At 38.8% G+C, this 230,686-nt stretch carries 211 protein-coding genes and 5 tRNA genes (2 of these 216 only partly in view); 105 read left to right on the top strand and 111 right to left on the bottom strand.

Going from position 1 to position 230,686, the window contains the following annotated elements:
- From rsmE to ACUXZ4_RS02255, 3 genes are all read right to left on the bottom strand, one after another.
- Nucleotides 1–592 carry the 5' portion of a 16S rRNA (uracil(1498)-N(3))-methyltransferase gene (gene rsmE, locus ACUXZ4_RS02265; RefSeq protein WP_464973438.1) on the bottom strand. 140 nt of this gene lie to the left of the window's left edge, so the window shows 592 of its 732 coding nt (coding positions 1–592); the start codon lies at nucleotides 590–592; its stop codon lies beyond the left edge, outside the window.
- 114 nt (nucleotides 593–706) lie between these two features.
- Entirely contained in the window at nucleotides 707–928 is a 222-nt protein-coding gene (locus ACUXZ4_RS02260) for a sulfurtransferase TusA family protein (protein WP_464973437.1), read from the bottom strand.
- Between the two features lie 14 nt (nucleotides 929–942).
- Nucleotides 943–1,965: a YeeE/YedE thiosulfate transporter family protein gene (locus ACUXZ4_RS02255; protein WP_464973436.1), complete on the bottom strand. Its 1,023-nt coding sequence runs from the start codon at nucleotides 1,963–1,965 to the stop codon at nucleotides 943–945.
- Nucleotides 1,966–2,161: 196 nt separating this feature from the next.
- Between ACUXZ4_RS02255 and recO the strand changes: the two genes are divergently transcribed.
- From recO to ACUXZ4_RS02235, 4 genes are read left to right on the top strand one after another with little or no spacing between them, the layout of a single operon-like run.
- Nucleotides 2,162–2,869 (top strand): DNA repair protein RecO, encoded by a 708-nt coding sequence (recO, locus tag ACUXZ4_RS02250; RefSeq protein ID WP_464973978.1) that lies wholly within the window; start codon nucleotides 2,162–2,164, stop codon nucleotides 2,867–2,869.
- A gap of 8 nt (nucleotides 2,870–2,877) precedes the next feature.
- Complete coding sequence (rlmD, locus tag ACUXZ4_RS02245) at nucleotides 2,878–4,191, top strand: 23S rRNA (uracil(1939)-C(5))-methyltransferase RlmD (protein ID WP_464973435.1); 1,314 nt, start codon at nucleotides 2,878–2,880, stop codon at nucleotides 4,189–4,191.
- A 9-nt stretch (nucleotides 4,192–4,200) separates the two neighbouring features.
- Nucleotides 4,201–6,420 (top strand): GTP diphosphokinase, encoded by a 2,220-nt coding sequence (gene relA, locus ACUXZ4_RS02240; RefSeq protein ID WP_464973434.1) that lies wholly within the window; start codon nucleotides 4,201–4,203, stop codon nucleotides 6,418–6,420.
- Between the two features lies 1 nt (nucleotide 6,421).
- Complete coding sequence (locus tag ACUXZ4_RS02235) at nucleotides 6,422–6,781, top strand: diacylglycerol kinase (RefSeq protein WP_464973433.1); 360 nt, start codon at nucleotides 6,422–6,424, stop codon at nucleotides 6,779–6,781.
- Between the two features lie 27 nt (nucleotides 6,782–6,808).
- Here ACUXZ4_RS02235 and ACUXZ4_RS02230 read toward each other — a convergent pair whose 3' ends face one another.
- The 4 genes from ACUXZ4_RS02230 to ACUXZ4_RS02215 form a co-directional block, all read right to left on the bottom strand.
- Nucleotides 6,809–8,065 carry an O-antigen ligase family protein gene (locus ACUXZ4_RS02230; RefSeq protein WP_464973432.1) on the bottom strand — a complete coding sequence of 419 codons (1,257 nt, stop codon included), beginning with the start codon at nucleotides 8,063–8,065 and terminating at the stop codon, nucleotides 6,809–6,811.
- A gap of 92 nt (nucleotides 8,066–8,157) precedes the next feature.
- Entirely contained in the window at nucleotides 8,158–9,234 is a 1,077-nt protein-coding gene (fbaA, locus tag ACUXZ4_RS02225; RefSeq protein ID WP_464973431.1) for a class II fructose-bisphosphate aldolase, read from the bottom strand.
- Nucleotides 9,235–9,321: 87 nt separating this feature from the next.
- Nucleotides 9,322–10,497, bottom strand: a complete 1,176-nt coding sequence (locus ACUXZ4_RS02220) for a phosphoglycerate kinase (RefSeq protein WP_464973430.1) — start codon at nucleotides 10,495–10,497, stop codon at nucleotides 9,322–9,324.
- Nucleotides 10,498–10,600: 103 nt separating this feature from the next.
- Nucleotides 10,601–11,320 (bottom strand): ribonuclease T2 family protein, encoded by a 720-nt coding sequence (locus ACUXZ4_RS02215; RefSeq protein WP_464973429.1) that lies wholly within the window; start codon nucleotides 11,318–11,320, stop codon nucleotides 10,601–10,603.
- A 67-nt stretch (nucleotides 11,321–11,387) separates the two neighbouring features.
- Between ACUXZ4_RS02215 and ACUXZ4_RS02210 the strand changes: the two genes are divergently transcribed.
- Nucleotides 11,388–11,648, top strand: a complete 261-nt coding sequence (locus ACUXZ4_RS02210; RefSeq protein ID WP_464973428.1) for a YfhL family 4Fe-4S dicluster ferredoxin — start codon at nucleotides 11,388–11,390, stop codon at nucleotides 11,646–11,648.
- Nucleotide 11,649: 1 nt separating this feature from the next.
- Here ACUXZ4_RS02210 and ACUXZ4_RS02205 read toward each other — a convergent pair whose 3' ends face one another.
- Nucleotides 11,650–12,666 (bottom strand): TrmH family RNA methyltransferase, encoded by a 1,017-nt coding sequence (locus ACUXZ4_RS02205; RefSeq protein ID WP_464973427.1) that lies wholly within the window; start codon nucleotides 12,664–12,666, stop codon nucleotides 11,650–11,652.
- A gap of 170 nt (nucleotides 12,667–12,836) precedes the next feature.
- Between ACUXZ4_RS02205 and pssA the strand changes: the two genes are divergently transcribed.
- Genes pssA through ACUXZ4_RS02180 form a run of 5 tightly spaced genes read left to right on the top strand, consistent with a single transcriptional unit; the run spans nucleotide 12,837 to nucleotide 18,636 of the window.
- Complete coding sequence (pssA, locus tag ACUXZ4_RS02200; RefSeq protein WP_464973426.1) at nucleotides 12,837–14,195, top strand: CDP-diacylglycerol--serine O-phosphatidyltransferase; 1,359 nt, start codon at nucleotides 12,837–12,839, stop codon at nucleotides 14,193–14,195.
- A gap of 2 nt (nucleotides 14,196–14,197) precedes the next feature.
- Nucleotides 14,198–15,127: a hydroxymethylbilane synthase gene (gene hemC / locus ACUXZ4_RS02195; RefSeq protein WP_464973425.1), complete on the top strand. Its 930-nt coding sequence runs from the start codon at nucleotides 14,198–14,200 to the stop codon at nucleotides 15,125–15,127.
- 3 nt (nucleotides 15,128–15,130) lie between these two features.
- Entirely contained in the window at nucleotides 15,131–15,880 is a 750-nt protein-coding gene (locus ACUXZ4_RS02190; RefSeq protein ID WP_464973424.1) for a uroporphyrinogen-III synthase, read from the top strand.
- Between the two features lie 20 nt (nucleotides 15,881–15,900).
- A complete protein-coding gene (locus ACUXZ4_RS02185) occupies nucleotides 15,901–17,337 on the top strand; it encodes a uroporphyrinogen-III C-methyltransferase (protein ID WP_464973423.1) in 1,437 nt (478 codons plus the stop codon).
- 3 nt (nucleotides 17,338–17,340) lie between these two features.
- Nucleotides 17,341–18,636 carry a heme biosynthesis HemY N-terminal domain-containing protein gene (locus tag ACUXZ4_RS02180; RefSeq protein ID WP_464973422.1) on the top strand — a complete coding sequence of 432 codons (1,296 nt, stop codon included), beginning with the start codon at nucleotides 17,341–17,343 and terminating at the stop codon, nucleotides 18,634–18,636.
- A gap of 49 nt (nucleotides 18,637–18,685) precedes the next feature.
- Here ACUXZ4_RS02180 and dusA read toward each other — a convergent pair whose 3' ends face one another.
- From dusA to ilvG, 12 genes are all read right to left on the bottom strand, one after another.
- Nucleotides 18,686–19,660 (bottom strand): tRNA dihydrouridine(20/20a) synthase DusA, encoded by a 975-nt coding sequence (gene dusA, locus ACUXZ4_RS02175; protein ID WP_464973977.1) that lies wholly within the window; start codon nucleotides 19,658–19,660, stop codon nucleotides 18,686–18,688.
- 122 nt (nucleotides 19,661–19,782) lie between these two features.
- Nucleotides 19,783–21,117 (bottom strand): YadA-like family protein, encoded by a 1,335-nt coding sequence (locus ACUXZ4_RS02170; RefSeq protein ID WP_464973976.1) that lies wholly within the window; start codon nucleotides 21,115–21,117, stop codon nucleotides 19,783–19,785.
- Nucleotides 21,066–21,962 (bottom strand): hypothetical protein, encoded by an 897-nt coding sequence (locus tag ACUXZ4_RS02165; RefSeq protein WP_464973421.1) that lies wholly within the window; start codon nucleotides 21,960–21,962, stop codon nucleotides 21,066–21,068. The genes ACUXZ4_RS02170 and ACUXZ4_RS02165 overlap by 52 nt, the downstream gene beginning before the upstream one ends.
- A gap of 8 nt (nucleotides 21,963–21,970) precedes the next feature.
- Complete coding sequence (locus ACUXZ4_RS02160) at nucleotides 21,971–22,927, bottom strand: hypothetical protein (RefSeq protein WP_464973420.1); 957 nt, start codon at nucleotides 22,925–22,927, stop codon at nucleotides 21,971–21,973.
- Nucleotides 22,836–23,753 (bottom strand): ESPR domain-containing protein, encoded by a 918-nt coding sequence (locus ACUXZ4_RS02155; protein WP_464973419.1) that lies wholly within the window; start codon nucleotides 23,751–23,753, stop codon nucleotides 22,836–22,838. The genes ACUXZ4_RS02160 and ACUXZ4_RS02155 overlap by 92 nt, the downstream gene beginning before the upstream one ends.
- Before the next feature lie 370 nt (nucleotides 23,754–24,123).
- Entirely contained in the window at nucleotides 24,124–30,117 is a 5,994-nt protein-coding gene (locus tag ACUXZ4_RS02150) for an ESPR-type extended signal peptide-containing protein (RefSeq protein ID WP_464973418.1), read from the bottom strand.
- Between the two features lie 595 nt (nucleotides 30,118–30,712).
- Complete coding sequence (locus tag ACUXZ4_RS02145) at nucleotides 30,713–35,932, bottom strand: YadA-like family protein (protein WP_464973417.1); 5,220 nt, start codon at nucleotides 35,930–35,932, stop codon at nucleotides 30,713–30,715.
- 555 nt (nucleotides 35,933–36,487) lie between these two features.
- Nucleotides 36,488–38,032, bottom strand: a complete 1,545-nt coding sequence (gene ilvA, locus ACUXZ4_RS02140) for a threonine ammonia-lyase, biosynthetic (RefSeq protein WP_464973416.1) — start codon at nucleotides 38,030–38,032, stop codon at nucleotides 36,488–36,490.
- 52 nt (nucleotides 38,033–38,084) lie between these two features.
- Entirely contained in the window at nucleotides 38,085–38,906 is an 822-nt protein-coding gene (locus ACUXZ4_RS02135) for a ZIP family metal transporter (protein WP_464973415.1), read from the bottom strand.
- A 213-nt stretch (nucleotides 38,907–39,119) separates the two neighbouring features.
- Nucleotides 39,120–40,955: a dihydroxy-acid dehydratase gene (ilvD, locus tag ACUXZ4_RS02130; RefSeq protein ID WP_464973414.1), complete on the bottom strand. Its 1,836-nt coding sequence runs from the start codon at nucleotides 40,953–40,955 to the stop codon at nucleotides 39,120–39,122.
- Between the two features lie 41 nt (nucleotides 40,956–40,996).
- A complete protein-coding gene (gene ilvM / locus ACUXZ4_RS02125; RefSeq protein WP_464973413.1) occupies nucleotides 40,997–41,233 on the bottom strand; it encodes an acetolactate synthase 2 small subunit in 237 nt (78 codons plus the stop codon).
- A 28-nt stretch (nucleotides 41,234–41,261) separates the two neighbouring features.
- On the bottom strand, nucleotides 41,262–42,920 hold the full coding sequence (gene ilvG, locus ACUXZ4_RS02120; protein ID WP_464973412.1) for an acetolactate synthase 2 catalytic subunit: 1,659 nt from the start codon (nucleotides 42,918–42,920) through the stop codon (nucleotides 41,262–41,264).
- Nucleotides 42,921–43,077: 157 nt separating this feature from the next.
- Here ilvG and ACUXZ4_RS02115 point away from each other — a divergent pair, with 157 nt between their 5' ends.
- Together ACUXZ4_RS02115 and ACUXZ4_RS02110 are read left to right on the top strand one after the other, a co-directional pair.
- Nucleotides 43,078–43,902, top strand: a complete 825-nt coding sequence (locus tag ACUXZ4_RS02115) for a Cof-type HAD-IIB family hydrolase (RefSeq protein WP_464973411.1) — start codon at nucleotides 43,078–43,080, stop codon at nucleotides 43,900–43,902.
- The gene (locus tag ACUXZ4_RS02110) at nucleotides 43,902–44,282 is read left to right on the top strand and encodes a CrcB family protein (protein ID WP_464973410.1); all 381 of its coding nucleotides are present in this window, start codon (nucleotides 43,902–43,904) and stop codon (nucleotides 44,280–44,282) included. The genes ACUXZ4_RS02115 and ACUXZ4_RS02110 overlap by 1 nt, the downstream gene beginning before the upstream one ends.
- A gap of 47 nt (nucleotides 44,283–44,329) precedes the next feature.
- Here ACUXZ4_RS02110 and ACUXZ4_RS02105 read toward each other — a convergent pair whose 3' ends face one another.
- A complete protein-coding gene (locus ACUXZ4_RS02105) occupies nucleotides 44,330–44,548 on the bottom strand; it encodes a cell division protein ZapB (protein WP_464973409.1) in 219 nt (72 codons plus the stop codon).
- A gap of 174 nt (nucleotides 44,549–44,722) precedes the next feature.
- Between ACUXZ4_RS02105 and glpX the strand changes: the two genes are divergently transcribed.
- Both glpX and mazG read left to right on the top strand, forming a co-directional pair.
- Nucleotides 44,723–45,736 carry a class II fructose-bisphosphatase gene (glpX, locus tag ACUXZ4_RS02100; protein WP_464973975.1) on the top strand — a complete coding sequence of 338 codons (1,014 nt, stop codon included), beginning with the start codon at nucleotides 44,723–44,725 and terminating at the stop codon, nucleotides 45,734–45,736.
- A gap of 92 nt (nucleotides 45,737–45,828) precedes the next feature.
- Nucleotides 45,829–46,632 (top strand): nucleoside triphosphate pyrophosphohydrolase, encoded by an 804-nt coding sequence (mazG, locus tag ACUXZ4_RS02095; RefSeq protein WP_464973408.1) that lies wholly within the window; start codon nucleotides 45,829–45,831, stop codon nucleotides 46,630–46,632.
- Between the two features lie 86 nt (nucleotides 46,633–46,718).
- Here mazG and pckA read toward each other — a convergent pair whose 3' ends face one another.
- The 3 genes from pckA to ACUXZ4_RS02080 all read right to left on the bottom strand — a co-directional run bounded on the left by pckA (nucleotide 46,719) and on the right by ACUXZ4_RS02080 (nucleotide 50,861).
- On the bottom strand, nucleotides 46,719–48,335 hold the full coding sequence (gene pckA, locus ACUXZ4_RS02090) for a phosphoenolpyruvate carboxykinase (ATP) (protein WP_464973407.1): 1,617 nt from the start codon (nucleotides 48,333–48,335) through the stop codon (nucleotides 46,719–46,721).
- A gap of 195 nt (nucleotides 48,336–48,530) precedes the next feature.
- Complete coding sequence (glmU, locus tag ACUXZ4_RS02085; protein WP_464973406.1) at nucleotides 48,531–49,898, bottom strand: bifunctional UDP-N-acetylglucosamine diphosphorylase/glucosamine-1-phosphate N-acetyltransferase GlmU; 1,368 nt, start codon at nucleotides 49,896–49,898, stop codon at nucleotides 48,531–48,533.
- A 90-nt stretch (nucleotides 49,899–49,988) separates the two neighbouring features.
- Complete coding sequence (locus ACUXZ4_RS02080; RefSeq protein ID WP_464973405.1) at nucleotides 49,989–50,861, bottom strand: alpha/beta hydrolase fold domain-containing protein; 873 nt, start codon at nucleotides 50,859–50,861, stop codon at nucleotides 49,989–49,991.
- Nucleotides 50,862–51,035: 174 nt separating this feature from the next.
- On the opposite strand from ACUXZ4_RS02080, the gene ACUXZ4_RS02075 reads away from it, so the two are divergent.
- Nucleotides 51,036–52,142 carry an anhydro-N-acetylmuramic acid kinase gene (locus ACUXZ4_RS02075; RefSeq protein WP_464973404.1) on the top strand — a complete coding sequence of 369 codons (1,107 nt, stop codon included), beginning with the start codon at nucleotides 51,036–51,038 and terminating at the stop codon, nucleotides 52,140–52,142.
- Between the two features lie 5 nt (nucleotides 52,143–52,147).
- Nucleotides 52,148–53,068: an N-acetylmuramic acid 6-phosphate etherase gene (gene murQ, locus ACUXZ4_RS02070; RefSeq protein WP_464973403.1), complete on the top strand. Its 921-nt coding sequence runs from the start codon at nucleotides 52,148–52,150 to the stop codon at nucleotides 53,066–53,068.
- A 14-nt stretch (nucleotides 53,069–53,082) separates the two neighbouring features.
- Here the strand turns inward: murQ and rfaC are convergent, their stop codons facing one another.
- The 6 genes from rfaC to ACUXZ4_RS02040 all read right to left on the bottom strand — a co-directional run bounded on the left by rfaC (nucleotide 53,083) and on the right by ACUXZ4_RS02040 (nucleotide 57,458).
- Nucleotides 53,083–54,063: a lipopolysaccharide heptosyltransferase RfaC gene (gene rfaC / locus ACUXZ4_RS02065; RefSeq protein WP_464973402.1), complete on the bottom strand. Its 981-nt coding sequence runs from the start codon at nucleotides 54,061–54,063 to the stop codon at nucleotides 53,083–53,085.
- Nucleotides 54,044–55,099, bottom strand: a complete 1,056-nt coding sequence (waaF, locus tag ACUXZ4_RS02060; RefSeq protein ID WP_464973401.1) for a lipopolysaccharide heptosyltransferase II — start codon at nucleotides 55,097–55,099, stop codon at nucleotides 54,044–54,046. Before waaF ends, rfaC begins: the two co-directional genes overlap by 20 nt.
- 74 nt (nucleotides 55,100–55,173) lie before the next feature.
- Nucleotides 55,174–56,100 carry an ADP-glyceromanno-heptose 6-epimerase gene (gene rfaD, locus ACUXZ4_RS02055; protein ID WP_464973400.1) on the bottom strand — a complete coding sequence of 309 codons (927 nt, stop codon included), beginning with the start codon at nucleotides 56,098–56,100 and terminating at the stop codon, nucleotides 55,174–55,176.
- A gap of 114 nt (nucleotides 56,101–56,214) precedes the next feature.
- The gene (locus ACUXZ4_RS02050) at nucleotides 56,215–56,544 is read right to left on the bottom strand and encodes a MaoP family protein (RefSeq protein WP_464973399.1); all 330 of its coding nucleotides are present in this window, start codon (nucleotides 56,542–56,544) and stop codon (nucleotides 56,215–56,217) included.
- 16 nt (nucleotides 56,545–56,560) lie between these two features.
- Entirely contained in the window at nucleotides 56,561–57,175 is a 615-nt protein-coding gene (gene dsbA / locus ACUXZ4_RS02045; protein ID WP_464973398.1) for a thiol:disulfide interchange protein DsbA, read from the bottom strand.
- A gap of 13 nt (nucleotides 57,176–57,188) precedes the next feature.
- Entirely contained in the window at nucleotides 57,189–57,458 is a 270-nt protein-coding gene (locus ACUXZ4_RS02040) for a YihD family protein (protein ID WP_464973397.1), read from the bottom strand.
- A gap of 76 nt (nucleotides 57,459–57,534) precedes the next feature.
- Here ACUXZ4_RS02040 and mobA point away from each other — a divergent pair, with 76 nt between their 5' ends.
- The 4 genes from mobA (at nucleotide 57,535) to ACUXZ4_RS02020 (ending at nucleotide 62,797) form a co-directional block, all read left to right on the top strand.
- Complete coding sequence (gene mobA, locus ACUXZ4_RS02035; protein ID WP_464973396.1) at nucleotides 57,535–58,116, top strand: molybdenum cofactor guanylyltransferase MobA; 582 nt, start codon at nucleotides 57,535–57,537, stop codon at nucleotides 58,114–58,116.
- The gene (locus tag ACUXZ4_RS02030; protein WP_464973395.1) at nucleotides 58,103–58,657 is read left to right on the top strand and encodes a DNA-3-methyladenine glycosylase I; all 555 of its coding nucleotides are present in this window, start codon (nucleotides 58,103–58,105) and stop codon (nucleotides 58,655–58,657) included. The genes mobA and ACUXZ4_RS02030 overlap by 14 nt, the downstream gene beginning before the upstream one ends.
- 62 nt (nucleotides 58,658–58,719) lie before the next feature.
- Entirely contained in the window at nucleotides 58,720–61,080 is a 2,361-nt protein-coding gene (gene lptD / locus ACUXZ4_RS02025) for an LPS assembly protein LptD (protein WP_464973394.1), read from the top strand.
- A gap of 64 nt (nucleotides 61,081–61,144) precedes the next feature.
- The gene (locus ACUXZ4_RS02020) at nucleotides 61,145–62,797 is read left to right on the top strand and encodes an LTA synthase family protein (RefSeq protein ID WP_464973393.1); all 1,653 of its coding nucleotides are present in this window, start codon (nucleotides 61,145–61,147) and stop codon (nucleotides 62,795–62,797) included.
- A gap of 74 nt (nucleotides 62,798–62,871) precedes the next feature.
- Here ACUXZ4_RS02020 and ilvC read toward each other — a convergent pair whose 3' ends face one another.
- Entirely contained in the window at nucleotides 62,872–64,353 is a 1,482-nt protein-coding gene (ilvC, locus tag ACUXZ4_RS02015) for a ketol-acid reductoisomerase (protein ID WP_464973392.1), read from the bottom strand.
- 146 nt (nucleotides 64,354–64,499) lie between these two features.
- Between ilvC and ilvY the strand changes: the two genes are divergently transcribed.
- Nucleotides 64,500–65,390 carry an HTH-type transcriptional activator IlvY gene (gene ilvY, locus ACUXZ4_RS02010; protein ID WP_464973391.1) on the top strand — a complete coding sequence of 297 codons (891 nt, stop codon included), beginning with the start codon at nucleotides 64,500–64,502 and terminating at the stop codon, nucleotides 65,388–65,390.
- A 38-nt stretch (nucleotides 65,391–65,428) separates the two neighbouring features.
- Here ilvY and ACUXZ4_RS02005 read toward each other — a convergent pair whose 3' ends face one another.
- From ACUXZ4_RS02005 to xylA, 16 genes are all read right to left on the bottom strand, one after another.
- Entirely contained in the window at nucleotides 65,429–67,444 is a 2,016-nt protein-coding gene (locus tag ACUXZ4_RS02005) for a UDP-glucose:protein N-beta-glucosyltransferase (RefSeq protein WP_464973390.1), read from the bottom strand.
- 20 nt (nucleotides 67,445–67,464) lie between these two features.
- Nucleotides 67,465–68,796 (bottom strand): 30S ribosomal protein S12 methylthiotransferase RimO, encoded by a 1,332-nt coding sequence (gene rimO, locus ACUXZ4_RS02000; protein WP_464973389.1) that lies wholly within the window; start codon nucleotides 68,794–68,796, stop codon nucleotides 67,465–67,467.
- A 187-nt stretch (nucleotides 68,797–68,983) separates the two neighbouring features.
- On the bottom strand, nucleotides 68,984–71,572 hold the full coding sequence (locus ACUXZ4_RS01995) for an autotransporter family protein (protein WP_464973388.1): 2,589 nt from the start codon (nucleotides 71,570–71,572) through the stop codon (nucleotides 68,984–68,986).
- A 184-nt stretch (nucleotides 71,573–71,756) separates the two neighbouring features.
- A complete protein-coding gene (locus ACUXZ4_RS01990; RefSeq protein WP_464973387.1) occupies nucleotides 71,757–74,318 on the bottom strand; it encodes an autotransporter family protein in 2,562 nt (853 codons plus the stop codon).
- 162 nt (nucleotides 74,319–74,480) lie between these two features.
- Nucleotides 74,481–75,065: a peptidylprolyl isomerase gene (gene slyD, locus ACUXZ4_RS01985; protein WP_464973386.1), complete on the bottom strand. Its 585-nt coding sequence runs from the start codon at nucleotides 75,063–75,065 to the stop codon at nucleotides 74,481–74,483.
- A 55-nt stretch (nucleotides 75,066–75,120) separates the two neighbouring features.
- A complete protein-coding gene (locus tag ACUXZ4_RS01980) occupies nucleotides 75,121–75,840 on the bottom strand; it encodes an SIMPL domain-containing protein (RefSeq protein WP_464973385.1) in 720 nt (239 codons plus the stop codon).
- 70 nt (nucleotides 75,841–75,910) lie between these two features.
- On the bottom strand, nucleotides 75,911–76,342 hold the full coding sequence (rraB, locus tag ACUXZ4_RS01975; protein ID WP_464973384.1) for a ribonuclease E inhibitor RraB: 432 nt from the start codon (nucleotides 76,340–76,342) through the stop codon (nucleotides 75,911–75,913).
- A gap of 95 nt (nucleotides 76,343–76,437) precedes the next feature.
- Nucleotides 76,438–77,418 carry a carbohydrate kinase family protein gene (locus ACUXZ4_RS01970; protein ID WP_464973383.1) on the bottom strand — a complete coding sequence of 327 codons (981 nt, stop codon included), beginning with the start codon at nucleotides 77,416–77,418 and terminating at the stop codon, nucleotides 76,438–76,440.
- Nucleotides 77,405–78,289 carry a ketose 1,6-bisphosphate aldolase gene (locus tag ACUXZ4_RS01965; protein ID WP_464973382.1) on the bottom strand — a complete coding sequence of 295 codons (885 nt, stop codon included), beginning with the start codon at nucleotides 78,287–78,289 and terminating at the stop codon, nucleotides 77,405–77,407. The genes ACUXZ4_RS01970 and ACUXZ4_RS01965 overlap by 14 nt, the downstream gene beginning before the upstream one ends.
- Before the next feature lies 1 nt (nucleotide 78,290).
- Nucleotides 78,291–78,971, bottom strand: a complete 681-nt coding sequence (locus ACUXZ4_RS01960; RefSeq protein ID WP_464973381.1) for a D-lyxose/D-mannose family sugar isomerase — start codon at nucleotides 78,969–78,971, stop codon at nucleotides 78,291–78,293.
- Nucleotides 78,972–79,010: 39 nt separating this feature from the next.
- Nucleotides 79,011–79,922 carry a fructokinase gene (gene mak / locus ACUXZ4_RS01955; RefSeq protein WP_464973380.1) on the bottom strand — a complete coding sequence of 304 codons (912 nt, stop codon included), beginning with the start codon at nucleotides 79,920–79,922 and terminating at the stop codon, nucleotides 79,011–79,013.
- A 70-nt stretch (nucleotides 79,923–79,992) separates the two neighbouring features.
- On the bottom strand, nucleotides 79,993–80,922 hold the full coding sequence (locus tag ACUXZ4_RS01950; RefSeq protein WP_464973379.1) for an ABC transporter substrate-binding protein: 930 nt from the start codon (nucleotides 80,920–80,922) through the stop codon (nucleotides 79,993–79,995).
- A 34-nt stretch (nucleotides 80,923–80,956) separates the two neighbouring features.
- Complete coding sequence (locus ACUXZ4_RS01945; RefSeq protein WP_464973378.1) at nucleotides 80,957–81,928, bottom strand: ABC transporter permease subunit; 972 nt, start codon at nucleotides 81,926–81,928, stop codon at nucleotides 80,957–80,959.
- A gap of 32 nt (nucleotides 81,929–81,960) precedes the next feature.
- Nucleotides 81,961–83,472, bottom strand: a complete 1,512-nt coding sequence (locus tag ACUXZ4_RS01940) for a sugar ABC transporter ATP-binding protein (RefSeq protein WP_464973377.1) — start codon at nucleotides 83,470–83,472, stop codon at nucleotides 81,961–81,963.
- A gap of 250 nt (nucleotides 83,473–83,722) precedes the next feature.
- Nucleotides 83,723–85,192, bottom strand: coding sequence for a xylulokinase (gene xylB / locus ACUXZ4_RS01935; protein ID WP_464973376.1), 1,470 nt, complete (start codon nucleotides 85,190–85,192; stop codon nucleotides 83,723–83,725).
- Nucleotides 85,193–85,252: 60 nt separating this feature from the next.
- The gene (gene xylA, locus ACUXZ4_RS01930; RefSeq protein ID WP_464973375.1) at nucleotides 85,253–86,575 is read right to left on the bottom strand and encodes a xylose isomerase; all 1,323 of its coding nucleotides are present in this window, start codon (nucleotides 86,573–86,575) and stop codon (nucleotides 85,253–85,255) included.
- A gap of 256 nt (nucleotides 86,576–86,831) precedes the next feature.
- On the opposite strand from xylA, the gene xylF reads away from it, so the two are divergent.
- The 4 genes from xylF (at nucleotide 86,832) to ACUXZ4_RS01910 (ending at nucleotide 91,822) form a co-directional block, all read left to right on the top strand.
- Nucleotides 86,832–87,830 carry a D-xylose ABC transporter substrate-binding protein gene (gene xylF, locus ACUXZ4_RS01925; RefSeq protein WP_464973374.1) on the top strand — a complete coding sequence of 333 codons (999 nt, stop codon included), beginning with the start codon at nucleotides 86,832–86,834 and terminating at the stop codon, nucleotides 87,828–87,830.
- Nucleotides 87,831–87,891: 61 nt separating this feature from the next.
- Nucleotides 87,892–89,406: a D-xylose ABC transporter ATP-binding protein gene (gene xylG / locus ACUXZ4_RS01920; protein WP_464973373.1), complete on the top strand. Its 1,515-nt coding sequence runs from the start codon at nucleotides 87,892–87,894 to the stop codon at nucleotides 89,404–89,406.
- 3 nt (nucleotides 89,407–89,409) lie between these two features.
- Complete coding sequence (locus ACUXZ4_RS01915) at nucleotides 89,410–90,537, top strand: sugar ABC transporter permease (protein ID WP_464973372.1); 1,128 nt, start codon at nucleotides 89,410–89,412, stop codon at nucleotides 90,535–90,537.
- 115 nt (nucleotides 90,538–90,652) lie between these two features.
- Nucleotides 90,653–91,822: a XylR family transcriptional regulator gene (locus ACUXZ4_RS01910; RefSeq protein ID WP_464973371.1), complete on the top strand. Its 1,170-nt coding sequence runs from the start codon at nucleotides 90,653–90,655 to the stop codon at nucleotides 91,820–91,822.
- A 186-nt stretch (nucleotides 91,823–92,008) separates the two neighbouring features.
- On the opposite strand, the gene trmL is transcribed toward ACUXZ4_RS01910, so the two are convergent.
- Complete coding sequence (trmL, locus tag ACUXZ4_RS01905; protein ID WP_464973370.1) at nucleotides 92,009–92,485, bottom strand: tRNA (uridine(34)/cytosine(34)/5-carboxymethylaminomethyluridine(34)-2'-O)-methyltransferase TrmL; 477 nt, start codon at nucleotides 92,483–92,485, stop codon at nucleotides 92,009–92,011.
- A 107-nt stretch (nucleotides 92,486–92,592) separates the two neighbouring features.
- Here trmL and ACUXZ4_RS01900 point away from each other — a divergent pair, with 107 nt between their 5' ends.
- The 8 genes from ACUXZ4_RS01900 (at nucleotide 92,593) to ACUXZ4_RS01865 (ending at nucleotide 98,062) form a co-directional block, all read left to right on the top strand.
- A complete protein-coding gene (locus tag ACUXZ4_RS01900; RefSeq protein ID WP_464973369.1) occupies nucleotides 92,593–93,054 on the top strand; it encodes a YchJ family protein in 462 nt (153 codons plus the stop codon).
- Nucleotides 93,051–93,920, top strand: a complete 870-nt coding sequence (locus tag ACUXZ4_RS01895) for a virulence factor BrkB family protein (RefSeq protein WP_464973368.1) — start codon at nucleotides 93,051–93,053, stop codon at nucleotides 93,918–93,920. Before ACUXZ4_RS01900 ends, ACUXZ4_RS01895 begins: the two co-directional genes overlap by 4 nt.
- Nucleotides 93,917–94,351, top strand: coding sequence for a D-aminoacyl-tRNA deacylase (gene dtd, locus ACUXZ4_RS01890; RefSeq protein ID WP_464973367.1), 435 nt, complete (start codon nucleotides 93,917–93,919; stop codon nucleotides 94,349–94,351). The genes ACUXZ4_RS01895 and dtd overlap by 4 nt, the downstream gene beginning before the upstream one ends.
- An 85-nt stretch (nucleotides 94,352–94,436) precedes the next feature.
- A complete protein-coding gene (locus tag ACUXZ4_RS01885) occupies nucleotides 94,437–94,874 on the top strand; it encodes a rhodanese-like domain-containing protein (protein ID WP_464973366.1) in 438 nt (145 codons plus the stop codon).
- Between the two features lie 9 nt (nucleotides 94,875–94,883).
- Nucleotides 94,884–95,378: a protein-export chaperone SecB gene (gene secB, locus ACUXZ4_RS01880; protein ID WP_464973365.1), complete on the top strand. Its 495-nt coding sequence runs from the start codon at nucleotides 94,884–94,886 to the stop codon at nucleotides 95,376–95,378.
- Nucleotides 95,379–95,426: 48 nt separating this feature from the next.
- Nucleotides 95,427–96,431, top strand: coding sequence for an NAD(P)H-dependent glycerol-3-phosphate dehydrogenase (gene gpsA / locus ACUXZ4_RS01875; RefSeq protein ID WP_464973364.1), 1,005 nt, complete (start codon nucleotides 95,427–95,429; stop codon nucleotides 96,429–96,431).
- 9 nt (nucleotides 96,432–96,440) lie between these two features.
- Nucleotides 96,441–97,238 (top strand): serine O-acetyltransferase, encoded by a 798-nt coding sequence (gene cysE / locus ACUXZ4_RS01870; RefSeq protein ID WP_464973363.1) that lies wholly within the window; start codon nucleotides 96,441–96,443, stop codon nucleotides 97,236–97,238.
- 8 nt (nucleotides 97,239–97,246) lie between these two features.
- The gene (locus ACUXZ4_RS01865) at nucleotides 97,247–98,062 is read left to right on the top strand and encodes a shikimate 5-dehydrogenase (RefSeq protein ID WP_464973362.1); all 816 of its coding nucleotides are present in this window, start codon (nucleotides 97,247–97,249) and stop codon (nucleotides 98,060–98,062) included.
- A 51-nt stretch (nucleotides 98,063–98,113) separates the two neighbouring features.
- Here ACUXZ4_RS01865 and ACUXZ4_RS01860 read toward each other — a convergent pair whose 3' ends face one another.
- Nucleotides 98,114–98,797 (bottom strand): 2,3-diphosphoglycerate-dependent phosphoglycerate mutase, encoded by a 684-nt coding sequence (locus tag ACUXZ4_RS01860; protein WP_464973361.1) that lies wholly within the window; start codon nucleotides 98,795–98,797, stop codon nucleotides 98,114–98,116.
- A gap of 150 nt (nucleotides 98,798–98,947) precedes the next feature.
- Here ACUXZ4_RS01860 and envC point away from each other — a divergent pair, with 150 nt between their 5' ends.
- A complete protein-coding gene (gene envC, locus ACUXZ4_RS01855; RefSeq protein ID WP_464973360.1) occupies nucleotides 98,948–100,165 on the top strand; it encodes a murein hydrolase activator EnvC in 1,218 nt (405 codons plus the stop codon).
- Between the two features lies 1 nt (nucleotide 100,166).
- Nucleotides 100,167–101,015, top strand: a complete 849-nt coding sequence (locus ACUXZ4_RS01850; protein WP_464973359.1) for a divergent polysaccharide deacetylase family protein — start codon at nucleotides 100,167–100,169, stop codon at nucleotides 101,013–101,015.
- Here the strand turns inward: ACUXZ4_RS01850 and ACUXZ4_RS01845 are convergent, their stop codons facing one another.
- A complete protein-coding gene (locus ACUXZ4_RS01845; RefSeq protein WP_464973358.1) occupies nucleotides 101,016–101,567 on the bottom strand; it encodes a DNA topoisomerase family protein in 552 nt (183 codons plus the stop codon).
- Nucleotides 101,568–101,666: 99 nt separating this feature from the next.
- On the opposite strand from ACUXZ4_RS01845, the gene ACUXZ4_RS01840 reads away from it, so the two are divergent.
- Entirely contained in the window at nucleotides 101,667–103,145 is a 1,479-nt protein-coding gene (locus tag ACUXZ4_RS01840) for a DNA recombination protein RmuC (protein ID WP_464973357.1), read from the top strand.
- Complete coding sequence (glpE, locus tag ACUXZ4_RS01835; protein WP_464973356.1) at nucleotides 103,123–103,449, top strand: thiosulfate sulfurtransferase GlpE; 327 nt, start codon at nucleotides 103,123–103,125, stop codon at nucleotides 103,447–103,449. Before ACUXZ4_RS01840 ends, glpE begins: the two co-directional genes overlap by 23 nt.
- Nucleotides 103,450–103,478: 29 nt before the next feature.
- Here glpE and ACUXZ4_RS01830 read toward each other — a convergent pair whose 3' ends face one another.
- Nucleotides 103,479–103,790 (bottom strand): DUF5389 family protein, encoded by a 312-nt coding sequence (locus ACUXZ4_RS01830; RefSeq protein WP_464973355.1) that lies wholly within the window; start codon nucleotides 103,788–103,790, stop codon nucleotides 103,479–103,481.
- A gap of 47 nt (nucleotides 103,791–103,837) precedes the next feature.
- Between ACUXZ4_RS01830 and ACUXZ4_RS01825 the strand changes: the two genes are divergently transcribed.
- Entirely contained in the window at nucleotides 103,838–104,410 is a 573-nt protein-coding gene (locus ACUXZ4_RS01825) for a rhomboid family intramembrane serine protease (RefSeq protein ID WP_464973354.1), read from the top strand.
- A gap of 57 nt (nucleotides 104,411–104,467) precedes the next feature.
- Here the strand turns inward: ACUXZ4_RS01825 and ACUXZ4_RS01820 are convergent, their stop codons facing one another.
- From ACUXZ4_RS01820 to rbsK, 8 genes are all read right to left on the bottom strand, one after another.
- The gene (locus ACUXZ4_RS01820) at nucleotides 104,468–105,589 is read right to left on the bottom strand and encodes a M20/M25/M40 family metallo-hydrolase (RefSeq protein WP_464973353.1); all 1,122 of its coding nucleotides are present in this window, start codon (nucleotides 105,587–105,589) and stop codon (nucleotides 104,468–104,470) included.
- A 9-nt stretch (nucleotides 105,590–105,598) separates the two neighbouring features.
- Nucleotides 105,599–106,066, bottom strand: coding sequence for a YjiG family protein (locus tag ACUXZ4_RS01815; RefSeq protein ID WP_464973352.1), 468 nt, complete (start codon nucleotides 106,064–106,066; stop codon nucleotides 105,599–105,601).
- Nucleotides 106,063–106,707, bottom strand: coding sequence for a nucleoside recognition domain-containing protein (locus ACUXZ4_RS01810; RefSeq protein WP_464973351.1), 645 nt, complete (start codon nucleotides 106,705–106,707; stop codon nucleotides 106,063–106,065). The genes ACUXZ4_RS01815 and ACUXZ4_RS01810 overlap by 4 nt, the downstream gene beginning before the upstream one ends.
- Nucleotides 106,708–106,873: 166 nt before the next feature.
- Nucleotides 106,874–108,586: a ribonucleoside-diphosphate reductase subunit alpha gene (locus ACUXZ4_RS01805; protein ID WP_464973350.1), complete on the bottom strand. Its 1,713-nt coding sequence runs from the start codon at nucleotides 108,584–108,586 to the stop codon at nucleotides 106,874–106,876.
- Entirely contained in the window at nucleotides 108,573–109,550 is a 978-nt protein-coding gene (locus ACUXZ4_RS01800; protein WP_464973349.1) for a ribonucleotide-diphosphate reductase subunit beta, read from the bottom strand. Before ACUXZ4_RS01800 ends, ACUXZ4_RS01805 begins: the two co-directional genes overlap by 14 nt.
- A gap of 242 nt (nucleotides 109,551–109,792) precedes the next feature.
- Nucleotides 109,793–110,809 carry an aldose 1-epimerase family protein gene (locus tag ACUXZ4_RS01795; RefSeq protein WP_464973348.1) on the bottom strand — a complete coding sequence of 339 codons (1,017 nt, stop codon included), beginning with the start codon at nucleotides 110,807–110,809 and terminating at the stop codon, nucleotides 109,793–109,795.
- Nucleotides 110,810–110,823: 14 nt separating this feature from the next.
- Complete coding sequence (fucP, locus tag ACUXZ4_RS01790) at nucleotides 110,824–112,113, bottom strand: L-fucose:H+ symporter permease (protein ID WP_464973347.1); 1,290 nt, start codon at nucleotides 112,111–112,113, stop codon at nucleotides 110,824–110,826.
- A 15-nt stretch (nucleotides 112,114–112,128) separates the two neighbouring features.
- On the bottom strand, nucleotides 112,129–113,049 hold the full coding sequence (gene rbsK / locus ACUXZ4_RS01785; RefSeq protein WP_464973346.1) for a ribokinase: 921 nt from the start codon (nucleotides 113,047–113,049) through the stop codon (nucleotides 112,129–112,131).
- 172 nt (nucleotides 113,050–113,221) lie between these two features.
- Between rbsK and deoC the strand changes: the two genes are divergently transcribed.
- The 7 genes from deoC to ACUXZ4_RS01750 all read left to right on the top strand — a co-directional run bounded on the left by deoC (nucleotide 113,222) and on the right by ACUXZ4_RS01750 (nucleotide 124,238).
- A complete protein-coding gene (deoC, locus tag ACUXZ4_RS01780; protein ID WP_464973345.1) occupies nucleotides 113,222–113,896 on the top strand; it encodes a deoxyribose-phosphate aldolase in 675 nt (224 codons plus the stop codon).
- Between the two features lie 20 nt (nucleotides 113,897–113,916).
- Nucleotides 113,917–114,669 carry a DNA-binding transcriptional repressor DeoR gene (gene deoR / locus ACUXZ4_RS01775; protein WP_464973344.1) on the top strand — a complete coding sequence of 251 codons (753 nt, stop codon included), beginning with the start codon at nucleotides 113,917–113,919 and terminating at the stop codon, nucleotides 114,667–114,669.
- 89 nt (nucleotides 114,670–114,758) lie between these two features.
- Nucleotides 114,759–116,573 (top strand): autotransporter assembly complex protein TamA, encoded by a 1,815-nt coding sequence (tamA, locus tag ACUXZ4_RS01770; RefSeq protein ID WP_464973343.1) that lies wholly within the window; start codon nucleotides 114,759–114,761, stop codon nucleotides 116,571–116,573.
- 1 nt (nucleotide 116,574) lies between these two features.
- The gene (gene tamB / locus ACUXZ4_RS01765) at nucleotides 116,575–120,489 is read left to right on the top strand and encodes an autotransporter assembly complex protein TamB (protein ID WP_464973342.1); all 3,915 of its coding nucleotides are present in this window, start codon (nucleotides 116,575–116,577) and stop codon (nucleotides 120,487–120,489) included.
- A 15-nt stretch (nucleotides 120,490–120,504) separates the two neighbouring features.
- Nucleotides 120,505–122,049, top strand: a complete 1,545-nt coding sequence (gene ppx / locus ACUXZ4_RS01760) for an exopolyphosphatase (protein WP_464973341.1) — start codon at nucleotides 120,505–120,507, stop codon at nucleotides 122,047–122,049.
- 245 nt (nucleotides 122,050–122,294) lie between these two features.
- A complete protein-coding gene (locus ACUXZ4_RS01755; protein ID WP_464973340.1) occupies nucleotides 122,295–123,227 on the top strand; it encodes a sugar ABC transporter substrate-binding protein in 933 nt (310 codons plus the stop codon).
- 78 nt (nucleotides 123,228–123,305) lie between these two features.
- Nucleotides 123,306–124,238, top strand: coding sequence for a sugar ABC transporter substrate-binding protein (locus ACUXZ4_RS01750; RefSeq protein WP_464973339.1), 933 nt, complete (start codon nucleotides 123,306–123,308; stop codon nucleotides 124,236–124,238).
- Between the two features lie 62 nt (nucleotides 124,239–124,300).
- Here the strand turns inward: ACUXZ4_RS01750 and ACUXZ4_RS01745 are convergent, their stop codons facing one another.
- The gene (locus ACUXZ4_RS01745) at nucleotides 124,301–125,803 is read right to left on the bottom strand and encodes a helicase HerA-like C-terminal domain-containing protein (RefSeq protein ID WP_464973338.1); all 1,503 of its coding nucleotides are present in this window, start codon (nucleotides 125,801–125,803) and stop codon (nucleotides 124,301–124,303) included.
- A 184-nt stretch (nucleotides 125,804–125,987) separates the two neighbouring features.
- Here ACUXZ4_RS01745 and dprA point away from each other — a divergent pair, with 184 nt between their 5' ends.
- A complete protein-coding gene (gene dprA, locus ACUXZ4_RS01740; protein ID WP_464973337.1) occupies nucleotides 125,988–127,100 on the top strand; it encodes a DNA-processing protein DprA in 1,113 nt (370 codons plus the stop codon).
- A gap of 1 nt (nucleotide 127,101) precedes the next feature.
- Here dprA and pdxH read toward each other — a convergent pair whose 3' ends face one another.
- Genes pdxH through ACUXZ4_RS01725 form a run of 3 tightly spaced genes read right to left on the bottom strand, consistent with a single transcriptional unit; the run spans nucleotide 127,102 to nucleotide 129,306 of the window.
- A complete protein-coding gene (gene pdxH, locus ACUXZ4_RS01735) occupies nucleotides 127,102–127,734 on the bottom strand; it encodes a pyridoxamine 5'-phosphate oxidase (protein WP_464973336.1) in 633 nt (210 codons plus the stop codon).
- A gap of 10 nt (nucleotides 127,735–127,744) precedes the next feature.
- Nucleotides 127,745–128,335, bottom strand: coding sequence for an aminotransferase class IV family protein (locus tag ACUXZ4_RS01730; RefSeq protein ID WP_464973974.1), 591 nt, complete (start codon nucleotides 128,333–128,335; stop codon nucleotides 127,745–127,747).
- Nucleotides 128,335–129,306: an aminodeoxychorismate synthase component I gene (locus tag ACUXZ4_RS01725; protein ID WP_464973335.1), complete on the bottom strand. Its 972-nt coding sequence runs from the start codon at nucleotides 129,304–129,306 to the stop codon at nucleotides 128,335–128,337. Before ACUXZ4_RS01725 ends, ACUXZ4_RS01730 begins: the two co-directional genes overlap by 1 nt.
- 98 nt (nucleotides 129,307–129,404) lie before the next feature.
- Between ACUXZ4_RS01725 and ACUXZ4_RS01720 the strand changes: the two genes are divergently transcribed.
- The 3 genes from ACUXZ4_RS01720 (at nucleotide 129,405) to recX (ending at nucleotide 131,711) form a co-directional block, all read left to right on the top strand.
- Nucleotides 129,405–129,986 (top strand): anthranilate synthase component II, encoded by a 582-nt coding sequence (locus ACUXZ4_RS01720; RefSeq protein ID WP_464973334.1) that lies wholly within the window; start codon nucleotides 129,405–129,407, stop codon nucleotides 129,984–129,986.
- 148 nt (nucleotides 129,987–130,134) lie between these two features.
- Nucleotides 130,135–131,196, top strand: coding sequence for a recombinase RecA (recA, locus tag ACUXZ4_RS01715; RefSeq protein WP_464973973.1), 1,062 nt, complete (start codon nucleotides 130,135–130,137; stop codon nucleotides 131,194–131,196).
- 65 nt (nucleotides 131,197–131,261) lie between these two features.
- Entirely contained in the window at nucleotides 131,262–131,711 is a 450-nt protein-coding gene (gene recX, locus ACUXZ4_RS01710) for a recombination regulator RecX (RefSeq protein WP_464973333.1), read from the top strand.
- Between the two features lie 30 nt (nucleotides 131,712–131,741).
- On the opposite strand, the gene ACUXZ4_RS01705 is transcribed toward recX, so the two are convergent.
- Nucleotides 131,742–131,836, bottom strand: a tRNA-Sec gene (locus tag ACUXZ4_RS01705).
- Nucleotides 131,837–131,938: 102 nt separating this feature from the next.
- Between ACUXZ4_RS01705 and selA the strand changes: the two genes are divergently transcribed.
- The 5 genes from selA to ACUXZ4_RS01680 all read left to right on the top strand — a co-directional run bounded on the left by selA (nucleotide 131,939) and on the right by ACUXZ4_RS01680 (nucleotide 138,176).
- Nucleotides 131,939–133,321 carry an L-seryl-tRNA(Sec) selenium transferase gene (selA, locus tag ACUXZ4_RS01700; protein WP_464973332.1) on the top strand — a complete coding sequence of 461 codons (1,383 nt, stop codon included), beginning with the start codon at nucleotides 131,939–131,941 and terminating at the stop codon, nucleotides 133,319–133,321.
- A complete protein-coding gene (gene selB, locus ACUXZ4_RS01695; protein ID WP_464973331.1) occupies nucleotides 133,318–135,177 on the top strand; it encodes a selenocysteine-specific translation elongation factor in 1,860 nt (619 codons plus the stop codon). Before selA ends, selB begins: the two co-directional genes overlap by 4 nt.
- Nucleotide 135,178: 1 nt before the next feature.
- The gene (locus ACUXZ4_RS01690; RefSeq protein WP_464973330.1) at nucleotides 135,179–136,081 is read left to right on the top strand and encodes a cation diffusion facilitator family transporter; all 903 of its coding nucleotides are present in this window, start codon (nucleotides 135,179–135,181) and stop codon (nucleotides 136,079–136,081) included.
- A 498-nt stretch (nucleotides 136,082–136,579) separates the two neighbouring features.
- On the top strand, nucleotides 136,580–138,082 hold the full coding sequence (locus ACUXZ4_RS01685; RefSeq protein ID WP_464973329.1) for a sodium-dependent transporter: 1,503 nt from the start codon (nucleotides 136,580–136,582) through the stop codon (nucleotides 138,080–138,082).
- 1 nt (nucleotide 138,083) lies between these two features.
- A complete protein-coding gene (locus ACUXZ4_RS01680) occupies nucleotides 138,084–138,176 on the top strand; it encodes a methionine/alanine import family NSS transporter small subunit (RefSeq protein WP_464973328.1) in 93 nt (30 codons plus the stop codon).
- Nucleotides 138,177–138,258: 82 nt separating this feature from the next.
- Here ACUXZ4_RS01680 and rsmD read toward each other — a convergent pair whose 3' ends face one another.
- Nucleotides 138,259–138,885, bottom strand: a complete 627-nt coding sequence (gene rsmD, locus ACUXZ4_RS01675; protein WP_464973327.1) for a 16S rRNA (guanine(966)-N(2))-methyltransferase RsmD — start codon at nucleotides 138,883–138,885, stop codon at nucleotides 138,259–138,261.
- Between the two features lie 60 nt (nucleotides 138,886–138,945).
- Between rsmD and ftsY the strand changes: the two genes are divergently transcribed.
- From ftsY to ACUXZ4_RS01645, 6 genes are all read left to right on the top strand, one after another.
- Nucleotides 138,946–140,325, top strand: coding sequence for a signal recognition particle-docking protein FtsY (ftsY, locus tag ACUXZ4_RS01670; RefSeq protein ID WP_464973326.1), 1,380 nt, complete (start codon nucleotides 138,946–138,948; stop codon nucleotides 140,323–140,325).
- A gap of 11 nt (nucleotides 140,326–140,336) precedes the next feature.
- Nucleotides 140,337–140,987, top strand: coding sequence for a cell division ATP-binding protein FtsE (gene ftsE / locus ACUXZ4_RS01665; RefSeq protein WP_464973325.1), 651 nt, complete (start codon nucleotides 140,337–140,339; stop codon nucleotides 140,985–140,987).
- Nucleotides 140,988–141,015: 28 nt separating this feature from the next.
- Entirely contained in the window at nucleotides 141,016–141,942 is a 927-nt protein-coding gene (gene ftsX, locus ACUXZ4_RS01660) for a permease-like cell division protein FtsX (RefSeq protein ID WP_464973324.1), read from the top strand.
- 149 nt (nucleotides 141,943–142,091) lie between these two features.
- Nucleotides 142,092–144,125 (top strand): TonB-dependent siderophore receptor, encoded by a 2,034-nt coding sequence (locus ACUXZ4_RS01655; RefSeq protein WP_464973323.1) that lies wholly within the window; start codon nucleotides 142,092–142,094, stop codon nucleotides 144,123–144,125.
- Between the two features lie 196 nt (nucleotides 144,126–144,321).
- Nucleotides 144,322–145,434 carry an aspartate-semialdehyde dehydrogenase gene (gene asd, locus ACUXZ4_RS01650; RefSeq protein WP_464973322.1) on the top strand — a complete coding sequence of 371 codons (1,113 nt, stop codon included), beginning with the start codon at nucleotides 144,322–144,324 and terminating at the stop codon, nucleotides 145,432–145,434.
- A gap of 62 nt (nucleotides 145,435–145,496) precedes the next feature.
- Nucleotides 145,497–146,435, top strand: a complete 939-nt coding sequence (locus ACUXZ4_RS01645) for an alpha/beta fold hydrolase (RefSeq protein ID WP_464973321.1) — start codon at nucleotides 145,497–145,499, stop codon at nucleotides 146,433–146,435.
- Here ACUXZ4_RS01645 and ACUXZ4_RS01640 read toward each other — a convergent pair.
- Nucleotides 146,432–147,808 (bottom strand): MFS transporter, encoded by a 1,377-nt coding sequence (locus ACUXZ4_RS01640; RefSeq protein WP_464973972.1) that lies wholly within the window; start codon nucleotides 147,806–147,808, stop codon nucleotides 146,432–146,434. The two genes, ACUXZ4_RS01645 and ACUXZ4_RS01640, sit on opposite strands and share 4 nt — an antisense overlap.
- Nucleotides 147,809–148,321, bottom strand: a complete 513-nt coding sequence (gene mobB, locus ACUXZ4_RS01635) for a molybdopterin-guanine dinucleotide biosynthesis protein B (RefSeq protein WP_464973320.1) — start codon at nucleotides 148,319–148,321, stop codon at nucleotides 147,809–147,811.
- Nucleotides 148,322–148,448: 127 nt separating this feature from the next.
- On the opposite strand from mobB, the gene tal reads away from it, so the two are divergent.
- The 14 genes from tal (at nucleotide 148,449) to ACUXZ4_RS01565 (ending at nucleotide 162,004) form a co-directional block, all read left to right on the top strand.
- Nucleotides 148,449–149,402: a transaldolase gene (tal, locus tag ACUXZ4_RS01630; protein ID WP_464973319.1), complete on the top strand. Its 954-nt coding sequence runs from the start codon at nucleotides 148,449–148,451 to the stop codon at nucleotides 149,400–149,402.
- Nucleotides 149,403–149,847: 445 nt separating this feature from the next.
- Nucleotides 149,848–151,737, top strand: coding sequence for a tRNA uridine-5-carboxymethylaminomethyl(34) synthesis enzyme MnmG (gene mnmG / locus ACUXZ4_RS01625; protein WP_464973318.1), 1,890 nt, complete (start codon nucleotides 149,848–149,850; stop codon nucleotides 151,735–151,737).
- Nucleotides 151,734–152,375, top strand: coding sequence for a 16S rRNA (guanine(527)-N(7))-methyltransferase RsmG (gene rsmG / locus ACUXZ4_RS01620; protein ID WP_464973971.1), 642 nt, complete (start codon nucleotides 151,734–151,736; stop codon nucleotides 152,373–152,375). Before mnmG ends, rsmG begins: the two co-directional genes overlap by 4 nt.
- A 131-nt stretch (nucleotides 152,376–152,506) precedes the next feature.
- Nucleotides 152,507–152,887, top strand: a complete 381-nt coding sequence (locus ACUXZ4_RS01615; RefSeq protein ID WP_464973317.1) for an ATP synthase subunit I — start codon at nucleotides 152,507–152,509, stop codon at nucleotides 152,885–152,887.
- A gap of 34 nt (nucleotides 152,888–152,921) precedes the next feature.
- Nucleotides 152,922–153,710, top strand: a complete 789-nt coding sequence (atpB, locus tag ACUXZ4_RS01610) for a F0F1 ATP synthase subunit A (RefSeq protein ID WP_464973316.1) — start codon at nucleotides 152,922–152,924, stop codon at nucleotides 153,708–153,710.
- Between the two features lie 64 nt (nucleotides 153,711–153,774).
- Nucleotides 153,775–154,029, top strand: coding sequence for a F0F1 ATP synthase subunit C (gene atpE / locus ACUXZ4_RS01605; protein ID WP_464973315.1), 255 nt, complete (start codon nucleotides 153,775–153,777; stop codon nucleotides 154,027–154,029).
- 61 nt (nucleotides 154,030–154,090) lie between these two features.
- On the top strand, nucleotides 154,091–154,561 hold the full coding sequence (gene atpF / locus ACUXZ4_RS01600) for a F0F1 ATP synthase subunit B (protein WP_464973314.1): 471 nt from the start codon (nucleotides 154,091–154,093) through the stop codon (nucleotides 154,559–154,561).
- A gap of 13 nt (nucleotides 154,562–154,574) precedes the next feature.
- Nucleotides 154,575–155,105 carry a F0F1 ATP synthase subunit delta gene (atpH, locus tag ACUXZ4_RS01595; protein ID WP_464973313.1) on the top strand — a complete coding sequence of 177 codons (531 nt, stop codon included), beginning with the start codon at nucleotides 154,575–154,577 and terminating at the stop codon, nucleotides 155,103–155,105.
- Between the two features lie 15 nt (nucleotides 155,106–155,120).
- The gene (atpA, locus tag ACUXZ4_RS01590) at nucleotides 155,121–156,662 is read left to right on the top strand and encodes a F0F1 ATP synthase subunit alpha (protein ID WP_464973312.1); all 1,542 of its coding nucleotides are present in this window, start codon (nucleotides 155,121–155,123) and stop codon (nucleotides 156,660–156,662) included.
- 21 nt (nucleotides 156,663–156,683) lie between these two features.
- Entirely contained in the window at nucleotides 156,684–157,553 is an 870-nt protein-coding gene (gene atpG, locus ACUXZ4_RS01585) for a F0F1 ATP synthase subunit gamma (RefSeq protein ID WP_464973311.1), read from the top strand.
- A 14-nt stretch (nucleotides 157,554–157,567) separates the two neighbouring features.
- On the top strand, nucleotides 157,568–158,941 hold the full coding sequence (gene atpD / locus ACUXZ4_RS01580) for a F0F1 ATP synthase subunit beta (RefSeq protein ID WP_464973310.1): 1,374 nt from the start codon (nucleotides 157,568–157,570) through the stop codon (nucleotides 158,939–158,941).
- 36 nt (nucleotides 158,942–158,977) lie between these two features.
- A complete protein-coding gene (locus ACUXZ4_RS01575) occupies nucleotides 158,978–159,406 on the top strand; it encodes a F0F1 ATP synthase subunit epsilon (RefSeq protein WP_464973309.1) in 429 nt (142 codons plus the stop codon).
- A gap of 1,844 nt (nucleotides 159,407–161,250) precedes the next feature.
- Nucleotides 161,251–161,613, top strand: a complete 363-nt coding sequence (locus ACUXZ4_RS01570) for a hypothetical protein (RefSeq protein ID WP_464973308.1) — start codon at nucleotides 161,251–161,253, stop codon at nucleotides 161,611–161,613.
- Nucleotides 161,585–162,004 carry a hypothetical protein gene (locus ACUXZ4_RS01565; protein ID WP_464973307.1) on the top strand — a complete coding sequence of 140 codons (420 nt, stop codon included), beginning with the start codon at nucleotides 161,585–161,587 and terminating at the stop codon, nucleotides 162,002–162,004. The genes ACUXZ4_RS01570 and ACUXZ4_RS01565 overlap by 29 nt, the downstream gene beginning before the upstream one ends.
- A gap of 417 nt (nucleotides 162,005–162,421) precedes the next feature.
- Here ACUXZ4_RS01565 and hslU read toward each other — a convergent pair whose 3' ends face one another.
- The 3 genes from hslU to aspA all read right to left on the bottom strand — a co-directional run bounded on the left by hslU (nucleotide 162,422) and on the right by aspA (nucleotide 165,851).
- Entirely contained in the window at nucleotides 162,422–163,747 is a 1,326-nt protein-coding gene (hslU, locus tag ACUXZ4_RS01560) for an HslU--HslV peptidase ATPase subunit (RefSeq protein WP_464973970.1), read from the bottom strand.
- 38 nt (nucleotides 163,748–163,785) lie between these two features.
- Nucleotides 163,786–164,307, bottom strand: a complete 522-nt coding sequence (gene hslV, locus ACUXZ4_RS01555; RefSeq protein WP_464973306.1) for an ATP-dependent protease subunit HslV — start codon at nucleotides 164,305–164,307, stop codon at nucleotides 163,786–163,788.
- Nucleotides 164,308–164,423: 116 nt separating this feature from the next.
- The gene (aspA, locus tag ACUXZ4_RS01550; protein ID WP_464973305.1) at nucleotides 164,424–165,851 is read right to left on the bottom strand and encodes an aspartate ammonia-lyase; all 1,428 of its coding nucleotides are present in this window, start codon (nucleotides 165,849–165,851) and stop codon (nucleotides 164,424–164,426) included.
- Between the two features lie 279 nt (nucleotides 165,852–166,130).
- Here aspA and ACUXZ4_RS01545 point away from each other — a divergent pair, with 279 nt between their 5' ends.
- Together ACUXZ4_RS01545 and ACUXZ4_RS01540 are read left to right on the top strand one after the other, a co-directional pair.
- A complete protein-coding gene (locus ACUXZ4_RS01545; protein ID WP_464973304.1) occupies nucleotides 166,131–167,453 on the top strand; it encodes an anaerobic C4-dicarboxylate transporter in 1,323 nt (440 codons plus the stop codon).
- A gap of 124 nt (nucleotides 167,454–167,577) precedes the next feature.
- Nucleotides 167,578–168,072, top strand: coding sequence for a hypothetical protein (locus tag ACUXZ4_RS01540; RefSeq protein ID WP_464973303.1), 495 nt, complete (start codon nucleotides 167,578–167,580; stop codon nucleotides 168,070–168,072).
- 53 nt (nucleotides 168,073–168,125) lie between these two features.
- Here ACUXZ4_RS01540 and ACUXZ4_RS01535 read toward each other — a convergent pair whose 3' ends face one another.
- The 16 genes from ACUXZ4_RS01535 to ACUXZ4_RS01460 form a co-directional block, all read right to left on the bottom strand.
- Nucleotides 168,126–168,731 (bottom strand): cytochrome c3 family protein, encoded by a 606-nt coding sequence (locus tag ACUXZ4_RS01535; RefSeq protein ID WP_464973302.1) that lies wholly within the window; start codon nucleotides 168,729–168,731, stop codon nucleotides 168,126–168,128.
- Between the two features lie 11 nt (nucleotides 168,732–168,742).
- Nucleotides 168,743–169,168: a nitrate reductase cytochrome c-type subunit gene (locus ACUXZ4_RS01530; protein WP_464973301.1), complete on the bottom strand. Its 426-nt coding sequence runs from the start codon at nucleotides 169,166–169,168 to the stop codon at nucleotides 168,743–168,745.
- A 31-nt stretch (nucleotides 169,169–169,199) separates the two neighbouring features.
- Nucleotides 169,200–170,093: a quinol dehydrogenase ferredoxin subunit NapH gene (napH, locus tag ACUXZ4_RS01525; protein ID WP_464973300.1), complete on the bottom strand. Its 894-nt coding sequence runs from the start codon at nucleotides 170,091–170,093 to the stop codon at nucleotides 169,200–169,202.
- A complete protein-coding gene (gene napG, locus ACUXZ4_RS01520) occupies nucleotides 170,093–170,995 on the bottom strand; it encodes a ferredoxin-type protein NapG (RefSeq protein ID WP_464973299.1) in 903 nt (300 codons plus the stop codon). Before napG ends, napH begins: the two co-directional genes overlap by 1 nt.
- A 99-nt stretch (nucleotides 170,996–171,094) precedes the next feature.
- Nucleotides 171,095–173,578, bottom strand: coding sequence for a nitrate reductase catalytic subunit NapA (napA, locus tag ACUXZ4_RS01515; protein ID WP_464973298.1), 2,484 nt, complete (start codon nucleotides 173,576–173,578; stop codon nucleotides 171,095–171,097).
- A 101-nt stretch (nucleotides 173,579–173,679) separates the two neighbouring features.
- Complete coding sequence (locus ACUXZ4_RS01510; protein ID WP_464973297.1) at nucleotides 173,680–173,943, bottom strand: chaperone NapD; 264 nt, start codon at nucleotides 173,941–173,943, stop codon at nucleotides 173,680–173,682.
- Nucleotides 173,940–174,467: a ferredoxin-type protein NapF gene (gene napF, locus ACUXZ4_RS01505; protein ID WP_464973296.1), complete on the bottom strand. Its 528-nt coding sequence runs from the start codon at nucleotides 174,465–174,467 to the stop codon at nucleotides 173,940–173,942. Before napF ends, ACUXZ4_RS01510 begins: the two co-directional genes overlap by 4 nt.
- Before the next feature lie 218 nt (nucleotides 174,468–174,685).
- Nucleotides 174,686–175,963 carry a murein hydrolase activator NlpD gene (nlpD, locus tag ACUXZ4_RS01500; protein ID WP_464973295.1) on the bottom strand — a complete coding sequence of 426 codons (1,278 nt, stop codon included), beginning with the start codon at nucleotides 175,961–175,963 and terminating at the stop codon, nucleotides 174,686–174,688.
- Between the two features lie 26 nt (nucleotides 175,964–175,989).
- A complete protein-coding gene (locus ACUXZ4_RS01495; RefSeq protein ID WP_464973294.1) occupies nucleotides 175,990–176,178 on the bottom strand; it encodes a hypothetical protein in 189 nt (62 codons plus the stop codon).
- Between the two features lie 23 nt (nucleotides 176,179–176,201).
- Entirely contained in the window at nucleotides 176,202–176,777 is a 576-nt protein-coding gene (locus tag ACUXZ4_RS01490; RefSeq protein WP_464973293.1) for a YqaA family protein, read from the bottom strand.
- A gap of 40 nt (nucleotides 176,778–176,817) precedes the next feature.
- Nucleotides 176,818–177,558, bottom strand: a complete 741-nt coding sequence (surE, locus tag ACUXZ4_RS01485; RefSeq protein ID WP_464973292.1) for a 5'/3'-nucleotidase SurE — start codon at nucleotides 177,556–177,558, stop codon at nucleotides 176,818–176,820.
- Between the two features lie 30 nt (nucleotides 177,559–177,588).
- Nucleotides 177,589–178,605: a tRNA pseudouridine(13) synthase TruD gene (gene truD / locus ACUXZ4_RS01480; protein WP_464973291.1), complete on the bottom strand. Its 1,017-nt coding sequence runs from the start codon at nucleotides 178,603–178,605 to the stop codon at nucleotides 177,589–177,591.
- Nucleotides 178,605–179,081, bottom strand: a complete 477-nt coding sequence (gene ispF, locus ACUXZ4_RS01475) for a 2-C-methyl-D-erythritol 2,4-cyclodiphosphate synthase (RefSeq protein WP_464973290.1) — start codon at nucleotides 179,079–179,081, stop codon at nucleotides 178,605–178,607. Before ispF ends, truD begins: the two co-directional genes overlap by 1 nt.
- Before the next feature lie 13 nt (nucleotides 179,082–179,094).
- The gene (gene ispD, locus ACUXZ4_RS01470; protein WP_464973289.1) at nucleotides 179,095–179,787 is read right to left on the bottom strand and encodes a 2-C-methyl-D-erythritol 4-phosphate cytidylyltransferase; all 693 of its coding nucleotides are present in this window, start codon (nucleotides 179,785–179,787) and stop codon (nucleotides 179,095–179,097) included.
- Between the two features lie 13 nt (nucleotides 179,788–179,800).
- Nucleotides 179,801–180,079: a cell division protein FtsB gene (gene ftsB / locus ACUXZ4_RS01465; RefSeq protein ID WP_464973288.1), complete on the bottom strand. Its 279-nt coding sequence runs from the start codon at nucleotides 180,077–180,079 to the stop codon at nucleotides 179,801–179,803.
- A 94-nt stretch (nucleotides 180,080–180,173) separates the two neighbouring features.
- Nucleotides 180,174–180,689: a TIGR00645 family protein gene (locus ACUXZ4_RS01460; RefSeq protein ID WP_464973287.1), complete on the bottom strand. Its 516-nt coding sequence runs from the start codon at nucleotides 180,687–180,689 to the stop codon at nucleotides 180,174–180,176.
- Nucleotides 180,690–180,884: 195 nt separating this feature from the next.
- On the opposite strand from ACUXZ4_RS01460, the gene ACUXZ4_RS01455 reads away from it, so the two are divergent.
- From ACUXZ4_RS01455 to ACUXZ4_RS01390, 14 genes are all read left to right on the top strand, one after another.
- Nucleotides 180,885–181,397, top strand: a complete 513-nt coding sequence (locus ACUXZ4_RS01455) for a hypothetical protein (RefSeq protein ID WP_464973286.1) — start codon at nucleotides 180,885–180,887, stop codon at nucleotides 181,395–181,397.
- Between the two features lie 91 nt (nucleotides 181,398–181,488).
- A complete protein-coding gene (fruK, locus tag ACUXZ4_RS01450) occupies nucleotides 181,489–182,433 on the top strand; it encodes a 1-phosphofructokinase (RefSeq protein ID WP_464973969.1) in 945 nt (314 codons plus the stop codon).
- A 107-nt stretch (nucleotides 182,434–182,540) separates the two neighbouring features.
- Nucleotides 182,541–184,472 (top strand): LTA synthase family protein, encoded by a 1,932-nt coding sequence (locus ACUXZ4_RS01445; protein ID WP_464973285.1) that lies wholly within the window; start codon nucleotides 182,541–182,543, stop codon nucleotides 184,470–184,472.
- 60 nt (nucleotides 184,473–184,532) lie between these two features.
- Complete coding sequence (locus ACUXZ4_RS01440) at nucleotides 184,533–184,823, top strand: YfcZ/YiiS family protein (protein WP_464973284.1); 291 nt, start codon at nucleotides 184,533–184,535, stop codon at nucleotides 184,821–184,823.
- A 134-nt stretch (nucleotides 184,824–184,957) separates the two neighbouring features.
- Nucleotides 184,958–185,809: a glycosyltransferase family A protein gene (locus ACUXZ4_RS01435; RefSeq protein ID WP_464973283.1), complete on the top strand. Its 852-nt coding sequence runs from the start codon at nucleotides 184,958–184,960 to the stop codon at nucleotides 185,807–185,809.
- A 130-nt stretch (nucleotides 185,810–185,939) separates the two neighbouring features.
- Nucleotides 185,940–186,281, top strand: coding sequence for a NirD/YgiW/YdeI family stress tolerance protein (locus ACUXZ4_RS01430; RefSeq protein WP_464973968.1), 342 nt, complete (start codon nucleotides 185,940–185,942; stop codon nucleotides 186,279–186,281).
- Between the two features lie 280 nt (nucleotides 186,282–186,561).
- Nucleotides 186,562–186,936, top strand: a complete 375-nt coding sequence (rpsL, locus tag ACUXZ4_RS01425; RefSeq protein ID WP_464973282.1) for a 30S ribosomal protein S12 — start codon at nucleotides 186,562–186,564, stop codon at nucleotides 186,934–186,936.
- A gap of 129 nt (nucleotides 186,937–187,065) precedes the next feature.
- Nucleotides 187,066–187,536, top strand: coding sequence for a 30S ribosomal protein S7 (rpsG, locus tag ACUXZ4_RS01420; RefSeq protein ID WP_464973281.1), 471 nt, complete (start codon nucleotides 187,066–187,068; stop codon nucleotides 187,534–187,536).
- A 99-nt stretch (nucleotides 187,537–187,635) separates the two neighbouring features.
- Nucleotides 187,636–189,738 (top strand): elongation factor G, encoded by a 2,103-nt coding sequence (gene fusA, locus ACUXZ4_RS01415; RefSeq protein ID WP_464973280.1) that lies wholly within the window; start codon nucleotides 187,636–187,638, stop codon nucleotides 189,736–189,738.
- Nucleotides 189,739–189,802: 64 nt separating this feature from the next.
- Nucleotides 189,803–190,987 (top strand): elongation factor Tu, encoded by a 1,185-nt coding sequence (gene tuf / locus ACUXZ4_RS01410; protein ID WP_464973259.1) that lies wholly within the window; start codon nucleotides 189,803–189,805, stop codon nucleotides 190,985–190,987.
- Nucleotides 190,988–191,055: 68 nt separating this feature from the next.
- Nucleotides 191,056–191,979, top strand: a complete 924-nt coding sequence (locus ACUXZ4_RS01405; RefSeq protein WP_464973279.1) for an SLAC1 family transporter — start codon at nucleotides 191,056–191,058, stop codon at nucleotides 191,977–191,979.
- A 238-nt stretch (nucleotides 191,980–192,217) separates the two neighbouring features.
- Nucleotides 192,218–194,653 (top strand): DNA topoisomerase (ATP-hydrolyzing) subunit B, encoded by a 2,436-nt coding sequence (gene gyrB, locus ACUXZ4_RS01400; RefSeq protein ID WP_464973278.1) that lies wholly within the window; start codon nucleotides 192,218–192,220, stop codon nucleotides 194,651–194,653.
- A gap of 50 nt (nucleotides 194,654–194,703) precedes the next feature.
- A complete protein-coding gene (gene mioC / locus ACUXZ4_RS01395; protein WP_464973277.1) occupies nucleotides 194,704–195,138 on the top strand; it encodes an FMN-binding protein MioC in 435 nt (144 codons plus the stop codon).
- Between the two features lie 130 nt (nucleotides 195,139–195,268).
- The gene (locus tag ACUXZ4_RS01390) at nucleotides 195,269–195,907 is read left to right on the top strand and encodes a YagU family protein (protein ID WP_464973276.1); all 639 of its coding nucleotides are present in this window, start codon (nucleotides 195,269–195,271) and stop codon (nucleotides 195,905–195,907) included.
- Between the two features lie 37 nt (nucleotides 195,908–195,944).
- Here the strand turns inward: ACUXZ4_RS01390 and ACUXZ4_RS01385 are convergent, their stop codons facing one another.
- Nucleotides 195,945–196,400, bottom strand: a complete 456-nt coding sequence (locus tag ACUXZ4_RS01385) for an NUDIX domain-containing protein (RefSeq protein ID WP_464973275.1) — start codon at nucleotides 196,398–196,400, stop codon at nucleotides 195,945–195,947.
- Between the two features lie 11 nt (nucleotides 196,401–196,411).
- Nucleotides 196,412–197,095 (bottom strand): rRNA large subunit pseudouridine synthase E, encoded by a 684-nt coding sequence (locus tag ACUXZ4_RS01380; RefSeq protein WP_464973274.1) that lies wholly within the window; start codon nucleotides 197,093–197,095, stop codon nucleotides 196,412–196,414.
- Nucleotides 197,096–197,149: 54 nt separating this feature from the next.
- On the opposite strand from ACUXZ4_RS01380, the gene icd reads away from it, so the two are divergent.
- Complete coding sequence (gene icd / locus ACUXZ4_RS01375; RefSeq protein WP_464973273.1) at nucleotides 197,150–198,397, top strand: NADP-dependent isocitrate dehydrogenase; 1,248 nt, start codon at nucleotides 197,150–197,152, stop codon at nucleotides 198,395–198,397.
- Nucleotides 198,398–198,451: 54 nt separating this feature from the next.
- Here icd and rpe read toward each other — a convergent pair whose 3' ends face one another.
- On the bottom strand, nucleotides 198,452–199,120 hold the full coding sequence (gene rpe, locus ACUXZ4_RS01370; RefSeq protein WP_464973272.1) for a ribulose-phosphate 3-epimerase: 669 nt from the start codon (nucleotides 199,118–199,120) through the stop codon (nucleotides 198,452–198,454).
- 157 nt (nucleotides 199,121–199,277) lie between these two features.
- On the opposite strand from rpe, the gene ACUXZ4_RS01365 reads away from it, so the two are divergent.
- Nucleotides 199,278–201,143: a DUF294 nucleotidyltransferase-like domain-containing protein gene (locus tag ACUXZ4_RS01365; RefSeq protein WP_464973271.1), complete on the top strand. Its 1,866-nt coding sequence runs from the start codon at nucleotides 199,278–199,280 to the stop codon at nucleotides 201,141–201,143.
- Nucleotides 201,143–201,853, top strand: a complete 711-nt coding sequence (locus ACUXZ4_RS01360) for a 3'-5' exonuclease (RefSeq protein ID WP_464973270.1) — start codon at nucleotides 201,143–201,145, stop codon at nucleotides 201,851–201,853. The genes ACUXZ4_RS01365 and ACUXZ4_RS01360 overlap by 1 nt, the downstream gene beginning before the upstream one ends.
- A gap of 52 nt (nucleotides 201,854–201,905) precedes the next feature.
- On the opposite strand, the gene ACUXZ4_RS01355 is transcribed toward ACUXZ4_RS01360, so the two are convergent.
- Nucleotides 201,906–203,579, bottom strand: coding sequence for a solute:sodium symporter family transporter (locus tag ACUXZ4_RS01355; RefSeq protein ID WP_464973269.1), 1,674 nt, complete (start codon nucleotides 203,577–203,579; stop codon nucleotides 201,906–201,908).
- Nucleotides 203,580–203,833: 254 nt separating this feature from the next.
- Between ACUXZ4_RS01355 and ACUXZ4_RS01350 the strand changes: the two genes are divergently transcribed.
- Nucleotides 203,834–204,667 (top strand): MurR/RpiR family transcriptional regulator, encoded by an 834-nt coding sequence (locus ACUXZ4_RS01350; RefSeq protein WP_464973268.1) that lies wholly within the window; start codon nucleotides 203,834–203,836, stop codon nucleotides 204,665–204,667.
- Between the two features lie 2 nt (nucleotides 204,668–204,669).
- Nucleotides 204,670–205,392 (top strand): RIO1 family regulatory kinase/ATPase domain-containing protein, encoded by a 723-nt coding sequence (locus tag ACUXZ4_RS01345; protein WP_464973267.1) that lies wholly within the window; start codon nucleotides 204,670–204,672, stop codon nucleotides 205,390–205,392.
- 37 nt (nucleotides 205,393–205,429) lie between these two features.
- On the opposite strand, the gene ACUXZ4_RS01340 is transcribed toward ACUXZ4_RS01345, so the two are convergent.
- The 5 genes from ACUXZ4_RS01340 to ACUXZ4_RS01320 form a co-directional block, all read right to left on the bottom strand.
- Entirely contained in the window at nucleotides 205,430–206,383 is a 954-nt protein-coding gene (locus ACUXZ4_RS01340; protein WP_464973266.1) for an ABC transporter permease, read from the bottom strand.
- 70 nt (nucleotides 206,384–206,453) lie between these two features.
- Entirely contained in the window at nucleotides 206,454–207,959 is a 1,506-nt protein-coding gene (locus ACUXZ4_RS01335; protein ID WP_464973265.1) for a sugar ABC transporter ATP-binding protein, read from the bottom strand.
- 65 nt (nucleotides 207,960–208,024) lie between these two features.
- Entirely contained in the window at nucleotides 208,025–208,963 is a 939-nt protein-coding gene (locus ACUXZ4_RS01330; protein ID WP_464973264.1) for a substrate-binding domain-containing protein, read from the bottom strand.
- Between the two features lie 236 nt (nucleotides 208,964–209,199).
- Nucleotides 209,200–210,336, bottom strand: a complete 1,137-nt coding sequence (locus tag ACUXZ4_RS01325) for a Gfo/Idh/MocA family protein (RefSeq protein ID WP_464973263.1) — start codon at nucleotides 210,334–210,336, stop codon at nucleotides 209,200–209,202.
- Between the two features lie 68 nt (nucleotides 210,337–210,404).
- Nucleotides 210,405–211,913 carry a CoA-acylating methylmalonate-semialdehyde dehydrogenase gene (locus tag ACUXZ4_RS01320; protein WP_464973262.1) on the bottom strand — a complete coding sequence of 503 codons (1,509 nt, stop codon included), beginning with the start codon at nucleotides 211,911–211,913 and terminating at the stop codon, nucleotides 210,405–210,407.
- A gap of 223 nt (nucleotides 211,914–212,136) precedes the next feature.
- On the opposite strand from ACUXZ4_RS01320, the gene iolB reads away from it, so the two are divergent.
- Nucleotides 212,137–212,970: a 5-deoxy-glucuronate isomerase gene (gene iolB, locus ACUXZ4_RS01315; RefSeq protein ID WP_464973261.1), complete on the top strand. Its 834-nt coding sequence runs from the start codon at nucleotides 212,137–212,139 to the stop codon at nucleotides 212,968–212,970.
- Between the two features lie 40 nt (nucleotides 212,971–213,010).
- On the opposite strand, the gene coaA is transcribed toward iolB, so the two are convergent.
- Nucleotides 213,011–213,958, bottom strand: a complete 948-nt coding sequence (coaA, locus tag ACUXZ4_RS01310) for a type I pantothenate kinase (RefSeq protein WP_464973260.1) — start codon at nucleotides 213,956–213,958, stop codon at nucleotides 213,011–213,013.
- Nucleotides 213,959–214,168: 210 nt separating this feature from the next.
- On the opposite strand from coaA, the gene ACUXZ4_RS01305 reads away from it, so the two are divergent.
- The 5 genes from ACUXZ4_RS01305 (at nucleotide 214,169) to tuf (ACUXZ4_RS01285) (ending at nucleotide 215,836) form a co-directional block, all read left to right on the top strand.
- Nucleotides 214,169–214,244, top strand: a tRNA-Thr gene (locus ACUXZ4_RS01305).
- Nucleotides 214,245–214,270: 26 nt separating this feature from the next.
- Nucleotides 214,271–214,355 (top strand) — tRNA-Tyr (locus tag ACUXZ4_RS01300).
- Nucleotides 214,356–214,389: 34 nt separating this feature from the next.
- Nucleotides 214,390–214,464: transfer RNA gene (locus ACUXZ4_RS01295), tRNA-Gly, on the top strand.
- Between the two features lie 7 nt (nucleotides 214,465–214,471).
- A tRNA-Thr gene (locus ACUXZ4_RS01290) sits at nucleotides 214,472–214,547 on the top strand.
- Nucleotides 214,548–214,651: 104 nt separating this feature from the next.
- Nucleotides 214,652–215,836 (top strand): elongation factor Tu, encoded by a 1,185-nt coding sequence (tuf, locus tag ACUXZ4_RS01285; RefSeq protein ID WP_464973259.1) that lies wholly within the window; start codon nucleotides 214,652–214,654, stop codon nucleotides 215,834–215,836.
- 180 nt (nucleotides 215,837–216,016) lie between these two features.
- On the opposite strand, the gene ACUXZ4_RS01280 is transcribed toward tuf (ACUXZ4_RS01285), so the two are convergent.
- Both ACUXZ4_RS01280 and ACUXZ4_RS01275 read right to left on the bottom strand, forming a co-directional pair.
- Nucleotides 216,017–217,378, bottom strand: coding sequence for a sodium-dependent transporter (locus ACUXZ4_RS01280; protein ID WP_464973258.1), 1,362 nt, complete (start codon nucleotides 217,376–217,378; stop codon nucleotides 216,017–216,019).
- Between the two features lie 142 nt (nucleotides 217,379–217,520).
- On the bottom strand, nucleotides 217,521–218,087 hold the full coding sequence (locus tag ACUXZ4_RS01275; RefSeq protein ID WP_464973257.1) for an acetate uptake transporter: 567 nt from the start codon (nucleotides 218,085–218,087) through the stop codon (nucleotides 217,521–217,523).
- Between the two features lie 276 nt (nucleotides 218,088–218,363).
- Between ACUXZ4_RS01275 and adhE the strand changes: the two genes are divergently transcribed.
- Nucleotides 218,364–220,979 carry a bifunctional acetaldehyde-CoA/alcohol dehydrogenase gene (gene adhE, locus ACUXZ4_RS01270; protein WP_464973256.1) on the top strand — a complete coding sequence of 872 codons (2,616 nt, stop codon included), beginning with the start codon at nucleotides 218,364–218,366 and terminating at the stop codon, nucleotides 220,977–220,979.
- 65 nt (nucleotides 220,980–221,044) lie between these two features.
- Here the strand turns inward: adhE and ACUXZ4_RS01265 are convergent, their stop codons facing one another.
- From ACUXZ4_RS01265 to fkpA, 5 genes are all read right to left on the bottom strand, one after another.
- On the bottom strand, nucleotides 221,045–221,320 hold the full coding sequence (locus ACUXZ4_RS01265) for a DsrH/TusB family sulfur relay protein (RefSeq protein WP_464973255.1): 276 nt from the start codon (nucleotides 221,318–221,320) through the stop codon (nucleotides 221,045–221,047).
- Between the two features lie 8 nt (nucleotides 221,321–221,328).
- On the bottom strand, nucleotides 221,329–221,688 hold the full coding sequence (gene tusC, locus ACUXZ4_RS01260) for a sulfurtransferase complex subunit TusC (RefSeq protein ID WP_464973967.1): 360 nt from the start codon (nucleotides 221,686–221,688) through the stop codon (nucleotides 221,329–221,331).
- The gene (tusD, locus tag ACUXZ4_RS01255) at nucleotides 221,688–222,068 is read right to left on the bottom strand and encodes a sulfurtransferase complex subunit TusD (RefSeq protein ID WP_464973254.1); all 381 of its coding nucleotides are present in this window, start codon (nucleotides 222,066–222,068) and stop codon (nucleotides 221,688–221,690) included. The genes tusC and tusD overlap by 1 nt, the downstream gene beginning before the upstream one ends.
- 2 nt (nucleotides 222,069–222,070) lie before the next feature.
- A complete protein-coding gene (locus ACUXZ4_RS01250) occupies nucleotides 222,071–222,736 on the bottom strand; it encodes a helix-turn-helix transcriptional regulator (protein ID WP_464973253.1) in 666 nt (221 codons plus the stop codon).
- Nucleotides 222,737–222,803: 67 nt separating this feature from the next.
- Entirely contained in the window at nucleotides 222,804–223,505 is a 702-nt protein-coding gene (gene fkpA, locus ACUXZ4_RS01245; protein WP_464973252.1) for an FKBP-type peptidyl-prolyl cis-trans isomerase, read from the bottom strand.
- Between the two features lie 96 nt (nucleotides 223,506–223,601).
- Here fkpA and ACUXZ4_RS01240 point away from each other — a divergent pair, with 96 nt between their 5' ends.
- Both ACUXZ4_RS01240 and ACUXZ4_RS01235 read left to right on the top strand, forming a co-directional pair.
- Nucleotides 223,602–223,814, top strand: a complete 213-nt coding sequence (locus ACUXZ4_RS01240) for a SlyX family protein (RefSeq protein ID WP_464973251.1) — start codon at nucleotides 223,602–223,604, stop codon at nucleotides 223,812–223,814.
- A gap of 81 nt (nucleotides 223,815–223,895) precedes the next feature.
- Nucleotides 223,896–224,108 carry a YdcH family protein gene (locus ACUXZ4_RS01235; RefSeq protein ID WP_464973250.1) on the top strand — a complete coding sequence of 71 codons (213 nt, stop codon included), beginning with the start codon at nucleotides 223,896–223,898 and terminating at the stop codon, nucleotides 224,106–224,108.
- Between the two features lie 43 nt (nucleotides 224,109–224,151).
- Here the strand turns inward: ACUXZ4_RS01235 and asnC are convergent, their stop codons facing one another.
- Entirely contained in the window at nucleotides 224,152–224,604 is a 453-nt protein-coding gene (asnC, locus tag ACUXZ4_RS01230) for a transcriptional regulator AsnC (protein WP_464973249.1), read from the bottom strand.
- A gap of 169 nt (nucleotides 224,605–224,773) precedes the next feature.
- Here asnC and asnA point away from each other — a divergent pair, with 169 nt between their 5' ends.
- Complete coding sequence (gene asnA, locus ACUXZ4_RS01225; protein WP_464973248.1) at nucleotides 224,774–225,766, top strand: aspartate--ammonia ligase; 993 nt, start codon at nucleotides 224,774–224,776, stop codon at nucleotides 225,764–225,766.
- 67 nt (nucleotides 225,767–225,833) lie between these two features.
- Here the strand turns inward: asnA and hemN are convergent, their stop codons facing one another.
- The 7 genes from hemN to ACUXZ4_RS01190 all read right to left on the bottom strand — a co-directional run.
- On the bottom strand, nucleotides 225,834–227,201 hold the full coding sequence (gene hemN, locus ACUXZ4_RS01220) for an oxygen-independent coproporphyrinogen III oxidase (protein WP_464973247.1): 1,368 nt from the start codon (nucleotides 227,199–227,201) through the stop codon (nucleotides 225,834–225,836).
- 16 nt (nucleotides 227,202–227,217) lie between these two features.
- A complete protein-coding gene (locus ACUXZ4_RS01215; RefSeq protein ID WP_464973246.1) occupies nucleotides 227,218–227,649 on the bottom strand; it encodes a DUF2489 domain-containing protein in 432 nt (143 codons plus the stop codon).
- Between the two features lie 3 nt (nucleotides 227,650–227,652).
- Nucleotides 227,653–228,219 (bottom strand): Der GTPase-activating protein YihI, encoded by a 567-nt coding sequence (yihI, locus tag ACUXZ4_RS01210; protein ID WP_464973245.1) that lies wholly within the window; start codon nucleotides 228,217–228,219, stop codon nucleotides 227,653–227,655.
- A gap of 88 nt (nucleotides 228,220–228,307) precedes the next feature.
- Entirely contained in the window at nucleotides 228,308–229,258 is a 951-nt protein-coding gene (corA, locus tag ACUXZ4_RS01205; protein WP_464973244.1) for a magnesium/cobalt transporter CorA, read from the bottom strand.
- Between the two features lie 312 nt (nucleotides 229,259–229,570).
- Entirely contained in the window at nucleotides 229,571–229,909 is a 339-nt protein-coding gene (locus ACUXZ4_RS01200; RefSeq protein ID WP_464973243.1) for a YggL family protein, read from the bottom strand.
- Nucleotides 229,910–229,957: 48 nt separating this feature from the next.
- Entirely contained in the window at nucleotides 229,958–230,254 is a 297-nt protein-coding gene (locus tag ACUXZ4_RS01195) for a hypothetical protein (protein ID WP_464973242.1), read from the bottom strand.
- A gap of 191 nt (nucleotides 230,255–230,445) precedes the next feature.
- Nucleotides 230,446–230,686 carry the 3' portion of a bifunctional 5-dehydro-2-deoxygluconokinase/5-dehydro-2-deoxyphosphogluconate aldolase gene (locus ACUXZ4_RS01190; RefSeq protein WP_464973241.1) on the bottom strand. 1,673 nt of this gene lie beyond the right edge of the window, so the window shows 241 of its 1,914 coding nt (coding positions 1,674–1,914); its start codon lies beyond the right edge, outside the window — the gene reads right to left on this strand; the stop codon is at nucleotides 230,446–230,448.

Genomic DNA, 230,686 nt, shown 5'->3' with positions numbered 1-230,686 from the left:
CTTCGGAACCGATCAGCAATCGAACGCCTTGCACTGGAATGTCAGGTAAATCTTTAATGGAATACTGAGCGCGAGGATGTAAATTCAATTTTAACGTCTCATCCTCCTCTGCACACCAATCTTGCAATTTCATCATCGGGCGGATTTCTGGCACCATATTACGACCACATTGCTCACAAGCGGCAATCGCAATCTTTTGCCATTGTTGGATTTTCTTCTCCATTCGCTCTGCATCAAGTTTGACACCACAACGCTCAGACCATAAAGGCGTAATCACATTTACACCCAATTCCACCGATTTTTGAATCGTAAATTCCATACGCTCGCCACGTGAAATCACTTGCCCCAAATGAATCTTGAGCGAGCTTTCTCTATCATCTATTTGCCTATTTTGAATTGCCACTTCAACAGATTTCTTACTGGCTTGCGTAATCACCGCAGAATAAATATGGTTTGAGCCATCAAACAATTCAAGTTGTTCGCCAGCTTGCATACGCAATACGCGACCCACATGGTTTGCGGCATCTTCGCTTAATTGACAAGTGGTTTGATGTTGTAAGGATTCGGGATGATAAATTCTTGGAATACGCATAATGTGGTTCACATAAACAAATAATGTTTATGATAAAACAAAGTGCGGTGAAAATCTGCAACTTTTCTTTTCAGAAAAAATCTGGATTTTTCCACCGCACTTTCGGGATGAAAGTTATTTAACAACAATTATTTGCCATTTAGCTTCGTCAAGTTGTTCAAAATGTGTTACTTCATAGCCTTCCTCAGCCGCCCAATTGGGAATGGATTCTGTCGCCTGAGTGCAATCAAATTCAATAATAAGCTCATCGCCTTTAGATAAGCCATCCATGGCTTGCTTAGCCTCCATCAATGGAAAAGGGCAAACTAATCCTGCAGTTTCTAATTTCAGTTGCATAAAATCTCCTAAACTTAACGCTTTGTTGGTCGAATAATCGTGAAATAAGCGGCAACCCAAGTGCCTAAAATCATAATCGGTAGTGAAATCCAGCCTTGCCATGAGAAAAATGAGGTTTCCACCAAACCATTTCCAATAGAGCAACCTCCTGCCAAGCTGGCTCCAATTCCCATTAATATGCCACCTAAGGCACTAAATAAAATTGTTCTCACATCTGGTACGCGGAATCGAAATTCATTACTGCCTTTAGCAGCAATAAAAGATCCCAATAAAATACCTAACACTAAAAACACACCCCAATTAATAAATTTACTGTCACCAGTCACCAAATATTGCATAATATTGGCGGAAGGGCCTGTAATACCTAAACCAAATTCTCTGCCTGTTGCCACGCTTAACGGCCAAGCAATAATCGCAATAATGCCAACTAAAATTGCGGTCACAAATGGGTGCCAGCGTTTTTCAAATAAAAGATGTGCAAGTCCCGTTTTCTTTGCTTTTAACGTAGCAACTTTTAATTTTGGCTTACGCAATTGTTGTAACACTGCTAAACCTGTAATCACAGCTAGTAAAGTAACCAAAATCCAAGGTGAAATATTCAAGGTTTGGTAAATCGTTTTTTGCTCGGTTTGGACACTATGCAATGCGGCATTGAAGCTATTAAGCGGCCCCGTTCTCATCATTGCACTGAAAAGCATATAAAAAATCAACGCAATCCAGCTACCAATTAATCCTTCTCCTGCTCGATACCAAGTTCCTGTCGCACAACCGCCAGCGAAAACAATGCCTATACCAAAAACAAATGCACCAAAAAGAACGGCTAAAGGGGCAAAGTTTTCTGCCGGCTCAACCTGTAAAACTCCAATTTCTTTTAAGCCAAAAAAGCCGATAGATTGCAACGTAATAGCGATCAATAATGCCACAAACATCTTATTATTTTTTGTAACATAAATATCACGAAAAGCGCCTGTAATGCAGAAACGTCCTCGCTGCAGTACAAAACCAAATAAAACACCTAAAACTAATCCTGTTATCATAAAACCTCCTTGAACTTTAATAGCTGTATTATGCAAATAAGCCACATCAGGTTGCCAATAACTTTTAGCACCATCTTATTTCATTTGGTTATTAATCTATAATTGGAGTATTTCGCACTCCTTTATGATGAAATAGCACTAAAAGTGCGGTGAAATTTCTGATAAAATAGCAACGGAATTTGCAAGCGGAGAAGCCATCATCGAAAATCTACAACGTGGATTTGTCCTCCACCGGAAAGTTTATAGCGAAACCAGTTTGTTAGTGGATCTTTTCACTGAAGAAGCGGGGCGTTTAACTGTTATTGCAAAAGGCGCGCGCGCAAAACGTTCTGCGTGGAAAGGTATTCTACAACCCTTTACCCCTCTGCTATTACGCTGGTCAGGCAAAGGCGGACTGAAAACCTTAACCAAAGCAGAACCCGCTTCCATTGCGCTGCCATTACAGCAGGTAGCACTATTTAGTGGATTTTATGTCAACGAATTATTATGCCGAGTAATCGAGTTGGAAGCGCCAAATCCCTTGTTATTTCAATATTATTTAGATTGTTTAACGCAGCTTGCGGTATCGGAACAAGTGGAACCTGCATTACGCACTTTTGAGTTCCAATTATTACAAATTTTGGGTTACGGCGTGGATTTTAACCATTGTGCAGGTTCAGGATTACCTGTTGATGAAAATATGACTTATCGTTATCGTGAAGAAAAAGGCTTTATTGCCTCTTTGATTAAAGATAATTTGACGTTTTATGGACGAGATTTACAGGCTTTTGCTCAGTTATCTTTTGATAATCCAGAGGTGCTACAAGCGGCAAAACGTTTTACTCGAATGGCACTTAAACCTTATTTAGGCGATAAACCATTGAAAAGCCGAGAATTATTTATACAACAATTTTCTATGAAGTAATCTAAACTATGGCGTTATTCTACACACCGACAAAACAACAAAAAAAAGCACCGCACTTAACGCTTGATATCACAAATTTAGATTATCAAGGGCTAGGCGTGGCAAAACTAAATGGTAAAACATGGTTTGTCGAAAATGCACTGCCACAAGAAAAAGTATTGGCAAATGTGTTAGAAGAAAAACGCCAATATGGACGCGCGACCACAAGCAAAATCCTGCAAACTAGTCCATTACGCCAACAAGCACTATGCTCACATTATGCACAATGTGGTGGTTGCCAAATGCAACATATTCCCATCGAATTACAACGCCAAACCAAACAAAACGCCTTATTTAAGCAATTACAAAAATTACAGACAGAAAAAATTAATCTCATGCCGATGTTGGTCGGCGAACCTTGGCAATATCGCCGCCGTTTACGCCTCAGTATTCGCTTTAATCCCAAAACAAAACAACTTGACATTGGCTTTCGACAAAAAGGCGATTCACAAATTGTGAACATTCAACAATGCCATGTAATTGAATCGCCATTACAAGCGTTGTTGCCCGAATTAATTCAAGTGCTACGCCAATTTTCACAGCCCAAATTGTTAGGTCATGTGGAACTCACCTTGGCAGATAATGGCATTGCCTTCTTGTTACGCCACAGTCAAAACTTAGCAGAAATTGACCGCACTTTATTGCTCCAATTTGCGCAACAACATCAACTCATGTTATTTGTGCAAAATGATGAAGATATTGAACATTTATCTGGTGAGCCCCCTGAATACGACATTGCAGGCTTAAAATTACAATTTGATATTCGTGATTTTATTCAAGTTAATGAAGCACTTAACAAACAAATGGTGCAAACTGCATTGGATTGGTTGGATTTGAAAAATAACGATTGCGTGTTAGATTTATTCTGTGGCATGGGAAATTTCACCTTGCCGATCAGCCAAAAAGTGAAAAGTGCGGTGGGAATTGAAGGCGTTTTTAATATGGTGCAAAAAGCACAAAAAAATGCGGAACGAAATGCTTGTTTGAATGTCGAATTTTATCAAGGTAATTTGGATCAACCTTTTTTAAATCAAGCATGGGCGCAGCAGTCTTTCAATAAGATTTTGTTAGACCCACCACGTAGTGGTGCAGCTTTTGCGATCAATGGGTTATGTGAATTACAGGCAGAAAAAATCCTTTATGTATCTTGTAATCCCGCTACATTAGTGCGTGATGCCGACATGTTATTACATTCAGGTTACCAACTGAAAAAAGTCGCAATGATCGATATGTTTCCCCATACGGGACATTTGGAAAGTATCTCTCTTTTTGAGAAAAAATAAGGAAAAAGTATGGTTGCGGTACGTGGATCTCATCTTTTAAATCCAAAAGACTTTGACATTCAACATTGGTGTGCAAGTCTGGATTTACCAATACACACAGAGAAAGAGTTGTTTGATGCGTGGCAATATGCACGTGATAATGCCGAACAGTTATTTCTTAACAGTCATTGGTATCTGCGTGATGGCGTAGAAATGGTGGAGATCTTACATGGACTCAATATGGATGGCGATACTTTACTCGCCGCCATGTTATTCCCAGTAGTGAATGCCAAAATTGTAACACTTGAGCAAATCAAAGAAGATTTTGGCAGTAAAATCAGTAAATTAGTCAAAGGTGTGTTGGAGATGAATAATATTCGCCAACTCAATACCTTACAATCCAATAATAATCCGCAAATTGACAACATCCGCCGCATGTTATTGGCCATGGTGGACGATTTCCGTTGCGTTATCATTAAACTAGCAGAACGCATTACTTTCCTACGAGATGCTGATAAACGCTATTCAAAAGAAGAAAAAATCATTGCCGCACAAGAATGTAGTAATATTTATGCCCCTCTCGCAAACCGTTTAGGCATTGGACAATTAAAATGGGAACTGGAAGATTATTGTTTCCGTAATTTACAGCCTGAACAATATCGCTTTATTGCCTTAAAACTGAATGAAAAACGTCTCGCACGAGAAGAATATATTCAACAATTTGTACAACAGCTCTCAGGTTATTTACAAGAATCCATTGAAGACGTCGAAATTTACGGGCGCCCAAAACATATTTACAGTATTTGGCGCAAAATGCAGAAAAAGAACCTCAATTTCGAAGATCTCTATGATATTCGTGCTGTTCGTATTTTAGTGAATAAATTGCAAGATTGTTATACCGCTTTAGGCATTGTACATACGCACTTTAAACATTTGCCAGATGAATTTGATGATTATGTAGCAAATCCAAAACCTAATGGCTATCAATCCATTCATACCGTTGTTTTGGGAGAAGGCGATAAACCCATTGAGGTGCAAATTCGAACCGTAAAAATGCATAATGATGCTGAACTTGGCGTGGCTGCCCATTGGAAATACAAAGAAGGCTCTACCGGCACCATGTCTGCTTACGAAGAAAAAATTTCATGGTTACGTAAACTGTTAGCATGGCAAGCTGATATTGCGGACAGCAGTGAAATTATGGCGGAAGTACGCAGCCAAGTCTTCGATGATCGCGTTTATGTGTTTACACCAAAAGGCGAAGTTATTGATTTACCTACAGGTTCAACCCCTTTAGATTTTGCTTATGCAATCCATAGTGATGTAGGTCACCGTTGCATTGGCGCCAAAGTGGATGGTCGTATTGTACCTTTCACTTACCAGTTACAAATGGGTGATCAGCTCGAAATCATTACACAGAAAAACCCGAATCCTAGCCGAGATTGGTTAAACCCAAATAGTGGTTTCACCCATACCAGCAAAGCACGTTCTAAAATCATGACTTGGTTTAAAAAACAGGATCGTGATAAAAATATTCCCGCAGGAAAAGAAGCCTTAGAGGCAGAGCTCACTCGTTTCAACTTTAGCCTAAAACAAGTAGAACAATATGGTTTAGCTCGCTATAACTTAAAAAATCTGGATGACTTATATAACGGTATTGGCAGCGGCGATATTAAATTAAATCAATTGATTAATTTCTTACAAAGCAAGTTAATCAAACCTTCCGCACAGGAAGCGGATCAAGAAATTCTACGCCATGTCGCACAGAAAAGTGCGGTGAATTCTAGCCAAAAATCTGAGAAAAAAGGTTATGTCGTTGTTGAAGGTGTTGGTAATTTAATGCACCATATCGCACGTTGTTGCCAACCAATTCCTGGCGATCAAATTGTCGGCTATATTACGCAAGGTCGCGGTATTTCTATTCATCGGGCAGATTGCGAACAGTTAAAAGAACTACAACAAGCCAATCCAGAACGCATTATGGAAACCAATTGGGGGGATCAAAGCCTCAATAAATTCCATATCAATATTCGGGTTGTTGCCACAGACCGCAACGGTTTATTACGAGATATCACTACTGTATTGGCCAATGAAAAAATTAACGTCAGCGGCATTTCGAGCCGATTGGATAGCAAACGTCAATTAGCCACAGTGGAACTGGAACTTGAAATAAACACGTTAGAAGTGCTCAACAAAATTCTTGCTCGTCTTGCTCAGCTAGATGGGCTAATTGATGTGAAAAGGTTATAAAATGACAGATAAAACAACTGGACTTACCCATTTAATTAATTCAACCCGTTATTCTTTACAAGGCTTAAAAAGTGCGGTGAAAAATGAAGCTGCTTTTCGCCATGAACTCTTTATGGGTATTTTTGCCATTCCCCTCGCCTTTTATCTTGGCGACGATCGCTTTGAAATTGCATTCATGATCGGCGCTTATTTGTTGGTTTTAGTGGCGGAATTATTAAATAGTGCGGTGGAATGTGTGGTAGATCGCATTGGAACCGAACGCCATGAATTATCTGGTCGCGCTAAAGATCAAGGTTCTGCTGCAGTATTTATCGCCCTAGTGAATATGGCAATCGTTTGGGCATTAATGATTTTTGCGTAATAAAAAAGGGGAGATTATCCCCTATTTTTAATCCAGTTCCAATTGAGAAACTAATTGATTTTTCAAGCTAGCATATAAAATTATCACTACCAAAAAGTAAAAAATGGAACCTGAGTTATGGGTAAAAAAGCCTTGACTTAAACCATAACAGCCAACCGCCACCACATGAATTGTGCCTAAAAGTGCGGTTAATTTTATCGCAATATTTGATGATGAAAGGGATTTAGCAAAATAGCACAAAGGCACACCCAAAATCCCCAATAATGCAATTAATCCTAAAATACCTCGTTTAGATAAATCATCTAAATATTGGTTATGAGCGTGGGTAAATCGAGCAATAACAGGGTGAACTAATTTTTGTTTCGCCTGTAATTTACGTTGCTCTGTGCTTCCTGCTGTCCCCCAACCTAACAATGGCTTTTCTTGTGCCATTAAAATCGCACTCTTCCACATATCAAATCTCGCACCTAAAGATGTATTGGCATACCCTTTTTCAAAATATGCATGCACTTCTCTTTCAACTTGATTAATTCGATACATCATTTTTGTTTGTGGAATAGCTAACGCCAAAGCAATCAATCCAATCATCACCAATGAAACAGAAGCCAACCATTTCTTAGCTAATTGATGGCGATATGTCCAAAGAATTAACACCAAAATGACCGGAATTGCCACCCAGCCACCACGCGCTGTCGAAAGCACACTGCCTAACACACCAAACAAGGAAGCGATCAAATAAAGTGCGGTGTATTTTTTGGATTTTTTAATCGCAAAATAGAGAGCAATGGCTAAGCTAAATAGGCCAAGAGACATGGCAATATCACCGGCCTGAATATGCATTTGATGTTGAAAGGCTTGGGAATAATTCAACACAAAACGATGAATTAATGCCACAACGCCCGAAATAAAAGCGCCTGCTGGAATACAATGCAACAATATAGAAAAACGAATAGGAAACTTGGCAAATAAAATGATTAGAGGTAATACCAATAAAGCGCGGCTTGGATTATCCAGTTCCCTCATTTTTCCACCATTAAAGATGACAGAAAGCAGGAAGATCAACACATAAAAAGCGAAACTCGCCATCAACCATTTATCTTGCTTTGAAAGAGCAAATGTATTGCGTTTAATAAGGAAATAATAAATAGCATAACAAATGCCGATAACTGCCAACAAAATAAAACCAATATTATGACTTCCTTTAAACATCAGCACCGTTAAAAAGAACAAGCCTACGGCGAAATTCGTTAGGCTTAACATTTTGTTATTTTTGATAAAATTCAAGAGGGAATCCATAATCGTCTCACATAAAAGTAGATGAAAAAACACCGCACTTTACGACAAAGTGCGGTGTTATTTTAGCTTATTTTAGCTAATTATAGTACGTTTACGCAGTTTAAATCTTCGAAAGATTGCTCTAAGCGTTTAGACATAGATTCTTCCATTTTACGTAACCAAACACGTGGGTCATAGTATTTTTTATTCGGTGCATCAGGACCAGTTGGGTTACCTAATTGACCTTGTAAATAAGCTTCATTTGCTTTATAGAATTGTAAAATACCATCCCAAGAAGCCCATTGTGTATCAGTATCGATATTCATTTTAATCGCACCGTAGCCAATTGCTTCACGAATTTCTTCGCGGCTTGAACCTGAACCACCATGGAAAACGAAGTCTAATGATTTTTCTGGAAGACCACGTTCTTTAGATACGAACTCTTGTGACGCACCTAAAATAGATGGTTTTAATTTCACATTACCTGGTTTGTAAACTCCATGAACGTTACCAAATGCAGCAGCGATAGTGAAACGCTTGCTCACTGGGCTTAATTGGTCATATACATATAATACTTCTGATGGTTGAGTATAAAGTTTTGCTTCATCCACATCAGAATTGTCCACGCCATCTTCTTCACCACCAGTTACACCGATTTCGATTTCAAGAGTCATGCCTAATTTGTCCATACGTGCTAAATAGCCACGACAAATTTCCATGTTTTCTTCGATTGGCTCTTCAGATAAATCGATCATATGAGATGAGAATAATGGACGACCTGTTTCAGCAAAATGTTTTTCACTTGCTGCTAATAAACCATCGATCCAAGGTAATAAATTTTTCGCAGCGTGGTCAGTATGTAAAATGACTGGCACACCATATTCTTTTGCTAATTCGTGAACGTGTTTTGCACCAGCAATCGCACCTAAAACATCTTGACGAGTACCACTTGCAGGTTTAATACCTTTACCCGCATAGAATTGCGCGCCACCATTAGAGAATTGGATAATCACAGGTGATTTAACACGAGCAGCGGTTTCAAGTACTGCATTCACAGAATCTGAACCTACACAGTTTACCGCTGGGATTGCGAAATTATGTGCTTTCGCGTATGCAAATACTTTTTGTACATCATCACCAGTTAAAACACCCGGTTTTACGATATCTAATAATGCCATTTTGCTTTTCCTTCTTATTGAGTGCTTTTGCACTGTTAAAAATAAATGAGGGAGAAGGTAGGTTTAAAACCTACCTATTATGCTCTCTTAACCGTTTGCGCGTTTTTCTAAAATTTCTACCGCAGGTAATACTTTACCTTCTACGAATTCTAAGAATGCGCCACCACCAGTTGAAATGTAAGAAATTTTGTTTGCAATGCCGAATAAATCAATCGCTGCTAAAGTGTCGCCACCACCAGCAATTGAGAATGCGCCATTTGCTGTTGCTTCAGCAATCGCATTTGCCACCACTTCAGTACCTTTACGGAAATTCGGGAATTCAAATACGCCAACAGGACCATTCCATAAAATAGTTTTTGCTGATTTGATAATTTTCGCTAATTCTTCTGCTGATTTATCACCAATATCGAAAATAGATTCATCTGCTGCGACTTCGTTTACAGCTTTTTCTGTTGCCGGAGCTGTTTCAGAGAATTCTTTACCCACACGAACATCCACTGGCACTGGAATATTGGTTACTTTAGATAAGCGTTGTGCTTCAGGGATTAAATCTGCTTCGTATAAAGAATTACCTACATTATTGCCTTCTGCTGCAATAAAGGTATTTGCAATACCACCACCAACGATTAATTGGTCTGCTACTTTTGAAAGTGAATCTAATACAGTTAATTTAGTTGATACTTTTGAACCACCAACAATCGCTAACATTGGACGTTGTGGCTCTTTTAATGCTTTACCTAAAGCATCTAATTCAGCGGCTAATAATGGACCTGCACAAGCGACTGGTGCAAATTCAGCGACGCCATAGGTTGATGCTTGCGCGCGGTGCGCAGTACCAAATGCATCCATAACAAATACATCGCAAAGTGCGGCGTATTTTTTACCTAATTCAGGATCGTTTTTCTTTTCACCTTTATTAACACGTACGTTTTCTAAAACAACGATTTCACCGTCATTTACTTCTACGCCGTCTAAATAGTTTTGTGCTAAACGTACAGACACGCCTAAACCCGCATTATTCAAATAATCAACCACAGGTTGTAATGAATCTTCAGGTTTAAATTCACCTTCTGTAGGACGACCTAAGTGAGAAGTCACCATCACTTTTGCCCCTTTCTCAAGCGCTAATTTTAGCGTTGGAATAGTTGCACGAATACGCGCATCAGAGGTTACTTTACCGTCTTTTACTGGTACGTTTAAATCCGCACGAATAAACACACGTTTACCTGCTAAGTCAAGGTCGGTCATTTTGATTACTGACATACTATTTCCTCTTAAAAGTTAAAAAATAAAAATTCTTCCTAATCCGCCGTATTATAACGAGATATGAGTAGCTTGTAACTGCTTTAGATCAAATTATTCTGATTTATTTACAATCCATCACTTGCCAATTTAAATCATAACAAATAAACAATTCCGCTCGGCTAGCACCAAGATAAGCATTTTTAAGTTGTGGATTATGAGCCTTCACCCAACGGAATAACTCTTTCTTGCTCATTTCAGTCTGAGGCAAGGTCAAAGTGCGGTATAATTCTTGCTGTTTTTTAAAGTACTGTTCCGCACTATCAAAAGCGCAAGCGCCATGTTTTTCCCATTCTCCTTGCAGCAAATGCAAACTTGGACTTTCTGCTAAATAGGGTTGCATCATTTGATAATCTACCGCAGGCAAATCCCCTTGGCAAAATCTTGGATGATCGGCACTGCTTTTTGCCACTGCACTTTGCGGCCACAAACCATGAATCACCCAGCCATATTTTTTCTCAACACCACATTGCATTTGCGCAGAAGCAGGTAAATCACCACTGTTGCGATATTGTTGCGTTTCACAAAAAGCCGGCGACCAAGATAACGCCAACATATAATAATCGGTTTTTGCTTGTTTATTTGGTCCAATCGCATCATTTCGCATGATAAAATCATAGTCAGAATTCACCGCACTTTGTTTAGATTGCGGCTTATGCTGTGCTTTTTCCGCTTGTTTCGCAGGGGGATTCTTTTGGGGTTTATCATTAAACCAATCTGTAAAAAACGAGAATACCACCGCGATTGCGACAATGGCTAATTGGATGATTTGCTTTTGTTTCATTTTTAACCTTTAACTTTGCACTGAATTTCTTTATAATCGCCCACTTTCTGCTATAACAAGGATCATCATGGCATTACTTATTACTGACAAATGCACTAATTGCGATATGTGCTTACCAGAATGTCCCAATGAAGCCATCTCCATTGGCGATGACATCTATGTGATCGATCCTGCACTTTGTACTGAATGTGTTGGTCATTATGACACCCCAACTTGCCAAAAAGTTTGCCCAATTTCCAAATGTATTATTGATGATCCTGAGCATCGAGAAAGCCAAGAGGAATTATGGGAACGTTTTGTACTCATTCACCACGCAGACAAACTCTAATTTAACGCGCCACCCATTTTGCCAATAAAATGCCTGTGGCAACCGCCACATTCAAGCCTATTTTTAATGGATTAGCTAAGCTCAAATTCACTACTTCGTCTTGCTTTTCTGCCATTTCCCCTTCATGCGCTAATACAAAAACAACCTTATCGTTAAAGCGCACAGAATGGATATTCTTCGCATTTTTTGCACTGGTCAAATGCACGATTTGATAACCTGCTTTACGCAGTTGGCTCAAGGCGCTGTCCATGGCTTCCGTTTGTAAGACATTGATATATTCCAATCCGCCTTCTGCTACACGCGCTGCATTTGCTGAAAACAACAAATCTGGCGAGCTAGTAACAATGCCTTTTACGCCATAAAATGCGCAAGTACGCACAATGCCGCCGATATTTTGCGGATTATTTGCCACGCCATCCAACATCAACAAACAATCGGATAATTTGGGCACATCTAAGTAACCTGCCAAACTAAATGGTCGTTGTTTTTTTACCAACATACAAATGCCATTATGATGTTCAGAACCGCTCACCAATTCCAATTCTTCGCGATCAACCACATGATACGCTTTTTTATTCGCCGCTAAATAACTGAATACATCGCCAATTTTATGAGACATTTCCACCGTTGCCCACACGCGCACAATAGATTCGGGACGCTGAGCGAACAGCGTTAAGCAAGCATTTTCTCCAAACACCTTCATTTCTTCGGCACGATTTTTCTTAATTTTCTCAGGCGCACGCGGAGATAAAGGCCCTGTTTTTTTCACTTTTGCACTTTCAGCTTGCGATTTCACTCGCACTTGAACCCCATTAAAATTGCCTTCCTTTATCAACGTCTTAGGTTGCTCTGCTTTTTGAAAGGAAAACTGCGGTCCATTTTTACTGCGTTTTTTCTGCGGCGCAGCCTGTTTAGCGAATTCTGTACGCGCTGAAACGCTGCGTTCTTGGAAACGTTTATTATCCGACGCAGTTTGAAAGGTCGGTTTCGAATGGCGGGAGGATTTTGAATTGTTCATAATTTAATCATCAATAAAATAAGAAATAGTGTGAATTTTAAGCATTTCGCCTAAAAATTTGTGACTATTATAGCAAAAAAATGCTTTTTTCTACCCAGTTACAACATAAATATTGTAAACTAACCTATTGATAATGGCACCGCTATTACCGAACTAAAAGAAGAAAAATTATGTTTATTAATCGAAATAAAAGAGCAACGCAACATTTAGCCAAGCTGAGTTATTTTCCTCAACAGGCTGAAGACATTGAATTTCTTTCAGGTCCCGTTGCTTTTAAACAAGCCATCATTCAATTAATTCGGCAAGCAAAAACTCGCATTTATTTCACTGCACTTTATTGGCAGTTAGATGAAGCTGGCGAAGAAATACTGGCAGAGATCTATCAAGCTAAAGCCAATAATCCGCAGTTAGATATTAAAATTTTTGTGGATTGGCACCGCGCACAGCGCAATTTATTGGGCGCAGCCAAAGGCACCACCAACGCGGATTGGTATTCAGAACAACGTCAAAAACAAGGTAACGATGCCATGTTTTTTGGTGTGCCCATTAATACTCGAGAAGTCTTCGGTGTCCTGCATATAAAAGGGTTCGTCTTTGATGATACAGTGCTGTATAGCGGCGCGAGCATAAATAATGTGTATTTATATCAAAAAGAAAAATACCGTTACGATCGCTATCAAACAATCAAAAATGCTGCTTTAGCAGATAGCTTTGTGCAATTTATGCAGCAATATTTAAACGATCCTAATGCAGTATTTGCGTTGGATGACCCAAATCGCCCTAGAACCAAAGAAATCAAAGCGCACATTAAATTATTTCGTAAACATTTAATGAAGCAGGCCCATTATGATCTGAAAAGTGCGGTGCAATTTAGCCAAGATTTATTAATCACCCCAATTTTTGGTTTAGGTGCAAGAAACAACGTATTAAACCGAACGATCCAAGATTTGTTCGTATTGGTACAACAAAAGCTCACCATTTGTACCCCTTATTTTAATTTCCCACGCAGTTTACAAGTTAAAATTAAAGAACTTTTAACTGATGGAAAACAAGTAGAAATCATCGTGGGTGATAAAACCGCCAATGATTTTTACATTCCACCCACAGAGCAATTTAAATTAGCTGGCGCTTTGCCTTATCTTTATGAAAAGAACTTACGCGCATTTTGCCAAAAATTTGAATATGAAATGGCGCAAGGCAACCTCATTGTTCGTTTGTGGAAAGATGAAGATCACAGCTATCACTTAAAAGGTGTTTGGGTGGATGACCAATATATTTTATTAACGGGCAACAATCTTAATCCACGCGCTTGGCGTTTAGACGCGGAAAATGGCTTATTAATTTCCGATCCAAATCAGCAATTAAAAGACAAAGTGGAACAAGAATTAAATGAAATTCGCCAACACACCAAAATATTAAGCCATTATTCAGAATTAGAAGAAATGGAACAATACCCTGCGCCAGCGCAACGTTTACTCAAGCGTTTTGCACGACTAAAAGCAGATCGTATCGTCAAAATGATTTTATAACTATGATGAAAAACAGATTAAAAATTGCCACACGCCAAAGTCCATTAGCATTATGGCAAGCTAATTATGTAAAAGATCGCTTACAAGCGCTTTACCCCGATTTACAGATTGAGCTAGTCAAAATGGTGACAAAGGGCGATATTATTTTAGATACGCCTTTAGCCAAAATTGGTGGCAAAGGTTTGTTTGTGAAAGAATTGGAAAACGCGTTACTGAATGGAGAAGCGGATATTGCAGTTCATTCAATGAAAGATGTGCCTATGCAATTTCCAGAAGGATTGGGGCTAAGCGTGATTTGTAAACGTGAAGATCCGCGTGATGCCTTTGTATCTAACAAATACCATAGCTTAGCGGAATTACCGCAAGGTGCAGTAGTGGGTACATCCAGCTTACGCCGCCAATGCCAATTAAAAAAATTACGCCCTGATTTACAAATTCATTCATTACGCGGCAATGTTGGCACACGCTTAAGTAAATTAGATAATGGCGAATATGATGCCATCATTTTAGCTGCTGCGGGTTTAATTCGTTTAGGATTGGCAGAACGCATTAAATCTTACATTGAAGTCGAAACCTCCTTACCTGCAGCGGGACAAGGCGCGGTCGGTATTGAATGTCGCGTTGCTGACCAACAAACACAATTATTATTAGCGCCGTTAGCAGATGCAGAAACTACGGCTTGTGTGTTAGCCGAACGCGCAATGAATAATCGCTTACAAGGTGGCTGCCAAGTGCCAATTGGTGGTTTTGCCATTCAACAAAATGGCGAAATTTATCTACGTGCTTTAGTCGGTGCTTTAGATGGTTCGCAAATCATCCGCGCGGAAGGCAAAAGTGCGGTGGAAAATGCCGAAGTTTTAGGTGTTCAAATCGCGGAGCAATTACTGGCTTTAGGTGCCGATAAAATTCTGGCAGAGGTTTATCAGGAATAAATCATGGCAATTTTAATTACACGTCCAGATGACACAGGAAAAGAATTGGTTACGATGCTAAATAAAGCAGGCATTGCCAATCTTCATTTTCCTTTTTTCTCTGTGTCCGCTGGTCATGAATTAAATGAATTACCCAACAAAATCAGCCAACTCAGTGCGGGCGACTACGTTTTTTGCGTATCTAAAAATGCAGTGAAATACGCTCATGACAGCCTAACCGCAGTGGGTTTACATTGGCGCCAAGATTTGAATTATTTAGCTGTCGGAAAAAGTTCTGCGCAATATTTTGCCAGTACTGCGCAAGTCAATGTCAATTATCCGATCACGCAGGAAACAAGCGAAGGTTTATTGGATTTACCACAACTTCAACAGCTTGAAAATAAACAAATCTTGATCTTAAAAGGTAATGGCGGACGCGAGTATTTTGCGCAACAAGCAGAATTAAGAGGCGCAAAAATTACCAAGTTAGAAATCTATCAACGAATTCCAATTGACTATAATGCAGAGGAACAGGTCGATCTGTTTAAACGTGCGAATATTCAACAAATTTTGTTTACTAGTGAGGAAATTTTGCACGCATTGATTGACTTTATACCAAGAGAAGAACAAAATTGGTTAAAAAGTTGTCAATTAATCACAAGTAGTGATCGCCTTGCCAATCTTGCTCAACAGGCAGGTTGGGATAAAGGGAATATCATTGTTTCACCAAAAGCAGATAATGCCACTTTGGTAAACACATTATTAACGCTTTAATTTACAAAGAGAATGTGGGTATGAGTGACAAAAAAGAAAATCAATCCAATGCGATTGAAACGGAAAAAAGCGTAGTAACTACGCCAGAAAAAAACACAAAGAAAGGGAATGACAAACCTGTTCCTCCAGTAAATCAAAACGACAACCTGAAAGAAGAGGCGATTGAAGAAGTAAAAAACACTTCTGAAACCTTGGAAAAAACACAGGAAGAAACAATGACTCAAGCAGAAACACCAGCCAAAGAAACAGTGATTGTGAAAAAAGGCGGTGGTACAGCTATTGCCTTGCTGGCTCTTTTAGTTGCCCTTGGCGTTGGTGGTGCAGGTTATTATTTTGGACAAATGGAAGTGGACAAAATTAATCAAAAAGTCACCGCACTTGAAGACAAATTCACTTCATCATTGAGTTCAGTTTCAACCCTTGCTGCACCAATTCAAGCAGAGCAAGCAAGCGTTAACTTTGAACAAGAACGTGCTCAAATTGAAAAATTGCTCGCCAATATGCAAACGAGCGATAATAAATTAGCAGAAATCGAAAAAGCCTTTGCAGAAAAAGAGCAAGCTTATAATGCATTAAAAAATCAAGTCAACAAATTGGCAAGTAACGCCAATGCTCAACCAAGTGATTGGTTACTTAGCGAAGCGGATTTCTTATTAACCAATGCATTACGCAAATTAGTGTTGGACAACGATGTTGACACCAGTATTTCTTTATTAAAAGTAGCTGACGAAGTGTTATCACAGGTCAACTTAGCGGAAGCAAAAACTGTTAGAGCGGCAATCAATCAAGATTTAAAACAATTATTGTCAGTAAATAGCGTTGACCAAAATGCCATCATGCAACGTTTATCTCAACTGGCAAATAACGTGGATGAATTAATGGTGCTTAACGTCAACTTTGGCGAAGAAGCAAAAACCAATGAAAAAATTTCTGATGATGTGACAGATTGGCAGACCAATTTAGAAAAAAGTGCTACGTCATTCTTAAATCATTTCATTCGCATTACACCTCGTTCAGAAAATGCGACACAGGCATTATTAGCACCAAATCAAGATATTTATTTACGTGAAAATATCCGTTTACGTTTACAAATTGCGATTTTAGCGGTGCCTCGTAAACAAAATGAATTGTATAAACAATCCTTAGAAACTGTTGCAGCTTGGATCAGAAGCTATTTTGACACTAATTCTGAAACGGCAATGAATTTCTTAAAATCTTTAGATGAATTAGCAGAACAATCTATTTACATCGAAGTGCCAAATCAACTGGCAAGTTTGAATGCGTTGGATAAATTATTAAATAAAACGCCAGAAGATGTGAAGAAAATCGAAATTTCTGCGGATAAAACCCTAACAGAAGCCAATGAAGCAGCGGCACAAGAAATTAAGCAAGCTGAAGATGCACAACAAAATAGTGCACCAGCAGAAGCGGCTACCGCACCACAAAATAAGGAGTAACCCATGTTTAGAATTTTATTTCTGATGCTTGTGTTACTCGCAGGCTTAATTGCAGGTCCTTATTTGGCGGGTAAACAAGGGTATGTTTTAATTCAAACTGCTAACCATAACTATGAATTATCCATTGTGACTTTAGTAGTGCTATTTGTCATCGCAATGGCGGTGGTCTATGGCATTGAATGGGTACTACTTAAATTATCTCGTTTAAGTAAAAATACTTATGGCTGGTTCGCACGCCGCAAACGTGTGAAAGCGCAAAAACAAACCTTAGAAGGTTTAATGCGTATGGACGAAGGCAACTATTCAAAAGCGGAAAAATTAATTAGTAAGAATGCGAAACATTCTGATGAACCAATTTTGAATTTCATCAAAGCTGCCGAAGCTGCACAACAGCGTGGTGATGAATTTAATGCGAATAAATATTTAATGGAAGCAACTGAGTTAGCTGGCACAGATAACCTAGCTGTTGAACTTGCGCGCACCCGTATTTTATTGCAACAAAACAAATTACCAGCCGCAAGAAGTTCTGTCGATAGCTTGTTAGTTATGGCTAACAAAAATTCTGAAGTGTTACGCTTAGCGGTAGAAATCTATAAGAAATCAAAGGCTTACCAAGCATTAGATGGCATTTTAGGCTTAGTTGAACAACGTGCTTTATATACTTCAGCAGAATTCACCGCACTTCAACACGAAGTAGAGGATGGATTACTGGATGAAACAATGAACGAGCAAGGTGCTGATGGTTTATTAGCTTGGTGGAAAGATCAACCACGCAAACGTCGTCACAATCACTATGTTCGCGTAGGTCTTATTCAACGTTTAATTGATTGTAACGATCATGAATCAGCTTATGAACTGACCTTAGAAACGTTGAAAAAATTAGAAAACGATGATCAAATTTGCCATTCGTTACTCGCTCAGATTACACGCCTACAACCAAGTGATAGTCATAAACTGATTAAATTATTGGAAAAACGTGCGAAATCGGCTCATAACGAAGCAGAATGTTGCATTAACAGAGCTCTTGGCTACTTGAATGTGCGTAATGCAAACTTTGCCAAAGCTGCAGATGCCTTCAAAAAATTACTTCAACATCAAACACAGCTTGAACCAAACGATATTACTATGGCAAGCTACGTGCTAGAGCAAGTTGGTGAAGAAGCACTCGCTAAGCAAATCCGCAATGACAGCTTAAAATCTGCAATGGCAGTGGATGAATTAGCTGGCGAACAAGCAGTAGAAGAAAAACAAGAAGACGTTTTACTATTGGAACAAACCACATCTTCTCAGCAATCCTAAATAAAAAAGCGCGGTGAAAATTTCATTATTTTTCACCGCGCTTTTTATATCAAATCGCCTCAACAAACCGTAACGCTTGTTCCAATACTTCTACGCCTGCTCCCTGTTTGCAGGCGTTTTCGCTTAAATGGCGTCGCCATTGTCTTGCGCCTTTGCAATTTTGGAATGCGCCTAACATATGGCGAACAATGTGGTTGAGATAAACCCCTTGGCTGAGTTGTTGTTCAATGTAAGGGAACATTTTTTCCACTGCTTGTTTTGGTGTAATGATTGGTGCGCTTTGGTCGAACAACGCTTGATCGATCTGCCCGAGCAAAGAGGGATTTTGGTAGGCTTCTCGTCCCACCATTACGCCATCTACAAACTGCAAGTGGTGCTGGATTTCATCAAGGGTTTTGATTCCACCATTAATGCTAATTTTTAAGTGCTGAAAATCCCGTTTGAGTTGATAGACTCGTTCATAATCCAGTGGTGGAATTTCGCGGTTCTCTTTTGGGCTTAACCCAGAAAGCCAAGCTTTACGAGCGTGTACGATAAAATCATTGCAAAATGGCTGGATTTTTTCGATGAAATCGCATAAAAATTCATAGCTATCAAGATCATCAATACCAATGCGATGTTTTACTGTTACAGGAATTTGCACTTGCTGTTGCATTGCATCCACACATTCAGCCACCAAATCCGCTTTGCCCATTAAGCAGGCCCCGAACATTCCATTTTGCACGCGATCGGAGGGACAACCCACATTCAAATTGATTTCTGCATAGCCTCGTTCTTCTACTAATTTTGCACATTCTGCAAGCTGCTTTGGATCGCTGCCACCAAGCTGTAACGCCACTGGATTCTCAGCAGGATCAAAGTCCAACAAATCATATTTGGCATGCAAAATGGCTGGAGCAGTAATCATCTCGCTATACAGCAAACTGTGGCGAGTGAATTGGCGGTGAAAATAGCGACAGTGGCGAGTTGTCCAATCTAGCATTGGGGCAACGGAAAAACGCCCTCGATAATAATTGGTGTTCATCATTTGTGATTTATCTCAATACAGCAAAAATTTGCCACATCATACTATAAAAGTGCGGTGTTTTTTAGAGAAAAAATAAAGGCTTAACACTTTCATGTTAAGCCTTTTAAATTTAGATTATATTAGAACTGGTAGCCAATAGCTGCCGCAGCTCCCGTCTTGCCACGAGAATTAGCATTTAGCAATACTTTCACACCGACTTTACCATTGTCAGATAAACGAGAGTAACCTACCGCTACTGCACTTTGTCCAAAATAGGTACCTGCTCCCGCAGATATCATTGATTTCCCAGGAATAGTTGCATGATATATGCTAGCCGCTGCTAACGAACCTGCAATACCAGCTCTGAGGTTTTTATCCACAGCATCAATACGATCACCCAAGTGATTTACTGCGGCATTCGTTTGTTTTAATTGGCTCACGTTTACCGCATCATTAGGATTTTTCCCTGCTGCAACATTGGTAATACGTACTGGGCTACCATCGGCTTTTGCGACTTTAAGTGTATCGCCATCAGCACTGAGTTTAGGTCCTGTGCTGCCACCCACTTGAACAGTATTAAATGTAGGATCTTTACTCACAGTGACTTTGATTTCTCTGATACCGTTTGCTCTTGTTCTACCTTCTACTTTAGCAAGATCATTACCACTCGTGAAATCCACTTGGTTTGCATTACGCACATCATCTGCATAGTCATTATCACTTGCGGAAACAACCCAACCTAGTTTTTTCGCATCAGCAACTGTTATTGCATTTGTCGGCTTGGATTTAGATAAATCAGCTAACCCTGCATACGCATTCACCGTATTTGCTTTCACATTAATAGGTTTTGCATTAGCATTTGGTTGACCCTGATTATTGATATCTCCAGCATTATAGAATTTGTCACCAACTTTCACTAAGGCAACGCCATTTTCATCAATAGGTCCTGCTAAAGTTTCTGTACCAGCAGCAACATTACCTAACTGTGTTGCTGCGCCAATTTGGTCACCTTTTACCGATGGATTCACTAAGTTAGTGGTAAGCTGATTCGCAGGAATAGGATTACCAACAGGATAACCATCTTTATTAGTTAAATAATAATTATCCCCAACTTTAGTGATAGGTTTACCATCTGTTGTTGTGTAGCTGATAGGTAATCCTACCACCTTGGCTTGAATTGTTGTGGTTGTAACCACTTCACTATTTTCATCCAGTTTCTTTTGCGTATCCAATCTCACTTTGGTATTAGCGCCATCGGCAAAACGCACATGGTCATTTGGATTGACTTTCTCGTCTTTATTCTCAAATTTCAATTCAGCAACATTATCTTGTTTACCAATAGTAAAGCCTGATTTTTGGATTGCTTCAGCCACTTTGTTACCTGTTACAAAACCAGCCCCTTTGTTTTCAGGTGCCTTGTTGGTCATATCTTCTGGCTGCACATTGTCTTTTGGCTGACCAGTTGTCGGATCAATATCATTCTTGTGTAGTATTGATCGCCTATCTTCACATAGGTATTTGGATCGTCTTTAACATTGTATTCATTACTTGACACTACTTCGCCTGCAGTAATATCAAGATCAAAAGTCACTTTCGTTACCCCATTAGCCTCCGTTGTTACATTGGCAACGGTATTTTTACCATTGACAAATTGCACCGCTTCGCCTGGGGTTACTGTGCCTTTCAATACTCCGCCATTATCTAATACACGGAAACCTTGATTCACATAAGTATTTAGGTTAGTTAATGCATCACCAACATTATTTGCTGTTGTGGTTAAAGCATCATTATTTCCTGCTGTTGGATTTTCCACAGTTAAATTATAAGTTGGTGCCGTCAAGCTACCATCAGAATTAACTGCTGAATTACCACCAAGATGATTTGCTGTACTACTTGCTAAATTATCAAGCGCATTTTGCGTTAAGTAAAGTTGAGAACCATTGATAGCGTCAGTTGATTCTGCTGCAATTTTGCCTGCCGCAACATTTTTGATTTGGCGTTCTTTGCCTGCTGCGCCCACAGAAATAACGCCAGTTGGGTTATTGCCTGCAAATGCATTCGCATCGCCTTCAGCTTGTTCACCATAAGTAATACCATTTACTGTTGCACCATATTCACGTGTTTTATTTTCATCCGTGGAATCCGTACCTAGAATTACGCCATTTGCATACTTAGTTTCTACATTTTGACCAAACACATAAGTATTTTCGGCATTTAAAGTATTATTAGTACCCACTGCATAAGATGTACCCGCATTTGGGTCAACGGTATTATTTGCACCAAATACACCAGCACCTTCACTATAAACCGTACTATCCACACCAACTGCTAACGCCTTGCTGCCCCCGCTAATGAATTATTACCAATAGCAATTGCGTCAACTGCTGAGCCATCATCAGCTAATTTACGTACAGTTTTAATAAATAAATTATTTGCCGAATTAAATGCATTTAATGCATTTTTATATTCACTGATTTTTTTCTTATAGTCAGCAACTTGGTCATTCGTAACACCACGCCCTGCATCTTTAAGCTCTTGCCCTTTTTCTTTCATCGCTAATTCAGCATCAGAAAGGTTTTGTTTTGCTTCTTCCAATAGCTCTTGCATTTGTTCTAATTCAGCTAACACTGCTGGATCCGCAATCCCTACCCCAGCTCTCGCATTTGAACCAATGGCAATAGTATCATTAGCAAAAGCTCTTGAGTTTTTACCGACTGATAATGAGCGATCCCCAAAAGCAAGAGAGCTATCTGCCACAGCAGCCGCAGAATCGCCACTTGCACGCGAACCTGCACCAATCGCAGAGGCTCTTAAATTTTCAGCAAAAGCACTATAGCCCACCGCTGTTGCGTCTTTCGCTTTGGTTTTTGAACTTGCCCCTAAGGCTGTGGAGTGAACCCCCACTGCTTTGGCTAAACCACCCACTGCCGTTGCATCCACATCTTCAGCCAATGTTTGCAAGGTGTCATTATAAGCAGACCCTAACTGCAAAGCTCGTCCTGCACCAGTTGCAGAAAAAGTCGGATCACCACCAAAAATATCGGAAGAACCAATAGCAACAGAACGATACTCTTTGGCGTGAGCTGAGTGACCTAGTGCAATGCCCCCGACTTTACCTGCCGCTGCAGAACTGCCCATTGCAATACCATAATCTTCAGCTGCGGCAGAACCACGACCAATTGCAATTGCTGTATTACCTTTCGCATAAGTGTCCAGACCAGTTGCTGTAGACGATGTCCCCAGCAATGGCAAAAGAACCAATGGCTGTTGCGGATGTTTTAGCAACTGCCAAAGAACCTAGTGCCGCACCACCCCCTGCCGCATAGGCGTTGTAACCCACTGCTGTACCTGCTGTGGTATCCGTCGTAGTCGCATTATTAATGTAGCTACCATTGCCATCGGCATCGACAAGAAATGACCCCGATGAACTTTTTACTAACCCAATATCACCAATAACAGAGTGAGCATAGCTGCCTGAAGCCACACCGTTAGCCACACTAAAAGGTTGATATGGATTGTCACGGAAAATCTGACCCGATGTACCTTCAGCTTGTGCATTCGCACCGATAGCCACAGACCCAGTACGGAATGTGTTAGCTCCACCTGCAGAAGAAGCGTTATAACCAATCACCACAATATCTTTAAGGTATTGATTTGAATTAATGCTAGTGCTCGCTTTATTCCCAATAACAACCGATTGATCGGCATTACGTGGCATTTTACTGCTATTATTTCCTTCTTTTGCTCCGCCTTGTGCATCCGTACCAATCACAACGGTTTCATTACCCACCACAACAGCGTTTTCACCAATTACAGTGTTCTTATACCCTTTCTCTATGGGAGGCTTAGGAGCTACTTGAGGTATCGCATTTACTGATGTAAAGCCCTTACCAATTAAAATAGTACTGCGATCTGTTGTTAGTACAGAATCACCGTTTGGATTGGTATCTATGGCTGCAGCAATAGCCTCTCCACTCAACAATCCCAAAGAAACAACCGTCGCAACTGCGGTCACTTTTGATTTAGTTTTCCCTTTTGCACGGGATAACTCCGACACAGCCACCCAACTTTGCGTTGCGTGGTTCCAAATCACTTTAAAAATATTATTCATAGTTTTTTCCTTTTGCTAAATTAGGGACGTAAACGTTTGGATTACATTACTGGTAAGACCATAAGACAATCCTTTATATATAGATTTATTTATTTATTTATTTATTTATTTATTTATTTGGCAGAATTATCAAACAATATCAATACGAATCAAATATATAACCATCAACTGCACGCCGAAATTATTTTCCAGAGCAAACATAAAATTAGGAAAGTTTCTTTGAAAAAATGATTACTATGATTTTAATTCCATTCAGCTGATAGAAAAAGTGCGGTGAAATTCACCGCACTTTTATAATGCCAAGCTATGTTTAATACAATAAAAAAGGCTTAACCATTAAGGTTAAACCTTTTCATTAAACTAAGTTAAATTACCATTGGTAACCTACTGTTGCCGCAGCACCCACGTCGCCTTGGGTGTTGGAGTTAAGCATCACTTTCACACCAATTTTACCGTTGTCTGATAAGCGAGAGTAACCTACTGCAAAGCCAGACTGACCTTTATAGGTACCCACACCTGCTGCAACCATTGATTTACCTGGTAATGTTGCGTGATATAGGTTCGCGCCAGCCATTGCACTTGCGATACCTGCACGTAAGCCTTTATCAACACCTTTTAATTGACTCACATTTACCGCATCAGTTGGAGCTTTACCCGGTGCAACATTAGTGATACGCGTACCACCAGCGTTAATGCCTTTGTTATTGATAGTAACAGGACCAGCTTTTAAGCTACCATTTGGACCTAAATCAACATCGTTAGATAAAGCATAAGTGATATTATTTCCATCTTGTTTCACTCTTAAATTTTTACCAGATTTGTAAGTGACGGTTTCACCAGCCTTGATAAGCTTCGTTGCTTTACCTGTTTGATCATTGAAGTCTGTATCATCACGACCAATAGTTGCTTTCCAGCCAGCATTGTTAATTGCATTTGCTACATCAGAAGCTGTCGCAATCGCTTTAGATGGTTTACCATTTTGATCGACTGGCACAACAACTTTACCTGTTTCTTGTTGCGGACCATTTGGCTTAGTTGGATCAACGGGTTGTTTTTCCATTTCTAAATCGACCAAATCAACATCAAAGGTAACATCACTTGATAGACCGTCTGGCTTAGTCGTTACTTTCGCAATAGTACTTTGTCCATTGATAAAGTTTACAGTGTCATAAGGTTTAACGAAATCTTTAGCGTCACCGTTATTTTTCAAGTTCCAGCCCGTGTTGAGTACATCTCCAACAGTTGCAGCATTGTTTACTTTATCTTCAACACCAGTAGGTAAATCTTGTGATTTAGTTACAGGTTTCTTATTGTCAGGGTTTAACGCATTTTGGTTGTAAGTATCAGGTAAGTTACTTGCAACGCCTGTTATAGTAACAGGTGAAATGTTTCCATCTTTAACGTCACCGCCTAAATTTAAGGTATTTGGTGCAGAGGATGTGATATTGACACCATTTTGGTTATTTGGATCCTTACCATCATTCAAATTTACACCTTTAAATTCAGGTTTTTCTGCAATTTTAACAATTAACTCACCGTCTTTACTATCAACACGAACATTTTTCGCAGAAGCATCTGCATCATTAGCCAATGAACCTTTTACTGCTACGGTATCATTTAGTTTTTTCTTGATGATATCACCTTTATTGCCTTCAAACTTCAAGCCATCATTTAGGGTTGCAAGTTGTTCTGGATTACCAACAGGGTTACCATTTTTATCCACTGGCTGATATTGGATACGCACCAATTTATCATCAGGTTTTGTACCATCAAGCGTTGCAGGACCTTCCACAACATTGATGTTCGCCGCAGGTGTGCCAGGTTGATCCGGTTTTGCAGGATCTGCTTTTGGTCCACCAACGGTTAAGGTATTAGTGTTTACGTTAGTGAAAGTGACATCATCTTTGGTTGCATAAGTGAATTTAACTTCTTTAGTTGCAGGATCAACATCTTGCTTAATTTTCAAGTTTTTACCTGCTTGATAGGTAACTTTGTCGCCAGGGTTAATCACTTCAACTTTTTTACCTGCTTCATCTGTAAAATCGTTGTCATCACGACCAATAGTCGCTTGCCAACCAGATTTGCTGATTGCATCGGCAACATTTTGTACTGTTGCAACTTTATTCAAGCCAGCTTCATCAGCTGCTTTTTTCGCATCCTCTAATGCATTTTTCAAATCTAGATTATCAGGGGCAGCTTTTAATGCATTTTCTGCATTGGTAATTGCGTCACCTAATTTCTTCGCTTCTTCAGAGGTTACTGGACCAGACACTGCACCAGTTGCTTCATTAACGTTAATATCACCTTTATCAATATGGAAAGTCACATTGCTTGATTTACCATCATCAGCAGTGGTTACGTTTGCAATAGTGCTGGTACCATTGACGAAGTTCACAGTATCATAGGCTTTCACAAAGTCACGCACATTGTTGTTTTCTTTCAAGTTCCAACCAACATTGAGGATATCACCCACTGTAGCAGCGTTATTGACTTTATTTTCAACACCTACTGGTAAATTTTGAGATTTTGTAACTGGTTGATTGGTGTTATTAATCGCATCTGTGTTGTAAGTATTGGGCAAGTTACCTGCTACACCAGTGATAGTCACAGGTGATGCTTTACCATCTGTCACATCACCACCTAAATTTAAGGTATTTGGTGCTGTTGAAGTCATATTCACACCATTCGGGTTATTATCTCCATTGATATTAACTGACTTGAATTGAACATCATCTTTAGTTGCATAAGTGAATTTAACTTCTTTAGTTGCAGAATCAACATCTTGCTTAATTTTCAAGTTTTTACCTGCTTGATAGGTAACTTTGTCGCCAGGGTTAATCACTTCAACTTTTTTACCTGCTTCATCTGTAAAATCGTTGTCATCACGACCAATAGTCGCTTTCCAACCAGATTTATTGATAGCTTCTACCACTTGATTTGTTGTGGCATATTTATTATCCGCAGGCTGATTCGTTGTTGATGTAGTTCCTTCATCTTCATTAACGCTTACATTACCAGTTAAATCACCTTTAAGTGAATCAACATCTACATTTACTTTAATTGTGCTGACTTTACCATCAGTATTTTCAATAACAACTTTGCTATTTGTACCGTCAACAAAATTTAATGTGTCGTATGCTTTAACAAAATCTTTCTCCTTGCCATTATTTTGCAAGTTAAAGCCCGCATTTAATACATCATTAACAGTTGCCGCATTTTTCTTATCACCCTCTGTAAGATTAGTTGGAGCTGCTTGTTTCTTAGTTGCATCATCCGTAGGCGTCAAGTTATCTTTTATATTAGTTAACGTAACAGGCGCATTGTTATCTCCAGCGAAATTCACTGTGTTTGGAGCACTTGAAGTGATATTCACGCCATTAGGATTGTTTTGTGGATCTGTACCATCATTTAAATTAATGCCTTTAAATTGCGGTTTTTCAGCAATTTTAACTACTAATGCATTATTAGCAGCGTCTGCTTCTACATAAACGTTTTTATCAGAAACATCTGCACCATTGTTACCACCTTTGATGGTCAATTTAGTCCCTAAATCACGGTGAACAGTCACACCGTTGTTATTACCTGTGAAATCTAAACCTTCAGCCACTAATTTCTCAGCAACCTTTTGCACATCACCAGCTTTCGCTAATGAATCTGGATTATCAGTAGTAAATGTTGGTGCTGTATCATCTTGTGCTGTTGAGGTCACTGTAATCGGGCTTGTATTTGCGGTTAGTTTATCACCTTCAACTTTGATTGTTGTACCATCAACTTTTACATCGACTTTAATATCATTTTCACCTGTTTTTGCATTTTTTGTTACGGTTACATCGGTGGCAATTCCATCAATAAAGTTTACTGTATCGTAAGGTTTAACGAAATCAACATTTTTGTTGTCACCTTTTAAGTTCCAGCCTGCATTTAACACATCATTTACTGTCGCAGCATTTTTCTTATCACCCTCTGTAAGGGTAGTCGGTGCTGCTTGATTTGGTGTTGTATTGTCTGTTTTTGGTAAATTATCTTTTAAGTTAGTTAACGTAACAGGTGTATTGTTATCTCCAGCGAAATTCACTGTATTTGGAGCACTTGAAGTGATATTCACGCCATTTGGATTGGTCGCGTTAGTTCCATCATTTAAGTTAATGCCTTTAAATTGCGGTTTTTCAGCAATTTTAACTACTAATGCATTATTAGCAGCGTCTGCTTGTACATAAACGTTTTTATCAGAAACATCTGCACCATTGTTACCACCTTTGATGGTCAATTTAGTCCCTAAATCACGGTGAACAGTCACACCGTTGTTATTACCTGTGAAATCTAAACCTTCAGCCACTAATTTCTCAGCAACATTTTGCACATCACCAGCTTTCGCTAATGAATCAGGATTAGTAGTCGTAAATGTTGGTTTATTACCATCTTGTGTTGTTGAAGTTACGGTAATTGGGCTAGTGTTTGCTTTTATCACATCGCCATCTTTCTTAATGGTTGTGCCATCTACATTTACTGAGGTAGGTGTTGCAGGGGTGATATTAGCAGTAATGGTAATTTCGCCATTTTTCTGTGAAATATCAATGTTTTTACCTGCGATAAATTTCACAGTCTCACCCGGTGCAATGTGTTCCACACCATTATCTGCTGTTACATCACTATCATTTGTACCAATAGTTTTACCGATATCTAAGTTCCAGCCAGCTTTATTCAGGGCTAAGTAAAGTTGTGAACCATTGATTGCATCAGTTGAAGTTGCAGAAATTTTACCTGCTGCAACATTTTTAATTTGGCGTTCTTTACCTACGTCACCAACAGAAACAGTTAAACCAGAGTTCGTAGCAACGCCATCTTTACCCGCAAAACCTTGATAAGTAACACCATTTACTGTTGCACTATTTTCAGAAGTACCTGCTGCGGAAACTGAATTACTACCTAATGACACTGCATCTTTGTGAGTTACTACTGCATTATCACCAATTGCAGTTGAGCTTACTGCTTCAGCTCGTGCTTGGTTACCCATTGCAATTGAATTTGCTTCTTTAGCAACCGTAGTGTTACCCACTGCAATAGCATTGTCTGCTGCTTTAGTTTCACTATTATCACCAGCTATCGCTTTATTACCAATTACGACTGTGCTATTTGCGTTGCTTGATTTAGAAAGTGCTTGTGTACCAATAACAATAGCATTCTCACCACCAGCAAGCGTTGCTGTTTGACGTGAGATGATTTTATCAAATCCTTCATTTGTATCAGCTACATCACCTAAACCATTACCAATTGCAATAGAACCTTTACCTTTTGCCGTTGAAATAACACCAAGTGCAATACTTCCTTTACCTGTTGCTGATGAAGCTGCACCAATGGCTTGAGCATAATCACCCGCACCAGCTGCTTGGCGACCTAAAGCCATACTGTTAGCCCCTACCGCTGCAGCAGCCATACCAACCGCAGTACCTGAACCTCTTGCTGTAGTAAAAGCACCTACAGCAACCCCTAAATCTGCAGTTGCAACACTACCGATAGCCACAGCAGAACTTTTAGCTCTTGCTTCATTACCTAGAGCAATAGCAGTACCATAACCGTGATGTTGAACATTACCACCTAAGCCATTATATATAGGAACTGAAGATGCAGAAGTTTTCACTGCTTGGCTTAAGTAACCATTACTGTCAATCTGTACATTAGTCACAGCAGTATCAATTTTGCTATTTAAGGCTGGATCTAATGTTCTTTTTGAAATTTTATCGGAATAGAACTGCTCATTACCTGGTGTTTTATAGCTAACAACATCAGCAGCGGTTGGTACTATTGTTTTCGCTTCAGAACCGATCGCAATACTAGGTCCGACATTCATAATACTATATCCACCTACTTTAGAAGAGTCCTTTCTAGCAGTGGCTGATGAACTTTCTACCGTAGCATTTGTACCAATAATAATTGCACCATAAGATGCAAGTGCTGAATTTTCAATATTAGATTTGAATGAAGCACCTTTACCAATTAAAATCGCAGTACGCTCTGAAGGAGATAGATTCTGATCAGTCGATACGGGGGTAGAAATATAAACCTCATTTGGACGTTCAATAGCTGAAACATCACCCCCTACCTGTAAAGGACCTTTAGCAGCGTTTCCTGAATATACTTTATTTGTATTGCTATCATATTCAATTGGTTTAGCAGTTAAAGAAGTGGTTGCCGTTCCAACGGTACCACCAGTTACTGCTAAAGCATCAACAACTACTAAACTTGCCACGGCAGCTATAACGGCTTTTGTACTTGATTTAGTTTTCCCTTTAGCTGATTGTAATTCTGAAACAGCAACCCACGTTTGTGTTGCGTGATTCCAAATAACTTTAAAAATATTGTTCATAAATTACCTTATTGGATTGTCAAAATAGTTATGCAATATTATCTGTTGCAGTACAAACCCACAATAAAAATTACATATCTTTACAAAATTAGTGTGTTTTATTTTTTATGCAGTCGCTCATCTTATTACGATAATATTCGTGCGTTTTTGCTTGGTGACTGTATTCCCTACGTTCATCCCCAAAAAACAAACCAGCTTACTTTTCGCAAACTGATCTGACGTTGTAACTGATTAAAAATTAGCTGGCTACTAAGTTTGTACAAACTTACTTAAGTTTCAATGATTTTCCCTTAAAAAATAAAAAACTTACAATATTTTTATTAAGATAGACAACAAAACTGAGGTAAATTTCACAGCGCTTTTTTGGATTGGGGGAATTGCGAACGAGCAGATTGAGAACCCGTAGGGACGCGACGCTCGCGTCCTGTGATTTTGAATGCACTTTGAATGTTGTTTATGGACACCAGTACGGTGTTCCTACTTAAATAAGTCATAACAAGAAAAGTGCGGTAAATTTCACCGCAGTTTTTCTTTATTTACAGAACAAAAAAGGCTTAACCCTTCAGGTTAAGCCTTTTCATTAAGCTAGATTAAATTACCATTGGTAACCTAGACCCACAGAACCACCAATATCACCTTGGCTGTTGGTGTTACCTTGGATTTTCAGCAATAATTTGCCGTTATCGCTTGCGCGTGAGTAACCAACCGCAAGAGCTGCTTGTCCTTTGAAAGTACCCGCAGAGGCTGCTACCATTGATTTACCTGGTAAGTAAACTTGTGGTAAGCCTGCAGCTGCGTTCGCACCTGCGACACCAGCACGATAGCCTTTGTGTACGTTTTTCATTTCGCCTTTTAATTGGCTTACGTTCACTGCGTCAGTTGGTGCTTTACCTGGTGCAACGTTAGTGATTCGTTTACCACCTGAGTTGATACCATTGTTGTTAATGGTTACACCGCCTGCTTTAATGCTACCGCTTGGACCAAGATCAATGTCTTTTGCCAATTTCACATTTAATGCGCCAGTATTTGGATCAGAAGTTACACCAATGTTACCTTCGGTTAATTGACCTTTCGCACCACCTTTCACACTTAATAGTGAATTTAATGGGCGTTTCACTTCTTTACCATCATCACCAGTAAAGCGTAAACCATCGTTTAAGGTTGCTACTTGTTCTGGCTCGCCTTTCGGTGTACCGTTTTTATCAACTGGTTGATAAACGATACGTGGTTTTTTCTCTGTACCGTCACGACCATCACGACCTTTTGCATTCGCTAAATCAGAAGGACCTTCGCCTACGCTGATTTTCGCAGAAGCGCCGTCTTTACCGTCTTTACCTTTCGAACCAGTTAAGCCAATAGAACCATCTTTACCGTTGATTGCTACTGCTGAACCATCTTTACCGTTGACACCAATGAAACCATCTTTACCTGGTTTGCCTGGTTGACCATTTTGACCTGGCTCACCTTTCTCACCAAGGGTAACTTGATCTTCTAACGCATAAGTAAACTTAGTCGTGGTTGCATCAGGCTGTTCTTGTTTCACTTTCAAGTTTTTACCTGCTTGGAACACAACTTTATCACCCGCGTTGATTAGCTCATCAGTTTTACCTGCTTCGTTTTCAAAGTCTTTGGCATCTTTACCAATTGTTGCTTTGAAACCTGCGCTATTAACCATGTTCATCACGTTAGTTGCACCAACGAAACCATTCGTGCTGCTATCTGGTGCTAATTTAATTCTACCAGTTGGAGCAGGTTGTTCACCAATGTTAACGTTGTCTTCTAACACTAAGTTACCTGCGCCAGAAAGTTTTAATTTCACGTCATAAACGCCTGTTGTTGCGTTGTTTTCGCCTTTAACCTCAATACCAGCAGAGCCGATAAAGTTCACTTTCTGTGCATTCTTAACCGCACTTTCGTAATTGTTATCAGGCGTTGCAACCACCCACCCCATATTACGTAAGTCGCCAGCAGTAACAACATTGCTGTCTGGTACGTTTGGATTGTTTAAGTTAATTAAACCTTCCGCCGCTTTCGTTGGTGCATCATCCTTAGTATAAGGTTTCAAACCACTTGTAATATTGTTGATTTGAACTGGCACTGGCTCGTTTTTATCAGCTGGATCTCGACCTGCGAAAGTCACTGTATTTGGTGCTTTCGGGTTAGTCACAATAGTCACTGGGTTAGTCGGCGCAACTGGATTATCAGGATCTGCCGTATTAATTGTTAAGCTGTTAAACTCTGGATTTTCAGCAATTTTAACGATTAATTTATCGCCATCGCTGTCCACACGAACGTTGCTCGCAGAAGCTGGTGCATCATTCGCTAATTTACCTTCAACGTTTAACGTCTCATTCAATTTCTTAATGATCGTTTCACCTTGGTTACCTGCAAACTTCAATCCATCATTTAAAGTTGCTACTTTCTCTTCAACTGGATTACCGTTTTCATCTACTGCTGGTTTACCTGTTTCTGGATCAACTGGAACATAAACGATACGTGGTTTGCTTTCAGCGTCTTTGCCTGCCGCATCTTTACCATCAACACCTGCAGGACCTGCGCCAACTTTCATTGTTGCACTTACGCCATCTTTGCCATCTGCACCTTTTGGACCTGTCAAGCCGATAGAACCGTCTTTACCGTTGATTGCAACTGCGGCACCGTCTTTACCTGTTACCGTAATAGAACCATCTTTACCATCTTTACCTGGTGTGCCTGGTTGACCATTTTCACCTGGTTTCGCTGGTTCGCTTGCTTCACCAAGGGTAACTGTATCGTCTAACGCATAAGTAAACTTAGTCGTGGTTGCATCAGGCTGTTCTTGTTTCACTTTCAAGTTTTTACCTGCTTGGAAGATCACTTTATCCGCTGGATTGATTAACGCGTCATCCTTGCCATCTTGGTTTGCAAAGTCAGTAGTGTCAGTGCCAATTGTCGCTGTCCAGCCAGATTCGTTAATTGCATTTGAAACTGTATCTGTAGTTGCTAATTTGCCTTTATCAGCATCAGCAACAGTTGTTTTACCACCAGCAACAGTTACATTACCTTTCGCCGCGTTAGTGATAGCATCACCATCAACATGGATTTTTACAGTTGGGTTGCCGTCCGCGTCAACCGTTGTTTCAGCGACAGTGTTCGTACCATTAGCGAAAGTAACCGTTGCACCCGTTTTCACTAATTTAGTTGTTGGCTTGCCAGCATCATCTGTAGTAGTAATGTTCCAACCTGCGTTGTTAATCGCATTCATCACATCGCCAGTGGTTGCCAATTTATTACCATCAGCATTATTACCATTTGTATCGCCCAGTTTTACTGTGCCATTTGCATTGTTAGTGATATTGCCTGCAAGATTGTTATTTAATGTTGTTGGATCAATATCAATTTTTACAATACTGGTTACACCATCTGTATTTGTGATATTGACTTTAGTTCCGACACCATCTGTGAAGTTAACGATATCATAAGGTTTCACGAAGTCTTTATTCGTACCATTTGCTTGTAAATTCCAACCTGAATTAATAATATCTTTCACCGTTGCCACATTGTTAAACGCATTGGTGATGTTAACAGTTAATTCTTGTTTATCCTTGGTAACAGGTTGGTTTGCTGTATTTGCTTCATCTTGGTTCCAAGTATCTGGCAAGTTGCTCGCCACATTACTGATCGTACCGTCGTTGTTGATAGTGATATCACCCACTTGCACTGAATCGAAAGTTACATCATCAGCCGTTGCATAAGTAAAGTTCTGACCATTTTGTTTAATAGTCAAGTTTTTACCTGCTTTGAATACAACAAATTCACTTGGTCTCACTAACTCATTAGTTTTGTTATGACCAATTTCTGCATATGAACCACCATCAAGATCTGAAGTCACTCTCCAACCTGAGTTGTTTACCGCATTTGCCAACGTAGTAATGTTGACTAATTTCTTGCCGTCATCCGATGTTTTTGGTTCTACTAAACCATTATCATTAGGAGCGGTCTTTTTATCTTTTACCTCACCTGTTTTAACAGCTACGTCTAATTTATAACCATTGTCAATTTGAGTAACGTTGATGTCATCACCAGCTTTCAATAAGAACGTTTCGCCATTGGCGATTTTCTTGTCGCCTGCTTGATCTGTAAACGTACCTGTACCTTCTGTATCACCACCTAAGAAGAAACCGGTTTTATTTAAACCTGATACTAAAGTTGATACATTAACTAAGTTATCGCCTTGGTTATCACCTTGCGGATTAGCAGCATCAACTGGCGCTGGTGAGAAAGTATTAGTTGTTGTGTTTAGATCGAAAGTACCAGTTTTTGGTAAATCCACATCAAAAGTAATTTTAGTTACACTGTTTTCTTCTGTAGATACATTCGCTGTAGTATTTTTACCATTTACAAATTGAACGCTTTCGCCTGGTGTAACCACACCTTTAGTTGTGCCAGCGTTATCTTTAACATTGAAACCTTTGTTAATGTAAGTATTCAATGCAGTCAATGCATCGCCAACATTTGTAACTGGCGCGCCATTGATTTGCGTACCACTGTTGCCAGCAGTCGCAGGTGTATCTATACCAGTGTATAAATTATAGGTTGGTGCAGTTAAGTTACCATCAGCACTCACTGTTGAACCACCACCTAAGTGATTTGCTGTACTGTTCGCCACATTACCCAATGCTTTTTGGGTTAAATAAAGTTGTGAACCGTTGATTGCGTCAGTTGAATCAGAAGAAATCTTACCAGCAGCCACATTGATAATTTGGCGTTCTTCGCCCGCTTTACCCACGCTCACCACACCTTTTTCAGGTGCACCTTGACCCGCAAAGTTGCCGTAAGTGATACCACCTACAGTCGCACTGCTTTCAGTAGTTGCAGCACGGTCTGTTGAGTTGTTACCTAAAACCACGCTATTTGCTTGGGTAGCAACAACATTGTTACCCATCACCATTGTGCGTTCAACTGGCACATTATTGGTACTACCTACTGCATAAGAGAAGCCACCCGCTACATTTGAGCCTTCACCCAACGCACCCGCTTGAGCACCATCAACAATGGTTGAACGGCCAATTGCAATCGCTCTAAAACCACTCACTTTTGATGTTTGACCAATTGCAACCCCTGTAACCGCACTGGCTTCTGTTCTAGCTTTTAAACCCAATGCAACGGAAGCTGGCGCATACGCTTTAGCATCTGTAGCAAGTGCAATTGAAACAGGTCCAGCAGAAGTTGTGTTATAACCGAAAGCCGTACTTTGACCACCTTCAGCTACTGCATAAGGACCAAACGCAACGTCGTAACCTTTTTTAGCATGAGAGTTAAGACCAAATGCCATACCATAAGATGCGCCCTCATACGCTTTCGCATTGGTTCCCATTGCGATAGCATGTTGACCGCCACCAAACGTATTAGCACCAATCGCAATTGCACCATTACCATTAGGTTGATAATTGCTATCTGCGTTTGATTGATATACAGTTTGAGCGCCTGTACCAATCGCAATAGATGTGATACCTAACGCTTTTGCACCTGTACCAATTGCCAAGTTACCTGAACCACTTTCATCAGAGTTGTCATTTGCTTGAGCGTCTTTACCGATAATGATGTAACGACCATTATCTACATCCATATTCATTAATACATTTGCATCTGTTGTCGCAGGACCAACCTCATGAAGCGTTTCCGCCGTTGCTACGCCATTAATCCCCATAGCTGCTAAAGCAACTGCCACTTTAGACACTGTTGATTTTGTTTTGCCTTTTGCTGATTGAAGTTCAGAAACTGCCACCCAACTTTGTGTTGCGTGATTCCAAATCACTCGGAAAATTTTGTTCATAAAATTACCCTTTTATGTTGTTAAAAAAATTATGCCTATTTTATAGGTAACACCACTACCATTCAATGTACATTACATTTCTTTACAAATAACGAAAAATTACACATTTGACTAGCAGTCCAGCCAGAAAATATTTCCATAAAAAATAGAACAGCTTATTTCACTAATAAACTGACCTCGTAGTTTAATTGATTAAAAATAGACTGGCTACAAAAAATCACAAAAAATCCCCAAAATTTTCAATTAACTTTTACGTTAGGAAAGAATAACTTACAAGATTTTCTTGAAATAAAAAACAAAAGTGCGGTGAAATTCACCGCACTTTTTATCTATTTTGAATGCGATTTACGGACACCAACCTGGTGTCTCTACAATCATGTGGTATTTGAAATCGATTTTTTGCAAACGTTATATTTAAATATCGACGTCTTTGTAGGGACGCGACGCTCGCGTCCTGCGATATTAAACTTGTTTTGAATATTGTTTACGGACACCTGAGTGGTGTCCCTACATATTTACGATTGGTACATTTTCACCATCATATCGGTTCTGCCATTATTTTTTCGCTAAGAAATAACGATATGCCACGCTTTCACTGACATCTTGGTAGGCGTAACCAATCTCATCTAAACGCTGAATAAATTCCGCCATATTTTCTTTTTCCACTTGGAAGCCTGCTAGCACGTTACCGTAATCTGCGCCATGACCACGATAGTGGAAAAGGGAAATATTGGTATTAATGGTGCCGAGTTTTTCTAAGAAGTTTAACAAGGCGCCTTTTTGTTCTGGGAATTCAAAACTATATAGACATTCATTCAATGGACTGGTCGCTTTGCCGCCGATCATATAACGAATGTGGGTTTTGGCGATTTCGTCATTGGATAAATCCTGTAAATGATAACCATCTTGACGTAAAGTGTTGATGATGATTTCTTTTTCTTGTTCACCATTAATGCGTAAACCCACGAAAATACAGGCTTCTTCATCATCGGAATAACGGTAATTAAATTCTGTTACCACATATTGTTGTAAAATACGACAAAATCTTAAGAAACTGCCCCGTTGTTCAGGAATTTTCACCACTAACAACACTTCGTGTTTTTCACCAATTTCACAGCGTTCGGACACATAACGTAAGGTGTGGAAGTTGAGATTTGCCCCTGACAAAACGGTGACCAAATTCTCATTTTTAATCCCTAATTGTTTGACGTATTTTTTCAATCCAGCTAAGGCTAAAGCGCCTGATGGCTCAGACACTGCGCGTACATTTTCAAACATATCTTTCATGGCAGCACAGATTTCATCACCGTCCACTAGTACCACGTCGTCTAAATATTGTTGACACACTCGGAAGGTTTCATCACCAATGCGTTTTACTGCCACACCATCGGCAAATAAGCCCACACGATCAAGTTCAACAGGTTTGCCTGCTTGTAACGCTGCATATAAACAAGCGCTGTCTTTGCTTTCTACGCCGATTACTTTAATTTCAGGCAATAATTGTTTGATCAGCACTGCCACACCTGCAGCTAAACCGCCACCGCCCACTGGCACAAAAATGCGGTCAATATGGCTATGTTGTTGCAATAATTCCATCGCCAAAGTGCCTTGCCCTGCAATCACAGCAGGATGATCGAAAGGCGGAATAAAGGTCATTTGTTTGCTTTTGGACAGTTCAATAGCTTTTGCCTTGGCTTCATCAAAATTAATGCCATGTAATAACACATCGCCACCGAAACCACGCACTGCTTCCACTTTAATAGTCGGGGTGTTTTGTGGCATAACAATAATGGCTTTTAAGCCCATATTTTTAGCGGAAAGGGCGACACCTTGTGCGTGATTGCCCGCGGAAGCGGTAATCACTCCGCGCGCTTTTTGTTCTTCGGTAAGGCTGGCAATCATATTGTAAGCGCCACGCAATTTGAAACTATGCACAGGCTGGCGATCTTCACGTTTGACCCAAACCTCGTTGTCGAGACTTGCGGATAAGCGAGACATTGCCTGCAATGGCGTGACCGTTGCTAGCTCATAAACTGTTGAACTTAGCACTGCTTTTAAATATTCTGCACCAGTTGGTTGTTCTGAAAGGGTTGTTCTCATAAAAAGTATTCCATTTTACACCGCACTTTTATGCGGTTTTGCAATTTGTGTATTAGCCTAAGGCCACATCTAAAATCATCATAACGGTAAAACCGATCATTAAGCCTAAAGTAGCACTGTCAGTATTGCCATTGCTTTGTGATTCGGGGATTAATTCTTCCACCACCACGAAAATCATTGCGCCTGCAGCAAAAGACAGGGCATAAGGCAAGATAGCCGTCATAGATAGCACAAAAGCAGCACCAATAACCGCAGCAATAGGCTCTACCACCGCCGACATTGAACCATACCAAAAGGCTTTCCAACGGCTATGTCCCTCAGCGCGAATCGGCAAGCTTAAAGAAGAACCCTCCGGGATATTTTGTAAGCCAATACCAATGGCCAAACCAATCGCACTGGCTAATGCCGCATGGTAATCTGCTACGCTTGATAACGCACCGAAAGTCACGCCGATTGCCAATCCTTCGGGGATGTTATGAATGGTAATGGCAAGAAATAACAGTGCCGATTTAGACAGACGGCGATGTAAGCCTTTTCCTTCTGCTTCTTCTAAGGGTTTGTCTAAATGTAAATGTGGTACGACAAAATCAATGGTGCGGATAAAACCACCACCCAATAAAAAACCAATGGCAACGGGCAACCACGACCATTTGCCATAATTTGGTTCCGCATATTCAATTGCGGGCGCCAACAAAGACCAAAAGGACGCCGCAATCATCACTCCAGCAGCCGACCCCATCATAACATCTAATAATTTTCGGTTTACAGTGCGGAAGAAATACACGAAAGAAGAACCGAAAATTGTACAACCCCAAGTAAACAAGCCTGCAATAAAGGCTTGTGTGATGGGATGTAAGGAAAAAAACACGTCCATATTTTCTATTCAAATAAAAGTGCGGTGAATTCCACCGCGTTTTTTGTTATGACCTATTCAGTAGGGACACCACGCTGGTGTCCATAAATAACATTCAAAACAGATTTAACATCACTGGACGCGAGCGTCGCGTCCCTACGGATTGACGTTATGTATCAAATGCACTATTTCTACATAATTCTGGATTTTTACACCGCACTTTTGTGCCTTATTTTATAATTTCGATTTGTCGCGCGCGGCACCTTTGTCTGCAGATAAAGCGAAATGACCAAAGATTTTTAATGCTGTTGAAACATTACGCTGACGATTAACCGGCTGCCAGCCTTTTCGGTCTTGCTCTGCTCGACGTTGCGCCAATTCGCCTTCTGACACTAAAAGTTGGATAGAACGGTTTGGAATGTCAATGACGATTTGGTCGCCATCACGCACTAAAGCAATGGTGCCACCTGAAGCAGCTTCTGGCGAGCAGTGCCCGATAGAAAGTCCTGAAGTTCCGCCTGAGAACCGCCCGTCCGTTAATAAGGCACATTCTTTGCCTAAGCCAATGGATTTTAAATAGGTGGTTGGGTAAAGCATTTCTTGCATACCCGGTCCGCCTTTTGGTCCTTCATAACGAATTACTACCACATGACCAGCTCGCACTTTGCCACCTAAAATACCATTTACTGCATCTTCTTGGCTTTCAAATACGATAGCGTCGCCAGTGAATTTTAAGATCGATTCGTCCACCCCTGCGGTTTTCACAATACAACCATCAAGGGCAATATTGCCGGTCAACATCGCTAAGCCACCGTCTTGGCTATAAGCATATTGTTTAGAACGAATACAACCATTTTCGCGGTCTGTATCTAAGGTTTCCCAACGACAATCTTGTGAAAATGCAGTAATCGAACGCACACCTGCTGGACCTGCACGATAGAATTTCGCAATGTCTTCACTTGGATTGTGCATGATATCGTATTTGGCAATTTGTTCACCTAAAGTGGTGCCTAAAACGGTGCTAGTATGGGTATGCAGTAAGCCGGCACGATTTAATTCGCCCAATAGCGCCATAATGCCGCCTGCACGATGGACGTCTTCAATATGATATTTTGAGGTGTTCGGTGCGACTTTGCATAAACAAGGCACTTTACGCGAAATGCGGTCAATATCCGCCATGGTGAAGTCCACTTCTGCTTCTTGTGCCACCGCTAATAAGTGCAATACAGTGTTAGTTGAGCCACCCATTGCTACATCTAAACTCATGGCATTTTCAAAGGCATCAAAGCTGGCAATTGAGCGAGGTAATACGGAATAATCATCCTGTTCATAGAAACGTTTGGCTAAATAAACGATTTGACGACCAGCTTCTTCAAATAAGAATTTGCGATCCGCGTGAGTTGCTACGCAGGTACCGTTACCCGGTAAAGATAAACCCAATGCTTCCGTTAAGCAGTTCATTGAGTTTGCCGTAAACATACCTGAACAAGAGCCGCAAGTTGGGCAAGCGCTACGTTCAATGGCTTCCACATCTTCATCACAAACGGTTTTATCCGCACTTTTCATCATCGCATCCACTAAATCTAATTTAATGATTTGATCAGAAAGTTTGGTTTTGCCCGCTTCCATTGGCCCGCCCGAAACAAAGATCGCAGGAATGTTCAAACGCATGGCTGCCATTAACATCCCTGGGGTGATTTTGTCACAGTTTGAAATACAGACCATAGCGTCGGCACAATGGGCATTCACCATATATTCCACGCTATCGGCAATTAAATCGCGGCTTGGTAAAGAATAGAGCATACCATCATGTCCCATCGCAATACCGTCATCAACAGCAATGGTATTAAACTCTTTCGCTACCCCACCCGCAGCTTCAATTTGTTCTGCGACTAATTTTCCCATATCACGCAAATGCACATGACCAGGGACAAATTGTGTAAAGGAATTCACCACAGCAATAATAGGTTTACCAAAATCGCCTTCTTTCATTCCTGTTGCACGCCATAGTGAGCGCGCACCCGCCATATTTCGCCCCTGAGTTGAGGTGGCTGAACGTAAAACTGGCATAATCTTCTCCAACTAAATCTGTAATCTAATTTATTTAAGCATTATTCTTCGCAGCTTTCACAAGCCACATCCACCACATCATATAATTTGGCTAATTGATTCACGAGCAAGCTCACATCACGTTTGCTGGCGACCACCAAATCACACCACACTTTGTCTTCTACTAATTTCATGCTGAGATTGGTGATGGTAAAGCCACGATGACGCACAACACGCAAAATACGTTCAAGTACTTCTGGGCGGTGATTAGCAACAATAGTTAATTCTGTATTATTCATAAAAAATCTCCCTTTTTACACCGCACTTTTAGCTCATTACATCCAACATATCCGCATTGCACGCACCAGGTGGGACAAGCGGCCATACATTTTCTTCAGGTGGAATGCAAACATGTAAGAAATATGCCTCTTTGGCATTGAGTAAACGATCTAACGCCGCATTCACTTCACCTGCTTTTTCAATACGCTCCCCTTTAATATCAAAGGCTTTGGCTAGAGTAACAAAGTCAGGGTTTTCATCCAAAATTGTGGAACTATGACGTGCATTGAAGAATAAAGATTGCCATTGACGCACCATGCCTAAACGTTGGTTATCTAATAACAGAATTTTCACTGGCACTTTACCTGCTTTAACAGCACCCAATTCTTGAATATTCATCATAATTGAACCATCGCCAGTTACCACAATCACATCATCTTGCGGACGTGCTTTTGCAGCGCCCATTGCTGCTGGCAAACCAAATCCCATGGTGCCAAAACCTGCGGAAGTGATGAAGTTTTCAGGTTGGTAATGATTAATGTGTTGCGCAGACCACATTTGATGTTGTCCTACATCTGTGACGACAACCGCTTTCTGATTTTTCTTCTGCGATAAGCTATGCAATAACCAAGTTGGATCAATATCGCCTTCGCCTTGCAATTCGCCATAGGTGAAATCTAATTCATTTTTAAGAGCGACAATGCGTTCACGCCAAGGTTGAATATCCAATGGCATGGTCATGCCCTGAATCGCTTGAATCAGATCACCTTTTAATGCCACATTGGCTTTACGCAATTTATTAATTTCAGCGGCATCAATATCCGCATGAATCACTTTTGCATTTGGCGCAAAGGTGTCTAGTTTACCCGTCACGCGGTCGTCAAATCTTGCACCGAGAACCACTAATAAATCCGATTCCTGTGTAGCTAAATTCGCCGCACGCGTGCCATGCATACCAATCATCCCCATATAATAAGGATTATCAGGCGAAATACTGCCCAATCCTTTTAGGGTAGAAACACTTGGAATTTGCGTTGTTTGTAAAAATTCACGCAAGGCAGGAACGGCATTTGCCATGCCGACGCCACCACCAATATAAAGGATTGGGCATTTGGCTTCTTTTAATAATTGCACCGCACTTTCTAATGCTTGCGCTTTAATTGCAGCTGGTTTCTCAGGGGCATAGACTACGGGTTGTAAATTGGTTTCAGTGAGCTGAATATCACGCGGAATATCCACTAACACTGGACCAGGGCGACCACTTTGTGCGATTTGAAACGCTTTTGCGATCACCTCTGGTAATTCGTCAATGCTTTGCACAATAAAGCTGTGTTTAGTGCAAGCAAGAGATAAACCTAATACATCGGCTTCTTGGAATGCGTCAGTACCAATTAAATGGCTCGCCACCTGTCCTGTTAATGCCACAACGGGAATACTGTCCATAAAGGCATCACCTAGTCCTGTCACTAAGTTTGCTGCCCCAGGTCCAGAAGTGGCAATGCACACACCCACTGTGCCATAACCTTTTGATCTGGCATAGCCAATGGCTTGCATGGCTGCCCCTTGTTCATTACGACAAAGGAAATGTTCAATTCCACTATCATAAAGCGCATCATAGGTTGGCATAATTGCGCCCCCAGGATAACCAAATACAGTGGTTACACCATGCGCTTTTAAACATTCTGTGATTAATCTCGCACCGTTCATTGTTGTCCTTGCTTATTTTATTGTTATTTTAAATTACAAAACTGTTTTTCATTATATCGATCTTTAATCATATTCCTACTATTTTATTCACAAAAGTGCGGTCATTTTTAGGATATTTTGTTATTATATAAGCCGTTTTTATCAATAAGGATACAAAATGAAAACCTTTCCTTTCCGTGCCGTTGTATCTGATATGGACGGTACATTATTAAATGCTAACCATGTTATTGGCGATTTCACTATTTCTACCTTAGAAAAAATAGCAGACAAACAAGTGGATATTGTGCTTGCCACTGGGCGTAGTTATCCTGACGTTGCCTTCATTTTGAACAAATTAAAGATTGATCCCACTCGAGCAGCGATGGTGACCTCGAATGGTTCGGAAGTGCATGATTTACAAGGCAATTTAATTTACAGTAATTATTTACCTGAAGACCTTGCCTTTGCCATTATGCAAGAGGAATTCGATCACGACAGTATTTGTGTGAATAGCTATCAAGGCGATGATTGGTTTATTAATGTGGACATTCCAAGTTTGATGAAATACCACAAAGACAGTGGGTTTAGTTATCAAGTGGTCGATTTCGCACAACATCATGGTCGCAATACACAAAAAATCTTCTTCATTGCACGTCATTTAGATGACTTGTTGCCTTTAGAACAGCGTTTACAACAAAAATATGGCGATCGCGTTACCTTGGTGTATTCCACACCGCAATGTTTGGAAGTGATGAATAAAAATGTGTCAAAAGCCACCGCACTTTCGGCTTTAGTGGCGCAACGCGATTATGAACTAAACCATTGCATTGCCTTTGGTGACGGTTTGAATGATGAAGATATGTTAAAAGTGGTAGGCAAAGGCTGTGTGATGGCAAATGCGGATCCGCGCCTTGCGGCAAGATTAACAGAACTTGAACGAATTGGTTTTAATAAAGATGAAGCAGTTGCAAGTTATTTAAGAGCAACTTTTGGAGTTTATTAATGTGGCAATCAATTGGTATTGTGAGTATCGGTGCCGTACTGGGCGCGGTAACTCGATGGCTTCTTTATGTATTTTTTAATCCGCTATTCCATAGTTTTGCCTTTGGTCCTTTAGTGGCAAATCTCACTAGCTGTTTTTTCATTGGCGTGTTCACTGCGTTTTGTTGGTATATTCCAAGTATCAGTGAACAATGGAAATTATTTATGATCACTGGTTTCTTCGGCAGTTTAAGCACTATTTCCGCCATTTCTGCAGAATTTTGGACAAACTTCCTAAACGGAAAAGCAGGATTAGGCTTGCTTGTATTAAGTGGTCATTTAATTGGTAGTTTATCTGCGACTTTTTTAGGTATCTATCTTGTTTCACTCTACTACAAATAAAAAACCTAGACTCAAAATTGTCTAGGTTTTTTATTGTTTGGATGAAATTAAACGTTGTCAATTTGACCTAATAATGAACGTAAACGCTCTTGCCAGCTATTATGTTCCACTTTTAATTGTTCATTTTCATTACGCAATGCATCATAAGCCTGTTGCGCTTGGTTGTTTTTTTCTTTTAACTCTTCCACTTCTAATTGAAGTAACTGAATAGTTTCCACCGCTTGTCTTACTTTGCTTTCTAGTTGATCTAAAATTTCAAATGACATAATCACTTCCTTTGGATAACAAAATGTAAAATTTTAAGTATTCTACCTATATCCTCTTTGTTTTAAAAGTAGCAAGTTAGAAAAAATCCATATTCGCAAAAATTTTCCGCCATCGTTGCAGTAAGAGTGATAAAATAAGCAACAAATATCACTCTATTAGGGAAGCTCAGTATGATGAATCGATTATTATCCATTGAATTTTCACGTGTAACAGAAGCAGCAGCACTCGCGGCTTATTCTTGGTTTGGTAGAGGCAATAAAAATGCAGCAGATGATGCTGCGGTAAAAGCCATGCGCTATATGCTAAACCAAGTTGAAATGGACGCAGAAGTGGTAATTGGCGAAGGTGAAATTGATGAAGCACCTATGCTATATATTGGCGAAAAACTTGGTTCTGGCACTGGCGAACAGGTTGCAATTGCAGTCGATCCTATTGATGGTACTCGCATGACAGCAATGGGGCAATCTAATGCCATTTCAGTGTTAGCCGCAGGGGGAAAAGACACTTTCTTACGCGCGCCTGATATGTATATGGAAAAATTAGTAGTAGGTCCAGAATTAGAAGGCATGATCGATTTAAACTTGCCGATTGAACAAAATCTTCGTCGTGTTGCCCATAAATTAGGCAAATCAATGAGCCAAGTTACTGTTATGGTATTAGCTAAACCACGCCATGATGAAGTGATTAAACGTATTCAACAACAGGGTGCAAGAGTACTTGCCATTCCTGATGGCGATGTAGCGGGTTCTTTATTATGCTGTTTGCCAGAAGGTGGCGTTGATATGCTTTATGGCATTGGTGGTGCACCTGAAGGTGTGATTACTGCAGCGGCGGTACGAGCTTTAGGCGGCGATATGCAAGCACGCTTATTGCCACGCAATCAAGTTAAAGGCGATACCCCTGAAAATCAACAACTTGCTCAACAAGAAATTGAACGTTGCCAACAATATGGCGTCGCAGTCAACGAAGTGCTGCCTTTGGAAAGCTTAGTACGAGATGATAACTTAGTATTTGCGGCAACAGGTATTACCAATGGTGATTTGCTTAAAGGTATTCAGCGTAAAGGCAATCTTGCCACCACTGAAACCCTATTAATTCGTGGCAGATCGCGTACTATTCGTCGTATCCAATCCACTCATTATCTTGATCGTAAAGACGAATTACTTTACCAATTAATTCAAGAATAATGATATAGGGACGTTTCATAACGTCCCTTTTAATCAATATGTTATCCTCAAACATATCTCATATGCACTACAAAATAGAGATCTAAATTTATATGCATCCAATTGAACATTTTATTCAGCTTATCGCGAAATTGCGCGATCCTAATGGTGGTTGTCCTTGGGATTTAAAACAAACCTATCAATCCATGATCCCTTGTTTAGTGGAAGAAACCTACGAAACCATTGATGCCATTGAGCAAAATAATGTCGCCAATTTACGCGAAGAATTAGGTGATTTATTATTACAAGTAGTATTTTTTAGCCAACTCGCCACTGAAGATGGGTTGTTTACTTTTGATGATGTGTTAAATGATGTAGCAGAAAAAATTGTGCGTCGTCACCCTCATGTATTTGGCGATAAATCTGCCACCAATGAGCAAGAGGCCTTAGCTAATTGGAATGAGATGAAAGCCAAAGAAAAAGTACAAAAAAATGGACCGCACTCTATTTTAGACAATATTCCCCATGCTTTTCCTGCCTTACTCCGCGCACAAAAATTGCAAAAGCAATGCGCTAAAGTGGGCTTTGATTGGAATAATATTAATGATGTGATCAATAAGCTGCATGAAGAAATTGATGAAGTAAAACAAGAAATCAATCAACCAGAACGCAATGTGGAGCGCATTAATGAAGAACTTGGTGATTTATTATTTGCCACTGTCAATTTAAGCCGTCATTTAAATTGCAATGCAGAAGAAAGTTTACGCCAAGCCAATCATAAATTTGAGCGACGTTTCCGCTCTGTTGAACAGAAATTAAATGAGCAAGGCAAAACCTGTCAACAAAGCAATTTGATGGCAATGGATTTGCTATGGGATGAAGTAAAAAAAGAAGAAAAAGGAAAAAAGTCGGCATAAATTGACCGCACTTTTTTATCCTTTCTCTGATCATAAAAAAACAGCCAGAAATCAATTCTGGCTGTTTTGCTTTCACTTGAAGCTAATTAAGCTTTAGGACCTGCAGCAACTAATGCTTTGCCTTCGTCGTTTGTCGTATATTTTTCAAAGTTTTTCACGAAACGACCTGCAAGATCTTCAGCTTTGCTTTGCCATTGTGCTTTGTCTGCATAAGTATCACGAGGATCTAAGATTGCAGGGTCAACACCTGGTAATGCTTTTGGAATTGATAAATCGAAGATTGGTAATTTACCCATTTCAGCATTTTCAATTGAACCATCTAAGATTGCATCGATGATACCGCGAGTATCTTTGATTGAGATACGTTTACCTGTACCATTCCAACCAGTGTTCACTAAGTAAGCTTCTGCACCAGCAGCTTCCATACGTTTCACTAACACTTCAGCATATTGAGTTGGGTGAAGTGATAAGAATGCTGCACCGAAACAAGCTGAGAATGTTGGTGTTGGTTCTGTGATACCACGTTCTGTACCTGCTAATTTCGCAGTGAAACCAGATAAGAAATAGTATTTGGTTTGTTCTGGCGTTAATTTAGATACTGGTGGTAATACACCGAATGCATCAGCAGTTAAGAAAATAACTTTTTTCGCATGACCCGCTTTTGATACAGGAGTAACGATATTATCGATATGATAAATTGGGTAAGAAACACGAGTATTTTCTGTTTTTGAACCATCATCATAGTCAACAGAACCATCAGCACGCACAACTACGTTTTCTAATAATGCATCACGTTTGATTGCTTTGTAGATATCTGGCTCATTTTCTGGTGAAAGTTTGATTGTTTTCGCATAGCAACCACCTTCGTAGTTGAATACACCATCATCGTCCCAACCATGCTCATCATCACCGATTAATTGACGTTTTGGATCAGTTGAAAGGGTTGTTTTACCTGTACCAGATAAACCGAAGAATACAGCTACATCGCCATCTTTACCTACGTTAGCTGAACAGTGCATTGATGCAACGCCTTTTAATGGTAAGAAGTAGTTCATCATTGAGAACATACCTTTTTTCATTTCGCCGCCGTACCAAGTACCACCGATTAATTGCACACCTTCAGTTAAGTTAAATGCGATAAAGTTTTCAGAATTTAAGCCTTGTTCTTTCCAGTTTGGATTAGTTACTTTAGAACCGTTCATTACTGTGAAATCAGGTTTGAAATTCACTAATTCTGCATCAGATGGGCGAATAAACATGTTTTTCACGAAATGTGCTTGCCATGCTACTTCAGTTACAATACGTACTGATAAACGAGTATCTTCGTTCGCACCACAGAATGCATCAATAACAAATAAGCGTTTACGAGAAAGTTGGTTAGTAACTAACTCTTTTAGACTTTGCCATGTAGCTTGATTCATTGGTTTGTTATCATTTTTCGCTGCATCGCTTGTCCACCATACTGTATCTTTTGATGTTTCATCTAATACGATATATTTATCTTTTGGTGAACGACCAGTAAAAATACCTGTATCAACTGCAACAGCACCTGAAGTGGTTACGATACCTTTTTCATAACCTTCTAAACCTGGTTTGGTTTCTTCTTCAAATAACTGCTCATAACTAGGGTTATATACGATTTCTTTAATATCATAGATACCTAATTCGTTCAGGTCTTTAATTACTTTGTTTAAGTCTGTCATAGCTTACCTCATAACGTTAAAAATAAAAAAATAACTAGATGGGAGTATTATAAACACTTCCGATAAAAAAAATGTTAACTAGATCATATTTCTGAACATTAGCTTGATTAAACACCATCTTTCTGCATATTTTTTGACCTAAATCAATCTACACAATAAAAAAGCACGCATTAACGCGTGCTTTTCACAAAAATGTTACTTTTTCTTCATTGGACGTTGCCAGCCACGAATATGGCGTTGTGGCACGCGGCTAATCACTAACTCATCTTGTGCTACATCTTTCGTCACTGTTGAACCAGCTCCAATCGTTGCCCCATCAGCAATAGTAACAGGCGCAACCAACTGGCTATCTGAACCCACGAAAACATTATCGCCAATAATGGTTTTAAATTTATTCGCACCATCATAGTTACAGGTAATCACACCTGCGCCAATGTTACAATTTTGTCCTACTTCTGCATCGCCTACATAGGTAAGGTGATTGACTTTAGACCCTTTACCAATATGCGCTTTTTTGATTTCCACAAAGTTGCCTACGTGCGTTTCTGCCGCTAACTCTGCACCTGGACGCAAACGTGAGAATGGACCTATTGCTGCTTTTTCACCAACCACGCAGTCTTCCAGTACAGAATAAGGTTTGATTTCCACATTATCAGCTACAACCACATTTTTCAGTACACAACCTGCGCCGATTTTAACTTGATTACCTAATTGTACTTTGCCTTCAAAAATCACATTAATATCAATTTCACAATCTTTGCCATGGCTTAATTCACCACGTAAATCAAAACGATCTATATCTGCCAAACTCACGCCAGCTAATAATAATTTTTGTGCTTGTTTGCGTTGATAATAACGTTCTAAGGCATTAAGTTGTAAGCGATTGTTCGCCCCTTCCACTTCCATAATATCATCAGCAGTCACCGCCGCAACCTGACAACCATCTTGATTGGCTAAGCCAATCACATCGGTCATATAGTATTCGCCTTGCGCATTATTATTATTATCTAAACGCGCTAACCATTTTTTAAAGCTAGCACCATCAGATACCATCACCCCAGTATTCACTTCTTGGATTTTCAGTTGTTCTGGATTAGCATCTTTTTGTTCAACAATTGCCACCACAGAACCATTTTCACGAATAATACGACCATATCCTGTTGGGTTATCTAATTTAACCGTTAAGAGTGCAATCCCTTTTTCCGGTTTAGCTGCAATGAGTTTCTCTAAGGTTTCTTTAGTAATTAATGGCGCATCACCATACAACATCAAAATATTTTCATCATCCTTAAAAAAAGGTGCTGCTTGTTGCATCGCATGACCTGTTCCTAATTGCTCGGCTTGATGTACCCAATTCACAGGTTCTTCCGCTAAACGCGCTTTTAATAATTCAGCTTCATGCCCATAAATTAAATGAATTTGATCCGCACTTAATTGCTTAGCGGTATCAATCACATGTTTCACCATAGGCTTACCCGCCACTTTGTGCAACACTTTAGGCAGCGCCGAATACATACGAGTGCCTTTACCCGCTGCCAAAATCACAACACTTAATTTATTCATAATCATTTCTCTACTTTAGTGATAAGTGCGGTTATTTTACACTTAATTTTTGCTATATGTGGAATGAAATTTATCACTCCTTTATTAAATTCATGCCAAACGGATTTGCTTCGCCACATCATCAAACACTTGCTGCGATTCAGGTAAAGAAATAATACCAATAAATACATGGAAAGCATTATCAAAGATGTTCACTTTACAAGGCGTGTTAGTAGTTTTGATTTTTTGTGAAAGCTTTTCTACATCGCCAAATAACATATCGCAAGTGCCTTGATAAATATGCATTGGAGGCAAATCACTCAATTCATCATAAATGGGACTGACCTGCGGATCGGTTGTCGAACGCTTGCCAGCCCATTGTTGTCCACACCAAATCAGACTGTCTTTGCCTAGCATCGGATCTTTTGGTGCAATCTCATCCACATAGGGATGCGTCATCGTTACATCTAACCAAGGGGAAAACAAAAATAATCCTTTTGGCAAAAGTTGATGTTGATTTCGCAATTCAATCGCCAAAGCTAACGCCAATCCTGCGCCAGCTGAATCACCTACAAAATAACAGCCTTGTTGGCAATATTGTTGATAAGTGGCTAGCACAAAAGGTAATTCCGTATCAATATTGCCATAAGGAGCTGGACGATAAATAGGCACAATCACTGTGGCACCAGTACGCTTGATCAATTCCTCAATAATTTGCCAATGTGCTGGCACCAAATCATTCACATAAGCGCCACCATGCAAATAGAACAAAGTCGTATTGCTGGCGTGCTGATATGGCTTTAAGCGAATCACCTGTCGTTCCTGCACATATTCCACCTCAACCTGACAACGTTGTTTGAGGCTATCTGAAATATCGGCACGCGGTTTTGCACTCTGTACTTTTTTTTGAATATGCTCAACGCTAATAAAGCTATGGGTTTGATAAGACAGGTATTTTCGATAAATATTCAACATTAACGACATAGGATTTCTCTGGCACATAAAGTGATTAAAACGCTTTTCATCATAAACGCAAGCTCAGTAGAAAAAAAGCAATTTCAATGAGGTTTGCTAAACTCATCACAAAAAGTGCGGTGAAAAATCACTTAATTTTGCTGCTTTTGGTTATAATGAGCAAAAATTTTATTGGGAAAGCTTATGCAACAATATTATCTTGGCATTATGTCGGGAACGAGCTTAGATGGCGTAGATATTGCTTTATTGGATTTCCAATCCACGCCAAAAATGATTGCCACTGATTTTACACCAATGCCTGAAGCGCTGCGTCAGCAGCTCAGCGCATTATTGCAATCCGGACAAACCAGTTTGCAAAACTTGGGCGAAATTGATCATCAACTCGGCCTACTTTATGCCGATAGCGTTAATCATTTTCTGCATAAACATCAAATCAATCCCGAACATATCCAAGCCATTGGTTGTCATGGACAAACTATCTGGCACTCGCCAAATTCAACTTATCCATTCACGATGCAAATTGGTGATATGAATCTTGTCGCAGCTCGAACAGGGATTACCACCATTGCCGATTTTCGTCGTAAAGATATGGCAATGGGCGGGCAAGGCGCGCCATTGGTGCCTGCTTTTCATCAAGCCTTATTTGCAGATCCACAATATTTTACTGTGGTGCTGAATATTGGCGGTATCAGTAATATTTCCGTCTTGCAACCTAATCAAGACTCCATTGGTTATGATGTGGGCGTGGGCAATGCCTTGTTGGACAGTTGGATTGAGCGTCATCAAGGCAAACGTTACGACAAAAATGCGCAATGGGCGAAAACAGGGCACATTAATCTGGCATTACTTAAAGATTTATTGGATGAACCTTTTTTCCAACAGCCTGCACCCAAAAGTACAGGACGCGAGTTATTCAATCTGCATTGGCTCGACAAAAAGTTAGCAAAATACACCGCACTTTTGCCCGCAGATATACAACGCACCCTTGTGGAATTTACCGTTCAAGGCATTGTGCAAGAGCTCAATCACTTTCAAACAAGCTATCCTTGCCGCTTATTAGTATGTGGTGGTGGCGCAAAAAATCCATTGATTATGCAATCCCTTAAGGATCATCTACCACAATGGCAAGTGCAAACCACCAATGATTATGGCGTTGATTTAGACTATGTAGAAGCCGCTGCATTTGCATGGCTGGCTTATCAGCGTATGAATAATTTACCTAGCAATATGCCAAGTGTCACAGGTGCCAAAAGTGCGGTCTGTCTTGGCGTCGTTTTTCCAAAGGAATAAGCAAAATGGCAGAACAAAATTTATTGCAAGCCCTCGGGCAAATGATTACGGAACAACGCAATCCAGCTTCACAACAGATTGATCAATTGCCTACCTTAGAGATGGTAAAAATCATCAACAATGAAGATAAACAAGTGCCACTTGCCATTGAAAAATGCTTACCTCAAATTGCCTTAGCAGTAGAAAAAATTGTGCAATCCTTCAAACAAGGTGGGAGACTAGTCTATGTAGGCGCAGGTACCAGCGGACGTTTAGGTGTGCTTGATGCCTCGGAATGTCCGCCAACCTATGGCGTGCCAGCTGAAATGGTAGTAGGCATCATTGCAGGAGGAGAACGCGCGTTGCGTCATCCTATTGAAGGGGCTGAAGATAATATTGAACAAGGCAAAAAAGATTTACAAACTATCGATTTTTCAGAGAAAGATGTGTTAGTAGGCATTGCTGCAAGCGGACGAACCCCCTATGTCATCGGTGCGTTAGAATATGCCAATCAATTGGGTGCCACCACCGTAGCGATTGCCAGCAATCCAAATTCCGCCATGGCACAAATTGCACAAATCGCCATTGAAACCCTTGTGGGACCAGAGGTTTTAACAGGTTCAAGCCGTATGAAATCAGGCACTGCGCAAAAATTAGTGTTAAATATGCTTACCACCGCCAGTATGATTTTAATGGGAAAATGCTATCAAAATTTAATGGTGGATGTGCAAGCTAGTAACGAAAAATTACGCGCAAGAGCCATTCGAATTGTTATGCAAGCAACAGAATGTTCGAAGGAGATCGCCGAACATAATCTAAAAATTGCCGATAATAATGCCAAATTAGCGATTATGATGATTTTGTCGAATACAGATAAACAAAGTGCGATGGCATTGTTGGCAGAAAACCAGGGAAAATTACAGCTCGCGCTCAATGGCGCAAAATAGAAATGAGGGCAGAATTAAATCTGCCCATGAGATGACAGCAAGTCTAACACTTGTTCATGCTGAATATGTTTCATGCCTGAGGCAGATAAATAAAGTTGTTGCTTGCCATAGCAACCAATTAGTTTAGGGTCCGTTGCACCATATAAAGTAATGTTAGGCACATCTAAAGCAGCGGTTAAATGCGCCAACCCCGTATCCACTGAAACCACTGCTTTTGCCTGTGCAATTTGCTGTGCTAATTCAGTTAAGGTTAATTTAGGCAAAACAATCACATTTTTCACCGCACTTTGCACTTGGCTAGCAATCCATTCTGCACGCTGACGCTCTTTTTCATTGCCCCAAGGCAAACGAATCTGCAACTCACTATGGGAAAGCGCGGTTAATTTTTGCGCTAATTTTACCCATTCCTCATCAAGCCAATGTTTATCCGCACGCGTCGTCGCATGGATAAATAACATATAGGGCGTTGAATTCACTTCGGCAGAAATAAAATGACGGGCGATACCATAATCACCTTGCCTATCAGGCAAAGGGTAACCGAGGCTTTGCGCAAACAGTTGGCGAATACGCTCTACCGCGTGTTGCTGATAAGGAATGTGATAAGTTTGATCATAAAAATACGCCGCCAAAGGCTCTCTTGCACAATGACGATCATAACCATACTTTTTGCCCTTAGCTAAACGCGTCACCAACAAAGCACTTTTCATTAACCCCTGTGCATCAATCACTGCATCATATTGATTTTGCTGCAATAATTGTCGATACTGTTTCCATTGTTGCCAAGTCGTTGCATTCAATAATTGCTTACGCCAGCGACGAATTGCCACAGGAATTACTTGATTCACCGCTGCATGCCAGCGTGGAATTTCCGCAAAAGCTTCTTCCACCACCCAATCAAATTGAATATTGGGAATGGCTTGCTGCGCGTCCGTTAACGTAGGTAAACAATGTAGCACATCGCCCATGGATGAGGTTTTAACGATCAGCACTCTCATTCAGTAATTCCTGCAATTTTTCCATCACCATTTCAGGCTGAATATCAATCAGGCTTTGATGATAACCTTCTTTGCTGTCCTCGCCCTTGCGAATTTTAATTAATCCACCCTCAATCAAACGGATAATGACGGCTTTTTCTGACAATGGTGGCGTATATTGCGGACTTGTTGGACCATACAACGCCACCAGTGGACGACCTAATGCAGCGGCAATATGCATTAAACCGCTGTCATTAGTCACCATCGCTACACAATCACTAATGAGATCAACCGCTTGATTAAGTTCTGTTTGACCCGCTAAATTAACACAATAGCGTTGGAGATTTTCAGGCAAACTTTGGCGGATTTGCTCGCCCACTTCAACATCTTTCGCCGAACCGAATAAACGAATACTATAGCCTTGCTCAATTAACATCGCTGCAAGTTTGGCATAATGATAATGAGGATAACGTTTGGCAGGACCAAATTCAGCACCAGGACAGAAACCAATCGCTGAACGATGTTCGGCTAGATGAAATTGTGCAGCAAATTTTTCTTTCGTTTTTTGCACCGCACTTTCCTCAATGGTCAAGTAAGGTGTTGGAATAGGTAAATCCTGTGCAGTTGGAATTTGCCCTTTTTCGTAGCCAAGCGCCACATAACGTTGCACCATCATGGGATAGTCATTTTTATTGGCACGCAAATCATTCAAAAAGAAGTAGCGACTTTCCCCTTTCCAGCCTCGTCTTAAGGCAATTTTGGCAAAAAAAGGAATAAATGCTGATTTTAAAGAATTTGGCAAAATAATCGCCATATCATATTGATGACGCAAAGATTTACCAATTTTATAACGTTCAGCCAAAGCAAAAGCACCATGTCCAATGGGCATTGTTAAGGCATTTCGCACTTCAGGCATACGCGCCAATAAAGGCTTACACCAATTGGGTGCTAGCACGTCAATTTCACAATCAGGATATTGAACTTTCAGGGTTTGATATAAGCTGTGCGACATCATCATATCGCCCACCCAAGATGGCGCAATAATTAAAATATTCATTTTTCTACCTACAAAAATAAAGTGCGGTCAAAATTTCATTAATTTTAACCGCACTTTCATAACAATGGTAGGAATTATTTACGATTTAACCACGCCATATATTCCGCCACGCCTTCAGCAACAGATTTAAACTTATCGCTATAACCCGCTGCACGCAATTTGCCTAAATTCGCTTGCGTATATTCTTGATAGCGTGATTTCAAATGTTCTGGGAATGGAATGGTTTCAATTTCGCCTTTGCCATGATGTTTAATCACTGCTTCAGCAACATCGCGGAAGCTTTCCGCTTTGCCTGTACCTAAATTATAAATGCCCGAAATACCTGCTTGCCATGCCCAGATATTCACTTTTGCCACATCACCAACATAGACAAAATCACGCAAAAAATGCTCTGAACCGGCAAATAATTTTGGATTTTCGCCTTTTAAAATTTGGTTATTCAAATGGAAAGCCACACTTGCCATGGAACCTTTATGCTGCTCACGCGGGCCATATACATTGAAATATTTGAAACCACAAACTGGCGAGCTGATTTCAGGTAAAAGGGCACGCACATATTCATCAAATAAGAATTTTGAATAGCCGTACACATTTAATGGGCCTTCAAATTGACGCTCTTCCACAAATTCGGTTTTATCACCATAGGTCGCTGCACTTGAAGCATAGAAAAACGGAATTTCACGATCTAAGCAATAATGCAACAACTCTTTCGAATATTCGTAGTTATTGTGCATAATGTATTTGCCATCCCATTCCGTTGTCGCAGAGCAAGCGCCTTCATGGAAAACTGCATCAATTTCGCCAAACTCATCGCCGGCAATAATCTGTGCAATGAAATCCTCTTTATCACAATAATCCGCAATATCTAAATCCACTAAATTAATGAATTTAGTGCCATCTTTCAGATTATCCACCACTAAAATATCTTTACGGCCTAAATCATTTAATGCTTTTACGATATTACTACCGATAAATCCTGCACCACCTGTTACGATAATCATAATCTGCCCTCTTGTGTTAGAAATTGTTGTCTATTGTAATCTATTTTTGCCAAAACTACCCAAGTTTTCACCGCACTTTAAAATAAAAAGGCTTGAATATTCAAGCCTTATTTTTTAATCATTTGCGTTGAAATCGTCTAAGCTATCGCTTACCACACCCGACAGCGTATAAACTCGTTTGGTGGTATTCACACGCGTGCGGTATTTATTCCACGTTTTTTCAAAAAAAGTTTCTGCAGCACGCTCACCACGACAGAATGCCACAAAGGCTTTTTCTTCTGCCGTTGCTGGTTTACGTTCACCTGAATCTAATGCTTTGAACGCTTGACCATATTGTTCTAAAGCTTGCGCTTCTTTAATCGTGTAATCGCCATGACGCGCAAAGCCACGCGGGTAATTTTTGTCGTCAAAGAAGCGACGTTCAACGCTAAAACTTTCAGCCATAATTTGTTTCCTTAAGTTATTTTTTCAATAATTCTTTTACTGTATTCACATAATCATTAATAAAATCATCATGTGATAAACCTTCCGCATTTACGCGGAATTTGCCATTAACATAAAAATCAGGTACAGAACGCACCGCAAATTGCTGCGCTAAATTCTCTTGTTTTTTCACTAAAGCGTTTACTGCAAAACTATTGATCCCACCATCAAATTGTTCCGCTGTAATGCCATTATCAATAAATTTCTGACGAATATCGTCCATTGAGCCTAGCTTATCTGCTTGAGCCGCTTCAAATAATGCCGCTTTCACTTTTTCTTCTGCGCCTAACGCCATGGCTAATGCCCAAGCACGCGTTAAGTTTTCAGACTGACGACCTAAGAAATTGACATGATATTGTTGGAAAGCAGTCCCTTCTGGTAAACCCTCTTTCACTTGTGCTGGGATTTTGTATTGCATTTCAAAGGAATAGCAATGTGGGCAATAAAATGAGAAAAACTCAACCACTTCAGGTTGTGCTGAGCGTTCTTGTTGTAAAACAATATATTGTTTACCTTCCGTTAAATCAGCTGCTTGTGCTTGGAAAGTTGCTGCAGCGGCAGCCGCAATTAAAGTAATAAGAAATTTTTTCATCTGTGTTCCTAAATTATTTCAAAATACCACGCGCTTTTAATAACGCAGTTTTAAAATCATCTTCGTAATCTTTTTTAATGCCTGGGATGGGTTCAAATTTATCCGCATCACGCATTTTCAATTGATAAATAATGATTTCATCCGATAACTCTGTAAGGGGTTTATCAAATCCTGCTTCATCTGCAATAGATTGCAAAATTTGCATTAAACTCATTTCAGGGTCTTTCTTAGACCAATATGGTTGTAAAAGTTCCAAAACCTCATTCAAACGATGACATTTCATAATCTTTTCCTTAATATAAAGCCTGACAAATTAGCTAGGGCAGAATGATACTTGAATTAAGGACGAATGACAAACAATGATGACAATTAGTGCCGTAATTTTAGCAGGTGGATTAGCGCGACGTATGCAAGGTGCTGATAAAGGCTTACAACTTTTACAAGGAAAGCCTTTAATTCAGCATATTATTGAACGCTTATCCCAACAAACCTCTCATATTTCCATTAATGCGAATCGCAGCCAAGAAGAATATGCCCAATTTGGTTTTCCCGTTTTTGCGGATCAATTAGCGGATTTTCAAGGACCATTAAGTGGTATTCAAACCGCTTTAAGCCAAGCAGAAACGGATTATTTGTTATTTGTGCCTTGCGACTGTCCTTTTTTACCCTTAGATCTGCTGGAAAAATTAAAAAGTGCGGTGCAAAACAACGCAGTTTTAGCCGCTTATGCTACTGACGGAGAACGCGAACATCCCACATTTTGTTTGCTTTCTCATCAGCTGGCACAACCTTTGGCTGATTACTTGACTCAAGGCGAGCGCCGTATGCTGCAATTTATGCGCCAACACAATGCCATTGCTGTACCTTTTGCAGAACAAAAACACGCATTTCGTAATTTCAACACCTTACAAGAATTAGAGGAAATGAATGAAACGCTGTGATTGGGTTGGCGATCTGCCTATTTACATTGCCTATCATGACAATGAATGGGGCGTACCTGAATTTGATAGTCAAAAATTATTTGAACAACTTTGCCTTGAAGGGCAGCAAGCGGGGTTATCTTGGATTACGGTTCTCAAAAAACGCTCGGTCTATCGTGAGGCGTTTTTCAATTTTGCCCCAGAGAAAATCGCTCAAATGCAAGAAGAAGACATTGATTTATGCATGCAAAACGCAGGCTTAATACGACACAGAGCCAAATTGGAAGCCATTGTCAACAACGCTAAAGCCTATGTTGCAATGCAAAAGTGCGGTGAAAATTTCAGTGATTTTATTTGGTCTTTCGTCAATCATCAACCGCAATGCAATGCCGTTCCTCATCTATCAACAGTGCCAACTAAAACTGCAATTTCAAGTCAAATGTCAAAAGCATTGAAGAAAAAAGGCTTCAAGTTTGTTGGCGAAACCACTTGTTATGCATTTATGCAAGCTGCCGGCTTAGTGAATGATCATCTTGATGATTGTTTTTGTAAGCATAAATAGCTGACCTTTACGCCAATTTTCTTGTATAATCAATCCAATTTCCACAACTGAATAGTTCACTCATGAAAAAGCATTCTTACACATTACTTTCGCTATCACTTTTAACCGCACTTTACAGTGCCAATAGTGCGGCGAATATTGAAGACTTACGTCTTCGTTGCTTAGCGGGAGTACCTCAATTTTCAGGCGAACAGGTAACTGGCGATCCGAATCAGCAACCTGTTTATATTGAAGCCGATAGCGCAGATATCATTAACCCAGTGCGTGCATTATATGCAGGGGATGTCGATCTTAAACAGGGCAATCGTCATTTGAAAGCCAATGAAATTGAAGTGACGCAATCTGGCACAGGCGAGCAAGCGCAACGTTATGCTTATGCGCGTGGTCAATTTGATTACAAAGATGAGCAAATCAATTTATCTGGCGATAATGCAAAAATCCACTTAAATAGTAAAGATACTGATATTGAAAATGCACAATATCAATTTGTGGGTCGTCAAGGTCATGGTTCAGCACAAAGCTCAGAAATGCGTGGCGATTATCGTCTATTAAAAAATGCGACTTTTACTTCTTGCTTGCCTGATGATAATTCTTGGCAAATTGAAGCCAATGAAATTAAACAACATATCAAAGAAGAATATGCAGAAATGTGGCATGCACGCTTTAAAGTAGCTGGCGTTCCTATTTTCTATACCCCTTATTTACAATTGCCAATTGGCGATCGTCGCCGTTCAGGATTGTTAATGCCAGATTTCGGTACATCAGGCCGAGATGGTTATTGGTATGCTCAACCGATTTATTGGAATATTGCACCAAACTATGATGCCACTTTCACACCGAAATATATGTCGCGTCGTGGCTGGCAGTTAAACAGTGAATTCCGCTATTTAACTGTATTAGGTGAAGGCAAAATCGCTAATGAATATTTAGGCAAAGATCGTTATAGCGAATACAACGACAATAAGAGTCGCCATTTATTCTACTGGGCACATAACGCAAGATTAGGCAGTGATTGGCGCCTCAATATTAATTACACCAAAGTGAGTGATAAACATTATTTCTCTGACTTTGATTCAAGCTATGGTAGTAGCACCGATGGTTATGCAGACCAAACAGCTCGTTTAGCTTATTATCAACCAAACTGGAACTTAGCAATTTCAGCGAAACAGTTCCAAGTGTTTGATGATCTGCAAGTTGGACCTTATCGTGCCTTACCACAAATTGATTTTAACTATTATAAAAACGACTTAGCCAATGGTTTAATGGACTTTAAACTCTTTGCGCAAGCCGTTCATTTTGACAATGATAGTTCTGACATGCCAACTGCTTGGCGTTATCACTTAGAGCCAACCTTAAATATTCCATTAGCGAACAAATATGGTAGCTTGGATATTGAAACCAAACTCTATGCAACTCATTATTCACAAAAAGCAGGTAAAGGCATTGATGCAGATACTCAATCTTCTGTTACACGTGTCATCCCTCAATTAAAAATTGATTTGCATAGCTTATTAGCAACACAAAAAACTTTCTTAGATGGCTATACCCAAACAATTGAACCACGAATTCAATACCTATATCGTCCTTATAAAGATCAGAGTAACATCGGTTCTAAGCGCAGTTCAAATTACCTTGGTTTAGGTTATGACTCTGCGCTATTACAACAAGACTATTTCTCTTTATTTAGAGATCGTCGATATAGTGGACTTGACCGAATTGCTTCCGCAAACCAATTTACCCTTGGTGGCACAACACGTTTCTACGATGAAAAAGGCGAAGAACGTTTTAATCTTTCCTTAGGACAAATCATTTACTTAAATGATTCTCGCGTGGATGGCAATTCACAAAATAGTACCACAGGGCGCGCTTCTTCTTGGGCATTAGAAAGTAGCTGGAAAATTAATGATCAATGGAATTGGCGCGGTAGTTATCAATATGATACACGTTTAAATGCTGCTTCGTTAGTGAATTCAACCTTAGAATATAACCCTTCAGGTAACAATCTAATCCAGTTGAATTATCGTTATGCAAGCAAGGAATATATCGACCAAAACTTAACTGCGGCGGTCAATCGCTACAATCAGGATATTCAGCAAATTGGTGCAACTGTTGCTTGGGAACTCAATGATCAATGGGCGGCGGTTGGTCGTTACTACCATGATATTGCACTCAGCAAACCAGTGGAACAATATGTTGGGTTACAATACAACACTTGCTGTTGGGCAGCTGGAGTGGGCGTTCGTCGTTATTTAGTAAATGAAACAGACAAGCGTCGATATTCAGATAAAAAATCAACCCTGTATGATAATAGCATCCACTTTAACGTTGAGTTACGCGGTTTAGGTCGCAATGATCATCATAGTGGTATCGTAGAAATGCTTAACAAAGGCATGCTGCCTTATGTAAAACCATTTGATTTATAAATAAGATAAACCGCACCTTAAAAGTGCGGTTATTTTTCGCCAATTTTTCATTAGGGACAATAATATGGCATATATTTTACTTGGCGCATTTTTTTTAACCGCACTCATCTTCATCTATAATTCGCATTATAAATGGACATATTTATTTGCGAGCGCATTATTCCTTTTCTTCGTTGGCATAATGTTAGGAATAACAGGACAATGGCAGCGCAGTATTAATTTTGCTTCGGTGCTATTTGTTGTGCTGATGTTATTCCATCGTCTGAAAATTCATTATTACAAACAACCATTACTCATTTCAGACTTCTTTTTAGTATTCGATTGGCGAAATTGGGAAACGTTACTGCATTATCGCACTGCTATTCTCGCTGTATTTGCCCTGTTAGCCATCCTTGCTTACGGCATATTCGGTTGGTCTAACGAAGTCAGTTTAGGCTATGGCTGGCAGATTGCGGGAGCAATATTAACCGTACTCAGTTTTGCCATTATGTTCCATTACAGTAAAAACCCTGATGCTACTGCAGTTTGGTTAGATTCATTGCCAGATGATGGTCGCGATGTCTTTTTAAATTTACCCATGTCTTGTCGTGGTGTCTTTTTTAAAACACCCGCCTATGAAGGAAACGGCGAGGCATTTAAACAACAAATGCAACAAGTTGAACATTATCCTCTCTTATCTGATGAGCAAACAAAGCCTGATATTGTTGTATGGTTGCAAGAGTCAACGCTCAATCCGCACAGTTTAGCTATTGCCAAACATCAAATTCCGCCAATTACCATGTATGAGAAACAGGAAGATACCTTATTCCTCAGTCCCTTGCGCGTACATACCTTAGGCGGGGCCACTTGGAAATCAGAATTTGCCTTTTTATCTGGCGTTCCTTCTACAGATTTCGGTGCGATGGCAAGTGCGGTATTTTATTCGGTAGTTCCTCATCTCAAAACGAGTTTTATTCAAAATCTAAAACAAAATGGTTATTTTTGTGTGGCATTATCGCCTTTTACAAAAGGCAATTACAACGCAAAAGCGGCCTATGATCATCTTGGCTTTGATCTTATGCTTCAGCCACAAGATTTAGGTTACCCGGCGCCAATTGGTAAAAATCTATGGCATATTGGTAGTGATGAAATGAGCCATTACGCAAAAATGATTTTAGAGAAAAAACACAACGCACTAGAACAAGTCAATCAACCGATCTTCCTCTATGTGCTCACTATGAAAGAGCATGGTCCTTATCGTTCTGATTGTGATGATTATTTCCAATTGGCAGAAAATGGCTTTAGTGCCAAAGGGCTAAGCGAATTGAATGATTATATCCAGCGTATTGTTAACTTAAATGAAGTGATTGAAGAATTTAATCAATATTTAAAACAACGTGAAAATGCCTATGTATTGGGTTATTTTGGCGATCACCAAATCCAGATTTCAGGTGCAGAACCGGGCTATGTTTGGAATTATGTAAACCCTAATTACGTCACTCAATTCGCTTTGCGCAGTAATTTAAAACATCAGTTTACACAACAACAAGATTTCCTCGATCTCGCTCAAGTATCAGGGGTTATTTTAGAAGCCGCAGGACTAGCAGCAGATGCATTTATGCAAGCTAATATTGCCATGCGTAAACTCAGTGGAGGCAAATTGCAAGATTGTGAAGATGCTCAGCTATTAGCAAATTATCGTCATTACTTATATGCTAAACTGAAAATCACGCAATAAGTGCGGTGTAATTTCAAGAAGTTTTAAAACAAAAAAAGCCAGCTTAATTAAGCTGGCTTTTCATTAAGTTATCATTAACCTTGAGAAGAAATACGTTTCATATCTGTCATATAACCACGTAATTCTTGACCGATAATCTCAATTGGATGATTTCGAATAGCATCATTAACATCGCGTAAAGTAATGTTATCAATTTCTGCTGTTGGTGTTGGTTCACCTAAATCACCACGCTGTAATTGTGGAACAATTTCTTTTGCTAAAATTGGGGTCGCCACATTAGCAAATAAATAGTTACCATATTCTGCTGTATCAGAAATCACCACGTTCATTTCATATAAACGTTTACGTGCAATGGTATTCGCAATTAATGGCAATTCATGTAAAGACTCATAATAAGCTGACTCTTCATAAATACCTGCTGAAACCATGGTATCAAAAGCTAACTCAACACCCGCTTTCACTAATGCTACCATTAATACACCGTTGTCAAAATATTCTTGCTCAGAAATTTTGATACCATCCGCTTTTGGTGCATTTTCAAAGGCTGTTTGACCTGTTGCTTCACGCCATGCTAATAAGTTTTTATCGCCATTATTCCAGTCTTCAATCATCACACGAGAAAATTCGCCATTAATGATTTCATCCATATGTTTAACAAATAAGAATGCCAAGCTTTCTTTAATTTGTTCTGCTAATTCAAAAGCACGTAATTTTGCAGAGTTAGATAAGCGGTCCATCATTAACGTGATACCACCTTGTTTTAAGGCTTCAGTAATGGCTTCCCAACCATATTGGATTAATTTACCAGCATAAGCGGGATCCTTGCCATCAGCGATTAATTTGTCATAACAAATAATTGAACCTGCTTGTAACATACCACAAAGAATGGTTTGTTCACCCATTAAGTCAGATTTCACTTCGGCAACGAAAGAAGATTCTAATACACCTGCACGATCACCACCTGTTGCTGAAGCCCAAGCTTTTGCAATGGCTAAGCCTTCGCCTTGTGGATCGTTTTCTGGGTGAACCGCAATTAAGGTTGGTACACCAAAACCACGTTTATATTCTTCACGCACTTCTGTCCCTGGACATTTTGGTGCCACCATGACTACGGTAATATCTGGGCGAATTTGTTCACCCACTTCAACAATATTTAAACCATGAGAATAACCTAAAGCAGCGCCTTTCTTAATTAATGGCATCACATCGGCAACCACTTTGCTGTGCTGTTTATCTGGTGTTAGGTTAATCACTAAATCTGCACTTGGGATTAATTCTTCGTAAGTGCCTACTTTAAATCCATTCTCTGTGGCACGAGTAAAAGAAGCGCGTTTTTCAGCAATGGCTTCTGGACGTAAAGCATAAGCGATATCTAAACCGCTATCACGCATGTTTAAACCTTGGTTTAAACCTTGCGCACCGCAACCAACGATCACGATCTTTTTACCTTTTAAATAAGCGCAACCATCCGCAAATTCAGTGCGTTCCATAAAACGACAACGACCTAATTGATCTAATTGTTGGCGTAAATTTAAGGTGTTGAAATAATTTGCCATGTCATTTTCCTTCTAAATGAGTTTAAGAATAATATTGTGTCTGCATACTTTGTATGTGTATTTGATTATACCGCGCTCTTATGTTGCGTAAATTGATATTTTTGAAATAGAATATTGCAAAATTTGCAACATAAGTAACCCATAATATGAACTTTCAAGACCTACAACTTTTTATTCATCTCAGCCAATGCAAAAATTTCAGTAAAAGTGCCGCACAAAATCATATGTCTGCCTCCACCCTTTCACGTCAAGTGCAACGTATGGAAGAAGAAATTGGACAAGCGCTATTTCTGCGTGACAATCGACAAGTAGCGCTCACAGAAACAGGCGAGAAGTTTTTACGTTTTGCCCAACAACATTGGACAGACTGGCAACAATTTAAACAACAAGTGCGGTCAAATTCTGAAGAGTTATCAGGGGAAATTAAATTATTTTGTTCTGTAACCGCCGCTTATTCTCATTTACCACAAATCTTAGAAAAATTCCGTTTGCGTTATCCCAAAGTGGAAATTCAACTTACCACAGGCGATCCCGCAATGGCAGTTTCGATCATACAAAGTCAGCAGGCCGATTTGGCTTTATCAGGTCGCCCACTCAGCTTACCAAGTTCAATTGAATTTCAATACATTGACAGCATTTCTCTTTCCTTAATTGCTCCAAGAATTGCTTGTACAGCAACACAACTACTGCAACAGAATCCAATTAATTGGCAACAAATTCCTTTCATTCTGCCAGTAGAAGGACCTGCACGTCAGCGTATTGATCAATGGTTTCAGCATAAAAAAATTAAACACCCTCAGATTTACGCCACAGTAAGTGGACATGAAGGCATCGTTCCAATGGTTGCGCTCGGTTGTGGAGTGGCATTATTGCCAGATGTAGTCATCAAAAATAGTCCAATGAATACACAAGTATCCTCTTTGGATTTGGATGTCCCAATTGAACCTTTTGAGTTAGGTGTATGTGTACAACGAAGACTCCTTGATCTGCCGATCATTCAAGCCTTTTGGCACACATTAAAGTGCGGTGAAAAATAAATAAGTTTAAAAAAAGGGACCTTATAGGTCCCTCCTAATTATGCTTCTTTTTTTGTTTTTCTTGGTGCTCGTTTTTTTGGCTCCGCTTTGTCTGACGACGATTTCTCCTCTGCTTTTTTAGCCGGTTTCTTCGTCACTTTCTTAGCGGCAGTTTTTGCTTCACTTTTGGTTTGAGCAACCTCCAGTTTCACCTTATTGCTCTTTGCCCATTCGATTAATTTTTCTAATAACACCTTACCCATTGGGCTTGGATCGCCAGTAAATAAGCTCTGTAAACCATTATTTTCAATAATATGGCGACGAAGCGCTAAGCGTTCTTGGTGATTTTCGGCTAAACGAATGGCTTGTTCTACATATTCATCAACCGTATTAGCAATTAGCCACTCAGGTAAACCTAAACGTTTGAATAGGCCTTCATCAATATGCTCGTGTACTTCAGGCCCCGTCTTACACACACCCACTAAACCTAATGTCACCATATCAATAATACCGTTGGTATTGCCGAATGGGAATGGATTAATCATCATATCGCATTGATGTAAGATTCGCAGATATTGATCATAAGGCGTATGTGGGTGGGCAGTTGCAGAATCGCCCAAATAACTCTTAATAAAACGTTCCACATAAGGATGTGTAACCCCTGTGGATTGCCCTAATGCGAAGTGGAAATGCACATTCACTTTTGCACGATCACGAATCGCTTTACAAGCTGCTAAGAAATAGGGGTTAAGCTTCATTGTCGTTGACGCAATACCGATTTGAACAACCTCAGGATTTTCACGTAAACGATATTCTACGCTCGCTGGTGCAAGTGCTGATGGCACATAAGGCAGCGCATCTTTTGGTAAACGAAGTAATTTCTCGCTAAAGCAGCTTTCAGAACCTACATAATCATCTTCTACAATCACATATTCAATAAAATCAGAATGTGTGGTGCCTGGATGCCCTAATGCCACAACTTGAATTGGAGCAAGGCGCGTATTACTTGCAAAAATCGTATTGAGATCCATACCAATACTTGGCATATAGAAAACAGCAGGTTTGAATTCATCACAAATCTCTTTAATTTTAACTACACGATCAAAAACACTATTTTCTGTGAAATTGTAGAACTCATCAAAAACATTACGTCCTGCTTCATCTACATTAGGATGCCCTAAACCCACGATATAAAAATGCTCGCGCGCAGCAATAATTGATGTGGAATGGGTGCGGTAAATAGAATGCGCCGAATGGAAATGCTCAAGCATGACGGCCATCACAGGCTTACCATTTTTATAACCAATTTCTGATACATCTCTGTCCTTCCAACCAAGATCAATTAAATGACGGCGTATTACTTGGTTCAATGGACGCTTAACTGCATGTTTATTTTCTGCAACATCATAACTGCAATGCATATACACATCGTGCGAAATATTAGATGGAATACCGTCTAAATTTTCTAATTGGGCCAATTTTTCTGGAAACCATTGCAAAATAGTACCGCGCTTTGAAAAAGCCTCATCTGTTCCGATAAAGCGAGCAGATTGCAATGCAAAGCAAAGAGAAGCACAAAGTTTTTGGTCTATACCCCACAGTCCATCTAAATTAAGTGTTACTTTAGATTCTGGTAAATATAAGATACAGAATTTTTTCAAATCTTCTTTAGAATCAACTAAAAAGTCCTCATTAGGATTCTTTTTGTCTTCACTACGATTATAGGTTTGCAAAATATGATCAGCATTCACATAAGGTGAGCTAGCAAATATCATTGCCATCCAACGTTGAAGTACCAAGAACCGCTGAACACCGGAATCAGAAATAGTTAATCCTGGATCAGTGAATAATTCTGTTACCCCTACTGCCATTCGAGTACAGAAATGGATAATTTTATCCTGATATAAATTATCTAAAGCTGCAGGAAAATCACATTCGATATTTTCAAGCGTACCAAAATTACTATCTAATTTTCCCAAGATATCGAGCAACTCATTACAAGCAGTTTCATATTCTTTATTTTTGACAGCTTGTTCAAAACGAGTAACACTAGCTGCTTTCTTTTCTTCTGACATAATGTTTCCTTAATTTTTACTTAACAAGTTCCCCACAGATCATATTCATCTGCGTGGGTAATTGTGACGGAAATAATTTGTCCAACGGTTACATCTTGATTGGATAAATTCTCAATATAAACCATTCCATCAATCTCTGGTGCATCTGCCATAGATCGACCAATAATGCCTTCTTCGTCAATTTCATCGACGATAACTTGTAGCATTTTGCCCACCTTTTGTTGTAGGCGATTGGCGGAAATTTGTTGTTGCACTTGCATAAAGCGGTGGAAGCGTTCTTCTTTCACGTCTTCTGGCACCTGATCTGGCATATCGGTTGCCACTGCACCATCAACAGCACTGAACTTAAAACAACCCACGCGATCTAATTGGGCTTCTTGCAAGAAATCGAGCAACATTTGGAAATCTTCTTCCGTTTCGCCCGGGAAGCCGACAATAAAGGTTGAACGCAAAGTCAGCTCAGGACAAATTTCACGCCACTGTTTAATCCGTTCTAATGTGCGATCAATCGAGCCTGGGCGTTTCATCGCTTTGAGAATTTTCGGGCTAGCGTGTTGTAGCGGAATATCCAAATACGGCAAAATTTTGCCTGCCGCCATTAACGGAATTAGTTTATCGACGTGCGGATACGGATACACATAATGCAAACGCACCCAAACACCCATTGAGCCAAGCTGTTCGCACAAGGTCATCAAGTCATTTTTAATTGGCATTCCGTTCCAGAACACAGTTTTCGTCGCATTTTCTTTCTTTTTATCCAAACCGTAAGCGGACGTATCTTGCGACACCACCAAAATTTCTTTCACGCCAGCGTCCACAAGGCGTTTCGCTTCGTCCAAAATTTGCACAATCGAACGGCTGTCTAAATCGCCACGCATTGATGGAATAATGCAGAACGTACAACGGTGATCGCAGCCTTCCGAAATTTTCAAATAGGCATAATGTTTTGGCGTGAGTTTTACCCCTTGTTTTGGCACAAGGCTGACATACGGATTGTACTCAGGCTTCGGCACATATTTATGAACGTGTTTCATCACCGCTTCATAGCTGTGTGGACCGGTAATTTCCAATACTTTTGGGTGAACTTCACGAATTTGGTTCTCTTTTGCCCCCAAACAACCAGTTACAATCACTTTACCATTACTTTCCAACGCTTCGCCAATAGCTTCTAACGACTCTTGCACCGCACTATCAATAAAACCACAGGTATTGACGATCACTAAATCCGCACCTTCGTAGCTTGGAATAATGTTGTAACCGTCAGCTCTCAACTCGGTCAAAATGCGTTCTGAGTCAACTAAATTCTTAGGGCAGCCAAGGCTGATAAAACCAATATTTGGGGTAGCACTCATAAAAAATCTCAAATAATCACCTATAAAATTAATGGCTTATTCTACAAAATTTATGCAACAAAGGCGATGAATTGATTGTAAAAGAAAGGTAAATTCTAATAAAAAACACCGTACTTTAGTGATAGCCAGTTTTTGTAAGACGATAAAAAAGCCATCATAATTATGATGGCTTTTGCAATTGTGGTTATTACCAAGAATAACGAATACCTATACGACCTTGATAAGCTTTGCGTGACATTGGCGAACTGCGATAAACATGGTTTTTATCACCAATACCAATCACATGACGTACATCACCGTAAATGGTCAAACGCTCTGTAATTGGATATTGACCTCCAATACCAAATTCAGCAGCTAAATCACCAAAACGTTCTTCGTACGTTTTATTACCAACGGTAATTTCACTTTCTCTGCCTTTTAAGGTTTGTAATAAGTTCGCTGTAACATAAAGATGCGCTTTATTATCTTCCAACGACTGGTTCCAGCTCAATCTAAATCCTAATCGACCCACAAGGCTGTCTTGTGCGGTTCGTTTCACTTTTAGCGTTCCATCAGTGAAACCGTCTAACCAAACACGTTGGTAGCTTAATTGCGCTTGCGGTTCAAACACTAATTCTGGATTTCTTAATGGGAAACGTTTACCGATTTCAACGGAAGCACCCAAACCATAACCATTTTGGTCTGCCTGAACCCCTTTGCTGTCATAGCGGTTTTGTAACCAAGAAACTTGCCCTACAGTATCAATATAGAAACCATTGGCTGCATAATAGGTGTAGTATCCACCTAATGAGAACATATCTGTTTTCGCTGTACCAGTAAATTTATCTGCTACAACCAGTCCATTTTCTGCACGGTATTTATCAAATAAATGGCTTTTCGCCCAACCGTAAGTAAACATTACGCCTGCATGCTCTTGACTTTTATCTTCATTGAGTTTGAAAGATAAATCTTTACCAAACTGCATAAAACCAGACCGCACTTTCGCGCCAAAACGGTTCATTCCTTGGAAATCATCCGCGCTATAGTTGAGGCGGCCCCAAAGCTGCTGACTAGCAACCGCATGATTTTGTGTAAGATGACGTTGTTCTCCCACTCGTTCATGCAATTTACCTAATTGGTCTAATCCCATTTGGCGATTTACAAATGGTAATTGAGCATAAGCCACAACTGGTTGGGCAATGATATCAACATATTGCGGTTCTCTCGGTGGTTCCGGAGTGACAATAGGATTATTCGGCACTATCGGTGGATTATTCGGTTTTACCTCTGGCGTATTTGGCGTTACCGGTGGATTATTCGGTTTTACCTCTGGTTTATTTGGCACTACCGGTGGATTGTCCGGTGTTACCTCTGGTTTATTTGGCACTACTGGGGCTGGCAATCTTGCCTTTAACGACCAATAATAATCATTGCCAATTTTCAATAATTGCGCTTCGCCACCGTTTTGCGTAGGGGATTTACCAACAAATAAATTATTTGCGTGTTCGCTCGCTACCTTAACAACGGGTAATGATAAGAACTGATCTTCTGTGGTTTGTGTAATATCACCCCATATGCCATTTTTAGTTTTAACTGTGGTGATACCATCTGGATTAATATTACCTTTAATATGCAAGGTATCCGTAGCTGAAGTTTGTGTATCTTTATTCCATACGGAATCCACTAAAAGCAAACCACCACCTTTATAATTTTCAACAGTAAATTCTGTGAATTTCGGCGAATTGGTGCCATCTGCTAAATCTAATATACCTAAATGCTCAAAGTTTTTTGCTTTGACATCTGTAGCACCTACAGCTGCGGGATCTGTTTTTCCAATATTGGTTAATGAGAAGGTAGCATTAGGTTTTAAATTTAAAGCTTCTGCTTTGAAAGTATCAAAGGTATTTTGATCATCAATAATCACTTTGCCTTTATTAATTTCTAATAATGCAGGAGAAATACCTCGACTTCCGTTCTTCAAAAGCACAAGCGACTCATCAGCATTATGTATAATTGAGCAACGGTAATCACAAGTATTTAAAGGTAAAGTGGCTGTTTCTTCCGTGAGTTTATTAATGACGACTTTATTAAATACGGAAAGACCTCCGCCAAAATTAAAATAACCACCTCGCTGATCATTACCAATATATAGCTCTTTTACTCTTAATGCTTTTTGTGCGATTAATGAACCATTATTTTCTACATAAGGCAATGCAAATAGCGGTGCGAAATCATTGATTTCCATCGTGCCGCCATCTTTTAAATATATCTTTGAATTATTGGTACGAATTCCATATTGATCTTCTGGTCTTATTACCAATCTTCCTAAATTTAAAATAAGCTTTGAACTTTCTCCTTCAACCTCAATAAGAGCTTCACCACCGTGATAACCAAAATAATTATCATCAGATCTAGCATTAGATTGGACTAATACTGCACCATTTCGAATATAAAGTTTGCCTTTAGAGCCAGATCCACCGACATTCAAACGGTTACCAATAATTTCAATTCTAGTACCAGCACCATCAACTATTAATGTACCATCACCTGTTGAATGATTCCCAACGTGAATTTCACCTGTTTTTAATTTTGTGCCTTGATTTACAGTAAGAATGCCTTTGCTACCAGGACCAACATACATATCTCCAAAGTGGTAATATCCCTCTGCATCAGGTTGTTTATCAGATATTCCATTCCCAACATTCGCGACATTGCCCTCAATAATCATATCGGCATAACTCAATTCCGACACAAAGAAAAGGCTAGAAAGTAAAATGGCTAGTTTTGTTTTTTTCATAATAATCTTCAGTATAAATTTAAAATAGTCGGCTTATTCTACAAAATTTATGCAACAAAGGCGATGAATTGATTGTAAAAGAAAGGTAAATTCTAATAAAAAACACCGCACTTTAGTGATAGCCAATTTTTGTAAGATGATAAAAAAGCCATCATAATTATGATGGCTTTTGCAATTGTGGTTATTACCAAGAATAACGAATACCTATACGACCTTGATAAGCTTTGCGTGACATTGGTGAACTGCGATAAACATGGTTTTTATCACCAATACCAATCACATGACGTACATCACCGTAAATGGTCAAACGCTCTGTAATTGGATATTGACCTCCAATACCAAATTCAGCAGCTAAATCACCAAAACGTTCTTCGTACGTTTTATTACCAACGGTAATTTCACTTTCTCTGCCTTTTAAGGTTTGTAATAAGTTCGCTGTAACATAAAGATGCGCTTTATTATCTTCCAACGACTGGTTCCAGCTCAATCTAAATCCTAATCGACCCACAAGGCTGTCTTGTGCGGTTCGTTTCACTTTTAGCGTTCCATCAGTGAAACCGTCTAACCAAACACGTTGGTAGCTTAATTGCGCTTGCGGTTCAAACACTAATTCTGGATTTCTTAATGGGAAACGTTTACCGATTTCAACGGAAGCACCCAAACCATAACCATTTTGGTCTGCCTGAACGCCTTTGCTGTCATAGCGGTTTTGTAACCAAGAAACTTGCCCTACAGTATCAATATAGAAACCATTGGCTGCATAATAGGTGTAGTATCCACCTAATGAGAACATATCTGTTTTCGCTGTACCAGTAAATTTATCTGCTACAACCAGTCCATTTTCTGCACGGTATTTATCAAATAAATGGCTTTTCGCCCAACCGTAAGTAAACATTACGCCTGCATGCTCTTGACTTTTATCTTCATTGAGTTTGAAAGATAAATCTTTACCAAACTGCATAAAACCAGACCGCACTTTCGCGCCAAAACGGTTCATTCCTTGGAAATCATCCGCGCTATAGTTGAGGCGGCCCCAAAGCTGCTGACTAGCAACCGCATGATTTTGTGTAAGATGACGTTGTTCTCCCACTCGTTCATGCAATTTACCTAATTGGTCTAATCCCATTTGGCGATTTACAAATGGTAATTGAGCATAAGCCACAACTGGTTGGGCAATGATATCAACATATTGCGGTTCTCTCGGTGGTTCCGGAGTGACAATAGGATTATTCGGCACTATCGGTGGATTATTCGGTTTTACCTCTGGTTTATTTGGCACTACCGGTGGATTGTCCGGTGTTACCTCTGGTTTATTTGGCACTACTGGGTCTGGCAATCTTGCCTTTAACGACCAATAATAATCATTGCCGATTTTTAATAATTGCGCTTCGCCACCGTTTTGCGTAGGGGATTTACCAACAAATAAATTATTTGCGTGTTCGCTCGCTACCTTCACAACAGGTAATGATAAGAACTGCTCTTCTGTGGTTTGTGTAATATCGCCCCATATGCCATTTTTAGTTTTTACTGTGGTGATACCATCTGGATTAATATTACCTTTAATATGCAAGGTATCCGTACCCGAAGTTTGAGTATCTTTATTCCATAAAGAATCCACTAAAAGCAAACCACCACCTTTATAATTTTCAACAGTAAATTCTGTGAATTTCGGCGAATTGGTACCATCTGCTAAATCTAATATACCTAAATGCTCAAAGTTTTTTGCTTTAACATCCGTAGCACCTACAGCTGCGGGATCTGTTTTTCCAATATTGGTTAATGAGAAGGTAGCACTAGGTTTTAAATCTATTAAGTATGAAGTTTTAAAACTATCAAACGTATTTTGATCTTCAATACCTACTGTGCCTTTATTGATTCTGAGCAATCCAGTCGTGATCGCTTTATCACTATTTTTAAACAAAAACAGAGATTCATTAGCATTATGCTGAATAGATATGGATTCGCCATTGAGAGGCAAAATAATTTTTTCTTCAGCCAATTTATTTACAACTAAGTTGGCCCATATAGTGATACCTTCTGCAAAATTAACAGCTCCCCCTTTTGTGCCATCATCACTACCTATTTGTAAATTTCTAACAATTAATGGTTTTTGAACAATCAAATTTCCACTGCGATTAAACACTTTATCTAACCATACTTGCCACTTACCATTAATCTCAAGGGTACCACCATCTTCTAAATACACTTCACTGTCTAAAGTTGATATTCCTCGTTGTCCTAAATTTAAGGTAATTTTTGAATCTTTACCTTGAACATAAATACGAGCAGTTTTGGGTGCTGGCCCATTTGGTGTATCATATCCAAAATAATTATTATCATGTACAGCATTAGATTGGATTAATTCAGCACCATTTGTCACATAAAGCGTACCTTTGGAAGATGAACCTCCCACATTTAAACGATTATTAATAATTTCAATTTTTGTACCAGCACCATCAACTATTAATGTACCATCACCTGTTCCATTATTTCCAACATGAATTTCACCTGTTTTTAACTTCGTACCATTATTTACTATGACCTTCCCAGAAGGTCCAGGACCAATATACAGATCGCCAAAACTATAATATCCACCAGAATCAGCTTGCTTACCAGCTAAAGCATCACCAATGATTGGCTTATCAGGTTTTTCAAGCACAGTTCCTTCAGCAAACATATCAGCATAGGCAAATTGCAATAGGAAGAAGATATTAGAAAGTATTAGGGCTAGTTTTGTCTTTTTCATAAAAAATTTCCGCTTAAGTTTACAACTACGCAATATTATAAATTTTTTTGAAAAAAGTATATTATTCACTCAGAATTTGATCAAAAAATTACTGAAATAAACATAATTAAAGCCGAAATAACGCATGTCATTTCGGCTTTATCTAATTAATGGAAGGATTTATTAATGGTGTCCGCCACAACCGCAACCACCGTGTCTATGGTCATGATGATGGTGGTGATGTGCACCGCCACAGCAACTATGACCTTCATCTTCATGATGGTGGTGACCACAACAACCACCTTCTTGGTGGATATGACCATGTGCGATTTCTTCTAAGGTTGCTTCACGTGTTGCTACAACTTCTACATTAAATAAAAGTTCTTGACCCGCTAACATATGGTTACCGTCCACCACAACATCACTTTCACCTACTTCTGTGATGATCACTGGTAATGGTCCCATATCTGTATCCGCAATAAAACGCATACCCACTTCTAACTCATCAACACCTTGGAACACTTCTTTTGGTACACGTTGCACCATATTTTCATTGTATTCGCCATAACCTTCTTCTGGTTTAACACGCACTTCAAATTTATCGCCAACTGCTTTACCTTCCAACGCATTTTCCAAACCAATCACAAGATTATTATGACCTTGGAGATATTCTAACGGTTGATTTACAGGTGCTTCATCCACTAATACACCATCTTCTGTACGAACTTGATAAGCAATGCTTACCACAACATTTTTTGCTACTTTCATATTATTCTCCTCAAAATAAAAGTGTGTTCATTCTAGCGGAAATCACCGCAAATAGCTAATTTTCAATTAACTCAATTTGCGCATCCACACGCGCTTTCACGCTGGCTTTACCGCCCTCTAATCGCACAGGCTCTGCCATTTTTTCACTGCTCATTGACACCGCAGCATAAGGCATAGCACGATTATAACGCATATCATAATTAGGCTCATTTAAGCTTGGCATATCTAAAGATAAAATGTGGTACTCTTTTGCTTGTAATGACTGTTTGATTAAATCTGCTTTATGACGGAACTTAGCCAACGCCTCTTTTGATAAATCATCTTCTAATTTACCCAACGCTTCCGCAGATAAAATAGAATCAATGTTCTCAATAGAAAGCACATCAGAAACCTCTTCGATCAATTGTGATAAGGCATAAAAATCTTTACTTTCTAACACAAATTCTGCGCGCTCTAACCAACCATTTTTACGCCCTTTTTCGTTATAATTCACATTGGTATAACGATTATTGCTTTTAATTTCAACCGCTGATTGCGCTTTAATTTTTGCTAACACTTGTGCCACTTTATCGGAAACTGTTTTATGTAACGCTTTCAAATCCGCATTTTCTTCCTGCACAAACAATTTCACTTGTAATACATCGAAAGGCACATTTTTTTCCACTTCAACGCTAAAACGCACTGTATTTTTTGGCTCATCACCTTTCACTGTATCAGTCGCGAGCGCAAAACAAGGCAATGCCAACAAGGATAACCACAATGCTTTATATTTCATAAAAAACTCCTAAAAAAATCACCGCACTTTACGGATGTTCCTTTGACCGAAAAGTGCGGTGAAAATTCAATTATTTTTGTTCTTCTTCATCATCAAATTCATCTTCGAAGAATTCGCCATCATCGCCGTATTCATCTTCGTCTGCATTGGGATCTTCAAAATAAGTGCCCCAACCATCGTATAAACCACCATGCTTAGTAATCAATGGCAAGAGTTCTTTTTGTTGCGCATCAATAATTTCTGGTTTTAATTCCACCTCGGCAATAATATCAAAGCAGAATAACAACTTGTCATTATCATCTTCAAATTCTTCCGCTTCAGAAACCTCATAACCCGCTTTAAACGCATCCACAGCGATTTTTTCTAATTTATCAAAATCATAATGCGCCACATGATGCTCAACAATATAAAGCGCGTTAGGATCGCTGCCATCATTGAATAGATCTGTAATAATTTCTCGGGTTTCTGCCTGCAATTCCGCTGGTGTTGGGTGATTAGCCATGTTGTTATCCTCTTAAGCTAAAAAGTTGGCTTATACTAGCACGAAATAAAAAAGTGCGGTGGATTTTTCATAGATTTTATGAGCGAAAATTCACATCATTCCGATTGCTGAATAAATGCTTGTAGTTTCGTATAATCGACTGCACCGCCCGTCGCTGATAATGAAAATAGGTTGAAATAAGCCATCCCATGCCCTAATTTTAAAATATCAGGGAGATCAAGATGTTGATGTAAACCATACAACACTCCTGAACAAAAAGCATCTCCGGCACCTAAGGTACTAATAATTTGGCTTTTATCTAACCAATAGGAAGGTTGTATCGCTAATTTATTGCTTTTATCTACTGCGACAGCCCATTTAGGATGGTGCACAACCACAGTCTCTCTAACACCTCGCGCCATCAAATCCTGTGCCATTTGTTGCAATAACGCTACATTAGATTCTTTATCTTCACAATTCGTTAACCATTTAGCTTCGACATCATTAATGATCAGATAATCTATATCAGAAAGAATGGGTAATATTTGTTGATTAAAAAGCTGCTTATCTGAAACAGACACCAAATCAATAGAAATAAGAAAACCATGTTGTCTTAAGTAGTTTAAACTTTGTTTTAGTAATGTAATTTGTCGTAATTTAGGCAATAAAGGGAGATAAGCAATATGTGCAATTTTTGCATAGGGTTGAATATTCACTATTTGTTCTACACCATATTCAGCCATTGCGCCAATATAATGAAAAAATGTGCGTTCACCTGTTTGTGAATTAATCATCACGTCTGTAAAGGAGGTGGGCAAATCAAACTTAACGACATTTTCTATATTAAGATTTTGTTGACTCGCCTGTTCCAAGATAAACTGCCCTTCACTATCTTTACCTATTGCGCCAGCTAAATATAAAGGCAACTGGGGATCAAGTTTAGCCAAATTAAACAATACATTAGTACAACCACCTCCACAATGGCGCTCCATTGTGGAAATAGTTGCTAACATTGATTCTTTCGGGTAATCAGAAATGACTAAGGCGCGATCAACTAATAAATTGCCAATCGCTATAATGCCATTACGCATTGTCATATAACTTAGCCTTATTCACACTACCAAATATATTCATTTGCTCCGCAACGGTATGACTAATTGCTTTACGCATATTTTCCATCATCATTGGATAGTAATTATATTTGGTCTCAAGCTCAGCAGTTTTAATCACCGTTTCCAAGCATTGCAAAGCTGATTGTGACATACCTGTGAAAAAGTTAATTTTACAAATACCAAGTTGAATTGTTTTTTGGAAATCTTCCACACTTAGTCCTGAACCGCCATGTAAAACCAAAGGTACTGAAACTGCTTGGTGAATTTGAGATAAGCGTTGGAAATCTAATTTTGGAACACCTTTATATTTACCATGTGTATTACCAATAGCAACCGCTAAAGCATCAATTCCTGTTTCTTGTACAAATTCAACTGCTTGATCAACTTTGGTATATAACGCTTCATCAGCACAACTTTCTAAAGCACCACCTTCATCACCACCTACTGCGCCTAACTCTCCCTCAACAGAAATACCATAATTCTTACATAACTCGACCACCTTACGCGTATGAGCAATATTTTCTTCATAACTTAATTGCGATCCATCAAACATAATTGATGAAAAACCACATTTAATTGCACGTTCTATGGTAGAAAACGTTAAACCATGATCCAGATTTAAACAAACAGGCACCCCTGTTACTTGCGCTTTTTTCTTGATATATTCCGTTGTCGATTCTAAATCAAGGTAAGGTAAATGAACTTCAGCTACATTAATAATAACCGGTGATTGTTGCTCTTTAGCCGCAGAAAAAACTGCATCAACAAAGTTAGAATCAATTGCATTAAATGCACCAACCGCAAATTTATGTTTATTTGCAACAGCAAGTATTGATTGTAAATTTAATAATGCCATTTTAAGCTCCTATATAATTTGAGTAGTCACTGCATAACAAATACATTGGCGGTTCATCTTCATCAATTTGAGAAAAACGTCCTAGAGGTTCCAAAAAACGATTATCGGTCAAATCATCATTTGCCATTGATACTTCTCCAGCTAATACCGTATCACCTTCTGCCCAAAAACTATGATATAGCAATTGAGGTAAACAAATACTTTGCCCTGGTGCTAATCTGACAACCTCACCCGCAGGAACCGTTAATTGCTTACCATCAACAGTCACCTGAATTTCTGTTTTCTCATCCAATAAGTCGGTTTGTTCATCTCGCTTATATAAACGAATGGCTAAGGTGCCACCACCGCGATTAATGATGTCTTCCATTTTCTTCCAATGGTAATGCATTGGCGTAATTTGCCCCTCTTTGACCATCATAATTTTTTCAGCGTAGGGCTTATTATTCAAGCTTGACTGATTACGTAGCGTAAAGAGGGCTAAGCCAAATTGAGTGAAATTATTTAGATTAAAGTCGGTGACATCCCAACCAAGACGGGCGTCCAAGATCTCTTGCTGAGAAGACAAATCGATTTGCTGCCAATCGGATAAGCGATAATGTGCAAAACTTGGTAAATGGAAGCAATAACGCTGCATAAGCGCTTTTGCTTCGTTAAGGATTTGATTAATTTCAGAACGTTTCATATTGCGCCTCTTAACCAGAAAAGTGCGGTGGATTTTTGCTTATTTTTCTAACGGCCACAACCAAGCTGCACCACGTACACCGCTCGAGTCACCATGTTTTGCTTTTCTAATTGGTGTATTGAATTCTTTACCAAAAATATAATTTGGCATTAATTTTGGTACGTTTGTATAGAGGCGATCAATGTTGCAAACACCACCAGCAAAGACAATGACATCAGGGTCAAGCATATTGACATAGGCTGCTAAGGATTTAGCTAATCGACGTTCGTAGGCTTGAATAGATTGTTCTGCTAACTCATCACCTTGTTCAGAAAGTGCTAAAATTTCATTACCTTTGAGGCGTTTTCCAGAACGGCGTTCGTAGTCATCACATAAGCCTGTGCCTGAAATAAACTGTTCAATACAACCATGTTTGCCACAATAGCATTGGTTGTTTCGGCTCACTTCTTGTTCTTCTTCATCTTGCCAAGGCAATGGATTATGTCCCCATTCACCGCCAATACCGTTACCACCATTATGTGGCTTACCATTAATCACAATACCCGAACCACAGCCAGTGCCTAAAATTAAGGCTAAAACCACCGCACTTCCTGCACCAGCACCATCTGCCGCCTCGGAAACTGTCATACAGTTAGCATCATTTGCCACTCGTACTTCACGATTTAATAGAGTACACAAATCTTTATCTAAAGGTTGTCCATTTAACCACACTGAGTTGGCATTTTTGACTTTGTGGCTAAAAGGCGAGACCGTTCCAGGAATACCAATACCAACCGTCCCCGTTTGTCCCGTTGCCTGTTCAGAATCATCCACTAAACTTTTAATGGCTAATAAGGTTTCCTGATAAGAACCTCGCGGAGTGGCAATTCGTTTGCGAAATAACTCTTCGCCTTCATTAGACAGAGCGATCACTTCAATTTTTGTACCACCTAAATCAATACCAATACGCATAACAACCTCATATTTATTCATTGCTTAAAAGAAAGAAGGGACGGTATAAACCGTCCCTCGTGTCAGACGATTATTTTACAGTCCAACCTTTATAGTCTTTGATATTGTCACGATTAATTAAGCTTACGGGGATTAACACTGGCTCTTTTGGCGCAGGTTTACCTTGTAAAATATCGTAACCGATTTTCACCGCTTCAGCTGCCATCACTTGTGGATCTTGAGCTGGTGTACCGATAAATAATGTACCATCTTGTTTTAATGCTTCTTCAGCATCTGGCGAGCCATCTACACCAAGAATAAAGAATTCATTGCGTTGTGCTTGTTTTGCCGCTAAATCTGCACCAATTGCTGTTGGGTCATTGATAGCAAATACCGCATCAATTTTCGGATGAGCGATTAATAATGAAGTCATTACTTCTAAACCACCCTCACGACTACCTTTTGCATTTTGGTTGTGAGATAACACTTTGATGTCAGCGTGTTTAGCAAACACATCTTGGCAACCTTGTACACGATCTTGTACTGCTGATACTGGTGGTCCATTGATGATAACAACATTACCTTTACCATTTAATTTATCAACGATAGTTTGACACGCAATTTCACCCGCTTGGTAGTTGTTTGAAGTTACTGTTGCATCTGCACCATCCGCAGCTACGTCAACTGCAACCACAACAACACCTGCATCACGTGCACGTTGCACTGCTGGCCCAATACCTTTTGAATCCGCCGCATTTAAAATAATCATATCGGTTTTCGCAGCAATAAAGTTATCAATTTGAGCCACTTGTTGACCTAAATCATAACCACTGGATACAGAAACCACATTCACTTTGTCACCAGCTAATTCTTTTGCTTTTAACTCCGCACCTTTAGCAATTTGCACGAAGAATGGGTTAGCAAGATCCCCTACAGTAACACCGATAGATTTTAACTCTTTTGCTTGCGCAAAAGGTGCCACTGCTAACATTAAAGATACAGCTAAGGTTTTTAATTTCATTACAATTTCTCCTCTTTGAAGTTTGAAGTGAAGTTTAAGCTGAACGGGTACGGTATTTATCGATTAAGACAGCTACGATGATTACCCCACCTTTAATAACGAGTTGCCAGAAATAAGACACGCCCATTAATGTCATACCATTATTTAAGGTTGCGATAATCAAGGCTCCAATAAGCGTACCTGTAATAGTACCGATACCGCCCACAAAGCTGGTGCCACCTAAAATAACAGCTGCAATCGCATCGAGTTCATAACCGACACCAAGGTTACCATTGGCGCTGTATAAACGAGATGCACTCATTACCCCACCTAAGCCTGATAATAGGCCACTGGTAGCATAAACGAAGATTAAAACCACAGACACTTTGATACCTGTCAAACGTGCTGCTTGTAAGTTACCGCCCACTGCATAAATATGCGTACCTAATGTGGTGCGGCGTAAGATAAACCAACAAATTGCGATGGTCGCGAAAGCAATAATCACTAACCAAGGGACTGAACCTAGATAACCATTACCAATCCAACTAAATGAAATTTTTGAGTTAATCACTGTTGTACCATCTGCAACAAGGTAAGCTGCACCACGAAGTGCGGTGTAAGTACCGAGCGTAACGATGAATGGTGGTAATCCAGCAAAGGCAACTAATAGGCCGTTGAAAATCCCCATCCCCAAACCAGCTAACAGGGCTAAAGGTACCGCAAACTCTGCTAGTGCAGGGTTTAATGAAGTGACTAATCCAATAACGGCAGTTACCCCTAATATTGAGCCAACAGAAAGGTCGATCCCCCCAGTCAAAATAACGAATGTCATCCCTGCTGCCAACACAATATTAATAGAAGCTTGACGTGTAATATTCATCATATTGGCTTCGGTCATAAAGTTTGGTGCAACAAATGAAAAGACAATTACAATTAAAACTAAAATTGGCAGAATACCCATGGCTTGCATGCTATCTGCCAGCGCCATTTTCTTAAATCCTGCTTTTTCTGGTTGTGTTGTTCCCATTTTACTTCTCCTCAAATATGAATTCTGCTCAGTTATTCCGCGCCACAAGCAAATGCCATAATGCGCTCTTGATTAATATCATCACCTGTTAATTCGCCTACGGTATAGCCTTCTCGCATCACATAAACGCGATCGCTCATGCCCACAATTTCAGGTAATTCACTGGAAATCATCAAAATTGCCACGCCATTTTTCGCCATTTCGATCATCATGCGGTAGATTTCACTCTTCGCACCAACATCCACGCCTCTTGTTGGTTCATCCAAAATAAAGAGTTTTGGATTAATCGCTGCCCAACGAGAAAGTAACACTTTTTGTTGGTTACCACCTGATAAACCACTCACATTCACATTGGCACTCGGCACACGCATTTTTAATCCTTCAATTGCAGCTTGTGTGGCTTCTTTGCCTTTTGCTTGGTTGATCACCATCATGGTTGCATCGCGTTCCATGGTTGCCATAGTGACATTTTTTAAAATATTTAAATCAAGGAATAACCCTTCTTCCTTGCGGTTTTCAGGTAGTAATGCCACATGATGAACAATGGCATCTCGTGGAGAACTAAAACTAATTTCACCACCACTTAAGTAAATTTTACCTTTTGTCGCAGGTTTTACCCCAAATAATAAATGGGCTAACTCTGAGCGACCTGCGCCAACTAATCCAGATAAACCAATAATTTCACCCGCTCTCACTACTAACGAAGCATCCTGTACTTTATTGCCATCGGACAAATTTTCTACTCGCAATACTTCTTCGCCAGCAAGCACTTTTTCTTTATTAAATAAATCTGTTAGCGGACGACCCACCATCATTTGCACTAAGGTGGATGAATCTAAATTCTCACGCGTGAGCGATCCCACATATTTGCCATCACGTAGCACACTCACACGATCTGCTAATTCATAAATTTCCGCCATACGATGACTGATGTAAATAATCGCCATACCTTCATCGCGTAATTTTTTCACTAACGCAAACAAACGTTCGGTTTCACGCGAAGAAAGTGCCGCTGTTGGCTCATCCATGACTAAAATGCGACTATTACGATGTAAGGCGCGTGCAATTTCAACTTGTTGTTGCTCTGCAATGGTTAAAGAAGAAACTTTTTGCGTGGATTGAAATTGCGCACCTAAACGATCGAGCACTTTTTGTGCTTCTTCTGCCATGGTTTTACGATCTAAACCAAAGAAATTTTTGATTTCACGCCCTAAAAAAATATTTTCTGCTACAGTCAGGTTTGGGGAAAGATGAATTTCTTGATAAATCAAGGTAATACCTGCTTTAATCGCATCATTAGGCGAAGAAATATTGAAAGGCTGTCCATCAATCTTAATCTCACCAGCAGTGGCGGTATAAGCCCCTGCCAAAATCTTCATCAACGTACTTTTGCCTGCTCCATTTTCCCCCATTAACGCATGAATTTCGCCACGATAAATGGATAAATCCACATTCTGCAAGGCATAAAATGAACCAAAACGTTTCTGAATACCTTGCATTTCAAGGAGAGGAAGAGGAGTCGAAGCACTGTTCACTTGTTCCATCTTAAAAATCCTCTGTCACATTAAACATGGTAGAATTTAAACATAACCATATGAATACACAATGTAAATTTGCTTCGTAGCCTCTGTTTTTTCTGATTATGTGAGCTATATCACGAAATAAAACGCGTAGGGAAAATCAATCTCAAACGATGAACTAAAAGTGCGGTGGATTTTTGTGCTACTTTTATGAAATAGGAATGGAAAATGAAAGGTGAAAAAATAGGCTAAGTTAAACTTAGCCTAATTCATGTTAATAATATTGTTTTAGATAGCCTAGATAACGCTGATAAACTTCCTCGTATTTCACCGCACTTTGTGGGTTAGGTTGCACCTTGGATTGTTCATCTAAATGCACGAATTCACGACATAGGGTTTCCAAATCTGCTTCGCCATTTGCCCACATTGCCTGAATAGCACCACCCAATGCTGCCGCCTCTTCTTCCTGTAAGCAAACCACTTCAGCATTCATTATATCAGCAATCATCTGCCGCCAAACCGCACTTTTCGCACCACCACCAATTAAGCGAATTTGTGAAGTCGATAAACCAGCTTGACGGAATAAATCTAACCCATAACGCAAAGTAAAACTCGCCGCTTCCATCATCGCTCTGCATAAATTGGCTTGTGTAAAGTTCGCTGCATCAAGTCCTAAAATACTGGCTTTCGCTTGCGGTAAAGCCGGCACACGCTCACCGTTAAAGAAAGGCAAAATTGAAATACCCTCTGCACCAATAGGGCTTTGCTGGATTAATTCATTAAATTGTTGAACATTTATTTGTAATAAATCCATCATATTTTTATTGGCAGAGGTCATATTCATCACACAAATTAATGGTAACCACCCACCACTGCTCGAGCAAAAATTCGCAATTTCCATTGGCAATGCAGTTAATGGCTGATCCGTATAAGCATAAAGCGTACCCGAAGTACCCAAACTCATGGTGGCAATACCTTGCTTAATATTACCCGTACCAATCGCCCCCATCATATTATCACCACCACCTGTGGCAACAATCACATTGTCAGATAAGCCAAGTAAAGCGGCAATTTCAGGACGCACTGTGCCTATTTTCTGTTGAGCAGACACCAATGTCGGCAACACCGTATTAGCGTCTAATTCAGGGGCTAACAAGGCAAAGGCTTTATGATGCCAAACACGATGAATCACATCAAAATAACCCGTACCAGAGGCATCACCATATTCCATACAAAAATGACCTGTTAGCCAATAATTGAGGTAATCATGCGGCAACATAATTTTTCTAATACGTTGATATTGTTCAGGATAATGTTTTCTAAACCATAAAATTTTAGAGGCGGTATATCCCGTTTGAGGCATAATACCTAATTCAGCAAATGCCTGTTGCTGACCGCCCAATAAATCGATGAATTCTTGATTCTCTTGCGCTGTTTCCGTATCACACCATAATTTTGCATTATACAAAGGCTGATCATGCTCATCTAACATAACCAATCCATGTTGCTGCCCAGAAACTCCGATGCCTTTAATCAAGTGCGGTTCAATTTTTGCCATTTTTATGGCATCACGCAATGCACTAATTAAGGCATCAACCCACCATTGTGGCTGTTGTTCACGCCGCCCATTACTCTGTTCAATTAACTGATGCGCGGCATACCCCACACCAATCACCTTTTTGTTTTGGCTATCAACAACAATCGCCTTTGTCCCTTGCGTACCGCAATCAATCCCAATATACATTTTCTCCTCCAAATGAAAAGTGCAGTATAAAATTGTTAGAAATTATACCGCACTTTATGCCTAGTGATTAAAAATATATTGATTTACTAGATTCTCGAGATATTCTTGTTGACCAGAAACTGGTTTAGGATCAACACCTTGAGTTTCAACCCATTTTGCTAGACTTTCTAAAGAAGCATTACCTGACAAAATTTGTTGACCAAATTCATTATTCCATCCAGCATAACGTTGCTCAACAACTTGTTGTAATACTTGCTCTTCCAACATTTTAGCTGCACGTTTTAAGGATAGAGCAAGCACGTCCATCGCACCAATATGTCCATGGAATAAGTCATAAGGATCTGTACTTTGACGTCTAATTTTCGCATCAAAATTAAAACCACCTGTTTTAAATCCACCAGCTTTTAAGATTTCATACATAACAAGCGTATTTTCTTCCACACTATTTGGGAATTGATCCGTATCCCACCCCAATTGAGGATCGCCTCTATTGGCATCAATCGATCCGAAAATATCTAATGACGCAGCTGTTGCAATTTCATGTTGGAATGTATGACCAGCTAATGTAGCGTGGTTTGCCTCAATATTAACTTTAATTTCGTTCTCTAACCCAAATTGTTTTAAGAAACCATATACAGTAGCTACATCATAATCATATTGGTGTTTCGTTGGTTCCTGTGGTTTTGGTTCAATTAATAATGTACCTTTAAAACCAATTTTATGCTTATGCTCCACAACCATTTGCATAAAGCTGCCAATTTGCTCACGTTCACGTTTTAAATCCGTATTTAATAAGGTTTCATACCCTTCTCGCCCACCCCATAATACATAGTTCTCACCACCTAAACGTTTTGTTGCATTCATTGCAGTAAATACTTGTGCTGCTGCCCAAGCAAAAACTTCAGGATTTGGATTCGTCGAAGCACCAGACATATAGCGAGGATTAGTAAAGCAATTCGCCGTTCCCCATAATAGTTTCACTCCTGTATCTGCTTGTTTTTGCTCAAGGATATCAACCATGGTATTGAAATTAGTTAGGTATTCTTTAAACGAATTTCCTTCGGGGGCAACATCTACATCATGGAAACAATAAAAAGGCACACCTAATTTGCTAAAAAATTCAAATGCAATATCTGCTTTTTGTTTTGCCCCCGCTAGCAAATCACCTGTTTTCTGCCAACTACGATCTAATGATCCTACGCCAAACATATCATTTCCTGTCCAACAGAATGTATGCCAATAACAAACTGCTAAACGTAAATGTTCAGCCATTGTTTTTCCTAAAATAATTTCATCGGGGTTGTAATGTTTAAAAGCAAAAGGATTTTTAGAATGCGCTCCTTCATACTGAATTTTTTCAATCTTCTCAAAATAATTAGACATGATGCTTTCTCCTACAAGTTTGAACTAAGACGATAGAGTCGATAGCATAATGATAAAAATCACATTAACTCTCAATTACGTTATTTCACTTTTCTATTGAGATTATTCGTTATTGTGTACTAAGTCACAAAAAACAAAAAACATAATAGCATTACGAGATCTGATAATTGCGCTCTGTTCTTAATATCCTCAAACTACCAATGAGTAAATTAAACCTTACTCTAAATATCACTTATTCAACTCATTGAGGTGTCATATGAAAATTAAATCAACATTATTGGCTATAACTGCCGCTCTTATGGTTTTTGGTAACACAGCTGTAGCTAAAGATCTAAAAATTGGAATGTCCATTGATGATTTACGTTTAGAACGTTGGCAAAAAGATCGTGATATTTTCGTTAAAAAAGCTGAATCATTAGGCGCTAAAGTATTTGTACAATCTGCAAATGGTGATGCCACAGCACAAATTTCTCAAATTGAAAACATGTTAAATAAGGATGTAGATGTGCTGGTCATTATTCCATTTAATGGAGAAGTGTTAACTAATGTTATCGCTGAAGCGAAGAAAGAAGGTGTTAAAGTCTTAGCCTATGACCGATTAATTAATAATGCAGATATTGATTTTTATGTTTCTTTCGATAATGAAAAAGTAGGCGAATTACAAGCACAGAGCATTATTGATAAAAAACCTGAAGGTAATTATTTCTTAATGGGAGGTTCACCTGTTGATAATAACGCCAAATTATTCCGTAAAGGACAAATGAAAGTGTTACAACCACATATTGATAGTGGCAAAGTAAAAGTAGTTGGCGATCAATGGGTTGATTCATGGTTAGCTGAAAAAGCTCTTCAAATTATGGAAAATGCGCTTACTGCAAATAAAAATAACATTGATGCGGTTGTTGCTTCGAACGACGCAACTGCTGGTGGTGCAATTCAAGCATTAAGCGCTCAAGGATTAGCAGGAAAAGTGGCGATTTCAGGACAAGATGCAGATTTAGCTGCAATCAAACGCATTATTGATGGTTCACAAACAATGACTGTTTATAAACCAATTACTAATTTGGCTGATAAAGCAGCAGAAATTGCAATTGAGCTGGGTAAAGATCAAAAAGTTGAAAATAACTCAACATTAAATAATGGCTTAAAAGACGTACCAGCTTATTTATTAGAACCTGTCGTAGTCACAAAAGACAATATTGAAGAAACTGTTATTAAAGATGGTTTCCACAAAAAAGAAGCAATTTATAAATAATCCTCTTTACTCAGCATAGATGGCAGAAAATATTTCTGCCATCTTTAAAAGGGAGTCAATTATGGCGAAATTACTAGAAATGAGAAATATCACTAAAAAATTTGGTGATGTCGTTGCATTAAATGATATTTCTATTTCGCTAGAAATGGGCGAGGTTCTTTCTCTTTGTGGAGAAAATGGATCGGGCAAGTCGACCTTAATGAAGGTATTATGTGGTATTTACCCATTCGGTGATTACGAAGGAGAAATTTATTTCTCTGATGAAAAGCTTATTGCTAAAAACATTAAAGATACGGAAGAAAAAGGCATTTCAATTATTCATCAAGAATTAACTTTAGTAAAAAACATGTCGATTCTTGAAAATATGTTTCTCGGCAATGAAACCGTAAAATTTGGTCTTGCTGACGATAATGCAATGTATCTACGCTGTAAAACATTATTACAACAAGTGCAGTTGGATGTAGACCCTAATACAAAAGTCGGTGAATTAGGTTTAGGACAACAACAATTAGTTGAAATTGCTAAAGCCTTAAATAAAAAAGTGCGGTTGCTTATTTTAGATGAACCTACCGCTTCATTGACAGAAAAAGAAACTGCCATTCTATTGAATTTAATTAAAGACTTACAAGCACATAATATTGCTTGTATTTACATTTCACATAAACTCAATGAAGTAAAAGCAATTTCAGATAATATCTGCGTTATTCGTGATGGCGAACACATAGGAACCTTACCAGCGAAAGGCATGACGGAAGACGATATTATTACAATGATGGTTGGACGTGAAATAACTTCTCTCTATCCTCATGAGCCTCATCCAATTGGCGAAGAAATCTTGCGTATAGAAAACTTAACTGCTTGGCACCCAACAAATACACATATCAAACGTGTTGATAATGCAAGCTTTAACTTAAAAAAAGGAGAAATTTTAGGGGTTGCAGGGCTTGTAGGTTCAGGTCGAACGGAAATGGCACAATGTATTTTTGGGTCTTATCAAGGAAAAGCCGAAGGACAGATTTTCATTCATAACAAACCGGTAAAAATTAGAAATTGTCCTCACGCTATTGAAAATGGCATTGTAATGGTACCAGAAGATCGAAAAAAACATGGCATCATTCCAATAATGGGTGTAGGAAAAAATATTACTTTATCCTCGTTATCTCAATTTTGCTTTAATAAAAAAGTAATAAATGAACCCTTAGAAGAAACCATTATTAACCAATCAATAGCTAAATTAAAAGTAAAAACATCTTCACCTGAACTTGCAATTGGTCGTTTAAGTGGCGGTAATCAACAAAAAGCTATTTTAGCCAAATGTTTATTACTCAATCCTAAAATATTAATTTTAGATGAACCAACAAGAGGCATTGATGTTGGTGCTAAATATGAGATTTATAAGTTAATCAATCAACTAGCTCAGCAAGGAATAGCAATCATTGTCATATCATCTGAATTACCAGAAGTTTTAGGGATAAGCGATCGCGTACTCGTTATGCACCAAGGAAAAATTAAAGCGGATCTTATAAATGATCATTTAACTCAAGAGCAAGTTATGGAAGCGGCACTTAAGGAGTAACCTATGAATAAATTAAAAAATATTAATTTACAAGTTTACATCATGTTGATGGCTATTGTTGTCATTATGCTGTTTTTCTCTTTTGCAACTGATGGGGCTTACTTAAGTGCACGAAATATATCTAACCTACTGCGTCAAACATCCATTACTGGAATTCTGGCAATTGGGATGGTATTTATCATTATTTCAGCAGAAATTGACTTATCCGTTGGCTCTTTGATGGGGTTATTAGGGGGATTTGCAGCTATCACAAATGTTTGGTGGAATTGGCCACTACCACTCACAATTATTGTGACATTATCTCTCGGATTAATGCTTGGCGCATGGAATGGATGGTGGGTTGCTTATCAGAAAGTCCCTTCATTTATCGTAACCTTAGCTGGTATGCTTGCTTTTAGAGGAATTTTAATCGGTTTAACCAACGGAACAACAGTTTCACCTATAAGTTCAGAAATGGCATCTATTGGGCAAGGGTATTTAACTGATATAACAGGAATGATTATTGGTGTTATCGCAGTCTTTTGTTTTATCAGTTGGGGAAGTTATCAACGCAAAGCGAGACAAAACCTCAATCTGAATGTGCCATCAATTAGCAAAGACACATTAAAATATGCTGTTGTAGCAATTCTCTTATTAGGCGCCATTTATTTATTAAATAATTATCGTGGTGTGCCATTCCCAGTATTAGTGCTCGCATTCCTCACTGTAATTGGTACATTTATTGCAAGAAAAACTGCATTTGGTCGTCATATCTATGCTATTGGTGGCAACATTGACGCTGCCCGTTTATCTGGCATTAAAGTTGAGAAAGCAAAACTTACCATATTTGCAATCAATGGATTACTTGTCGCTATCGCAGGTCTTATTTTAAGTGCTCGATTAGGGGCTGGCGCACCATCTGCAGGACAAAATGCAGAATTAGATGCGATCGCAGCTTGTGTTATTGGTGGGGCAAGTTTGGCTGGAGGTATAGGTACAATTTATGGCGTTGTAATAGGCGCATTCATCATCGCCCTACTTGATAACGGAATGAGTATGTTAGACGTCCCAACATTCTGGCAATATATCGTTAAAGGCAGCATTCTACTTTTAGCTGTTTGGATGGATACCATGAGTAAGAAAAAAGCTTAGCCCTCCCTTTATTCCACATCAAATGCACCACAGCATAAAAACTGCGGTGCATTTTTCACAATTTTGCCAAACCTGCTTTTTTATCTTATAGTTATCTTCAACATAGGAGGTAAAAATGCCAGAACAATACTATAAAGTCGCCTTACTATTTAATGCTAATAAAATCTATGATCGTGGCGTTATTGAAGGTATCGGACAGTATATTCAAGCGTCTCAATGCAATTGGGATATATTCATGGAAGATGACTTTACTTACCATAAAGATGAGATAAAAAATCTCTCTATTGATGGTATTATTGCTGATTTTGACGATATAGAAACAGCCAAACTATTACATAATATGTCGATTCCCACCATTGCTGTGGGAGGATCCTATCAAAATACTGATGATTATCCTCATCTACCTTATGTGGCAACAGATAATTACGAACTAGTCCATACCGCATTCTTACATTTAAAACAAAAAGGATTAAGTCATTTTGCTTTTTACGGCTATCCAACAGAAAATCAAAAGCATTGGGCAGTTGAAAGAAAAAATGCATTTATTCAGATCATGGAAAATAACGAACATCAGCCACGCTACTATTTAGGAGACAAAACGCAAGCTGATAATTGGGCTGAATCCCAAACAAAACTCTGCGATTGGATAAAAACATTACCTAAACATACGGGGATTATTGCAGTAACAGATGCCAGGGCAAGACATTTACTACAAGCCTGTGAACACCTCAAAATTGCTGTTCCTGACGAGATATGTATTATTGGTATTGATAACGAAGAATTAATCCAATATCTTTCTCGGGTATCTTTATCTTCTGTGGTTCAAGGTACAACTCAGATAGGTTATCAAGCCGCCAAGTTATTACATCGTTACTTAAATGGCCAGCAAATATCTCATACCCCAATCCTTGTTCCTCCTGTAAAAGTAGAGGAACGGCGCTCGACAGATTATCGTTCTTTACAAGACCCCCTTGTTATTCAAGCAATGCATTTTATCCGACATCGAGCTTGTCAAGGCATAAAAACAGAACAAGTACTAGATCACTTACGTATTTCCCGCTCGAATTTAGAGCAACGTTTTAAATTAGAAATGGATAAAACCATCCATCAAGTTATTCATGAAGAAAAATTAAATCGAGCTAAACAACTATTGCAACACACAGATATTTCAACTCAGGAAATATCCGAGATTTGTGGCTATCCCTCATTACAATACTTCTATGCTGTCTTTAAAAAAGAATACAACAAAACCCCAAAAGAATTCCGATATTCGACGAATATCTAGCCAAGATCTTTACACTTCTTTTACACTATTTGAATTTACAGCAGGGATTTTTTATCTATAATGGTCATCGCCTTATCGTGATTAGGGACGCGAAATAAGGTAGGTTTAGAATAAAAAGAGGATTGAGTTCCTCTCAAATACTGCGGTGAAAATAATGAGATTTTCACCGCATTTTTTATGCCTTTCTTAAGGCGCTAAATTCACTGCACCCTGGTAGCCAAATTGTCGCCAAGCTTCATATACGGCAACGGCAACAGAATTGGATAAATTCATACTACGACTATTTTCTGCCATTGGAATGCGAATTTTCTGTTCCATAGGCAAGGTATCCAAAATTGACATTGGAATACCGCGGCTTTCTGGTCCAAACATTAAATAATCACCTTGCTCAAACTGTACTTGACTATGTGCAGGGCGACCTTTCGTTGTCATGGCAAAAAGACGAGTTGGCTTTTCATTTTCAAGGAATTGTTCAAATGTTTTATGTTTTTTGATGTTAACAAATTCATGATAATCCAAGCCTGAGCGGCGTAATCTTTTGTCATCCCAAGTAAAACCAAGAGGTTCAATTAAATGCAAACGAAAACCTGTATTGGCACATAGGCGAATAATATTTCCTGTATTTTGTGGAATTTCAGGTTCGTAAAGTACAATATCTAACATAGATGTTCTCGCAATAAAAATAATAGCGAATTGTAGCCTACCCCTAAGCAACTTTCAATTTTCTGCGCTTATGTTATGCTACAAAGGTTTAAATGGATGGAAGATGTATGACGATGAAATGCCCTTGCCAATCAGGTCAATCTTATTCAGAATGTTGCCAACCTTATCATTTACAGCAACAATTTCCCTCAATGGCGGAACAATTAATGCGTTCTCGCTATGCTGCTTATGCATTAAAAAACATTGATTACATTGTGCAAACCACTGCGCCTTCTCAACAATGCTTATTAGATCAAGCCGCTTTACAACAATGGGCAGAGCAAACCCAATGGCTAGGTTTACAAATTGTCGCACAACAACAGTTATCCAAACAGCATAGTGCGGTGGAATTTAACGCTTTTTTTGCCGCCGAAAATGGCGAGCAAACCCATCACGAACATTCGCTTTTTGTGCAAATTGATCAACGCTGGTATTTTGTTGATCCAACCGTTCCCTTGCCCACAATGAAGCAAGCTTGCTTATGTGGTTCAGGCAAAAAATTTAAACATTGTTGTGGAGGTTATTTATGAGCAAAAACACCTCGTTTTTCACCGCACCTTTATTGTTCTTAAACGTATTTTGGCAGCGATTCCAGCAAAACAAACTGACACAAGCAGCAGGTTCACTCACTTACAGCACCATGCTCGCGATTGTGCCATTGGTCATGGTAATTTTTGCCATTTTTTCTGCGTTTCCCATGTTCAATGAAATGACCAGTTCCTTAAAAGAACTCATTTTTGATAACTTTGCCCCAGCAGCGAGCGGTGTCGTTGGGCAATATATTGATGAGTTTGTGCATAACTCTAAACAAATGAGCGCCATTGGGATCGTCAGTTTAATTTTAGTCGCATTGATGTTGATTAATTCAATTGATCGCACCTTAAATGATATTTGGAATGCTAAAAATCGAAGTGCGGTGTTTTCTTTTGCGATTTATTGGACAATTCTGACATTGGGACCTATTTTCATTGGTGCAAGCATTGCTATCTCAACCTATGTGTCTTCCTTTGAACTGTTTGATAACGAGATCAATCTGCCCTTTGGTTTAAAAGTACTTAGTTTGGTGCCATTTTTTATTACTTGGTTAAGTTTTACTTTAATTTATATGTTGGTACCCAACCAAAAAGTCTATATGAAACACGCAGCAGCAGGCGCTTTAGTTGCAGCAATCTTCTTTACTTTAGGCAAAAAAGCATTCACTTGGTACATCGCAACTTTCCCGTCTTATCAACTGATTTATGGCGCCATGGCAACCTTACCGATTATGTTATTATGGTTCCAATTAAGTTGGATTTTTGTGTTACTTGGTGCTCAGTTATCCGCCGTATTAGGCGATATGAGATTAATTAAATTGGGCGAATTAAACTTACAAGAAATTAAGGAACATAAAGAATGATTGGATTAATTCAACGTGTAACGCAAGCGAAGGTAGATGTTGAAGGAAAAACAGTAGGTGAAATTGGCAAAGGGTTGCTTGTTTTACTGGGCGTGGAAAAAGAAGACGATCGACAAAAAGCTGACAAATTGCTAGAAAAAGTCCTGCATTATCGTGTATTTAGCGATGAAAATGGCAAAATGAATTTGAATGTACAACAAGCAGGCGGTGCAGTTCTAGTGGTTTCTCAATTTACCTTAGTAGCGGATACAGAACGCGGTTTACGTCCAAGTTTTTCCAAAGGCGCATCACCCCAAGTTGCCGAACAACTTTATGATTATTTTGTGCAAAAGTGCGGTGAAAAAATTACCGTTTCTAGTGGGCAATTTGCCGCGGATATGCAAGTGAGTTTAACCAATGATGGTCCTGTTACCTTTTGGCTTACAGCATAGCAGATCGAAACTAAATTAATTTTTGCAAGACGAAGAAAGTCGGTTATACTTAACACCTATTTTATTCACTTATTTTGAGAACAACATGGAAGAATTTATGCCCTTGGCAATCCAATTTGCCAAAAACCATACCTTACTTGTAGCGGCTTGGTTCGCTATTTTTGGTGCGACCATTTACGTTTTCGTAAAAACCGCATTAAGTAAAGTTAAAATCATTTCTAACTCACAAGCCGTAGCATTAATGAATAATCAAGATGCGGTTATTATTGATTTGCGTAGCATTGACGAATTCAAACGTGGTCACATTATTCATAGCCAACATTTCTTACCGACAGATATTAAAAATCACAATTTAGGTAAATTAGAACAACACAAAGACAAGGCTGTGATTTTAGTTTGTGCAACAGGTATGAATGCACGCACATCAGCAGAAATTTTAGCCAAACAAGGTTTTAGCCAAGTACATGTATTACAAGAAGGTATTGCTGGCTGGAACGGAGCAAACTTACCATTAGAAAAATAAGGATTGTCTATGACTGAAGAAAATAAACCCGTTGAGCAACCAGAAGTGGTTTTCCAAATTCAACGTATTTATGTAAAAGATGTGTCATTTGAAGCACCCAATTTACCGCAAATTTTCCAACAAGAATGGAAACCAAATTTAAGTTTTGATCTCAGCACCGAAGCAAAACAATTAGACGACGATTTATACGAAGTAACTTTAAATATTTCTGCTGAAACCACTTTAGAAGACAGTGGCGATGTAGCATTTATTTGCGAAGTAAAACAAGCAGGCGTATTCACTATCAGTGGCTTAGAAGATATGCAAATGGCGCATTGCTTAACATCACAATGCCCAAATATGCTTTTCCCTTATGCGCGTGAATTAATTTCTAGCTTAGTAAATCGCGGAACTTTCCCACCATTAAACCTTGCACCAGTTAACTTTGATGCATTGTTTATGGAGCACTTACGCCGAATCGAAGAAGAAGAGGCGAAAGAAGAACAGCAAGAAACCACACATTAAATCTTAACAGGCCTCTCAAATTGAGAGGCTTTTTTCCAGGAGCATTTTATGACGGCGCAAACACCAATTACCGTACTTGGTGCTGGTTCTTATGGCACTTCACTGGCGATTGCTTTTTCTCGTAACGGTTTCCCCACTTATCTTTGGGGACATAATCCCGAACATTGCCAACAACTTGCTGTTGAGCGTCAAAATGCCCGCTTTCTGCCAGATATTCGATTCCCAGACGCATTACATATTGAGGCAGACCTAAAAACTGCGGTGCAAAAATCACGAGATTTACTCATTGTTGTACCCAGCCATGTGTTCGCTGAAATAATCGACCAAATTAAACCGCACTTATTGTCTCATCATCGTATTGCTTGGGCGACAAAAGGCTTAGAACGTGATACCGGGCGTCTATTACAAGAGGTCGTCACCGAAAAATTAGGAAACGATTACCCTCTTGCTGTTTTATCTGGCCCTACTTTCGCCAAAGAATTAGCCGCTGGTTTACCAACAGCAATTGCCCTTGCGGCAAATAACACTGAATTTGCACAAGAATTTCAAGCAAGAATCCATTGCAGTAAACATTTCCGCGTTTATTTAAACCAAGACATGATCGGCGTGCAATTAGGGGGTGCAATCAAAAATGTGATCGCCATTGCCGCAGGCATGTCCGACGGCATGGGCTTTGGTGCCAATGCACGTACTGCATTAATCACACGAGGTTTAGCAGAAATCAGTCGTCTTGGTGCTTCTTTGGGTGCTAACCCAACAACTTTTATGGGAATGTCAGGATTAGGCGATTTAGTCTTAACCTGTACGGACAATCAATCTCGCAACCGCCGCTTCGGTATGATGTTGGGACAAGGTATTCATACCGAACAAGCCATGGAAGAAATCGGGCAAGTAGTCGAAGGTTTTTATAATACAAAAGAAACCTTTGTGTTAGCACAACGTCAAGGCATCGAAATGCCGATTACAGAGCAAATGTACCACGTGTTATTCCATGGCAAAAATGCACAAGACGCGGCAAGTACCTTATTAGGACGTGAAAAGAAAGGCGAATAGGAGGACGCAATGTTAAATCAAGTTTGGCATAAAATTCGGACAGAAGCGAAAGAATTAGTTGAACAAGAGCCTATGCTTGCGAGCTTTTTCCACTCCACGATTCTAAAACATAAAGATTTGGGCAGTGCATTGAGCTATATTTTGGCCAATAAACTCGCGACCACCACCATGCCAGCCATTAGTCTGCGTGAAATTATCGAAGACGCTTATCAAGATGATCCGAGCATTATTGAAAGTGCGGCGGCAGATATTAACGCTGTGCGCCAACGCGACCCAGCCGTCGAGCTGTGGTCAACACCATTGCTCTATCTCAAAGGTTTCCACGCTATTCAAAGTTACCGCATTACCCATTATTTGTGGCAACAAAAGCGACAATCTCTTGCTATTTATCTGCAAAACCAAATTTCTGTCGCCTTTGATGTGGATATTCACCCTGCGGCTCGCATTGGTTGTGGCATTATGTTCGACCACGCGACCGCAATTGTGGTGGGTGAAACTGCGGTGATAGAAAATGATGTTTCCATCTTACAGGGCGTTACTCTAGGGGGAACGGGCAAAGAATGTGGCGATCGCCATCCGAAAATTCGTGAAGGTGTGATGATCGGTGCTGGAGCAAAAATTCTCGGTAATATCGAAGTGGGGAAATACGCTAAAATCGGTGCTAATTCCGTTGTATTACAACCTATCCCTGAATATGCAACCGCTGCAGGTGTGCCTGCGCGCATTATTAGCAAAGATACGCAAGCCAAACCGGCTTTTGACATGAATCAGAACTTCATTGATAACGATCATATGTGTAACATTTAGGTACAACCATGCTCAATAAAGATACACAACTTTGTATGTCCTTAGCGGCAAGACCAAGCAACTTTGGCACAAGATTTCATAACTATTTATATGAAAAACTCGATTTAAATTTTGTTTACAAAGCTTTTACTACAACGGATATCGAGCACGCAGTAAAAGGTGTCCGCGCTTTAGGAATTCGAGGCTGTGCAGTGTCCATGCCTTTCAAAGAAAGCTGTATTCCTTTTTTGGATGAACTATCCACATCAGCCAAAGCGATTGAATCAGTCAACACCATTGTCAACAACGATGGCTATTTAAAAGCTTATAACACCGATTATATTGCCATCGAAAAGTTAATTGAAAAATATCAATTAAATAGCCAATCCAGTGTTATTCTCAGAGGCAGTGGCGGCATGGCTAAAGCGGTCGCTGCTGCTTTCAAAAATGCAGGATTCAACCAAGTCACAGTATTAGCGCGTAATGAAAAAACAGGCAAATATTTAACCGCACTTTATGGCTATCAACATATCACTCAGCTTGAAGACCAACAAGCCGATATTCTCATTAATGTAACGCCAATAGGTATGGCAGGTGGAAAAGAAGCAAATGAACTTTCATTTCCTGAAAGCTTAGTAGAAAGAGCTACCACCATTTTTGATGTGGTCGCTATGCCAGCGGAAACACCATTAATCAAATACGCTCAACAACAAGGCAAACAATGTATTTCAGGGGCAGAAGTTGCCGTATTACAAGCCCTTGAGCAATTTGAACTCTATACTGGCGTTCGCCCAGCTGAAACCTTAGTCAAAGAAGCAGCCGACTTTGCCCGAGCGAATTTATGACAATAAAAAAGTGCGGTGATTTTCACCGCACTTTTTCTTAACTTACTGAAATTATAAATAATATTTTTTCAATACTTTGAAGTTGTCATCTAAATCATAAACCAATGGCTGACCAGTTGGGATTTCTAAATCCATAATGTCAGCATCAGAAATACCTTCAATGTGTTTTGCAAGTGCACGTAATGAGTTACCATGTGCAGTCACTAACACGCGTTTACCTGATAATAATGCTGGCGCAATTTGATCTTCCCAGAATGGTAATACACGCTCAAGAGTGATTTTTAAGTTTTCTGCATTTGGCACGACATCGCTTGGTAAGTGAGCATAACGACGGTCGTTATGTGCAGAGTTTGGATCTTTTGGATCTAAATCTGGAGGAGAAATATCGTAAGAACGGCGCCAGATATGCACTTGTTCGTCACCATATTGTTCGGCAGTTGCTTTTTTATCTAAGCCTTGTAATTTACCGTAGTGACGTTCATTTAAACGCCAGTTTTTTACTTGTGGAATCCATAATTGGTTAGATTCTTCTAACACGATGTTACAAGTTTTGATTGCACGAGTTAACACAGAAGTGAAAGCAATATCAAATTCGAAACCAGCTTCAAGTAATTTTTTACCAGCGGCTTTTGCTTCTTCGATACCACGTTCTGTTAAGTTAACATCACGCCAACCTGTAAATAAGTTTTTTGCGTTCCATTCACTGAAACCATGACGGATAAAAACTAATTGCATAAGGAACTCCTCATTAATTAAAAATAAACAAAATCTCTCCGCACTTTATAACAAAATTCCTCTGGATTTAAAAGTAAAAAGCCAATGTTTCCTGATCTTTCGCAAAAATAATGGTATATTTAGCTCAAAATTGATTTGGATTACAAAAGTATGTTGCAGCCTTTCTCTGTCAAAAAATTCATAAAATACACCGCACTTTGTTGTGGTGCGTTACTCTTGTCGCTTTCTAGTCAAGCCAGTGATTTGCAGAAGATCCAGCAACAAATTAAACAGCAAGAACAAAAAATTGCGGAACAAAAACGCGAACAAAATAAATTGCAATCCACTTTAAAATCCCAAGAAAACAAAATTAACGATGTCGTTGGCGTATTGCGAGAAACGGAAACCAGTTTAAAAGAAACCAAGAAAATCATTGCAGAAACCACGCGCCAAATTCAACGTTTACAGCAACAACAAAAATCACAGAAAGAAAAACTCGCCAAACAATTAGATGTGCTTTATCGCGCAGGCAATCCTAATTCCGTTATTGAGCATTTATTATCAGAGGATGCGAAAAATAATGATCGCATGATGATGTATGCCAAGCATATGAATCAAACACGCCTACAATTAATTGATGAATTAAAGGCAACAAGAGCGCAATTAGAACAACAAAAAGCCTATTTGTCAGGACAACAAAAAGAGCAACAAACACAGCTCTCCGAACATAAAAAACAACAACAAGAGCTACAAAAAGCAAAAAATGAACGCCAAAGTACGTTAAATAAATTAAGTAAAACGTTAGAGCGTGATCAAAATAAATTAGACACTTTAAAAGCAAATGAAAATGCGTTGCGCAATGAAATTCAACGAGCAGCACAAGCTGCGGCGCAGCAAGAAAAACAAGAACGTGAGCAGTTAACTCAGAAAAAACAAGCTGAAGAAAAACGCACTAATACCGTCTATCAACCAACGGAACAAGAGAAAAAATTATTACGTTCAGGTGCTGGATTAAGTGGTAAATATCCTCGCCCTGTGGCTGGAAAAATTCTGCATAGTTTTGGTTCAACCCAAGTGGGTGAAGTCAAATGGAAAGGCATTGTAATTTCCGCTAGCGCTGGCACAGCAGTGAAGTCCATCGCTGCAGGACGCGTTATTCTGTCTAGTTGGTTAAGTGGTTATGGTCAAGTTGTGGTGATTGATCATGGCAAAGGCTATATGTCCTTATATGGTTACAACCAAGCTGTGTTCGTCAAAGCGGGAAGTTTAGTTAATGGCAGGCAGAAAATCGCGGAAGTGGGCAATAGCGGCGGACAAAATCGTTCCGCACTTTATTTCGAAATTCGCCGCCAAGGTAATGCGGTTAATCCAATGAGTTGGTTGCAATAACATGAAATGCCGTTGTCTTTTAAGTGCGGTTAAAAAAATCCTCTTTTTTTGTACCGCGCTTTTCACGCTAAATCTACAAGCACAACCCGCTAAGTTAGCCATTGTGATCGACGATATTGGCTATCATCCGAAAGAAGACGCAGCGATTTATGCGTTACCGAAAGAAATTTCTGTGGCGATCATTCCAGTTGCTCCTTATGCCAAACAACGTAATCAGCAAGCCAAAGAACAAAGCAGAGATGTTCTGATTCATCTGCCCATGCAGCCTCGTCAAAAAATAAAAATTGAAGAAGGTGGATTGACCTTAGGCATGTCTGCGCAACAGGTGGCACAACGTGTGAATAATGCCAAACAAATCGTTTCTGCCGCCATTGGTTTAAATAACCACATGGGCAGTGCAGCGACTTCTGACAATCAACTTATGACATACTTAATGCAAAGTTTACGTCAGCAAGGCTTATTTTTCTTAGATAGCCGCACCATAGGTTCTAGCGTGGCGGGAAAAGTAGCAAAAGAGCAAGGTGTGAATGCCTTAGATCGCCACATTTTCCTCGATGATAGTGATAACTTTGCCGATGTTCAACGACAATTCCAACTTAGCTTACAATATGCGCGTAAACATGGCACCGCGATTGTTATCGGACATCCACGAAAAAACACCGTTGCGGTTTTACAGGCAGGATTACGTCAATTACCTAATGATATTCAGCTAGTTGGCATGGGCAGTTTATGGCGTAATGAAAAAGTGGTGCCAACAAAACCATTTATTCTCTTGTTTAGCGATTTACCTGCTCCAACAAATATCAGTCCTTATCGCCCCATCCCAATGCTACGAGGCATCCCAGAATAATTATTTGGCGATCTCAAATTGATGTTTACAAGCTTTGTTAGCACAAACTAACAACAAATGGGTGGCAGTGCTTTTCTTTAAACTCGCCAAATTTCCACCGCACTTTTCACAACAAATTTTGTAGGGCTGGCTGGGTAAGGTAAATTTACATTGTGGAAATCGGTTGCAAGCATAGAAAGTTTTACCTTGTCGTCCTTGACGCGCCACTAACTCGCCCTCTTGACATTCAGGGCACATAAATTGTTGATCGCCGGATTGCTCTACCTCATCTTGCACAATAAAATGACAATCAGGATAGGCGCTACAGCCAATGAAAATCCCAAAATGTCCTTGTTTTACTTGCAATAAATTGCCACATTCAGGACAAACCTCCTGTAGCTCTTTTAACACTTTGCTTTCATGATGAGGTTGTAATGGCTTGAGATAATCGCAATCAGGGAATGTAGAACAACCTAAAAACAAGCCCTTTTTGCCTTGCTTAATAACCAAACTGGCCCCACATTGTGGGCAGTTTTCTTGCTGTTTTTTATAATGAAAAAGTTGTTCTTTCATCGCCACTGTTGCCACTAAAATAAGAAAATTTACCTATATACTGCCTGATTTTACGCATTTTCGTTTATACTAGCCACCTATTTTCACAAGGAATTCACTATGCAGGCACTGTTACAAAATCCTTATTTTTTAACCGCACTTTTCTTCGCATTGTTATGTTTCATTTTGATTTTCTTGCTAGCACGCCGTAACCGAGATGTAACGGAGCTACAACAGGATTTAAATAAAAACATTTTAGATTACAATGCATTAGTCGAAAAATTTGATCAGATCAATATCATTAAAAATCAACAAGATTTAGCCATTGTTCAGTCGCAAACTCGCCTTGAATATTTACAAAATGAGATCACAGAACGCGATGAACTGATCAAACAAAAAACAAACGACTTAGAAAAAACGCAGCTAAATTTAACCGCACTTCAGCAGCAAGTGACTGCATTTAAAATTACTTTATCAGAAAAAGAAAAAAGTTTTGCAGAGCAACAACAGCAATTTTTACAAAGTAAACAACTACTTAGCACTGAATTCCAGAATCTAGCCAATCGCATATTAGAGGAAAAAGCGCAATCCTTTAATCAAACGAATCAAGCCAGTTTGGATGCGTTGCTTAAACCTTTCCGCGAACAAATAGAAGGTTTTCAAAAACGCGTGAATGAAATCCATTCAGAAAATGTGAAAGGCAATGCAGGGCTCGAAGCAGAAATTAAGAAAGTGTTAGAGATTGGTTTATCCATGTCGCAAGAAGCTAATAATCTGGCGTCAGCATTAAAAGGTGAGAAGAAAACCTTGGGCAATTGGGGAGAAATTCAGTTAGAAAAAACGTTGCAGCTGACAGGTTTAATATCAGGCGAGCATTATCAACCGCAAGCGCATTTTAAAGATGAGCAAGGGCGAAACAATTACCCTGATTTTGTTATCAATCTCCCCGACAATAAGCAACTGATTATTGATAGTAAAATGTCATTGGTCGCCTATGAAAAAGCAATGAGTAGTGAAGATGAAACAGAGCGTCAACAATATTTAAAAGAGCATGTCAAAGCCATTCGTCAACATATGGCTGACTTATCGCAAAAAGATTACAGTAATCTTATTGGTATGCGTAGCCCAAATTTTGTGTTAATGTTTGTCGCCGTTGAGCCAGCCTATATTGAAGCCATGAAAGCCGACAGCGAATTGTTTAACTTTGGTTATCAAGAAAATGTAATTTTAGTTTCCCACACAACTCTCATGCCGATTTTGCGTACGGTGGCAAATTTATGGCGAATTGAACGTAGTAATACAGAAGCCAGAGAAATCAGCGAACGTGCGGGCGATATTTATAATCAGGTTTGTTTGCTGGCAGAACGCTTCGTCAAACTCGGCGGCACCATTGCCAATGTGAATACGCGTTACAATGAAACCGTTACCGCCTTGGTGGGTCAACAAGGATTATTTGGTAAAATTGACCGCTTTAAAGATTTGTCAGCCAAAGCCAACAAAACATTGCCTGAGGTTGAATTATTACATGCCGATATTAATACGGAAAAATTAGCTATTTTAAAAGGAACAACATCCAATGACACAATTAATCGAAATTAGCCCACAGCAAGCTTGGGATTTAATGCAGCAAGAAGATTGCGCCTTATTAGATATTCGCGATCTCCCGCGTTATCGCCAAAGCCACGCGCAAGAGGCTTTTCATTTAACCAACCAAAGCTATGGTATTTTCCAAGATGAATATGATTATGACCAACCAGTGATCGTGATGTGCTACCATGGCGTAAGCAGCCGCAATGTTGGTGCGTTTTTAATTGAACAGGGTTACGAACAAGTCTATAGCGTTGAAGGTGGCTTTGAAGCCTGGGAACGTGCAAACCTTCCTATTGAACGTGAATTTCCATAACAAGAAAGGCTTCCAATTGGAAGCCTTTTTTAAAATCCATATAATGCGATGTAAAGAAAAACTGCAATAAAAATCACCGCACTTATGATTAAGATTCGTTTTGCTAGCCTTGGTTGAGTTGGTTGAATTTTAAAACTCATTCGAGCAATAAGTCCCAACACAAAGGGATAAAACCACATTGAAAAGGACATAAAAGTGCGTTGCAATTCGGTTAAATTTGGATTTTCCAATATAGCTGGCGAAAGTAACAAGGCTAAAGGCCATAATAAAATCGGTGAACAAAAACCCGCAATGATCCAACTAAATCGGCTAAAACCTTCGGGCAAACTTCCATTTTCCATTTTAATCCCCATATTAATGTGACTGAATTATGAAAGGAATATAACAAATGCTATCCATTTTTAGAAGTCATCCACCTAAATTTACCCTATTTATTACCGCACTTTGCGGCATTTTATTTATTTTCAGCCACTTGATTGATTTTGATGTTTTAATCAACTTCTTTAACTTTCCTATTGATTACAATGAACAGCAGGATTATTGGCGCTATTTCAGCCATACGCTTATTCACCTGAGTATTATGCATATTGGTTTTAATCTCAGTTGGTGGTGGTTATTTGGTGGAGCCATTGAGAAAAAATTTGGCACCTTCAGTCTTGTGATACTTTATTTTTTATCCGCAATCATCAGTGGTTTCGCACAGAATTGGGCAAGTGGCCCTTTGTTCTTTGGGTTATCTGGCGTGGTGTATGCTGTAATGGGCTTCGTATTTATCGTAGATAAACTCAATCCTCATACTCAATTTGACCTGCCAGAAGGCTTTTTTACCATGATCATCGTTGGAATTTTATTTGGTTTTGCCGCCCCATTAATCGACGTAGCTGTTGGTAACGCTGCCCATATTGCAGGCTTAATAACTGGGCTAGCTTATGGCTTTTTGTTCACGAAAGTGAAAAAGTAGCAAGAAAAACACCGCACTTTTTGGGATCAAAGTACGGTGTTTTTTTAGATAGTTTTATTAAGCAAATAATTTCTTGATGACAGCTAACACCAAATTACATTTAGGCACAACAGAATCGACAACTAAATATTCCGTTTTAACATGCATATTTCCACCTGTTGGTCCAAGCCCATCAATAGTCGGGCAACCGGCAGAAGCAGCAATGTTTCCGTCACTCAATCCACCTGCATCAACCCATTTTATAGGCACATTAAGTTCTCGACCCGCTTCATCAAAGAGCATCTTGATTTTTGGCAAATGCACCAAATCTATCATTGGTGCTTCATCATTGAGAAGGATTCGCTTATGGGTAACCCCTTCTACAAAAGGATGATTCAACACACGATCTAGCTGTTGTTCAAAATAGGCAGCTGAAGAAGGTTGAACATAACGCATTTCAATGGTTAGTGAAGCAAAGTCTGCGATAACATTATGTGCGGTTCCACCATGGTTCATCACGCAATTGAATGTATGTCCGACAGAAAAGTCATTCAATTTGGAGAACTCAACAATAAAGTTCGCAGCTTCAACTAAAGCTGAACGACCTCTCTCTGGGTTGTTGCCTGCATGCGCTGCAACGCCATGAAAATCTATTTGATAGCTCACCATGCCTTTACGCGTTGCAACCATTGAACCATCTTCTCGAGCAGGCTCCATAACAAAACAATATTTAGATTTACGTGCATATTCACGAATGCTTTCTTTCGCATAAGTAGAAGATGTTTCTTCATGGGAATTAAGGAAAATCGCAATATTGAATTTTGTTAAGTCTAATTCTTGCAGAATATAGAAAGACAATAACGCCCCAGCTTTATCATCAATAATACCTAATGCATTGATATGATTGCCTTGTTGAGTAAACGGCACATCTTTTCCATATCCTACAGGAAACACTGTATCCATATGCGCAACAAATAAAATATCAAATTTTTCTGCATCTAGGTTGTTACTAATGACTAAGCAATCTGCAACCTTATCTGTCTCCATCGAAATTCTCGTATGAGATAATCCGAGTTGATTTGCTTTATTAATAAACCAATCTGCAACTAAATTAACGCCTTCAATAGATGAAGTTGGACTTTCAATATCAGTAAGCTGTTTTAATTCTGCAAGGAAACCATCTAATTGTTGCTGTTTCATTGTGTCCTCCTAAAGAATAAAACGCATTAATAACATTGCTAAATAAGCGTTCACAATACAAATACCAAATAGAACGAGATAATGTTTGCCTGGCACACCCAACACGCCTAATACCCGTCCCATATATTGTACTGTGGAGCCAACTAATGCCATGCCAGGTAATAAAATAGCAACATGATGTGCATTTAGTGTACCTTCTTGTAATAAGGCAACTAATACCCCCGCAGAACCACCCCAACTCAAAAATGCAGCTAGAAATACCGCAATAGACTCACCTGGCAATCCCAAAGGTGCCATAATAAAGCCAATATATTCACCAAGTAATTTTAATAAACCTGAAGCATTTAAAATATAGATGATGACAAAAGCCATGATCACATTAGGAATGGTACTATGAATCGCAATATTCCAACCTTTTCTAGCACCTTCAACAAAGATATCTGTGATCAATTTCTTTTCAGTTGTTACATTACTCATACTTCCACCTCATCATCTTTAACGAATTTACTCACATACAAACGCATTAAATTTGCACCAAACACTTTAAATAAGAAAATCACCCCTAAGCACATAGCAATGGACATAGGTACAGAATTATTTGCCTTATCAGTGAGTAAAAGTAATGGCGCAAAAGAAGCTAGAAAGTTCGTTAAGAATGCACCAGCACTAAATTGAAAGGCTGCAAAAATTAATAATTCTTTATGTGTAATTTGCCCTTCATTACGTAAAAATTTAGTGGTAGAACTTCCTGCATCAGTACTTTGCGTACTTGCGATCAATGAAATAGAACATACACCTGGAATACCAACTAATGGTTTCAAAATTGGGCTTAACCACTTAGATGCAGCAATTAATGCACCATAATGTTCGAAGATGGCAACGAAACCTAACGCAAGCATCACACTAGGTACTAAGGTCAATGCAAAAAGAAATCCTCCTTTAGCACTGGTACCACCAGATGTTTTTAACCACTCAGGGAAATGGCCCGTTAACTTACCAAAATCAAAAATACCGCCAAAAATTTCTTTAGCAAAACCACCAAAGAAAACAACGGCACATAATAATGATAAAGTACCAATAATCAGTGTTTTTAGACTGACATTATCTTTACTACTCATACCTCTCTCCTTACCAGTTAGAATGACTATTTTTACTGTACTATAAACTCATCGTAGAAACCATGAGCTATATCACAAAAGTGAAATCTCATTAAAATTCCACCGCACTTTAACCAACAAAAAAGCCTTATCTTCACAGATAAGGCTTTTAAACGGGGAATAAGAATTACCCTTCACAGCTTGAACAAGTACTCAATAGGTTACGGTTAAATACCTGTGCTGCACTCATTGAATATTGGTAGTAAATGGATTTTAATCCTAATTCTTCCGCGGTTAAGTATAACTGGTTCAAGTCACGTGCTGGGGTAGATGGATGTATCATAATATTGATACTTTGCCCTTGGTCAATATAACGTTGACGCTGTGCGGCTTGTTGAATCACACTTAATTGGCTAATTTCAGAGAAGGTTTTAAACACATCTTTTTCTTCTGCACTTAATTGTTCTAAATGCTGAACAGAGCCATCGTTGTGTAAAATACTTTCCCAAATTTCCTCACGATCTAATCCTTTCTCTTGTAATAATTTTTCCAAGAATGGATTTTTATAAACCGTTTTAATTTTCGCCAAATCTTTTACATAGTAATTTGATTTGAACGGTTCCACCGAAGGCGAAACGCTGCCTAAAATAAAGGAAGAAGATTTCGTCGGTGCAATACTCATTAAAGTCGTATTACGGCGACCATAACCTTTTAACAATTCAGGTTCACCAAAACGCTTCGCTAAATCCTGTGAAGCAGCAAGGGTTTTTTCTTGTAATGTTTTGAACACTAAGTTGTTTTTCTGCATGGCTTCAAAGCTATCGAATGCGATGCCATTTGCTTGCAAATAGCTATGCCATCCCAATACCCCTAAGCCTAAAGCGCGGTGTCTTCTCGCAAACTTATTGGCTTTATTTAAGAATGGAATATCATTACTTTTCTCGATGAATTCAGTCATCACAACATCCAAGAAATAAGTTAATACTTCTGGTGCATCTGTGTCTTTCCACTCATCAAAATAAAGTAAATTCATTGAAGATAAACAACAAACGAAACTTTCATCTGCACTTGCTGGCAACATAATTTCAGTACAAAGATTTGAGGCATGAACCACCATATTTTTATCTTTGTACACATCTGGACGACCTGCGTTCGCATTATCTTTAAAGAACAGATAAGGGATACCTGTTTCTGTTTTACGTTGTAATAATTTCGCCCAAATCTGACGTTTGTAAGGATCGCCGGCTTTCATGCTTTCTAGCCAATCATGTCCTACACATACACCGTAATACATTAATTGGATTGGGTTACCTTCAGTATGAATATCTAACCATTCATCAATATCGCCATGTTCAATATCAATATAACCCGCAAATTGACCTTTGCGTGATGTTCCTTGCGAGATAACATCAATTACCGTATCAAATAATTTCGTGAAATTAAATGAACCGTCAGACTTACCATTATTTTTAATTGCCGAACCACGTGGACGGATATCACCAAAATAAGCCGACGTACCACCACCAATTTTGCTCATCATGCCAACTTCAGCTGTTGTTTCCATAATATTAAAAATGGAATCGCCAATATAGCTACCAAAACAAGAAATCGGTAAACCGCGATCTAAACCAAAGTTAGACCAAATAGGTGAAGAAAGAGAGAAATAACCACGCCCCATATAATAGTAGAATTTATCTGCAAAACCTTCTATGCCTAATCGACGTTCAGCATGTTCTGCAATAAAACGAATACGGTCTAACGCGGTGGTTCCTTCTAATAAGTATCCACGTTGTAAAAATAAACGACTATCGTCATTTAACCATTCAAAGTCAGGACGATTTGTATTGGTGTAGCCAAGGTCGAAGAGCTTTGGCTGATGGTAAGCATTAGAATAAGTCATCGGCGGTAATCTGTTTCATTTTTTTACTATAATCGGTACTACGTTTGTTAAAGAAATCTGTTTCTTTAGTGGACAGAATTTCAATATCAAACCACTCGGTTTCTTTTAATAAAGTCGGATTGATATCATGTGGCGGTTCCAATCCTAAGATCATTAAAGAATTGTTATAACGACTCTTAATATAATTCGCTACCGTTTCCTTACTGATAAAGCTCAAATCGCCACCTTCAAAAATCCAATCTAAAATACCGCACTCTGCTTCAAATGCTTGATCAGAAAGTTGTTTTAATTCAGCAAAGAATTGATCATCAAATAAATCTGGGTGTTCGTCACGTAAAATTTCATATAACGCGATACCAAAACGACCATGAATTTCTTCTTCTTTAGAGGTTGCTTCCACCGCATTAGAAATACCTTTAAACAAGTTTTTATGCTTATTAAAAGACATCATAATTAAGAATTGGCCAAACAAAGAAATATGCTCAACAAATAAAGAGAAAAGAACAAGTGATAAAACAAATTCGCCCTTGCCTGCGTCTTTATCGCGCATAAAGCTTTCCATATAACGAATACGGTTCATTAATGGCTCAATGTCTTGAATTTGAGCAAACATATCGTTTAAACCCAACTTCTCCAACAAGAAAGAATACGCATCTTTATGACGAACTTCTGATTCTGCGAATGTACCACCTACATCATCCATTTCTGGTTTTGGGAAATAGCGATAAAGTTCGCCCCAGAAACGTTTTACATTCACTTCTACTTGCGAAATCGCTAGCATAGCTCGGGTTAACACATGACGTTCATGATCATTAATCGTTGTACGATAATCTTGAATATCACCAGTGAAATTAAATTCCGTATGTAGCCAATAAGAATGACGAATCGCATCCTTAAACTCAAGCAACTCAGGGTACTCATAAGGCTTAATGTTTAAGCGTTTTTCAAAAATATTTCTGGACATAGGCGTTCACTTATTTTGAGCTGTAAATGGGCATTATTTTAGGTAAAAAAAAGTTGATGAACAAGACTTGACAACGCATTATTCCAGTAGATAGGTATTAGACAATTGATTTATAACGAAAAATATTTTTTGGCATATATATGGTGTTTTTATATCAACAACCACTAGATATAGTATTGAACAAACAAAAAGTGCGGTTAAAAACACCGCACTTTCTATTAGAAATCCGATGAGGATTTAAGTTATTCCTCAATACCTGTTGTCACAGTAAAGTGTCTTGTTTCATGAGGTTGTAATTTAATTAAAGCCCCTGATTTTTCAGCAGCAAGATAGCCCTCTGGGCGACAGGTTGCTGGTAAAACAAAAGCACCTACTTGTTGATCAGCATTATATAAAATCCAACGTGTCGCATAATTAAATTGACTTGATGAGAATTTCGCCAAATAATTATGACCTTTTGGAGAATGCATACGATATTCCAAGTTCTCTTGATATTGTTGCAAATTATCCATAAAGAACACAATTTCTGGATTATATAGCTCATCATTTTCCAATGCATCAAGGCGATATTTTCCTTGATTAATCTGCTCATTGAAGGCTAACCACTCTGGTGTTGGTTTAACATGACCAGGAATAGTTTGGCGTAATTGCACCGCACTATCAGGAATATTTTGGCTAAATGTTGCACCATGTTCATAACAATAATTCATGTGACACATATATTGTAATGGCATTTCTACGCTTGCCAAATTGGTCACTTTCATATTGATATCAAATAATGAACTGTCCGCTTTTAAAACAACTTCTGGTTCAGCTAAATAATGGTCACCAAATCCTTTTACATACTCAACCTGACCACCTACACCTAATGAATCTTCATCAATAACTAACCAAATTTTATCCATCGCAGCACATGGCATTTCGCCATGTAAAGGATGATCATCTTCAGGGCTAGGGCAACCATTGCGAATTAATCCAGAGTGGAAGGCAAAGCAACCATAAGTATCAATAATAACGGATCCCTGTTTAGGCTCGCTGAACATATTTTTCATTTTCAGGGTTTGCCCATTAAATTCAGCATCCCAAATAATTTGTCCATAAAAAGGTAGTACAGTGATAAAACCTTTGCTATTAATTAGTTTGATTGCTTCTATCCCTGAATCATATTTAAAACTCACCGCACTTAGCTTGTCATTTTTAAAAATAACACGTTCTTTCTCACTAAACTGTTCTTTACAGAGATAAATATAACTTTTCATCTTATCCCTCCTCATTAAGCGTTATTTTTTAATTTGCCGTAGAAATAATAACCTACATAGGCAAAGCATAATAATGGCACAACAAAGGCTAATTGAAGTGAACCAACAGAATCTGATACATAACCATGAATTGCTGGAACAACTGCTGCACCAATGATAGACATAACAACTACTGCGCCACCCACTTCACGATGTTCTTGTGATACGGTACCTAATACGGAAGCATAAATTGTCGCCCAGCATGGCCCAAATAAAACGCTAGCAAAAATAGCAGCATAAACAGCAGAGAAATCATGCACAAAAGCCGTATAACCAAGCGTAATAACACCTAAAATAGAATACCAAAGTAATACTAAATCAGATTTGAATTTGGTCATTAAGAAGTTAGCAATAAATTTACCAACAAAGAAACCAATGAAACTGTACACCATGAAGTTAGACGCATCACGCTCATTCATATCACTTAAATTTAATGCTAGACGAATAGTGAATGACCACACTGCAACTTGCATACCAACATACAAGAATTGAGCCACAATTCCTTTCTTAAAGGCTGAATTACCTGCTAAATATTTTAATGTATCAGTAAATTTAACTTCTGATTTGGCGTTACCCGCATTTGCTACTTTACATTTCGGGAATTGTGTAACTAAGAATAAAATGGTTACGGCAATTAATACAAAAATCAGATACTTATATGGCTGTAATGTATGCTCTAACATTGAAAGTTTGAAATTATGGATTTGTTCTGGCGTCATTCCTGCCATTTGTTCTTCAAGGCTTGCACCTTCTTGGAAAATTAAATATTTACCTAATAAAATCCCTGCAATCGCACCAATTGGGTAGAATGTTTGGCTAATATTCAAACGTAATGTAGCGTAATCCTTATGACCAATCATTGAACTATATGTGTTCGCAGATGTTTCTAAGAAACTTAAACCAATAGCGATAGAGAAAATAGCGGCTAAGAACATGGTATAAGTTGCCATATGAGAAGCAGGATAGAACATTGAACAACCTGCAATATATAGCGTTAAACCAATCAAAATGGCAATCTTATAGCTTGTTTTCTTAATAACTAAAGACGCAGGAATTGCAATTAAGAAATAACCTCCATAAAACGCACTTTGTACTAAGGCGCTAGCAAAATCACTTAATGTGAATACGCTCTTAAATTGTGTAATTAAAATATCATTCAAACTTGCTGCGGCTCCCCATAATGGAAATAAGCAAGACAATAAAATAAATTGAAAAATAGGGGTCTTATTAAGATAGCCATCTGGCATTTGTTGTATATCTTTCATGATATGCTCCTTCATTTATTGTGCTGTTTTTTGGAATTTCTCAAATTCTTCTTTATTAGGATAAGAGGATTGCGTTCCTTGACCGGTTACGCTATAAGCTGAATAAAGCGAAGCCATTTGCATTGATTTCTCAACATCGCCCGTTGCAATATAGTAGCGAGAGAAGCAACCAATAAAGGCATCACCGGCACCACTGGTATCAATCGCATTCACTTTATGTGGTGCAATATGTGTTACTTCGTTTCCGCGCAACCAAACAGAACCTTTTTCACCCAATGTCACAATGAGATTTTTCAAGCCTTTTGATAATAGGCTATTCGCTGCCGCTTGAATTTGCTCCATTGTTTGTACCGGCATGCCTGTTAAAATTTCTAGCTCAGTTTCATTTGGCATAAAGAAATCACACTTACAAGCGTAATCAATATCTAATTCTTTGCTTGCTGGTGCTGGATTTAAAATGACTGGAATATGATGTTTATTGGCAAAATCAATTGCGTAATAGACCGTTTCTAATGGAATTTCCAATTGTAAAATAAATAACTTACAATTTTTTAACCGCGCTTCTGCACGATCAATGTCAGCAGGTTTTAAATGAGAATTAGCACCCTTAATAATTAAAATGCGGTTTTGTGAAGACTGATCAACAAAAATAGGTGCCACACCACTTGATACGCCTGGTACTTTTTCAACAAATTCTGTATCTACGCCATAGTGTTGAAAATTACGAATGGTGTTGTCAGCAAAAATATCATCACCGACTTTTGTCATCATCATAACCGATGCACCCAATTTAGCCGCTGCAATAGCTTGATTCGCGCCTTTACCGCCACAGCCCATTTTGAAATCAGGAGCTTCTAGTGTTTCTCCCATTTTTGGCATCTCATTGATATAAGCAATAAGATCCACCATGTTAGAACCAATAACAGCAATATCCATACATACCTCCTCGATTAATAATGTTATAATTAGAACAATTATTGGATGTTTTTAGTATAATTCAAACAAAATGTTAAAAAAGTGACATTCATCACAGTTTTAAAATTTTTTTGATGTATCATATAAAAAAGTTAAAATAAATCATCTCAACTCGTTTTAAGGAGACATTACTATGCAAGCAAGTCAAATTGCACAATTCATTGACCATACTGCTTTAACAGCAGAGAAAACAGAAGCAGACATCCTACAATTATGCCAAGAGGCCATTGACAATCATTTCTTCTCTGTCTGCATAAATTCAGCTTACATTCCTCTTGCAAAACAAAAACTTCAGAATACAAATGTGAAAATCTGCACAGTTGTAGGTTTCCCTCTTGGTGCAAATTTACCTTCAGTAAAAGCCTTTGAAGCACAACAATCTATTGCAGAAGGTGCGGAAGAAGTGGATATGGTGATTAATGTTGGCTGGATCAAATCCAATAAATGGGACGATGTAAGAGCTGACATCCAAACTGTTTTAGAAGCTTGCCAAGGCGTTACCTTAAAAGTAATTTTAGAAACTTGCTTACTCACCAAAGAAGAAATCGTTAAAGCCTGTGAAATTTGTCGAGATCTCAATGTAGGCTTTGTGAAAACCTCTACAGGCTTTAATAAAGGTGGCGCAACTGTAGAAGACATCGCACTTATGCGTAAAACCGTTGGTGAAAAATTAGGTGTGAAAGCCTCTGGTGGGGTACGTGATACTGAAACCGCCATTGCGATGATTAATGCAGGTGCAACGCGAATTGGTGCAAGCGCAGGGATTGCTATTATTAAAGGTTTGAAGGACAATAGTAGCACCTACTAAAGCAAAATAGGAGCAGCAAAATGGATAAAAAAATACAATCACGTATTCAAAAGTTAGAATTTTTGCTTAAACAAATGGATAAAATCCATTTACGCGATGCGGCAAATATTCTGAATGTGTCAGAAATGACAATTCGTCGTGATTTAAATGCCCATTCTGGCTCCATTTTGTTGCTTGGTGGCTATATTGTAAAAGATTTACAAAAAAGTAATGAACATAGCTACCAAATCTTTGAACATGAAAATAAACATATTGCAGAAAAAATGGAAATTGGACGGCTCGCTGCGAATCTTATTGAAGAAGGTGATGTCGTCTTTTTTGACTGTGGTTCTACCATTCCTTTCATTGCCTCTCAAATAGATTCTTCGCTAAAATTCACCGCACTTTGTTGCTCTATTAACACTTTCCTCATTTTACAAGAAAAGCCTAACTGCGACGTGATTTTATGTGGCGGCAATTATTCACGCCATAATTCTTTCTTAACGCCGATCCAATTAAACAATGAGCTTGATGCAATTTGCACCGATAAAGCCTTTATTTCCGCTGCCGGCGTGGACCTTCAACAAGGTGTAACTTGTTTTAATTTTGAAGAAGCGAAAACAAAACATAAAGCAATGGCGAAAACCAAACAAGCCATTTTAATTTTTGATCATTCTAAGTTGCATAAAGTACAGAAAGCTTATGTTGCTAATGTCAATCAATTTGACTTACTCATTTCTGAACAAGCGCTGCCTGACGCCTTTGGTGATATTAAACAAATTTATACGAAATAAGCCAATTACCGCTTTCTATAATTGCGCATTACCCTGTTAGAAAGTAAACTAAGGGCAATAAATATAAATCTGTCCGAATATAAACACCAATGAAATTAACCCGATCTCATCTATCTCTATTATGCTTTATTTGGTTTGGTTATAGCCAAGCAAGCTTCGCTGAGCAATCTGCTCAAGCAGAAGAAACAACGCCAGAACAAAATATTGAACAACAATTAAATAATTCAGCGGCAAGAAAAGTTGACGTAAAGATTACTGGGCTTAAACAGGAAAGTTTAAAAAATAACGTTCAAATTTATATTAATGACATTAATGCGGAAGAAGCGGATGGTTCAGAACGTTATCAAGAATTGGTAAGAGAAGCCATCTACAAAGGCTTACGCGTGTTAGGTTATTATGACTACCAACTCGATTTTCGCCTTGACCAAGGTAAAAAGAAACCTGTTTTAATTGCAGATATTACCTTAGGGAAACCGGTACGCCTGGCTGAAACGGATGTTCGTATTGAGGGCGCGGCTGCTGAAGATGAAGCATTTCAATCGTTGCAACAAACTTTACCTAAACCAGATACCATTTTAAATCACGAAACCTACGAAGATTATAAAACTGCATTGCAAAAATTAGCCGTTCAACGGGGTTATTTCGACGCAGATTTTACCGTTCATCGTTTGGAAGTCATGCCTGAGACCTATCAAGCCTGGTGGCGATTATTATTTGAAAGTGGCGCACGCTATCGTTATGGCGAAATACGATTCCAAAATTCCCAAATTCGTGAAGATTATTTACAAAATATTCTGACTATTCATCCTGGCGAAGACTATTTGCTCAATGATGTGTTAAAAGTCAGTAATGATTACACTTCATCTGGCTGGTTCCAGTCCGTTTTAATGCAACCCACATTAAATGAAAAAAACAAAACAGTGGATTTTGATATTCTGTTCCAACCGAAAAAGAAAAATGCCATGGAAGTGGGGATTGGTTATTCTTCCGATGTTGGCCCTCGTTTTCAGTTAGGCTGGAAAAAACCTTGGATTAATAGCCGGGGACATAGTTTTACCTCCAGTTTTTATATTTCATCACCAAAACAAACCGTTGAAATGGCATATAAAATGCCATTATTGAAAAATCCCCTTTATGAATATTATCAATTCTCTTTTGGTATCGAAAATGAGAATGATGCAAAAACTGACACAAAATCCACCGCAGTTACAGCTGGGGCATTACGTTATTGGGAATATCCTGACGGCTGGCAATATTCATTGGGCTTAAAAGCTCGTTATGATCGCTTTACACAAGCCGATCAAACAGATAAAACCTTACTTGTATATCCAACAGCAAGTATCAGTCATAAATATATGGTTGGCGGTATCTTCCCAACTTGGGGGCACAATATCAGTCTTAAAGTGGATGTTGGACAAAAGCTGTGGCTTTCTGATGTGAATTTTATCCGTCTCAGAGCCTCCGCAGCAGTCATCAAAACCTTTTTTGAAAATCATCGAATGGTAAGCCGCGTTGATCTCGGTTGGCTACACACAAAAGATTTACAACGAATGCCACCTGCAATGCGTTTCTTCGCTGGTGGCGATCGTAGCGTACGCGGTTATGGCTATAAAAAAATCTCACCAAAAGACAATAAAGGCAAATTGATCGGCGCCTCGCGTTTACTAACAGGATCATTGGAATATCAATATCAAGTGTACCCAAGTTGGTGGCTTGCTACCTTCTATGATGTCGGACTCGCAGCTGATGCTTATAAAGTCAACGAATTACGACATGGGGCAGGTCTTGGCGTGCGTTGGGCGTCACCAGTAGGGGCGATTAAATTTGATATTGCAACCCCTGTTCGAGATAAAGATAACAGCAAAAATATTCAATTTTATATTGGTTTAGGGGCGGAGATTTAGTATGACAGAGCCAGTTGAACAAACACAGGACAAGGAACAAAAATCAAGCCAACCTGCTGCTAAATCCAAAGGGAAAAAATCGAAAATTTTCTACCGCACTTTAGCCGCCACTGGCGTGTTAGTGGCTTTGCTTGGCGTTGGCGTAAGTGGCATTTTAGGTTCTGAAATAGGTACTCATTGGGCAATCTCACAAGCAGAAAAATGGGTGGATGGCCTAAAAGTGGGCGAAATTGAGGGCAAATTACAAAATGGCTTAAAACTAAAAGATGTTCAATTTCAATCCGATGGCATCAATACGCAAGTGCAACAAGCAGACCTTCAATTAGATTTTTCTTGCTTGCTCAAAGCGAAATTGTGTATTGAAAATCTGCAGTTACAACAAACAAATATTGAAATAGATACCGCATTATTGCCACCTTCTACCGAACAAACACAAGAGAAAACCACCATGAAACGCCTGAGTTTACCGGTGTCTGTGGAAGTGAAAGATGTCGCGGTAGATAATGTCAATCTCAGCATTGATCAGGATAAAATTAACCTTGGGCAATTTCATACCGCGATTGATTTAAATAATCAGACGGGTCTCACCATTGCACCGACAGAAATCAACAATCTCAGCTATGTGCTTAATACACAAAGTAAAAAACAAGCTCAAATCAAAGAACAACCAAATCAACCTATCGATTGGCCAAGCCTAGAACAACAGCTAGCTAAGCCGCTCCTTGCGGATATACCAGAAATCATATTGCCTTTTGATATGCACATTCCCGACATCAGTGGTAATAATTGGACCTTTGAACAATTCACCGATGGCAAACTAAGTCAACGCATTGATATTCCTAAGGTACAAATTCAGGCAGATGCAACTGGGGCGGATGTGCAGTTAAATAAATTAGCGATTAATAGCTCTGTGGGAAACCTGCAAGCAAGTGGCAAATTTCAGTTAGATCAGGATATGCCCGTTGATTTAACTCTCCATTCGGATATCAACAGCTTTAAACAAGGCGACAGCGTTTTATTACCTCAATCTGTCGTTGATTTATCCGTATCTGGAAATCTGAAAAAAAGCACCGCACTTTCGATTAAAACACAGGGTGCTATTGAGGCAACATTGAATGGTGACGTACAGCTTAACGCCGAAAAAACACCATTTAATCTCAATTTATCTGCCTCTAAATTCCAATACCCTTTTGATAAAACAGCTGACCCTCTCAAAGCCAAAGAGATTCATCTCAATGCGCAGGGTAATTTGCTCGATTATCAAGCTACCTTAAAAGGTGAAATCGAAGGAATGGGCGCACCTAAAACGCAATTAGATCTCCAATCGAAAGGCGGTTTATCTCATTTAGATATTGAGAAATTACAAGCCAATGCCCTAAATGGTACATTAGGATTACAGGGTAATCTTGACTGGAAAACAGGCATAAAATGGCAAACTGCAGCTGATTTAAATAAAATTAATTTAGGTGCTTACATTAAAGATTTTCCAGCTATTTTATCGGGTAATCTAACAAGCAATGGCGAAGTCAATCAACAGGGTTGGACTGTTGATGTTCCCAATATTGATGTGCAAGGTTCAGTTTCTCAACGCCCATTAACGCTAAAAGGTGCACTTCACTCAAACCAAAAAGAATTGCTCAATACGCCGAAACTGAATTTAGACTATGGTAATAATCACATTGTGCTTAAAGGGCTGCTTGCTGAGCAAAATTCAGATTTAAATTTAGATATTAACGCCCCTGATTTACAAGGGTTGCTCCCTCATTTTGCCGCTTCATTAAAAGGTAAAGCGCATATTAAAGGAAAAGTGCAAGAACCTCATCTTGATGTGGATTTGGTCGGTAGTAACATTCGTTTCCAAGATTTAAAAATTAACCAAGTCTCCGCCAAAGGCAATATCACAACGGAACAACAAATCCAAGGTAATTTAGCCGTTGATCTCAATGGCTTTAGCCAAGGTGATATTAAACTTACTAATGCAAAATTGACCGCTTCGGGCAATGAGAAATCACATCAAGTACAACTCCGCTCCAATGGTGATCCTGTTGCGGCTAACCTCAATATTTCGGGAAATTTTGACCGCAGTTTGCAATTATGGAAAGGCACCGTTAGCCAAGTGGCAATAGAAACGCCAATCGGAAATGTGAAAAACAATCAAAATATCGAGGTTGCGTTTGATAACAAGCAGACTATTGCTACAATTTCGAGCCATTGCTGGCAGCATGCGGAGATTGATCTTTGTTTTCCACAAACGTTTAAAGCGGGCAAACAGGGCGAAATTCCATTTGAACTCAAACGGTTAGATTTAGCATTAGTGAATAAAATCAGTAAGCAAAACAATTTATTACAGGGTAATCTTCGTAGCAACGGTAAATTCAGCTGGTATGAAAATAAACCTGTTAAATTAGATTTGCAGCTTCATTCTGATCAGATAAATATCGCACACAAACTAGATTACCGCACCTTCAAATTAGCTATTCCAAAACTTGCTATTAATGCACAATTGGAAAACAATAATTTAGCAGTTAATTCGGATATTCAAATCCAAAATAATGGACAAATTAAAAGCGATATCAAAATTGCGGATATTGCCAATGGGCGCAAGCTGAGCGGCAATCTCAATATTGATGGGGTTAATTTAAATCTAGCGAATCAATTGCTGTCAAATGGCGAGAATGTATCGGGTAATCTTAATTCTCGTTTAAGCTTTGCTGGAAATCTTAATGCACCTTTATTAAATGGCAGTTTAAATATCAACCAATTGCGTTTAAAAATGAAATCGAGCCCAGTGGAAATTAATAACGGTACAGTGGCATTAAATTTCCATGGTAACAGTTCAACTTTACAAGGTGATATTCAAACCTCAGAAGGCAACTTGAGCCTAGATGGTGATGCGCAATGGAAACATTTAGATCGTTGGAGTGCGCGAGTTCATGCTAAAGGAGAGAATTTCTTAGTCAATATTCCTTCTATGGCGAAAGTAAAATTAACACCTGATGTGACCGTAAATGTTGATCCGAAAACACTCGAATTGACAGGAAATATTAATATTCCATGGGCAAGAATTCGGATTGAAAGTTTGCCTGATAGTGCTGTCAAAGTGAGTGAAGATGAAGTCATCCTCAGCGGAAAAAGTGCGGTAAATAATAAAGATATTTTTGCTTCACGTCCAATGGCTGCCACCACCAAATCAGGCATGGCAATTAAATCTGATTTGAAAATTAACATTGGTGATGATGTTCAAATTAACGCCTATGGTTTAAATAGTGAATTGCTTGGCACACTTGAAGTACGCCAAGAAAAAGGAAAATTGGGGCTCTTTGGGCAAATTAACCTCAAAAATGGACGCTATGCCTCTTTTGGCCAAGACTTACTCATTCGCAAAGGGCGCATTGGCTTTGCAGGCATGCCATCTCAACCTATTTTAGATATTGAGGCAATTCGCAATCCTGAAGCGATGGAAAAACGCAATATTGTCGCTGGTGTGAAAGTCACTGGTATTGCAGAAGCTCCGACAGTTAAAGTCTTCTCGGAACCAAGTATGCCACAGGATCAAGCGCTCTCTTATATTCTCACTGGACGCTCACTAGAAAACAGTGGCGAAGCCGGTTCTGGTGGTTCAATCGGTGCCGCATTATTAGGCATGGGATTAGCCAAAAGCGGAAAATTAGTGGGCGGTATTGGCGAAGCTTTCGGTATTCAAGACCTGAACTTAGGTACCGCAGGTGTTGGCGATAGCTCAAAAGTTGTGGTCAGCGGCAATATTACACCACGCTTAAAAATTAAATATGGTATCGGCTTATTTGATGGCTTAGCAGAAGTCACATTACGTTATCGCCTTTTCCCACAAGTTTTCTTACAATCTGTATCTGGGGTTAACCAAGCTGTTGATTTACTTTATGAATTTGAGTTTTAATAACGTTGCAGGATTATGAATAATATTAATTTAATCAGAAAAGCCACCGCACTTTCCAAAGTGGGAACACATAATGTGCGTGAAATCGCTGCCATTGATTTAGGCTCAAATAGCTTCCACATGATCATTGCACGTATTGTGAACGGCTCAATTCAAATTTTATCCCGTTTGAAACAAAAAGTGCAGCTTGCTAAAGGCTTAGACGAACATGGCGTGTTAGATCAAGATGCCATTAATCGCGGTGTTAATTGCCTTGCTCTGTTTGCTGAACGCTTACAAGGTTTCCCAGCGGAAAACGTTAATGTTGTCGGCACTTATACCCTCAGAAGTGCGGTTAATAATGACGCATTTTTGCAACAAGCCAAAACGGTCTTCCCTTATCCAATTAATATTATTTCAGGTCAAACAGAAGCCAAAATGATCTATGCGGGGGTTTCACACACTCAGCCTGAAAACGGACGCAAGTTGGTGATTGATATTGGTGGAGGCTCCACAGAAATGATCATCGGTGAAGGATTTAATCCGATTATTGCCGAAAGTCGTGATATGGGATGCGTCAGCTTTGCTAAACAATTTTTCCCACAAGGCGAAATTTCGGCACAGAATTTTGAACGTGCACGCCGTACTGCCTTAAGCCGCATTGCAGATCTCCGCGAAACTTATCGCCAATCAGGCTGGCAATATGTACTCGGTTCTTCTGGTACAATTAAAACCGTTTATCAAGTCATCATGGAAAATATCGATCCAGATGGCATCATCACTCCTGGCCGTCTCGACTTTCTAATTGAACGGACCCTCAAGGTCACCCATTTTAATCAATTAAAACTCTCAGGTTTAAATGAAGATCGCGCAGATGTTTTTGTGCCGGGGTTAGCCATTTTAAGCGCGGTGTTTGACAGCTATGGTATTGAACAAATGCGATACTCTGATGGCGCATTACGCGAAGGGGTAATGTATAGCCTCGATCAAGATTTTCAGGTCATCAACATCCGCCAGCGTACCGCGGAATCCCTTGCCAAGCAATTCAACATCGACCGTTTACAAGCGGAGCGTGTCAGTCAAAATGTGGTGCAACTCACACAACAAATGAAAGCATGGCAAGAACCACATTTAGCAGATGAAATGGAAGAAATTCTGCTTTGGGCAGCGTTGCTACATGAAGTGGGTATCGTTATAAACCACAAAAACATGCCCAAACATTCCGCTTATATTTTAGCAAATATGGAATTGCCCGGCTTTGATAAAGAGCAACAACGCCTTTTATCTGCTTTAGTACGTCTACAACAAAATCCATTTAATATTGAGGATATCCTGCAATCTGCACGTTATCATTCACAGGATATTTTGTCCCTTGTGCGTCTATTACGCCTCGCTATTCTGATCTGCCGCTCTCGTCAAGCAACGGAATTGCCTCAAAATATTCATCTCAACGTAACCCCACAACAGTGGCACCTCAAATTTGAGCAAGCATACCTCGATCGTAACCCTCTGATTAAACAAGATTTATCCAATGAGAAAAAATACCTGAAAGACATTGGGTTAGGGTTTGAGTTTGCATAAAAGTGCGGTGAATTTCACCGCACTTTTCTCTTCAAAATCACTGCATATTTAATGCTACACCATCAAAAATACGATCTAGTTCACACTTTTGTATCTGCAACATTGCTTAAAATATAGCTTAATGATATATATCAAAAATGAACAAATCATTCCATATTGTTCATGCATTGAAATTTATATTTTCTATTCTAAGAATTATTAATTCTTATCAGCTAATAAAACCTTTAATTCGAAGGAGTTAAACTATGAAAAAAGCATTACTCGCCGTACTATGTGGTAGCGTATTACTCAGTGCACAGGCTGCAGCAAAAAATGTGGTTATTGGTGCACCAATGGTAGCGTTCTCTGATAAATGGCAAACTTATTTACAAGATGCTGTTCGTGATTTCGATAAAAAACACGATGACGTAGAAATTAAATTAGCAGATGCTAATGGAGACCCTGCAAAACTATTAAGCGATGTGGAAACCTTTATTGACCAAAAAGTCGATGCGCTTCTTATCGTACCAACAGACCCAAACATCGTTAAAGTGATTGGTAAAAAAGCGAAAAAAGCCAATATTCCGCTTGTAGTGGTAAACCGTAAACCATTAGACGAAGATATGAAATATATTACAAGCTATGTAGGTTCTGATGAAATTACCGGTGGTCAAATCCAAGCTGAATATATTGTTAAAACCTTAAATGGCAAACCGGCTGAAGCAGCAATTTTAATGGGACCTCTAGGTCAAGATGCCCAAATTAAACGTACTCAGGGTAACAAAGACGTCTTCGAGAAAAATAGCAATATTAAATTGTTAGCAGAACAAGAAGGCAAATGGGACCGCGCCAAGGGTTTAGAAATCGCAGAAAACTTACTTGCAGCGAATAAAAACCTCAATGTTATCGTCAGCAATAATGATGAAATGGCAATTGGTGCAGTGTTAGCAAGTAATAAGCTCAAAGTAAAAGATGAAGATATTATTATTGTGGGCTTAGATGCAACTCCTGATGCACTTGAATACTTAGGCAAAGGCTTAGATGCAACCGTATTCCAATCTGCACAAGGTCAAGGTACCACAGGTGCTGAAATGGCATATAAAGCAGCAAAAGGCGAAGAAGTCCCTCATGTTAAATGGGTGCCATTTGAACTTGTTACGCCAGACAAAAAAGAAGAATACAAAGCGAAATATAAATAATCTCAACAATGAAGGGTGGATTTTCCACCCTTTTTTATCAATGGCAACCCGTTAAATCATTATGTAGAGGTTTTTATTATGGTTAAGAAATTACTCACTTTATGCCTATTAACAGGCTTAGCTTCAACTGTATCCGCAAAAGAAATGACGGTTGGTGTTTCAATGTATAGCTTATCCGATAAGTATCCAACCTATGTGCAAGATGCCATTCAAGCTTTTGATGACAGCAATGCAGATGTCAAATTTAAATACGCAGATGCAAATTCTGATCCCGCAAGAATGTTAAATGACATTGAAACCTTTATTGATTCCGGCGTAAATGCGTTATTAGTTTTCCCAACCGATCCTGATATCATTAAAGCCATTGGTGTAAAAGCTAAAAAAGCCAAAATTCCACTCATTATCGTCAATGGAAAACCAAAAGATGAAGACATGAAATATGTCACGAGCTATGTTGGCTCAGAAGAAATTCAGGCGGGCGAAATGCAGTCGGAATTTGTCATTAAAACATTAAATGGCAAAGCGGCAAAAGCGATTATTCTGATGGGACCACTTGGCTGGGATGCTCAAATTAAACGTACCGAAGGGAATGAAAAAGCGCTAAAAAACAACCCTGAAATTCAAATTATGAGTAAACAAGAAGCACGTTGGGATCGCGCCAAAGCAATGGATGTGACACAAAATCTACTTGCTGTACACAAAGATATTAATGTGATTTTAAGTAACAATGATGAAATGGCAATTGGTGCTCTACTTGCTGCAAGAAAAATGGGCATGAATGATGAAGACATGATTGTCGTAGGAATTGATGCAACACCTGATGCACTTGAATACTTAGGCAAAGGGCTAGATGCAACTGTTTATCAATCTGCAGCGGGTCAAGGAAAAGTGAGTGCTGAAATGGCATATAAAGCGGCAAAAGGCGAAAAAGTTGCCCAATATAACTTTATTCCTTTTGAACTTGTTACCCCAGATAAAAAGCAACAATATTTAAATAAATACAAAGAATAACTTGTAACAAAAAGTGCGGTGAAAAACACCGCACTTTTCTTTAAATACCCAATCTCAACGCATTATTTTTTCAATGCACCTAAAATCCCGCGCATGATTTGTTTAGTAACTTGGTTACGAATGTTGCGACCAACGGATTTTGCCACGCCACTCACCAATTCTTCAGTTACCGTCAGTTTTTCACCGCGCTTTTTGGTACCAAAAATCATACGGCTTAAACTGCCCATAATGCCTTCCTCTTCTTCCTTCTGAGCCTGTTCAGCTTGCTTTTGCGCGACTTGTTCTAAATTCGCTTGTTCTGCCAACATTTCAAAAGCAGAATAATTATCCACATAATTATTATAATATGAATAGAGAGCATCATCTTTTACCCAAGCTTGACGCTGTTCTGCACTTAAAGGCGCAAGCTGGCTTTTTGGCGGATAAATCATGGCAATTTCTACGGGTGTCGGCATGCCTTTTTCATCTAAGAATGAAACCAATGCTTCACCCACACCTAAAGTTGTAATCGTTTCAACCACATTCACCCCTTTATTTGCTCTAAAGGTTTCTGCTGCGGTTTTCACTGCTTTTTGATCACGAGGCGTGAAGGCTCGCAACGCATGTTGCACACGATTACCAAGCTGACCTAACACTGTCTCTGGCAAATCTAATGGATTCTGTGTGACGAAATAAATCCCCACACCTTTGGAACGAATTAAACGTACAACCTGTTCGACTTTTTCAACTAAAACACTCGGTGCACCATCAAAAAGTAAATGTGCTTCATCAAAAAACATAACAAATTTTGGTTTATCAGGATCACCCACTTCTGGCAATTGCTCAAATAATTCAGACATTAACCACAGCAAAAACGCGCTATACATACGAGGAGAATTAATAAGTTTCTCTGAATTCAAAATATTAATCACGCCACGACCATCAAGTGTTTGTAGCCAATCTTCTAAATTCAATGCAGGTTCGCCAAATAATTTATCTGCACCTTCATTTTCAAGTACCAATAAAGCGCGTTGAATGGCGCCCACGCTCGCTGCCGAAATATTGCCATATTCAAGCTGAAATTGTTTTGCGTTATCTGCTAAATATTTCAACATCGCACGCAAGTCTTTTAAATCCACCAGCAATAATCCCTTATCGTCCGCAACACGAAAGAGAATATTGAGCAGTCCTTCTTGCGTTGGATTTAAATTTAATAAACGTGAAAGCAGCATAGGTCCCATTTCTGAAATGGTCGTACGTAATGAGATACCTGTATTACCAAACACATCCCAGAAAGAAACAGGGTAGCCATCTAAATAACTTTCGCCACCTAAATCAAACTGCGTAATACGTTCTGCAATTTTGCCTTGCATGCTGCCTTTGACTGTCATACCTGATAAATCGCCTTTTACATCAACGAGAAAAACAGGTACACCACTATCACTAAATGCCTCAGCAAGTTTACGTAACGTAACCGTTTTTCCCGTTCCCGTCGCACCAGCAATTAAACCATGGCGGTTTGCCATTTTTGCAGTAACACCAAAACTCTGTCCATTCGCATTTCGTGCAATTTCAAATACGCTCATAATCTGTCCTTTCTTTGTTAGCCCTATGGCTACGCATAATAAGAGAAAAACAAAGTGCGGTCAAAAAATTAACCGTTTTTTCTCCATTTTGTGATCTGTATTCCAAGAAAAAACAGAGCCAATTGGCAAGCAATAGGGTGGTAGTTAAAGTTCGATGAGATAATGAAAAAATAAGGACATAAGAATGATAAATTCTACTGAAATTTTGCTGCGTTTAATGCAAGTTCCTCATTTAGGTGCGCATAGTATTTATCAAATCTTATCGCATATTTCCCCTGAAGAATTGTTGAATTACGACAAAACAACTCTACAACAAATAGGTTGGCGCCATAATCAAATTGAACGCTGGTTTACGCCGAAAAAAGCTTATATTGAGCCTGCATTAATGTGGCAAGATCAGAAAAACAACCAACATATTATTTCTTATTTTGAACCCCAATATCCTTATTTACTCAAACAAATTGCCCAACCACCACCTTTACTCTTTGTTAAAGGTAACCCTGAAAATCTGAACTGCGCACAAATTGCTTTGGTTGGTAGCCGAAGTTGCTCTCATTATGGAGAATATTGGGCAAAATATTTTGCGATGGAATTATGGGCAGCCGGATTTATTGTAACCAGTGGGTTGGCGATAGGGATTGATGGCATTGCCCATCAAGCTGTGGTCGATATTGAAGGCAAAACCATAGCAGTGCTTGGTAGCGGATTAAATCGAATTTATCCAGCTCAACATAAAAAATTAGCCGAAAAAATTTTAGCCTATGAAGGTTGCTTGGTTTCAGAATTTCTACCCGATCAGCCACCCGTTGCCGCCAATTTTCCCAGACGCAACCGTATTATTAGTGGCATGGCACAAGGGACCTTAGTAGTAGAAGCAACGGAGAAAAGCGGTTCATTGATTACAGCACGCTATGCCATTGAACAAAATCGTGAAGTTTTTGCAGTGCCAGGCAACCTCAACAATGCTGCCAGCCAAGGTTGCCACCGGCTAATTAAACAAGGCGCTATTTTAGTTGAGAATGTGAAAGATATTATTGAAAATCTCTCGCCTTATCCGACACAATTACCGATACAAATTAGCCAAACATCAATTACAGGATCAACTCAAGAGCCAAAAGAAACAGTCCAACCCACTTTTCCCGAACTCTATGCGCACATTAGTTATCATCCCATTACCATTGATGAGCTAGCAGAACGCACTCAACTGCCAGTAGAAATCTTATTAACACAATTACTCAGTTTAGAATTAGATAACTTAATCGAATGTGAACAAGGCGCATACAAACGTTCGCTATAAACTATGGCGAGAGGCGTTCTGTTACCCACACTTGCTGTTCTAAACGATAACGAATTCTGTCATGTAAACGACTTGGGCGACCTTGCCAAAATTCAATTAAATCAGGCAGCACAATATATCCGCCCCAATGTTCAGGTCGCGGAACATGCATTGGATGTTTAGCCGCAACAAGTGCAGCTTTTGCTAACAAGGTATTTTTACTGGTTAGTACCGCACTTTGCTCACTCGCCCAGGCACCAATACGGCTAGTATAAGGACGAGAAGCAAAATAAGCATCCGATTGTTCCTCAGCCAATTTTTGCACGCTGCCCTCAATACGCACTTGGCGTTCCAATTCTGGCCAAAAGAAATTCAATGCTGCAAAAGGGGTTTGCGCTAACGCTTGTCCTTTTTGGCTCAAATAATTAGTAAAGAAAACAAAACCTTCTGAATTCACTTCTTTGAGCAAAACCACTCGGCTATTAGGCCGACCTTGTGCATTAATCGTGGCCAAATTCATTGCGGTGGGTTCGTTTACTTGCGCCTTTATCGCTTCATTTAACCAATTTTCAAATTGTTTTATCGGATTGGGATCACATTGCTTACGCGACAACGCTTGTTTGCTGTAATCCTCACGAATATTATGTAAATCCATGTTGCCTTCCTCAGTATTCATCCAAACCATTCATCGCGTTAATGATCCGAATTTCATCAAATTTAGCGATATCTTCAGCGAAAATGGGGATTGCTTTAATTTTCTTCTGTTGTAACAAATAAGCCCGCTGAGTACCCTCTAATAAAGGGGAATCTGGTGTGAACCATTGCTTGTTTTGACGGAAAATCAAATTACCAATGCTACAATCCGTCACCTTGCCCTGCTTAATAACAATGATTTCATCGGCATCGCCTCGTTGTGCCAACAGTTTATTCAACCGATCGCGGTTTTGGTATTTCAAGCCATAATCAATATCATCGCAAACAACAGGGTGAAAACGTTGGTAGCTCTTGCGCTGATAAGGAAATAATTCAATGTTCACATCTTGAGCATTATAAGATAAGCGACAGCGACAAAGGGCATTAAAAAGTGCGGTGTGAAATTCCCGCTTTTCTTCTATTAATGCCAAAAGATCATAAATTTTCACCGCACTTTTACCATAAAAGTGCAGCAAAGATGATTGATAGCGCTGCTGATGAAAAGCAATATTCTTTATTTTGCCTTGCTCAATACAAATGGTTTCAAATAAAGGAAAATCCATTATTTTATCAGTGGCACATACACTTTCTGACATAATTCATCGTACTCTTGTTGTAATTCACTTTGTTTGGTAATACCACCGCCACTGCGAAAATACATTTTCCCATTGCGTTGCTCAATAAAGCGGATAGCAACCGCGCTATCAACAGTTTCACCATCAAATAAGCCAAAAATACCGGTGTAATATCCTCTGGCTTGCCCTTCCGCTTGCTGAATAATCTCAACCGTTTTTTCTTTTGGCGCACCACTGATAGATCCTGCGGGCAATAATGTAGTTAAAATTGTGCCAATATTATCTTGCCAGTTCAAAGCAAGATTGCCGACAATTTCCGAACTTGTCTGCAAAATTGCGCCTCTTTCCGTTTCAATGCGATCAATATAACGAAAGCGTTTTACCTCAATATGTTGCGCAACAAGAGCCAAATCATTACGCATTAAATCCACAATCGTGTAATGCTCACTTTCTTCCTTAGCAGAAGCTAATAATTGCTGCTCTGCATCAGGTAAAGTCGCATCAATAGTGCCTTTCATTGGATAAGTAAAAATCTGATTTTGCTCAATTCGCACAAAACATTCGGGTGAAAAGCAAACAAAGTTATTTTGATAATAGAGTTTATAAGGTGCTTTTGTCTGCTGAAAAAATTGTAATAGCGAATAATTTGTTTCAATTTCAGTAGGATAAGTCAAATTGAGCAAGTAGGAATTGCCTTTTTGTAATTCCCGCTGCACCAAATCAAAACCTAATTGATACTCCGTCAATGACATAGGAAAGGCAGTTAAATTTAAGGGTAAATTTGACCACACTTTTTCTTGATTAGCGATACCTCGAATATCAAAAAACAATCCATTTTCTGCTGCTTTATCCACAGGACAAATCAGCGGTTTTTGTTGTTCAAAATCAATTAAAAAGAAAAAAGGTTGGCGTAATTTTCCAAAAGCATTCGCCTGTTGAATAAAAGAATTAAGTGGCATTATCAATTAAAGAAATAAATAAAATATCCGCAAGTTTAGCCTAAAAGCCACGAAAAATCATTTATAATTAACGCCACAAATTGTACATACAGTAACTTATGACAACATTAGCCATTATCAATAATCACGATTCTTTCACCTATAATTTGGTGGATCTTGTGCGCCGTTTAGCAGTAGATTTTCAAGTCATCAATGTGGAAGATTTACAGTTGGAGCAATTGGAATCGACAAGTCACATCATAATTTCACCTGGTCCAGACGTACCTAGAGCTTATCCTATTCTCTTTGATATGCTGCAGCGCTTCTATCAGCAAAAAGCTATTTTTGGGGTGTGTTTAGGTCATCAAACCCTATGTGAATTCTTTGGTGGGCAACTGTTTAATCTTGCTGACGTTCGCCATGGGCAAAGGAAATCCGTAAAAGTGCGGTCAAAATCCCCACTGTTTCAGCAACTGCCAGCAGAATTTAACGTAGGTCTATACCATTCTTGGGCGGTATCACCTGAACATTTTCCCGAACAATTAGAAGTGACAGCCACTTGCGACGATGAAATTATTATGGCATTTCAACATAAAACACTGCCTATTTTTGGGGTACAGTTTCATCCTGAATCCTATATGTCCGATTTCGGTGAAAAGATATTGGCGAATTTCTTACAACAAAATCCAATGAGTAACTAAAAATTTCTCTGTTTTGGAATCAAGATCTCAGATTAAATTAAAAGTCAGAAAAACGCTTGATACTGTTTTTAATAACAGTTATTATATGCACAAATTTACAGATAACAAATTAAAGGAAAGAATTATGGCAATCGCGAAAGACAATAAAATAGCTACTCAAGATGAAAAAGCAAAAGCACTTGCCGCCGCCTTAGGTCAAATTGAAAAACAATTTGGTAAAGGTGCAATCATGAAACTAGGGGATACTCAAACCTTAGATGTCGAAGCAATTTCTACAGGGTCTATCGGGCTAGATGTAGCATTAGGTATTGGCGGTTTGCCGATGGGACGTGTTGTTGAAATCTTCGGACCAGAATCATCAGGTAAAACAACCTTAACCTTATCTGTTATCGCACAAGCACAACAAGCAGGTAAAGTGTGTGCATTTATTGATGCGGAACACGCTTTAGATCCGATTTATGCAGCTAAATTAGGTGTTGATGTCAAAGAATTATTAATTTCTCAACCAGACAATGGAGAGCAAGCATTAGAAATCTGTGATGCCCTTGTACGTTCAGGTGCAGTTGATGTAATCATCGTGGACTCCGTAGCCGCTCTCACACCAAAAGCAGAAATTGAAGGTGATATGGGCGATGCACATGTAGGTTTACAAGCGCGTTTAATGTCTCAAGCATTGCGTAAATTAACAGGACAAATTAAAGCCTCTAACTGTTTAGTTGTATTTATCAACCAAATTCGTATGAAAATTGGTGTGATGTTTGGTAACCCAGAAACTACGACTGGTGGTAATGCATTAAAATTCTATTCTTCAGTGCGTTTAGATATTCGTCGTGTAGGCTCAGTAAAAGATGGTGAGCAAGTTATTGGTAATGAAACACGCGTTAAAGTCGTAAAAAATAAATTAGCAGCGCCATTTAGACAAGTTGACTTCCAAATTCTCTACGGAGAAGGTATTTCAAAAAATGGCGAACTAATTGAATTAGGCGTTAAGCATAAATTATTAAATAAATCAGGTGCTTGGTATTCCTACAATGGTGAAAAAATTGGTCAAGGTAAAGCCAATGCAATGAAATGGCTTGCGACCAATACCGCAATAGCTAACGAATTAGAAGCGAAGATTAGAGCTGAATTAGTGGCTAATCCAGAACAAGCCTTATTGGCGGATATTGAATCCAATTCTGATGAATCTGAAACCTCAGATTTTGAATAACTCATCACAAAAAAGTGCGGTAGAAAATACCGCACTTTTTCTTTTCATCAAAATAAGGAAAAGCCATGTCGTCCCTCGCATTAGGATATGTCTTAAGTTTATTAGCTAGACGAGAATACAGCGAATTTGAAATTCGCTGCAAAATGCAAGAAAAAGCCTTTTCAGAACAAGAAATAGAAGACACTATCAATCACTGCCAACAAAAAAATTGGCAAAACGATCTACGCTTCGCGGAAAATTACTTAAATTATCGTGCACAACGCGGTTTTGGTGTCAATCGGATTAAACAGGAACTTAAACAATTAAAAGGGATAAGATCCGAGGTTATTCAACAAGCTATTGAACAAAGCGAAATTGATTGGAGCCAAATTGCAAAACAAGTGCTACAAAAAAAACGACTACAATTTCCATTAGATCAAAAAGCCAAGCAAAAAATCTGGCGATATATGATATCCCATGGTTTCTATGCTGAAGATTTCGCAGACTTAATTGATAACGTTGAGTGGGAGTATTGAGAAATATGGGGTTAAGAAAATTAAATGAACTGGCGGAAGGTCATGGGAGTTGAACCCACCCAGGACTGCTGGCAGCCCTAACAGGATTTGAAGTCCTGCCGCCTCACCGGAAACGACGACCTTCCTTTGCATCACTGGGAGCAACTTTAGCCTAATTTTCTTTCTTATTCAAGTCTGGCAGAAAATTATTGTATAATAAGGAAAATTCTTGAAAAACAGGACAAAAAATGACCGCACTTTTTCAGCAACTTCCTTCTGTAGACAAAATGCTTAAAACAGCGCAAGGCGAAACATTAATTGCTCAATATGGACATACTGCAGTTGTTACAACCGCTCGTCAATTAATCCAGCAAGCAAGAGAGTTTATCAAGAAAAATAATCAACTTCCTGCACATTTCAATGATATTCACTCCACGATCGCCGAAATTCATCACCAATTAATTCAAAAAAGCCAAGTAAAAATTCAATCTGTGCATAATCTTACTGGCACCGTTTTGCATACCAATCTTGGTCGTGCACTTTGGCCTGAAGCGGCGCAACAAGCAGCATTAACTGCAATGAAACAAAATGTTGCGTTAGAATATGATTTAAATGAAGGTCAACGTAGCCATCGTGATAATTACATTAGTGAATTAATCTGTGAATTAACAGGTGCAGAAGCAGCTTGTGTCGTCAACAATAATGCCGCAGCAGTATTGTTAATGTTATCTACTTTTGCACAGGGTAAAGAAGTCATCATCTCGCGTGGCGAATTAGTTGAAATTGGCGGTGCATTCCGTATTCCAGATATTATGCAACAAGCGGGCTGCAAATTAGTTGAAGTGGGGACAACCAATAGAACCCATTTAAAAGATTATCGCAACGCAATCAACGAAAATACTGCATTTTTGATGAAAGTTCATACCAGTAATTATCAAATTTGTGGTTTTACGAAATCTATCGAAGAGCAAGAACTAGCGGAACTCAGCAAAGAAGTTGGCATACCTTTAATCAGTGATTTAGGCAGCGGCGCGCTGATTGATTTAAGCCAATATGGTTTGCCAAAAGAGCCGACTGTACAAGAAAAACTCAAGCAAGGCGTCGATCTCATTTCCTTCTCGGGCGATAAATTATTAGGTGGTGTACAAGCAGGCATTATTGTGGGTAAAAAATCCTTAATTCAGCAATTACAAGCCCACCCTTTAAAACGTGCTTTGCGTTGTGACAAAGTCATTCTCTCTGGTTTAGAAGCGACATTACGCTTGTATTTACAACCAGAAAAACTGACCGAGAATTTACCAACCTTACATCTATTAACGCAATCTCTTGAACAACTTGAATATAAAGCACAGCAAGTTAAGTCGATTTTAGAACCTAAGTTGACAGACTTTTCATTACAAATCGAAGCAAGTTCGGCACAAATCGGCAGTGGTTCACAACCAACAGCGAGAATTCCATCTGTCGCTCTTACTATTGCTGAAAAAAATAATGGAAAATTAACCGCACTTTTACAAACATTCAAACAGCTTCCAACTCCAATTATTGCAAGAGTGGAACAAGATAAAATCTGGTTAGATATGCGTTCACTCGCCAACCTTGAACAACTATTAGAGAGTTTACAAAGCTTATGATTATTGTTACTTCAGGTCATGTTGATCATGGTAAAACCGCATTATTACAGGCATTAACTGGCACTAATACCGCTCATTTGCCCGAAGAAAAAAAACGGGGCATGACCATCGACTTAGGCTATGCCTACTTGCCTTTAGGTGATAAAACTCTTGGCTTTATTGATGTGCCAGGGCATGAAAAATTCTTAGTCAATATGCTCGCAGGCTTAGGCGGAATTCATTACGCCATGTTAATTGTGGCAGCGGATGAAGGCATACAAGCACAAACACAAGAACATTTGGCCATTCTGAAACAGTTACAGCTTGAGCAAATTCTGGTTGTGATTACCAAAGCAGATCGTGCAACACCAGAACAAATTGCGCAATTACAACAACAAATTCAAGCGCAATATCCGTTTTTAGCACAAAGTCCCGTTTTTATTACTTCTGCCATTAATCAACAAGGCATTGCTGAATTGAGAGAATATCTCGCACAACTCGCAAATTTAGCAGAGACAAACAAACCGTTTCGTTATGCCATAGACCGTATCTTTAGCGTAAAAGGCGCGGGAACGGTAGTAACGGGTACAGCTTTTAGCGGCAAGGTCAATATTGATGATGAGCTAGTGCTATCCAATGGCGAAAAAGTGCGGGTAAAAAATATTCATGCACAAAATCAAGCAAGTCAGCAAGGATTGGCAGGGCAACGTTTAGCGCTCAATATTAATGCAGATTTAGACCGCACTTTAATTGAGCGTGGCGATTGGCTTTTTTCACAAGCGCCACAACAGCCAACGGATCGCATCAGCATTGTGATTAATGCCGAAACAAATCTTAATGAAAGCCAGGCTGTGCATATCTATCATGCGGCAGATCGTACAATTGGTAAGCTATCGATTTTATCCGATAAATCCTTGTATCCAAGCCAACAAGGTTTAGCTGAATTAATTTTAGAAAAGCCTTTATTTTTAACTTTTGGCGATAAATTAATTTTACGCAGCGGCGATAATAAACAACTGATTGGCGGTGCAAAAGTGATCGAAATTGATTCACCTAAACGCCACAAACGTACAGAAACACGTTTGAATTTATTGCGTGATTTGCACCAATCTGACAATGCCACACAGCGTTTAAAACTGTACTTACAAAGTAAAGCTATTTCAGTATCGCAATTATTGTGGACTGAACAATTAACGCCAAGCCAACTTGATGAGATTTTGCAACAAAATCAGGCAGTGCGTTTCCAACAATGGTGCTTTAGTGCGGATTATAAAAATGAAAAAACACAGCAAATTTTAACCGCACTTTCTGATTACCACCAGCAACATGGCGATCAAATAGGCTTAGGTAAAGCCCGTTTATATCGCATAGCAGCTTTAAACCAACCAGAGCAATTAATTTATCATTTAATTGATGAATTGTTAGCTGATGGCAAATTGCAACAAAGTCGCGGATGGTTGCATTTACCAGAACACAAAATCCAATTTGATGAACAAGAAAAACAACTATGGAAAGCCGTTCTCGCTGAATTTGTGCAACAGAATGGGCAGCCACTTTGGGTCAGAGATATCGCCAATGCACTCGGCATTGCCGAAACAATAATGCGTAATTTCTTATACAAAGCAGGCAAACTAGGCTACCTCACACCAATAGTAAAAGATCGCTTTTTCTTAACGGAAACCCTTTACAATTATGCCCGATTAGTCAAAAAAATTGCGGAGCAACAAGGCGAAATCAGCGTTAATCAATTACGCGATGAATTGCAATTTGGACGTAAATTAACGGTGCAGTTAATGGAATATTTTGATCGCTGCGGCTTCTTACGCCGCAAGGGCAATGCACATATGCTACGCGATAAAACAATGTTTGATGAATAAAATGGAAGAAACATATCAAAAATTAGTTAAACGAGCGGCTAATTTAGCCATTGTTGTGGCAGTTAGCCTCATTATTATTAAAGCATTTGCTTGGTGGAAAACAGGATCTATCGCTATTTTGGCAGCAATGACCGATTCACTGGTGGATTTATTTGCCTCCGCCACCAACGTGATTGCATTACGCTTTGCGTTACAACCTGCAGATGATAACCATGCTTTCGGGCATGGCAAAATGGAATCACTAGCAGCTTTAGCCCAAAGTGCTTTTATCACAGGCTCCGCCGCTTTCTTATTATTGCAAGGTATTCAACGCTTTACCGATCCACAACCGGTACAAAGCAGTGAATTGGGTGTAATTATCAGCTTAATTTCTATTGCTTTAACAGCAATGTTGGTGCTTTATCAACGTAAAGTGGTTAAAGAAACACATAGCCCAGCAATTCAAGCAGATTCTTTGCATTACCAAACGGATCTCTATATGAACACTGCAATTTTAATTGCGATGTTATTAAATATGCAGGGCATGATATATGCTGATGCGGTTTTCGCCATTGGTATTGCTTTCTACATTCTCTATAACGCAGGAAAAATGTTGTGGGATGCTATGCAAGCCTTGTTAGATCAAGCATTACCACAACAAGAAGTGGATAAAATTTGGCACATTGCCCTTGAACATTCCGGTATTATCAGTATTCATGATGTGAAAACCAGAAAAGCAGGAGCAAACCGTTTTATTCAACTCCATTTAGAAATGGATGATCATTTGCCGTTAGTTAAAGCGCATGACATTACTGATAGTTTAGAAAAGAAATTATTACAAGCTTTCCCGCTATCTGAAGTCATCATTCATCAAGAACCAACCAGTGTTGTGCAAAAAGAGCGGATGCAAAATGACGCACAATAGCATCGCTAAACATTAAACTCTGGGTTATCTATTGGAAATATGAATAATATAAGGTTTTTTGGAATTATATTTTTTATTGCACTTGGGAATTACATAATCTCATTCTTTATTATTGTATCCAAAAACCCTTAGATTATTTATTTAGCCTGTCTCATTTCTGGAATAGTACATTAGATATTTAGAGATATAGCTAAAGAAAAATTTTTTATTCAACAACCCCACTCAAATCGTTCGTTTTATAATCAAAATTCACCTTTTAGGCCCTATAAACTGAAAAACATGAATATTTTTCACCGCACTTTTCCCTAAAATACCTCTTATTTATTCTAGCCATAATTAGATCACAAGAATAAAACACCAAAACAGAATAAAATATCAATACAAACAATCAAAATAGATATAAAACATATATTTTTGTTTATTTTATATTGACGAACACCTAATTTTGTTTATATTATCCTAAACACAACAAACATAACACTTAACTAGGGGGCGAGCATGAGTCAATCTACTCGTGAAACATTCTCAGGGCGTAAAGCCTTTATTATGGCAGCAATTGGTTCTGCTGTTGGCTTAGGAAACATTTGGCGTTTCCCATATACCACTTACGAAAACGGCGGTGGTGCATTTATCATTCCTTATATCGTGGCATTATTAACCGCAGGGATTCCATTACTCTTTTTAGATTACGCCATTGGCCATCGCCATCGTGGTGGTGCGCCTTTATCTTATCGTCGCTTTAACAAACATTTTGAAACTTTCGGTTGGTGGCAAGTAATGGTGAATGTCATCATTGGTCTTTATTACGCCGTTGTTTTAGGTTGGGCTGCGATTTACACCTATTTCTCTTTCAGTAAAGCTTGGGGTGGAAAACCTATCGATTTCTTCGTTGGTGAATTCTTAAAAATGGGCGATATTGCACAAGGCGTCAGCTTCGACTTTGTCGGCATGGTAGTAGGTCCATTAATTACAGTATGGGTTATTTCCCTTGTGGTATTAGCATTTGGTGTACAAAAAGGGATCTCCAAAGTGTCTAATATTTTAATGCCAGTATTGGTTGTAATGTTCTTAGTGCTTGTTGTTTATTCACTCACTTTACCTGGTGCAGCTAAAGGTTTGGATGCCTTATTCACACCAAATTGGGAAAAATTATCAGACCCAAGCGTATGGATTGCAGCTTACGGACAAATTTTCTTCTCATTATCTATCTGCTTTGGGATTATGATCACCTACGCCTCTTACTTGAAGAAAGACTCTGATCTCACAGGTACAGGTTTGGTCGTCGGCTTTGCAAACTCCAGTTTTGAAGTGCTTGCAGGGATCGGCGTATTTGCAGCCCTTGGCTTTATGGCAACAGCTGCAGGGCAAGAAGTAAGTGATGTGGCAAAAGGCGGAATTGGTCTTGCATTCTTTGCTTTCCCAACCATCATTAATGAACTTAAATTTGGTGAAATTTTTGGTGTGTTATTCTTTGGCTCATTAACCTTTGCTGCATTAACCTCATTTATTTCCGTTATTGAAGTAATTATTTCTGCGGTACAAGACAAATTAAAAATGGATCGCGTCAAAATCACATTTATCGTTGGCTTACCAATGATGGCTGTATCCGTTATCCTATTTGGTACCACAACAGGCCTACCAATGTTAGATGTATTAGATAAATTTATTAACTATTTTGGTATTGTTGCCGTTGCCTTTGTTTCTCTAGTTGCTATCGTTGCCAATGAAAAACTTGGCTTGTTAGGTGCGCATATTAACCAAACATCTTCTTTCAAAGTTGGTTTCTTATGGCGCTTATGCATCATATTAACCACAGGTATCCTTGCCTTTATGTTATTAAGTGAAGGAGCAAAAGTCTTCACCGAAGGCTATGAAGGCTACCCAAATTGGTTCGTCAACACATTTGGTTGGGGTATGGCATTTACTTTGGTTATCGTTTCTTTCTTACTTTCTCGCTTAAAATGGAAAGACGAAGCCTACGCAGAACACAAAGGAGAATAATATGAGCACAAGTGCAATCATTATGATGTCAATAGCCCTTGCTATTATCTGGGGCGGTTTGATCATCTCAGTTACCAAACTACCAAAAGAATAAAAAAACACTAACAAAAACACCGCACTTTATCTTAAAAAAGTGCGGTGTTTTATTTAAAAAGCAGAATTAACAAGCAAAGATTTTACTCTGTCATTTCGCCTTTTTGATATAATCGATAACTCACTTGCCCGGTGGTTTTCTCTTTTAGTAAGGACCAATTGTCTGGCACTGTTAATACTTTATTTCGTTCCGTCTCGATATAAATTAGCGCACCTGAGCTGAGCCAATTATGCTGTTCTAGCAAAGGCACAACTTGCTCAGTTAGTCCCAAATTAAACGGTGGATCAAGAAAAACCACATCAAACTGCGGTGCATTTTGCGCAAGTTTTAGGAAATCTAAACAACTCTGATTCACCACTTTTCCTTGGTTTTCATCGCATTTTAGTGTTTGTAAATTACGTTTTAATTGTGCAGCCACACCTTTATCCAATTCAATAAAAGTGACTGATTTCGCTTGACGAGAAAGTGCTTCAAACCCCAAGGATCCACTACCAGCAAAGGCATCTAAGCAACGGCTATCAACGATATAAGGCATTAACCAATTAAATAGCGTTTCTTTCACTCGGTCACCTGTTGGGCGCAATCCTTCTGAGTTAAGCACCGGCAATTTTCGACCGCGCCAGAGACCTGCAATAATTCGCACTTCCCCTTTCGCTAAATTTGTTGTTTTACTCGACGTTATCGCCTGCGCTTTTCGGTATTTTTTCATACAGATAAATGATAAACTATGCTAATTTTCCCGTATTCTAACAGAAATTAAGAGATTATTATGGCAGATGAGAATAAAAAAGGTGGCTTTTGGTCGTGGTTAGGTTTTAACAAGAAGAAACAACAAGAACCTATCGACACGCAATCAGAAACCGACAATGAAGAAAACCAAATAACAGAATACGTTTCTGAAGCAGAAACCGCTACCTCACAGCCCTCAGATAATCAAAGTGCGGTGCATTTTGACGAAGTTTCAACAGAACAACAGATTACAACTGAAATCCCAGATGAAATAATCGCAACCCCTGAAGAAGTCGAAGAAGTCGAAGAAGTCGAAGAAGTCGAAGAAGTCGAAGAAGTCGAAGAAGTCGAAGAAGTCGAAGAAGTCGAAGAAGTCGAAGAAGTCGAAGAAGTCGAGGAAGTCGAGGAAGTCGAGGAAGTCGAGGAAGTCGAGGAAGTCGAGGAAGTCGAGGAACAACCTATCTCAGCATCGGCTGTTACACAAGAAAAACCAAGCGAAGGTGGTTTCTTTAGTCGTTTATTAAAAGGCTTGGTCAAAACCAAACAAAATATTGGTTCGGGATTTTTGTCCTTTTTCTCCGGCAAAAAAATTGATGACGAATTATTTGAAGAATTAGAAGAACAGTTGCTGATCGCAGATATTGGCGTGCCAACTACAACGAAAATTATCAAAAACCTTGAGTTGCATGCCACTCGCCAGCAATTAAAAGATGCTAATTTACTCTATCAACAATTAAAACAAGAAATGTCGGCGATTTTGAAACCTGTTGCTCAGCCTTTACAGCTTGAAAGCGATAAAAAACCTTATGTTATTTTAATGGTTGGCGTGAATGGCGTGGGTAAAACTACCACCATTGGTAAATTGGCTCGCCAATTCCAACAACAAGGGAAATCCGTTATGCTAGCCGCTGGCGATACCTTCCGCGCAGCAGCTGTGGAACAATTACAGGTTTGGGGAGAACGTAATAATATTCCTGTTATTGCACAAAGCACAGGTTCTGACTCTGCTTCTGTTATTTTTGATGCTATGCAATCTGCAGCAGCACGCAATATTGATATATTAATTGCGGATACAGCAGGGCGTTTGCAAAATAAAAATAATCTTATGGACGAATTGAAGAAAATTGTCCGCGTGATGAAAAAATACGATGAAAGCGCGCCCCATGAAATTATGCTCACGCTCGATGCAAGCACTGGTCAAAATGCTATTAGCCAAGCTAAATTATTTAATGAAGCTGTGGGTTTAACAGGCATTAGCTTAACCAAATTAGATGGTACCGCCAAAGGTGGTGTCATTTTCGCTATTGCTGATCAATTTGGTTTGCCTATTCGCTACATTGGCGTTGGGGAAAAAATCGAAGATTTACGTACATTTAATGCAGATGAATTTATTGATGCATTATTTACTCATGAAGAATAAAGAGAAATAACATGATTCATTTTCAAAATGTGAGCAAAGCGTATTTAGGCGGAAAGCCTGCTTTGCAAGGACTGACTTTCCATTTGCCCGTTGGCAGCATGACTTATTTAACAGGTCATTCTGGCGCAGGAAAAAGCACATTATTAAAGTTAATTATGGGAATGGAACGCGCGAATGGTGGCAGCATTTGGTTTAACGGCCACGATATTACTCGTCTTTCTCACCATGAATTACCTTTTTTACGCCGCCAAATCGGCATGGTGCACCAAGATTATCGTTTATTGCCCGATCGCTCTGTGGCAGAAAATGTCGCCATGCCATTAATTATTGCGGGCATGCATCCTAAAACAGCGGTAGAACGCGCTTCCGCAGCCTTAGATCGCGTGGGATTATACGAGCGCGCCAATCATTTGCCAGTTCATCTCTCTGGTGGTGAGCAACAGCGCGTAGATATTGCTCGAGCAATCATCCACAAACCCCAATTATTATTGGCCGATGAACCAACGGGCAATTTAGACAATGCCCTTTCTCTTGAAATTTTCAACTTGTTTGAAGAGTTCAATAATATGGGAATGACAGTGTTAATCGCCACTCACGACATCGGCTTAATCCAGCAGAAACCTAAACCTTGCCTCACATTAGAACAAGGGCATTTGCGCTAAAAGTGCGGTCTTTTTTTGGAGAGTTTTTATGAAAGTAAATCAAAGCGCGCCATTTTGGGCAAGAATGCAATATGTACTAAATTCGGTATTGAAGGACTTAATCAAGAAAAAATACGGTACCATCTTAACGATTTTAGTGATTGCTGTATCCCTCACCATCCCAACCGTTAGTTTCTTGTTGTGGAAAAATACACATCAAGCCACTACCACATTTTATCCTGAAACCGAATTAACAGTTTATCTGCATAAAAATTTAAACGAAGATGACGCCAATGCCATTGTCAGCAAGATTCAGCAACAACAAGGTATTGAAAGCTTAAATTATATTTCTCGCCAAGAAAGTTTGAAAGATTTTCGCAGTTGGTCAGGCTTTGGCGAAGAATTGGATATTTTAGATGATAACCCACTTCCTGCAGTTGTGATGATTAAGCCCACATCAGATTATCAAGCGTCTGAAAAACGTAAAGAGCTACACGATAGCCTAATGAAAATCAAAGGTGTCGAAGAAGTACGCATGGATAACGATTGGTTAGAAAAACTCGCTGCGCTCACTTGGTTAATTGCTCATGTTGCCATTTTCTGTGCTGTATTAATGACTCTTGCAGTATTTTTAGTGATTGGGAACAGTATTCGTTCTGATGTTTATAGTAGCAAAGCCAATATTCAAGTAGTTAAATTGCTCGGTGCGACCGACCAATTTATTTTGCGCCCATTCCTTTACACTGGCATTATTTACGGTTTTCTTGGTGCATTATTTGCTTGTATTTTCAGTAGCTTAGTGATCGGCTACTTCACAAGTGCGGTCAAATATGTAACAGATATTTTCGCTGTCAAATTTGAATTAAATGGATTGGAAATAACAGAAGTCTTTTTCTTATTAATCATCTGCTCCATTGTTGGCTATGCATCTGCTTGGATAGCAGCAAACAAGCATATAAAAATGTTAGACAAATAATTTCCAACATATATATCTATGATTGGCTCCAAAAGTAGTTGTTAATATTTTAATCGAACAAACACAAATGATATTGATTCTTATTTATAAAACAAATATACTTTGTGCTCTTTTTTCGTTGATTAAATACAACTTCTCAGGGAGCCATTATGCACTTCAATAAAAATAAACTCACCTTAGCTATTTTACTAGCAGCTTCTTCTAGCCTTTATGCTAACCCATCCTCAACATTAGAAATGATTGATGTTACTGCTCATACAGGCACAAAAAACTCAACAGATGTGATTACATTAGCGCAACAAGATCGCAGCACAGAAACTGATTTACGTGGTTTGTTTAGAGAGGAACCATCAATTGGCTTCGCGGCGGGTAACGGTACATCACAATTCTTAACCATTCGTGGAATGGGGCAAAATTCCGTTGATATTAAAGTAGACGGTGCGTCATCCGATAGCCAAATCTTATATCACCAAGCTCGCTTTATTATTGATCCATCATTATTGAAAAGCGTTTCGGTACAAAAAGGGGCAGGATCTGCAAGTGCAGGCATTGGCGCAACCAATGGTGCGATTATTGCTAAAACAGTAGATGCATTAGACCTATTAGAAGGCAGTAAACGCGACTATGGTTTTAAATTAAACGGAGGTTATTCTAGCAATAACGGTCATTCTTATGGCGCAAGCGTTTTTGGTAAAACAGGTCATTTTGATGCATTACTTTCTTTTAATCGTAATGATGAAGAGGATTACAAAGCAGGAAAACATTATGTTAATGGATTAAATGGTAGCAATAAAGTGCCTTACAGTGCACTAGACAAACGCAACTACATTGTTAAATTAGGTGCGACATTTGGTGATCATCGTTTTGTATTAAGTCATTTACAAGATCAACATCGTGGCACGCGTTTAGTACGTGAAGAATTTGCTGCTTTTGATACAGGTCGCCTTACTTTAGCACGCCAATCACCATCCTATCGTGAAACAACTTTAACTAACACGAATCTTGAATATATTGGTAAAAATCTTGGTTTTATCAATGAAGTCACCGCAAATGCTTATGTAATGAAAAACAAACGTTATTCAGCAGATGATAGTGGTTGTGGATATTGTGGCAAAGTATCAGGTCCAACAACAACGGTAATTAATACTCGTGGCGCTAATGTGAACTTTGATTCTTATATTGGTGAAAATGTATTAGTTAAATATGGCGTAAATTACCGTAATCAAGAAATTAAACCTCACAAAAAGCTGGCATTCGTTAAAAACAACCCTGAAAAAACAGATGTTGGTGCTTATGTTGAAATGATCAGTGGAATTGGTGATTTCACCTTAACCACAGGTTTACGTTATGACCACTTTAATATGAAAGCAAATGATGGCGTGAAAGCTTCTGGCGGTAAATTAAATCCAAGTGTTGGATTAATTTATCAAGCAACACCTGAATTAAGCTTTAGTGCAAATCATAACTATGCCTCACGCAGCCCACGTTTATATGATGCATTAATGGTTGGTATTAGACAGATTTCCGTTGATCCAAATATTGAGGCAGAACAAGCTCGCAATACTGAAATTGGTTTCAACTACAATAGTGGCAACTTCACTTTCGAAGGTAGCTACTTCTGGCAAAAAGTAAATAATTTAATTGTAAACCCACAAGATAGACATGATGCCTTAGGCAACGTGATTAGCGGTGTAAAACAAGCAGTTAATGATGGTTATTCGAAAAACCATGGTTACGAATTAAAAGCCTCTTACCGTTATGAAGGCTTAACCGCACGCTTTGGTGTATCTGATAGTAAACCAAGATTTTACTTAAATAACACCAAACCTGATTCCAGACTCAATCCTGAGTTTGCGGTACAAACAGGTCGTACTTGGACAGCTGGCCTATCTTATCGCTTTGATACCCCTGATTTAGAGTTAGGTTGGAAAGGTAACTATGTAGAAAAAGAAAAAGGTTATGCATTAGCTAATGCGGACAAAACAGCTGCAGAAAGTGCTCGTGATAGTTATATTACTCATGACTTCTATATCAGCTGGAAACCATTAAAAGATGAAAAATTAAATGTCAATCTTGCGATTAATAATGCATTTAATAAATTCTATCACCCACATAGCCAACGAGGTGCAACCTTACCAGGTATGGGACGTGATATCCGCTTAAATGTAAACTACACATTCTAACAGTTTAATGAAGTAACTTCTTAATAGCGATTGGCTAACAAGTCAATCGCTATTTTATTTAAAGATTATTTAATAAAGAGAGGTAGATTATCCAATTCCTACATTAAAAATCTGCTTTTTTTATTAAAATGCTTGATTTTAATTCGCCAATCTGTAATTAATGTAAACTTATCAAACACAACTTAAGGAATAAACTATGAAAAATGTCGGATTTATCGGATGGCGCGGAATGGTCGGTTCCGTATTAATGGATCGTATGGTGCAAGAAAATGATTTTGCCAATATCAATCCTATTTTCTTCACTACATCACAAGCTGGTCAAAAAGCCCCTGTTTTTGCAGGAAAAGACGCGGGCGAATTAAAAAATGCTTTTGATATTGATGAACTTAAAAAACTGGACATTATTGTTACCTGTCAAGGTGGTGACTATACCAACGAAGTCTATCCAAAATTAAAACAAACAGGCTGGGATGGTTACTGGATTGACGCAGCATCAGCGCTTCGTATGAAAGATGATGCCATTATCGTTTTAGACCCCGTAAACCAAAATGTGATTACAGAAGGCTTAAACAAAGGCATTAAAACCTTTGTGGGCGGAAACTGTACAGTAAGTTTAATGTTAATGGCCATCGGTGGTTTATTTGAAAAAGATTTAGTTGAATGGGTGTCTGTAGCAACCTATCAAGCAGCTTCTGGCGCTGGCGCAAAAAATATGCGTGAATTACTCGTGCAAATGGGACAATTAGAAGACAGCGTAAAAGCTGAATTAGCAGATCCTGCTTCTTCCATTTTAGATATTGAACGCAAAGTGACTGCAACAATGCGTGAAGATAGCTTCCCAACAGATAACTTTGGTGCGGCTTTAGCAGGCAGCTTAATTCCTTGGATTGACAAATTATTACCAGAAACAGGACAAACCAAAGAAGAATGGAAAGGCTATGCAGAAACCAACAAAATTTTAGGTTTAAGCGACAACCCAATTCCAGTAGATGGCTTATGTGTTCGCATTGGTGCATTACGTTGCCATAGCCAAGCCTTTACAATTAAATTGAAAAAAGATATCCCATTAGCAGAAATTGAACAAATTATCGCTGCACACAATGAGTGGGTGAAAGTCATTCCAAACGACAAAGAAACGACTTTACGTGAATTAACACCAGCAAAAGTAACAGGCACATTGAGTATCCCTGTTGGTCGTTTACGTAAGCTTGCTATGGGCCCAGAATATGTGGCAGCCTTTACTGTTGGCGACCAATTATTATGGGGTGCTGCAGAGCCAGTTCGTCGTATCTTAAAACAATTAGTTTAATTCTTGCTAACCTCAAAAGTGCGGTGGATTTCACCGCACTTTTTTACTTCATTTAAATCCAAATGCAAAGAGAATCGCAATTCCATCATTTTTTACAGCAGCAATTATCACCTTGGCTTGCGCCATTTCCAGTGCAATATATTGAAGGGAAAAAAGGCTGCCGTTTGGCTTATCGCCATTTTCTGCAAACAAATGGCTCAGATAAACTAATGATTTTAGTCAATGGCAGAGCAGAAAATCTATTGAAGTGGTCAGAAGTGGCCTATGATTTTTATCATCAGGGCTATGATGTGTTGTTGTTTGATCATCGTGGGCAAGGTTATTCCCAACGATTATTACCCCATACTGAAAAAGGCTATATTGATGAGTTTCGTTTTTATGCGGAAGATATGGCAAAAATCATTGAAAATATCACCGCACTTTATACCTATCAAACCCAACATTTACTTGCTCATTCTTTAGGTGCATTAATTAGCAGTTTTTATTTAGCAAATGCAGATCATCAGATTAAAAGTGCGGTATTTTCTGCGCCATTTTTTGCTTTGCCGATGAAAAATCTGCTGATGGATGAAATATTGCTAAGCCTGATGATGTTGTTTGGGCAAGGAAAAAAATATGTATTTGGCAAAACGGATTATCAGCCTGTTGATGTGATGGATAATAAGTTAAGCAGCAGCCAAGTGCGTATGCAATGGATGAATGAGATAAATTTAACCTTTCCAGAAGTACATTTGGGCGGCCCTACATTTAAATGGGCGCATTTATGTTTGCAAGCCACGAAAAAATTGCCAACAATCCTTTCTCGCATTGAAATTCCCGTATTAATTCTACAAGCGGAACAAGAGCAAATTGTGAGCAATAAAACTTTGCAAAAATTGACCGCACTTTTGCCACAAGGAAAGTTAATTAAAGTGGCACAAGCAAAACATGAAATTTTATTTGAGCGCGATGAAATCCGCCAACAAGCCTTTGCGGAAATAAAGGCTTTTTTGACTCGTTAATGCAAATTCTTGCCATCATTTTTGTGCAATTTTGACACCACAAAGAGCAGCAATAAACCAAATAATGCACTAGTTAAAAAGGTATAGCTGAATGCTTGTTGCAATGGTTGTTGGTCAATGTATTCACGATAAAAATTAAGCGCAATCGCTGCAATGGCAATGCCTAATCCAATACCTACTTGTTGAACAACACTCAGCATTGTCGCCCCTGCACTTGCGGTTTGTTGGTCTAATTCAGAAATGGTTAATGTGTTGACGGAAGTAAATAAAATAGATAAACAAAAACCATAAAGTGAAACCAATAATAGATATAGCCACAAAGCCGAATCGGTGGTTAAAAATGACATTAAAATGATAGAAATCATCATAAAAAGTGCGGCGTAAATTAAGGTTTTTTTATAACCTAATTTAAATAATAATTTGCGAATAAAGGGTTTAACAGCTAAAGAGCTCAACGCAATGGGGGAAACGAGCCAGCCGGCAATGTCGGCATCATAATGAAATGAGAGTTGTAGCATTAAAGGCAATAAAAATGGAATACCTGAGCCACATAAACGAATAAATAAATTTGCCCAAGAACCTAATAAATAAGTGCGCACTTTAAATAAACTAAGTGGAATTAATGCATCGCTTTTATTTTTAGCATAAAGGTAATAACTTAATAAAAAAGCCATACCGATTAAAATAATTAATCCTGATTGCCATTGTGGCAAAAAGGCTTCACCGAGTAAATCCAGTCCTAAGGTAAAACCCACCAATCCGCCAGCAAAAAGCAAAAAACCTTGCCAATCGAATTTTTTTACTTCATTCCGCAAATTTGGCATAAAACGGTGCGCCAGTAATACGCCTAATAAACCAATAGGAATATTAATAAGAAAAATCCAATGCCAAGAGGCATAGGTGGACAGCCATCCGCCCAGTACAGGTCCTAAAATAGGCCCAGTTAAGCCTGCCATTGCCATAAGATTTAATACGGGCAGCAATTCATTTTTAGGTATCACGCGAATAATGGCTAGGCGAGAAACTGGCATCATCATTGCGCCACCAAATCCCTGCAAAATGCGGGAGAAAATCAGCATTTCTAAACTGGTGGAAAAAGCACAACAAATAGAACCTAAAACAAAGGTGGAAACAGAAAATCGGAAAATGGTTAATGTACCATATTTGTCAGCCATCCAACCGCTCATTGGAATGAACAAAGCCACAGTTAAAGCATAACTAATCACCGTTAGCTGCATATGCAACGGCGATTGTTGTAAATCCAATGAAATAGCAGGTAATGCGGTGGTTAATATGGTGGCATCAAGGGTTTGCATAAAAAATGCCGTCGCCGCAATCCAAGCTAAAGAACGATAAGTTGTCTGCATAAAAATTTAATGATTTTCCACCGCACTTTTTTGTTGCACATATTGATCAATAAACTGGGCAATTTGAGGGATATTATTGATATCCAAACAAGGAATATCGCCGTCTATTTGATAATCTGTTGCCAATGCCAATACATATTGATCGATGTCAGGCAGAGGTTTTGTCATTGCCTTTCGGTGTAACAAAATTTTTGGCATTTGTTCTTGCTTAAAACCTTCAATTAAAATCAAATCCACCAACTGCTGATCAAATTGTTGGATTAAATAAGAAAAAGAGGCAGGAATAGGCGTTTCTGTCATTAATGCCCAACGTTGATCACAAGCCATAATAACTTGACTTGCACCCGCTTCTTTCATTCGCCAGCTGTCTTTTCCTTCTTTATCTACTTGTGCATTATGGTGGCTATGTTTAATCACCGCGACTTTTAAGCCTAAGGATTTCAATTCAGGCAGCAATTTTTCTAATAAAGTGGTTTTTCCACTTCCACTGTATCCCGTAATACCTAAAAATAGCTTCATTCATTGCCCCTTTTTCATTTTTTACTTGTATATAAATTTTTATGTATTATAGTTTACCTCTGCGTAAATAGACTATAAATAAATTATATTTTGTATTATGCAATCCCCTAAAACTTGAGGAAAAATTATGACTACACAATTAGATGCTTTACGTGAAATGACCGTTGTGGTGGCCGATACTGGCGATATCGAAGCGATGAAATTATACAAGCCACAAGATGCAACAACTAACCCTTCATTAATTTTAAGTGCTTCTGCATTACCACAGTATGCACCATTAATTGATGAAGCCATTGCTTATGCAAAAAAACAAAGTGATTGTAAAAAACAACAACTGATTGATGCGGAAGATAAATTAGCCGTAAACATTGGTTTAGAAATTTTAAAATTAGTACCAGGTCGCATTTCAACTGAGGTGGATGCACGTCTTTCTTATGATACTGAAGCGACTGTTGAAAAAGCGCGTAAAATTATCCGTCTTTATAATGAAGCGGGTGTAGCTAACGATCGTATCCTAATCAAAATTGCTTCTACTTGGCAAGGTATCCGCGCAGCAGAAATCTTAGAAAAAGAAAATATTAACTGTAACCTCACCTTATTATTCTCTCAAGCGCAAGCTCGTGCCTGTGCTGAAGCGGGTGTTTATTTAATTTCACCATTCGTCGGTCGTATTCTTGACTGGTACAAAGCAAACTCAGATAAAAAAGACTATGCACCAGCAGAAGATCCTGGCGTAGTTTCAGTAACTGAAATTTATAATTATTATAAACAATATGGTTATGAAACTGTGGTAATGGGTGCAAGTTTCCGCAATGTTGGTGAAATTACCGAATTAGCAGGTTGCGACCGCTTAACTATCGCGCCATCTTTATTAAAAGAATTACAAGAAAGTAATGCGCCTTTAGTACGCAAATTAACGTTCAATGGCGAAGTAAAAGCACGTCCAGAACCATTAAAAGAATCTGAATTCTATTGGCAACATAATGCTGACCCAATGGCAGTTGAAAAATTAGCTGAGGGTATCCGCAAATTCGCTATTGATATTGAAAAATTAGAAGCGATGTTAGCTGAAAGACTCTAATTTATTTTCCTTTGTTTTGAAAAGTGCGGTTAATTTCACCGCACTTTTTTTATTTATCTCATAAATTTCACTGTGGATAACTTTATAGAAAATTGTCAACAAGCTGTATTTTTTCATTTGATAAGATCTAAAAAAATAGCATCTGTGGATAACTAGCCAAGTTATACAGAATTATTTCACTGTAAAGATCCAAGTTTTACTCAGGTTCAAAAAGATCTAAGTTATTTATATAAAAAGGAAAAAGGATCTTATAAACAACGATCAGTGGATCTAATAATAGTAATAATAAGATCTTTTATATATAGATCTTTATATTATTAGTGATCCATTATTTAGATCCTAACTTATCGATCCCACTTTTAGGATCTATCAATTTTTAGTAGAATACCACGTTATTTTATTTAAGATCGGTGAAAGCGATCCTTTTCATTGTATTAAGGTTTATATGTTTTATACAGAAAATTATGATGTGATCGTTATTGGTGGCGGTCACGCAGGCACAGAAGCAGCTCTGGCACCAGCAAGAATGGGGCTAAAAACATTATTGCTTACTCATAATATTGATACATTAGGGCAAATGTCTTGTAACCCTGCAATTGGTGGTATTGGTAAAGGCCATTTAGTGAAAGAAATTGATGCCATGGGTGGTTTAATGGCAACCGCAGCGGATCAGGCTGGGATCCAATTTCGCACATTAAATAGCAGCAAAGGGCCTGCAGTGCGCGCAACACGTGCACAGGCAGACCGCGTTTTATATCGTCAAGCTGTGCGTATTGCACTTGAAAATCAACCTAATTTAGATATTTTCCAACAAGAAGTTACAGATGTATTAATTGAACAGGATCGTGTTAGCGGTGTTGAAACGAAAATGGGATTAAAATTTCGTGCAAGATCCGTCATTCTTACAGCTGGTACATTTTTAGCAGGTAAAATTCATATTGGTTTGGAAAATTATGAAGGTGGACGAGCGGGCGATCCTGCTGCGGTGAGCTTATCCCATCGTTTACGTGATTTAGGTTTACGTGTTGATCGTCTAAAAACAGGTACACCACCACGTTTAGATGCGCGTACCATTAATTTTGATGTACTTGCAAAACAGCATGGTGATGAAGAATTGCCGGTTTTCTCTTTTATGGGATCGGTAGATCAACATCCACGTCAAATTCCTTGTTTTATTACCCATACCAATGATCATACCCATGAAGTGATCCGTAACAATTTGGATCGCAGTCCAATGTATACAGGGGTGATTGAAGGTATTGGCCCTCGCTATTGCCCTTCTATTGAAGATAAGGTTATGCGCTTTGCTGAACGTAATTCACATCAAATTTATCTGGAGCCTGAAGGTTTAACCTCCAATGAAGTTTATCCAAATGGGATTTCAACCAGTTTGCCATTTGATGTACAAATGGGCATTGTAAATTCAATGAAAGGCTTGGAAAAAACTCGAATTGTGAAGCCAGGCTATGCCATTGAATATGATTATTTTGATCCAAGAGATTTAAAACCAACATTAGAAACAAAAGCGATTAGTGGTTTATTCTTTGCGGGACAAATTAATGGTACAACGGGATATGAAGAAGCCGCAGCACAGGGATTATTAGCCGGTATTAACGCTGGATTATATGTGCAAGATAAAGAGCAATGGTTCCCACGTCGTGATCAGGCTTATACTGGGGTATTAGTAGATGATCTTTGCACCTTAGGCACAAAAGAACCTTATCGTGTATTTACTTCTCGTGCTGAATACCGTTTATTGTTGCGTGAAGATAATGCGGATATTCGTTTAACCCCTATTGCTCATAAATTAGGATTAATTGATGAGGCGCGTTGGGCGCGTTTTAATCAAAAAATGGATAACATTGAGCAAGAACGTCAACGTTTAAAACAAATTTGGATTCACCCTCAATCAGAACATTTGGCAGAAATTAATCAGTTAGTAGGCAATCCATTAACGCGTGAAGCCAGCGGCGAAGACTTATTACGTCGTCCAGAAATTACCTATGAAAAATTAACTAAAACTGCAGCATTTTCACCCGCACTTGAGGATAAACAAGCAGCAGAACAGGTGGAAATTGCCATTAAATATCAAGGCTATATTGAACATCAACAAGATGAAATTGAAAAACAGAAACGTCATGAAAATACGGCAATTCCAGATCGTTTTGATTATAGCTTAGTTTCAGGATTATCTAACGAAGTGCGTTCTAAATTAGAACAATATCGCCCTGTTTCTATTGGACAAGCAAGTCGAATTTCAGGCGTTACTCCTGCTGCAATTTCAATTTTGTTAGTGAATTTGAAAAAACAAGGTATGTTAAAACGAGGCGAATAATGAACCTTGAGCAACAGTTAAGTGAAAAGTTAGAAACTTTATTAAAACAGACCGCACTTTCTCTTACAGATCAGCAAAAAAAGCAGCTGGTACAGTTAGTTTTGTTACTGGATAAATGGAACAAAGCCTACAACTTGACTTCAGTGCGAGATCCAAAAGAAATGTTAGTTAAACATATTTTGGATAGCGTAGTTGTTAGTTCTTATTTACAAGGGGATCTTTTTATCGATGTGGGTACAGGCCCAGGCTTGCCCGGCTTGCCTTTAGCCATTATTAACCCAGATAAAAAATTCTTCTTGTTGGACAGTTTAGGCAAGCGTATTAGTTTTATTCGTAATGCAGTACGTGAATTAGCACTAACTAATGTAGAACCAGTGCTAAGTCGTGTGGAAGAATTTAAGCCCGTTCATCAATTTGATGGGGTTTTAAGCAGGGCTTTTGCCAGTTTGAAGGATATGACCCATTGGTGCCAACATTTGCCTAATCAGCAAGGGTTGTTTTATGCATTAAAAGGGCAATATCATGAAGACGAAGTGGAACTACTTGATTCACATTTTGTTATTCAAAAAGTAGTTGAATTAGCGGTGCCAGACTTAGTTGGTGAGCGTCATTTGGTACTAATCAAAAAGAATAATTAAAATTTATTTACTAATTTGTTGAAATTTTGTGACAAATACCTCATTTTAGGTGATTTTAAGTTTAAACTTTCATTTTTGTATCGTATAATTCCGCTGTTTTATTTAATGAATTACAGTTATTAAGGTTTATTATGTCTGCTGTAATCCATAAAGCCAAACAACATTATTTAAAATCCTTGCTTGTTGAAATGGGGTTTATCCTTTTTTTGAGCTTAATGGTTTTTCTGTTTAAACCAGCTCACGCAAGGGATTTTTTAGTAGGTATGTTGGTGGGCTTTTTACCTCATACATTAATGGTTTATTGGTTCTTTTTTCGTCATCAAGCGAAAAATCAAGCAAAAATGACCGCACTTTATCGAGGTGAAGGTCTCAAATGGTTGGCAACCATCTTGTTAATTATGTTGAGCATAAAATTAATCACTAATCTTAATGTGATGGCTTTTTTTATGGGCTATGTTTTATTATTAGTGTTAAATAATTTTATTCCATTTTTGCTTTCTTTTAGAAAATAACAGAATTTTTATAATTTGTTGAAAAGGATAATTTATGGCTGGAACAACTGCAGATTATATCACGCACCATTTAAGCTTTTTAGCTTCTGGTGAAGGGTTTTGGGCTGTACATTTAGATAGTCTGTTTTTCTCAATCATTTCAGGTGCTATTTTTCTTTTCGTTTTCTCTCGAGTAGCGAAAACAGCCACATCAGGCGTACCAGGAAAATTGCAATGTTTTATCGAAATTGTGATTGAATGGGTTGATGGATTAGTAAAAGATAATTTCCATGGACCAAGAAACGCTATCGCCCCTATTGCTTTAACAATTTTCTGCTGGGTATTCATCATGAATGCTATCGACTTAGTTCCAGTAGACTTCCTTCCTCAATTTGCAAATTTATTTGGTATTCATTATCTTCGCGCTGTACCGACAGCAGACATTAGTGCCACATTAGGTATGTCAATTTGTGTTTTCTTCCTTATTCTATTTTATACCGTCAAATCAAAAGGTTTTGGCGGTTTAGCGAAAGAATATACATTGCATCCATTTAATCATTGGGCATTCATTCCAGTTAACTTTTTACTTGAAACAGTTACTTTACTTGCGAAACCAATTTCGTTGGCATTCCGTTTGTTTGGTAATATGTATGCAGGTGAATTAATCTTTATTCTTATTGCAATTATGTATATGGCAGATAGTTTTGCCTTAAAAGCATTAGGGATTCCGTTACATCTTGTTTGGGCAATTTTCCATATTTTGGTTATTACATTACAAGCCTTTATTTTTATGATGTTAACGATTGTTTACTTAAGTATGGGCTATAACAAAGCCGATCACTAATTTAACGATTTTTTATAAACAAACTGGACCTTAGGTCTTAATTTTCAATCTTATGGAGAACATTATGGAAACTGTAATCACTACAACAATCATCGCATCTGCAATTCTTCTTGCTGTAGCTGCATTAGGTACTGCATTAGGTTTTGCTATCTTAGGTGGTAAATTCTTAGAGTCATCAGCTCGTCAACCAGAATTAGCAAACAGCTTACAAACTAAAATGTTTATCGTAGCTGGTCTTTTAGATGCTATTTCAATGATTGCTGTAGGTATTTCATTACTTTTCATCTTCGCAAACCCGTTCATTGATTTATTGAAATAAGTCGGGATTGAAATTAACCGTTATTCGATTGAATAACTTAACCGACTTTTAGGAGGGCGTTGTGAATTTAAATGCAACACTAATTGGCCAACTCATCGCTTTCGCACTTTTTGTTGCGTTTTGTATGAAATTTGTATGGCCACCACTTATTAAAGCGATTGAAGATCGCCAAGCGAATATTGCTAATGCTTTAGCTTCTGCTGAAGCGGCTAAAAAAGAGCAAGCAAGTACTAAAGTATTAGTGGAAGAAGAAATTTCTAAAGCAAAATTACAAGCACAAGAAATTATTGATTTAGCCAATAAACGCCGTAATGAAATGCTTGAAGAAGTGAAAACGGAAGCGGAAGCATTAAAAGCCAAAATTATTGAACAAGGCTATGCTGAAGTGGAAGCTGAACGTAAACGAGTTCAAGAAGAATTACGCGTTAAAGTCGCCTCTCTTGCCGTTGCTGGTGCTGAGAAAATTGTGGGTCGCCATATTGATGAAGCGGCAAACAACGACATTATTGATAAATTAGTTGCAGAACTATAAGAAGGTTGAGCTTATGTCAGAATTAACTACGATAGCTCGCCCTTATGCAAAAGCAGCATTTGATTTTGCAGTAGAACAAAGTGCGGTTGAAAAATGGACTGAAATGCTTTCTTTCGTTGCAGAAGTGGCGAAAAATGAGCAAATTCAAGCATTTTTAACTGGTTCCTTTTCTGCACAGAAAGTTGCGGATACCGTTATTTCTATTTGTGGCGACCAACTTGATCAATATGGGCAAAATCTGATTCGATTAATGGCTGAAAATAAGCGTTTAACGGTGCTTCCAGCAGTTTTTTCTGAATTTCAACATTATGTGGAAGAATATCAAGCAACAGCTGAAGTTAAAGTTATTTCAGCTCAACCATTAAATGCAACGCAAGAACAGAAAATTGTCGCCGCAATGGAAAAAAGACTTGCTCGTAAAGTGAAATTAAATTGCAGTGTTGATAGCTCACTAATTGCTGGAGTTATCATTCGTACCGACGACTTTGTAATTGACGGCTCAAGCCGCGGACAATTAGCTCGTTTGGCAAACGAATTGCAATGATAAGAGGAATTCAAAATGCAACTAAATTCAACTGAAATTAGTGAATTGATTAAAAAACGTATTGCCCAATTTGATGTTGTGAGCGAAGCTCGCAATACGGGTACAATCGTTTCTGTGAGTGACGGTATCATCCGTATTCACGGTTTAAGTGATGTAATGCAAGGGGAAATGATTGCATTACCAGGTAATCGTTATGCGATGGCTCTTAACCTTGAGAGAGATTCTGTCGGTGCGGTAGTTATGGGTCCTTATGCTGACCTTGCTGAAGGTATGGAAGTTCAATGTACAGGCCGTATCCTTGAAGTTCCAGTTGGTCGTGGCTTGTTAGGTCGTGTTGTTAATACTTTAGGTGAACCTATTGATGGTAAAGGTGAAATCCAAAATGATGGTTTCTCACCAGTTGAAGTAATTGCACCGGGTGTTATCGATCGTAAATCAGTCGATCAGCCAGTACAAACAGGTTATAAAGCCGTTGACTCAATGGTACCAATCGGTCGTGGACAACGTGAATTAATTATCGGTGACCGTCAAACAGGTAAAACCGCATTAGCAATCGATGCGATCATCAACCAACGTGATTCAGGCATTAAATGTATCTATGTAGCAATTGGTCAAAAAGCATCAACTATTGCGAACGTTGTGCGTAAATTAGAAGAGCATGGTGCATTAGCAAACACAATCGTTGTTGTTGCTTCAGCTTCTGAATCTGCCGCATTACAATATTTAGCGCCTTATGCTGGTTGTGCAATGGGTGAATATTTCCGCGATCGCGGTGAAGACGCATTAATTGTTTATGATGATTTATCAAAACAAGCCGTTGCTTATCGTCAAATTTCATTATTATTACGTCGTCCACCAGGTCGTGAAGCTTTCCCTGGCGATGTATTCTACTTACACTCTCGTTTACTTGAGCGTGCATCTCGTGTTAATGAAGATTATGTTGAACGTTTCACTAAAGGTGAAGTAAAAGGAAAAACAGGTTCTTTAACCGCGCTTCCTATTATTGAAACGCAAGCAGGTGACGTTTCTGCTTTCGTACCAACCAACGTAATTTCAATTACCGATGGTCAGATCTTCTTAGAATCTAACCTATTTAACTCAGGTATTCGTCCTGCGGTAAACCCAGGTATCTCGGTTTCTCGTGTGGGTGGTGCTGCACAAACTAAAGTCGTTAAAAAATTAGCTGGTGGTATTCGTACTGCGCTTGCTCAATATCGTGAATTAGCGGCATTTGCTCAGTTTGCTTCAGACTTAGATGATGCAACTCGCAAGCAGTTATCCCATGGTGAAAAAGTAACTGAATTATTAAAACAAAAACAATACTCGCCGTTAAGCGTATCTCAACAGGCGTTAGTGTTATTTGCCGTAGAGTTTGGTTATTTAGAAGATGTTGCATTAAATAAAATTGCTGGATTTGAGACCGCACTTTTAGATTATGCCAATAGTCAATACGCTGATTTTATGCAAGAACTGAATAAATCAGGCAACTACAACGATGAAATTAAAGATACGTTGAAAGCCATTTTAGACAGTTTCAAAGCAAATGGTGCGTGGTAATAACGGAAACGGAGAAATAACATGGCTGGTGGAAAAGAGATAAAAACCAAAATTGCCAGTGTACAGAGTACACAGAAAATTACCAAGGCAATGGAAATGGTGGCAACATCGAAAATGCGTAAAACGCAAGATCGTATGGCTGCATCTCGCCCTTATTCTGAAACCATTAGAAATGTTATCAGCCACGTCTCAAAAGCAAGTGTTGGATATAAACACCCATTTTTAGTTGAACGTGAAATTAAAAAAGTGGGTATCCTGTTAATTTCAACGGATCGAGGTATGTGTGGTGGTTTAAATATTAACTTATTTAAGACCGCACTTAACGAGATTAAACAATGGAAAGAAAAAGGCGTTACTGTTGAATTGGGCTTAATTGGCTCAAAAGGTATCGGCTTTTTCCGTTCCCTTGGTTTGAATGTAAGAGGACAACATTCAGGTTTAGGCGATAATCCTGCGTTAGAGGATTTAATTGGTGTTGCAAACTCAATGTTTGATGCATATCGCAATGGCGAATTAGATGCCGTTTATATTGCATACAATAAATTTGTCAACACAATGTCGCAAAAACCATTATTCCAACAGCTTGTGCCATTATCAAAATCAGAAACTGATGAATTAGGCGAAAGACAACAGTCTTGGGAATATATTTATGAACCTGAGCCAAAAGTGTTATTAGATAGCTTATTGGTTCGTTATTTAGAATCCCAAGTTTACCAAGCTGTGGTGGATAATTTAGCTTCAGAACAAGCGGCTCGTATGGTGGCAATGAAAGCAGCAACAGATAATGCAGGTAATTTAATCAATGACTTGCAGTTGGTGTATAACAAAGCTCGTCAGGCAAGTATCACAAATGAATTAAACGAAATTGTTGCAGGCGCTGCAGCGATTTAATGGAGAAGACGGTAATGTCAGCAGGAAAAATTGTACAGATTATCGGTGCGGTAATCGACGTTGAATTCCCACAAGATGCAGTACCAAAAGTTTACGATGCATTAAAAGTTGAATCAGGATTAACTCTTGAAGTTCAACAACAATTAGGTGGCGGTGTGGTACGTTGTATCGCATTAGGTTCATCTGATGGTTTAAAACGTGGTTTAAAAGTAGAAAATACAGGTCATCCTATTTCTGTTCCAGTTGGTACTAAAACACTTGGTCGTATTATGAACGTACTAGGTGAACCAATTGATGAAAGAGGTGATATTGGTGCGGAAGAGCACTGGGCGATTCATCGTGCAGCACCAAGCTATGAAGAACAATCTAATAGTACAGAATTACTTGAAACTGGTATCAAAGTAATTGACTTAATTTGCCCATTTGCGAAAGGGGGTAAAGTTGGTTTATTCGGTGGTGCTGGTGTAGGTAAAACGGTAAATATGATGGAGTTAATCCGTAATATCGCGATTGAGCACTCAGGTTACTCAGTATTCGCTGGTGTAGGTGAGCGTACTCGTGAAGGTAACGACTTCTATCATGAAATGACAGAATCTAACGTATTGGATAAAGTATCTCTTGTTTATGGTCAAATGAATGAGCCACCAGGTAACCGTTTACGTGTTGCATTAACAGGCTTAACCATGGCAGAAAAATTCCGCGATGAAGGTCGTGACGTATTATTCTTCGTGGATAACATTTATCGTTACACCCTTGCGGGTACAGAAGTGTCAGCGTTATTAGGTCGTATGCCATCTGCGGTAGGTTACCAACCAACCTTAGCAGAAGAAATGGGCGTACTTCAAGAGCGTATCACTTCAACTAAAACAGGTTCTATCACTTCTGTTCAAGCGGTTTACGTGCCTGCCGATGACTTAACTGACCCATCGCCAGCAACAACCTTTGCGCACTTAGACTCAACAGTTGTATTAAGCCGTAACATCGCTTCTTTAGGTATTTACCCAGCGGTTGACCCATTAGATTCAACTTCTCGTCAGCTTGATCCATTAGTAGTTGGTGAAGAGCATTACAATGTTGCTCGTGGCGTACAGGGTATCTTACAACGCTATAAAGAATTAAAAGATATCATTGCTATCTTAGGTATGGATGAGCTTTCAGAAGACGATAAATTAGTGGTAGCACGTGCGCGTAAAATCGAACGTTTCTTATCACAACCGTTCTTCGTTGCGGAAGTCTTCACTGGTTCTCCAGGTAAATATGTGCCATTAAAAGAAACAATTCGTGGCTTTAAAGGTATTCTTGAGGGCGAATACGACCATATTCCAGAACAAGCGTTCTATATGGTGGGTTCAATCGAAGAAGTTATTGAAAAAGCGAATAAAATGTAATCACTTCAACTGATTACCAGATTGAAGGAGATCCAAATGGCAACATTTAACTTAATTATCGTAAGCGCAGAGAAAAAAATCTTCGAAGGTGCGGTAAAAAGTATTCAAGCAACAGGTGTGGAAGGTGAATTGGGTATTTTAGCCAATCACATTCCATTACTAACGGCGATTAAACCAGGTATTGTGAAATTCACTCTTGAAAATGATAGCGAAGAAGTGATTTATGTTTCAGGTGGATTTTTAGAAGTACAGCCAAACGTGGTTACCGTATTGGCTGATGTTGCAATCCGCGGTGAAGATCTTGACCAAGAACGCATCTTGAATGCAAAACGCAAAGCAGAAGAAAATATTGTAGCGAAATCAGGTGATGCGAACCATGAATTAATGGTGGCGAAATTATCACAAGAACTCGCAAAACTTCGTGCTTACGAATTAACAGAGCGTTTAACTCAAAAACGTCGTTAATTTTAACCGCAGTTTTAAATGCTATCTTTATGATCTGACACCAATAGTTAGATTTATTTAATTCGAGGACTGATTCCTAGGTATAGGAATTAGTCCTTTTTGTTTTTCTTGAATACGCTGATTATTTAATGATATATAAAGACATTTGGGGTATCACTTAATGCAACAAAATATATGGTAGGATAAGTAGGAAAAGAGCTTAAGGTAGGGCCTATGTGGAAAATGATTTAACTCAGAATGGATATGTAAATGGCTCACTGTTTGTAAATCAAGGAGCAGACGAATACAGCTTATAGTTCCATATAATCCAATTAGAAACTATGTCACAGTCATTTGATTTTATCTATAAAAAACATAAGTATAATAGAAAAAGTTTTATGTACATCTGTTATTTTATAATACTCTTGTTTTTTTCAAGCTAAGTGAAATAGGGTATATCAATATCAGATAAATAAGTATAACAACGAGGTTAATAATGAAAAATAAGGTTGTTTTATTGTTTTATAGTTTTGTTTGTGCTTTTTTATCTCTTTTTTGTTTGTTCGTTTGTTTTTCTGTTTTGATTAACATCCAATACTCAAAAAATATTTTTGAAATTGATTTTGTTAATGATTTTTTTTGTGATCCTGTTTATATAAAATCTGTGTTTTTTCTAACAGGCTTATTTTTTGTGACGTTATATTTGGTATATAGAAGTAGATTATAAGAGGATGAAGTAACAATTTAACGGTTAAAAATTTACAAAGTACTTTGTATTCTCCTCAATAGAGCCTGTGTCCAAACGGATATTAGATATTGGTGTAATGGAAAAATGTTGCTGGTAATACTGCTTCAGGCGCATTAAATATGGAGAAATTGGTTATGTATCAGGTAAAGCAATAGAGCTACCTTTAAATATAACCCTGCTCTTACATGGTTAAAATATACTTTTCAGCCGTTAAATGATGAACTTCCTTTTATTTATTCTCACAGAAAGAATATTGTTCCTGAAATATGGGGGAATAGTGTGGGAGAGGTATTTAATAGAGGGTTTCAAATTCAATACGAATCCTAAATAAAGGTGGTAAAAATGAATAAGCTGAAATTTGCCCTATGTATGGTTATATATTCATTACTTGTTAGTTTTTTAGTAATATATGGTTCATTTTTTTTAGCTAATATGTTGTATAATTTTAATAGTGGAAATTCTCTTTTAGATTTTGATTTTTATGACTTTTTTTTGAATGGTTTTAAAACCAGAATCAAGATGATCATATTGTTGTGGGGACTGTTGTTTGTTTCTTCGTATTGTGGTTATGGAAAAAAATACAATATATTCTAATATTTCTTCTCATGGAAGAAATATTTTCCTGAAGAAAATATCAGATACACTTGGCAAACTCAAGGGGATGGAAAAACGGTTATGAATACTCTATCGAAATATCCATTAACAACAGAGCTTGTCACAACAGTAGCAGTGAATACAAAAAGGAGATGGTAATGAGTAAGAGAAGCTTTTTTTTATTTGTGCTAATTTATTCTTTTTTTACTGCTTTTTTTGCCATTTTTTTTTCTCACACTTTATTTGAAATATTACACCATTTTGAAAATGGTTTATCTATTTTAGATATTGACTTATTGGTGTTTTTTACTGATGATTTGATAATTAATATTAAGTTTATACTATCTCTTTTTATTTTGCTTTTTGTAATATTTTTCTTCGGTTATGGAAAGTTCTATAATATTCTTTAAATATAAGCTCCTGACCTTATATCTTAATTACATTATAAAATGATAAATTTAATTGTTTAATGTTATTGCTGAAATGCTGATAGTTTCGCTAGGTGAGTAACAGGAGATAAATAATGAAGAAATATCTTTTTTCTTTAAATTTAACTATTATTTTTTTATCTCTTATCTATGGAATTTTTTCTGGTGGAATAAAAAATAATTTTAATAACAGACAGGAAGGTGAAAGGCTTTTTATTTTATTAAATGTTAAGTTTGGGAATGAAATTATACTCAAAAAAACGGGGTTTAGATATTTTAACTTTGAACTTGTTTTAAATAATAATAAACTTGTAGAGCTTCGTGAAATTCTTTCAAGAAAAGGGTATTCAACAGTAAATAATGGAACTTATTGTAAAAATGGAAATGCTGTTTTTTTATCTTTTTATAAAATTAATACGGAGCTTAGATATGAGTACGAATCTGACTATTGCCGTTAAATATCCTTTAACAACAGAGCTTGCTACAACAGCAGCAGTGAATACAGGATATCAATTATCACAGGATAGACCTTATAACCCTTATGATTTGCTACAAGCTGAATTTTCAACGGTACTCACTCGAAATAAGACTTTAGATAAACAAGTGAGTATTAATGTGATGTTATCAACATTAAATACAGAAAATCCAAATGATTATGGTTGGAATGCATTGGGAGCTATTAGTGGAACTGTTGGAGGAGGGGTATCACGATATAAATTAGGCAACAAATACACAGATTCATTTTTTAAACCAATAGTATCTTCTTATGGTAGTGAGTTTTTTGGAGACTCCAATAGAATAAAGAAAATATATTTTAAATTAGAGGATGCTAAAAATGAGATTGAATAGATTTTGGCGATCTAGTGTTTTTTTTTACATCTATCTGTATGTATTTCTTCTATGTAGAGATATTTTCTTCTTAATATATGTATATATTAGGAAAGGAATTATTTATTGGGATAATGTAGCTTTTAAGGAAGCCTTTGTCAGCTCACTGATTTTATTTATCCCAATATTTCTTATTCAATATTTATACTATAAATTTGGAAAAGACTCTGAATATCAAAAGCAAAAACGATTAAAAGAAAAACTCACTTATAAAATCATTAATGAACGATATGAAGAGAAAAAAAGAGAAAAGCGTTGATGTGCTATTTTGATAGAATAATTGGAGCTAAATTACCAAGATATATAATCAACAGACAAACATCTCTGACAAAAAGTGCGGTAGGAAATTAGATTAATTTTCACCGCACTTTTATTTAATTAAAGAATAAATCGACTTAAATCTTCGTTTTCGACGACATCATTTAATGCGTTGGCAACGTAGCTTTCGTCAATAATGATTTTCTCGCCTGAACGTTCGCTTGCATCGAAAGAAATACCGTCCATTAAGCGTTCAAGTACGGTATGTAAACGACGGGCACCAATATTTTCTGTTTTTTCATTTACGCGGAAAGCGGACTCAGCAATTTTGCTAATGCCTTCTGCAGTGAACTCAATATCAACACCTTCAGTTTTCATTAATTCACGATATTGCAAGGTTAATGAGGCGTTTGGTTCCGTTAAAATACGCTCAAAATCTTCTTTAGTAAGGGATTTCAATTCCACACGAATAGGTAATCGACCTTGCAACTCAGGCAATAAATCTGATGGACGTGCTACTTGGAAAGCGCCCGAACAAATAAACAAAATATGATCGGTTTTGACCATACCATGTTTGGTATTGACGGTTGAGCCTTCAATAATAGGCAGTAAATCGCGTTGCACCCCTTCACGAGACACGTCGCCACCACTGTGCTCCCCTTTCTTGCAAATCTTGTCAATTTCATCAATAAATACAATGCCATGCTGTTCAACAGCTTCAATGGCCTTTTGTTTTAGTTCTTCATTATTGACTAATTTTGCTGCTTCTTCGTCAATCATAATTTTTAACGCATCTTTAATTTTCATTTTGCGTTTTTTTGTTTTGTTCGGCGACATTCCCTCAAATAAAGATTGTAATTGAGAAGTCATTTCTTCCATGCCTGGTGGTGTCATAATTTCTACACTAACAGGCGCAGAAACATCAATCTCAATTTCTTTATCGTCTAGTTGGCCTTCGCGTAATTTTTTACGGAAAATTTGACGGGTTGAGTTGCTGTTGCTTTCTTCCGCATTTCCCCATTGATCCTTCGCTGGTGGCAATAACACATCTAAAATACGATCTTCTGCTGCATCTTGTGCTTTCATTCGGTTTTTTTCAACAGCTTGTTGACGCACTAATTTCATTGAAACATCGGCTAAATCGCGAATAATTGAATCCACTTCTTTACCCACATAACCGACTTCAGTAAATTTTGTCGCTTCTACTTTGATAAAAGGAGCATTAGCCAATTTTGCCAAACGGCGAGCAATTTCAGTTTTACCCACCCCAGTTGGTCCAATCATTAAAATATTTTTAGGTGTTACTTCTTGGCGTAAATCTTCTGGTAATTGCATGCGGCGCCAGCGGTTACGCAACGCGATAGCAACTGCGCGTTTCGCTTCATTTTGTCCAATAATATGTGCATCTAATTCTGATACGATTTCACGAGGTGTCATTGACATAATATATTTCCTTTTCTATCCCTTATTTTTTAAGGCATATTTTATAATTCTTCAATAATGTGATTATGGTTAGTGTAAATATCAATATCGCCAGCAATATTGAGCGCTTGTTTGACGATTTCCGCTGCGCTGAGATTATTTTCTGTGCGCAACAAGGCTAAGGCTGCCGATTTTGCATAGTTTCCGCCTGAGCCAATAGCAAGCACATCAAATTCAGGTTCAATCACATCGCCGCTGCCAGAAATTAATAAGAAATCGCTGTCATTTGCTACAATCATCATGGCTTCTAAGCGACGTAATGCACGTTCTGTGCGCCATTCTTTTGCTAATTCCACCGCACTTTTGACTAAATGTCCTTGATGTAATTCTAATTTTTTCTCAAATAAATCACGCAAGATAAAGGCGTCTGCTGTTGACCCTGCAAACCCTGTGACCACTTGATCTTTATAAAGGCGGCGAACTTTACGCACTGTTCCTTTTTCTACACAATTACCTAAAGTGGCTTGTCCATCGCCACCAATCGCGATTTTGCCATTTTTACGCACACAAACGATGGTTGTCATGTTGTTATCCTTTTATTGAAAATTTACCTATAAATGAGGGTTAAAAGAGCGATTTTCAAGAGAAATGCCAATAAAAAATCCACCATTAAGTGCGGTGGATTTTTGGTAAGTTTTATTTATTCATCATCCGTAAAGCGCGTTGCTTTGTAAGTTGGTTTCATGAGATTTTCCACAGAGAGAATATCATCAAGCTGTGCTTCGGTGAGCAAGCCGCGTTCAAGCACCACTTCTTTCACGCCTTTGCCCGTTTGCGCACAAATTTTGCCAACAATATCGCCTTCGTGGTGTCCGATAAATGGATTGAGATAGGTCACAATGCCGATGGAATTAAAGACGAAATGTTCGCAGATGTCGCGATTTACGGTAATACCATCAATACATTTATCGCGTAAATTGACACAAGCGTTGGATAAAATTTCAATAGATTCAAACATGGCTTGACCAATAACAGGTTCCATTACGTTAAGTTGTAATTGCCCTGCTTCAGCAGCGAAGGTTACCGTTGTGTCATTACCAATCACTTTAAAGCAAACTTGATTGACCACTTCTGGAATCACTGGGTTGACTTTGGCTGGCATAATGGAAGAGCCGGCTTGCAACTCAGGTAAGTTAATTTCATTTAAGCCAGCACGAGGACCTGATGAAAGTAAACGTAAGTCGTTACAAACTTTCGATAATTTCACCGCACTTCGTTTTAATGCGCCATGTACCATAACATAAGCACCACAGTCGGAGGTGGCTTCAATGAGGTTTTCAGAAAGCACACAAGGCAGTTGTGATACTTCGGCTAAGTATTTTACTGCTAATTCTGAATAGCCTTCAGGCGTGTTTAACCCAGTGCCAATGGCGGTCGCCCCTAGATTGACTTCTAGCAATAATTCTGCTGTACGTTTTAAGTTACGCACTTCTTCTTCTAACAAGACAGCAAAGGCTTTAAATTCCTGACCAACAGTCATTGGCACTGCATCTTGTAATTGCGTGCGACCCATTTTTAAGACATCAGCAAATTCTTCGGATTTTTTTTCAAAACCCTGTTGTAAATAATGAATTTTATCAATCAGTTTCATAACGCTGTTATAGACAGCGATACGAAATCCTGTTGGGTAAGCGTCATTTGTGGATTGGCTTGCGTTCACATGATCCATCGGGTTAATAATTTTATATTCCCCTTTTTGATGGCCTAATAACTCTAACGCGAGGTTTGCCACCACTTCATTGGTATTCATATTAACAGAGGTGCCAGCACCGCCTTGATAAACATCGGACGGGAATTGATCCATACAACGACCTTTTACTAAAATTTCGTCGCAAGCTTGCACAATGGCATTACCAATTTTTTTCGGAATGACGCCCAGTTCTGCGTTAGCAAGTGCGGTGGCTTTTTTTACCATCACCATGCCACGCACAAATTCAGGTACATCAGAAATGCAATTGTTTGAAATGGTAAAATTTTCAACTGCTCTTAAGGTATGAATACCCCAATAAACTTCATTAGAAACTTCTCTTTCGCCTAATAAATCCACTTCGATACGAACATTATTCATTTTTCCACCTCTTTTTTAACTATGTGATGAAGGAATTAAATTTGGAGCAGATCATAGCGAATTATGGAGTGTAAAAGTTTGATCTTGATCACATAATTAGCCCACTATTCCGTATATTATTTTATCTGTCGGATTAAAAAATTTAGGGGATAAAAACCCCTGTTTTAGTAGGTGATTAAGCCAAAAGAGAGTATGATCACTAAAAATTTTATCTGTAATTTGAGATAAAGTGCGGTGTAAATTTCAACAGTTTTTATATTAGAAAAATAGGAGGGGCTTATGTCGATTATGTTCTTAGTACAATTTGCCATTGTACTGTTATGTATCCTAATTGGTGCGCGTGTTGGCGGCATTGGTTTAGGGGTATTTGGTGGTTTGGGTTTAGCCATTCTTTCTTTTGGATTTGGTTTAAAACCAGCAGGTCTACCAATTGACGTTATGTTTATGATTATGGCGGTGGTTGCAGCAGCTTCTGCTATGCAAGCCGCAGGTGGTTTGGATTATATGATCAAAATCGCCACTAATATTTTACGTCGCAATCCAAAATACATTACTTTTATGGCTCCTGCAGTAACCTGGACATTCACTGTATTAGCAGGTACAGGTCATGTGGCTTATTCTGTATTGCCTGTGATTGCAGAGGTAAGCCGTCATAATGGTATTCGTCCAGAGCGTCCACTTTCAATGGCTGTAATTGCATCGCAATTTGCGATTGTGGCAAGCCCAATTGCCGCTGCGGTGGTGGCAGTTGTTGCTTTCCTTGAACCACAAGGTATCCATTTAGGCGATGTACTAATGGTAACCATGCCGGCAACAATTTTAGGTTTAGGCTTAGCTTGTGTCTTTGTGAATAAAATGGGCAAAGAGCTAAAAGATGATCCACATTATCAAGCGTTATTACAAAATCCTGAATATGTAAAAGCCAATAGCGTTAATACTGATTTAAATGAAATTAAAATCAAACCTACCGCAAAACCTTCAGTGGCATTATTCTTAATTGGTGCCTTGTTAGTGGTTATTATGGGTGCAGCACCTTCATTACGCCCAGTCTTTGATGGCAAACCAATGGGTATGGCACATACCATTGAAATCGTTATGTTGACCATTGGTGCGTTGATTATTTTATTCTGTAAACCAGATGGTAATGAAATTACGCGTGGTTCTGTTTTCCATGCGGGTATGCGTGCAGTTATCGCCATTTTTGGTATCGCATGGTTAGGTGATACCTTAATGCAAGCGCACATGACAGAAGTAAAAGATATGGTGAAAGGTTTGGTTGAAACTGCACCATGGGCATTTGCGTTCGCATTATTTGTGTTGTCTGTATTGGTGAATAGCCAAGGTGCAACTGTGGCAACCTTGTTCCCATTAGCTGTGGCATTGGGTATTCCTGCGCCAATCTTAATTGGGGTATTTGTTGCGGTAAATGGTTACTTCTTCATTCCAAACTATGGACCAATCATTGCTTCTATTGACTTTGATACTACTGGCACCACAAAAATTGGTAAATTCATTTTTAACCATAGCTTTATGATCCCAGGCTTGCTCAGTATGTTCTTCAGTATCTGTTTCGGCTTGCTATTTGCTAACTTGTTTTTATAAGTAGCATTTGTGAAATAAAAAGTGCGGTGGATTTTAATAAAGTTTTGCTGATTTAATCCTCGTGCATAGGACCAAAAGGGCGTATATAATACGCCCTTTATTATGGCAGTTGACAAATTTTAATATGAAAAAAATTCTTGTACTTATTTTGTCTATATATTGTGGTGTTGTGGTGGCGAAGGATGAGCCTGTTCGTATTCGTATTGACAATCACAGTTATGCATTAATTGCACCAGTGGCACAACCGCAGCGATTAATGGAAAATCAAAATAAATTACAACGGTTGTTAGATGAACAGCAACGCATTTCTGCGGTTATCAGAGCAACCAATGATAAACAGTTACTTGATCAACAATTCGAGGCATTAGCTCAATTGATGCTTGAGCAAGATAAGTTAGTGCAGGCTATTTTCAAAGGAGGGATTTATTCAAAACCGTTTTTAGTGAAGTTTATTTCGTTTCGTAAACATTTTTCTCATACATTAAAAGGCGATTTTGCCCATTTTGTGAAAACAGGGTTGGCAGATGAGAAAAATGCACAACGTTTTTTGACAGTATATGATGCCACGACCTCCGAATATGAAAGTGCGTTTTTGGTGTTGACTAAGAAATTTTTGTAATTCTTCCAATAAAAAAGTGCGGTGTTTTTCACCGCACTTTTGTCTATCTTGCTTTATTTTTTCTCTTCAGGTTTGGCAATATCATCCGGGATGAACCCTTTTTGTACTGCTTTCATATGTGGTAAGTTGTGTGCAATCCCTTTGTGGCAATCAATACAGGTTTTGCCTTGTTCTTCGGCTTTAGCATGCATTTGTTGTGCCACTGTTTTTTGTTGCGTGAAGTCCATATCCTCAAAGTTATGGCAGTTGCGACATTCTTGAGAATTGTTAGCTTTCATTCGTGCCCATTCACGTTCAGCCATCTCTAAACGATGTGCTTCAAATTTTTCTTTGGTATCCACTTTGCCAGTGATGTGAGCATACACTTCTTTTGCCGCTTCAATTTTACGAATCCATTTTGGACCAAATTCATGTGGCAAGTGGCAATCTGAACAAATCGCTTTTACGCCACTGCGGTTTGAATAATGGATAGTTTGGCGATATTCGGGGACGACATCGTTCATATGGCAGTCTGAACAGAATTGCTCAGTGTTAGTGTATTCCAATGCGGTGTTTAATCCTCCCCAAGCTAAAATTCCCCCTAATGCAGAAACAACGATTAAGGTGCCTACTGCCATTTTGCTTGGACTACGAAACCATTTACAGAATTTTTTTAGCATAATCGTTTTCCTTATTTACCTTGAGTTTGACGAATGTTGTCAAATTTGTTTTGAATAATTGGATCTACATCTGTTTGTTGCACATGGCATTGCAAGCAGAAATAACGACGTGGTGAGGTTCCTTCTGTGCGTTTACCATCACGATCCATGAAATGCGATTCAGGTACACGAGGTGCGCCTGTTGTTGGTGCAAAATCAGGGGAATGACAACCTAAGCATTGGTTAACATTTTTGGTTACTTGCAAGCCACGAATGCTATGTGGAACCAATGGCGGTTGATGAGGGAATGTGGTAGGAATGTTTCCCGCATCTTTATAGGGCGTTGTAAATGCAGGTGCAACATTTTCTGCAGCACCTTCAACCGTTTGATCAATGTTAGGCGTAGCGATAGCAACGCTAGCCAACGCGGTGAAGATAAGGGCGAGATATTTTCTCATTTTTGTTCACTCCATTAAGACGAAAATTAGTTTAACTCGTTTTTATTTTAATTTGGGGTTCAAATCGACTACCGAAAGCAAAGACGTTTTCTGCGCAGACATCAATACAGCGTCCGCAAGTAATGCAATCAGGCGATAGAATAATTTGGCTATCTTCTGCTTTACCATGTAGCGGTAAGCGTAGCACCTGTGGTTCTGGGCATACGTTGTAGCAATCCATACAGCGATCGCAACGTTCTCTGTCAATGACTTTGACTTTGATAAGACTTTTGCGACCAATCAATGCGTAGGTGGCGCCAATAGGACATAAATGTCCACACCAGCCATGTTCTACCACGAGCAAATCAAAGAAGAAGACAATGGCGACTAACCATAATGTTGCCCCTAAGCCATATAGGAATACTCGTCCTAATGCAGCAACTGGGTTAATCCATTCCCACAATAATGATCCACTAATAGCGCTGCCGACCAGAATCATCACTAAAATGGCATAACGCAGATGGCGAGGAATTTTTGCACTTTGGCGAATGCCTAATTTGCGGCGTAACCAAGCTGCAGCATCCGTTACCATATTCATTGGACATACCCAGCTACAAAATGCTTTTGTCGCGACAATGGCATAGAATGACACAATAATTAATGCGCCAATGAGGGTACTCCATTCAGGTAAATAGCCTGTTACCAAGCTTTCTGCGGCAATTAATGGATCAGTAAAAGGCACGACATCAAACAATAGGCTGCCACTGTAATTGCCTTTTAAAATCCAAAAATGCCAGAAAGGTCCACTTAAAAACATCGCGATAATCCCCAATTGAGATAAGCGACGTAAAATCAAAAAGCGGTAAGCTCGCCACCAACCTAATTTTTGTCGAGCTTCTTGTCCGGCGTCTTTCGGTTTGTTGGGGATATATTTCATGTTAGTCATTATTTAACCCCCTTCAAATTCAGATCTAAATCTGGGAAATGTTCCGCTTCAGGCACAGTGGTTGAACTTGGCACATAATCCTGTGTCGCTCGATTTGGCGTGGCGACTTTGGTGTTTGGACGCACTTTCATTGGTTGATACACAGGCTCTTGCATACCCTCAGGCGTACGCACTTCCATTGTTTTGAAGCCGTTTGGATGACGTTCTTCAATTAAGGATTTTCCTGCATTTTGTTTTTCTTTCCAACCTAAGCGATAATGACGACCTAGCATACCTTTAGCTAAATCCATTGGTAGCACCTTGATTGCCGCTTCTTCCAACACGCAAGCTTGTTCACATTTACCACAACCTGTACAAGCATCGCTATGTACGGTTGGGATTAATTTAGCGTGAATTTGCGTTCTATCATTATGAATTGGCTCAAGGGTAATGGCCTTATCAATCACAGGGCAAACTCGATAGCAAACATCGCAACGTAAACCTTGCCAGTTTAGGCAAGTTTCGTGGTCTAACAAGACGGCTAATCCCATGCGTGCATCATTAATGTCTTTTAATTCCTCACTTAATGCGCCGCTTGGGCAAGCATTCATGCAAGGAATATCAGGACACATTTCACAGGGCTTATCACGAGCAACATAGTAAGGTGTTCCTGCTTCCATTGGAGACAACAAGGAGGCTAAATGCAGCATATCGTAAGGACAAGCTTGTACACATTGACCACAACGGGTGCAGGCTGCGAGAAAGTCTTTTTCCGCTAAAGCACCCGGTGGGCGTAGTGCAACGCCTTCTTTTGCATTGGCTTGATGTTGTTGCAACCCTAGAATAATGCCCACACCGCACACACCAGCAGCGGTACGGGTGGCATTTTTCAAGAATTGACGACGATTTGGATCCAATTTCATAGTTTCTCCGTAAGATTTTTCCCTACAAGTGCGGTTAAATTTCATCAAGTTTTAACCGATTGTTAGGGTGCGTGTTATACGCACCTTACGTTGTGGTCATTAGGCTTTTTCTACTTTAACCGCACATTTTTTGAAGTCGGTTTCCCCTGAGATTGGGTCTGTTGCGTCAAGAGTTAATTTATTCGCTAACTGACCGGCATCAAAGAAGGTAGTGTAAACTAAGCCTGTTGGGACTTTGTTACGTCCGCGTGTATCCAAATGCGAAATCATTTCTCCGCGACGGGTAATTAATTTCACTTTATCGCCATGGCGTAAGCCGCGTTTTTTCGCATCATCAGGGTGCATCCACACTAAGTTATTTGGGAAAGCGCGGTGTAATTCAGGTACGCGGCGTGTCATGGTGCCCGTATGCCAATGTTCTAGTACACGTCCTGTACATAACCATAAATCATATTCTTCATCAGGACTTTCTGCTGGTGGCTCATAAGGGATACCAAGAATAATGGCTTTTTTATCTGGATAGCCATAGAAAGACACCTCTTCGCCTGCTTTGACGTAAGGGTCATAGCCTTCACGATAGCGCCATAAGGTTTCTTTACCATCCACCACAGGCCAACGTAAACCACGCACTTGATGATAGGTTTCAAAATCCGCTAAGTCATGGCCATGGCCACGCCCAAATTGCGCATATTCTTCAAACAAGCCTTTTTGTAAGTAGTAGCCGAAGTGATCTGCTTCATCATTTAGATAGCCTGGAATATTGGTTGGTACCTTAAATTTATCCACTTCACCATTGGTATAAAGTACGTCGTAAAGGGTTTTTCCACGATATTCAGGCATTTGTGCTAATAGTTCTTCGCTCCATACTTCCTCTGTTTTGAAATATTTCGCAAATTCAACGATTTGCCATAAGTCAGAACGAGATTCAGCAGGGCCTTTCACTTGTTGATACCAGAATTGTGTGCGGCGTTCTGCATTACCATAAGCCCCTTCTTTTTCCACCCACATACAAGTTGGTAAAATTAAGTCAGCTGCCACCGCACTTACAGATGGATAAGGATCAGAAACCACGATAAAGTTCTCTGGATTACGCCAACCCGGGAAAATTTCATCATTGATGTTCGGGCCACCTTGCATGTTGTTGGTACAAAGTTGCCACAAGAAGTTAAGTTTTCCGTCTTTTAATGCACGACTTTGCATAACCGCAGGATAGCCTGGTTTAGTGCTAATGGTACCTTTTGGCAATTTCCATGCTTTTTCTACAATTTCAACATGTTTTGGATTGGTAACCACCATGTCTGCAGGTAAACGGTGGACGAAAGTGCCTACTTCACGCGCAGTACCACAAGCAGAAGGTTGACCTGTTAATGAGAATGGTCCACAACCAGGTTTAGAAATTTTACCTGTTAATAAATGTACGTTGTAAATCATATGGTTAACCCACACACCTCGTGTATGTTGGTTAAAGCCCATGGTCCAGAAAGACACCATGCTTTGTTCTGGATCAGCGTACATTTTGGCGAGAGTTTCTAATTGATCTTTTGGTATACCTGAGATTTCATGTGCTTTTTCTAAGGTGTAAGGTTCAACGATTTTTTTGAATTCTTCAAAAGAAGAATCATGCATTTTACCCGCAGTTTTAGCGTTTTTCGCTGCTTTTTGTAGCGGATGTTCAGGGCGTAAGCCATAACCAATATCGGTTTCACCACGTTTGAATTTGGTGTGTTTATTCACAAAATCCCAATTTACTTTATCATTTTGGATAATGTAGTTGGCAATATAGTTAAGAATAGCTAAATCTGAATGAGGTTTGAAAATAATTGGGGTATCTGCCAATTCAAAGGAGCGGTGTTCAAAGGTTGACATCACGACCACACGTACTTTGTCATCAGATAAACGGCGATCAGAAATACGGCTCCATAAGATTGGGTGCATTTCTGCCATATTTGAGCCCCAAAGGACAAAAGCATTGGTTTTCTCAATGTCGTTATAACAACCCATTGGCTCATCCATACCAAAGGTACGCATGAAAGCAACAGCGGCAGATGCCATGCAGTGACGTGCGTTTGGATCAATGGTGTTAGAACGCAAGCCACCTTTCCATAATTTGACTTTGGCATAGCCTTCGAAAATAGTCGTTTGACCAGAGGAGAACATGCCAATAGCATTAGGTTCGCCTTTTTTCAGAATGTTTTTGACTTTTTCCGCCATGATAGTGAAGGCTTGGTCCCAAGATACTGGTGTGAAATCCCCCTCTTTATGGAATTTACCGTCTTTCATGCGCAATAATGGGGTTTGCACGCGGTCGGCACCATACATAATTTTAGAGAGGAAGTAGCCTTTGATGCAGTTTAAACCGCGGTTTACATCTGCATCTGGGTCTCCTTGTGTTGCTACCACTTTACCGTCTTTTGTTCCTACCAGTACGCTACAACCTGTACCACAGAAGCGGCAAGGGGCTTTGTCCCATTTAATGCCACTATCATCCGCCATCACATTTTTCACAGGAATTGTCATTCCCGCTGCGGTTGCTGCCGCGATAGCAGCGTTAGCTTTCATAAAATCTCTACGATTGAGTTCCATAATGTTTCCCACGTTTAACATAAAAAATATTGGCTTTCTTAATCTGTATCAGAAAAGTGCGGTGTAAAAATGTCACGTTTTCTGTATCACAAGAAGGCCTCCTAGGGTTCATCAATATAGTTAGATATTAAGGAAACAACGATCACACCATTAATATCTTTTACTTCATCAATTCTATCGGCTAAGGCAAGTTGTCTATCACTTTCAATGGTAACGATAATTTTGCCTTCTTCAGGTTTAACACCATGAATTTCCGCATAAGGAATTTTTAAAATATCTTCTTGTACTTGTGCTAATTTGGCGGGTTTGGCTTGCACGATCAGGCTGCAAACATACCAATTTTCACTTTGATCTAATAACTTCATTCTGTTCTCATCAGGCTAATGGCTTGCGTTGGACAAGTGCGCAAACAGGCACCGCAGCCATTACAATGTTCTAAATTTAAGATTAATTCCACAATGCCACCCAATGCTGGTTTAAATCGAATGGCTCGACTTTCACAACAATCGCCACAAGTGCGACATTCAACTCGTTGATTTAATAAACAATTTTCTCCAATCTGCACTTTATGTTGCCAAGGTATTTCTGATGTGGAACGAAAAATGGGTTCAGGGCAAACTTCAACGCATCGCTGACAAAAAGTACATTCGCTTTGACTGAAATCCACTTCAGGATAACCACCTGCACCAGATTTAATAATCTGTGTTTCACAGTGACTGATGCATTGATGACAGCGCGTGCATTTATCGGTAAACATCGTTAAATCAGCCCAAGGTGGACGGATAGCAAGATGACCTTGTTGTTTTGCTTGATCGTTCTTTAAGGTATTAAGAAAATGTCCACGAAGGAAAGCACGACGAGGCAGCGCTTGGTTAGCTAAGTTGCTCAATAAATGCTCTAATTGTCAATTTTATCATAGTGGCAGATTATCGATTTTTTCCCTATTTTGTTGATTACTAGAATGGGGTATTTCAGATTTTATTCGTGATTTTATTGATAAAAGTCAAAAAATATCAAAGAAAGGACTATGGGAGAGGTTTGATGAAATCGTTAATAGAAAGAAAAGTGCGGTGAAAAAATTGCTTTTTTTACACCGCACTTTGTTGATTAACGACGTGGTAAATAACGTGATGGATCAACAGATTTGCCTTTATAGCGAATTTCAAAGTGAAGTTTTACGCTATTGGTTCCTGTATTCCCCATTTTACCGATTTGTTGTCCTGCACGAACTTCTTGTTGATCGCTAACAGAAATACTGTCGTTGTGTGCATAAGCACTTAAGAAGTCGTCATTATGCTTGATGATGATGAGGTTACCATAACCACGCAATGCATTACCTGCGTAAACAACACGTCCTGGTGCTGCTGCATAAACCGGTTGGCCTCTTGTGCCAGAGATATCAATCCCTTTATTGCCACCATCTACACTGGAGAATCCTTGTACCACTTTACCAGTGGTTGGCCATTGCCAGTTGATGTTTGATTGTGGCGCAACTGTACTTGCACCATAACCAGAACTTGCAGCACCAGCTACTACACCGCCAGTAGCCGCTGCAGTGCCTGCAACAACTCCTGTATTTGTTGGAGGTGTGGTGCCTGCGCTTGCTACAACGCCTGTATTTTGTGGCAATGTATTGGCAGAACCAGCACTTGCTTTAACTGGGCCGGTTACTGTGCCATCAGAACCATATTGTGTTCCATTCGCTGCATTAGTGTAAGTGACTTCCGGTTCTTTAGTGACAGTTACTGTTTTACAATCTTGTTTCGTTTCTGTGACTGTGGCTGAACCATTTGAAGTTTTTAATGTTTGGCCAACGCTCAATTTGTAAGGTTCGCTCATATTATTTAATGCGGCTAGCTCTTTGACATCAATACCTGCAATATAGGCGATTAGGAACATGGTATCGCCTTTTTTCACTGTGTAGCTGCTGCCTTTATAAAAACCTTTATCTATTTTGCTGTAATCTGGCGCATTAGTTGTCGAATTACGTGGGATTTGTACTTCTTGACTTTGATTACCAGCAGGTTTAGTTACTTTCACAGGTGTACAAACGGTTTTCGTTGTTGTTATTGGCTGAGCATTTTGCTGCACTTGTTGCAAGCTCGGTGTTGTAGGCGCTACAGGTACTGTCGTTGGCGCTTGATTAGCATAAGTACCCGCTTGGTTAGCAACAGGTTGTGTGACTACTTGATCATTCATACCAACAGGCATGCTGCTTGGTTGCACTTGTGGTTCCCAAGTGGCATTAGCCGAATTATCAACAGGTTGCATAATACCTGGTGTTAAACTGCCATCTGCACTTTCAACTGGGGCTGGTGTATTTGAATTGCTACAAGCTGCTAAAATGAATGTAGCCAAGGGTAATAGTAAAAATGTCTTTTTCATTATTTATCTCTTTTTTAAATTTAAAATTATTGCATATTCGCAGGCATGCTGCTTTTTTCAATTTCAGGCATAAAGCTGCCGCCTTCTACTGCACCAGTTCCTTCCACTGCTTGCATAATGCCGTTAGGTAATGCATCAGGATCAGCAGGGGGTTCTGAACTGGAACAGGCGTTCAAGCCGCATAATATTGTTAATACACAAATCCACTTTTTCATAATCCACTTTCCATTGTTGAATTTTATTTTAAAACTAAGTAGGCAATAACAGCGAGAATAACAACTGACCAACCAATAATTTCGATTGATTGGCGTAATTTACCCGCAAATTTTTCTCCGCCCCATGCAGCAAGTTTTGCTACTAATAAGAAACGCATAAAACGAGAAACAAAGGCTGTTGCTAAGAATGGCAGAAATGCCATTTGCATCACACCCGCTGCGATAGTGAAAACCTTATAAGGAATAGGTGAAAATCCAGCCACGAAAACCACTAAAATTCCCCATTGTTCAAACCAACTAATCGCTTTTTCCCAACTCGCTTGATAGCCCCAACTTACAATATATTGTTGTACGAAATCAAAAGCGTAATAACCAATAGCGTAGCCAATCGCGCCACCTAATACGGAAGCAATTGTGGTATAAATCGCTAATTTTGTTGCTTGCTTCGGTTTTGACATCGACATGGGAATGAGCATGACGTCAGGCGGAATCGGGAAAAAAATGGCTTCGATAAAGCTGACAAAGGCTAACCAAAAATCAGCAAAACGATGTTGTGACCACTTCATCGTTTTATCGTACATTGCACCAAAAATTTTCACTTAATTTATCCTTTTATTTGGCGGAAATTTAACTTCCGCATTATTCACTTTTTAACCAATTTTGTAAAGCTGCGATTGAATGATGGGCAGTCATATCCGCTTGAATAGGCGTGATTGCCACATAGCCCTGTTTAATCGCATCAAAATCAGTACCTTCACCATTATCTTCAGGCAAACCCGGTGGTCCAATCCAATAAATGCGATCGCCGCGAGGATCTTTTTGTTGAATGATTTCTGCGGCAGAAAAACGGCTGCCTAAACGGCACACTTTAATACCTTTAATTTGGTCGTAAGGTAAATCAGGCACGTTAATATTGATAATTTCGCGATTTTTCAGTAATTGACCATGTAAGCGCGGAATTAAATCACTGACAATTTTCGCCGCGCTTTCATAATGTTGACGTCCATCTAAAGAAACCGCAATGGCAGGTAAACCCAAATAACGCCCTTCAAATGCGGCGGCAACGGTACCTGAATACAAGGTGTCATCACCTAAATTTGAGCCTGCGTTAATGCCAGATACAACTAAATCAATTTTACCTGTTAAAAAGCCATTTAATGCCAAATGCACACAATCAGCTGGTGTACCATTGAGGCAGTAGTCACCATTATTGAGTTGGCGTGGACGTAATGGTTCAACCAAGGTTAAAGAGTTTGATGCCGCACTACGATTGCGATCGGGCGCGACAATAATGACATCGGCAAATTTGCGTAATTCAGCAGCGAGAACTTGAATTCCCTCCGCGTGATAACCGTCGTCATTGGATAATAAAATATTCATATTTTTTCAAGTTCAGTTAAAAAAGTGCGGTTAATTTTCGTTAGTTTTTATGTGGACAAGTTCCCTAATCAATGCTGTTGCATAGCTGCCTGCGGGCAAATAAAAATTCAGTCTTAATCCTTCGGGAACAAATTGCCAACTCAAATGTTGCGCTTGCATTAATAAAGGGCGGCGCGCCGAATTCATCCGTTCTTTTTGCATTAAGTTTTGCAATTCGCTATGTTGGGCAACAATATTGTTTTCAAGTTCACAGGCGGTTGGATTTTTTTCACCAATGAGCGGCGCGGTGAGTAAAATATCCTGCTCTGTTAGACGTTGTTGTAATGTTGGTAAATCTTCATGTTGATCAGCAACAAACCAACTGTGGTTACCATTTAGTTGCAAAATATCTTGTGGCATGACTTGTGTGGCTAAGCCCATTTCAATGCGATTAGATACCACTAAATTGAAAATTTCACTGCGCGCTGCTGACAAGTAAAAACTGCGCTTTTTGCGATCTTTTACTTGTATTTCGCCTTTTGCCCAACGCATTGCTTGTGTCAGATTATGTCCATCACGTCCAAAGCGTTGTTCGGTGAAATAGTTGGGGAAACCTAAAAACTGTAAGTTTTTTAACCGCACTTTGAGTTCGTCAGTTTCTTCCACATCTCTTAATAAGATCTCAAAATAATTACCCGCGAGGCTACCTGTACGGATTTTGCGGTGGTGGCGAGTAACAGCTAAAATTTCTACACCTTCTAATTGGAATTGGCTGAAGTCGGGTGTCGGCTTGCCCGGCATTTGTAAGCAAAACCATTGTTCAGTAATGGCATGGCGATCTTTTAAGCCAGCGTAACCCATATTGCGCGCAGATATGCCACAGAATTGTGCCAATTTTTCGCCCACAAATAAGGTATTCGCATTGGTTTTACGTACTTTCACAGCCACGAATTCACCATCGCCAGACATCTCGTAGCCTAAATCTTCTTTCACGATAAAATCGGCGAACTCCGCTTTTAAAAGTGCGGTTTGTTTTGGTGCAGTTTGTAAATAAGCGAGATCTTGCATTAGTTTTTTACCAATAGGGCGACAGCTTCCGCAGCAATGCCTTCGCTACGTCCTGTGAAACCGAGTTTTTCAGTGGTGGTGGCTTTGACATTCACCTGAGTGATATCGCATTCTAAATCAGCAGCGATGACCGCGCGCATTGCGTCAATATGCGGTCGCATTTTGGGCGCTTGTGCAATAATGGTGACATCTACATTTCCGATTTTGTAACCTAGTTGTTGAATTTGTGCAAAAGCTTCACGTAATAAAATACGGCTGTCGATATTTTTGAATTGCATATCGGTGTCGGGAAATAATTTGCCAATATCGCCTAACGCCATTGCGCCCAATAAGGCGTCTGTGAGCGCGTGCAAAGCAACATCGCCATCACTATGAGCGATAAAGCCGGTGTGATAAGGCACTTCCACCCCACCAATAATTAACGGGCGATTTTCACCAAAGGCGTGTACATCAAACCCATGTCCAATTCTAATCATATTGTTGTCCTTTTTATCTTTGGCTTAAATAAAATTCAGCCAATTTGAGATCTTCTGGTCTGGTTACTTTGATATTATCTGTGCGTCCAGCCACTAAGTGTGGTTTAAAACCAGCGAGTTCCATGGCGGAGGCTTCGTCTGTTACTTCAAAGCCTTGTTGTTTAGCTTGCTCTAAGGCTTGAATTAATAAATCAGCGCGGAAATATTGTGGCGTTTGTGCCAGCCAAATATAGTTACGATCTTCAGTTTGTTGAATTTGTTGCTGATGATTCGCTCTTTTAATGGTATCAATGGCAGGAACAGCGAGGATCGCACCGTTTTCATCATGCACTGCCAATAATTTATCCATATCTTGATGGGTTAAGCAAGGGCGTGCCGCATCATGTACCAACACCCAAGTTTGCTGAGGTTGTGAAATTTGTTTTAAGCCATTTAATACGCTTTCAGCTCGCGTTTCTCCGCCTTTGACAAGACGTACTTTCGGGTGATGGATAAAGGGGAATTGTGCTAAATAAGGGTCTTGTTCTGCAACCGCTAAAATAATTTCCTGAATCCCAATAGGATGCGTTAATAATGTGGTTAGGCTATGTTCTAAAATAGTTTTACCTAGAATCTGCAAATATTGCTTGGGTTTATCGGCTTGCATGCGGGAACCCACACCAGCAGCAGGCACCACAGCAACGATATTATGAGAAAGTGCGGTCATTTTTAGCTAAGTTTTATTTATGTTCTTTGACGATACGATAGAAGGTTTCATTGGGTTTTATCATTTCATATTGCTGTCTTGCGCGCTCTTGAATGGCATTAATACCATATTTTAAGTCTTTGATTTCGGCAGCAATAACTTGATTACGCTGAGACAATTTTAAATTCTCTGCTTTATGTACTTCAATTTCTTCACGCGTTTGAATGTAGTCCAAATAACCATTTTTATGAAACCAAAAGTCATATTGGAATAAACAAAGTACGGCGATGAGTAAAATGATAAAAATACGCATAAATTTCTATTTTAAAAGGGATGTAGCCATAGTTTAGGGGAAAATGCGGCGTAAAACAAATAGAAAAGCCCTATAAATAGGGCTTTAGATATTATTAATGACCTTTATGGCTGGTGCTGTATAACACTTTGTCCGTATAAGCCATTGCCACTGCAGAAACTAAAAAGCCTAGATGTAAGAATAATTGCCACATCATTGTTTTTTCCGGCATATTACTTGCATTCACAAAAGTTTGTAACATATGAATTGAGGAAATACTGATGATGGACATCGATAGTTTTACTTTCAACACAGAGGCATTGACGTGGTCTAACCATTCTGGCTCATCAGGATGAGTTTCTGTGTTTAATTTAGACACAAAGATTTCATAGCCACCAATAATCACCATCACTAATAGATTTGCAATCATCACCACATCAATTAAGTTTAATACCGAAAGCATAATGGCATTGCTATCTAACTCATTGATTTCTGTTAATAATTGCCAGAGTGATTTGACAAATTTATAAGCATAAATACCTTGTACAATAATTAAACCAAGGTAAATAGGGACTTGTAGCCAACGGCTAGCAAAAATAATCTTACTAATAATATTCGGTTTGCGTTCCATAATAAATTTCCTAAATGCAATTAAGGGTGGGGAAAGTACATTTTTTTGCACAAAATAGCAACGCTTTTTTGTGTTCTTTATCATTTTATCTGGTTGCTTGTTTCCGTTTCTCCGCTATATAATGCCGAAATATTTAATTTTAAGTACAAAAATGACTTAAAATTTATTGTTATCACTAAAGGGAAAAACTCCATTATGTTAAAAAAATTATCTCTTATTGCGTTATTCGCTTGTTTATCTGCTTGTTCATCTTTGACTTCATACGTGCCTTTTATGGGAAACAGCAAGCCTGTTATTGATTTGGATGAAGATAAAATTGATCAAAAATCCTATGCGGTAGCGTATTCAACGACTGTTCAAACGCATAAGGGCATGGTAAAAGAAGATTATGATGTGAATTCTTTTGCAAGCGGTGTAAATGATTGGTATGTCGGCAGAATTTTAGTGCCAGTTGATCAAATTAAAATGAAGCTTGCGTCTGGTATTGATAGCAATGTGCATGCTTATTATAGTGGTGTCGTTTTTGCTGCTGAATTGCAAGGGAATTTTAGTCGTTTGAGCCAAGATTGTTGGAGTAAAATTGATCGATCAAGTATGACTCAAGGGATTTATGATGCCATGATTGATTTGAAAAAAGATCGTGCTAAATCAGAAGATGATGAATACTTAACAAAAGGCAGTGAGCAACTGCTGAATGTATGTAAATAAGTAGAATAAGCTAGACGAGTTCTAGCTTATTTTTTTCATGTTAGTGATTAATGGACGAAATATCACTGTTGTGAGTTTAGGATAATAAATGATGAAAAAAGTTGTAATCATCACCTTAAATACCGCCTATGATTTGGTTGGACGTTTGCCTCGTTTGCAACTGGGCGAAGTGAATAGCGTTGAAACCTTGGGTTTATTTGCTGCAGGAAAAGGCATTAATGTGGCTAAAGTGTTACATGATCTGGGCGTATCTGTTGCGGTGGGCGGTTTTATGGGTAATGACAATTCAGGTGGGTTTGAACGCTTATTTGATCAATTACAATGGCAAGATTATTTTCATCGTGTCGCTGGACAAACAAGAGTTAATGTCAAAATCACAGAAACAGACGCAGAGGTAACGGATTTAAATTTTTCTGGTTATCAAATTCAACCACAAGATTGGCAACGGTTTGTACGAGATTCGTTACAATATTGTGCCGCATTTGATGTGGTCGCTGTGGGTGGTAGCTTGCCTCAGGGCGTATCGCCGACACAATTTGCTGATTGGCTTACTGAATTAACCGCATTGGGTGTTAAGGTGGTATTAGATAGTTCTAATGCCGCTTTTATGGAAGGCATAAAAGCGAAACCCTGGTTAGTCAAACCAAATCACAAAGAACTTGAAACATGGTATGGCAAGCCTTTGAATTCTCTTGAAGACATTATTGTTGCTGGCACTGAATTGCAAAAACAAGGCATAGCGAATGTGGTGGTGTCAATGGGTAGCCAAGGGGCATTATATATTAGTGAGCAAGAAATCATTCATGCCGAAGCATTGCCTTGTGAACATATCATCAGTACAGTGGGTGCGGGAGATTCCATGGTGGCAGGATTAATTTATGGAGAGCTAAATGGTTTTTCACTGCAAAAAAGTCTGGCATTTTCTACCGCAGTTTCAACGCTAGCGCTATCACAAAGTAATGTGGGTATTGCTGATCTCGCTTTAGTGGAGGAACTTGCTGTAAAAACAAAACTGCAGGCCATTGAGAGAAAATAACAAAACTTGATGAAATTCCACCGCACTTTTTATGGACAAAATGAACTTTAACTCCTCCTTGAGTTCTTATTGACATAAACATAATAATATTTGTTGTGGCAAGAAGAATGAAAACACAAACACGTCCCCTTTTATTTCCGATTTTTTGCTTTATTGGCATAAATCTTATTGTTCTTACCCTTTCTCGCCTTGGTTTATCCCTTTGGCAAGCTGAACGTATTAATGCTGTCGATGGTTGGTTCTTGCTATTTTTGCAAGGTTTCCGCATTGACATTGTATCCATGTGCTATCTCTTTGGCTTGCCAGCCTTATTGACGGTATTGCTATGGCACAACAATGGCTTGGGGCGAATTTGGCAGTCCATTTTGCGTGTTTGGTTGACGTTCGCGAGCGTTTTTATTCTTTTTATGGAACTAGCAACGCCAGCATTTATTGAAACCTATGATTTCCGTCCGAATCGCTTGTTTATTGAATACTTATTGTATCCAAAAGAAGTCTTTACGATGTTAGCAAATGGGCATTTGACGGCAGTGGTATCCAGTCTTGTGCTGACGATTATTGCAGCGATTTTATATTGGAAATTGGCTGGTTGGGCTGTCAAAAATCTGCGCACTATCAGCTGGAAAACACGTCCAGTTCTAGCTATTGTTATCGTTGCTGTTGCTTTTGTTGGTGCGCGTTCCACATTAAGCCATCGTGGTATTAATCCTGCTATGGTGGCATTTTCAGGCGATCCTTTAGTGAATTCCTTGGTGCTAAATTCAGGTTATTCTGTTTTATATGCTGTTCAGCAATTAAAGGATGAAGATAAATCGTCTGAACAATATGGCAAAATGCCAGTAGAGGAAATGTTGCACATTGTTAAACAATCTCGTGGTCGTCCTGACGCAGATTATATTTCAGCAACCTTGCCCACCTTAACTTACAATAAAGCCTCCTATCAAGGTAAACCCAAAAATATTGTTATTTTGTTGATGGAAAGTCAAGGCGCACAGTTTATTGGCACCTTAGGTGGCAAACCGCTGAGCCCTGAGTTTGATAAATTAGCACAACAAGGTTGGTTATTTGAAAATCTCTATGCGACGGGTACCCGTTCAGTGCGTGGTATTGAAGCGGTAACTGCAGGCTTTACACCAACACCAGCGCGTTCCACAGTAAAACTAACCAAAAGTCAAAATGGCTTTTTCACTATCGCTGAGTTATTAAGCCAACAAGGCTATAAAACGTCCTTTATTTATGGTGGTGAGAAACATTTTGATAATATGGCAAGCTATTTTTATGGTAATGGTTTCCAAACAATTATCGATGAAAAAGACTATCAGAACCCGAAATTTACTGCAACTTGGGGCATGAGTGATGAAGATTTGTTTGATAAAGCGCATGAAACTTTCACCGCACTTTCTCAAGGCGATGCACCCTTCTTTAGTTTAGTTTTTACTTCAAGCAACCATGATCCTTTTGAATTTCCAGATGGCAAAATTGAGCTTTATGATCAGGAAAAACAAACTCGTTACAATGCGGCGAAATATGCAGATTATGCGCTCGGTTATTTTTTCCGATTAGCGAAACAATCAAACTATTGGAAAGACACCATTTTCCTCGTTATCGCAGATCACGACTCTCGTGTTGCTGGCGCGGAGTTGGTACCAATTAATCATTTCCATATTCCAGCGTTAATTTTGGGAGAAGGCATTGAAGCAAAACGCGATCATCGTTTAGTCAGCCAAATTGATATGCCAACAACCTTGTTGTCTTTAGCGGGTGTGAGTGGGCAATATCCAATGATTGGTTATGATTTGACACAGTCAGCCGATCCTAATCGTGCTTTTATGCAGTACGATCAAACGCAAGCGATGATGAAAGGCAATGATGTGATCATTTTACAGCCTAATAAACAGCCTCAGAGTTATGAATACGACAAAAAAGAAGGGAAGTTTATGGCTAAATCCTTACCAGAGGAAATGAAAAAAGAAGCCCTAGCCCATGCCCTGTTAGGCAGCTATTTATACAATAACCGCTTGTATAAAAGTAAAGATTGATTATGTCATCATTTAGTATTAAATTAATAAAACGTTGAATTAATAAGATAGGAAGATTGTATGAACAATGACAAACCCATTGAATGTGTAGGCTGTAACACCTTTGATATTGGTTCAGTAATAGATAATAGTGAACTTGAAGTGAAGTTTTCTAAACAATATCCAACTCAGCAAGAGGCTGAGCAAGCATTAGCAAAATTAGTGCAAAAAGCACGTGATACGGAAACGGATCCTTGCCAGATTCAACATGAAATCAAAGCGGTTGATGGTGGCTTTTTATTAGATGCAAGTTTCACATTCAGCTGCCAAGCAGAAGTGGTGATCTTCCAATTAGGTACAAGAACCGTCTAAGCGATAATTTGATCGTTAAAGTGCGGTGGAAATTCTCGGATTTTTCTGAAGTCGGTCATTTAGGGATGTAATGCATATTCGTTACATCCCTAAAATATATATATGATTTAAACATTATTTATAGGTAAATATTTATGACAACTCAACCGAGCGTTGCGATTATCACATCAACCATTGGTCGCCTAGAACTTGCGCGGGCGATCGAAAGTGTCAAAAAACAAACTTATCCTTGTAAGCACTATATTTTTGTTGATGGTGAACAATTTGCTGATAAAGCTAAAGCGGTAATTGAGCAATATGATAATCTTATTGTGACCTATTTGCCAATGAACACAGGGGTAAATAGCTGGGTAAATAGTAGCATCAATGCCATTGCGCCCTATTTAGTCAAAGAAGATATTGTTTGCTATTTAGATGATGATAATTGGTATGAACCTAATCATGTTCAAAGCATTGTTGAATCCTTTGCGATTTGTCCAACAGCTGATTTCGTGTATAGCTTACGTAATCTGTATGACATCGCAGGTAATTTTATCTGTCATGATGATATTGAATCGCTGGGTATTTGGGAATCAAAAACAAAAGAAAAATTTTCATTTAAGTTAGAAATTGATGGTTATCAATTTTGGTTAGCCCCTCAGTTAAAAGGAACCTATCATATAGACACTAACTGTTATGGGTTTACTCGACAATCTGCTATTACAATAGCGCCGATCTGGTTTTCTGGCAAATATAATGATAGAAATGTTTTTCAAAAGATTTCTCAACTTAAGTGGACAGTCGTGCCAACGCGCAAATATTCGGTAAACTATACCGTAGATTTAGAACGATATATGTCCTTTAAAGAGTTTAAAGATGCTGGGTTAACTGACGAACAGGCTACTCGTGCCCAAATTACGATAATTCAAAAAATTAATGAACTACATATAGAGCGTTATGGTGGTAGAAGACCTTGGACAGAGCCAAATGCTTGGCCAGAATCCTAGTTATTTTACTTAAAAGGAAATTTGTAAATTTTGCGTTTTTGACATTTCTTTTTTTAATGCCACATATTGAAACTCAGTTCGTGGCTTTGATATTCAATTTATTTTAAGTTATTTTTAACTCAGGAAGCACATTTTTATTATTGCTCTTGGATTTGCTGCACTTAGCGCATCATCTTTTGCACATAAACATGATAATGGTTGTTTTGTAAATAATAACCAGCCTGTCAGCACAGTGGCACAAGCGAAAACATTGGACGATGATCAACTTGTGGTATTACAAGGCAAGATTGTTAAACAAATTGGAAAAGAGGATTTCTTATTTCGCGATGCAAGTGGCGAAATAGCAGTGGAAATCGACAAGGAACTGTGGAAAGGTGAGCAAATCACGCCAAATGATGAAGTGAAATTTTACGGTGAAGTAGACAAATCGGCTAATAAATCGAGGTTGAAGTTCATCAGATTGAAAAAGTAAAATAATCTCAATGGGCGAACTGATGTTCGCCCGATTTATTTTCACACTTAAATCGCAATGCGATCTTATTTTGATCCTAACGCCTCATTCTTTCCATTCTTGAAAATAACCGAATTTTCCACCGCACTTTTGAGAGTTAACTGAGGAATTTCGCGGTAAAAGCTGCTTAATTGTTGACAGCGATCCTTTTCGCGATTAGAATTTAGCGTCTATTTCTTTATGGAATAGATTTTAACAAACATATTCGTTTAGAATTTTTAATGAAAACTGGAGCTTATTAATGGCAACTATCAACCAACTAGTACGCAAACCGCGTGTGAGCAAGGTTGTAAAAAGTAACGTTCCTGCATTAGAGGCTTGCCCGCAGAAACGTGGCGTGTGTACTCGCGTATACACTACTACACCTAAAAAACCGAACTCTGCATTACGTAAAGTATGCCGTATTCGTTTAACAAATGGTTACGAAGTAACTTCTTATATTGGCGGCGAAGGTCATAACCTTCAAGAGCACAGTGTTGTGCTTATCCGTGGTGGTCGTGTTAAAGATTTACCGGGTGTGCGTTATCACACCGTACGTGGTGCATTAGATTGCGCAGGCGTAAAAGATCGTAAACAAGCACGTTCAAAATACGGCGTTAAACGTCCTAAAGCTTAATGGAGCTCCGTTAAGTAAGGCCAAACGTCTAAATTAAATATTTAAACCATAAACTCCAGTCAACGGCGATAATAAATCGCAAAAGATGAGTTTTGGATATCCTGAATTATAAAAAACGGAGAAATAGCAATGCCACGTCGTCGTAGTATTGAACCTCGTAAGATTCTTCCAGATCCAAAGTTCGGATCAGAATTACTTGCGAAATTTATTAATGTTTTAATGGTAGATGGTAAAAAATCTATCGCAGAATCAATCGTATATAATGCATTAGAAACTTTAGCGCAACGCACTGGTAAAGAAGCATTAGAAGCATTTGAAGTTGCATTAGAAAACGTACGTCCAACTGTTGAGGTTAAATCTCGTCGTGTTGGTGGTTCTACTTACCAAGTACCTGTTGAAGTGCGACCAACTCGTCGTAACGCATTAGGTATGCGTTGGATCGTTGAAGCAGCACGTAAACGTGGTGATAAATCAATGGCTTTACGTTTAGCTAACGAATTATCTGATGCAGCTGATAACAAAGGCGCAGCAGTGAAAAAACGTGAAGATGTTCACCGTATGGCAGAAGCAAACAAAGCGTTTGCTCACTACCGTTGGTAATCGGTTAACAATTATATTCGAGGCTTCATCTCAGATTTTGTGGTGGAGCCTTACCCATATAAAGAATTTCAATATTAAATTCAAAACAAGGTAATAATAATGGCTCGTGTAACTCCTATTGAGCGCTATCGTAATATCGGTATTAGTGCTCACATCGACGCAGGTAAAACAACTACCTCAGAGCGTATCCTTTTCTACACAGGTGTAAGTCACAAAATCGGTGAAGTACACGATGGTGCAGCGACGATGGACTGGATGGAACAAGAACAAGAGCGTGGTATCACAATCACCTCTGCTGCAACGACAGCGTTCTGGTCTGGTATGTCACAACAATATCCACAACACCGTATTAACGTTATCGATACTCCAGGACACGTTGACTTCACAATCGAAGTTGAGCGTTCAATGCGTGTTCTTGATGGTGCGGTAATGGTTTACTGTGCAGTTGGTGGTGTTCAACCACAATCTGAAACTGTATGGCGTCAAGCAAATAAATATAAAGTACCACGTATTGCATTCGTAAACAAAATGGACCGTACTGGTGCTAACTTCTTACGTGTTGTTGAGCAAATCAAAACTCGTTTAGGTGGTAATGCAGTTCCTTTACAACTTCCTGTTGGGGCAGAAGACAACTTCAAAGGTGTTGTTGACTTACTTAAAATGAAAGCTATCAACTGGAACGAAGCTGACCAAGGTATGACTTTCACTTATGACGATATTCCTGCTGATATGGTTGAAGCTTGTGAAGAATGGCGTCAAAACTTAGTTGAAGCTGCAGCTGAATCTTCAGAAGAGTTAATGGAAAAATACCTAGGTGGTGAAGAGTTAACTGAAGAAGAAATCAAAGCAGGTTTACGTCAACGTGCATTAGCAACTGAGATTATCTTAGTAACCTGTGGTTCTGCGTTCAAAAACAAAGGTGTTCAAGCAATGCTTGACGCAGTAATTGACTACTTACCAGCTCCAACAGATATCCCTGCAATTAAAGGTATCAATCCAGATGAGACTGAAGGTGAGCGTCATGCAACTGATGATGAGCCGTTCTCTGCATTAGCATTCAAAATTGCAACTGACCCATTTGTTGGTAACTTAACCTTCTTCCGCGTTTATTCTGGTGTGGTCGAGTCAGGTGTAACAGTATTAAACTCAGTAAAAGATAAACGTGAACGTTTTGGTCGTATCGTACAGATGCACGCTAACAAACGTGAAGAGATCAAAGAAGTTCGTGCGGGTGATATCGCAGCGGCAATCGGCTTAAAAGATGTGGGTACAGGTGATACATTATGTGCTATCGATGCGCCAATCATTCTTGAGCGTATGGAATTCCCAGAGCCAGTAATCTCTGTTGCTGTTGAGCCAAAAACGAAAGCAGACCAAGAAAAAATGGGTCTTGCATTAGGTCGTTTAGCACAAGAGGACCCTTCATTCCGCGTTCACACTGATGAAGAATCTGGTGAAACCATCATTTCTGGTATGGGTGAGTTACACTTAGATATTATCGTTGACCGTATGCGTCGTGAATTTAAAGTAGAAGCGAACATCGGTAAACCACAAGTATCTTATCGTGAGACTATCCGTACTCGAGTTAATGATGTTGAAGGTAAACACGCAAAACAATCTGGTGGTCGCGGTCAATATGGTCACGTTGTTATCGACTTATACCCATTAGATCCAGAGGGTCCAGGTTACGAGTTCGTGAACGAGATCAAAGGTGGTGTAATCCCTGGTGAATACATCCCAGCAGTTGATAAAGGTATTCAAGAACAACTTAAATCTGGTCCATTAGCAGGTTACCCAGTAGTAGATTTAGGTGTGCGTTTACACTTCGGTTCATACCATGATGTTGACTCATCTGAATTAGCGTTTAAACTTGCTGCATCATTAGCGTTTAAAGCGGCGTTCGCGAAAGCAAACCCAGTTCTACTTGAACCAATCATGAAAGTTGAAGTAGAAACACCACCTGATTATGTGGGTGATGTAATTGGTGACTTAAGTCGTCGTCGTGCTATGGTGAATGGTCAAGAAGCGAATGAGTTTGTTGTGAAAATCAATGCAGAAGTACCACTTTCTGAGATGTTTGGTTATGCGACTGACCTTCGTTCACAAACTCAAGGTCGTGCTTCATACTCAATGGAACCATTGAAATATGCTGAAGCACCGAAGAACGTTGCTGATGCTATCGTAGAAGCACGTAGAAAATAGTTTAATTACTTAACTCCGTAGTGTATTTTGCACTACGGAAACTTTCAATATAGGAAACTTAGCAATGTCTAAAGAAAAATTTGAACGTACAAAACCGCACGTAAACGTGGGTACAATCGGCCACGTAGACCACGGTAAAACAACTTTAACAGCAGCGATTACCACAGTATTAGCGAAAAACTACGGTGGTGCAGCACGAGCATTCGACCAAATTGATAACGCGCCAGAAGAAAAAGCGCGTGGTATTACCATCAATACATCACACGTTGAATATGATACCCCAACTCGCCACTACGCCCACGTAGACTGTCCAGGACACGCGGACTATGTTAAAAACATGATTACTGGTGCGGCACAAATGGATGGTGCAATCTTAGTAGTAGCAGCAACAGATGGTCCAATGCCACAAACTCGTGAGCACATCTTATTAGGTCGCCAAGTAGGTGTACCTTACATCATCGTATTCTTAAACAAATGCGACATGGTAGATGACGAAGAGTTATTAGAATTAGTAGAAATGGAAGTGCGTGAACTTCTATCTCAATATGACTTCCCAGGTGATGATACACCAATCGTACGTGGTTCAGCGTTACAAGCATTAAACGGCGTAGCAGAGTGGGAAGAAAAAATCATTGAATTAGCGGGTCACTTAGACTCTTATATCCCAGAGCCAGAGCGTGCGATTGATAAACCATTCTTATTACCAATCGAAGACGTATTCTCAATCTCAGGTCGTGGTACAGTAGTAACAGGTCGTGTAGAGCGCGGTATCATCCGTACAGGTGATGAAGTAGAAATCGTTGGTATCAAAGACACAACCAAAACTACAGTAACTGGTGTTGAAATGTTCCGTAAATTATTAGACGAAGGTCGTGCGGGTGAAAACATTGGTGCATTATTACGTGGTACTAAACGTGAAGAAATCGAACGTGGTCAAGTATTAGCGAAACCAGGTTCAATCACTCCACACACAGACTTCGAATCAGAAGTTTACGTATTATCAAAAGAAGAAGGTGGTCGTCATACTCCATTCTTCAAAGGTTACCGTCCACAGTTCTACTTCCGTACAACAGACGTAACTGGTACGATTGAATTACCAGAAGGCGTAGAGATGGTAATGCCAGGCGACAACATCAAAATGACTGTGAGCTTAATTCACCCAATCGCGATGGACGAAGGTTTACGTTTTGCGATTCGTGAAGGTGGCCGTACAGTAGGTGCTGGCGTTGTAGCGAAAATCATCAAATAATAATTTGATATAAAAACTAAAAAATCTCCAATCGAAAGATTGGAGATTTTATATTTTAGGAGGCTATCATGAATTTTGTACTGCCTACTGGCTATTTCGCGATCACGCTGGGATTGAGCGCATTATCGCTTGCTTGGCGGCACGCATCCTCTATTACGAATTATGCTCCACAAACTAGTCTTATTTTAAGCTGTATTTCAGTTGTTCTTTGGTTATTATTTATTGTGCTATTCATTTTTCGTTGTATCACAAAAGCAGGTAGTATCAAAGAAGAATATAATTGCCCAATTCGTTTCTCTTTCTTCGCTTTAATTCCGATTACAACGATGTTAGTTGGAATGATATTACTACCATTGTTGCCGATATTGGCGGAAATACTTATTTGGCTTGGTGCATTAGGGCAAATCTTTTATGCATTTATTCGAATTAGTGTTTTATGGCGAGGCAATATTTTTATAGAAACTGCAGCCTTACCTCCCTTTTATTTACCGACTGTTGCTACTAATTTTACCGCTGCTACATCTTTAGCTTTACTTGGACATAAAGAATTTGCCACTTTCTTTCTAGGCGCAGGTTTTCTCGCTTGGTTTATGTTTGAACCAATTTTATTGCAGCGTTTACGACTTAATGAAACCCTGGTCTCTCTGCGTCCTTCCTTTGGTATTATTCTTGCGCCTGCTTTTGTCGGTTCTGTGGCTTATTTAGCAGTGAATGGGGGACAAGTGGATCTGGTTGTGAAAATGCTTTGGGGATATGGTTTTTTACAATTTGTTTTCTTACTTAGATTATTAAATTGGATAGCTGAAAAAGGCTTTAATTTTGGTTTATGGGCATTCTCATTTGGACTAGGCTCAATGGCAAATGGAGCAACTTATTTCTATCAAATACCTGAATTACAAATAGTTGGATTGGTGGCTTTTATTATAGCGAATATAGGAATAGGTATTTTGTTATTTAAAACTATTTTTAAATGGGCTAAAAAAGAATTTTAACAAGTTGTTAGAATAGATTTATTCAATGAAATTGATCTGCACTTTATAGTGCAGATTATTTCCCATGCTAATGTTATTAATTAGCTACAAGATATAACGATATTCTCGTCTTTTGTCTGTCTAAACTCTCCATTTTTTCACCGCACTTTTCTACCCTTTCCTCGCCTTATAACGTGCTATTTGAGCGTAAATCTGCTATAATACTGCCCATGATTTTATCGAATAATTGAGAATTTTTATGTCACAAAATACCCCAGCAGAATATGGTGCAAGTAGTATTAAAGTCTTAAAAGGTTTAGATGCCGTACGTAAACGTCCAGGTATGTATATTGGGGATACCGATGATGGTACGGGCTTGCATCATATGGTCTTTGAAGTAGTGGATAATGCAATTGATGAAGCATTAGCAGGTCATTGTAAAGATATTATCGTTACTATTCATGAAGACAATTCTGTTTCTGTACAAGACGATGGTCGTGGTATTCCTGTAGATATTCACCCAGAAGAAGGCGTGTCTGCTGCGGAAGTGATTATGACAGTGTTGCATGCTGGCGGTAAGTTTGATGATAATTCTTATAAAGTATCTGGTGGTTTGCATGGTGTTGGGGTTTCTGTAGTAAATGCCCTCTCTGATAAATTGCAGCTCACTATCCGCCGTCAAGGTCATGTGCATGAGCAAATTTATCGTTTAGGTGAGCCTGAAGCGCCATTGGCGATTATTGGCGATACCAGTAAAACGGGAACCACTGTACGTTTCTGGCCTAGCCCAACTATTTTCAGTAATACGATTTTCGAATATGACATTCTTAAAAAGCGTTTAAGAGAACTTTCTTTCTTGAACTCTGGTGTATCCATTAAATTATTTGATGAACGTGATGGCACCAATGATCATTTCCATTACGAAGGCGGTATTCAAGCATTCGTTGAATATTTAAATCATAATAAAACCCCAATTCATCCGAAACCGTTCTATTTTTCAGTTGAAAAAGACGGGATTGGTGTGGAAGTCTCATTGCAATGGAATGATAGCTATAACGAAAATATCTACTGCTTTACTAATAATATTCCGCAACGTGATGGCGGTACCCATTTAGCCGGTTTCCGCGGTGCTTTAACTCGCACCTTAAATAATTATATGGATAAAGCGGGTTTAAATAAGAAAGGTAAAAGCGATAAAGATAAAGTGGAAACTTCGGGTGATGATGCGCGTGAAGGTTTAGTGGCGATTATTTCAGTAAAAGTACCAGATCCTAAATTCTCATCGCAAACTAAAGATAAATTGGTTTCTTCAGAAGTCAAAGGCGCTGTTGAATCAGCAATGAACGAGCGTCTACAAGAATATTTAGAAGAAAACCCGAATGACGCCAAAATTATTGCGACCAAAATTGTTGATGCCGCGCGTGCGCGTGAAGCAGCCCGTAAAGCAAGAGAAATGACTCGTCGTAAAGGCGCATTGGATATTGCTGGATTGCCGGGTAAATTAGCGGATTGCCAAGAGCGAGATCCTGCGCTTTCTGAGCTCTACTTAGTGGAGGGTGATTCTGCGGGCGGTTCTGCTAAACAAGGTCGTAATCGTAAGAACCAAGCTATTCTGCCATTAAAAGGGAAAATCTTAAACGTTGAGAAAGCGCGTTTTGACAAAATGCTTTCTTCGCAAGAAGTGGGCACTTTAATTACAGCATTAGGCTGTGGTATCGGGCGTGATGAATATAATCCAGATAAAATGCGTTATCACAAAGTCATTATCATGACCGATGCGGATGTGGATGGTTCACACATTCGTACGCTATTATTGACCTTCTTCTATCGTCAAATGCCTGAAATTATTGAGCGTGGTTACATGTATATTGCGCAACCGCCGCTTTATAAAGTGAAAAAAGGTAAGCAAGAACAATATATTAAAGATGAAGCAGCAATGCAGCAATATGAATTAGCTATTGCATTGGAAGATGCGTCTCTTTACGTTAATCCAAATGCACCAGCAATGGTGGGCTTGCCGCTAGAGCAATTAGTGTCTGAATACAATAATGTGACGAATATGATTGCGCGTTTACATCGCCGTTATCCTGAAGCATTGCTGAAAGCGTTAATTTATTTCCCTGAATTAACGATTGAGTTGATGAAGGATAAAAGTGCGGTGGAAAATTGGGCGAATTTATTGGTAGAAACCTTAAGCAATAATGATGTGAGTGGTAACCATTACTCCTACCAAATTGTTACAAACCCAGAGCGCCAGCTTGATGAAGTACAATTAATCGTACGCACTCATGGTGTGGATAGTCATTACCATCTTGATTATCACTTTGCTACAGGCAACGAATATGCACGTATTGTGAAATTAGGTAAGCAATTGCAAGGCTTATTAGAAGAAGGCGCCTATGTTACTCGTGGCGAGAGAAAATTAGAAATTAGCTCATTTGAACAGGCGATTGAATGGTTAGTGAAAGAATCTCGTCGTGGTTTAACAGTGCAGCGTTATAAAGGGTTGGGCGAAATGAATCCGGAACAATTGTGGGAAACCACTATGGATCCAGAGGCTCGCCATATGCTGAAAGTGACTATTAAAGATGCAGTGGAAGCCGATCAACTCTTTACCACATTAATGGGTGATGAAGTTGAGCCAAGACGTGAATTCATTGAAAGCAATGCATTACGAGCGAATTTAGATATTTAATAAAAAATAAAGGCTTAGTTTACTAAGCCTTTTTATCAATAAGGATGAGTATGAAACAATTGGCAATTATTACGGGCAGTACGCTTGGTGGTGCGGAATATGTCGCAGATCATGTTGCAGAGGTGTTAGAGAAGCAAGGTTTTGAAGTGCAAGTCGAAAACAATGCGACTTTTTCGGATGTGGCACAACAAAAATGCTGGTTAATTGTGACTTCAACACATGGCGCAGGCGAATTGCCAGATAATTTGAAACCTTTTATTGATGAATTAAAACAACAGCATTTAGATGATGTCCGCTTTGCTGTTATTGGGCTTGGAAATTCCGATTATGATACATTTTGTGGCGCGGTAGATATTGTTGAACAAGTGCTGACAGAGCAAAGTGCGGTGCAAATTTGTGAATCTTTACGCATTGATGTATTGAACGTAGATGACCAAGAACAATGTGCGGAAGATTGGCTGCCAACCTTACTAGAAAGATTCTAAAATTATTTATCCCGTTGTGTAATTTTACTTGACTATTTTATTCGGAGTATTAAGATCAGCGCGCCTTGTATGAGGCTATCCGCATCGCATAAAAGTGCGGTGCATTTTTTCTTATTTTTGGAGCATTATTATGTCAGGTATTTTCCAACAAACTGATCCATCACGTCGCCGTTACGGATTAGCTGTATTTATCGGTATTCTTGGCGGTATTATTTCTTCTTTCGTAAAATGGGGGGCAGAACATCCGTTCCCACCGCGTAGCCCAATTGATTTATTTACAGCAGCTTGCCCTCAACCTGTGTTAGATGCGTTAAATTCAGGTGCTATGACCATGAATATGGCGCTAGAACAATGTTCACGTGCATTCTTAAACCCACCACATGTATTTTTACGTGATGTGTTTGGTATTAACCCAACAGATGCAGTATTTACTTTTGCAGATTATCCATTTAACTGGATTGGTGTTACTCACATCATTTTCTCAATCGTATTCGCAGTAGCTTATGGTATTGTGGCTGAAATCTTCCCGAAAATTAAATTCTGGCAAGGTATCGGCGCAGGTTTAATTGCTTGCTTCGTTGTGCATTATGTGGTTTTCCCATTAATGGGATTAACACCACCAGTTTCAGAATGGCCTTTATATGAACACGTTTCTGAAATTGTCGGTCACATTTTCTGGTTCTGGACCATTGAAATTTTCCGTCGTGATTTACGTAATCGTATCACTGGTCAACCAGACCCTGAAGTATCGTTAAATCAAGTACGTTAATGATAAAAAAACCAAGCCATTGTGCTTGGTTTTTTATTTACTCAAACAAAGTTAGCATTTCTAAAGGATAACTTTCACCCGCTAAATAATCTTTCACTGCTTGGATGACTAGCGGATTACGTGCACATTGTTCTGGTTGCTGGATATATTGCTCAAATTCATCTAATGTGAGCCAAAATCCTTGCGTAATATCCGCATCATGAGGCGTAATAGGTAATAACTCCTCTAATTCGACCGCAAAGACAAAACGTAAATAATCCTTTTGGCTAAGCGGAGCATGCCATTGATAGATTTTTACCAATTTCTGCATAGTTGCTCGAATACCCGTTTCCTCGTACAACTCACGTTGAGCCCCTTCGATAATGGTTTCATTTTCTTCTAAATGACCTGCGGGTTGATTTAAGGTGCGTTTGTCATATTCGATTTCTTCAACAAATAAAAACTTGCCTTTGCAATGCACTACGCAAGCCATAGTGATATAGGGTCTATGCATAATTATTCCTTTTATAAATTGAGTTGGCGGTAAAGCTGTGTTTTTTCATCTGAACTGAGTTGGCGATATTCGCCATTTGCGAGTCCAGCTAAAGTGAATGGCCCAATAGCATAGCGAATTAAACGTAGCGTTGGAAAGCCAATATGGGCTGTCATGCGTCGAACTTGACGGTTTCTTCCCTCTGTAATTTTAATTTCTAGCCAGCTGGTCGGAATGGTTTTTCGTTCTCGAATTGGCGGATTGCGTTGCCAAATAATTGGCTCAGAAATTAACCGCACTTTTGCCGGACGGGTCATACCGTCTTTTAATTCCACGCCTTGACGTAAGGAATTTAAGGCCGTTTCTGTGGGAATGCCTTCCACTTGCACCCAATAGGTTTTTTCTAATTTGAACTTGGGTTCTGCTAATCGATGTTGGATTTCACCATTGTTAGTAAGAATTAACAACCCTTCGCTATCGCGGTCTAGACGACCTGCAGCGTAAATATGAGGAATAGGAATGAAATCTTTTAAAGTTGCACGACCATTTTCATCGACAAATTGGCAAAGCACATCAAAGGGCTTGTTAAATAGCACAATGTTCGTTTGATCAAGGTCAGGCGTTTTCTTTGGTGGACGTGACAAAACATTCGGTTTTTTCACCGCACTTTTTGGTTTGAAAAAGGGTTTATGTCTTGCAACAGAATTCGAGTTCATATATGTTGTTTAAATAATTAAAGTCCTCATATTAGCACAACATAAGGAAAAAATATGCAATCAAAGGTTATCATTCCAGCAGGCGAGAAAATTCAGCTCAATTCGGATGGTTCACTCAATGTGCCTGATCATCCGATTATTCCTTTTATTGAAGGCGATGGTATAGGTGTTGATGTGACACCTGCAATGCAACGTGTTATTGATGCAGCGGTAGAAAAATCCTATGCCGGTAAACGTAAAATCGCATGGATGGAAATTTATGCAGGTGGAAAAGCCAATGAAATTTATGGCGAAAATACATGGCTGCCCGATGAAACCATGACTTTCATTCGTGATTATCATGTGGCCATTAAAGGTCCATTGATGACCCCAGTTGGTGGCGGTATTCGCTCGTTAAATGTGGCAATGCGACAAGGTTTAGATCTATACAACTGTTTACGTCCCATTCGTTATTATGAAGGTACGCCAAGCCCGGTAAAACACCCAGAACTTGTGGACATGGTGATTTTTCGTGAAAATTCAGAAGATATTTATGCGGGAGTGGAATGGGTTGCAGGATCTGATGAAGCTAATAAAGTCATTGCATTTTTACAAAATGAAATGGGTGTGAAAAAAATCCGCTTCACTGAAGACTGTGGTATCGGTATTAAACCTGTGTCGAAACAAGGTACGCAACGTTTAGTGCGTGCTGCATTGCAATATGCTATCGATAATGACCGAGATTCTTTAACGCTTGTGCATAAAGGCAATATTATGAAATTTACCGAAGGGGCTTTCAAAGATTGGGGTTATCAAGTAGCACAAGAATTTGGTGCCCAATTGCTTGATGGTGGCCCATGGATGAGCTTGAAAAATCCAAAAACAGGCAGAGAAATTATCATTAAAGACAGCATTGCCGATGCTTTCTTACAAGAAATCCTCCTTCATCCAACGGATTATGATGTGATTGCCACGTTAAACTTAAATGGTGATTACATTTCCGATGCCTTAGCTGCACAGGTGGGCGGTATTGGTATTTCGCCAGGGGCAAATATTGGCGCTGAAGCCGCAATTTTTGAGGCAACTCATGGCACCGCACCGAAAATTGCAGGGCAAAATAAGGGCAATCCAGGCTCATTAATTTTAAGTGGTGAGATGATGTTGCGTCATTTAGGCTGGACGGAAGCCGCAGATTTGGTAGTTAAAGCTGTATCACAAACCATTGCCAATAAAACTGTTACCTTTGATTTCGCGGAAATGCTAGAAGGCGCAACTTTGCGTTCTACTTCTGAATTTGCGGAAGATATTGTGGCCAATATGTAATAGCGAAAGTGCGGTTAAAATTAAGAAAGTTTTGACCGCACTTTATGCGATAGATTAAGCTTTTGCTAACTCTACTCGCATTGCATCAATTACCTGTTGATAGTCAGGCTGATCAAAAATAGCAGAACCAGCAACAAAAGTATCTGCGCCTGCTTTGGCAATTTCTGCGATATTATTGACTTTCACGCCTCCATCTACTTCTAAGCGAATATTCAAACCGCTTGCATCAATGCGTTGGCGTACTTGGCGCAATTTGTCTAATGTAGATGGAATAAACGCTTGTCCACCAAAGCCTGGATTAACGGACATTAATAAAATTATATCTAATTTATCCATCACATAATCCAAATAATGTAATGGTGTGGCTGGATTGAAAACTAAGCCTGCTTTACATCCGTTGTCACGAATAAGTTGCAACGTGCGATCAATATGGGTGCTGGCTTCCGGATGGAAAGTAATATAACTTGCCCCCGCTTTTGCGAAATCAGTCACCAGGCGATCCACCGGACTTGCCATTAGATGCACATCAATAGGTGCGGTAATACCGTAATCACGTAGGGCTTTACAAATCGGTGCGCCAAAACTGAGATTAGGGACGAAGTGATTGTCCATGACATCAAAATGAATTAAATCTGCACCGCACTTGAGGACTTTCTCCACATCTTCACCCAAACGAGCAAAATCTGCAGAAAGAATAGAAGGGGCAATAAAATAAGGTTGCATATGGTTTCTCCTAAGTATTGAGAATATTATGGGTTTCGAGGCGTTATGATAAGTCAGCCTTGTTTATCAGGCAAGTTTACCATCGGAAAACTAGCGAAAAAATTGATTATCCTTCATAATAGGTTTGCATATCATCTTTCTGAACGCAGGCAATATAATGATTGATACGTCTTTAATTCCAAATATTGAATTATTTATAGCTCAGGTCCCTCCTTTAAATTATTTACCCCCCGAAGCCATTGCGCAGATCGCTAGCCAAATTGAAATTCGCTATATTCCAAAAGGCGAGCTCATTGTTTCTCATACGGAGCAAAATCCTCATCTTTACATTATTCGTATTGGTGAGGTGGATCAAATTGATGAGAAAGGTGATTTACGGGCAAAATTGGAAGAAGGAGCCATTTTTGGTTTTAGTATTTTTAATCGAGATGATCGTTATTCTGCGTTTGCTTTAGAAAATACCTTAATTTATCAAATCGCCTACCCTAATTTAGATGCCATCCTAAAACAGTACCCTGAGTTTGTGGATTATTTTTCGAATAATGTAAGCAAGCGTTTATCTCATGTCACTAAACATCATTTATCTCAGGGGCAGAACAATGTTTTGATGAAGACGGTAGCTGAAGTAGCCAATGCTAAGGTGGTTCGAGTGGAATCCCATACCTCCATTCAGGCAACGGCACAAGCTATGTCTAAAGAGAGACGTTCATCGGCGTTAGTTATGCAAGGGAATAATCTTATTGGTATTGTGAATGATCGTGATATGACTAAAAAAGCGATCGCACAGGGCATGGATATTTCCTTACCTATTACTGAAATTATGATCGAAAATCCACCGACAATACAAAGCTCAGATTTAGTTTTAAACGCTGTGTCAATCATGATGGCAAATAATGTACGAAGTTTACCGGTTTTATTAAATGGTAAAGTGCATAGTATTTTAACAGCGATTGATTTACTTAAATACACGAGTTTGCAATCTATTTTTATTGTCAATCAGATATTTCAGGCAGAGAACATTGCGCAGTTATTGTTGTTATCACAACAACGTCAGGATATTTTCCAGTCCCTTGTGCAAAGCGGTGCGGCTTACAATAATGTGATGAAAGTGATGACCTTAATTGCTGATGCCTTTAGTCAAAAGCTATTATCCTTGGCTGAGGAAACCTTTGGTCCGGCGCCTTGTGCTTATAGTTGGAATGTGCTGGGTTCACAAGCGCGGTATGAAATGCACTTATTTTCCGATCAGGACAGTAGCATTATTACTGAGCGTGAATTAAGTGATACGGAAAAAGACTATTTCCTTCAGTTAGCTCAATTTGTGGTGAATGGTTTGGCTCAATGTGGTTATGAACTGTGTTCTGGCGACTATATGGCAAATAACCCGCTTTGGTGTCAATCCTTACAACAATGGAAAGCTTATTTCGATGAATGGATTTTAAATCCAGAGCAGCAAGGCTTGTTGAATGCCTCTGTGTTTATGGATATTCGTACTATCCATGGTGATCCCGTTTTCGCGGAAAAGTTACAACAGCATATTGCCACTTTAACACAAAGTAATAAACGTTTCTTAGCGTTTATGGTTGCAAATTCAGTACGAGTTAAGCCACCGATCAGTATTTTCCGTAATTTTGTTTTATCAAAAGATGGTGAGCATAAAAATCAATTGAATTTGAAAAAACGAGCGATTAATTTGTTGGTGGATTTAGGACGGATTTATGCTTTCGCTGCTGGTGTATCGGAAACCTTGAGCACAGAGCAGCGCTTTAATCGTTGTTATCAGCTGGAGATTATGAATAAGGAAACTCTAGATAATGCCTTAGAAGCTTATCAATTTGTATGTGATCTGCGCTTTAAATATCAGGCACTTGCTTTGGCTGAGCAACAACCTGCGAGCAATTATATTGCACCAGATAAATTAACCTTATTGGAACGTAATCATTTGAAAGATGCTTTCCGCTTAATTTATAAATTCCAAGAAGCAGCGGAAATGCGGTTTTCACAGAAAGGGATTATGAGATAATGGTGCTAAAGTATTTTCTCAATCAATTTCATCCGTTGGTCAAATTAGAAAAACAACGCATAGAAATGTTGCAGCGTATTGATTATCCTGCGCCTTTAGCAAAAGCGCTGTCTTTTGCTTATCCCTCTTCTGATGCAGATTTGAGTCAACTTTCGTTTTTGGTGATTGATTTTGAAACGACGGGATTGAATTCGTTGATGGATAATGTGCTGAGCGTTGCTGCGGTGCCAATAGATAATTTGAGTATACAGCTGGCCTCTTCCATGCATATGTTTGTGGAACAAAAAATAGTGAAAAAAGACACCGCGGTTATCAATCATATTGTGCCGCAAATGCTCACAGATGCTTCGTCTTTAGATGAGGCGATGCAACAGCTTTTTTCCCTTATGCAAGGCAGGATTTTAATTGCACATGGTGCCAGTATTGAAAAACGTTTTATTTTGCACTATTTGTCTGTGCGTTATAACATTACGCAATTGCCTATGTTGTGGTTAGATACTCTGCGTATTGAGCGCTCTTTTGCAGACCCACAAGCTCAGCATTATCAATTAGCCAGTATCAGACAGAAATATCATTTGCCGGGATATATTACGCATAATGCGTTGGTGGATGCGGTTGCAACGGGAGAATTATTTTTAGCGCAACTTGTGCGTATCTTTGGTTCTCAAAAGAAAAGCTTGGGTGAAATATATAAACGTTCTTTATTTTGACCGCACTTGGATAAAAAAATCCACGAACTTATGTTCGTGGATTTTTTATATTCTATTTGAATTGTTTATTACGCTGATTCACAAGTACATAGAGGAAATATAAGACGGTACCTGCTGCAAAGCAATAGTAACCAATCCATACTGCGCTCGGTACATTATGTGCCATGAAGATATACATAGTAAGTGATAATAATGTGATAATTAATGACACAGGTTTCACGTAAGCCCAAGGCTCAATATCAACTTGTTTGGTATATTCTTCTTTGTATGGTGTTGCCATTGGTTTTAAGTAACCAATCACTAGCATAATGGTCACATTAGCAACGAATAGGATACCCACTAAGTGGAAGAAATGGATATCTAATTTCAAGATAAAGCGGCAAAGAATATAAGATGCCATACCGAAAATTAGCCCCACTTTTGCGGCAAGCGCTGGAACGCGTTTGGTTAATAAGCCTACGACTACCACACTTAAAATCGGTGCGTTAAATACGCCTTGTAATTCTTGGATTAAGTAGAATAAACCATCTGGCGCATTTGCAACTAATGGTGCAACGATCATCGCCGCTACTGCTAAAATAATACCTACAATTTTACCTACATTTACTAGTTTCATATCACTCGCGTTCGGATTAATTTTTACTTTATATACGTTGCGAGAGAATAAGGTTACAGAAGAGTTTAACGCACTGTTGAAAGTTGATAGTACGGCACCTACCACGACAGCAGCAAAGAAACCAACTAAAGCATCAGGTAGTACTAAGTGTACAAGATCTGGATAAGCTTGATCTGGAATATCTAATTTGCCTTGGAAAATATGGAATGCGATGATCCCTGGTAGGATAATTAATAAAGGCCCTAAGAGTTTTAAAAATGCACAGAATAAAACACCTTTTTGTCCTTCTTTTAAGTTTTTCGCACCAAGGGCACGTTGAATAATAGATTGGTTTGTACACCAGAAGAACATATTTGAAACAATAAGTCCGGTAAATAGGGTGGAGAACGGTACTACTGAATCAGGTGCACCGATGGAATTAAAGTGATCTGGATTAGAATGATAAAGTTCTTTTAGACCTTCCCAAACATTACCTTCACCAATATAGTTAAGTCCTAGAACGGTCACTAAAATACCACCTACTAATAAACCAACACCGTTAATGGTATCTGAAACAGCAACAGCTTTAAGACCACCAAAGATTGCGTAAATTGCGCCTAAGATACCGATGCCCCATACCATAATCCATAAAGCAGTGGTTTTGTCTACACCGAATACTTCTGATACTCTAAACAGACTTTCAAGCGCTAATGCACCAGTGTAAAGAACGATTGGTAATAATGAAATAACATAACAGCCTAGGAATAATAGAGACGTAATTAATAATGTCCCTTTATCAAAACGTTTTTCTAAGAATTCAGGTATGGTTGCAATACCGAGTTTGAGATATTTCGGTAGGAAGTAGAATGCAAACGCCGCAATAGTAATTGCCGCCATAACTTCCCAAGCCATTACGATAAAGCCGGAGCGATATGCTAAGCCATTTAAACCAACCAGATGTTCCGTTGATAAATTGGTTAACATCATTGAACCTGCGATAAACACCGCAGTAAGAGAGCGACCAGCTAAGTAATACCCTTCAGAATTACTTAAGTCATCATTGCGTGTATACCACCAAGCTATTACAGCAACTAGAGCTGTAAACCCGATGAATGAGATAAATGCTAACATAATTATTCCTTATCATATCTAGGTTAATCATTGGGTAAGAAAGATACAAAATAATGTTTCATTTTTGTATTATGATATGAAATATATATTTCATTTGCTGATTGTTCAAATATAAAATTTCATTTTTGTTAAGTAGATCAAGTTTTTTAATAATTGTTGTTACTATAAGAATAAAAAATAGGCAAAATAAAATAGATTTCTATCTGAAATATTTTGCGAGTATAATAATCAACAATGAGTTTATAGGAGGAATTATGTCTCAATCTTCCCAACTGACCAGCCTAAAAGAAGACATTCGCTTACGTTATGATTCATTAAGTAAGCGTTTGAAGCAAGTGGCTAAATATATTTTAGATAATGAGCATAGTATTATTTTTGACACCGTAGCAACCATTGCTGAACATGCGGATGTTCCCCCTTCTACACTGATCCGATTTGCCAATGCGTTCGGATTTAGTGGCTTTAATGAAATGAAACAGGTATTTCGTGAAAACTTGTTTGAAAATACCCCGAGTTATACCGAAAGATTACAGGTTTCGCGCAAGTTACTCGATCAAGAGCAAGGTGAAGAAAGTGCGGTGGATATTTTGAATGTTTTTTCCCAAGCAAATGCCTTAGCATTAAATCAATTACCTTTCCAAATTAATCATGCCGATTTGCAACAAGCCGTAGATATTTTAAATAAAGCACGAAATATTTTCATTATTGGTTTGAAACGTTCATTTAGTATTGCTTGCTATCTCGATTATGCTTTGCACCATCTTGAATGTAGCTCTTTTGTGATCAATGGCTTGGGTGGAATGTTTGATGAACAATTAAATCAGGTGAGAGCGGGTGATGTTGTTGTAGCAATTAGCTTTTCGCCTTATGCTAAAGAAACTCTTGATATCATGAATATTACTGCACAGAAAGGCATCAAACAGATTGCTATAACTGACAGTCAAATTAGTCCGTTATTAACCTTCAGTGATGTGTCTTTTGTGATTAAAGAAGCGCAAGTAAAAGGTTTCCGTTCGCAATGTTTAACTATGACCTTAGTGCAAGCGTTGGCAATTGCCCTTGGATTAGAGAAAGAAAAAAGTAAATAAATATGAATTTAGAACAATATGCGAAAGAATTGCAATTAACACATCCTGATAAAAGGACATATCGTTTTGAATTTGAAGGAAAATATTATTGGTTAAAACAACCAGAGAAAAACAAGGGTCGGATGCATTTTGTGAAACCCTTTCCTGTAAAAGCATTTGAGAAAGAAGTCGAACGCCTGACTGAATTACAGCAACAAAACGCTCCTATCCCTCATATTTATGTATTGAGCAGACATCTTGTTGTAATGGAGGATTGTGGCCCTCCGGTTTCTCATTGGCTATCGCAAAGTGCGGTGGATTTTGGACAAAAACAGCAGATTCTTACTGATAGTGCTAATGCATTGATTCAGTTGCATGAGCAAAATATTATTCATGGTCGCCCCTATCTGAAAGACATTTTATGGAAAAATGGCCAGGTACGTTTTATTGATTTTGAAGTGAAACCTTCATCTCAAAATCTACGCTGGAATAAAATCCGAGATACGATTTTATTTCTTTATGGTATCTGCCGAGATGGTGATATTGCTAAGGAGCAAATTCAGGCAACCTTGCATTATTACGCTGCCAATGGAGAAGCTGATATCTGGGATCATGCAATCAATAAGATTAATCAATTGAGCCTTTTCTATTATTTGTTGCTACCTTTTAAGAAAATTGCGGGTGGCGATTTACGAGCATTTTATTCATTGATTGAAAACATCATGACTTACAATAAAAAAGGTTAAAGAATATTCTTTAACCTTTTTATTTTATATCTATTTATTATCCTTTTTTACGGCGTTTTAGGGTATCTAATAATACAGCGACAACAATAATTCCACCTTTCACAATTTGTTGCCAATATGGGTCAACACCTAACATATTTAGCCCTTTGTTTGTTGTACCAATAATTAATGCACCGATTACGCACATTGGGATAGTACCAAAACCACCACTTAATGAAACACCACCAATAACTGCTGCGGCAATGGCATCAAGCTCCCATGATAGACCATAAGATGGGTTACCTGCATAAGTACGAGCAGCTAATAATGCACCTGCTAAACCAGATAACGCACCACCTAAAATATACACCCAAATAAGTGTTTTGGTTGTGTTGATACCACAAATTTTAGCAGCATTTAAGTTACCACCAACTGCATAAACATGACGGCCAAATGTAGAGCGGCTGAGTAAAATGTGTGAACCGATAACAATAAGGATATAAAGAATTACTAAACCAGGTAGGCCAAATAAATCCACATCAGCGATCCAAGTGAAGCTTTCTGATGAAGCATCAATTGGGCGACCATCAGAATAAAGCTGTGCAGCACCACGTGCGATAATCATCATACCTAATGTTGCAATGAATGGTGGAATACTTCCAATTGCGGTTAAACCACCATTGATGGCACCTAACATCGCACCAATTATAATTGAGGCACCAAATGCTGCGATAGCAGCAGAAACGGTATCACCACTAGTTACAATTGAAGCAGAAACAACTGCAGTTAATGCTACTACAGAACCTGAAGACAGGTCGATCCCTGTTGTGATAATGATGAAAGTCACACCGATAGCAATAATACCAAACATAGATACTTGTTCAATGATACTCCATACTGTTCGGGCAGAGAAAAATCCATCAATAGAGGCAGATAAACCTAAAAATAGGAGCACTAGAATTAATACCATTCCGTAGGAGTTAAGAATACGTTTTAACGTTGGATTTGACATAAGAAATACCTCGTTTATTTATCCTAAAATAAAAATTTGTAAATACATTTGATGATTAATATTATTATTTTTAGCCTGATGCCATTTCTAATACGCGTTCTTGCGTGAGTTCTGTATGTGGAATAATGCCCACTTGTCTTCCTTCATGCATGACCATCACTCTATCGCTCATAGAAAGGAGTTCGAGCATATCTGATGTAATCATAATGATTGTTTTTCCTTGTTTAGATAATTCAACCATTAATTTATAAAGCTCAGCTTTTGCTCCCACATCAATACCTTTTGTTGGCTCATCTAAGATTAAAATATCTGGCTCTAGCAATAACCAGCGTGCCAATAATACTTTTTGTTGATTTCCCCCTGAAAGATTGTTTGTAATCACTTCAACATTAGGCGCTTTGATTTTGAGTTTATCTTTTTGTTCATAAGCGGTTTTTTGTGCTCTTGTTACAGACACTAAGAAATTCTCTAAATATGGTGACATTTCCGGCATAATCATATTGTCAGTAATGCTTAAGTTTAAGAATAATCCTGTTAACTTACGATCTTCCGTTACAAAGCCGATTTTATATTTCATAGCATCTAACGGTGTTTTAATATCCGCTTTTTGTCCATGAATATAAATTTCACCTGATTCTGCTGGTTTATAGCCAAATAAGCCTTCTACAATTTCAGAACGTCCCGCTCCCACAAGACCTGCAATACCAAATATTTCACCTTTACGTACAGCAAAATTAATATTTTCGTATTTTCCTTCGCGGCAAAAATCTTTAATTTCTAGCACAATTTCATCAGATAGTTCAAAACGTTCTCTTTGGAACATTTCTGACATATCGCGACCTACCATCATAGAAATAAGCTGTTCTTTTGTTACTTCTTTGGTTGGTTTGGTATCTACGTATTGCCCATCACGAATAACAGTAATTTCATCTGATACAGTGAAGACTTCATCGAGTTTGTGTGAGATAAAAATAATTGCAATACCACGTTTTTTAATTTTCTCAATGATCTTATATAACTGCTCAACCTCGTTTTCAGTTAATGCTGTTGTGGGCTCATCCATAATAATGATTTTGGCATCATTCGAAACCGCGGTAGCAATGGCAACAAGTTGTGCTTTCGCCACAGAGACATCGGACATTTTGGCGGTAACATCCATTGGTACACCAAGATCTTTTAAGATTTCATCAGCTTGCTCATCCATCGCTTTTTGATCGAGGAAGAATTTACTTTTTGTTATTTCTCGACCTAAGTAGAAATTGTCAGCAATAGTCAAATTTGCTGCTGGTGAAATTTCTTGTGGCACCATGGTTAAACCCATTTTGATGGCATCGATTGGACGTGAAGGTTTAAATGGTTTGCCATCTAAAATGAGCTCGCCACCTTCATCTGGTTTATAAATACCATATAGCACTTTCATCAATGTTGATTTACCTGCGCCATTTTCTCCCATTAATGCGTGCACACTACCTGGTTTCACCTTGAGGTTGATTTGATCAAGTGCTTTTACACCAGGAAATGTTTTGGATACATTTCGCATTTCGAGAATGTAAGGAGAGTTATTTGCATTATTCATGTATGACCCCTCGTGTTACAATTAACTTATTACTAAGTGCGGTTATTTTTTCAATAGTTTTTGAATTACTTCTTATACTTTGATTGATATTCTTCTTTTTTATCTGGCGTGACTAATTCAAAAGCGACCCATTTCACATGAGGAATTTGTTCGCCTTTTGCTGCTCGGTAAGCGAGTTCTGCCGCGGCTTTACCTTGATCTTCAGCAGATTGGAAAACAGTGGCATCTAAACCTTCACCTAAATATTCGAGCGCATCAGCGGTTGCATCTAGTCCCACAATCGTAATATCTTCATCTTTGATATCTAATTTACGACTTGCTAGGATTGCACCAATCGCCATTTCATCATTGTTGCTGATAATAATATTTAGCCCAGGATGAGCAGCCAGTAAATTCTCCGCAATTTCTAACGCTTTGAGACGTTCCCATTTCCCTTCTTGTTCTGTAATCACTTTAATATTTGGATGCTGGGCTAAAATTTCTTTGTTGCCTTGAGTGCGTTTGGTTGTTGATTCTAGTCCTAGTGTTCCAAGGAATATTGCAACTTCAGCAGGTTTATCACCTAGTTTATTCACAATGAAATCAGCTTGAATACGTCCACCTTCAATTTCATCTGAACCGACATAGCTTGTAACTAATTCCATATCTTCATCATTGGGTTTTCTATTAACGACAATAAGTGGAATGTTGGCTTTTTTCGCTTTTTTACTGATCACCTTAATCATATTAGGATCTGTCGGAACAATTAATAAGGCATCAACACCTTGGCTAATAAATTCCTCAACATCATTAAGTAGATTGGTAGAGTCGCCATTCGCATCAGCTAATTTAAATTCAACATCTTCATGGGAATTATCAAAATCGCGAATTGCATCTTGTAGATAGGTCTGCCATTTATCTGCGAAGGATGCCATTGGTGCACCAATAACAAGATTTTTGGCAAATATCGGTTGAGAAGAGAGTAACAGACCAGCACATAATGTGGATAATAGTGCTTTTTTCATATTATACCCCTTAATTACAATTAAGAATAAATATCGCAACACTTATTTCATTTTTTCTTTTTAATGAAATAAATGATCTGTTTGCTATGTATAGCATTTCATAAGCAAAGCTACAATGCATATGTTGTGAATTTGTGAAATAGATCTCATTTTTAAAGCAAGTTTTTGGCATTAAATTGTGAGAGCAATAAAAAAGCGTTAACTAGCAAGTTAACGCTTTTTGGAACTATGAAATATTAGGCAATTTCTTTCACATTTACCCAACGTTTTTGTTCACAAGATAGTGCAATTGCATCTAATATTCTTGATACTTTGAAACCTTCCAGAAAATCAGGATACATTTCTTGATTGTTAGCAATACCATTGACTAAATCTCTGATTTCTACTGTTTTTTGATCATTAAAACCAATACCATGACCAGCACTTACACAGAAGTTTTTATAATCTGGATGGAGCGGACCTGTTAATATGGTTTTAAAACCTTGTCTAGCAGGGTCATCACTATGTATATAAAGTTTTAGCTCAGCCATACGTTCTTGGGTATAACTAATGGTTCCTTTTGTACCTGTAATGACATAGCTTAGTCCCATTTTACGTCCGCAAGCGATACGAGAAGTTTCAATTGTACCCATTACACCATTAGCAAAGCGTACAAGTGCGGTGGCTTGATCTTCATTTTCTACAGGCAAGCGTTCTGATAAATTTTGTGGGTTTGGTCGCGTTTTAATAACAGTTTCCATGTCGCCGATAACTTGCTCAATATCTTGACCCACTAAATATTGCGACATTTGCACGATATGTGCTGATAAATCACCTAGAGCGCCCAATCCTGCTTTTTCTTTCACGCAATGCCAATCAAGCGGTGTATTTTCGCTCGCTAAATAATCTTCGTTGTGTGTACCATAAAAATGAATCACATCGCCTATTTCACCGCGTTCAATAATTTCTCGTGCAAGCTGAGTGGTTGGATTTTTAATATAATTAAAACCAACTAATGTTTTAACGCCTGCTTTCTCAGCTGCTTCATACATGATTTTCGCATCAGCGGCGGTCAAAGCTAATGGTTTTTCTGAATAAACGTGTTTACCATTGGCAATAGCTGCTAATGCAATTTCTTTATGTAAGAAATTTGGGGTGCAAATATCAACTACATCAACATTTGGATCTTTTACAACATCTTGCCAATTTCCTGTTGAACGACTAAACCCGAACTCTTGTGCTTTTTGTGCTGCGAGTTCAGGGGTGATTTCTGCTAAATATTCCAATTTTAATTTGGCATCTAAAGGGAAAACTGTTGGTGCTTGTGCATAAGCAATCGCATGGCAACGTCCGATGTAGCCTGTTCCAATAAGTCCAATTCTTACTTCTTTCATTTTATATTCCTTAAATCGCGCATATAAAAATAGAGGAGGCGTTACGCTCCCCTATTTATTTTGGTATGTTATAAAGTTGGCATACTAAATGCTGCACCTTCTGTAACACGTGCATTCGGCCAACGAGTTGTTACAGTTTTCATTTTCGTATAGAAACGAACACCGTCTGGACCATAAACATTTAATGCACCGTAAGCAGAGTGTTTCCATCCACCGAAGCAGTGGAATGCCATTGGAACTGGAATTGGTACGTTGATACCGACCATACCCGCTTGAACATGGTAAGCAAATTCTCTTGCTGTACCGCCGTCAGCAGTGAAAATTGCTGTACCGTTACCATAAGGATGCTCATTGATTAATTTCATTGCTTCTTCGAAGCTTTTCGCACGAACAATACCTAATACAGGCCCGAAGATTTCTTCTTTATAGATCACCATGTCAGGCGTAACGTTGTCGAATAATGTACCACCAATAAAGTAACCATTTTCGTAACCAACTGGTTTTTTGCCTCGTCCATCGACAACTAATGTTGCACCTTCTTCCACACCTTTATCAATATAACCTGTTACATTTTCTAAATGAGCTTTGGTAATTAATGGGCCGAAATCCATTTCTTTTTCGCCTTCTTTTGGAATACCAGGACCATAACGTAAGGCTTCTACTTTTGGTTTTAATGCAGCAACTAATTTATCTGCTGTTTCATCATCAATGGTTACAGCTAATGGTAATGCCATGCAACGCTCACCAGCTGCACCAAACGCTGCACCTAATAATGCATTTGCAGTGGTTTCAATATCTGCATCTGGCATAACTAAACCATGGTTTTTCGCTGCACCTAATGCTTGTACACGTTTGCCGTATTCAGAACCGACTTTATGTACATGTGCTGCAGCAGTAGTTGAACCAACAAAGCTTACTGCTTTCACACGTGGATCGCGTAATAGAATATCGTTATCACGACGGTCACCATGCACCACATTGAATACACCATCTGGTAAGCCCGCTTCTTTTAATAATTCCGCTAAACGAATTGATAATGAAGGGTCTGCTTTTGCTGGTTTTAAAATAAATGTATTACCACAAGCAAGCGCAATTGGGAACATCCACATTGGCACCATTGCTGGGAAGTTGAATGGTGTAATACCAACAGTTACTCCTAATGGTTGCATTGCTGAGTGAATGTCAATACCGCGTCCTGCTTGCTCAGAGAATTCACCTTTTAATAAATGTGGAATACCGCAAGCAAATTCAACTACTTCTAAACCGCGAGTTAATTCACCACAAGAGTCTGAATAAACTTTACCATGTTCTTCAGTGATGATACGCGCTAATGAATCCCAATCTCTTTGTAATAATTCTTTAAATTTAAATAGGATACGCGCACGACGTAATGGAGAGGTTGATGCCCATGCTGGGAACGCTTTTTGTGCTACATCTACCGCTTCATTAACTTCGTCAGCAGTACTCATAACAACTTGGCGAATTTGTTCACCTGTTGCAGGGTTAAAAATAGGCCAAGCTTCAGTGCCTTTGCTTGGTACTTGTTTGCCGTTAATAAAATTATAAACAGTTTCCATTTTTTACTCCTCATGTCTGGATAAATTGAAATGCTATTAAGCTAAAATCATTGTTGTACAGATTAGATCAAAATAAACATCAACTCAATTCATTTTTTGAAAAAATGAAATAAATGTTTCATTTTGTGATCTAGGTCTAATTTTTGAGAATTTTTTGGTGGCTAATATGATGAAGTGCGGTATTATTTTGACGTGTTTTTAAACTCTATTTGTGAGGTCTGCGATGAGCTATTTATTATCTAAATCCTTAAAAAATAATCCTCAACCTAATGGATTGGTTCAAAAAGTCACCCCTCAGAATGCAAATTGGGAATATGTTGGCTTTGAAATGTACCATTTGGAAAAAGGACAAGTGTTGACGTTGGATACTGAAGATACGGAAGCTTGTTTGGTTCTCGTATCAGGATATGCAACCGTTCAGGTTAAAGAAACGATTTTTGACAACATAGGAAATCGTTCGACACCATTTGAGCGAATTCCACCTTATTCTGTTTATGTACCACATCACCAAGATGTGAAGGTGACGGCAAATTCTTATTTAGAACTGGCTGTTTGTAGAGCGCCAAGTTCTGGGAATTTACCACCACGTTTAATTGCGCCAGAAGATGTTGGTGTAGAGAAACGAGGTTATGGAAATAACAAACGTTTAGTGCATAATATTTTACCTGAAACTGAAATTGCGGATTCTTTACTTGTTGTTGAAGTGTTTACTGATGAAGGAAATACAAGTTCATATCCTAGTCACAAACATGATGATAAAAATAGCGAAGTTGAAACCTATTTAGAGGAAACCTATTATCATCGTTTTGAGCCTGCTCAAGGGTTTGCATTACAACGTGTTTATACAGATGATCGTTCTTTAGATGAATGTATGGCAGTATATGATGGTGATGTTGTTAAGGTACCTAAAGGTTACCATCCTGTGGCAACGATTGCTGGCTATAATAACTATTATTTAAATGTGATGGCGGGGCCTGTTCGCCAATGGCGTTTCACTTGGGAGAAAGATCATACTTGGGTAAATTCCGACCAATATGCGGATAAATTCAAAAAATAATTGAAAGAAATAGACCCATTATTCCATTTGGAATAATGGGTTATTTTCTTAATTTTACTAATTCAACTGCGTGGTCTGCGCCTTTCTTTAAAATCAGATTAGCCCTTTCTCTTGTTGGTAAAATATTTTCTCTTAAATTTAATCCATTGATATTTTCCCAAATAGTACTCGCGGTATGAATTGCTTCTTGTTCCGACAAATTAGCATAATGTTTAAAATAAGAATTGGGATCATTGAACGCACTTTTACGGAATTTGAGGAAGCGGTGAATGTACCACTGTTTCAATAATTCCTCTTCTGCATCTACATAGATTGAGAAATCGACAAAGTCAGAAACAAAGGTTTTTGCCTTGTTACCTGTTTGCAGTACATTTAATCCCTCTAAGATTAAAATATCGGGTTTATCAACAATATCGAATTGGTCTGGAATAATGTCGTAGGTTAAATGAGAATAAATTGGTGCAGCAACATCGCCTTTCCCGGACTTGATATCGGCTAAAAACTGTATTAATTTTTGTGTGTCGTAAGAAACCGGAAACCCTTTCTTTTGTAATAATTTTTTTTCCTGTAAGACGGCTAATGGATAGAGAAATCCGTCTGTGGTAATTAAATCGACTTTTCTTACATGAGGCCAATGGCTCAGTAAGGATTGTATTATACGTGCAGAAGTGCTTTTACCGACAGATACACTTCCTGCAATACTAATAATGTAGGGAACTTTGTGGTTTTTACCGCCGAGGAAACGATTGAGTACCGTTTGGCGACGCAGGTTTTCTTCAATGTAGTAATTGATAAGCCGCACTAATGGCAAATAAATAGTACTCACTTCATCAAGGGAAAGGTCTTCATTAAAACCCAACAAGGGTTTGAGGTCCTGTTCTGTTAATTTGAGAGGAACGGATTTTCTTAATTCAGCCCATTGTTCACGCTGAAAAGTTAAAAAGGGACTGAGAGAGTCCACTATGGAATGAGGATCTTTTACCAGCATAATCACTTTTTATATCACCATATGTAAGTACAGAATATACCCTAATCAAATGAAGCTTGCAGAATAATTTTAGGAAAATAATTAAAATATAGATGAAAAAACACTTTTTTGCTTGTTTATTAGTCGAATGGTTAAAAAAATTTATTTTTTTGCAAAAAGTACTTGTCAGACGATAAAATTTCCCTATAATACGCCTCACTTGCTTACGACGCCGACTTAGCTCAGTAGGTAGAGCAACTGACTTGTAATCAGTAGGTCACCAGTTCGATTCCGGTAGTCGGCACCATTATCGTAAACAAGACATAAAGATGTGGAGGGGTTCCCGAGCGGCCAAAGGGGGCAGACTGTAAATCTGTTGGCTCAGCCTTCGAAGGTTCGAATCCTTCTCCCTCCACCATTCCAAATTTGATGGGACAGATGAATTAAGGACTGCGGGCATCGTATAATGGCTATTACCTTAGCCTTCCAAGCTAATGATGCGGGTTCGATTCCCGCTGCCCGCTCCAAGAAAGCGCTGATATAGCTCAGTTGGTAGAGCGCACCCTTGGTAAGGGTGAGGTCGGCGGTTCAAATCCGCCTATCAGCACCATTCTTTAATTTCACTTTTCCTTTTAAACTAAACCGTAAACAATACATTAGGTTAATGTGGTGTTATTGTACCATCGATAACCGTGTTTTTTAGAGGGACTTTCAATGTCTAAAGAAAAATTTGAACGTACAAAACCGCACGTAAACGTGGGTACAATCGGCCACGTAGACCACGGTAAAACAACTTTAACAGCAGCGATTACCACAGTATTAGCGAAAAACTACGGTGGTGCAGCACGAGCATTCGACCAAATTGATAACGCGCCAGAAGAAAAAGCGCGTGGTATTACCATCAATACATCACACGTTGAATATGATACCCCAACTCGCCACTACGCCCACGTAGACTGTCCAGGACACGCGGACTATGTTAAAAACATGATTACTGGTGCGGCACAAATGGATGGTGCAATCTTAGTAGTAGCAGCAACAGATGGTCCAATGCCACAAACTCGTGAGCACATCTTATTAGGTCGCCAAGTAGGTGTACCTTACATCATCGTATTCTTAAACAAATGCGACATGGTAGATGACGAAGAGTTATTAGAATTAGTAGAAATGGAAGTGCGTGAACTTCTATCTCAATATGACTTCCCAGGTGATGATACACCAATCGTACGTGGTTCAGCGTTACAAGCATTAAACGGCGTAGCAGAGTGGGAAGAAAAAATCATTGAATTAGCGGGTCACTTAGACTCTTATATCCCAGAGCCAGAGCGTGCGATTGATAAACCATTCTTATTACCAATCGAAGACGTATTCTCAATCTCAGGTCGTGGTACAGTAGTAACAGGTCGTGTAGAGCGCGGTATCATCCGTACAGGTGATGAAGTAGAAATCGTTGGTATCAAAGACACAACCAAAACTACAGTAACTGGTGTTGAAATGTTCCGTAAATTATTAGACGAAGGTCGTGCGGGTGAAAACATTGGTGCATTATTACGTGGTACTAAACGTGAAGAAATCGAACGTGGTCAAGTATTAGCGAAACCAGGTTCAATCACTCCACACACAGACTTCGAATCAGAAGTTTACGTATTATCAAAAGAAGAAGGTGGTCGTCATACTCCATTCTTCAAAGGTTACCGTCCACAGTTCTACTTCCGTACAACAGACGTAACTGGTACGATTGAATTACCAGAAGGCGTAGAGATGGTAATGCCTGGTGACAACATCAAAATGACTGTGAGCTTAATTCACCCAATCGCGATGGACGAAGGTTTACGTTTTGCGATTCGTGAAGGTGGCCGTACAGTAGGTGCTGGCGTTGTAGCGAAAATCATCAAATAATTGATTGATAAATCAATAAATATAAAAAGGCGTATCGAAAGGTACGCCTTTTTTGTATGTGATATTTGTTGCAAAGATGACGAAAAGTGCGGTGGAAAATACGCTACTTTTATTACTTAGAAATTATGTTATCAACAAAAGAAAGAAGAAAAGAATTAGGGGACTTTTGTCCCCTAAGATTTAATTGAAATTACCTGAATAGAAGATGATAAGAATAATAATCGGGATAATGAATTTCACATAGTTGAACCAAATGGCTGTGAATTTTTCTCCTGCGCCTAATTCTTTTTTCGCTTCATCTTTTAATACATAACCGACGAAGATAGCACTACCAAGTGCGGTTAAAATAAAGAGAATATTGCCACTAATATAGTCGAATGCATCAAAAATGCTTAAGCCCATAATACGTGTATCAGCCCATATATTGTCCCCTAAGGTTGAAGGAATATTACCTAAAATGAAAGTTGAACCGAGGGTTAAGGCAATAGCTTTTTTGCGACTGAGTTTGGTTTTCTCTTGTAACGCAGTAATCAGTACTTCATAAATGGTTAATGAAGTTGTGAGTGCCGCAATAATGAGCAAGCCAAAGAAAATCGTGGCGAAAATGCTACCCGCCCACATATGTGAGAATACAATTGGTAAGCTTTGGAATACGAGGGTTGGACCTGAATTTGGTGCTACATTAAAGGTAAATAATGAAGGAAAAATCATAAAGCCAGCAGCGAGTGCGATTAATGTGTTGATCACTCCGGTAATTGTGGCTGTTTTAATGAGATTTTCTTTTTTATCTAAGTAACTTGATAAGGTAATTAATACACCAAAGCCGAGGCTGAGTGCGAAGAATACTTGCCCGAGAACAAAGATAAACAGCTCTTTTGTAATTTTAGAGAAATCCGGCACTAAATAAAATTTTATGCCTTCAGATGCTCCCGGTAATGTGATGTTGCGCACGATCATGACGAGCAAGAAAATAAATAATAATGGCATCAGATATTTAACTGATCGTTCAATACCATCTACAATCCCTTTTGCTAAAATCACATAGTTCGTGATCACAAAAAGTGCGGTGTAAATTAGGATAGTTTTGGGATCGTTTTGGATATGTTGGGTAAAGAAGTTTGAGGTGGTTTCAATAGTGACAGGCGAAGATAAATCCAGATTACCAGAAATTAGGCTGCCAATATAAGTCAGTACCCAGCCACCTAGCACCATGTAATAGGCAAGAATACCAAAAGAACCTAATAACCCCATGTAACCTAGTATTTTCCAAGCCGGATGAATTTTTTTACCATTGGCAGAGCCTGCAAAAGCATCAACGGAATTGATGCGCATACGGCGACCAATCACATTCTCCACTAAGATCATAGGAATACCAATGACGATCATCGCAATACAGAAAAGTAAAACATAAGCACCGCCGCCATGTTCGCCAACTAAATAAGGAAAGCGCCAAGTGGCACCGAAACCAATGGTTGCACCTGCGACAGTGAGGACGTAAGTTAAGCGACTTGACCAAGATTGTCGTTTTTCTTGCGTTGTCATAATTACCTCAAAATTAAGTCATAAATAGCTTGATAAAGCATGTAGAGTGAAAGTTGCAAATTATAGCATTAAAATCTGCCGAGCGATAAAAAATAAGGTTTAAATCGGGAAGATTTAAACCTTATTTAATTGAAACGATAAATTATTTTGGTTCGCCAATTGGTAATACTGTGCGACCGAAGCTTTCGTTAATCATTTCTGCTGCGGCAAGGTAGAATGCACATAACGCAGTGATGAAACCTAGATAGCCACCAATGTTTACGATGCTATGATTACCTGTTGCATCGCCAATAGCTAACGCATAGAAAGTTAAGGTTAAGAAAAAGAAAATAGCGCGTAATGCTTTTGCTTTTGCTAAAGTACCTAAGAACATCATAAAGGTAAATGTCCCCCATGCAGCTAAATACCAAGCAACGAAAGTTGCTGGTGTTTCGCCTTTGAAGAAGGTTACAAATAACGCCCAAGACCACCAGAATGCGCCGTAGCTTGTGAATGCAGTGAAACCAAAGGTATTGCCTTTTTTGAATTCGAACATACCTGCGATCATTTGTGCTGTACCACCGAAAGCGAATGCCATCGCTACGACTAATCCAACGCTTTTACCATCAAAAATACCGGCATTGATTAAACATAATAACCATGTTGTTAAGGCAAAACCGCATAAACCTAATGGACCTGGATTGGCTAAGCCATCTTTTGTTGCTGACATAAAATTTCCTTGAAATTTGAAATAATTAAGAGTGATAAAAAAGGGCGATAGTATGGCGGATTTTTGTGCAGAAATAAAGAGGGTACAAGAAAAATATCTTTTGTAGTTATGCTTTTGGAGTAGGCTTGCTCAAAAATGCTCAATAAATGTTATATTTCGGCAAAAAGTTTGATCGCGATCACACTTTTTTGATAATTTTTCTATAAATTTAACTCTAAATAAGTATAATTCTCCTTAGTAATAATTTTTAATTTTTAACCACTAGGAGAAATCATTATGAGTAATGCTGTAGAAAATGCAGTGAGTCCTGCTCAAGCTGAAGTAAATGCCCTTGTAGAAAAAGGTTTGGTTGCATTGGAAGAATTCCGTCAACTTAATCAAGAGCAAGTGGATTACATTGTCGCAAAAGCGTCAGTTGCAGCTTTAGATAAACATGGTGTACTGGCTATGCATGCTTATGAAGAAACTGGACGCGGTGTCTTTGAAGATAAAGCGACCAAAAACTTGTTTGCTTGTGAGTATGTAGTAAACAATATGCGTCATTTAAAAACAGCTGGCGTGATCAGCGAAGATGATGTAACTGGTATTACTGAAATTGCTGATCCTGTTGGTGTAATTTGTGGTGTAACTCCAACCACTAACCCAACCTCAACAACGATTTTCAAATCACTTATTGCGTTAAAAACACGTAACCCAATCGTATTTGCGTTCCACCCATCTGCACAACAATCATCTGCTCATGCAGCTCGTATCGTGTATGAAGCAGCAGTTGCAGCGGGTGCGCCGAAAAACTGTGTTCAATGGATTGAAACTCCTTCCATGGAAGGTACTTCTGCGTTAATGAAACACCCTGGTATCGCAACAATTCTTGCAACTGGTGGTAATGCAATGGTTGAAGCGGCTTATTCTTGCGGTAAACCAGCATTAGGTGTTGGGGCAGGTAACGTACCAGCTTATGTAGAAAAATCAGCAGATGTGAAACAAGCAACTCATGATATCGTTATGTCAAAATCTTTTGATAACGGTATGATCTGTGCATCTGAGCAAGCGGCAATTGTTGATGCAGAAATCTATGATGAGTTTGTTGCTGAAATGAAATCTTATGGCGTGTATTTCGTTAATAAGAAAGAAAAAGCATTATTAGAAGAATTTATTTTTGGTGTGAAAGCAAATGGTGCAAATTGCGCTGGTGCTAAATTAAATCCAAATGTAGTTGGTAAACCAGCAGCGTGGATTGCAGAACAAGCCGGCTTTAAAGTACCAGAAAAAACCAACATTTTAGTTGCTGAATGTAAAGAAGTTGGTGAAAAAGAGCCATTAACTCGTGAAAAATTATCACCTGTATTAGCGCTATTAAAATCAAATTCAACTGAAGAAGGTTTAGCCTTCTCAGAAGCGATGGTGAACTTCCATGGTTTAGGTCACTCAGCTGCGATTCATACTAAAGATACTGAATTAGCTAAACGTTTCGGTGAGAAAGTGAAAGCAATTCGTGTGATTTGGAATTCACCTTCTACCTTCGGTGGTATCGGTGACGTATATAACTCTTTCCTCCCATCATTAACCTTGGGTTGTGGTTCTTACGGTAAGAACTCCGTAGGGAATAACGTAAGTGCAATGAATTTAGTGAATATCAAACGTGTGGGAAGACGGAGAAATAATATGCAATGGTTTAAAGTGCCTTCAAAAATCTATTTTGAACGTGATTCAATCCAATATCTACAAACAATGAAAGGCATTGAACGTGTAATGATCGTGACTGACCGAGCAATGGTCGATTTAGGATTTGTAGATAGAATTGCTGAACAATTACGTTTAAATCACCAAGGCGTAACCTATCAATTATTTGCGGACGTAGAACCAAACCCAAGTATTGAAACAGTACAACGTGGTACAGAATTAATGCGTAGCTTCCAACCTGACACTATTATTGCGTTAGGTGGCGGTTCACCAATGGATGCAGCAAAAGTAATGTGGTTATTCTATGAGCAACCTGAAGTTGACTTCCACGATTTAGTACAGAAATTCATGGATATCCGTAAACGTGCGTTCAAATTCCCGCAATTAGGACGTAAAGCGAAATTCATCGGTATCCCAACTACTTCTGGTACAGGTTCTGAAGTAACACCATTCGCGGTAATCACTGATGGCGATATTAAATATCCATTAGCGGACTACTCATTAACACCAACCATTGCTATTGTTGACCCTGCATTAGTGATGTCTGTACCAGCACATGTTGCGGCAGATACAGGTTTAGACGTGTTAACTCACGCGACTGAAGCTTATGTGTCAATCTTAGCAAATGACTTTACTGATGGTCTTGCATTACAAGCAATCAAACTTGTGTTTGAAAACTTAGAAAAATCAGTGAAAGAAAAAGAGCCAATGGCACGTGAAAAAATGCATAATGCTTCAACTATGGCTGGTATGGCGTTTGCTAATGCATTCTTGGGTATTTGTCACTCAATGGCTCACAAAATTGGTGGTAAATTCCACACTGTTCATGGTCGTACCAATGCAATCTTACTGCCACACGTTATTCGTTATAACGGTACTCGTCCAACTAAATTAGCAACTTGGCCGAAATATTCAAGCTATGTAGCTGATAAACGTTACCAAGATATCGCGAAAATGTTAGGCTTACCAGCATCAACGCCTGCGGAAGGTGTAGAATCTTACGCTAAAGCTTGCTATGACTTAGCGGTACGTTGTGGCGTGAAAATGTCATTACGTGATCAAAGTGTTGATGAGCAAGAATTCTTAGCTGCACGTCGTGAGCTTGCATTAAATGCATACGAAGACCAATGTACACCGGCTAACCCACGTTTAGCAATGGTGGAAGATATGGAAGAAATTATGACTAAAGCCTTCTATGGTGAAGAGAAATAATTTCCTAAAACCTTAAAAATTAACACCGCACTTTAATTCCAAGTGCGGTGTTTTTTTATCAAGTTTTATAAAGCCAATTGAGGATGATATTGTTCTGTCAGTTTGACCAGTTCGGCGAGCGAAATAGGTTGGATTGTTGCTGGCATGGTCAGATTTCGTGCTTGCAAATCAACTTCTACGGCATAGCAATTGGCAGTTAATTGCTGAAATAATTGTGGATATTTGAGAGGTAATAACACCGCATTTTGCCATAAAACCACCGCATCATTGGCTGTGATTTGCTGTAAATAGCGATTTAGCTCCGCATCGGCATAATTGGCTTGGGAAAACGTATAAAGCATAGCTATCCTTAAAATGTGAGAATTTGCACCGCACTTTGTAACATTTGGGCGATTTCTGCTCGTGCTTTTGGCAGACAAGGAAGAATCAATTCTGCTTGTTCAAGTTGATATTGTTGCAGAGACTGCTGGCAGACAAAACAGTTTTCTATATCGTACAGTTCAAGTAATTTGAAGGTGCGAATAAAATCTTTTTGTAAAATGCATTCAGGTTGCTGACCTGCTAATAAATTGAATATACCATCTTCAATAAAAAAGACCGCGATTTCATTTTCTTCACAAAAAGCGCTTGCGGCTAAAACAGCATCCAGTCCTTCACGACTGACTGATGAACCATGCGGCGAGGTTTTAAACACAAATGCCAATTTAATCATAATGTGATTACTCGATCTGCTTCTAATATAGCTTGACTGAATTCGCCTAATCCTGCCAAGACGAAATGAGGGGCAAGATTTTGTTGTTCAGGTAAAAGTGCGGTGGAAAAATCCACAATTCCACGTCGTTGGCTAGCAGCAATACAAAGGTGCAATGGCACCTGATATTGTTCAGCAAGTTGCTGCCAATGTTTAGTTAGGTTGAACTCGTCGTTTGCGGGGGAAACAAAGGCATTGCCATTACTCACTCCTTCTTGGAAAAAGAAGATTTGGCGAATTTCGTGCCCTTGTTCTAATAAAGCGATTGCAAATTGATAGGCTAAAAAAGCCCCTTGGCCGCCATAAACAGGGTGTTTCACAGCAAGGACATATTGCATGATTAGTCCTCTTGATCTTGCTTGATTTGACGAATATACAAATAAACCGTATGACGTGAAATGTCTAAACGCTCAGCCACTAAATTAATTGCGTCTTTAATATCAAATATCCCTTTTTCAAAGAGAGAAACAACAATTTGGCGGTTTTTATTATTATTTGCAACGAAGCGATCTGCTGTGACTTCTTCAATGGTTTGTTCAACGGTTTGAGTGACCAATTCTTCTACTGAACTGGCGAAGTTTACACTCGAAGTTTCGTCTTGCTCTTGCACAGGCATGAGTGTTTGTAAGAATTGAGAAATAGGGACATCTAAATTAATGTTAATACATAGCAAGCCAATAATACGTTGCTGTCCATTACGGATCGCAATAGTGATGGATTTCATCAAACTATTGCTTTTCGCTCGCGTAAAATAGGGTTTGGAAACACTTTCTGTTTTCATATTATGCAATGATTGCAATGCACGATCGGTAATTGGTGAGCCAACTTGACGATTTGTATTATGTCCATTGGCAATACAAATTGCTGAACGTTCTAAGTCTTCCAACGAGTGAAGCACAATCTCACAATGGCTACCAATTAATGCACTTACGCCTTCTACGACCGCTTTGTAAGAGGTCAGAATAGTACGATCTTCCTCAGTAAATGGACGTCTATCATTTAACATAGATGATTTCTCGAATAAATAAGCGCACTTGTAGGTCTTTGCCTACAAAGTGCGGTTTCTTTTTGGGTTATTTTTTAGGATTAATATCTAATAATTCCACATCAAAATGGAGCGTAGAATTGGCAGGAATCACGCCCATGTCTTGATCGCCATAGGCTAAGTTTGCAGGGATAACTAATTCAATTTTTCCGCCTTTTTTGATCAGCTGTAAACCCTCTGTCCAGCCAGGAATCACTTGATTGAGTGCAAACTCAACAGGTTTGTTTCGCTCAACTGAGCTATCAAATACTTTGCCATTTGGTAATTTGCCAGTGTAATGCACTTTCACCACATCAGTTGCCTTAGGTGATGCGCCTTCTCCTGCTTTTTCAACACGATAAAGTAAGCCAGATTTTGTTTCTTTTACATCTGCTTTTTTCTTAAATTCTGCCACGAATTTTTCGCCTTCTTGTTGCGTTTTTTTCGCTTGTTCTTCAATTTTACGTTGATGTTCTGCTTTCACTTTATCTTCAATACTTTTTAATGTATTGGTTAATTCAGGATTATTTAAATCCACTTTACCTGCGATAGCATCTTTTATGCCTGCTAATAATTTTTCTTGGTCATAATTGATGACATCTTTTTGTGCCTCAATCACACCTTTTACATCTGTACCAAATAATGCACCTAATGCATAGGATTCATTTTTGGTATCTGCATGGGCTACCGCAGTAGTAAAAAGTGCGGTGATAAATAAGCCAACACAGGAAATTTTTTGTCTTTTTAGCATTTTGCTATCCTTTTATGAGTTAAAATAAGCCACATTAGATTATAGAGCTTAGCTCTCTTTGTCAATTATGCGAAAAAGAAAGAATAAGAGGAATTCATGCAAAAATTAGAAGCCAGAATTGCGGAATTGGAAACAAAATTAATGTTCCAAGAACATACATTAGAAGCATTGAATCAAGCCTTGGTGGAACAGCAATTTATGATGGATAAAATGCAAGTACAGATCCGCCATTTAGCCAATAAATTGAAAGATATGCAACCATCGAATGTGGCAAGTCGCGCAGAAGAAACCCCTCCGCCACATTATTAAAATCTGTGATGTTCATCACATTTTATGCCACGATTTTAGGGTAAACTGCTGTGTATTAATTCAACAATTAAGGAGTAAAATATGTTTCCAGAATTTCGCGACTTAATCACCAAATTAAAAACAGAAGATATGCATTTTGCTCGTTTATTTGATGAACATAATGCGTTGGATCAACGAATTAAGAATATTGAAAGCCACATTGAATTGGCGACGCATACTGAAGTTGAAGATCTGAAAAAGCAAAAATTACGCTTAAAAGATGAGCTTTATGCGATTTTGAAGAAAGCAAGTTAAGTTGAAATAAAAAAGTGCGGTGGAAAATACCGCACTTTTTTGTTTAAGGTTTAATATCACGCAAAATAGGATTTTGCATGGAAATTAAGGTTTCTGTGGATTGAATCTCATCGATCAATTGGATTTTAGTTGCCAATACACTGTGCAGTTCCGCAATAGTGTGCGTCATTACTTTAATAAAAATGGAGTAATTGCCCGTTGTGTAATAAGCTTCTACCACTTCATCAAAGCTTTCTAATTTTTTGATGACTTTTTCGTAGTCTTTCGCTGATTTCAAAATAATGCCAATAAAGCAGCACACATCATAACCCAATTTACGTTCATCAATACGGATTTTTGTTCCTTCAATAATGCCAGACTGACGCATTTTTTCTACTCGTACATGGATTGTGCCTGGACTTACACCGAAATTTTTTGCCATTTCAGCATAAGGTGTACGGGCGTCTTTTGTGAGAACGCGTAAAATTTGTTGATCTAAATTATCAATTGTATGCATAACAACCCCCAATTTAAAATATATCTAATTTTGTGGTGAGATAATTGATTATTTTTCTTATTATAAGCTATTTTTTCTAAAAAGTATTGAGTTTTGTGCTTTTTATGTTGAATAATATGCAACAAGCATTAAGAAAAAATGCAGAATAGCTAAATAAGGTATTATAACAATGGAAAAATCATTTATTTTACAACAAAAAGAAATTAGTTTTGTTAAGAACACGTTTACACAAAACCTCATTGAAAAACTTGAGATTATTGAGGTGCAAGGCCCAATTTTAAGCGAAGTGGGCAATGGTATGCAGGATAATTTATCGGGAATTGAAAAAGCAGTACAAGTGCATGTGAAATGCATTCCAAATGCAGTGTATGAAGTAGTGCACTCATTGGCAAAATGGAAACGTCATACCTTAGCACGTTTCCAATTCAAAGAAGGTGAAGGTTTATTTGTTCACATGAAAGCACTACGCCCTGATGAAGATTCATTAGATCCAACGCACTCAGTTTATGTGGATCAATGGGACTGGGAAAAAGTGATTCCTCATGGTCACCGTAATTTTGATTATTTGAAAGAAACTGTGCGCTCAATTTATAAAGCGATGCGTTTAACAGAGCTTGCTGTGGAAGCCCGTTTTGATATCCCGTCGATTTTGCCAAAAGAAATTACTTTTGTGCATAGTGAAGATTTAGTGAAACGTTATCCAAATATGACGGGTAAAGAGCGCGAAAATGCAATTTGTAAAGAATATGGTGCGGTATTCCTTGTCGGTATCGGTGGCAAATTATCGGATGGTAAACCACATGATGGTCGTGCACCAGACTACGATGACTGGACAACCGAATCTGAAAATGGCTACAAAGGTTTAAATGGCGATATTTTAGTGTGGAACGATCAACTTGGTACTGCATTTGAATTATCTTCAATGGGGATTCGTGTTGATGAAAAAGCGCTGCGTTTACAAGTTTCACTCACTGGTGATGAAGAGCGTTTAGAAATGGATTGGCACAAAGATTTACTTGCTGGTCGTTTGCCTCTTTCTATCGGTGGCGGTATTGGCCAATCTCGTTTAGCCATGTTCTTATTACGTAAAAAACACATTGGTGAAGTACAATCAAGCGTTTGGCCAAAAGAGATGTTAGAGAAATTTGAAAATATTCTTTAATACATAACAAGGAAAAAGTGCGGTTAAAAATCATGGTGTTTTTAACCGCACTTTTGTTTTGATTAAATTAAATAATACGAGAGAACTGTTGTCTACGCGCTTGCTGTCTTGAATAGGTATCAAAGCACAAGCAAATGTTACGAATTAATAAGCGTCCAGTCGAAGAAACTTGAATACCCTGTTCATTGATTTCCACTAAACCATCTTTAGCTAACGGTTTTAATAATTCCAGATCTTCCGAAAAATGTGTTTTGAAATCAATATTATATAGCTGCTCAATTGTCGAAAAATCAAGTTTGAAATTACAGATTAAAGCCTTAATGACATCACGACGTAAGCAATCTTCTGCTGTCATGGCTAAACCTTTGTGTAACGCAATGCCTGTAGTATCCACGTCAGCATAATAACGTTTTAATTCTTTTTGGTTTTGTGCATAGGTATCGCCTAATAAGCTGATTGCAGAAACACCCAAACCTAATAAATCACATTCTTCTTGTGTAGTATAGCCTTGGAAGTTGCGGTGCAAAATGCCTTTATCCTGTGCAATCGCCAGTTCATCATCTGGTTTAGCGAAATGGTCCATACCAATAAATTTGTATCCCGCTTGACCTAAGGTTTCAATGGTTTTTTGTAGAATGGTTAATTTTGTTTCGGGTGCAGGTAATTGATGATCCTTGATTTTGGCTTGACCAGCAAAACGGCTTGGCAAGTGGGCGTAGTTAAAGACGCTTAAACGATCAGGGTTGAGTTCAATTACTTTTTGTAGCGTGAACATAAAACTTTCTACGGTTTGCAGTGGTAAACCATAAATTAAGTCTAAGTTTGTGGATTGGAATCCTAATTCACGCGCACGCGTAAGAAGTTGACATACAAATTCTTCATCTTGTTCACGATTGATGACTTTTTGTACGTCTTTATTGAAATCTTGTACGCCCATGCTAATGCGGTTGAAACCAATGCTACGCAAGTGATCAAGCATAGATAATTCAATTTCGCGAGGGTCCATTTCAATGGAAATTTCTGCTTGTGGTGAAATATTGAAATTATCTGTCAACATTTTCATTAATCGTGCTGATTGCGCTTCGCTTAAATAGGTTGGTGTACCGCCGCCCCAGTGAATTTGAGTGACTAAGCGCCGTGTAAATAATGTGGCACGATTTTTAATTTCTACTTCAAGATAATCTAAATAAATATCGGCTTTATGTTGATGGCGAGTGATAACTTTATTACATCCGCAGAAATAGCAAAGTTTATGACAAAATGGAATATGAATATAAAGCGACAGAGGGCGTTCTGGATAGCGTGCTGCCGCAGCCTTGAAATCCTCATTATTGTAATTTTCGTGGAATTCAAGCGCTGTTGGATAAGAGGTGTAACGCGGTCCTGAATGGTTGTATTTTTGAATGAGATTGAGATCCCAAGTAATTTCGTTCATAGTGTTATCGTTCGGGTTATTGAATATCATTAAGCAGCAAGGTTAATTCTGCTTTAATTTGTTGTTCTAACTCAGCTTCTTTGCTTTCTCGCGTTAAATCAAGACGCATGCGTTCATTTTTCTTGAGCGTTTTGCGAGCCTCATGGGTTGGCATGTCTTGCACCACTTCATACAGTTGCCACATTGCCTCATAGCTGTTCAAGCGTTTTTTGCCCAAGGGGTCGAGCAACATTTTTAAACGAATGACACCTTCAGACAGGTTACAATCACCGTTTTGCATTGCCTTGGCAATAATTTCAATGCTTTCTGTAATACGTTGCATGCGCGCATTTTTCGCTTGTTCAAAAGCCTGTTTTTGTTGGCGCAGTTGGCGTAATAAATGGATAGTATATCCTGCCATTACGGCTAAAATGATTACGCCAAGAATCAATAAAATGGTTTTTAACATCGTTTATTTAAATTGGTTAATATCAATTTTCTCAAAAGTGCGGTATAAATCGTCATCGTTTTCTTCTTCATCTTCAATGCCTAATTCATCCATTAATACCGCAATACGATCTAAACATTCATCCACAAATTGTTGATCTTCTGCACTCAATGTTTTGCCCGCATCCAGTTGGTCGAGCAAGTCATTTAAACATTCGTTATTTTCTAATTGTTCTAACTCTTGCATTGGATCAAGTGCGGTGGATTTTGGCGTCGTTTCTAGCGCAGGAATGAATTGCCCTTTTTCAGGTTTATTCACAAACTCCACAATTAATGGCACTTTCTTACGACTACCAATACGTGGGTCTTGTTTTTTCTCTGCGGATTTATTCGCCTGTACTTCAGTTGCACTGTGGCGAGAGCCAGAAGTTAACCCTTTGTGTTTACGCTTTCTTTTTTCTTCGCGTGCTTTGGAATCCAGTTCGTAGCGCGTGAGTTTTTTTCCTGAAAGTGGTTTACCTTCAGGTTTTTTATCTGATTTACGTGTCGGCATAATATCCGTTACACGACGACTTTTCTTTTGTCTTGACATAGTTTTGTTATAAGTGAAAAAATTGATTGAATTGTAACATAAAACAGTAAAGGACGTTAAAAACGTCCTTAAAAATACCGCACTTTCGTTATAACCAACCTTTACGTTTGAAATAAATATAAGGCGTTAAGGCTGCCACAATCATTAAACCAATTGCCATTGGGTAACCATATTTGAAATGCAGTTCTGGCATAAAGTCAAAGTTCATGCCATAAGTGGAGGCAACAAGTGTTGCCGGCAAGAACATAACAGATACCACCGAGAAGAATTTCATAATTTTATTCTGCTCAATATTGATATAACCCATTGCCGCTTGCATTAAAAAGTTGACCTTTTGGAACAAAGATTCGTTATGGGGTTGTAATGATTCAATATCTCGTAAGATTTCGCGCGCTTGTTCTAACTGATTGGTTGGTAAACGGGTCTTACGCACTAAGAAACTTAATGCACGCTGAGTATCCATCAAGCACAAACGTACTTTAGAACTGGCGTCTTCTTGTTCTGTTAAAGTAGCTAGCGCTTGATCAAAAGCTTCCCCTTGTTTTCCTTCCAAAATAATACGGCTTAATTGTTCCAACTCTGCGTAGGCTGTTTCAATAACGTTCGCCAATTGCTCGATTTTGGTTTCAATTAAATCCAATAAAACTTCATAGGCATTACATTCTTCTAAGCGTTGATAACGTGAACGCATACGATATAAGCGGAATGCTGGAAGTTCGCGATCACGCAGAGTAAATAAACGCCCATCACGCAACGTAAATGCCACAGAGGCTAAATCCGCATAATCGTCTTCATCTTCGCAATAAAAGAACGAGTGCAAATGTAAACCATCTTCGTCTTCAAAAAAACGTGCAGATGCCTCGATATCTTCTAATTCAAGAAAGCTTGCAAGGTTTTGCGCAAGATCTTGTTGTAGGGTTTCACGCTCTTCTTCCGTTGGTTCGAGTAGGTCGATCCAAATCGCACTGTTGAGATCAGGATTCTGTTCTTCATCAATGCGTGTAAGACGCGCGTCTTCTAAAGCAAATATATTGATCATTTTGTCATACTCCTTATTGGGATTATGAACAAACTCGATGAACAAAGGTTATTTTTCAAAAGCAAAAGTGCGGTTGAAAAATGAGTAAAAAGATACCAAAATGGCGGAACGGCTTATCCGCGAACTTGTCGCCTGATAAGTCCTTAATGAAAGGAAAAAGGCGACACTAAAAGAAAGTATAAAGTCGGTATCGACTGTGACTGTCCAAAGTGTGTGCTCCAAAGTAATAAAATCGTGGCGAATGTTACGCTTCAAAGGCGGATTCGTCAAGATGTAAAATAAAAATCCAGCATTTACGCTGGATTTTTTAAATTATTTATGTGGATAGTCCCACCAAATATCGAATAATTCGCTCACTTCAACTTGTTGAAGTCCGTTATTTTCTAACCATTGTTTCACTAAAGTGCGGTGGTTTTCATCACATTTACCTAGTTTTTCTAAGCATACTAAGCCTTCCCAATGTAAGTAACCACTTCCTTCATAGGCTAAACCATTTTCTTGAATCACTTCGCGAATAAAGTTATCGACTACTTCGTCAATTTGTTCAATGCTAGTACCTTCAGCAAATTGCCAATTGACTAAAAAGCCTAATTCTTGGAATTCTGCTAAATGCATTTTTTTACGCTGACGAGCATTACGTTTAATTGCCATAATTTTCTCCTATTGGGTGGTTTAAAGTGCTGCGTGCTTATTTAGAAATTATTTCTTATATTGACCGCCGTTTGTATCAATAAACAGGTTTTCTTTAAATTCGCCTATTTTTTCATTATCAGATATTCTATAAAAAATCCCATTTTTAACAGTACCAGTAAGGCTATTTTTGCCTATAATATCAGTAAGAGTTGCTTGATAGTCTCCATTTTTACCTTTTTGAACAGTGAAAGATGTCTTAGGATTATCTATTTTTGTATAAGTACCGCTATAATCTTTTTCATCGTTGCACGCAACTAAACCGAAAGCTAGTAAAGTTGAAATTATCAGAGTTCTAAGTTTCATATATTTTTTCCTCACGTTTTAAAGGATTTTCTATTGCATTGCGTTTAGCTAACTCTTTTATTGTTTCAAGATTAGAATATCAATCTATCAGAATATGAACGACATCACTTATCCTAGATGATTTTGTCCTCAGAGTACAGTAGTTTTGAAACAAAAAGTGCGGTCAATTCCACCGCACTTTTTTATGTTTCTTATTTACCACGTTGTTTCCATAAATGGATGAGACGTTTGTAACGTTCGGAGACGTCTTTAATTAATTCTTCATCATTAATTTTGTTAGCTAACCAGTCAGCAGAAGGTTGACCGAAGATTGTTCTACCGACGGCAAATCCTTTGACTAATGGCGCATTGGCTGACGCATCAAAAGTTGCTTTAAATTGCGATTCTGGTGCATCTAAACCTAAAATTAAGATACCGCGGCAGAATGGATCA

Source organism: Reella acinonychis, from assembly GCF_052828705.1.
The sequence above is the reverse complement of the archived record's forward strand: the minus strand, read 5'-3'. Positions and strand labels throughout refer to the sequence as shown.

Bases quoted from the DNA above. Each gene is read 5' to 3' on its own strand.
- ftsE (WP_464973325.1), top strand. From the start codon at position 140,337: ATGATTCATTTTCAAAATGTGAGCAAAGCGTATTTAGGCGGAAAGCCT.
- ACUXZ4_RS01215 (WP_464973246.1), bottom strand. From the start codon at position 227,649: ATGTTAAAAACCATTTTATTGATTCTTGGCGTAATCATTTTAGCCGTA.
- tuf (WP_464973259.1), top strand. From the start codon at position 189,803: ATGTCTAAAGAAAAATTTGAACGTACAAAACCGCACGTAAACGTGGGT.
- ACUXZ4_RS02105 (WP_464973409.1), bottom strand. From the start codon at position 44,548: ATGTCATTTGAAATTTTAGATCAACTAGAAAGCAAAGTAAGACAAGCG.
- ACUXZ4_RS02135 (WP_464973415.1), bottom strand. From the start codon at position 38,906: ATGGACGTGTTTTTTTCCTTACATCCCATCACACAAGCCTTTATTGCA.
- adhE (WP_464973256.1), top strand. From the start codon at position 218,364: ATGAGTAATGCTGTAGAAAATGCAGTGAGTCCTGCTCAAGCTGAAGTA.
- ACUXZ4_RS01945 (WP_464973378.1), bottom strand. From the start codon at position 81,928: ATGGGAACAACACAACCAGAAAAAGCAGGATTTAAGAAAATGGCGCTG.
- dprA (WP_464973337.1), top strand. From the start codon at position 125,988: ATGATAAATTCTACTGAAATTTTGCTGCGTTTAATGCAAGTTCCTCAT.
- ACUXZ4_RS01750 (WP_464973339.1), top strand. From the start codon at position 123,306: ATGGTTAAGAAATTACTCACTTTATGCCTATTAACAGGCTTAGCTTCA.
- atpA (WP_464973312.1), top strand. From the start codon at position 155,121: ATGCAACTAAATTCAACTGAAATTAGTGAATTGATTAAAAAACGTATT.
- glpX (WP_464973975.1), top strand. From the start codon at position 44,723: ATGAATCGATTATTATCCATTGAATTTTCACGTGTAACAGAAGCAGCA.
- ilvD (WP_464973414.1), bottom strand. From the start codon at position 40,955: ATGCCAGTTTTACGTTCAGCCACCTCAACTCAGGGGCGAAATATGGCG.
- ACUXZ4_RS01615 (WP_464973317.1), top strand. From the start codon at position 152,507: ATGTCTGCTGTAATCCATAAAGCCAAACAACATTATTTAAAATCCTTG.
- asd (WP_464973322.1), top strand. From the start codon at position 144,322: ATGAAAAATGTCGGATTTATCGGATGGCGCGGAATGGTCGGTTCCGTA.
- tusD (WP_464973254.1), bottom strand. From the start codon at position 222,068: ATGCAATATGTCCTTGCTGTGAAACACCCTGTTTATGGCGGCCAAGGG.
- truD (WP_464973291.1), bottom strand. From the start codon at position 178,605: ATGCAAGATCTCGCTTATTTACAAACTGCACCAAAACAAACCGCACTT.
- ACUXZ4_RS02155 (WP_464973419.1), bottom strand. From the start codon at position 23,753: ATGAATAATATTTTTAAAGTGATTTGGAACCACGCAACGCAAAGTTGG.
- ACUXZ4_RS02210 (WP_464973428.1), top strand. From the start codon at position 11,388: ATGGCATTACTTATTACTGACAAATGCACTAATTGCGATATGTGCTTA.
- recX (WP_464973333.1), top strand. From the start codon at position 131,262: ATGTCGTCCCTCGCATTAGGATATGTCTTAAGTTTATTAGCTAGACGA.
- ACUXZ4_RS02030 (WP_464973395.1), top strand. From the start codon at position 58,103: ATGAAACGCTGTGATTGGGTTGGCGATCTGCCTATTTACATTGCCTAT.
- tamB (WP_464973342.1), top strand. From the start codon at position 116,575: ATGACAGAGCCAGTTGAACAAACACAGGACAAGGAACAAAAATCAAGC.
- mobB (WP_464973320.1), bottom strand. From the start codon at position 148,321: ATGAAGCTATTTTTAGGTATTACGGGATACAGTGGAAGTGGAAAAACC.
- fbaA (WP_464973431.1), bottom strand. From the start codon at position 9,234: ATGGCATTATTAGATATCGTAAAACCGGGTGTTTTAACTGGTGATGAT.
- ACUXZ4_RS01275 (WP_464973257.1), bottom strand. From the start codon at position 218,087: ATGTCAGCAACAAAAGATGGCTTAGCCAATCCAGGTCCATTAGGTTTA.
- ACUXZ4_RS01795 (WP_464973348.1), bottom strand. From the start codon at position 110,809: ATGAAAAGTTATATTTATCTCTGTAAAGAACAGTTTAGTGAGAAAGAA.
- ACUXZ4_RS01900 (WP_464973369.1), top strand. From the start codon at position 92,593: ATGACGATGAAATGCCCTTGCCAATCAGGTCAATCTTATTCAGAATGT.
- dtd (WP_464973367.1), top strand. From the start codon at position 93,917: ATGATTGGATTAATTCAACGTGTAACGCAAGCGAAGGTAGATGTTGAA.
- ACUXZ4_RS01825 (WP_464973354.1), top strand. From the start codon at position 103,838: ATGCTATCCATTTTTAGAAGTCATCCACCTAAATTTACCCTATTTATT.
- ACUXZ4_RS01940 (WP_464973377.1), bottom strand. From the start codon at position 83,472: ATGGAACAAGTGAACAGTGCTTCGACTCCTCTTCCTCTCCTTGAAATG.
- ACUXZ4_RS02220 (WP_464973430.1), bottom strand. From the start codon at position 10,497: ATGTCAGTAATCAAAATGACCGACCTTGACTTAGCAGGTAAACGTGTG.
- ACUXZ4_RS02215 (WP_464973429.1), bottom strand. From the start codon at position 11,320: ATGAAACAAAAGCAAATCATCCAATTAGCCATTGTCGCAATCGCGGTG.
- selA (WP_464973332.1), top strand. From the start codon at position 131,939: ATGACCGCACTTTTTCAGCAACTTCCTTCTGTAGACAAAATGCTTAAA.
- ACUXZ4_RS01365 (WP_464973271.1), top strand. From the start codon at position 199,278: ATGATTGATACGTCTTTAATTCCAAATATTGAATTATTTATAGCTCAG.
- ilvG (WP_464973412.1), bottom strand. From the start codon at position 42,920: ATGAACGGTGCGAGATTAATCACAGAATGTTTAAAAGCGCATGGTGTA.
- xylF (WP_464973374.1), top strand. From the start codon at position 86,832: ATGAAAATTAAATCAACATTATTGGCTATAACTGCCGCTCTTATGGTT.
- ACUXZ4_RS01690 (WP_464973330.1), top strand. From the start codon at position 135,179: ATGGAAGAAACATATCAAAAATTAGTTAAACGAGCGGCTAATTTAGCC.
- ACUXZ4_RS01565 (WP_464973307.1), top strand. From the start codon at position 161,585: ATGAGTACGAATCTGACTATTGCCGTTAAATATCCTTTAACAACAGAG.
- ACUXZ4_RS01895 (WP_464973368.1), top strand. From the start codon at position 93,051: ATGAGCAAAAACACCTCGTTTTTCACCGCACCTTTATTGTTCTTAAAC.
- atpG (WP_464973311.1), top strand. From the start codon at position 156,684: ATGGCTGGTGGAAAAGAGATAAAAACCAAAATTGCCAGTGTACAGAGT.
- yihI (WP_464973245.1), bottom strand. From the start codon at position 228,219: ATGTCAAGACAAAAGAAAAGTCGTCGTGTAACGGATATTATGCCGACA.
- gyrB (WP_464973278.1), top strand. From the start codon at position 192,218: ATGTCACAAAATACCCCAGCAGAATATGGTGCAAGTAGTATTAAAGTC.
- ACUXZ4_RS01885 (WP_464973366.1), top strand. From the start codon at position 94,437: ATGGAAGAATTTATGCCCTTGGCAATCCAATTTGCCAAAAACCATACC.
- xylB (WP_464973376.1), bottom strand. From the start codon at position 85,192: ATGTATATTGGGATTGATTGCGGTACGCAAGGGACAAAGGCGATTGTT.
- ACUXZ4_RS01720 (WP_464973334.1), top strand. From the start codon at position 129,405: ATGACAACATTAGCCATTATCAATAATCACGATTCTTTCACCTATAAT.
- napH (WP_464973300.1), bottom strand. From the start codon at position 170,093: ATGACTAACATGAAATATATCCCCAACAAACCGAAAGACGCCGGACAA.
- mak (WP_464973380.1), bottom strand. From the start codon at position 79,922: ATGCGTATTGGTATTGATTTAGGTGGTACAAAAATTGAAGTGATCGCT.
- ACUXZ4_RS01570 (WP_464973308.1), top strand. From the start codon at position 161,251: ATGAAGAAATATCTTTTTTCTTTAAATTTAACTATTATTTTTTTATCT.
- ACUXZ4_RS01280 (WP_464973258.1), bottom strand. From the start codon at position 217,378: ATGACAACGCAAGAAAAACGACAATCTTGGTCAAGTCGCTTAACTTAC.
- ACUXZ4_RS02115 (WP_464973411.1), top strand. From the start codon at position 43,078: ATGAAAACCTTTCCTTTCCGTGCCGTTGTATCTGATATGGACGGTACA.
- waaF (WP_464973401.1), bottom strand. From the start codon at position 55,099: ATGAATATTTTAATTATTGCGCCATCTTGGGTGGGCGATATGATGATG.
- ACUXZ4_RS01755 (WP_464973340.1), top strand. From the start codon at position 122,295: ATGAAAAAAGCATTACTCGCCGTACTATGTGGTAGCGTATTACTCAGT.
- rfaD (WP_464973400.1), bottom strand. From the start codon at position 56,100: ATGATTATCGTAACAGGTGGTGCAGGATTTATCGGTAGTAATATCGTA.
- ACUXZ4_RS01845 (WP_464973358.1), bottom strand. From the start codon at position 101,567: ATGAAAGAACAACTTTTTCATTATAAAAAACAGCAAGAAAACTGCCCA.
- glmU (WP_464973406.1), bottom strand. From the start codon at position 49,898: ATGAATAAATTAAGTGTTGTGATTTTGGCAGCGGGTAAAGGCACTCGT.
- ACUXZ4_RS02050 (WP_464973399.1), bottom strand. From the start codon at position 56,544: ATGGCTGAAAGTTTTAGCGTTGAACGTCGCTTCTTTGACGACAAAAAT.
- rpsL (WP_464973282.1), top strand. From the start codon at position 186,562: ATGGCAACTATCAACCAACTAGTACGCAAACCGCGTGTGAGCAAGGTT.
- atpD (WP_464973310.1), top strand. From the start codon at position 157,568: ATGTCAGCAGGAAAAATTGTACAGATTATCGGTGCGGTAATCGACGTT.
- ACUXZ4_RS01815 (WP_464973352.1), bottom strand. From the start codon at position 106,066: ATGAGTAATGTAACAACTGAAAAGAAATTGATCACAGATATCTTTGTT.
- ACUXZ4_RS01350 (WP_464973268.1), top strand. From the start codon at position 203,834: ATGTCTCAATCTTCCCAACTGACCAGCCTAAAAGAAGACATTCGCTTA.
- ACUXZ4_RS02190 (WP_464973424.1), top strand. From the start codon at position 15,131: ATGGCAATTTTAATTACACGTCCAGATGACACAGGAAAAGAATTGGTT.
- ACUXZ4_RS01265 (WP_464973255.1), bottom strand. From the start codon at position 221,320: ATGCTTTATACGTTTTCCCAAGCCAATTATGCCGATGCGGAGCTAAAT.
- dusA (WP_464973977.1), bottom strand. From the start codon at position 19,660: ATGAACACCAATTATTATCGAGGGCGTTTTTCCGTTGCCCCAATGCTA.
- ACUXZ4_RS01820 (WP_464973353.1), bottom strand. From the start codon at position 105,589: ATGAAACAGCAACAATTAGATGGTTTCCTTGCAGAATTAAAACAGCTT.
- aspA (WP_464973305.1), bottom strand. From the start codon at position 165,851: ATGAATAATGTTCGTATCGAAGTGGATTTATTAGGCGAAAGAGAAGTT.
- ACUXZ4_RS01805 (WP_464973350.1), bottom strand. From the start codon at position 108,586: ATGACTTATTCTAATGCTTACCATCAGCCAAAGCTCTTCGACCTTGGC.
- deoC (WP_464973345.1), top strand. From the start codon at position 113,222: ATGCAAGCAAGTCAAATTGCACAATTCATTGACCATACTGCTTTAACA.
- fusA (WP_464973280.1), top strand. From the start codon at position 187,636: ATGGCTCGTGTAACTCCTATTGAGCGCTATCGTAATATCGGTATTAGT.
- ACUXZ4_RS01860 (WP_464973361.1), bottom strand. From the start codon at position 98,797: ATGCAATTAGTTTTTATCCGTCATGGTTTCAGTGAATGGAACGCAAAA.
- deoR (WP_464973344.1), top strand. From the start codon at position 113,917: ATGGATAAAAAAATACAATCACGTATTCAAAAGTTAGAATTTTTGCTT.
- ACUXZ4_RS02040 (WP_464973397.1), bottom strand. From the start codon at position 57,458: ATGAAATGTCATCGTTTGAATGAGGTTTTGGAACTTTTACAACCATAT.
- ACUXZ4_RS02185 (WP_464973423.1), top strand. From the start codon at position 15,901: ATGAGTGACAAAAAAGAAAATCAATCCAATGCGATTGAAACGGAAAAA.
- rimO (WP_464973389.1), bottom strand. From the start codon at position 68,796: ATGAGTGCTACCCCAAATATTGGTTTTATCAGCCTTGGCTGCCCTAAG.
- rsmD (WP_464973327.1), bottom strand. From the start codon at position 138,885: ATGAAAAAATACCGAAAAGCGCAGGCGATAACGTCGAGTAAAACAACA.
- slyD (WP_464973386.1), bottom strand. From the start codon at position 75,065: ATGAAAGTAGCAAAAAATGTTGTGGTAAGCATTGCTTATCAAGTTCGT.
- rbsK (WP_464973346.1), bottom strand. From the start codon at position 113,049: ATGGATATTGCTGTTATTGGTTCTAACATGGTGGATCTTATTGCTTAT.
- hslV (WP_464973306.1), bottom strand. From the start codon at position 164,307: ATGACAACCATCGTTTGTGTGCGTAAAAATGGCAAAATCGCGATTGGT.
- ACUXZ4_RS01645 (WP_464973321.1), top strand. From the start codon at position 145,497: ATGCAAAGAGAATCGCAATTCCATCATTTTTTACAGCAGCAATTATCA.
- ispD (WP_464973289.1), bottom strand. From the start codon at position 179,787: ATGACCGCACTTTCTCATAATATCGTTGCTGTGGTGCCTGCTGCTGGT.
- ACUXZ4_RS01330 (WP_464973264.1), bottom strand. From the start codon at position 208,963: ATGAAAAAAGCACTATTATCCACATTATGTGCTGGTCTGTTACTCTCT.
- ACUXZ4_RS01200 (WP_464973243.1), bottom strand. From the start codon at position 229,909: ATGGCAATTAAACGTAATGCTCGTCAGCGTAAAAAAATGCATTTAGCA.
- mobA (WP_464973396.1), top strand. From the start codon at position 57,535: ATGATGACAATTAGTGCCGTAATTTTAGCAGGTGGATTAGCGCGACGT.
- ACUXZ4_RS02260 (WP_464973437.1), bottom strand. From the start codon at position 928: ATGCAACTGAAATTAGAAACTGCAGGATTAGTTTGCCCTTTTCCATTG.
- ACUXZ4_RS02110 (WP_464973410.1), top strand. From the start codon at position 43,902: ATGTGGCAATCAATTGGTATTGTGAGTATCGGTGCCGTACTGGGCGCG.
- napG (WP_464973299.1), bottom strand. From the start codon at position 170,995: ATGAAATTGGATCCAAATCGTCGTCAATTCTTGAAAAATGCCACCCGT.
- ACUXZ4_RS01685 (WP_464973329.1), top strand. From the start codon at position 136,580: ATGAGTCAATCTACTCGTGAAACATTCTCAGGGCGTAAAGCCTTTATT.
- glpE (WP_464973356.1), top strand. From the start codon at position 103,123: ATGACACAATTAATCGAAATTAGCCCACAGCAAGCTTGGGATTTAATG.
- ACUXZ4_RS01385 (WP_464973275.1), bottom strand. From the start codon at position 196,400: ATGCATAGACCCTATATCACTATGGCTTGCGTAGTGCATTGCAAAGGC.
- xylA (WP_464973375.1), bottom strand. From the start codon at position 86,575: ATGTCTAATTATTTTGAGAAGATTGAAAAAATTCAGTATGAAGGAGCG.
- ACUXZ4_RS01380 (WP_464973274.1), bottom strand. From the start codon at position 197,095: ATGAACTCGAATTCTGTTGCAAGACATAAACCCTTTTTCAAACCAAAA.
- tamA (WP_464973343.1), top strand. From the start codon at position 114,759: ATGAAATTAACCCGATCTCATCTATCTCTATTATGCTTTATTTGGTTT.
- ACUXZ4_RS01980 (WP_464973385.1), bottom strand. From the start codon at position 75,840: ATGAAATATAAAGCATTGTGGTTATCCTTGTTGGCATTGCCTTGTTTT.
- ACUXZ4_RS02145 (WP_464973417.1), bottom strand. From the start codon at position 35,932: ATGAACAAAATTTTCCGAGTGATTTGGAATCACGCAACACAAAGTTGG.
- ACUXZ4_RS01435 (WP_464973283.1), top strand. From the start codon at position 184,958: ATGACAACTCAACCGAGCGTTGCGATTATCACATCAACCATTGGTCGC.
- ACUXZ4_RS01725 (WP_464973335.1), bottom strand. From the start codon at position 129,306: ATGCCACTTAATTCTTTTATTCAACAGGCGAATGCTTTTGGAAAATTA.
- dsbA (WP_464973398.1), bottom strand. From the start codon at position 57,175: ATGAAAAAATTTCTTATTACTTTAATTGCGGCTGCCGCTGCAGCAACT.
- pdxH (WP_464973336.1), bottom strand. From the start codon at position 127,734: ATGGATTTACATAATATTCGTGAGGATTACAGCAAACAAGCGTTGTCG.
- ftsB (WP_464973288.1), bottom strand. From the start codon at position 180,079: ATGCGTATTTTTATCATTTTACTCATCGCCGTACTTTGTTTATTCCAA.
- ACUXZ4_RS01865 (WP_464973362.1), top strand. From the start codon at position 97,247: ATGCTCAATAAAGATACACAACTTTGTATGTCCTTAGCGGCAAGACCA.
- ACUXZ4_RS01545 (WP_464973304.1), top strand. From the start codon at position 166,131: ATGTCGATTATGTTCTTAGTACAATTTGCCATTGTACTGTTATGTATC.
- ACUXZ4_RS01995 (WP_464973388.1), bottom strand. From the start codon at position 71,572: ATGAAAAAAACAAAACTAGCCATTTTACTTTCTAGCCTTTTCTTTGTG.
- envC (WP_464973360.1), top strand. From the start codon at position 98,948: ATGTTGCAGCCTTTCTCTGTCAAAAAATTCATAAAATACACCGCACTT.
- ACUXZ4_RS01240 (WP_464973251.1), top strand. From the start codon at position 223,602: ATGCAAAAATTAGAAGCCAGAATTGCGGAATTGGAAACAAAATTAATG.
- ACUXZ4_RS02150 (WP_464973418.1), bottom strand. From the start codon at position 30,117: ATGAACAATATTTTTAAAGTTATTTGGAATCACGCAACACAAACGTGG.
- ACUXZ4_RS01390 (WP_464973276.1), top strand. From the start codon at position 195,269: ATGTCAGGTATTTTCCAACAAACTGATCCATCACGTCGCCGTTACGGA.
- ACUXZ4_RS01680 (WP_464973328.1), top strand. From the start codon at position 138,084: ATGAGCACAAGTGCAATCATTATGATGTCAATAGCCCTTGCTATTATC.
- ACUXZ4_RS01800 (WP_464973349.1), bottom strand. From the start codon at position 109,550: ATGTCCAGAAATATTTTTGAAAAACGCTTAAACATTAAGCCTTATGAG.
- pckA (WP_464973407.1), bottom strand. From the start codon at position 48,335: ATGACAGACTTAAACAAAGTAATTAAAGACCTGAACGAATTAGGTATC.
- ACUXZ4_RS01335 (WP_464973265.1), bottom strand. From the start codon at position 207,959: ATGAATAATGCAAATAACTCTCCTTACATTCTCGAAATGCGAAATGTA.
- ACUXZ4_RS02075 (WP_464973404.1), top strand. From the start codon at position 51,036: ATGCAACAATATTATCTTGGCATTATGTCGGGAACGAGCTTAGATGGC.
- ppx (WP_464973341.1), top strand. From the start codon at position 120,505: ATGAATAATATTAATTTAATCAGAAAAGCCACCGCACTTTCCAAAGTG.
- nlpD (WP_464973295.1), bottom strand. From the start codon at position 175,963: ATGAAAAAGACATTTTTACTATTACCCTTGGCTACATTCATTTTAGCA.
- ACUXZ4_RS02205 (WP_464973427.1), bottom strand. From the start codon at position 12,666: ATGAACAATTCAAAATCCTCCCGCCATTCGAAACCGACCTTTCAAACT.
- asnA (WP_464973248.1), top strand. From the start codon at position 224,774: ATGGAAAAATCATTTATTTTACAACAAAAAGAAATTAGTTTTGTTAAG.
- ACUXZ4_RS01850 (WP_464973359.1), top strand. From the start codon at position 100,167: ATGAAATGCCGTTGTCTTTTAAGTGCGGTTAAAAAAATCCTCTTTTTT.
- ACUXZ4_RS02180 (WP_464973422.1), top strand. From the start codon at position 17,341: ATGTTTAGAATTTTATTTCTGATGCTTGTGTTACTCGCAGGCTTAATT.
- rraB (WP_464973384.1), bottom strand. From the start codon at position 76,342: ATGGCTAATCACCCAACACCAGCGGAATTGCAGGCAGAAACCCGAGAA.
- ACUXZ4_RS01250 (WP_464973253.1), bottom strand. From the start codon at position 222,736: ATGTTAAATGATAGACGTCCATTTACTGAGGAAGATCGTACTATTCTG.
- surE (WP_464973292.1), bottom strand. From the start codon at position 177,558: ATGAATATTTTATTATCCAATGACGACGGTTATCACGCGGAGGGAATT.
- fkpA (WP_464973252.1), bottom strand. From the start codon at position 223,505: ATGCTAAAAAGACAAAAAATTTCCTGTGTTGGCTTATTTATCACCGCA.
- asnC (WP_464973249.1), bottom strand. From the start codon at position 224,604: ATGCATACAATTGATAATTTAGATCAACAAATTTTACGCGTTCTCACA.
- ACUXZ4_RS01510 (WP_464973297.1), bottom strand. From the start codon at position 173,943: ATGAAGTTATTAGATCAAAGTGAAAATTGGTATGTTTGCAGCCTGATC.
- ilvC (WP_464973392.1), bottom strand. From the start codon at position 64,353: ATGGCAAATTATTTCAACACCTTAAATTTACGCCAACAATTAGATCAA.
- ACUXZ4_RS01950 (WP_464973379.1), bottom strand. From the start codon at position 80,922: ATGAAATTAAAAACCTTAGCTGTATCTTTAATGTTAGCAGTGGCACCT.
- mnmG (WP_464973318.1), top strand. From the start codon at position 149,848: ATGTTTTATACAGAAAATTATGATGTGATCGTTATTGGTGGCGGTCAC.
- ftsX (WP_464973324.1), top strand. From the start codon at position 141,016: ATGAAAGTAAATCAAAGCGCGCCATTTTGGGCAAGAATGCAATATGTA.
- mioC (WP_464973277.1), top strand. From the start codon at position 194,704: ATGAAACAATTGGCAATTATTACGGGCAGTACGCTTGGTGGTGCGGAA.
- ACUXZ4_RS02005 (WP_464973390.1), bottom strand. From the start codon at position 67,444: ATGTCAGAAGAAAAGAAAGCAGCTAGTGTTACTCGTTTTGAACAAGCT.
- tal (WP_464973319.1), top strand. From the start codon at position 148,449: ATGACTACACAATTAGATGCTTTACGTGAAATGACCGTTGTGGTGGCC.
- ACUXZ4_RS01405 (WP_464973279.1), top strand. From the start codon at position 191,056: ATGAATTTTGTACTGCCTACTGGCTATTTCGCGATCACGCTGGGATTG.
- ispF (WP_464973290.1), bottom strand. From the start codon at position 179,081: ATGATTAGAATTGGACATGGGTTTGATGTACACGCCTTTGGTGAAAAT.
- ACUXZ4_RS01355 (WP_464973269.1), bottom strand. From the start codon at position 203,579: ATGTTAGCATTTATCTCATTCATCGGGTTTACAGCTCTAGTTGCTGTA.
- ACUXZ4_RS01655 (WP_464973323.1), top strand. From the start codon at position 142,092: ATGCACTTCAATAAAAATAAACTCACCTTAGCTATTTTACTAGCAGCT.
- ACUXZ4_RS01530 (WP_464973301.1), bottom strand. From the start codon at position 169,168: ATGAGAAAATATCTCGCCCTTATCTTCACCGCGTTGGCTAGCGTTGCT.
- tuf (WP_464973259.1), top strand. From the start codon at position 214,652: ATGTCTAAAGAAAAATTTGAACGTACAAAACCGCACGTAAACGTGGGT.
- xylG (WP_464973373.1), top strand. From the start codon at position 87,892: ATGGCGAAATTACTAGAAATGAGAAATATCACTAAAAAATTTGGTGAT.
- ACUXZ4_RS01345 (WP_464973267.1), top strand. From the start codon at position 204,670: ATGAATTTAGAACAATATGCGAAAGAATTGCAATTAACACATCCTGAT.
- selB (WP_464973331.1), top strand. From the start codon at position 133,318: ATGATTATTGTTACTTCAGGTCATGTTGATCATGGTAAAACCGCATTA.
- atpE (WP_464973315.1), top strand. From the start codon at position 153,775: ATGGAAACTGTAATCACTACAACAATCATCGCATCTGCAATTCTTCTT.
- rpe (WP_464973272.1), bottom strand. From the start codon at position 199,120: ATGCAACCTTATTTTATTGCCCCTTCTATTCTTTCTGCAGATTTTGCT.
- mazG (WP_464973408.1), top strand. From the start codon at position 45,829: ATGCATCCAATTGAACATTTTATTCAGCTTATCGCGAAATTGCGCGAT.
- ACUXZ4_RS01575 (WP_464973309.1), top strand. From the start codon at position 158,978: ATGGCAACATTTAACTTAATTATCGTAAGCGCAGAGAAAAAAATCTTC.
- ACUXZ4_RS02235 (WP_464973433.1), top strand. From the start codon at position 6,422: ATGACAGATAAAACAACTGGACTTACCCATTTAATTAATTCAACCCGT.
- ACUXZ4_RS01535 (WP_464973302.1), bottom strand. From the start codon at position 168,731: ATGCTAAAAAAATTCTGTAAATGGTTTCGTAGTCCAAGCAAAATGGCA.
- ilvY (WP_464973391.1), top strand. From the start codon at position 64,500: ATGAACTTTCAAGACCTACAACTTTTTATTCATCTCAGCCAATGCAAA.
- ACUXZ4_RS01745 (WP_464973338.1), bottom strand. From the start codon at position 125,803: ATGAGCGTATTTGAAATTGCACGAAATGCGAATGGACAGAGTTTTGGT.
- ACUXZ4_RS01360 (WP_464973270.1), top strand. From the start codon at position 201,143: ATGGTGCTAAAGTATTTTCTCAATCAATTTCATCCGTTGGTCAAATTA.
- ACUXZ4_RS01730 (WP_464973974.1), bottom strand. From the start codon at position 128,335: ATGGATTTTCCTTTATTTGAAACCATTTGTATTGAGCAAGGCAAAATA.
- ACUXZ4_RS01455 (WP_464973286.1), top strand. From the start codon at position 180,885: ATGTTAAAAAAATTATCTCTTATTGCGTTATTCGCTTGTTTATCTGCT.
- ACUXZ4_RS01840 (WP_464973357.1), top strand. From the start codon at position 101,667: ATGCAGGCACTGTTACAAAATCCTTATTTTTTAACCGCACTTTTCTTC.
- ACUXZ4_RS01445 (WP_464973285.1), top strand. From the start codon at position 182,541: ATGAAAACACAAACACGTCCCCTTTTATTTCCGATTTTTTGCTTTATT.
- ACUXZ4_RS01965 (WP_464973382.1), bottom strand. From the start codon at position 78,289: ATGGCATTATTAAATTTACAATCAATACTTGCTGTTGCAAATAAACAT.
- corA (WP_464973244.1), bottom strand. From the start codon at position 229,258: ATGATCAATATATTTGCTTTAGAAGACGCGCGTCTTACACGCATTGAT.
- ACUXZ4_RS01460 (WP_464973287.1), bottom strand. From the start codon at position 180,689: ATGGAACGCAAACCGAATATTATTAGTAAGATTATTTTTGCTAGCCGT.
- pssA (WP_464973426.1), top strand. From the start codon at position 12,837: ATGTTTATTAATCGAAATAAAAGAGCAACGCAACATTTAGCCAAGCTG.
- napA (WP_464973298.1), bottom strand. From the start codon at position 173,578: ATGGAACTCAATCGTAGAGATTTTATGAAAGCTAACGCTGCTATCGCG.
- secB (WP_464973365.1), top strand. From the start codon at position 94,884: ATGACTGAAGAAAATAAACCCGTTGAGCAACCAGAAGTGGTTTTCCAA.
- ACUXZ4_RS01320 (WP_464973262.1), bottom strand. From the start codon at position 211,913: ATGGAAACTGTTTATAATTTTATTAACGGCAAACAAGTACCAAGCAAA.
- coaA (WP_464973260.1), bottom strand. From the start codon at position 213,958: ATGCTGGTAAAAGATCCTCATTCCATAGTGGACTCTCTCAGTCCCTTT.
- iolB (WP_464973261.1), top strand. From the start codon at position 212,137: ATGAGCTATTTATTATCTAAATCCTTAAAAAATAATCCTCAACCTAAT.
- ACUXZ4_RS01340 (WP_464973266.1), bottom strand. From the start codon at position 206,383: ATGTCAAATCCAACGTTAAAACGTATTCTTAACTCCTACGGAATGGTA.
- atpH (WP_464973313.1), top strand. From the start codon at position 154,575: ATGTCAGAATTAACTACGATAGCTCGCCCTTATGCAAAAGCAGCATTT.
- rlmD (WP_464973435.1), top strand. From the start codon at position 2,878: ATGGCGTTATTCTACACACCGACAAAACAACAAAAAAAAGCACCGCAC.
- relA (WP_464973434.1), top strand. From the start codon at position 4,201: ATGGTTGCGGTACGTGGATCTCATCTTTTAAATCCAAAAGACTTTGAC.
- ACUXZ4_RS01990 (WP_464973387.1), bottom strand. From the start codon at position 74,318: ATGAAAAAGACAAAACTAGCCCTAATACTTTCTAATATCTTCTTCCTA.
- gpsA (WP_464973364.1), top strand. From the start codon at position 95,427: ATGACGGCGCAAACACCAATTACCGTACTTGGTGCTGGTTCTTATGGC.
- ACUXZ4_RS02255 (WP_464973436.1), bottom strand. From the start codon at position 1,965: ATGATAACAGGATTAGTTTTAGGTGTTTTATTTGGTTTTGTACTGCAG.
- hemN (WP_464973247.1), bottom strand. From the start codon at position 227,201: ATGAACGAAATTACTTGGGATCTCAATCTCATTCAAAAATACAACCAT.
- ACUXZ4_RS01970 (WP_464973383.1), bottom strand. From the start codon at position 77,418: ATGACAATGCGTAATGGCATTATAGCGATTGGCAATTTATTAGTTGAT.
- cysE (WP_464973363.1), top strand. From the start codon at position 96,441: ATGTTAAATCAAGTTTGGCATAAAATTCGGACAGAAGCGAAAGAATTA.
- ACUXZ4_RS01495 (WP_464973294.1), bottom strand. From the start codon at position 176,178: ATGAAAAAGTGGATTTGTGTATTAACAATATTATGCGGCTTGAACGCC.
- ACUXZ4_RS02080 (WP_464973405.1), bottom strand. From the start codon at position 50,861: ATGTCGTTAATGTTGAATATTTATCGAAAATACCTGTCTTATCAAACC.
- ACUXZ4_RS01830 (WP_464973355.1), bottom strand. From the start codon at position 103,790: ATGGAAAATGGAAGTTTGCCCGAAGGTTTTAGCCGATTTAGTTGGATC.
- ACUXZ4_RS01440 (WP_464973284.1), top strand. From the start codon at position 184,533: ATGAACAATGACAAACCCATTGAATGTGTAGGCTGTAACACCTTTGAT.
- lptD (WP_464973394.1), top strand. From the start codon at position 58,720: ATGAAAAAGCATTCTTACACATTACTTTCGCTATCACTTTTAACCGCA.
- trmL (WP_464973370.1), bottom strand. From the start codon at position 92,485: ATGTTAGATATTGTACTTTACGAACCTGAAATTCCACAAAATACAGGA.
- murQ (WP_464973403.1), top strand. From the start codon at position 52,148: ATGGCAGAACAAAATTTATTGCAAGCCCTCGGGCAAATGATTACGGAA.
- ACUXZ4_RS01325 (WP_464973263.1), bottom strand. From the start codon at position 210,336: ATGAAAGAAGTAAGAATTGGACTTATTGGAACAGGCTACATCGGACGT.
- ftsY (WP_464973326.1), top strand. From the start codon at position 138,946: ATGGCAGATGAGAATAAAAAAGGTGGCTTTTGGTCGTGGTTAGGTTTT.
- icd (WP_464973273.1), top strand. From the start codon at position 197,150: ATGCAATCAAAGGTTATCATTCCAGCAGGCGAGAAAATTCAGCTCAAT.
- fucP (WP_464973347.1), bottom strand. From the start codon at position 112,113: ATGAAAGATATACAACAAATGCCAGATGGCTATCTTAATAAGACCCCT.
- ACUXZ4_RS02020 (WP_464973393.1), top strand. From the start codon at position 61,145: ATGGCATATATTTTACTTGGCGCATTTTTTTTAACCGCACTCATCTTC.
- ilvM (WP_464973413.1), bottom strand. From the start codon at position 41,233: ATGAATAATACAGAATTAACTATTGTTGCTAATCACCGCCCAGAAGTA.
- ACUXZ4_RS01235 (WP_464973250.1), top strand. From the start codon at position 223,896: ATGTTTCCAGAATTTCGCGACTTAATCACCAAATTAAAAACAGAAGAT.
- ACUXZ4_RS01910 (WP_464973371.1), top strand. From the start codon at position 90,653: ATGCCAGAACAATACTATAAAGTCGCCTTACTATTTAATGCTAATAAA.
- ACUXZ4_RS01540 (WP_464973303.1), top strand. From the start codon at position 167,578: ATGAAAAAAATTCTTGTACTTATTTTGTCTATATATTGTGGTGTTGTG.
- rfaC (WP_464973402.1), bottom strand. From the start codon at position 54,063: ATGAGAGTGCTGATCGTTAAAACCTCATCCATGGGCGATGTGCTACAT.
- ACUXZ4_RS01915 (WP_464973372.1), top strand. From the start codon at position 89,410: ATGAATAAATTAAAAAATATTAATTTACAAGTTTACATCATGTTGATG.
- atpB (WP_464973316.1), top strand. From the start codon at position 152,922: ATGGCTGGAACAACTGCAGATTATATCACGCACCATTTAAGCTTTTTA.
- hemC (WP_464973425.1), top strand. From the start codon at position 14,198: ATGATGAAAAACAGATTAAAAATTGCCACACGCCAAAGTCCATTAGCA.
- ACUXZ4_RS01960 (WP_464973381.1), bottom strand. From the start codon at position 78,971: ATGAAACGTTCTGAAATTAATCAAATCCTTAACGAAGCAAAAGCGCTT.
- ACUXZ4_RS01195 (WP_464973242.1), bottom strand. From the start codon at position 230,254: ATGAAACTTAGAACTCTGATAATTTCAACTTTACTAGCTTTCGGTTTA.
- ACUXZ4_RS01810 (WP_464973351.1), bottom strand. From the start codon at position 106,707: ATGAGTAGTAAAGATAATGTCAGTCTAAAAACACTGATTATTGGTACT.
- rpsG (WP_464973281.1), top strand. From the start codon at position 187,066: ATGCCACGTCGTCGTAGTATTGAACCTCGTAAGATTCTTCCAGATCCA.
- fruK (WP_464973969.1), top strand. From the start codon at position 181,489: ATGAAAAAAGTTGTAATCATCACCTTAAATACCGCCTATGATTTGGTT.
- ilvA (WP_464973416.1), bottom strand. From the start codon at position 38,032: ATGAGAACAACCCTTTCAGAACAACCAACTGGTGCAGAATATTTAAAA.